Source organism: Nonomuraea sp. LP-02 (assembly GCF_036289125.1).
GTDB lineage: Bacteria > Actinomycetota > Actinomycetes > Streptosporangiales > Streptosporangiaceae > Nonomuraea > Nonomuraea bangladeshensis.
Window position 1 is genome coordinate 851,092 of sequence record NZ_JAXCLK010000002.1, and the last position, 221,397, is coordinate 1,072,488.

The window sequence follows — 221,397 nt, forward strand, 5'->3', positions numbered from 1 at the left end:
GGCCGCCGCCTGGACCCGGCCGACAACCGCTACACGCTGGCCGCACTGACCCCTGCCGGTGAGCGGGCCGCGGCGGAGCTGGAGCGGTCGCACCAGTCCTATCAGGAGCGGCTCCTCGACGGGATCACCTCCCAACAGCAGGAGATCGTGCTGGACGTGCTGCGCCGCGTCCGCGCGAACATGACCGAGCAGGAGAGCCCATGACCGACGACGACGTACGGGCCGCCGCCGAGCGCATGTACGCGGCGTTCAACGCCCAGGACTACGCCGCCACGACGGAGATCTTCACCGCCGACTTCTACAGCCACCCCCTGGGCACGACCGGCCCCGACAGCGTCGCCCAAGCTTGGCGACGGCTCCACGAGTCCTTCCCCGACGTCCACGTCGTGGTCGAGGACATGGTCGTGGAAGGGGACACGGCCGCGGTCCGTACGAGCATGCGCGGCATTCCCGGTCAGGGGTCGCCGACGATGCTGGAGATGTTCCGGGTGCGCGACGGGCGCATCGCCGAGCTGTGGGGGCTGTCCTCACTGCGGCGCGCGACTCCCTTGGCGGCGTCCACGTCGCCCGCTCACGGGTTGTAGCCCTCTTCACCCAATGTCCTCGGCATCGACGAGATCGCGCTCGACGCTGGCGGGCATCCGGTGTTCGCCGCGACGGTCGCAGATTTCGGGGGGCCGGCCCGGGCCGACGGCGCCACTGACCGCCACCCCTTCTTGACGATCACCAATGTGTCTGGGACGGACAAGGTCAGGTGACGGATCGCGCCACCAAGGCCATGGCCTGGCGCATGGCGTCGCGTACCTCGTCGGGTCCGTCGCCGCGCTGCAGCGCGGTCAGGGCGGATGCGCTGACCGCGCCCACCATCGCGCCGACCAGGGCGGAGGCGGTGATCGTGTCGAGTCTGTCGGGGAACGCCCGGTGCAGAGCCTGGGCCAGTTCGGCCTGCGCGGTGAGGTATCGCTGCAGCAGCCGGGCCTGCAGCGCCGGCACCGAGGCCGCCAGCCGTGCCCGAAGTGTCGCGAGCCCGCTGGGGAGGTCGCTGTCCCAGGTGTCGGCGATCATCTGGTCCGTCGCCCGTACCAGTACTTCGGATAGCGGTTCCTCGGCGCGGCGCTCGGCGATCGCCTGCAGCGCCAGGTCGACGCGTACGTCGGCATTGGCCAGCAGCACATCCTCCTTGGCCTGGAAGTGGAGGAAGAAGGTGCGGGGGGACACCTCCGCGGCGTCGGCGATCTCGGCCACGGTCACGTGGTCGTAGCCCTTGTCCTCGAACAGACGCACCGCCGCCTCGATCAGTGCCTGCCGGGTGCGCTGCTTCTTGCGCTCTCGCAGTCCGTGCTTCTCCGCCACACACGGCAGTTTATTGCATCTTCCGAATTGATGCATACTGTGAATCACTACATAGACTGCAGTCAGTGGAAGGAGATCATCCATGCGAGGTCTGGACGGACGCGTCGTCCTCATCACCGGCGCAGGACGCGGCATCGGGAGGGAGGAGGCGTTGTTCTTCGCCGCCGAAGGCGCGAAGGTCGTCGTCAACGACCCCGGCGTCGCCATCGACGGCACGGGTGGCGACGCCGGCATAGCCGCGAAGGTCGTCGAGGAGATCACTGCCCGCGGCGGACAGGCCGTGGCCAACACCGACAGCGTCGCCGACTGGGACGGCGCCCGCCGCATGGTGGAGACGGCACTGCAGTCCTTCGGCGACCTGCACGTAGTGGTCAACAACGCGACCATCGAACGGAACATGGGCCTGACCGACCTGTCGGAGGAGGACTTCGACGACGTCGTGGCAGTCAAGCTGAAGGGCACCTTCGCGGTGACGCGCTGGGCGGCCCGCCACTGGCGCGACCGGTATGAGGCAGGGGTCCACATCGACCGCGCCGTGGTCAACACCTCCTCTGGCTCCGGGCTGCTCAACCCGCTGCCCGCGCAGGTCTCCTACGCGGCGGGCAACGCCGGGGTAGCGGCGCTGACCAGCGTGGCCGCCCTTGAACTCGGCCGGTACGGCGTGCGGGTCAACTGCATCTCGCCCTCGATGGCCCGTACCCGCCTCACTCTCGCCGTTCCCGGCATGAGCGAGGAAGCGCCGGTGGGCCGGTTCGACCCACTGCACCCGGCCGCCTGCGCACCTGTCGCCGCGTACCTGGCTGGTGCGGACTGCCCGCTCACCGGCCAGGTGCTGTCGGTACGGGGCGGAACGGTCGCCATCAACCACGGCTGGTCCCTCGGCGGCCACATCCACAAGGACGGGCTGTGGAGCATGGAGGAACTGGCCGAGAAGATGAAGGAGTTGCCGACGGACGACCCGTTCGACAAGCTCGCGCAGGCCCTGACCGGCGCACTAGGCTCCGTGGGACGCGACCAGCTTCAGGAGATGATCAACGCCCTGCTGGACCAGGGGGGCCGGTCCGACAACCCATCCACCTGACGCGACGACCCCGTCAACACATTGCGGGCCGGCCGAGGCTCAGCGGACGCCGGCCCGCAGGACCCGGCTGCCGGCTCGCGCTCCAGGCGTACGCGCCGCCCTCCCCGAACCTCACAGGACGGGTTAACCGGGGGTTCACCGGTCACCCGTACCTTGACGGGCCATGAGCTGGAAGTACAGGGCGAACGCGACACTCGAGGGATTGACCGGTTACACACTCACCCGCGCGGGGAGGCAGCGGGCGGCCGGGCCGCCGAAGCCGCCGCCGGCGCCCAGGCCCGCCCCCGAGACGCAGCGGCTGCCCGGCGACGTGGTGCGCGGGCCGGTGGACCCGGCCCACGACCGGCTGCTGCGTGAGCCCGTCTTCCTGCTGTCGTCGGTGCGGTCCGGCTCGACCCTGCTGCGGGTGATCCTCAACTCGCACAGCAGGATCCACTCGCCCATCGAGACCCACTTCCGCCGCATGACGGTGGGGTTCACCACCGAGCCCGTACGGCAGGCGATGCAACTGCTCGGCCACACCCACAGCGACGTCGAGCACCTCGTCTGGGACCGGATGCTGCACCGGGAGCTCCAGTGCAGCGGCAAGCCGATCCTGGTGGAGAAGACGCCGAGCAACGTGTTCGTGTGGCAGCGGCTCAAGACGTGCTGGCCGGACGCCAGGTTCGTCTTCCTGCTGCGGCACCCGATGTCGATCGTGCAGTCGTGGCACGAGGCCGACCCCGCCAAGCGTCCCATGACCGAGGCCGTGCCGCGGACGCTCGCGTACATGACCTACCTGCAGGAGGCCCGTACCCGCCTGGAGGGTCACACGCTGCGCTACGAGGAGCTGGTCGCGGACCCGGAGGGCACGCTCAAGCCGCTCTGCGCGTTCCTGGGCGTGGAGTGGGAGCCAGGAATGCTCCAGTACGGAGACAAGAACCACGGAGCCTTCGAGAAAGGAGTGGGGGACTGGCGGGACAAGATCAAGAGCGGCACGGTCGTCGCCGGCCGCCCGTTGCCCTCGACCGACGAGCTGCCTCCCGAGCTCAAGGAGATCGCGAGGCTCTGGGGCTACTGCTGACGGCTGACCCGGTTCCGTTCCTGCAGAGTCCGCCTGCCGTTCTTCCGTGCTTCGCATGTCGATCATGCACGGGGTCGAAGGTGTCGTGAATGATCCCCGCTCCCTCGCGCCGGACCCTCCTGGCCGGCGCGCTCGCCGGCCTGTCCGTCCGCTCCGCCGCCGCGTCGCCGGCGCAGGCGGAGGTCGCGCCCCGGCCCAACTTCCTGATCATCCTCGCTGATGACCTGGGCTGGGGCGAGATCGGCATCCAGGGGCAGAAGAAGATCGCCACCCCTGCCATCGACCGCCTGGCCGCCGAAGGAGTGCGGTTCGAGACCGCCTACTCGGGAGCGCCGCTCTGCGCGCCCTCGCGCTGCTCCCTGCTCACCGGCCTGCACGCCGGGCACGCCACCGTGCGCGAGAACCCGGAGGGCGGCCCGCAGCGCGCGCTGATCGAGAACGACCTGACCTTCGCCGAGCTGCTCCAGCTGTCCGGTTACCGCACCGCGTGCATCGGCAAATGGGGCTTCGGGCCCGAGCTGCCCGGCCAGCCGTCCCACCCGAACGAGCGCGGCTTCGACGAGTTCTTCGGCTACATCACGCACCGCCACGCCCACCAGTACTACCCCCGCTACCTGTGGCACAACGGCGGCAAGGTGGCGCTGAGCGGCAGGGCGTACGCGCCCGGCCTGTTTCTGCGGCGGGCCGTCGACTTCATCAAGGAGCCGTCCGACCAGCCGTTCCTGCTCTACTTCCCGACCATCCTGCCGCACTCGCCGAGCGTGGTCCCTGGCGACGCCGGTCCGTACGAGAACAAGCCGTGGACCAGGCCCAACCGGCGCCACGCCGCCCAGGTCACCCTGCTGGACTCGCACGTGGAACAGCTCGTGACCACGCTGCGCGAGACCGGCAAGGCCGCGAACACGATCGTGCTGTTCATGAGCGACAACGGCCCGCACCGCGAGAAGGGCGTGACCCCCGGCCTGTTCGATTCCAACGGCCCGCTCCGCGCCGACAAGCGTGACCTGTACGAGGGCGGCATCCGGGTGCCGCTGATCGCCTGGTCGCCGAAGCTGAGCTCCCGGGTCGAGACGCGGCCGGTGGCCTACTGGGACGTGCTGCCGACGCTGGCCGACCTGGCCGGGGTGCCGGCGCCCGACGGGATCGACGGCCGCTCGTTCCGCGGCATGTTCGACGGCGGCGACGGGCCCGATCACCACCATCTGGTGTGGAACCGGCCGCGCAAGGCGCAGGCGATCCGCCGCGGCCGGTGGAAGGCGATCAGGTTCGCGCCCGGCATCGCGGGCGCCGGCCCCGACGGCCGGATCGAGCTGTACGACCTCGACACCGACCTCGGCGAGCGGAAGGACCTGTCGTCCGACCGGCCGGAGCTGGTCGGCGAGCTGATGGAGCTGCTCGACCAGTCGATCGGCCCCGATCCCCGCCGCCCGTACGGGTTGAGGATGACCGCCTCGGGCGACCGGGTCACCGTGACGCTCGTCAACGGCTCGGCCGTCACCTGGCGGAGGGTACGGCTCGCGCTGGACCTGCCGCGCGGGCGCAAGGCGACCGCCCGCCAGGAGGCGGCCGAGCTGGCGCCCGGCGAGAAGATCAGCGCGACCTTCCGGGTCCCCGGGCGCGGGGCGGTCACCGGGTCGGCGTCCTTCCGCACGGGCAGCGGGCGGCACACGTTCCGCCGTACGTACAACCACCAGCGCAGTCTCGTATGAGAGGGCGAACGCCGCCGAGATCAGCTGGACCGGGTCACGCGCGTCCAGCTTGCTCTACGTACGCCTTGGCCGCGGCGAGCAAAGTGAGGACCTCGGGTTCGCGCCGGGACGGCCGCGGCAAGGATCCTACGACGCGTTGATCATCTGGAGCGAGCTCAGAGGACGTCGCCGCCCCGGAGAACCTTGACGATCTGATCGCGGGCTTGTTGCAGGCCGATGCCCAGGGCCTCCGTTCCACCCTCATGCAGGAGGCCGAGCAGGAGGTGTTCGGTGCCGACGTACCGGTGCCCGAGCCCGGCCGCCTCACGGCGGGCTGCCTCCGTGAGGCGGACGAGGTCTGCGCTGATCGCTCGGGTGCGCGTGGCGCCGAGGTCGACGCCGAGGCTGTTGAGCGTCATGACGGCCACGCCCTCGCCCAGGCGGGCAAGAGCCGTCAACAGGTGGTCGGCGGTAACACGGTCATGTCCCTGAGCCCTTGCTTCCTGCTCGGCCAGGTCCAGCGCCCGCCGAGCACGAACCGTCAAGAGGCGCTCCAGGGGTTGATGAAGGGTCGTCTTCCTCAGCATGGCGCCTCCGTCTGCGCGAGCAACTGACAACAGCATGGTGGCGCTGAGACGCGGATCGGTGAAGGTCTTGGCCCAGCCAGCGAAGAACTCGTCCGAGGCTATCGCGACGCTGTTGGTTCCGCGAGTTCGTCGACGCGTATCCGAACGTGGCCACTGTCGCTCCCGAGGAGCGCGGGCCGGGCCTGACCTGGGTGTTCGGCTCTTGACGTGACAGCGCTGCGCTCGCCATACTCTCGGAACAAAACTCAACTCGACTCAAGTTAAGTTTCGGAGAGCGCCGTGCGCCAGACCATCGCCACCATTCCGAGCTGGTCGCCCCTCTATCCCCTGGGCGTCCACGAGTTCCGCGACACCGAGAACCTCACCCTGCTCTGCCGCACCCGCCCGGGGCTGGTCGGTGAGCTGCTGCCGTACCCGCTGACCGCCACGGGCGACTACCTGCGCGTCAAGTGGTCGCGCGTCGGCAGGGTCGTCGACCTCACCGACATGCTCAACATGGAGTTCATCCTGCCGTGCGCCTTCGAGGGCGAGGCCGGCTCGCACGTCCCGCTCGAATACATTGAGAGCGACATGGGCCTGTGCGTCGGCCGCGAGGTGTTCGCCTGGCCCAAGAAAGGCGGCGAGCTCACCTGGGAGCAGGACGGTGAGGGCCGCATCCACCTGGAGTGCCGCAGGAACGGACGCACCCTGATCACCACCGACTTCACCCCCGGCCCGCCCGCCCCGGCCTCCTGGCCCGCCGCCGGCCCCACCTTCCAGGTGCGCCACCTGACCACGCCGCGCGAGGACGTCCCGGTCACCGCCGAGACCATCCGCTTCGAGTTCCCCGCCGCCGCCCTGCGCGAGCCGGTCTTCGGCCGGGCCACCCTGGAGCTGCACGACGGCCCCGGCGACCCGCTGGAGTTCCTCGGTCCGCTGGAGGTCGTCGCGGCCCGCGTCGACTTCACCGATTTCGACTTCGGGCCCGGCGACATCGTCGGCCGCTCCGAGCTCGCCGCCTGAGGCTCCGCCGTGTCCATCCCCCTCGTGAACCCCCCGGAAGAGGACCGCGCGTGAAAGAGCCGATGACCCTGGACGACCTGCCCCTGCGCCCGTTTCACCTGCGCATCGCGGCGGTCGTCGGCGGCGGTATGTTCATCGACGGCTACATCCTCGGCATCGTGATCTTCGCCTTCCCCGCCATCCCGGCCGCCTTCGGCATGACGCCGGTCTGGAGCGGCCTGGTGTCGGCCGCCCCACTGGTCGGCTTGTTCGTCGGCGGCCTGGTGTTCGGCCGGCTGACCGACCGGTTCGGCCGCAAGGACCTGTTCCGCCTCCACCTGCTGGCCATGGTGGTGATCTCGGTGCTGCAGGTGTTCACCGCCGCACCGTGGCAGCTCGTCGCGCTGCGGCTGGTGCTGGGCCTGGCGATCGGCGGCGACTACGCCATCGGCCCCGGCCTGCTGGCCGAGTTCACCCCGCGCAAGCTGCGCACGGCCGTGATGAGCGCGCTCGGCGTGCTGTGGGCGCTGGGCTACCTCGTGGCCACCGTCGCCGGCTACTACGTCGCCGGGCTGGGCAGCCCGGACGCCTGGAAATGGGCGCTGGCCACCAGCGCGATCCCGTCCCTGATCGTGCTGATCATGCGGACCGGCGCGCCCGAGTCGCCGCGCTGGCTGATCAGCCAGGGCCGCGCCGAGGAGGCCCGCCGCATCGTGGACAGGTGGCTCGGCCCCGATGTCGCGCTGCCGCCCGCGGACGGCGCGCGCGCCGCCGGCGCCGGCTCCTGGCGGCGGCTGTTCGCGCCCGACATGTGGCGCAGGACGGCCGTTTCCGGTCTGTTCTGGATGGCGCTGGCGATCCCGAACTTCTCCCTGTTCGTCTTCCTGCCGGACGTGCTCGCAGCGCTGAAGGTGGACGACGAGTTCCTCGGCACCGTACTGCCGTGCGCGTTCGCGCTGCTCGGCGCGATCATCGGCATCTTCCTGCTGCCCCGCATGGGACGGCGGACCGCGCTGATCGGCTTCATGGCGGCGCTGACGGCCATCTGCCTGTGGATCGGCCTGGCACCGAACCCGCCCTGGCTCACCGTGACGCTGTTCGTGCTGTTCGGGCTGCTGCTGGCGCTGGTGGCCAACCTGGAGTTCATCTACCCCAGCGAGCTGTTCCCCACCGAGCTGCGGGCCTCCGGCCTCGGCCTGGCCTCGGCCATCAGCCGGATCGGGGCCGCTGCTGGAACGTTCCTGCTGCCGATAGGGCTGGAAAGCCTCGGCGTGGCCGGCGTCATGGTGGCCACCGCCGTGGTGCTGCTGCTCGGCATCGCGGTCACCGCCGCCTGGGCGCCCGAGACCAACGGCGCGGCCCTGGACGAACCGGTCGCCGCTCCCCTCGCCCCGCGACCCCAAGGACTGTGATGCGTACCGGCTACGACCCCCTCGACTTCTGGCGGCGGCTCGACTACCCGCCGGCGGCGCAGCCGTACTCCGCGCCCGGCCTGAGCACCGTCACCGTGTACTGCCGCGGCGACGCCGAGGAGCTGGAGCGGCTGCTGCGGCCCACCCCGTTCCTGCCCGCCGACGACCGGTTCGCGATCAGCTTCGCCGACTTCTCCACCGCCTCCAACGGCGGCTTCATGGACTGCGGCGTCATCGTCCCGGTCCGCTACGGCGACCTCGTCGGCGGCTTCTACCTGGCAGAGTACGAGAACCACTCCTGGAGCGTGGCCGCCGGCCGCGAGCTGTGGGGCTATCCCAAGCGCATGGCCGCCATGCGCGTCGAGCGCGACGGCGACCGGATCGCCTGCACGGTCTCCGCGGAGGGCCGCACCCTGGTGGACCTGGAATGGGAGGCCGACGACGCGGCGCCCGAGCCACCGGGGCTGCGACTCTACCCGCACCTGCTGGTACGGGCCGTCCCGCAGGTGGACGGGCCCGGCTTCGCCCGGTTCGACGTGCTGTCCCGGGACACCTCGCCGGACTTCGTCCTGCACGAGGAGCGGCGCGGGCGCGCCCGGCTGCGCCTGGGCGAGGGTCTGGTGCACGCCGGCGAGCACCTGACGGTCGCCGGCGTGCTGGGCGCGGTCCACACGGTCGGCGACTTCGCCTCCACCGCGCGGCACGGGCTCCCGACGGTGCTGGCCCGGCTCGCCTGACCGGTCAGCCGCTCCGACCGGCCCTGCCTTCCTCGCCCCTGCCCCCCTCGTCCCGTACGAACGTCGCCAGGTAGGCCCGCATGACGACCTTGGCCTGGGCGAGGAGGTCAGGCCGGTCGGGGCCCGGCCCCAGCGCCGCCTGCACGAGGTAATTGCCGACCATGGTGGTCACCGTGTAGGCGACGTCGGGGGCGTCGAGCCGCCCGCCGGAGCTGTCGTACAGCAACCGCTGGACGCAGGCCGTGAGGTGGTCCTGCAACTGGGCCTGCGCTTTGAGGACCTGCTCGCTCATGTGGGTGCGGTTCCACAGCTCGCGCACCACGGGATCGCGGTGGAACTCCTCGAAGGCGTCCACGACCGCGTCGTTGGCCTCCTCCCACGACCCGTACGTGCGGGCCGCGACCTCCTCGATCAGCTCGTACGCCCGGTCCATGTACCGGAACGTCAGCTCCTCCAGCACGGCCTGCACGCTGGGGAAGTAGGTGTACAACGAGCCGGAGTTGACCCCCGACCGCTCGATGAGCGTCACCGGCGAGGCCACGCAGCCGTCGTAGCCGAGCTCCTTGACCAGGGACTCGGCGGCGGCGAGGACGCGCTCGACCTTGTCCCGGCTGCGGGCCTGGATCGGCGTGCGCCGCAGGGCGCTGCCCGACGCTCGGGAACCCACCGGACCTCCTGTCTCGCCGCCTGTCTCGCCGCCTCCAGTCTCCCACGCGAGCCGGGCGGCGGGACAATCCGGCACCGTCGCCTGCGCGGGACGGCCATGCCCGACACGACCTGCTCGGCCTGCTCACGCAGATCCCCCAGCCTCAGAGGAGGCGACGCCTATGACCTGGACAAGGAGTGGCAGCGTCGCTTCCCTCGAATGAACGGTAGCCTCGCCCGCGGCTACGTCCTGACCATCTCCTGGCAGTGCCACGGACCTCGCCAACCCTTGGTCCGGGTTGCTGCAGGGGCAGCTGCAGTCGGTCCTGGAGGAGTGGGACCGCTCCGCCGCAGGAATGCGCACATGAGCCGATTCCCGACCAGGCCGCCGACGCCGACGAGTTGTCCCTGGGGTCACACCCGGACCGATCGTCACGAGGCCGTGGCGAGGACGGCGACTCCGGGGCCGGCAAGCTCGTCCAGCGCCACTCGCCGCCCGGAGACGGCCAGGAGCAGCGAAAGCGCGGTCCCGCGCACTTCGGGACCGTCTCCGATCGACAGGTCGACGTCCGATGCCGTCAGCTTGACACGGGCCGTGAGCTCCTTGGCTCCGCCGAAAGACGCCGGGGTGCGAGCCTGGAGGCGGAGCGACCTGACGACGGCCTGCTCCGGGTAGGAGCGGGCGAGCCCCAAGGGCCGGCGGATGTCCTCGCCATGGACGAGCTCCTCGACGAGCCGGCTCTCCAGGGGCGCCGGAGGGGTCGTCTTCCTCAAGGCCACCTGACGAAGCCGCTCCAACGTATCCTGCGGCGAGGCGCCGCGCTCGCGCTCCACACCATGCGCGTTCTGGCGGTGGAAGTCGAACCGCGCCCGGACGAGACCGACCACGAACCCGAGGCGCGTCGTCCGAGCCGTGTCGACCAGATGGGCGGCCACGTCATGCACGGTCCACCCTTCGCACAGTGACGGCTTCCGCCACTGCTCGCCATCGAGGTGCGTGAGGTCATCGATCAGCGCCATGCGCTCCGCGTGCACCATCGACCAGACATCGTCCTTCACGGCTTCTCCGTCGCTCGACCGTAATGATTCGTCGAGTGAGACCCGCGGCGCGGCGAGAACTCATCGGCACACTCGGGCACAAGCGGAGCACGAGCTTGGCCGGCAGGTCCTCGCCCGGGCCCGCCTACGCGCGGGCGACGCGCTGACTCATCGGCAAGGAGGTGTCCAGCAGTCGAACGGAACGCTCGTGGAACTCGGCGCGATCGGCATACGGCACGCCCAGCAGCTAGCAGATTGCCGACTCCTCCTACCGGCTGATCTGACGCGGAGCCGCCACCGCGAGAAGTTTGTCTGGGTTGCGAATGGCGTAGAAGTTGGTGATCTTCCCGTCGGCGATCTCGATCAGGAAGACGCCTTCCAGCCGCTCGCCGCTGAGAACCACCGCGGGCGTGTTGTTGCAGTTGACCATCTCGACCCGCAGGTCCGCCAGCCGCTTCAGGCGGAACAGGTTCATGAGGACCGCGGCCACCCTCTCCGCGCCCACCACCGGCCGGCGCGCCGCGGTGACCTTGCCGCCGCTGTCGGCGGTCCAGGTGACGTCCGGCGCGAGCAGCGACATCAGCCCTTCCAGGTCGCCGGTGGCCGCCGCGGTCATGAACCGCTCGGTGATCCGCGCGCTCGTGGCGGCGTCGACGGGCTCGAAGCGCCTGCGCCGCGCCCGTACGTGCTCGCGGGCACGGTGCGCCACCTGGCGCACCGTCACCACGGACTTGCCCACCGCCGTGGCGATGTCGTGGTACTCGAAGCCGAACACCTCGCGCAGCACGAACACCGCACGCTCATCGGGGGTGAGCGTTTCGAGCAGCACGAGCATCGCCATCGACACCGACTCGGCGAGCAGCACGTCGGCCGAGGCGTCGTTCTCCAGCAGCAGCGGCTCGGGCAGCCAGGATCCGATGTACTCCTCGCGACGGCGCGTGCTGGCCCGCAGGGCGTTGAGCGCCTGCCGGGTCACCAGCCGTGCCAGATACGACTTGGTGTCCCGCACCGTCGCGAGCTCCACTTCGGCCCACCGCAGATAGCTTTCCTGCAGTACGTCGTCGGATTCGGTCACCGAGCCGAGGATCTCGTAGACGATCGTGAACAGCAGCGGCCGCAACGGGGTGAACCGCTCGGCATGCTCATCGGTGCTCACGGGGAGGTGATCACCCGCACAGCTGAGGTCGGCTGCCCGGGACGCGGGCCGCCCTTGAGCCAGACGACGGAACCCGGCTCACGGGCCTCACGGCGAATCCTCGACACTGCGAACTTGCAGGTCGCCTCCTTGATCACCGCGCCCACGCGACCGCCGACGTAGACGTTCACCGCGGCGTCGTCCTTGCCGGCGACCTGCCGTACGGCGCTCCGCCGGCCGAGGCTGACACACGCCCCCGAGAAGGCCAGGTTGATCACGGCCGGTTCGGTCCCCGCGATGCGGCTCAGCACGGTGTTGGCGGCCTGCGCCCCGAGCGGCCCGGCGGCGTAGCAGCTCATCCGCAGCGGCCGCCCCGACGGTGCGGCGGCGTCGCCGGCCGCGACGATGCGGTCGTCGTCGAGGCTGGTCAGCGTCTCGTCGGTGAGCAGCCGGCCCAGTGCGTCGGTACGCAGCCCGCTCGCCGCCGCCAACTGCGGCACCCCGAAACCGCCCGCCCAGATGGTCAGCGCACTCGCACGCACCGCACCCTCGGCGAAGACGACCGCATCCGGCCGGACCTCACTGACCATGGCATCCTCGAGCATCGCGACGCCGTGCCGGGACAGCCACTTGGCCACGGCCCGGCGGCCTGACGGGCTGAATGACGGAGCCAGGCTCCGGCCACACACCAGCGTGACCTCGCGTCCTTGCTCGGCCAGCTCGGCGGCCGTCTCGATGCCGGTCAACCCACCGCCGACCACGGTGACCGGAGTATCGGGAGTCAGCTCGTTCAGCCTGCCGCGCAGCCGCTGCGCGGCCTCGAACTCAGCGATGTCGAACGCGAATTCGGCCGCGCCGGGCACCGATGGGGGTATCGCTCCGGTGCTGCCGATCGCGTAGAGGACGTAGTCGTAGTCCAGCGCGCGGCCCGACGCCAGCCGCACCGTGCGTGCGGCGGTGTCGATGCGCGTGGCGCTGTCGACGACCAACTGGATGCCCTCGCCCAGCAGGGTGCCGTAGTCCACCGTGGCCTCGCCGGTGCCGGCCACGAACTGGTGCAGCCGGACGCGTTCGACGAACTCCGGGCGGGGATTGACCAGCGTGATGTCGACGTCGGCGCGCATCCGCAGATGGTTGGCCGCAAGTGTGCCGGCGTAACCGCCGCCGATGACGACGACCTTGTGGGGTGTGCTGTGTTCGGTCATGCCCTCAGGACACCGCGGACCGCTGAAACGTGACAGGACGCGATGTGATACGCGTCACTCCGCTCAAGAGCGCGGGAACACGTGCTCGCGGCCCCGATCCGGAAACGCCCGAACCACCGTGACACCATAGGCGTCGTGATCCCCGCGGATGAGCTTGTCAGCCGAAAGCTGCTCCAGGTGACGGTGTCCTGGCACACTCATCCCAGCGATGATCAAGCCTCGCTGGTGCATATGTGGTTGCACCTGACCGATCTCGGCCCGGTTCGCTTTCACACCGCACCCGACGCCTCGATCGAGCTGACGCTCGATCAACCACACAACTCCTATGACATGGACGAGTACGGCCAGGTCGTCGTCGGTCCCGCCGCAGAGAACTTTCTGATGAGCCGATTCATCGGCCAGTCGATCCGAGCCGTTCACCGCATCATCGACCACCGGGTCGAGACGGAGATCGGCCTCCGGCTCGAACTCGATCACGGCGAGGTGCGCATCCTCAACCTGGGCGACGAACTGGTCATCACCGACACTGCTCTGCCGGACGCGCTCGAAGGGGCAGAGTAACCCGCGGGAATGACCAGAGCGAGGAGAAAGATCCATCTTCCCGCTTCTGTCGCTGGCTTGATCTCACCGTCAGAAGCCAGGGGATCCTGATCGTGGCCGAGACCATGCCACCACGCGCGATGGCCGCAAGCTGCACTACGTCACCGCGGGCAGCGGTGATCCTCTGGTGGTGTTCGAGGCCGGCGGCAGCGGTTCACGAACGATCTGGGGCCTGGTGCAGCAGCAGGTGGCCCGAAGCATCGGCACACTCGCCTACGACCGCGCGGGATTCAGCCGCAGCCAGCCGGATGCCGCACCTCGCACCCTGGACCGGATCGTCGACGACCCGGGCTCGACTCCGTTGACCTCGGTCGGTGCGTCCTTGTCGGGCACAGCCTCGGAGGACCGATCTGCCGGCTGCTCACCTACCGTCGCCCCGAACTGGTGGCGGGCCTGGTCCTGGTGGACCAGGACGCCGAGGACCGCGAGCAATCTTCTCACCGCCCCCTGGCCAGACTCGGGAATATGGGAGCCCCGGCCAGGCGCCGCCTGTACAGGCGTTTCCGCCCGAGGTGATCGCAGAAATACGCGGTGAGGAGTTCACCACGGCCGTCCTGCGCGCCCACCGGGCCGAGGCGCGGCACCTGGCGGAGGGCTGCCGCGCGCTGCGGCAGCTGACCGAGAACCAGCCGTTTGCCCGATGGGCCCGTCACTCTCATCTCCGCGGCCACCGGCAAGAAGCGTTCCGGCAGCATGCAGGCCCAGATCGCCGCCAGTCACCGGCGGCTGGCCCGATCGCTCCCCCCAGGGGAGGCACGTGTGGGCCGAGGGGAGCGGGCACATGGTGCCGGCCGAGGCACCCGAGGTCATCGTGAAGGAGGGCGCATAACCGGCGGGGAATCTTCTTCGCTTTCGGCCCCGCTTGCGATGGTCCGGGAGCACTCTGGAGGTATGTCCAAGACGGGCGCGGGTTCCGGACGCGGGTCGATGTCGCGGGTGCGGCGCGGGGTGGTCATCGCGGCCCCGGTGGTGATGGCCGCGTTGCTGGTGGTCGGGCTGGTGGGCTTCTTCGCCGACCCGCTGCGGCTGCCGCCGGAGGTCCTGGAGGTCCTCGATCAGCGGGCCAGCGTGGTGAGCATGTTCATCGGGGCGGCCGGGTTGGTGATCGCGGTGGCCGCGCTGCTGCTGCAGCTGCGATCTGATCGCAGGCAAGCCACGGCCGAGACGCCCGACGCCTCGGATGCCGGGCCGCGCACACCAGCGGTCGCCGCGCCGCCGGTGCAGCTTCCCCCGGCAGCGGGCGCGCAGACGCAGCTGAACATGCCGGCCGCGGGCGGCACTGTGAACGCGGTCCAGGGCGGCACTCTGAACATCCACAATCCCGCCGCCCCTGACGCCCGGCCGGGCGGTGGTGGGCAGGAGCCGTCGTCGTGACTGAGCCGCCGTCACCCGGTGCGACCGCCGCGCCTCGGGACAAGGTGCAGGTGAACGCGCCGGCTGCGGGCGGGGTGGTCAACGCGGTCCAGGACGGGGTGCTGAACGTCTACCAGTGGAAGCCCGCCTACCGGATCGAGGACTTCCCGGCCGCGCCGCGGCCGGTGCGTCCGGCCCGGGTACGGGCGCAGCCGTCACTGTTGTTGCGGGCCGGATCTCGGGTGGTGCCCTTCACCGGCCGGCAGGAGGACCTGCGGAAGCTGGCCGGCTGGCGTGATGACGAGGACGTGCCCGGGCTGGGGGTGCGGCTGTTGCACGGGCCGGGCGGGCAGGGCAAGACCCGGCTGGCCGCCCGGTTCGCCGAGCTGTCGCGCCAGGCCGGATGGCGGGTGTGGCAGGCCGGCACCAACCCGCCGGGCGTCGCACCGGCGGGCGCCATCGCGGCCGAGGTGGGTGCGCGCGGGGCCGGACTGCTGCTGGTGGTGGACTATGCCGAGCGCTGGCCGGTGCCGGCCCTGTACGAGCTGCTGCAGGAGCCGGTCCTGCACGCGGGCCGGGTGCGGGTGCTGCTGCTGGCCCGACCGGCCGGGGTGTGGTGGGACAGCGTCGCCGCCTGGGCCGAGCGGGTGCTGGACGTCGACGCCGACGCCCAGGCGTTGCCGCCGCTGGTCGTCGAGCCGGCGATGCGGCAGCGGCTGTTCGCCGAAGCGCGCGATCACTTCGCCGCCGAGCTCGCCCTGCCGGCCGAGGAAGCGGCGACGATTGCTCCGCCCGCGGGCCTGGCCGACGACGCCGAGTACGCCCAGGTGCTGACCGTGCACATCGCGGCGCTGGCCGCGGTCGACGCTCACCGTCACGGTGAGGAGGAACCCGGCGACCCGGCGCGGGCCTCGGCCTATCTGCTGCGCCGCGAGCGCGAGCACTGGGCCGAGCTGCACCGCCGCCTGCATGAGCCGCTGGTCAGTGACCCGGTCACCATGGGCCGGGCGGTCTTCACCGCGACGTTCACCCGGCCGCTGGCCCGTCCGGACGCCCGCCGGGCGTTGCGGCACGCCGATCTGGCCGAGACCGTCGAACGGGCGAACACCCTGCTCGATGATCACGGTTTCTGCTATCCGCCGGCTCAGGCGGGCACGGTGCTGGAGCCGCTGTATCCGGACCGGCTCGCGGAAGACTTCGCCGCCTTGGCGATTCCCGGCCCCGCCGCGGCCGGGCTTGCCGGTGATGACTGGGCCGGTCACGCCTTGTCCGGCTTGCTTTCCGGCCCGGCCGGGCAAGCCGGCCAGGGGCAGGTGCCGCCGTGGATCCGTCCGGCCTTGACCATGCTGATCGAGACCGCTCGCCGATGGCCGCACGTGGCCGCCACGCAGCTGTACCCGCTGCTCGCCGCCCGGCCCGAGTTGATGCTGTACGCCGGCGGCGCGGCGCTGGCCCGTCTGGCCGGCCTGCCCGGCATCGAACCCATCCTGTTGCAACACATCGAGGCTCACCTGCCGGCCGGCCGGCACATCGACCTGGACATCGGCATGGCCGCGCTGTCCACCCGGCTGACCGCGCACCGCCTGGCCACCACCACCGACCCGGCCGAGCGCGCTGCCCTCCACGCCGGCCATGCCCTGCGTCTGGCCAACGCCGGTCAGCATCGGCCCGCCTTGGAGGCCAGCCAACAGGCCGTCACCCTGTATAGGGAACTGGCCGGGCTCGACCGCGACGCCCACCTGTCCAACCTGGCCGGCTCGCTGAACAACCACGCGAACCGGTTGGTGGAGATGGGGCGGCGGGCCGAAGCCGTACCGATCTCCGAGCAGGCAGTCGAGCTGTATGGGGAGCTGGCCGGGCTCAACCGTGACGCCCATCTGCCGTACCTGGCGACCTCGTTGAACAACCACGCCGCCCTGCTGGCGGAGGTGGGGCGGCGGGCCGAAGCCGTCGAGATGTCCGAGCAGGGCGTCGCTCTGCACCGGGAGCTGGCCGAGCTCAACCCCGATGCCTATCTGCCGTACCTGGCGATCTCGCTGAACAACCACGCTCTCCGGTTGGCGGAGGTGGGGCGGCGGGCCGAAGCCGTTGAGGTGTCCGAGCAGGGCGTCGCTCTGTGCCGGGAGTTGGCCGGGCTCAACCCCGATGCCTATCTGCCGGATCTGGCGACCGCCCTGAACAACCACGCAAACCGGTTGGCGGAGATGGGGTGGCATGCCGAAGCCGTACCGATCTCCGAGCAGGCCGTCGCCCTGCGCCGGGAGCTGGCCGGGCTGAACCGCGACGCTTATCTGCCGTACCTGGCCGGCTCGCTGAGCAACCACGCCGCCCTGCTGGCGGAGGTGGGGCGGCGCGCCGAAGCCGTCGAGGTGTCCGAGCAGGGCGACGCTCTGTGGCGGGAGCTGGCCGGGCTGAACCGCGATGCCTATCTGCAGGACCTGGCGACCTCGCTGAACAACCATGCCGCCCTGCTGGCGGGGGTAGGGCGGCGGGCCGAAGCCGTACCGATCTCCGAGCAGGCCATCGCCCTGCGCCGCGAGCTGGCCGGGCTGAACCACAATGCCTATCTGCAGGACCTGGCGACCTCGCTGAACAACCATGCCGCCCTGCTGGCCGGGATGGGGCGGCGGGCCGAAGCCGTACCGATCTCCGAGCAGGCCGTCGCTCTGTGCCAGGAGTTGGCCGAGCTCAACCGCGATGCGTTTCTGCCGGACCTGGCCGGCTCGCTGAACAACCACGCAAACCTGCTGGCGGAGGTGGGGCGGCGGGCCGAAGCCGTCGAGGTGTCCGAGCAGGCCGTCGCTCTGCGCCTGGAGCTGGCCGAGCTCAACCGCGATGCCTATCTGCCTGACTACATACAGAGTCTCGTTGTCCGCGGATGGACGCTGAGCGAGGCGCAGCAGTACGGCGACGCTGTCACGCCCCTTGTCGAGGCGTTGGCTGCCGGCCCGGAGCTACCCGAGTTCGCACGAGAGATTCTCCACCGCGCCGTCGCGGTCCTGCAGGAGGCGCACCAGAGAAGCCCTGCAGAAGTCGATGCGGCCTTCGAGACCCTCACGGGCCAGACCTTCACCAAGACGATCAGCGAGTGAAGGCGCGTCCCTCAACACGATTGTCAACCGAGGGGCTCGATCAGGAGAGAAGCCTCCGATGCGGTGAAGAGGTCGAATCCGCACCACACGGAGGCTTCATGTCCCGCCGTAACGCCCGGATGGCCGCCGGAATTGCACCGCGACCGGATGAGCCTGTGGCGAATCAGATTGTTTGATATCCGACCGAGATCGGCCACGAGGTGCTGCTGCATTTGGCATTTGATTTGACGGAATTGGCAACCCATGGGCCGTACACCGTGGTGTAGCCACCACTACTGTTCTGGCAGAAGAGCACGACCCGTGTCTGGGTCACCCCGGTGCCGCTGCACAGCGCCCAGCCGGTGCCGCCGGGAGTGCCGATCTGCGCGTCAGTGCTGCAGGTCGCCGCCTGAGCGGGAGCAGCCGGTGACATGAGAATCGTCGCGGCGGCGATCCCGGCCGCCGCGGCCGCCGAAAAGGCGAACTTCTTGGTGCGGCCCATTAGCTACCTCCTTCGGTGTCGATCTTCCGCTTGATCGTAGCCACAGCTTTGGTGGATATCCATAGGGAATGGCATGCGTTTTTGAGCGGGCGATTTTACGGGCCGGCCGCAAGACAGTTGTTCTTGGTCCGGAAAAAGAAATGGTCTGTCAGTGAGCTGTTTTCTCCGTGGGCCGGCGCGATCAAGGCGGCAGGTGGGCCGGGATGCTCAGGCGGCCGACGGAGAGGTGCCGGCCGGGTGCCATGGCACCGCGCCCGTCTTCTCCAGGCTCCAGCCCAGCTTCTCGAAGGTGGCGATGTCGTCGTGCAGGCGGGGCAGCGGCGGTTCGAGGTCGACGAGCTCGAAGATGGTGACGCCGTCGAAGCCGATGGAGCGCAGTGCTTCGGCGTAGCGGGCGAAGTCGACCTCACCCCGTCCCGGTGAGGTGTGGGCCCACTGGTCGCGCCAGGTGTCGCTCATGTGGGCGATCCGGATCCGGTGGCCGGCCGTGCGGACGCCGTCCAGCGGGTCCTCCTGGTTGATGGTATTGGCGACGTCGTAGGCGATGCCGAGGTTCGGGGCGCCGATCTCGTCGACGACCTCCGAGAGTTGGCGCGCGTCGCCGAGGTAGCCGTAGGGGCTGGTCTCCAGGGCGATCGTCACCCCCAGCTGCTCCGCCCGGTCCAGCAGGACGTGCAGTGCCTGGTCGAGCCACCAGCGGCAGGCCTCGGCGGGTGCAGGGGACAGCGCGTGCCTGCGGCCGGGGATGAGGATGACGATCGGGGCTTCGAGGTCGTGGGCGAGTTCGATCTCACCGAGGACGGCGTCGAGGCTGGCCCGGCGGAAGTCGTTGCTGGGGCTGATCAGGTTGATGTCCAGGAAGCCGGGGTTGACGGAGGTGACGGTCAGCCCGAGGGTGGCGAGCTCGCGGCGCAGCTCGTGGCGTTCGTACGCGCCGAAGCCGCTCGTCTGCAGATGGGGCGCGGCCGTGGTGATCTCGATCTGCCGGAACCCGGTCGCGGCCAGGCCCCGGAGCGCGTCGTGGAACGGTGTCTGGTGGAGCCAGCTGTAGGTGGTACCACCGAGGGCGAGAGCGGGTCGAGTCACGGGTTGATTCCTTGTGTGAGGGGGTGGCCGGTTTCGAGGTCGGCCAGGGTGCGGGCGAGCCCCTCGGGCAGCGGGACGCGGGGGGTGTAGCCGAGCGCGCGGGCTCGCGTGATGTCGAGTGCGCCCTTGCGTGCCGCGGTGACGCCCGGCGCCAGCTCCAGCGGCCCGTCGCCGAGGTCGACCTGCCAGCTCGGGCGGAGTTTCGCGATTTCGGCGGCGAGTTCGCGCATGTCGACGGCGTGACCGGTGGCGAGATTGTAGGCGCGGTGGCCGAGCCGCTCGGCGTGCAGCACGAGGAGGATTCCGTTGATCACGTCGTCCACGTAGGTGAAGTCGATGCGCTGGTCGCCGCCGTGGGCGAGCCGGCTCGGGCGGCCGTCCGCCGCGTCCTGGAGCCAGGGGTGGGGCAGCCGCCGGCGAGGGAATCCCGGCCCGTACACCCAGCACAGCCGGACGGCGGCGTAGGGCAGCCCGTGCTGGTCGGCGTAGTACTCGCCGAGCCGCTCGACCGCGTACTTCGTGATGCCGTAGGGGGAGATGGGCAGTGCCGGGTCGTCCTCCCGGATCGGGTCCCGCACGAAGTGGCCGTAGGTCTCCTCGGAGGAGAGGTCGACGACACGGCGGACCCGGCCGACGCGACAGACCGCTTCGAACAGGGCGACCGCGCCGTCGACGTTGACGTTCACGGCGGTGGGCAGGCCGGCGACGCTGGCGGTGACGCCGACGACCGCGGCGGCGTGCACCACCTCCGTCACCGCGTACGTCCGCAGCACGTGTTCGAGGTGGGATCCGTCGGTGACGTCGCCGACGATCTCCGTCACGGAAGGCGGAAGCGATCCTCGCGTGTGCCGGTCGAAGCTGACCACCCGCTCGCCGAGGCCGGCGAGCCCGCGTACGAGCGGGTGTCCGAGAAAGCCCGCGCCGCCTGTCACGAGCACGGTCACAGGGTCTGCCTTCTCATCCCGGGGACGGAGGGGGCGGTGCGCCGGCTGTAGTCCTCGGCCAGGTCCCGGCCGGAGGTCTCCGCCATGGCCACGATCGCGATCATGCTGAGCACGCCGGCCGCGACGATGTACAGCGACACCATCCACGACCCGCCATCGGCGGCGATCACCAGGGAGGACGCGATGAGGGGCGCGGGGCCGCCGCCGACGATGTTGGAGACGTTGAGGCCGAGGCCGGCGCCCGTCGTCCGGTAGCGGGTCGGGAACAGCTCCGAGTTGATCGCCGCGCTCAGCCCCCAGGTGGCGGCGTGCCCGACGGCCAGGGCCAGCACCACGCCGATCCCGGTCAGGAGGATGGAGCCGCTGGAGACCAGGGCGAACAGCGGGAAGGCGAGCACGGTCAGGAACACGACCCCGAAGAGGTAGACCTTCTTGCGGCCGACGCGGTCGGACAGCCGGCCGAAGAGCGGGATGGTGAACAGCTCGACGGCCGCGGCGATCATCACACAGGCCAGGATGGCTCCGCGGGGGTAGTCCATCGTCGTCGTCGCGTAGCTGACCAGGAAGGTCGCGGCCATGTAGAAGCCGATGTCGGGCACGAAGCGGATCCCGATGGCGATCAGCACCTGCCGCCACGAGTACCTGAACACCTCGACGAGCGGGGCGCGGGTGGACATCTCGCCGGCCGCGGTGGCACGCCTGAACTCGGGGGACTCCATGATCCGGACCCGGATGTACAGGCCGATCCCGACCAGGACCGCGCTGGCCAGGAAGGGGATCCGCCAGCCCCAGCTCTGGACGAACTCGTCCGATCCGAGGCCGACGAGGGCGAACGCGCCGCTGGACATGAGCAACCCGAGCGGGGAGCCGAGCTGGACGAAGGACGCGAGGAAGCCGCGGTTGCCCCGCCCGGCGTACTCGGAGGCGAGCACGGTGGCGCCGCCCCACTCGCCGCCGAGGGCCAGCCCCTGGATCAGCCGCAGCGTCACCAGCAGGATCGGCGCGAGGACCCCCGCGGTGGAGTAGGTCGGCAGGAGGCCGATGGCGAAGGTGGCCACGCCCATCAGCACGAGCGAGAACACCAGGGCCTTCTTGCGCCCGACCCGGTCGCCGACGTGGCCGAGGACGATGGCGCCGATCGGCCGCACCACGAAGCCCACCGCGAAGGTCGCGAACGCCGCGAGCGTGCCCAGCGCGGGGGAGAAGGTCGGGAAGAACAGTTCGTTGAGTACGAGCGCCGCCGCCGTGCCGTACACGAAGAAGTCGTAGTACTCCACGGCGGTCCCGATGACGCCGGAGGAGACGGCGGTGCGGACGTCTTTCGGGTCGGGGGACGTGTCGGTCGGAGTCGGGTCGGTCGGAGTCGGGTCGGTCGGAGTCGGGTCGGTCGGAGTCGGGTCGGTCGGAGTCGGGTCGGTGGTCATGATGGTCTCCGCTTCGCAGGGGGGTCGAAGGGCCGGTGGTTCCGGTGAGCCGCCGGGAGTTGTCAGGCCACGGAGCCGGCCCGTCGGCCGAACACCATTCCGGCGGTCAGGCCCGTGCCGCCCGGGTAGTTGCCGCTGAACAGGCCACCCAGCGCCTCGCCCGCCGCGAACAGCCCGGGAACGGCGGTGCCGTCCTCGCGCAGTACGCGCCCGTGGTCGTCACCCTTCAGTCCTCCGAAGGTGAAGGTGATGCCGCAGGTTACCGGGTACGCGTAGAAGGGCGGACGGTCGATCGGCGAGGACCAGTTGCTCTTCGGGGGAGTCACGTGGGCGCGCCTGCCGTCCTTGACGGTGGGATCGAACGGGCGGTCCGTGTCGATCGACGCGTTGAACTCCTTGACCGTGGCGGAGAGCGTCGCGGCGTCGATGCCGAGGCCGTCGGCGAGTTCCGCGATGCTGTCGGCCTGGACGACGCTGATGCCCGGCATGTCGTACTCCTCGGTGCGGAGCAGTGGCCGGAGCCTGGCGTCGTAGATCTGGTAGGCGATCGAGCCGGGCTGGCGCAGGATCTCCCGGCCGTATTTGGCGTAGGTGTAGTTGCGGAAGTCGGCGCCCTCGTCGAGGAACCGCCTGCCTTCGGCGTTCACGACGATGCCGAGCGGATAGCTCTGCCGGGTGAGGCGGTTGGTCAGCTCGCGGTTGCTCTCGTTGTGCTCGGCGAGGGCGTCCCAGGCCACGCTGTGGCAGGTCGTCCAGTCGCCGCCGCGGGCGGCGCCGAGTTCGAGCGCGCGGAGCAGGAGCTCGCCGGTGTTGTACGGCGTGCCGCGGACCTTCGCCTTGGCCCATCCGGCGCCGAGGTGCTCCTCCCGCATCTCGGGGTTGGCCTCGAACCCGCCCGAGGCCACGATCACCGAGTCCGCCCGCAGTTCGCCGGCGGCGCCGTCGGCGGTCTCGTACCGGACGCCGGTCACGCTCCCGTCGTCGCCGGTGAGGAAGCCCGTCGCCTGGTGGCCGTAGCGGATGGTGACGCCCTCGGCCTCGGCGACGCGGGTGTGGTCGGCGACGAGGCCGACGCCGCCGCCGACGTTGCCGACGTGCAGGCCGCCCCAGAACAGGTAGCCGCCGTCCTCGCGCTCGTACGCCTGGCGCTCGTACATGAGCCGGTACCGGACGCCCTTGGCGGCGAGCCAGCGGATCGTGTCCGCGCTGTCGCCGATCAGCAGCTCGGTCATCCGGGCGTCGTTGCGTCCGCCGGTCACCTTGACCAGGTCGGCGGCGAACTCGTCCGCCGAGTAGGCGGGCACCACGGTACGGGAGTGCCGCTCGTCGGGTTCGACGAAGTCCAGCAGGTCCTCCAGACCGGCGTGGACGATGCGGGTCGCGCCCGCCGTGTAGTAGCTGTTTCCGCCCGCCAGCTCGCGCGGGGCGCGTTCCAGCAGGACCACGTGGCGCCCGCGTTCGGCGGCCGCGTGGGCCGCGGAGAAACCGGCGTTGCCGCCGCCTACGACGACGACGTCCGCGCGGTCGGGCGATGGGTTGCTCAACGTCTCCACCTTTCGCGTGGGGTTCAGGGATGCAGCAGCACCTTGGTCGCCTGCCGGGACTCGACCAGCTCCAGCGCGCGCTGGTGGGCCGACAGGGGCACGGTGTGCGTGACGATGGATTCCAGCCCGGGGGCGGCGCCGAGCCGGGCGGGCACGGAGGCCCAGGTGGAGACGTCGTAGGCGCGGGAGCCGACGATCGTCTGCTCGTTCCAGGAGAGCTGGGCGGAGGAGAAGCGGGCCTCCTCGGCCGGCAGCCCGACGCAGATCAGCCGCCCGCCGCGGCCGAGCAGTCCGGTCGCGGTGGTCACCGCCGAGGCGGTGCCGGCGGTCTCGAACACCACGTCGAAGCGGCCGTTCAGGGCCTCGACCTCGTCCGGGGTGGTGGCGATCTCGGCCGCGCCGAGCTCCTTCGCCCGCGCCACCTGCGCGGTGTCGTCGGCCCTGCCGACCACGGTGACCCGCCTGCCGGCGAGGGCTCCGAGGGTGAGCAGGCCGATGGTCCCCGGGCCGATGACGCAGACGTCGTCGGCGGGGTCGAGCCGGGCGACGTCCACGGCGTGCGCCGCGACGGCGAAGGGCTCGGCGAGGACGGCCAGCCGGTCGGGCAGGTCCGGGGGCAGGATCGCGAGGTTGCGCGCCGGCACGGCGAACCGCTCGGCGAACACCCCGTCCACGTCGAGCCCGAGGACCTTGCGGCTCTCGCACAGCATGGACCGGCCCCGGCGGCACCAGACGCAGGCGCCGCACGTGAGGTGCGCGCTGCCGACGACGCGGCTGCCGACGGGGACGGCGGTGCCGGGTCCGGCCTCGACCACGCGGCCGGCGTATTCGTGGCCGAGCACGAGCGGGAAGTTCGGGGCGTACCCGCTGCCGGGGCCGTAGTCGCCGTGGATCATCCCCAGGTCGGTGTGGCACAGACCGGCGGCCACCAGTTCGAGCAGCACCTCCCCCTCGGCGGGCCGGGGGTCGGGGAGGTCGGCCCATTCCAGCGCGCCCGGACCGGGTGCGGTTTTGATCAGCGCTTTCATCGCGTTCCTTCCTGGGCTTCCGGCCAGCCGAACGACGGCGTGGGGTGGGGGAGCGGCGGCAGCTCCCAGGTGGCCGCCGACGGCAGGCCGACCGCGTCGTCGACGCGTACGTCGACCACGACGGGACGGCGCATGTCGATCGCCGTCCTGAACGCCGACCCGAGGTCGGATGCCTCGGTGACGGTGAGCCCCTCGCCGCCCATCGAGCGGGCGAGCGCGGCGAAGTCCGCCGAGTACGGCGTGCGGCTCGCGACGTGCTCGAAGCTCGTGGCGAGCTGCCGGTCCGCGCCGAAGTAGAGCTTCTGCTGGTCGCGGATGGAGATGTATCCGCCGTTGTTCCAGACGACCCAGACGGCGGGGATGTCGTACTCGACGGCGGTCGCCACGGCGCTGGGGAACATCAGGAACCCTCCGTCGCCGACGACCGCGACGGAGGGGCGGTCCGGCGCGGCGAGGTGCGCGCCGAGCACGCCGCCGACGCCGAAGCCCATCGACGCGTAACCCCAGCTCTGCAGCACGGTACGGGGCGCGTCGGTGCGCCAGTTCTGCACGATCCAGTTGTGGTGCACGCCCACGTCGCTGAGCAGGATGCCGTCCGTGGGCAGCGCGCCGCGCAGCTCGGCGAGCACGCGCTCGGGACGGATGGGGGAGGCGTCGGAGTGGTCGTGCGGCTCGGTGTGCGCGGTCCACTTCGCCTTCGCCTCGCCGAGCTCGTCCAGCCAGCGGCGGCGCCCCTCGGCGACCTCGCCGGCCGGCGGGAAGTCGGGCAGGCGCTCGCGCAGCTGGGCGAGGACCTCGCGCGGCGAGGCGCAGATGCCCAGCGTGGGGGGGAAATTGCGGCCCAGCTCCTGCGCGTCCACGTGGACGTGGACGAGTTTCGTGGGCGGGAAGGAGTAGGTGTAGCCCGGCAGCCACGAGCTGGTCGACCGGTCGTCGAAACGGGTGCCGAACGCGAGCACCAGATCGGCGTTCCTGGTCGCGTGGTTGGCCTGGTAGGTGCCGTTGCGGCCGGTCGCGCCCAGCGCCAGCGGATCGCTGTACGGGAACCCCGACTTGCCCAGCGGCGACGTCGCGACCGGGAAGCCGTTCTCCCTGGCGAAGGCCAGCAGCTCCGCCTCCGCCTCGCCGCCCTCCACCCCGGACCCGGCGACGATCACGACGCGCGCGGCGTCGCGGATGAGCGCGCAGGCCGCGTCGAGCTCGGCGCGCCCGGCGCCCGGTGCGGAGGTCCGGCCGGTGCCCCAGTCCGCGGGGTCGGGGACTGGCTCGTCCGTGCGGTCGACGAACACGTCCAGCGGCACGTCCAGGTGCACGGGGCCGGGGCGGCCGCCGCGCATCTGCGCGAACGCCTGCCGCAGCATGAGCGGGAGCTGCTCGGCGCGGGTGGCCTGGTAGCTGCGCTTCACGTACGGCCGGACCACGCTGGGGAAGTCGGCCTGGAAGTGCCGCCCCGTCTCCTGGAACGGCCCGCGGTTGAACTGGCTGGTCGCGACGTTGCCGGTGATGGCGAGGAAGGCGGAGTCGTCCATCAGCGCGGAGCCGAGGGCGATGGGCAGGTTGGCCGAGCCGGGGCCGCATGAGGTGAAGGTCGCCAGTGGCTGGTGCGTGATCCGGTAGTAGGCGTCCGCGATGAACCCCGCCAGCGACTCGTGGTGGACCGAGATCGTCGTGATGTCGTCCTGCCGTTCCACGAGCGCGTCCAGCAGACCGAGGTCCCCGTGGCCGCAGAGACCGACGGCGTAGGGCACGTTCTCGCGGACCAGGTATTCGGTGATGATCTGTGCGCCGGTGAGGCTCACAGCTGACCTCCATGATTGATTCCGCTGGTAGGAGCACAGCGATCTTCATTGCATTGCATCACACGCAACGCCTTGCATGATGTGAGATCGTAGGTAGTCTCTGACTCGCACGTCAACGGGTCGTGCAGGTGAAGGAGATCTGAATGAGCACAGCGGCACGTGTGAGCGGCCTCTACATCGACGGCGAGTGGCGGGACGCGGCCGGCCGGATCGAGGTCGTGGACAAGTACTCCGGCGACGTGCTCGCCGACGTCGCCGAGGCCACGCCGGCCCACGCCAAGGACGCGATCGCCGGCGCGTACCGCGCCTCGGAGAGCCCGCTCGACGAGGGCGAGCGAGCCCGCATCCTGCTCCGGGTCGCCGACCTGATGGAGGAGAGGGCGGATCAGCTCGTCGACGACTACGTGGGGGAGACCGGCTTCCTGGAGGCCGACGCGCGGGGCGAGCTGCGGCGGGCCGTGGGGATCTACCGGCTGAGCGCCGAGGAGGCGCTGCGCGTCGCGGGTGAGCAGGTCCCGCTCGCCGCGACCCCCGGGAGCGAGAACCGCCTGGCCTTCACCACCCGCGTCCCCGTCGGCGTGGTCGTCGCGATCTCACCGTTCAACGCCCCCCTTTCCACCGTGGCGCACAAGGTCGGCCCGGCCATCGCGGCGGGCAACGCGGTCGTGCTCAAGCCGGCCGAGAAGACGCCGCTGAGCGCGATCAACGTCGTGCGGGCGTTCATCGACGCGGGGCTGCCGCCGGGCCTGCTGCAACTGGTGTGCGCGCCGGGCGGTGCGATCGGGCCCGCGCTGCTCGACGACGACCGGGTGCGCTTCTACACCTTCACCGGCTCGACCGCGGTGGGGCGGGTCATCTCGGCCGGCGCCGGCCTGGCCAGGACCCATCTCGAACTGGGCTCCAACAGCGTCTCGATCGTCGCCGCCGACGCCCGGCTCGACGATGTGGTGAGGCTGGTCGCGACGGCGGGCTTCCGCAAGGCCGGCCAGGTGTGCACCAGCGTGCAGCGGATCCTGGTCGAGCACGTCCGGTTCGACGAGCTGACCGAGGCGCTGGCCGACCGGGTCGCCGGGCTCAAGGCCGGAGATCCGCGGGCGGCGGGCACCGATGTGGGCCCGCTCATCTCCGAGGCCGCCTCCCGGCGCGCCGCGACCTGGGTCGAGACGGCGGGCAGGTCCGCGCGGCTGCGGGTCGGCGGCGAGCGCTCCGGCAGCGTGCTCACGCCGGCCCTGCTGGCCGAGCCGCCCGAGGAGAGCGAGGTGCTGACCGAGGAGATCTTCGCGCCGGTCGTGTCCGTCGTCCCGGTGCGCGATGTCGACGACGCGATCGCCAGGGTCAACGCGGGCCGGTACGGACTGCAGGCCGGCGTCTTCACCCAGGATCTCGACCGCGCGTTCCACGCCGCCCGCACCCTGCGCGTCGGCGGCGTCATGATCAACGACACCTCCAGCTACCACGCCGACGCCATGCCGTACGGCGGGGTCAAGGACAGCGGGCACGGTGTGGAGGGGCCCCGGTACGCGGTCCAGGACATGACCGACCCGCGGATCGTCGTGCTCAACCTGCGCCGGCCGGAATGAGAGGAAGATCGATGAGCGAGACGTACGACGTCGTCGTCGCCGGGAGCGGCGCCGCGGGCCTCACGGCAGCCCTGGCCGCGGCCGCCGGCGGCGCCCGCACCCTGGTGATCGAGTCGGCGAGCGAGATCGGCGGCACCAGCGCGCTCTCGGGCGGGCGGGTGTGGCTGCCCGCCAACGGCACGCCCGAGAACGCGGGCGACTCCGACGAACTGGCGAACCGGTACCTCGACCAGATCTTCGACCCCCGGTACGAGCCGATGACGCGCACGTTCGTCCGGGAGGCCCGCGCGATGGCCGCCTTCGTGGAGAAGCACTCCCCGCACCGGTTCGTCGTCTGCCCGAACTACCCCGACTACCACCAGGACTACGCCGGGGCGACCCGCGGCGGGCGCTGCTTCGACGTGGCGCCGGTCGACCTCAACGAACTGGTCCCCCAGGCGTGGTCGGTCCGCCAGCCGCCGGGCTACAGCCCGATCACCCACGCCGAGTGGGAGAAGTGGCGCTACCCGGCCAACATCGACCATGACCTGCTCGCGGCCAGAATGGCCCAGGGGATCCGCACCGGCGGCCTCGGCCTGGTCGCCGCGCTGCTCGACGGGGCCGTCAGGGCCGGCGCCACGGTCATGACCGACACCGCGCTGACCGGGGTGCTCATCGGCGACGGCGCCGTCAGCGGCGTGCGGGTACGCACCGGCGACGGCGAGCGGACCATCCAGGCGTCCTCGGTCGTGCTGGCCACCGGCGCGTTCGACGCGACGGACGAGCTGCGCCACCGGCTGCTGCCCGCCGGGCTCGGCGTGTCCGCCTCGGCGCCCAGCGACACCGGGATCGCCCTCACCATCGCCGACGACCTCGGCCTGCCCGTCGACAACCTGTCCGAGGGCTGGTGGATGCCCATGGCGCGCCCCGAGGGCGACCTCGTCGAGGGCGTGCCATATCCGCGCGGCCTGGTGCGCGAGCGCGGGGTCCCGCGGCAGATCGTGGTCAACCGGCAGGGCCGGCGCTTCGTCGACGAGGCGGTGCCATACAACGAGTTCGGCAAGGCCATGCACCGGCTCGAACCCGGCGACGAAGCGTACCTGATCTTCGACCAGGGCTTCCGCGAGCGCTACCCGCTCCCCGGGCTGACGCCGGACGGCCCGCTGCCGGGCCACATCGTCACCGGCGAGGACCTCGCCACGCTCGCCGGTCGCATCGGCGTGGACCCGGACGGGCTCGCCGCGACCGTCGAGCGCTGGAACGGCTTCTGCGCCGAGGGCGTGGACCACGACTTCCAGCGTGGCGGCGACGCCTACGACGACTACTACGGCGACCCCTGGCAGGAGGGCAACCACTGCCTGGGCCCGATCGACCGGGCGCCGTACTACGCGATGCGCGTGTACTCCGGAGTGATCGGGTCCAAGGGCGGGCCCGTCACCGACACCGCCGGGCGCGCCCTCACCCGTGAGGGGTCGCCCCTGCCCGGACTGTACGCGGTCGGCAACGCCGCGGCCTTCTGGACCCGCGACGGCTACCCGGGGCCGGGGGCGACCCTCGCCGTGGGCATGACCTTCGGCTACCTCGCGGGCCTGGACACCGTCCGCTGAACGACGCGCTCAGGTGTCGGGGTGGTCGGCCGCCCTGGGCCGTTCGATCCAGTCCGGGGCCGGCGGCTCCTCCGTGGGCGCCGCCGGCCAGCCCGCAGGCACGGCGAGCACGCCGCGCGCCATGCTCGCCCGCCACGCGTACCAGCGGACCAGCCGGGTCAGGACCGCCATGCGGTCGCGGGTCAGCCGCTGGGCGGGGCCGGAGATGCTGATGCTGGCGTCCACGCCCCCTTCGGGCGAGAAGACCGGCGCGGCGACGCAGCGCAGCCCCGCCTCCAGCTCCTCGTTGTCGAGGCTGTAGCCGGTGCGGCGGATGCGCGCCAGCTCGTTGCGCAGCCGCTCGACCGTGCCGATGGTGTGCACGGTCCGCACCGGCAGCTCCGCGTCAGGGTATCGTTCCCCGATCTCGGCGTCGGACAGGCCCGCCAGCAGCGCCTTGCCCATCGAGCTGCAGTGCGCCGGCGACAGCTTGCCGGCCCACGAGTGCATGCGTACGGTGTGCCAGCCGTCGACCACCTGCACGGTCTTGGCCACGGTGTCGTCGAGCACGGCCAGGTGCCCGGTCTCGCCCGTGCGTTCGACCAGCTCCCGCAGGAACGGCGTGACCACCGAGGCGAGATCCTGCCGGGCGGCCAGCAGCGAGCCGAGCACGGCGAGCCGCGGCCCGAGCGTGTAGTTGCCGGCCGAGGCCGCCACGAGGTATCCGGCCGAGGCCAGGGTCGCCGCCAGCCGGGACGCGCTGGACTTGTGGATGCCGAGCTCAAGGGCGATGTCGGTGATGCCGACCACCCGCCGGTCGGCGCTGAACATGTCGAGGATGTCCAGGCCGCGACGGAGCGCGACGATCACGTTCTGCCCGGATTGCCGGTCACCTCCGGCGGCTGGTGGGGTCCAATCGCCCATGGTTGGATCCTAGTCAGCCGCGATCGCGCTCGGACACGCCGTCGCCGCCGGTGCGGCGGTCCGCGGGCGTTCGCCGGCTGGTGTCATCGGCCCGCCGTCGCGGTCGCCGAGGCGGCGTCGAGCCGCGCGACGTCCTCCTCGCTCAGCCGCACCCGCGCGGCGGCGAGGACGTCGCGCAGCTGGCCGGTGTCGCGGGCGGAGGCGATGACGCCGCTGACCGTGGGCTGGACGGCCAGCCACGCCAGGGCGACGGCCGCCGGGGCGGCCTGGTGGCGGACGGCCACCTCGTCGAGTGCCCCGAGCACCGCGTGGCCGCGGTCGTTCAGGTACGCCGCCGCGGCCTTGGCCCGGGGGCTGTCCACCGTCGCGCCGTCACGGTACTTGCCGGTGAGGAAGCCGTGGGCGAGCGAGTAATAGGTCATGACGGTCAGGCCACGCTCGCGCGCGAGGGGGATGACGTCGGCCTCGATGCCGCGCTCCATGAGGCTGTACTGCTTCTGGATCACGGTCGGGCCGTGCAGCCCTTCCCGCTCCGCCACGTCCAGCCACGCGGCGATCCGGTCCACGCTGAAGTTCGACACGCCGATCTCGGCGATCAGCTTCTCGTCCCGCAGCCGGGAGAAGGCCCGCGCGATCTCCTCGATGGGACGGTCCTCCTCGTCGAAGTGGGCGTAGTAGAGGTCGATCGACGAACGGCCGAGCCGGACGAGGGAGTCGGTGACCGCGGCGACGATGTTGTCCGGGGCGAGCCCCTGGCGGTGCTTCGACTGGCTCACCTTGCTGGCGATCGACACCGGCGGGCCGTCGCCGCGCCCGGCCAGCCAGGCGCCGATGATCGTCTCCGACTCGCCGCCGGAATTGCCCGGGGCCCACTGCGAGTAGGAGTCGGCGGTGTCGATGAGCGTGCCGCCCGCCGCCGCGAAGGCGTCCAGGACCGCGAACGAGGCGTCGCGGTCGGCGGTCCAGCCGAACACGTTGCCGCCGAGAACGATCGGAGCGGGCTCGGCGCCGCTGGCCGGAGTGATCCCCTGCGTATCCATGTATTGCATAATGCCCAATCCGTTGCTTATGCTGCAACCCGTGCAAGCCTCGGACCAGGCCGACGTGCTGTTCTCCCCACTGTCCCTTCCCGGCGGCGCGGTGCTGCGCAACCGGGTCGCCAAGGCCTCGATGGAGGAGAACCTCGCGGCGCCCGGCCAGCTTCCCGACCACCGGCTACGCAAGCTCTACCGCATCTGGGGGGCCGGCGGTGCCGGCCTGCTCATCACCGGCAACGTCATGGTGGACGCCCGCGCGATGACCGGGCCGGCCGGAGTCGTCCTTGACGCGCGGGCACCGCTCCAGCCGTTCGCGGCCTGGGCCGCCGCCGCACGGTCCGGCGGCGCCGCCGCGTGGATGCAGCTCAATCACCCCGGACGTCAGGTGCGTGCCGACCTCGGCGGCGTCGCCTGGTCGCCGTCGGCCGTCCCGATCTCCGGGACCGGCGGCTTCGCCCGGCCGGTCGCCATGGACGACGACGACATCCGAGCCGTGATCGCGATGTTCGCCTCCGCCGCGGCCCGCGCGATCGAGGCCGGTTTCACCGGTGTGCAGATCCACGCCGCGCACGGTTATCTGCTCTCACAGTTCCTGTCCCCGCTCGTCAACCGGCGTACCGACCGCTGGGGCGGTCCGATCGAGCAGCGGGCCGGGCTGTTGATCCAGGTCGTGGAGGCCGTACGCGCGGCCATGCCCGCCCACGCCGCGCTCGGCGTCAAGCTCAACACGGCGGACTTCCAGCGCGGCGGCTTTCAGCAGGAGGACGCGCTACGGGTGGTCGAACTCCTGGGTGAGCACCCGGTGGACCTGGTGGAGCTGTCAGGCGGCAGCGCCGAGCGCCCGGTCATGCACGGTGTCATGCACGGTGTTCTCGACGGTCCGGGCATCGACGAGCGGACCCGGGCGCGAGAGGCGTACTTTCTCGACCTCGCCCGTGAGGTCGTCGCGGCCTCTCCGATCCCGATCATGCTGACCGGCGGCATCAGAACCGCGGAAGGGGCCCGCGAGGTCCTGCGCGCCGGCGTGGCCGTCGTCGGGGTCGCCACCGCCCTCGCGCAACGCCCCACCCTTCCGCGCGACTGGCTCTGCGGACATCCCGGCCCCGAGCCGCTGACCGCCTCGCCGGCATCGGACAAGGCCACGGCCTCTGCCGCGAAGCAGGCCGCGGTCCGCTGGATCCTCCGGCGGACCGCCGCCCGTGGAATCGCTCCCGAGACCACCGACCCCGACGCCGCGCTGCGCCTGGACACGCGACGCCGCGCCCGGCTGCTGCGGCGCTACCGCGACTGGCTGGCCGGCCGCACCCCGTCGCGGAACGGGTAGTACCGGCCAGGACGACGACATGCCGGCGGGCGCGGCGGACGCGGATGTCCGACCGTGGACGGATGCCGCATGATCCGGTGAGGCGATACCTTCCCCTCATGAAATGGGCTGGATGGCGGCGCGGCGGAAGGGGCGTCACCGACGCGGCGGTGGCGGTCGCCGTGGCTCTGCTCATCAGATACGCCATCGTCGATCCGCCGGGGCCGTCGTCACCGTGGCCCGCGTGGTCGGCCTGGCTGGTGGCGGCGGTCCTGAGCTTTCCCATTGCCGTCCGGCGGCGCTGGCCGCGGGCCATGCTCGCTGTCGCGTGCGCCGCGGGCACGGGGGTGACCGTGGTCGGCGCCGTCGCGGCGGGCGCGATCTGGCTGACTTTCGTGCCGACCGTGCTCGTGCTGTACCTGGTGGCCACCACCGCCTCGATCGCCTGGTCGGTGGCGGGCCTGGCGGTCTGCCTGTCCGCCGTGGTGACCGCGATCCTGATCTTCTATGCGCAGGTGTTCCCCGGTCTCGCGCTCGCGGCGGCGCCCAGTGAGCTGCCGATGGCCTGGCCGATCGAGATCGGTACGATCGGTGTGCTCCTGGCCGTCGCGTGGGCCCTCGGAACGGCCGTGCGCTGGAAGCGGGACACGACCGCCCGGCTCGTCCGCCACCTCGCCGACGCCGCGGTGACCGACGAGCGCAGGCGCATCGCCCGGGAACTGCACGACGTCATCGGCCACAGCATGAGCCTGATCGCCGTCAAGGCCACCGTCGCCAATCACGTCGCCGACGCCCGCCCGCAGGAGGTGCGCGCCGCGCTGGCCGTCATCGAGCAGACCAGCCGCAGCACGCTCGCCGAGATCCACAGGGTGCTCGACCTGCTGCGCTCCGACGGTGATCCCCGGCAGGACCCGGTCCCCACGCCCGGTATGGCCGACCTGCCCGAGCTGGCCGCCCACGCCCGCTCGGCCGGGGTCGAGGTGGAGCTGACCGTCCGTGAGGAGGCCGCCCTGCCTGCCGCGGTCGCGATGTCGGTGTACCGGATCGTGCAGCAGGCCCTGACCAATGTCGTCACCCACGCGGGGCCGACTCGCTGCGCGGTCACGGTGCACGTCGGCAGGCGGGAGGCGGTGATCGAGGTCGTCGACGACGGCCCCCGCCACGGCCGGCCGCCGCGCGCGAGCCACGGCGGACACGGCCTGGTCGGCATGCGGGAACGGACGAAGATGTACGGAGGCACGTTCGAAGCGGGGCCCCGACCGGCAGGAGGCTTTCACGTGTCGGCTCGACTGCCCTACGGTCAGGACGGCACCGCGGCATGAGCATCGACGACACGAGCATCGGCGCCGCACCGCACGACTCGTCCCCACCCGTCCGGGTCCTGCTCGTCGAGGACCAGGTCTTGATCCGCGACAGCCTCAAGGTCCTCATCGACGCCACACCGGGGCTGGCCGCCGTGGGCGAGGCGGGCACCGGTGCCGAGGCCGTGCTTCTGGCCCGCCGGCACCGGCCCGACGTCGTCCTGATGGACGTGCGGATGCCGGACATGGACGGCATCGAAGCGACCCGGCGCATCTACGCCGACCCCGCCTGTGCCGGCGTGCGCGTACTGATCCTCACCACATTCGACCTGGACGAATACGTGTACGCGTCGCTGCGGGCGGGTGCGAGCGGCTTCCTGCTCAAGAGTGCCACGGCGGCCGAGCTGCTGGCCGCCATCCGGGTCGTCGCCTCCGGTGAGGCGCTCCTCGCGCCCACCGTCACCCGCCGGCTCATCACCGAGTTTCTGCGGGGCCCACATCCCACCCAGGACGTACGGGGCCTCGATGACGTCACGCCGCGCGAACGCGAGGTGCTCGCCCTCATCGGCAGGGGGATGTCCAACGCCGAGATCGCCGAGCACCTGCACCTCACCGTCGGCACGGTCAAGACCCACATCGGCCGCCTCCTGGCCAAACTGCAGGCCCGGGACCGGGCCCAGCTCGTCATCGCCGCCTACGAAGGCGGGCTCATCGCCAACCCGGACGGCCACCGGTGACCGGTCCGGATCGTCATCCTCTCGGGCCGAAACCCGTCATGAGGACATGCACGCCGATGAGGACGGCGACCCAGATCATGGCGCGCCTGGTCGGCGGGGGGCCGCCGCGCAGCAGCGAGATGCCCAGGGGGATGAAGGCGATGCAAAGGCCGCCCACGGCGATGAAGGACTGTGGTTCGGTGCCTTTGAGCGTCCCGAGCGCGAGCGCCGACATCAGGCCGAGTGCGATCGAGCGGCCCAGCCCCAGGGCGCCGGAGCGGTAGGCGCCGATGGCCAGCACGACCCAGCCGAAGAAGGCCGGCCCGGACATGGACCTGAACGGGTGCCAGACCGTGTCCCGCCATGCCAGGTAGTAGCCGTCGATGCCGGTGAGCATGGTCTGCAGGCCGAGGGCGTCGGTCAGGTGAAAGGCCAGGTGATCGGTGCCGAACTGGAAGGTCCGGGTGAACAGGCCGACGATCACCAGGCAGCCGCCCCAGATTCCCCACAGCGGGTCGGTGGCGGCGATCCTCTGTGCCAGCGTCATGACCGCCGGCCACAGCAGCACGAACCCGCTGGCGAAGCAGGCGTAGGCGGCGGTGATGAGGGCGGGATGCTGGGTGTAGGCGGTGAGCTGGTAAGGGACGAAGTAGTAGAACGGGGAGCGCAGGAGGGTCCCGGCCATGATCAGGCTGGGGCCGCCGATCAGCGAGATGGCGCTCACCCATCGGCCGGGAAACGGGGGTTGGCGGTCCAGGTTGGCGGCGGCGTTGGCGGCCCGTCGGTCCGCGCCGGCCCGCCGCCATCGCATGATGCGCCCGCCAAGCTCGATCTTCATGGATTGCTGCCCGTCCTGTCCGTGTTGATGCGCCCCGACCGGTATGTCGGGGCACACCGAAATGGTGAGGGGCGAGGCGGGGGGCGCGCGTCTGGCTCGGGTCGCATCTTGGTGGGCAGGCACGAGCAGGGAGTGCGACCTCAGACGGACGTGTATGTCCGCCCGTGGGCAGATGCCGAGTGATCCGTCGAGACGATGACGTCGCGTCCTGGAGGGAGCTAAAAATCTACATTGTAAAGGAGGTCGGTTGAAGTGAATTCATATCACCCGTACGCCTTGGCCCACTGCTCCGACAGCAGGTAGCCCTCGTACAGGACGGTGGGTGGCCCCCTTCCTGTCCCTGGTCGTACGTGACTCTTCCGGTACAGCCACGCCGTCCAGGGACAAGGAGGTCGTCAGAAGCGGTGCCAGGTGTTCTTCGTGCGCTGCTGGGAGACGCCGGGCTTGGAGTAGTCGCACACTCCCTGGGGGAAGATCGTCCGCAGCCGCTCCCACTGCTGGTCCGTCCACTGCACCGCGGCGTAACCGTCACGCTTCAGCTTGGTCAGCCGGCACGTGATGATGTCGGCGGTGACGTCTTCTCCCGCCACCTCCCGGGGGAAGGACGCGGTCGGGTACAGCCGCTCGCACTCGCTCGCCGGGTCGCGCTCAAGTGTCTCGGCCACGAACCGCGGCTTCTCGTCGCGGGTGTTGCAGCCCTCGACCAGGGTGTTCGGCCGCGCGGTGGTGATCCGCTGGATCGCCTTGCCCCCGGGGCGGAGGCCGGCGAGGTTCGTCAGCCAGTGGTCCATCTGGGTGACGGCGTGCCGCACCAGCGCGCTCTCGGTGCTGAACAGCCCGTATCGGGCGTCCTCCAGCAGGCTGACGTGGTTGGCGGCCGTCCCGTTGGCCTCCTTCAGCCGTTCCCGCATGGAGAAGGTGTGGTAGCGGACGTGGATGTCGCCCCAGGACACGTCGTCCCAGTACGAGCGGTAGTCGATGATCGGCGTCGTGGCCAGCCCGCGACCGGCGCTGATCACCCGCCCGGTGCGGTAAGCGATCTTGGTGGCCGCCGGGTCGGCCTCGGTCCGCCGGGGCACGACGTTCGCGTCGGCGTCGAGGCCGCCGATGCGCTCGTTGAGGTCGAGGAACTGCTCCGGCGTGATGGCGCCGTCCTTCAGCGCGCCGAGGCCGTACTGGATGCCGACGTTGTCCAGCGGCCTGCGGGCGAAGCCGGTGGCCGGGTCGGCGCCGTAGATGTTGATCATGTGGTCGTAGACGCCGCAGCGGACGCCGCCACGGTTGGTGTCCGGGTTGTAGCGCTGCTGCTCGGGGACGATGTCGCAGTCCAGCCGCGGGTCGATCCTGTTGGCGCCCCGCGACATGGCGGACACCATGGCCGCCGTCGCGAAGCCGGAGGCCTTGCGCTTCTGCTCGTCCGTCCACGCGACGGTCGTGCCGGAGTTGAAGTAGGTGTCGAGCAGCCGCGCGTCGGTGAGGAAGTTGACCGTGCTGATGCCGACCTCGGGGAACGAGCAGCCGACGACGATGCCGTCGAAGATGCCCGGGTAGTTGTCGGCGATCTGGTGAGCCTGGTAGGACCCGCCCGAGCAGCCGTAGCCGATCGTGTGCTCGACCGGCCCGTGCCGCTCGACGAACAGCTCTTTCGTCATCATCGCCGTCTCGGCCGCCGTGACGTCGTTGCAGTTGTTGCCGAAGACGTTCAGCGAGGACGACATCAGCGCGAACCCGCGGCCGAGCATGAACGCGTCGGTGACGGTGCCGGTGCCGCTGCCGGACCGGTACCACCCGCCGGCGCAGCCGCCGCCGAGGGTGAACACGGCCCGGCCGTTCCAGCCCGCGGGACGCACCATGGGCGAGCGCGCGGGCTCGGCCAGCGGGTCGTGCAGCATGCTCATCTGGGCCACCGCGCGGTTGACCGTGGACGTCTCCATCCGGACGATGAACTTGACCGTGACGCCGAGCGAGTTCGTCGTGGTGGCCAGGTCGGAGGGGTAGGCGGTGGCGCGGGCCGGCCAGGCCTTGTACGCGTTGCCGGTGGTCCGGTAGAAGTAGTCGACCCGGGGGGCGATCGTGCAGTCCGCGTCGAGCGGCTCGCCGAGCCTGCCGCCGATCACCGGGATCGCGAACGCCGCGGTCTCGCAGGCGAACGGCCGCTCGTGCGGGCCGGAGAACACCGGGCCCTGGGCGGGGTGGTTGACCAGCGTGATCGAGGCGCGCGGCCCGCCGGGCGTCCGCGTGGTGACCTCGACGGTGTTCTCGCCCTCCCGTAGCCCGGTCACCAGCCCGAGGAGTTCGCCGGCGTCCGCCCCGGCCTGGAAGGCCGGTGTGACGTCGGTCTGGCCGTTCACCGTCACCTGGAGGTTCTCGCGCGAGACGGCGCTGGGGAGCGCGATCCTGAGCAGCGAGTCGCCGCCGGTCACCATGTCGGGCCTGCCGGAGATCGCGGAGATCCCGAGCTCGTCCGGCCTCGACTCGTCCGGCTCGGCGGTGACCGTGATGGTGACGGTCGCGGTCGAGCGCTCGGAGTCGTCGCCGACCCCGTAGGTGAACGTGTCGACGCCGACGTACCCGCGGTCGGGCTTGTAGCGGAACGACCCGTCCGCGGACGTCGTCAGGGTGCCGTGGGCCGGCTCGGACCACGCCGCCACCGCGGGCGTGACGCCGTCGGGGAAGCTGTCGTTGCCGAGCACGCCGGGCGCGTCGGCCACCAGCTCGGTTCCCTGCGTGACGGTGCGGAAGTCGTCGGCGGCGGTGGGATGCGGCGTGGGCGGTCCCTCGCCGGGCGCTCTGACGACCAGCTCGTACAGGCGGGCGGCGTTCGTGCTGTGCCGCGACTTCTTGGTGATCACCAGGCGGAGCGTGTCGGTCGTGAGGTCGGTGCTGAACGTGACCACCGGCTTGGTGTTGTCCACCGCGGTCCCGACGGTCACCCAGCCGGCATCGGTCTGGGCCTCGACGGTGAAGTCCACCAGGACCGTGTCGGCGTACGGGTTGGGCCAGCCGGAACCGCTGTAGATCCCGACCGTGCCGACCCGGGTCCGGGCCGGGAACTTGATCGTCAGTGTGGGGGTGGCGTCGGTCGCCGACGACATCCAGCGGGAGGACTCCGCGCACAGGCCGTCGACGGCGTTCTTCGCGCCGTAACTTGAGCTGAAGGTCGAGGACGCCGTGACGGTCGCCCCCATCGCCCGATGGCCGGTGCATTCGATGTCCGATGCCAGGGCGGAGTTCTGGGTGGTGGTCTCGGCCGACAGCGATGGGGCGGTCAGACTGCCCGCTGCCAGCAGGGCGGTGGTCAGCAGCGCGATGACCGAGGACCTCAGGTGCATCCTCGCGGACACGACGTCTCCTCGTCTACGTGGGTGGGGGGTGAGGAGCCCGCCGGCCGTGCGGCCGGCGGGCCTCGTGATCACTCAGGGGCCGTCGGGGTAGGTGAGGTGGACCCGGATGTTGGTCCAGTTCTGCGGGCAGTTCGCCGCCTGGCAGGTGCTGGGGTCGTGCACGCCGGTGAACTCCGGGCTCAGCTGCCAGGTCTTGCCGTAGTCGTAGGAGACCTCGAAGTAGGTGGACTCGCCGAGGTTGGCCGGGTCGAACGTGGTCCGGGCGTACATGCCGAACACCGGCGCGATCGCCTCCCAGCCCGGGGAGAACGAGGGCTTGCCGTCGATGATGTACCGCTTGTCGAACAGCCGCTTCGGGTCCGCGCCGACCGGGCCGACGATGAGCCACTGGGGCCGGCCCATGAACGAGTTCTGGCCGAGGTCGTTGCTGAGGAACTTCACGTGGTTCGCCGGGACGATCTGGAAGCCGCCGCGGACGTTCTCGTCCCAGCTGAAGCCGACGTACGGCGAGGTCGAGAAGGTCATCGCGCCGGGGTGGTTGGTGTCCATCTGGCCGATGTGGGCGAACTCCGTGCCGCCGAAGCGCCCGGTGCCCGCGACCCGCTGGACGACGTCGGCGACCTGGCGCTTCGCGCCCTTGGCGTAGCCGACGTAGATTGCGCCGTTCTTCTGGTGTGTCTTCCCCGCGACCGTGTCACCCGCGGCCCAGTTCTCGAACTCGATGTAGGTCGGCGAGGCGTTGCGCACCAGGGGCTGGTAGGCGGTGAAGCGCAGCTTGCGCGGGGGCGCCGCGTCCGGGTTGGCGCGGAAGTGCTCGGCGATGGGGCGCCAGTCCTGCTTCGCCTCGTCGAAGTAGGACAGCGGCGCGCCGGTGGGCAGCGAGCTCTTGCCGCCGAAGATGCCCGAGCCGCCCGGGATGTCGGTGTAGATGGTGTCGGCCAGCCAGTTGCCCCAGTCCGCGCCGATGTACCGGTCGGGCCGGATGTTGAGCAGGCTGGTGGTCCAGTCGCGCTGGCCGGTGGCCGGGTCGAAGTTCTCGTAGCGCAGCGGGTCGTAGCTCTCCTCGGGCCAGACCTTGGAGCGCAGCACGTAGACCGACGTGGCGAGCAGGTGGCCCGCGGTGCCGTCGATGGCGCGCGAGTACTTCGACGCCCAGAAACCGTCGTTGGCCTTGACGGTGGCGGTCGCCGGCTGCTGCACGTGCCCGAGCACGGTTCGCGTGCCGTCCAGCGCGACGTGCTCGATGGCGCCGCCCGTGGAGTTGTCGATCTCGACGTGGAACTGCGCGACGAAGCGCGGGTTGTTCTCCGGCGTGGCGTGCGGGGGGATCGGCGTTCCCACCATGTTGCTGATGCCCGCGGGGGGACCGCCGCGGTTGTCCCCGACGGGCGAGGCGTCGTCCGCGGTGGCCGCGGTGGCGGGGGCGAGCAGCGCCACGGTCGCGAGGCTCACGGCCCACAGGCGGGCGCTGCGACGTCGGCGGGTGGTCGGGGTGTGGGGGGTGGCTTGCATGGTGTCCGAGCGGGCTGCTCGGCGATCGGGAACCACGGGATGGTCCCTCCTTCTGGTGTTGCGCATTATCGCGGCTGCAAGTGTCGGCAAGTGTTCCGACCCGATCAGTGCCTGTCAAGATCTGGTATTGACTGATAATGCGCAACACCACCATGATGTTGCGCATTATCGAACCGGGGGGCAGCCCTCAGGAGGTACACATGATCACAAAATCCCGCGGCGCTTCTCGTCTGGCGGCCGGGCTCATCGCGGTGCTGGCGCTGAGCGCGTGCGGCGGCGGAGGCACCGCCGGCGGCACCGCGAGCGGCGGCGGCTCCGGCGACGGCGCGAGCACCCTGCGGGTCTGGTTCCCCGGCAATCTCGCCGAGGAGATCTCCTGGGTGAACGAGAAGCTGGTCCCCGCGTTCGAGGCCGAGCACAAGGTCGACGTCCAGGTCGAGTTCGTCGACTGGGCCAACCTGGCCACGCGGCTGTCGACCGCCTTCGCCGGCGGCACCGCGCCCGACATCTTCGGGCACGGCAACGCCGCGGCGGCCGGATACGCCGCCAACAACCGGGTGATCGCGCTGGACGACTACCTCGCCAAGATGCCCGACTCCGACGTGAAGGACCTGACCTTCCTCGACCAGGGCAAGGTCGGCGGCAAGCAGATCATCATGCCGCTGCGCGGCTTCGGCCACCTGCTCGCCTACCGCACCGACCTGTTCCAGGAGGCCGGGCTCGACCCGGCCTCCCCGCCCGCGACGTGGCAGGACCTGCGCGCCGCGGCGGACAAGCTCGTCGTCCGCGACGGCGACCGGATCACCCGCTCCGGCGTGATCTTCCCCGCCGACGACCCGACGAGCATGTCGCAGGCGTTCGGCAGCTTCCTGTTCCAGGCCGGCGGGAACTTCGCCGACGAGAGCGGCACGACCGTCACCTGGAACTCCGACGCGGGCAAGCGCGCCCTCCAGTTCCTCGCCGAGTTCTACACCGGGCCGAAGGCGGTCTCCACCGGCCTGGGCGAGGCGACGAGCGGGTCGGGGGCGCAGCACCCGCTGGTCACCGGGCGCGCGGCCATGGCCGTGATCGACGAGGCGACGCTCAAGAGCATCCACGAGCAGGCTCCCGACGTCGCCGCGAAGATCAAGCTGGCCCCGCCGCTGAAGGAGACCACCGCGGCGTCGTTCGGCGGAGCCGGCAACGGGCTGTTCATCAGCGCCGACTCCGGCCACAAGGACCAGGCGTGGCAGTTCATCGAGTTCCTGCTCAAGCCGGCGAACGCCAAGGCGTACGTCCAGGCCGTCGGCGGCATCCCGGCGCGCGCCTCCCTGGCCACCGACCCCGATCTGGCCGCCCAGCAGTACATCAAGCCCTACATGGACGCCGCCGCCCTGTTCCGCGGGAACCCCAACATCGCGACGTGGACGCAGCAGCGCGAGGCGCTGGCCAAGCAGATCGAGGCCGTGCTGCGCGGCAAGACGCCCGCCGCCGAGGCGCTCGACCGCGCGGCGTCGGAGGCCGCGGCCCTGGCGAAGCAGAACTGATCGCCGACTCGAACGGATCTCCGAACGGATGAAGCTCCATCATGGTGACTGAGACCCGGCCGCCGGGAACGTCCTCCGGGCCCGAGCCCGTGACGGCATCCCGGCCGAGCCGGAGCCCGCTCCGCTCGGCCCAGCGCAGAGCGGGCTGGATCCTGGTCCTGCCCGCCGCCCTCGCGCTGTCGCTGGTCACGATCGTGCCCATCGGGTACGGCTTCTACCTGAGCCTGACCTCGTACAATCCCGTCGAACGCGGCGGGCCCAGGTTCCACGGACTGGACGGCTACCTCGCCGTGCTCCAGTCCGGCGAGTTCTGGCACGCGATCTGGATCACCGTCCAGTACGCGTTCGGCACGCTGATCCTGGCCGTGCCGGCGGCCCTCGCCCTGGCGCTCCTGGTCAACGGCCGGTTTCCCGGCGTGGCCCTGTTCCGCGCGGTGCTCTACCTGCCGCGGGTGGTGCCGCTGGTGGCGGTGAGCATGATCTGGCTGTGGCTGTACTCCCACGACGGGCTGTTCAACTACCTGCTGGACCTGGTCGGGCTGCCACCGGTGGACTTCCTCACCGACGAGGACACCGCCCTGCTGTCGCTGATCGGCATGCGGGCCTGGAAGGCGCTCGGCGGCAGCATGATCATCTTCCTGGCGGGGCTCCAGGCGGTCCCGGCCTCGCTGCTGGAGGCCGCGGCCGTGGACGGCTGCGGACGCTGGCGGACGCTGCGGCACGTGATCCTGCCGCTGCTCGTGCCGATCACGACGTACGTGGTCGTGGTCGACCTCATCTACCTCGCCCAGTCCTTCTCCGAGATCTACGTCCTGACCTCAGGAGGTCCGCTGTCCTCCACGACCGTCCTGAACATGCTGATCTACAACGAGGCGTTCGAGCACTACAGGCTCGGCAACGCGAGCGCCATGGCGTTCCTGCTGTTCTGCCTGATCTTCGGCCTCGCCTACCTCAGCATCCGCTCGATGGCGAGAGGAGGCCGGCGATGAACGCGCGAACGGCCCGAGCGGGCACCGGCCGGCGCAGGGCGCTCCTCACCGGGGTGGTCACCCTGCTGGTGGCGATGCCGTTCGTGTGGATGGTGTCGCTGGCCTTCAAACCGAAGACCGAGGTGTTCAGCTACCCGCCGAAGCTGCTGCCCGACCAGCCGACGCTGGACAACTTCGCCTACGTCTGGAACTCCACGAACATCCCCGGCGCGATGGCCAACAGCCTCATCGTGGCGACGCTCACGGTCGCGGGGAACTGCGTCGCGGCGACGGCGGCGGGCTACGCCCTGGCGCGGATCGACTTCCGCGGCTCGCGCCTGCTGTTCACCACGGTGCTGGGCAGCGCCATGGTGCCGTCCATCGTGCAGCTGATCCCGCTGTTCCTCATCGTCAAGGGCTTCCCGCTGGCCGGCGGCAACGACCTGTTCGGCCAGGGCGGCAGCGGGCTGCTGGACTCGCACGTCGGGCTCGTGCTGCCGATGCTGGTGCAGCCGCTCAACATCTACCTCGCCCGTCAGTACTTCCTCGACATGCCGGGCGAGCTGGCGGAGGCAGGCCGGCTGGACGGCGCCGGAGAGCTGCGCATCTTCTGGCAGATCTACCTGCCGCTGGCCCGGCCGATCGTCGCCACCATCGCCATCCTCTCCTTCACCGGCGCCTGGGAGGACTTCCTGTGGCCGCTGGTGGCGGTGTCGTCGCCGGAGATGCAGACGCTGCCGCTGGCGCTCAGTTCGTTCGCGGGCAGCGGCGTGACCCAGTACGGCCCGCTGATGGCCGGGACGTTCATCGCGATCGTGCCCGTGTTGGTGATCTTCGTGGCCGGCCAGCGGCACTTCGTGCAGGGGCTGGGCGCGGGAGGGGTCAAGGGATGACGCACCGCAGACCGGTCGTGACGCTGCTGCCGCTCGACGACCGGCCCGTGAACACCGGCCACGTCGCCGGGCTGGCCGGCGCCGCCGGGACCCTGCTGCGGCTCCCGCCGGCCGGGCTCCTGCCGGCGGGCGGCGTACCCGCGGACCTGGACGGCACGTCCCGGTGGCTGGAGGACGCCGCCGCCGGCAGCGACGCCGTCGTGGTCAGCGTCAACCAGCTCGCCTACGGCGGATTCGTCGCCTCGCGGCGCACCACCGAGCCGCTGGCCCGGACGCTGGCCCGCCTGGACGTGCTGCGGCGCATCCGGGCGGCCCGGCCGGACCTTCCCGTCCACGCCTTCGTCACGCTGATGCGGACCAAGAAGACCGACGGCGCCGGAGCCGAGCCGGACTACTGGGACCGGCACGGCCGGCGGTTCTTCGCCCTGTCCGAGGAGCTCTACCGGGCCGAACACGGACGACCCGCCGCGGTGGCGCCCGCCCGGGCGGCGATCCCCGAGCCGTACGTCGCGGACTTCTTCACCCGGCGGCTGCGCCTGCACGCCATGCACCTGGCCTGCGTCGAGCTGGTGGTGGAGGGAGTCGTCGACACGCTGTCGATCCTGGTGGAGGACAGCACGGTCGAGAGCGTGTCCACGAGCGAGCGGGAGTGGCTGGAGTCCTGGATCGCCCGCCTCGGACTCGGCGACCGGATCGGCTGCTACCCGGGAGCCGACGAGGCCGGCGCCGTGCTGACCGTCCGGGCCGCGCTGGAGCACGCCGGCCTGCGCCCGAAGGTGGCGCTCGCCTGCCTCGATTCGGACGCGCTCGGCCGGATCGCGGCCTACGAGGACGTGCCCGTCCGCGACACGATCGCCGACCAGGTCGCCGCCATCGGCACGGTCCTCGTCGAGGACGCCGGCCGGGCCGACCTGGTGCTCGCGGTGCACCCTCCCGGCCTGCCCCCGCGCGACTGGTGCTCCGGGCCGGACCAGCCGGAGCGGCCGTCCGGCGACGCGGTGCGCCTCGCCGGACGGGTGCGCGCCCTGGTGGAGGCCGGGCTCCCGGTCGCGGTGGCGGACGTCGCCGACGCCAACGGCGCCGACCCCGCCCTGGTCATGGCGCTGCGTGAGGCCGGCCTGCTCCCGCGCCTCGCCGGGTACGCGGCGTGGAACACCGCGGGCAACACGATCGGCAGCGCGCTCGCCCAGGGATGCAGCCGCCTGCTGGCCGCCGGCGACCGGCAACTGGCCGAGCACGCCCGCACCCTCGTCCATCGGCTGCTCGACGACTGGGGGTACCAGACCTCCGCGCGGCGCGGGTTCCTCGCCGAAGGGACGGCCCTCCGGCCGGACCAGGTGGAGCGGGAACTCGGCGAGCTGCTCGCGGACCTCGGCCCGCCGGCCGACAAGTTGAGAATTACGCCGGGCAGCGTCAGCTTCCCGTGGGATCGTCCGTTTGAGATTTCCTTTGAGTTGGAGCACCTCGAGGAAGGGAACGATCGCCGGTGAAAGACGCGCCCCGCCGCAGGCCGCGCCAGTCCGACATCGCCAAGCTGGCCGGTGTCTCGCAGACCACGGTCTCCATCGTGATCAACGGCAGGCATTCGGACACCATCCGGATCCCCCCGGAGACCAGGAGGCACGTCTTCGAGGTGGCCCGGTCGCTGGGCTACACCATCGATCCGGTCGCGCGCAGCCTGGCCGGTGGGATGAACCATCTGATCGGCGTCTACACGTTCGAGTCGCTGTTCCCGATGGACCATCACGACTTCTACTACCCGTTCCTGGTGGGGATCGAGGCCGCGGCCGAGGCGCTCGGCTACGACCTGCTGATGTTCACCAGCGCCACCGGCTCGGACGGCGGCAGGTCGATCTACCGCGAAGGCGTCAACCGGCTGGGGCTCGCCGACGGGTGCGTGATGCTCGGCAAGGAGACCAACCGGGACGACCTCGTCCGGCTGCGGGACGAGGGGTTCAGGTTCGTCCTGATCGGCCGTCGTGACGTGCCGGGCCCCGTCACGTACGTCACCGCGGACTACGCGAACGCGACGGGCAAGGTCGTCGACCACCTGGTGGGCCTCGGGCACGAGCGCATCGCCTACCTGACGGCCGCCGATCCGGGCGAACCGTCCGCCGACCGTGACGCCGGATTCCTGGCCGCGCAGACCCGGCACGGGCTCGACACCGACGGGCTCGTCCTGTCGGTCCGCAAGGAGGAGGGGCCGTCGGCCGAGCAGGTACGACGCCTGCTGGCGGCCGGGGCCACCGCGTTCATCGCCCACGAGTCGGTGGTCGCGCTCAGGCTGCTCGACCTCCTCGCCGGGATGGGCGTCGACGTGCCGGGCGAGTGCTCGGTGGCCGCGCTCAGCGACGCGCCCGACGCCGTGCCGGGTCCGGAGCTCACCTGCTTCCGGATACCGCGGCGGGAGATGGGGATGCGCGCGGTCGAACTGCTGGTCCAGCAGCTCGAGTCGGAGGAAGAGATCGAGCCTCGGGCCGTCGAGCTGCCGTGCACCTTCGTCGCTGGGCAGACCAGCGGCTCCAACCGAAAGGAATCATGAGTGACCGAGTTCCGCGCAGACGTACTGGTGGTCGGGGGAGGTTTGGGCGGCGTCGCGGCCGCCCTGGCCGCGGCCGGGAACGGTGCGCAGGTGGTGCTCACCGAGGAGACGTCCTGGCTGGGAGGGCAGCTCACCACGCAGCTCGTCCCGCCCGACGAACATCCCTGGATCGAGTCCTTCGGAAGCACCGCGAGTTACCGGCGGCTGCGCGACGGCATCCGTGAGTACTACCGGAGGGAGTACCCGCTGCGGTCCGCGTCGAGATCGCTGGCCCACCTGAACCCCGGCGCCGGGCGGGTCGGGCCGCTGTGCCACGAGCCGCGGGTCGCCCTGGCGGTGATCGAGGCCATGCTCGCCCCGTGGCAGGCGGCCGGGAAGATCACCGTGCTGCGCCGGCACGTCCCGGCGACCGCCCAGGTCGACGGCGACCACGTGACGGCGATGGGCTTCCACGACCTGGAGACGGGCGGCGGCGTCACCGTCACGGCCAGGTTCGTCCTGGACGCCACGGAGGCCGGGGACGTGCTGCCGATCACCGGCACCGAGTTCGCGACCGGCGCCGAGTCGCAGGCCGACACGGGCGAGCCGCACGCCGCGGCGGTCGCGCGGCCGGACAACATGCAGGCGGTGTCGGTGTGCTTCGCGCTCTCGCACCACGCGGGGGAAGACCACACGATCGACAAGCCGGACGACTACGCCGCCTGGCGGGCGGTGGCTCCCGAGTGGTGGCACGGCCCCCAGCTCGGCTGGGTCGCCCCGCACCCGCACACGCTGGAACCCCGCCGCCACGTCTTCACCCCGAACCCGGACGACGACCCGACGGGCATCGTCGCCGACCAGAGCAAGGACCCGGGGTCGGACGAGCTGTGGACGTTCCGGCGGATCCTGGCCCGCAACCACTTCCGGCCTGGCGCGTTCGACAGCGACATCACCATCGTGAACTGGCCGATGATCGACTACTTGGGCGGCCCCGTCATCGGCGGCACCGCCGAGCAGAACGCGGCCCACACCGCCGCGGCGCGGGCCCAGAGCCTGAGCTTCCTCTACTGGCTGCAGTCCGAGGCGCCCCGGCCCGACGGCGGCACCGGCTGGCCCGGCCTGAAACCGCGTCCCGACGTCACCGGCACCGCCGACGGCCTCGCGATGCGCCCGTACATCAGGGAGTCGCGGCGGATCCGCGGCCAGTACCGGATCGTGGAGCAGGACCTCGCGGTGGCCGTACGCCCCGAAGGAGCGGTCTCCTACCACGACAGCGTCGGGATCGGCTCGTACCGGATCGACCTGCACCCCTCGACCGGCGGGGACAACTACATCGACGTGCCGGCGTGGCCGTTCCAGATCCCGATGCGGGCGCTGGTTCCCGAGCGCGTCAGGAACGTGATCGCCGCGGGCAAGAACATCAGCACCACGCACATCACGAACGGGTGCTACCGGGTCCACCCGGTCGAGTGGACCGTGGGCGAGGCGGCCGGTCACCTGGCGTCGTTCTGCGTGGCCAGGGACACCGAGCCGCAGCAGGTCACCGCGACGCCGGGCCTGCTGGCCGAGGTCCAGGAATCGATGGCCGCCCAGGGCATGGAGCTGGGCTGGCCGAATGTCACCTACTACTGAGGCGGGTTCTCGAAATGCGTCTGCCCGAATCGCGGCCGGCCCTCCTGGTCAGTCTGCCGCGCAACGAGAGCGCGCTCGCACAGGCCGCGTCGCGGGCCGGAGCCGACGGCCTGAAGGTCCACACGAACGTGCGGCACCGGGCCTCGGGGACGGCCTTCGGATCGCTGGACGCCGAGCGTGAGGCACTGCACGGCATCCTCGCGCTCGGCGTCCCGACGGGCCTCGTCGTGGGCGCGGCCGGGTCGGTGTCGCTCGCGGAGATGGCCGCCGCGCGGGACATGGGGTTCGACTACTTCGACGTCTACGCCGCCGACGCGCCCGCGGGCTACGTCGAGGCGTGCGGGCCGGTGACGCCCATGGTCGCCCTGGGGCCGGGCGACGGCCCGTCCCAGGCGCGGGCCCTGGTGCGGCGGGGGTGCGGGGCGCTCGAACTGTCCACGCTCGAACCCGACAGGTACGGCACGCCGCTGACGCTCGCGACCCTGGCGAGGCTGGAGGCGGTGGCGTCGGCGGTCGACGTCCCCGTCATCGTGCCGAGCCAGCACGCGCTGGTCCCGGACGATCTCGCGTCCCTGCGGGACGCCGGGGCGGCCGCGGTGCTGCTGGGGGCCGTGGTGACGGGGGCCGACCCGGCGGAGTTCGGCGCCCGGATCGCGCCGTACGCCGCCGCCCTCTGACTTCCGTCCGATGGGCCCCACCGTCCGGAGGTCGGCGGGGCCCTGACCGGTTCAACGGTGACGAGTACGCCGTCGAACTCTCGATCAGCCATGTGTGGCGCGTCCACACGGGGGTGCGGTCGCGTGCCGCTCTATCCAGAGCTTCAGCGCGTCGAGGCTCGCTTCGTTGTGCTCCTTGAGGAATCCTGCCACCGCACGTGGAGTGAACAGGGTGGTGGAGAACGCGGTGACCCGAGCCCACTTCGGCCATCCGCGCTCGTCCCTCCAGAGAATTTCGGCTCCGCCCGACCAGGTACGGCGCACCCCCGTTGCCCTGCCCACCGGGACCCTGCGGGTCGAGAAGAACCGGTGCACCCTGATGACGTCGTCATCGCACGTCACGCCCCAGATCGGCGACCGCACCACGAACGCGACACCGGACACGATCAGCGGCAGGGCCAGGACGGCGGCCAGCACAAGCTCGGCGGGCTGAGCTCGCAGGACGTGCTCCGGCCGGAGGACGTCACCCTCGACCCCGACTATCACGGCCACCAGTTGCGGGACGCAGCAGATCCACCCCAGCCCGACGAGGGCCATCATCAGCCGCATCATCGGATGCGCGCGTAACTTCACCCTTTCATGCTGCCTCACGGGCGGCTCACGCCGCGGTGCACGTGTGCGGACACGGTCGTCCAGGGACGCCGACATCGTCCGGCTGAATGTCCACGATCCTTCAGAGCACCCGTGCGGCCAGGATGCAGACGTCGTCGTCCACGTGGCCGCTGCCGAGGCGCTCCAGGATGCAGTCGATCATCGCCTCGGGGTCCTCCTGGTAGCAGTCCTGCGCGGTCGAGAGCAGCATCTGAATGCCCGCGTCGAGATCCCGTCCGCGCTTCTCGACGATCCCGTCGGTGTAGAGCAGGAGCAGGTCGCCGGCCTCCAGCTCGGTGGTGTTCAGCTCGTAGTCGGCTTCGAAGGCGCCGAGCAGCGGCCCCGACGCGCCGTCCAGCAACATGGCGCGGCCGTCCCGCACCAGCATGGGGGCGAGATGCCCGGCATTCGCCCAGACGAAGGTGCGCTTTGTGGCGTCGAAGTGGCCGACGACCATGGTGCCCGTCACGGTGTTGACGTTCTGGGCGAAATCCATGATCACGCTGTTCAGGAAGGTCACGAGCCGGTTCGCCGGTTCGCCGGTGTAGGCCAGCCCGGCCAGACCCGCGCGCAGCTGAAGCATGAGGCCGGCAGCGGCCAGGCCATGGCCCATGGCATCCCCGACCGCCAGCAGCACCTTGTCCTCACCGAGGCGCCGGGCCTTGAAGAAATCGCCGCCCAGCCGGGCGAGTTCCTCGGCCGGCAGATACCGCACTCCGACGGCCAGGCCCGGCAGGTGCATGAGGCGCGGACGGTTCGGCAGGATCGTGGCCTGGAGATGATCGGAGACCCGCTGCTGCTCCAACGCGCGTTCCTCCTGCCGCACCGCCTGGGCCTGAACCCTGGCCATCGACCGCTCCCTACGTCGGCTACGCGTCACGTCCTGGACGAGGAAACGCAGCTTGACCGGCAGGCCCTCGGAATCCAGGAGCGGTTCGGCCACGACGCACAGGTGTCGCGTGCCGTGCCGGTGCCTGATTCTGAACTCCGTCTCGGCCGACTCCCGGCACTCCAGCAGCGTGTCGATCAGATCCTCGACAGCGCCCAGGTCCTCCGGCACCGCCAGGTTGGGCAGGTCCTCCAGGGCGATCGGCTTTTCGCCGGGGTCGAGTCCCAGCATGTCGTACATCTGGGGCGTCCAGATCACCTGCCAGGTGGCAAGGTCCCACTCGCCCCAGCCGAGCTCCGCCAGCCGCTGGGCGCGGGACCAGCCGGAGATCAGCATGTCCTTCTCGTCGAGCACGCACCAGCTCAGCAGCATGCCGTCAACCACCCGGGCGGCGCGCACGGTCATCGTGACCGGCCAGAACCGCTCGCCCGAGATCTCCAGATACTCGATCGCGCGGCGGAAGTACGGCTCACCGCTCTCGTACGCCCTGATGTAGTCCTCCAGCAGCCCCGAAGTGCCGAGGCCCGGGCTGATGGACATCAGCCGTCTGCCGATCATGTTGCACTGCTCGCCAGCCGGCGTCGTGCAGTGGCTGTTGGCGGCCAGGACGCGGAAGCCGACCACCCGCCCGACGGAGTCCCTGACGGGACAGAGCCAGGCGGCGGAGTCGTGAAAGGCTTCGAGCAGGGGATGGACCCAATCGGGGACCTCGGGCAGCGGGCTGTCGTCCGGCGGCGGGGGCTGCACCCCCTGAGCAGCTTCAAGCAGCTCCACCCCGCTGTTCTTCGCCATCTGCTTGAGCCGCTCGGCCGCCTCGCTGGGGCGGATGTCCAGGGTCATCGCCAGGTTGGCGACCGCGGTGTCGAGTACGGCCCTGCGCTGGACGAGCTCGTGCACCCGGGCGAGCTGCTTACGTACCTTCGCCACGGTGGCGGCGCTCTGGAAACAGCTCAGCGGCATGGCGGTGTCCACGCGGTTCCCGTTCCTCCAGGAAAGTATCGGAAACGCCAGGTGAGAAACGGTGACAGCCCTTTGGGGCAATCCTGTGGGAGTCCGTGAGTGTTGCAGGGCTTTGGGGCGGCGCGCCGGTCGCGCAGGGCGGCGGCGCGGCCGTGGTGCACGTACGCGGGAGATCACGGGTGTGGGGGTGGTCCTCGTGAGAGCCGACGATGCGGGCAGCTGACTGTCACCCGGTTCAGGTACAAGCCCACACCCCGGCGATTGGCGCGTCGGCCAGCCGACATGCTGCCGGGGGCGGCCGCAGGAGCTTGGCCGACATCCCGGCCATCCGATGACGCACAGGTCACAGGCGCGAGCCCGCTGCGGCCACCGCGGCTCGACCTGGCGCTTGCGTCCTGTGGGTCGGAGGTCGTGGCGTCAGTGATGCTCTGTCAGAGGTTGTCGAGGAACTCCTGGAGGAGGCGGTTGACGTCGTCGGGACGTTCCTGCTGGATCCAATGGCCGCAGTCCAGGAGATGGCTACCGATCAGATTCGGAAGGGTATGGGGGTAGGCGTCGATGGCGTCGGACAGCCACATGGTGGAGGCGTCCCGCTTGCCGCCGACGAACAGGGACGGCTGCTTGATCGGGGCCCCGGCGTAGGGAGCCAGGTCTTCCCAGTCGCGGTCCATGTTGCGGTACCGGTTGAGCGCTCCGGTGAGGCCGGTCCGCTCGAACTCCGCGGCGTAGAAATCGAGATCCTCCTCCGTCAGCCAGGACGGCAGGGCCCCGGCGGGGAACCGCTCGCGCAAGGTGCCGCCCTCGCGGGTGACGAAATGCGGGTCGGGAGCGCCGGGTCCGCCCATGGTGTCGCCGGACAGAGCGCGGTAGAACCCGGCGAGCCAGCCCTTCACGTCGGGCTCGATCTCGGACTCGGCCCGGCCGGGCTCCTGGAAGTACGAGACGTAGAACTCCTCCTCCCCGCCCATCTGAGCGAACATCTCGCTCGGACGGGGACCGCCCGGCGGCGTGTAGGGCACGCTCAAGATGCCGACCGCACGGAACACTTCTGGCGCGAGCAGCGCGGAGTGCGCGGCGATCGTCGCCCCCCAGTCGTGGCCGATGATCACTGCCGAGGACTCGCCGAGCGCCCGCACGACCGCAACGTTGTCGGCGACCAGGTCGAGCATCCGGTAGGCGGCAGCGTCCCGCGGCTTGGACGAGCGCCCGTATCCCCGCACGTCGAGAGCGACGGCGCGGTAGCCCGCCCGCGCCAGCGCGGGCATCTGCCGTCGCCAGGAGTACCACGACTCGGGGAACCCGTGCACCAGCAGCACCAGCGGCCCGCTGCCCTGCTCCGCCAAGTGAATGCGCCCCGCGCCCGCTTCCAAGATCCGATGCTCGACCGTCATCGTGCCCCCTCCTCGACCTGCACTTCCTGGATCACGCCGACCATAGGTGCGCAGCTTTCCGGGGGCCAACATCCGTTGCCATCTCGGCAAATGCCCGTTGCCCGACTGTGTACGACGGACACCCCGCCGCCGGGGTGCGGCGTGCACAGCGGCTTGGCGTAGAAGCTGTGGAGCTGACGATGAAGCTGAGTCCGCCGGATTCGGCCGAGCGCACGCACAGCAGGGCGACTGCGTCGCTAGGGTCGCTGTGGTATCCGCGCCGTCCGCTGTGCTGGTAGCTGCGGGTGGTGGTGCCGGCCGGGTCGGCGCCGACATCGCGTACGTGCATCAGCGGCGCCCCGTCCGGACCTTGATACGTGCCCGGCGCGCCGGATTGCCTGCCCGGGCGCGCTTGGCACCGCCTTTGGCGGGCTTGGGCCTTCGGCTGCGGCTTGCGCTGAATGTCTCTAGGGGAAGAGGATGCCGCTAACCTCCGGCGTATGCCGCGCCTGGTGTTCTCCGACTCGGACCTCGGTCGTGTCCGATTCGCCATCCTGCCCTTTCAGGAAACGCTGAAAGCGGCGCGTGGCCTCGGGCTGCCGAAACCGCCGCCTGGCCTGGCCGCGTGGCGTCATGCCAGGCGTGCGGTGTTGCCTGCGGTGGCTCGACCGGTGGTGACACTGTGCTCGGCGCACACCCGGCATCTGCCGGACTTTCTGACGCCGCAGCCTGCTACTGACTCGATGTCATTCGAGGACGAACTCCACGCGGCGCTTGACGACCCATCCGTGCCGGTGCAACAGGACATGGCCGCGTTCGCCGGCGTACTGGAGACCGTTCCAGTGGTCGTCGACACGCTGCTGCACCGGCCCGACCGCGCTCGGCGAACGTTGAGGCACGCTTTCACGGCGTTCCATCAAGCGGTGCTGGCCGCCGATTGGCCACGGCTGCACGCCCAGTTGGCGGCGGATGTGGCCTATCGTGCACGGCTCGCGGCGCAGCATGGTCTGGACGCCATGCTCGCCACTTTGTGCCCTCCACATGTGCGTTGGGAGTATCCGCATCTGGGATTCGACGGGCCGGGCGCGCCCGATTTCGCCCTCGGCGGCCGCGGGCTGGTTCTGGTGCCGAGCATGTTCCTGACCGATGGTGTGCACCGGCAGCTCAACGACCGGCAGCAGCCGATGCTCTTCTATCCGGCGCGCACGGCCGGGGCGTTCTGGCGTGACAACGGTGGGCACAACTGGCCGGATGGGCGTTTGGCCGGGGCAATCGGTGAGCGCCGGGCGGCGGTATTACGGGCTCTTGCCGATCGCCCCGGCTGCGGCACCACGGACCTTGCCACGGCGTTGGGCGTCACGCCGGCAACCGCCTCGACACATGTGGCGAATCTGCGGCGTGCCGGGCTGGTCGTCACCACCCGGGCGGCACGAACGGCCCGGCACGAGCTGACTCCGCTGGGCCGGCACCTGCTGGACGCGCACATCGGGTAATCGGTCACTCGACGGCGATCGCCTCGATTTCCAGCAGCCATTCTTCGGAATAGATGTCGGTGATGATGACGGTGAGAGCGGGACGGTGGTCTCCGAGAATCTCTTGGCGGATGCGGCTGTTGGCTTCCCGGTACATGCGGTCGGAGAGGTACGTCGTGACCTTGGCGAGGTTTCGTACGCCCATGCCGGCCTCGGCCAGTACGGCGAAGACGTTGTGCCACGTCAAGCGGCACTGGGAGTCGAAGTCTTCGGGAACTGCGCCCTGCCTGGCCCAGGGGACCTGGCCGCTGACGAACACAGTGCGGCGGACACCAGCCACCAAGGTGCCATGCGTGTAGTTGCCCGTCGCGTCCGGGAGCGTCGTGGGATTGATCGGCTGTGTCAGGGACGTTTCCATGGCGGCGACGATAGGTACGCGGCCACACGGGTCACAAATACTTCGATGATTCATCAAATCGTTCTCAGTGCCGGCTGCCCCCGGTCAGCCGCGCAGCCGGGGGCCGACCTCCGGCGGGTGAGCGCCTCCTTCAGGAGAACCGCGTAGCGGGCGCTGCGGCGTTCCGGTCGGCGTCGATCCAGTGCCGAAGGAGTCGCGCAGATCGCGCAGGTCCGTACCGCAGCGCGGTGGCCCACGCCACCGATTGCCGCAGCCCGTGCGAGCCGAGCGACTCGCCGCCCGTCAACACCTCTCCTTCATTTCGGTGGAAGGGGCTTAACCTGCAGAAACAGGATCAGGCGTAGATCGTGACCACGCCGGAGGAGCGAGCAAGGAAAGGGCCTGACATGTCCAACCACTTCACCGGCCTCAGCCTCGGGCCACCGCTCGGGGACCAGCGTCTCGATCTGTGCGACCTGTACGCCTTCACGGCACCCGGGGATCCAAGCAGGACCGTTCTCATTCTCAACGCCAATCCCAACGCCGACGCGCTGCACCCCGACGCCATCTACCGGCTGAACATCGACAGCGACGGCGACTACCTGACCGACGTCGCCTTCAGCTGGGTCTTCAGCCCGCCGGCGTCCGACGGCTCGCAGACCTACAGCGTGTTCATGGCGACCGGCGCGGAGGCCCGCAAACCGGAGGCGGCCGGCACCAAGATCGTGTCGGACGCCGCCGTCTCCTTCGGCCCTCAGGCCGACGTGGTCAGCAGCGGCGACTACAAGGTGGCCGCCGGCAGCCGCAGTGATGCCTTCTTCTTCGACTTCGACGGCATCAAGAACCTGTTCGACACCAGCGGCAAGCGGAACTTCACCGCACCGCACCTGGGCGGGAAGTCCCCCTGGACCGGCGTCGACTCCAACCTCACGGCCAACGTCTTCTCCATGGCCATCGAACTGCCGACCGCAGAGCTGGCACCCGAGCCCGAGCTGCACATCTGGGGCCGGTGCAGCGTCCTGCGCGACGGCGAGCTCGTCCACGCCGACCGGGCCGGACACCCGTCCATGAGCAGCTTCTTCAACACCGACGACACCAAAGAGGACTACAACGCCAGCGAGCCGGTCAACGACCGCGACAAGTGGACGGATCAGTTCGTTCACCTGCTGGGCCACACCGGTGGCTACTCGCACGAGGAGGCCATCGCCGCGATCGACGAGCACGGCCTGCTGCCGGACGTGCTGCGCTTCGACCCGTCCAAACCGGCGGCCTACCCCAATGGCCGGACCTTCGCCGAAGACGTCATCAACATCCGCGTCGCGTTCCTCACCAAGAACGAGGCCCCGCCCACCGGCCTGCAGCCGCACACCGACACCCTGGACCGATTCCCCTACCTGGGCGACCCGCACCCGGCAGCCGCCTCCTGACGGATCCCAGAGGAAGACGCGGCTCGTGGGGTTCGTCGAGACCACCACGATCAACTGGCTGCGCGGGCCCACCATCGGCCGGGAGACCCTCCTCGACCTGCAAGAGCGGGCGTTCGATGCCCTCATCCAGGCCACGCGAGCGACAGCGGGCGCGCCGGTGTCCCAGGGACGTTGACAGGCTAACCAACCAAGCGCATGCTCGTTTTCGTGGGTGAGCCGACCGGCCCGCCCCTGTCCGAAGGGATCACCGATGCGACCTGCCTTACCGGCCTCCGACGACCTCACCCCTCGTGGACGCAGCCGCCGTTCCCTGCTCATCGCGGGCGGGATCATGGTCACCGGCGCGGCCCTCGGCCAGGACCCGGCCTACGCCGACGCCGACTACGACGTGGTGGTGATCGGCTCGGGAGCCGCCGGCATGACCGCGGCCCTGACCGCCGCCAAGCGCGGGCTGAGCACCGTCGTGCTGGAGAAGGCGCCGACGTTCGGCGGGTCGGCGGCCCGGTCGGGGGCGGGCATCTGGATCCCGTGCAACGAGGTGATCCTCGCCGCCGGCGTGCCGGACACCCCGGCCAAGGCCGCCGCCTACCTCGCCCGTGTGGTGGGCGACACCGTCCCGGCGGCGCGGCAGCAGGCGTTCCTCGCCGCGGGACCGGAGATGATCTCGTTCGTGATGCGCAACAGCCCGCTGCGCTTCCGGTTCATGGACGGTTACTCCGACTACTATCCGGAGTTCCCCGGCGGCATGCCGGGCGGGCGTTCGATCGAGCCCGACCAGTTCGACGGCAACCTCCTCGGGCCGGAGCTGGCCCGGCTCAACCCGCCGTACATCCCGACCCCGGCGGGCATGGTCGTCTTCAGCGCCGACTACAAGTGGCTGACGCTCGCCCTGGTCAACCCGCAAGGGGCGGCGGTGTCGGCCGCGTGCCTGCTGCGCGGCACGCAGGCCGCGCTGCGCGGCGAGAAGCCGCTCACCATGGGCCAGGCGCTGGCCGGGGGACTGCGGGCCGGGCTGCTGGCGGCAGGGGTGCCCGTGTGGCTGAACACCCCGCTGCTCGATCTGCACGTCGAGAACGGCCGCGTCGCGGGCGTGGTCACCTCGGCCGGGCTGGTCAGGGCCAGGCGCGGGGTGATCGTCGGGTCGGGCGGGTTCGAGCACAGCGCCGCCATGCGCGCCGAGTTCCAGCGCCAGCCCATCGGGACGAGCTGGACCGTCGGCGCCAAGGAGAACACCGGCGACGGCATCGAGGCCGGTGAGCGGGCCGGGGCGGCCCTGGACCTGATGGACGACGCCTGGTGGGGGCCGGTGATCCCGCTGCCCGACGAGCCGTACTTCTGCCTGGCCGAACGTACGCTGCCGGGCTGCGTCATCGTCAACGGCAGTGGCCGCCGCTTCGTCAACGAGGCCGCCCCCTACAGCGACGTCGTGCACGTCATGTACGACCGCAACAGCCCGTCCGACCCGCACATCCCCGCCTGGTTGATCGTCGACCAGCAGTACCGCAACAAGTACCTGTTCAAGGACCTCGCCCCGCTGCTGCCCTTCCCCGACTCCTGGTACGACAGCGGCGCCCTGTTCAGGGCCCCGACGATCGAGCAGCTCGCCCGGAAGATCGGCGTGCCCGAGGCGGCCCTGCGCGCCACGGTCACCCGCTTCAACGGGTTCGCCCTGGCCGGACGGGACCCCGACTTCCACCGCGGCGACAGCGCCTACGACCACTACTACGCCGACCCGTACGTGCGGCCCAACCCGTGCCTGGCGCCGCTCTGGCTGCCGCCCTTCTACGCCTTCAAGATCGTCCCCGGTGATCTGGGCACGAAGGGCGGCCTGCGCACCGACGCCCGCGCCCGCGTCCTGCGGGCGGACGGCTCGGTGATCCCCGGCCTGTACGCGGCCGGCAACGCCAGCGGCGCGGTCATGGGCCACAGCTACGCCGGCTCCGGCTCGACGATCGGCCCGGCCATGACGTTCGGCTACATCGCCGCCAACGACCTCGCCGGGACGCGGCCGTAAGCTCCCCGCCGTGACGGTATGGACCCGGATCGTGGCCATGAGTCAGGTGTCGACGGCTTGTCCTGCGGCGCGGGCGCGGTAGGTGTCCTCGATGGTGGCGCCGCTGTGCAGGCCCCAGCTGACGATCCGGGCCGGGCGCAGCAGGATCAGCGGCCGGTCGCCGTTGATCGCCTCGGCGTCGCCGCGGATCTCCACGCCGCGCGGCCGCCACGGCGGCAGCACGTCGTCGATGACCAGCGCGGCGCGGCCGTCGCGCGCGACGTCGCGGAACGTTCGCTGAAGATGCTCATGCCGTCACCGTCCGCAGGGCGCGCACGGCGTACGGTGAGACCGCGACCCCGACCACCGCCACCCCTCCCGCCAGCCAGAACAGCGCGGTGAAGGCCGAGTCGGGCACGGCCCCGGCGCGCCCGCCGCTGCCGGAGGCGATCACGGCGGCGGCGAGCTGGCTGCCGACGACGCCGCCGACGGTGCGGGCGATGTTGTTGAGCCCGTTCGCGGTGCCGGTCCTGGCCGGCGGCACGATGTCGGCGATCAGCTTCGGCAGCGCCCCCATGACGAGCCCGGACCCGGCGCCGACCATCCCGTAGAACACCAGGTGATGCCAGTACGCGCCGTGCGACACGGCGATCAGTGCCGATCCCGCGGCCATCGCCAGGAACCCGATCGCCAGCGGCCAGCGGGAGCCGATCGCCTGCGAGATCCGGCCGACCGCCATGCCCGCTGGGATGATGGCCAGCATGCCGGGCAGCATCAGCAGGCCGGCGACCGTGACCGAGGCGCCGAAGCCGGCGCCGTCAGGGCCGGGCCGTTGCTGGGCGAACAGCGGGATCGCCACGTAGAAGAAGTACGATCCCGCGCCGAACACCATCGCGGCCAGATGCGTGGCCAGCATCGGCCGGTCGGCCAGCTCCGCGACGTCGATGAGGGCGTCACTCCTGCGCCGCTCCAGGGCCGGCAGCCCGGCGGCGAGCAGCACCCCGAGCGCGAACAGGCCGAGAACCGGCGCCGAGTACCACCCCCACGAGGGGCCCTGGGTGAGGGCGAGCAGCACCGCGACGAGGCTGAGGCCGAGCAGCACGGAGCCGGGCACGTCGAGGCCGCCGGAGGCGGCGCGCTCGCCGCGGGGCACCCATCGCGCGACCGCGCCGAGGCTGATCAGCGCCAGCAGCGCACCGAGGACGAACAGGTAGCGCCACGACAGCCGGTCGGCGAGCAGCCCGCCGACCACCAGCCCGGCTCCGGCCCCCGCGCCGACGATGCCGGACACCAGGCCCATCGCGGACGCCAGCCGTTCTCGGGGCAGGGCCTCGCGCAGGATCGCCATCGACAGCGGCACCACCGCCAGCGCCGCGCCCTGCACGACCCGGGCGGCGATGAGCTGGGCGATGTCCTGGGCGAGCGCGGCTCCGGCCATGCCGGCGGCGTACGCGGCGAGCACGCCGACCATGACGCGGCGCTTGCCGTACAGGTCGCCGAGCCGTCCGAGCAGTGGCGTGAGCACCGCGCTGGACAGCAGGAACGCGCTGAGGATCCAGGCTGACCAGGCCGGTGTCGTGTGCAGCTCGCGGGTGAGCAGGCCGAGCGCGGGCACCACGACCGTCTGCATCAGGGAGTAGCCGAAGACCGTGGTGACGAGTGCCGTCACGATCTGCCGGGGGGACGCGGGCATGGTCTCACCTCCAAACTTGATTCGTAGCACGAACAGTTCGTAGTGCGAACAACATAGTTTGTGATACGAACTATGCGCAACTACACTCGGCGGCAGGAGGTGCGGATGAAGAGCGCGACAGGCGCCGAGCTGGGCTTCGCCGCAGCGCTGGTGCGGACGTCGCACCTGGTGCAGCACGTCTTCGCCGACGTCAGCCGCGAGCGCGACGTCACCCCGCAGCAGGCACAACTGCTGTGCGTGCTGACGAGCGGCGACGGGATCGGGATGACGGACCTCAGCAGGCTCCTGCACCTGGAGAAGCCGAGCTTGACCGGGCTGGTGGATCGGGCGGAGCGGCGCGGGTTGGTCCGCCGCGTGCGTGACGGCGCCGACCGGCGCGCGTGCCGGGTCGAGCTGACGCCCGAGGGGGAGGTCCTCGCCGTACGGGTGCACGGGGAGATCGTCAGCAGGCTGGAGGAACTGGCCGCGGACCTGCCGGGCGAGGACCTGCTGCGGGTCGCCGGCACCTTGACCACCCTGCTCGCGCAGACCCGCTAGACGGCGACTACGCGCGTCCCACGCTGTGTAGCGTGACCGGCCCATCGAAGCGAGTGGGCCGACCAGGCGCTGCCCCGACTGCTGCGACGGCGGGAGCTGGCCCGGCCCCGGGTTCTCCTCTCTTGCCGCCCGTACCGGCAAAAGGTGCGAAACGTGCATCGTGCACGTTCGTGCAGGTCTGTTGACCATCCGTTCACAGGCACGTCACAGTGGCGCAACACCCCAGCACTGACTGAAGGAGTGCCCTGTGACCACCCTCCGCTATACGCGCGACATCCCGATCAGTGATGCCACCGACGTGCTCGTCGTGGGCGGCGGCCCCGCCGGGATCGCCGCGGCCGTCGCCGCCGCGCGCGCCGGCGCCTCCGTACGGCTCGTCGAGCGCTTCGGCTTCCTCGGCGGCAACCTGACCGCCGGGCTCGTCGGCCCGTGCATGACGTCGTTCTCCCTGGACGGCGGCACGCAACTGGTCCGCGGGATCTTCGACGAGTTCGTCCGCAGGATGGAGGACGCCGGCGGCGCGGTCCACCCCTCGCGGACGAAGTCCGGGAGCGAGTACTCCGGGTTCATGGTGTTCGGGCACGAGGCGGTCACGCCGTTCGACCCCGAGGCGGCCAAGCAGGCCGCGATGGAGATGTGCCTGGAGGCCGGGGTCGAGCTGCTGCTGCACAGCTTCGTCGCCGACACCGCCGTGGCCGACGGCCGGGTCACCGGCGTCGTCGTCGCGAACAAGAGCGGCCTGGCGCTCCTGCCCGCCACCGTCACCGTCGACTGCTCGGGCGACGGCGACGTGGCCGCCCGCGGCGGCGCCGCCTTCGAGTACGGCCGCGCGGCCGACGGCGAGGTGCAGCCGATGACGGTGTTCTTCCGGGTCTCGAACGTTGACGACGCCAAGGTACGGGCCTACCAGGACGCCCACCCCGACGAGCTGTTCCCCTACCAGGGCATCGTCGAGCGGGCCCGGCGTGAGGGCCGGTTCCCGATCCCGCGCCGCGGCGTCCAGCTGTTCAAGACGCTGGAGCCCGGCGTCTGGCGGATCAACACGACGCGGGTGCTCGGCATGAACGGCACCGACGCCGGCGACCTGACCCGCGCCGAGGTGCTCGGCCGGCGGCAGGTGAGCCGGCTCATGACCTTCTTCCACGAGAACCTGCCGGGCCTTGAGGAGGCCAAGCTGCTCGACACCGCCGCCACCGTCGGGGTGCGCGAGAGCCGGCGTATCGTCGGCGAATACGTCCTGACCTTGGAGGATCTCATCGACGGCAGACACTTCGACGACGTGATCGCGGTGGCCGGCTACCCCGTCGACATCCACAGCCCGGTCAGCGGCGACGGGCCGTTCGAGGACGGCATCCCGCCCACCGCCAACATCTACGAGATCCCGTTCCGCAGCCTGGTCCCGGCGGAGCTCGACGGCGTGCTCGTGGCCGGCCGCTGCGTCTCGGCGACGCACGAGGCGCTGGCCGCCGTACGGGTGATGCCGCCGTCGTTCGCGATGGGCGAGGCCGCCGGGCTCGGCGCGGCGATGGCCGTCGCCGCCGGCACCGCGCCGCGGCTCGTGGACGTGCCCGAGCTCCAGCGGCGGCTGCTGGACCAGGGCGCCTACCTCGGCCCGCAGGCCGAGCGCCTCGCCGTCGCGGGCGACCGGTCAGGAGCGGCCCGATGATCCGCCGCGTGGTCTCCGCGAGCACGATCGGGACCGCGCTGGAATGGTACGACTTCATGTTGTACGGCACCGCGGCCGCGCTCGTCTTCGGCAATGTGTTCTTCCCCAAGGGCGACCCGCTCGCGGCGACGCTGGCCTCGCTCGGCACGTTCGCGGTCGGCTTCTTCGCCCGCCCGGTCGGCGGCCTGCTGTTCGGCCACCTCGGCGACCGGTACGGCCGCAGGTTCGTGCTGGTCCTGACGCTGACCGTGATGGCGATCTCCTCGACGGCGATCGGCCTGATCCCCAGCTACCAGTCGATCGGCGTCGCCGCCCCGGTGCTGCTGGTCGTGCTCCGCGTGGCCCAGGGGCTCGGGGCCGGCGCCGAGTACGCGGGCGGCGCGCTGATGGCCGCCGAGCACGCTCCTCCGGGCCGTCGCGGGCTGTTCGCCGCCATCCCGCCCACGGGCAACGCGCTCGGCGTCATCCTCGCCACCCTGGTGTTCACCCCGTTCACCTGGCTGGCGCAGGACGCGTTCCTGAGCTGGGGGTGGCGGGTGCCGTTCCTGCTCAGCATCCTGATCCTGCCGATCGGCCTCTACATCAGGTCGCGGGTCGACGAGACGCCGGCGTTCACCGAGTCGGTCGAGGCGGGTGAGCGCAGCGCGGCGCCCGTCGTCGCGGTCCTGCGGGAGGCTCCGGGGTCGCTGCTGAAGGGTTTCCTGGTCAGCATCGGGCCGAACGTCGCGACGTACATCCCGAGCGTCTACGCCCTCTCCTACGTGACCGGGAACGTCGGGCTGGCGGCGGCGGTCGCCACCGGCGGCCTGCTCGTGGCCAACACCGTCAAGCTCGTCACGCTGCCCCTGTCCGGCGCGTTGTCCGACCGTTTCGGCCGCAGACCGGTGTTCATCGCCGGGGCCACGCTGTGCGCCGCCGCGGCGTTCCCGTTCTTCTGGCTGCTCGACACCGGGAACCCGATGCTGGTGTGGCTGGCCATGGTCCTCGTGCTGACGTTCGCGAACGACCTGATGCTGGGGTCGCAGGCGTCCATGTTGCCGGAGCAGTTCCCGACCAGGATGCGCTTCACGGGCGTGGCGGCCAGCCGGGAACTGGCCGCGGCGGCGGCGGGCGGCACGCTGCCGTTCATCGCGGCCTTCCTGACCGCGCGCACTGAGGGCACCTGGGCGATCTCGTCGCTGATGGTGGTGATGTGCGCCATCGCGATCGTCGGCGCGCTGGGCGTCAAGGACGGCCGCGACGTCCCCCTCGGCGGGGACGCCGAGGGCGGCGAGGCGTCGTCCGCGCTCACGGATGGCGCTCCAGCAGAACGTGCGCGGTGATCTCGTCGATGACGAGGTCGGTGACGTAACCGCCGGTGAGGGCCGCGTGCAGGGCGTCGATCTTGTGGTCACCCGACACCGCGCAGATCCGGTGTTTCACCTGCCGGAGCTGGTCGAGGTCGGGTCCACTCGTCCGGGCGTTGAAGCTGACGCCCTCGTGCGATCCGTCCAGGCGGTAGAACGAGGTGGCGATGTCGCCCACGGCGCCGTCCTGCCTGAGTGAGGCGAAGTCGGCCTCGTCGAGGAAGTAGCCGCTCAGGTAGGGGCTGCTGGGCACGCCGTCCGTCACGGTGCCGACGCTGAACAGCACGGCGTCGGCGCTCTGCTGCAGCTCGACGACCCGCCGCACGCTCCGCTCCGCCAGCAGCAGCTCCTTGGTACGCGGCGAGTCGAAGAACAGCGGCAACGGGAACTGCTGGACGTACGCGCCGAACGCCGCCCCGAACGCGGTCAGCACGGCGCCCGCGTAGTGCATGCCCGTCGTGCGGGCGTTGCCGAGGCCGTTGAGCTGGACGATCTGGCAGTTGGCGGTCTGCTTGGGGACCAGGCAGCGGCTGATCGCGTTGACCATCGTGCCCCACGACAGGCCGATGATCATGTCGGAGTCGAACACCGACGTGAGCAGCCGTGCCGTGTAGACGGCGCAACGTTCCAGCCGCTCGACCGTCGAGGCTGTGGCGGGCACCGGCACCACGTGCGCGTGCACACCGTAGCGGCCGGCGAGATCCGCCTCGCTGCTCGTGGAGCGCGAGCGCGGCGGCATCACGCGGATCTCGACCAGGCCCACGTCCCGCGCGTACGCGAGCAGCCGGGACACCGTCGACCGTGAGACGCCGAGCTCCCGGGCGATCGTGTCCATGGTGACACCGTGCAGGTAGTACTTCCGGGCCGCCCACAGGGCGTCCTCCACCCTGTGGCCGGCGGCCGGGCGCTCGCCTTCGACGGACATACGGCCTTCCTACCGCCGAGGGCCGCGGATCAGCAAGCGTCCGACCAGGCGAGAGAGCCCCGCCGGTGACGCCGACGGCCAGGGCCGGCGAACCACCCCGGCTGCCCCGTCCATGTGGTCGATCTGCTCGCGGATCCAGGCGGTGCGCTCGTAGCGCAGGTGATGCCAGGGCCGGCCCTGCCCGGTGACGGCGAGGTCGCCGAGCCGGTCGCCGGTGAGCATGCGCATGACGTGGTCCAGACAGATCCGCAAGCCGCGACGAGAATCGGCACTGCCCAGGCGCCCCAGGTACAGCAGATGCGGGTCGCGGGCGCGTCTCCCGCAGGGGCCTTCCGGCGACATCGATGATCATCAGCTGGGCGCCTTCGCGGGCGCCGGTGACGGGGCGTGCTGAGCCGGCGATCTCGGTCATGACGGCCGCTCTTGCCGGTACAGCACGAGGTGCTCGTGGTAGAGCACGCCGTCTCGCACGTCGCCGGTGGCGGTGAAGCCCAGGTCGTCGTGGTAGTCGAGGTGGGTGCCCGTGACGGTGTAGCGGCCGGTGTAGGCGCGCTTGCGACCATCGCGTTCCTCCTCGTAGCGGCCGTTGGCGAGGAGTTCCTGGCGGATCCGTCCGTCGGCGGTGACCCACATGCCGACGTACGGGTGAGGGGCGCGCTCCGCGCGGCCACTGCCCGGAGCGGCGCAGGCGAGCAGCGTGGCGAACAGTCCGAGGAGGTGCAGGGGAGTTCTGAGCATGGAAGGTCTCCGTTGGATGGACAGGTGATGGCCAGGCCGATTTCGCTGGTCGCTGGTCGCTGGTCGCTGGTCGCGCCGGCGACGGTGCGGCCGGTCAGAGCCGGCGGCCGGCGTGCCCGGCGGCACGCAGGACGCGGTCGCGGGAAGCACTCACGTCCTCGCGCAGCGCGGCCAGATCGACGTCCAGGACGGTGCCGGCCCACTTGCGGACCTGCCCGGCGATGAAGACGGCGTCGATATCGCGGGCGTCGCAGCCCAGGACGAGGGTGCCGACGGGGTCGTTGAGCGGCATGTTGTTGAGGTCTTCTGCGTGTACGACGAGCACGTCGGCCTGCTTGCCCGGGGTCAGCGAGCCGGTGACGTCGCTCAGGCCGATGCTCCTGGCGCCCTGCAGGGTGGCGAAGTCCAGGACGTCGTGCACGCCGATCCGGGCGGGCTGCTCGCCGGTGCCGTAGGCGGCGTTGACGGCGCGCATGCGCTGGACGGTGTGCAGGGCGCGCATCTGCGTGAACATGTCGCTGGCCAGGGCGACTTCGACGTCGATGCTCAGCCCTGGCCGGACGCCGGCGGCGAGCGCCTCGTCGATGGCGGGGATCGCGCTTTCCAGGCCGATCTGGGCGTCGGAGGTGGGGGCGAGCGCGACGCCTGCGCCCGCCTCGGCCATCGCCTGCCAGGCCTGCGGGGTCAGGCCGGTGCAGTGGATGAGGGAGACGTCCGGGCCGAGCAGGCCCTGCTCGGCCCAGCCGAGGATGGCTTCGGAGGAGGTCGGGCCGAAGACGGCGTCGATGCTGACGCCGATGCCGAGATCGCGGGCGGTGCGGGCGAGGTGCTCGCCGTAGGCGAGGTCGGGGCCGGCGACCTCGCCCGTGGCCAGGGCGGCCAGGCGCAGGGTGAGCAGGGAGTTGCCGGCGAAGTGGGCTTGGTGCAGGCGGGTCAGGTCCGCGGGCCACTGGCCGTCCCAGTCGCCGAAGTGGGGGCGCATCGAGGCGTGCACGCCGCGGATGCCGGTGTCGGCCAGCGCCCGGATGGCGGCGTCGGAGTGGGCGGCGGTGCGGGAGTTGTGGGAGAAGTCGAGCATGGTGGTGATGCCGCTGTCGATGGCGGTCAGGGCGGCCAGGCGGGTGCCGATGTACATGTCCTGCGGCTGGTAGGCGGGGGCGATGCCGGCCAGGGTGGAGGTGACGTACTCGCCGAGGTCGTTGACGTCCGGCATGATGCGGCGCAGTTGCGCCTCCCAGGCGTGGCGATGGGTGTCGACGAAGCCGGGGGCCAGGACGGCGCCGGTGACGTCGATGACCAGCGCGTCGCCGGTCGGCAGGTTCACCCCGACGGCGGCGATCCGCTCGCCGTCGATGAGCAGGTCGGCGTGGGGCAGGACGCCCAGCTCCGGGTCCATGGTGACGACGGCTGCTGCTCCGGTGAGCAGGACGCGGCGGCCGGTGACGGCGCTGCGCAGCTGGTCCAGGATGGCGTTCAAGGGGCTTCCTCCGCGGGTGAGGGGTCGGTGGCGGGTGCGGTGATTCATCGAGTCTGCGCAGGTCAGAGGGCATCAACCAGGACGTGTGCTGCCTGGGTGCGGCGCACCCAGGCAGCACACGTGGCCGCCGGATAGCGTGGTCGCATGGGTAGCAACCACCTGGGCGAATTCCTGCGCGCCCGCCGCGCCGCCCTGCGGCCGGAGGACGTCGGCATGGCGAGCTACGGGGCCCGCAGAGTCGCCGGGCTGCGCCGTGAGGAGGTCGCCGTCCTGGCCGGGGTGAACGCCGACTACTACACCCGCCTGGAACAAGGGCGCGAGCGCAACCCCTCAGGTCAGGTGCTCGACGCCCTCGGCCGCGCGTTGCGCCTCGACGCCGACGCCCGGGCGCACCTGTACCGGCTGGCCGGGACCACCCCGGACGACCGGCCCTTCAGGCAGGCCCCTGAGCGGGTCAGCCCGGCGCTGCGCCAGTTGATGGACGGCTACCCGCACACTCCGGCGTTCGTGATGAACCGGACCCTGGACATCCTGGCCACCAACGCCCTGGCCGATGCCCTCTACAGCCCCTTCGAGCCGGCGGACAACCTGGCCCGCATGACCTTCCTCAACCCCGCCGGCCGGCGCTTCTACACCGACTGGGACCGGGCGGCCCAGGCCACCGTCGCCAACCTGCGCCAGGCGGCCGGCTTCGACCCGGACGACCCGCGCCTGGCCGAGCTCGTCCGCGAGCTCGCCGGGCGGAGCGCGGACTTCGCCCGCCTTTGGAACGCCCACACCGTACGGGGCAAGACCCAGGACGCCAAGCAGTTCCTGCACCCCGACGTCGGCCCGCTCACGCTCACCTACCAAGCCTTCGACGTACGCGACGCCCCCGGCCAGCAGCTCGTGATCTACCACGCCGAGCCGGGCAGCGACAGCGCCCAGGCCCTCGGCCTCCTCGGCTCCATCCACGCCACCCGGCGTCAGAGCGAACCGCGCAGGTAGAGGGCCGGCTCGCCCCGTCCGGCGTTCACCGGTAGGCGTGGAAGAACTCGGTGATGTCGCGAGCCAGCAGCTCGGGCTCCTCGTGCGCGGCGAAGTGCCCGCCGCGGGGCATGCGGGTGTAGCGGGTGAGGTTGTAGGTGCGCTCGGCCCAGCTCCTGGGCGGCCGGCTCAGGTCGGCGGGAAACAGGGCCAGGGCCGTGGGCACGTCCACCCGCCGCACCCGCCGGGTCAGGTGGTGCGCGTACTCGTAGTAGGGCCGGAACGACGTCGAGATGGTGCCCGTGAACCAGTAGAGGGACGCCTGGGTGTGGCCAGCAGACCAGCGGGCGAGTCGGCCAGGGCGGGGGCGAGGGTGAGGGGGCGGGTGTTCTGCTGGTGCAGGTAGCCGCCCTCCTCGGCCTGCCAGGCGACGGCGGAGGCGAGGTAGGTCTGCTCCTCGGAGGTGAGCCCGGCGGGGTCGTAGCCGGCCGGGGCCGCGGCGGCGAGCAGGTGGATGCCGACGACGGCTTCGGGGTGGGCCTCGGCCAGCCGTGAGGTGATGCCGGCGCCCAGGTCTCCGCCATGTGCCGCGTAGCGCCGGAAGCCGAGTTCGTCGTGCATCAGCCGGTGCCACAGGTCGTGGGTCTGCTCGGCTGCGGCTTCGGTATCGGCGTCCCCTCGCTGCCCGGCTTCGCCTTCTCGCCGCGGCGGCCCACGCTCACGAGCTGGGCCAGCCGTGGGTGAGCACGATGGGCAGCGCGCCGGGGTGTTCGCCGTCGTAGCGGAGGTAGTGCACGGGCGTGCCGTCGAGGTCGGCGAAGTGGGAGGGCAGGGCGTTGATGGCGGCCTCGTGGGCCCGCCAGTCGTAGCCGCCCGCCCAGTAGGTGACCAGGCGGCGCAGCTCCGCGGCGTCGGTGCCGGCCTGCCAGCCGCCGACCGGCCAGGGCTCGGCCCATCGGGTGGCCCGCAGCCGGGCGCGCAGATCGCGCACGTCGGCGTCACTGACAGTGATCACAGGTGTGCCGATCGGCATGGCGTTTCGGTGGACAGCGCGTGCATGACCATTCCTTCCAGAAGGGCGTCCAGGCGTGCGGCGGTCTGCGGTCCGGTGAAGCGGGCCAGTACGGCGCGGCTGGCCCACCGCCAGGTCCGGCCCTCTCCGCTCACCGGCCTCCTCGCACCCCAGCGTCGGCGAGGGTGAGGGTCGCCGTCATCTCGGACGGCCCTCCGCTCTGCGCAGAGGGATGCGGTTGTCAGCGGCCGGCTCATTCCACTGGGCGAGCAGGTGCAGCGCGGTCTCGGACGGACTGCCGGGCTCGGCGTCATAGATGAAGAGCGTCTGCTCGGGGTCGTCGGCTGGAGTGAGGGCCTGGTAGGTGATGGTGAGGTCGCCGACCAGGGGATGGTGGTAGTCCTTGTAGCCCGTGGTGCGCTGGTGGACCTTGTTGTCGGACCAGCAGCGGCGGAATTCCTCGCTGCGGATGGACAGGTCGCCGATCAGAATGCTGAGAGCGGGGTCGTCGGGGTGCCGGCCGGCGTCGCGGCGGAGCATGGCGGCCGTGTCGGCGGCGACGGCGGGCCAATTCTTGTACAGCTCGCGGGCGTGCGGGTCGAGGAAGACGAAACGCGCCTGGTTGCGTTCGGCCGCGGGCAGCGCCCGGAAGTCGGTGATCAGGCGTCCGGCCAGCCTGTTGTGAGCCAGTACGTCGAGGCGGCGGCCCAGGACGAAGGCGGGCCGGCGCGCCGCCTCCAAGGTGTCCAGCAGCCGCCAGGTGGCGGGGTGGACCCGTTGCGGGCGGGGGCGCCGTCTGCGCTGGGCGGGCTGGGGGCGGGCCAGGGTGTGCAGGTGCTCGCGTTCGGCGTCGTCCAGGTGGAGGGCGGTGGCCAGCGCGTCGAGCACCTCGGGCGAGGCGCTGCGGCTGCGGCCCTGCTCCAGGCGGGTGTAGTAGTCCACGCTCACCCCGGCCAGCCGGGCCAGTTCCTCGCGCCGAAGTCCGGACACGCGGCGCCGTCCCAGGAGCGGCTCGTCGAGCCCGGCCTCGTGCGGGCTGAGGCGGGCCCGGGCCGAGCGCAGGAACTCCGCCAGCGGGGTGCTGGTGTGGTCACGGTCCATACCACCCAGTGTCGCGTCTTCCCGCAGTGCGCCGCCCTGTGAGGGTGGCCCAGTTCGTCCCCCGATGGCTTGGGCACCTTTGCCGCCCGTTTTCGCTGCTCAAGGCTGGTTCAGTGGAGATCGGGCCGCTGATCCGGCCCTGTCACTCATCCGTACGAGGGAGCTTTCACATGTCCACGTGGTTCATCACCGGCGCTTCCCGGGGCCTCGGCCTGGAGATCGCCCGCGCCGCCGTCGCGGGCGGCCACACCGTGGTGGCGGCGGCCCGTAATCCGGACGCCCTGCCCGAAGACCTCCAGCGGTCCGGCCGGGTGCTCGGTGTCCGCCTCGACGTCACCCGCGGCGAGGAGATCACGCACGCCGTCGAGGCGGCCGCCGGGCGCTTCGGCACCATCGACATCCTGGTCAACAACGCGGGCCGGGGCCTGCTCGGCGCGCTGGAGGAGATCACCGACGCTGAGGCGCGCGCCCTGTTCGATCTCAATGTGTTCGGCCTGATCAATCTCACCCGCGCCGTGCTGCCGGGCATGCGCGCCGCGGGCCACGGCAAGATCGTCAACATCGGGTCGCGGTCCGGATTCGAGGGCGAGCCAGGGGTGAGCATGTACGCCGCCACCAAGTTCGCCGTCGCCGGCATCAGCGAGGCGCTGGCGGCGGAGCTGGAGCCGTTCGGGATCCAGTGCATGGTCGTCGAGCCCGGCGTCTTCCGCACCGACTTCCTCGACGCCAGCTCCCTGTCCACCGCCGCGCACCGCATCGACGCCTACGACGGCACCCCCGCCCACATCACCCTGGACTGGGCCGGCACCGCCAACCACACCCAGCTCGGCGACCCGGTCAAGGGCGCCGCGCTGATCTACGAGGTCACCCGCCAGGACAAGCTGCCGGGGCACCTGTACCTCGGGCCCGACACCCTCGACCGCCTGCAGGCCAAGCTGGACCGGATCGAGCAGGACGCGGCCCCCTGGCGAGACAAATCCGCCGCCACCGCATACGACGACGCGGCCTGACCCCGGGCCCCGCCCTCATCCTTGGAAGGATCTGTCATGACCGCTGCCCTGCTCACCGGAGCGCCGCTGGCCGGCCGCGTGGCCGTCGTCACGGGCGCCTCCAGCGGCATCGGCGCCGCCACCGCCCTGCGCCTGGCCGAGCTCGGCGCGAACGTCGCGGTGCTGGCCCGGCGTAAGGACCGGCTCGACGAGCTGACCGCCTCCATCGGCGCCGCCGGCGGCACCGCGATCGCCCTCCCCGTCGACGTCACCGGCCGGCAATCCGTCAACGACACGGCGGACCAGGTCGCCGAACGGCTCGGCACCGCCGACCTCGTCGTCAACAACGCCGGCGTCCAGCTCATCTCACCGATCATCGACCTGCGCCAGGACGACTGGCAACACCAGATCGACCTGAACATCACCGGCGTCATGAACGTCCTCGGCGCCTTCCTGCCTCACCTGACCACCGCCGCCGAAGCCGGCCGGCCCGCGGACCTGATCACCACTTCCTCGATCGCGGCCACCCGGATCCTGGAGAAGTTCTCCGTCTACTCCGGCACCAAGGCCTACATCAGCCACCTCACCCGGCTGCTGCGCGTCGAACTCGGCCCCAGGAACATCCGGGTGGCCACGATCGAGCCCGGCATGGTCGACACCGAGCTGCCCAGCCACGTCACCGACCCCGACGCCAGCGCCCTGATGGAGGCACTGCTCACCGAGATCACCATCCTGCCCACCGCGCAGGCTGTCTGATCGGGCATGCGCGCCCGGTGCAGGCCGCAGTGCCCGCACCGGGCGCCGGCTCCGCAAGCCCGATGAGCCGGCCTGGGAGGAAGACAGCCTGTGAACATGTGATCCTCTCGATCACCCGGCCCTGCCGAGGCATGGCGAGTGGTCCCGGCCGCGGCGGCTCACCTGCTCGGCGGCAAGGGCTTGGCGGACGGGTTCTCGCCGGCGGTGCACAGGTGGTCGGCGTAGAGACCGGGGCAGATCGCGTCACCCTGTCCCTCGTAGGGCGAGCCAGGCGGTGGGCAGACCACTCAGGACGTCGGCGGCTCAGGGATGAGGGCAAGGACGCCACTGCCCCTCCGCCGTCAGTGGGGCCGTTTCGGCGGCGGCGCAGCTTGCGTGCGCGGCCGCCGCGTAGGCCGGGAGCTGCAGCATGGTGGGTCACGGCAGGGGCGTGATCACATATCGGCGGTCAAACGGCCTCCCAACTGGGCGCGTGCCCGTTGATATTGGAGGCGACCGCATAAAGTCCGCCCGCTTCGCGCCGTGACCAGCCGTCGCTCACCAGCCGCTGCAACCGGGAGCGCATCCCCTCCACGTGTGAGCGGGTATCCGGCTTGCCGATGGCCTACGCGATCTCCCGCGCCCGCATGGGCTCTTCGGCTGTGGCCAGAAACGCCACCACCTGCCGCCGGAAGCCCGTAGGGGCGGCAGGTGGTGGCGGCTCGTCAGCGAGATCGCTACGGGCCTCTCGTTCACGGGTGACAACCCCGGAAATGACCACCCCCGACGATCACCGGGGTTGTGTTTGTCATTCAGGCCTCGGGGCGCCTCTCAACCACCCGGTCGCGGCATGCCGGCCGAGAGCGCTTCGCCCCTGAGTGCATCAGGTTCGGATATTGCCGGTCGTAAGCGTGAAGTTCACGCCTCCGGCGCCTTTGATTGTCATCTTTCCATAAAAATAGTCGGTGGTCGAATAGTCCGGATGGGTCACCGCATGGCTGAACGACTGGGGTCTAGACAGATCTGGAGTTTTCTTCTCGCTGTGCATTACCTCTACGCCGTTGAGGTACAGCGACAGAATGATCTGCCCTGGATAGAAGTATGACGTCGCATCGCAGCCCCAGCCGCCATATACCTCGACGCTTCCGGGAGTTGTCTGGTCGGAAACGGCGAGCACGGCATCGCAGTTTCGGTAGAAGTTTTCTCTGCCCGCCGTGGAGCTCGCCGCCGATGCCGGAGTGGCACTGAAGAGCATCATGGCAAGCGCGACGCCGATCATAACGCTCGGCCGGCGAATGCTTGATTTCAGCATCATGAGTAGATGGTTCCCGTCCTAACGGTGCCGCCCTGAGACATTGTCGATGAAATGATCATCTTCGCGTACCACGCTTGAGTGCCGCTGGTGTTGGCGACCGAGGTCTCGACATGTCCGGTTGTGCCCAGGGGCCAGTTCGCCACCTTGTCGGCGACCTTTTGGCTTCCCTTGAAGATTTGAATCCTTAGAACGCCACCCCATTTCTGTGGGTTGGAGCAGGAGTAGCCACCCCACGCCTCTATCCGACCGGGTGATCCGATGAGGTCGTCGGATATGGCGACTACGGCATCGCAATTGCCGACCCAGTTTTCCAGGTCGCCGGTCGAAGTCTGAGCGATCGCCGATGACTGCGTCGCGAGCATGAATGCGACTGCTGCGGCTAGCACGCCGGCGCCCGTCGAGAATCGTTTCAGCAGCAATGTAGCCCCTTTCGTAAGGCTAGTTGTAGACCCGGCCTTGGCGGGTGCCGAAAGCGTAGGTCTGCATGGGACATTTCGTAAAGCGACAAGATTGACGGGAATGGATGGTGGTGTCGGCGGTTCAGGGAAGCTGTAGCGCGTGCTCAGGCCTACGAATCTGGAAGGTGAGCGCGGCGCTGCCTCTGGGGCACCGTGCGATAGCTCTGGAGATGACGGATCTTTCCGGTCGCCGGACACGTAGACGATCAGCTCGTGGTGGCGTGACCGTTGTAGACCGGCGGGAAATTGTCCAGCAACGCTCCGCGCGATGGACAATCATCGCGGCGTTCTGGACAACTCGACGTTCCAGGTGGAGCGGTGCGTGGCCCGTCAGTCCGTCATGGCGGCGAGCTGCTTGCCCAACTGATGGAACAGGGCAGGGATCGGCGCATCCGCTCGCCGAAGCCGACCGCTGGACGCTGGAGCAGGCCATCGCCGACGCCCCGGCCGACGTGGAAGCGTTACCTCGGCCGCCGCGTCACGCCAGAGACCTGCACCACACGGGCCTGCTGCCGCACCCGCTGGGGTGGCGGCTCACCCATGACCCCCTGGTCGAGAACGATTCGGCGCCTGGTGTGGCTGCAGGCCGCCCACAGTTCAGAGGTCCGCGACCTGGTCTCGCAGCTGCGGCCGGGGCATGGCCTGACTGTCAAAGCACTGTCGGTGGAGGGGCAGTCCGTCACCTACGCCGACGACTGCGAGGAGTCGACCGGGGCGCCCGGCCAGGTGGGGGCGCTGCCGTCGTTTACGAGCATCGACCGGTGGCGACTGGCCGGCCGGCGTGTCTACCAGTCGCCGAGCAGGGTTGGCAGCGTCTGGCCCAGCGCGACATGGTCATCGACACAGGTAGGGGGAAAAGATGGCTGGTGACGTCGGCAGACCTGATCACACACGGCGCCTCGCCGGCGATCGACTACGTCCGAGTGGAGGCGCACCTGTACGTATCGGGGACCATACCCTGACCGCATCGACGAGTTCGGCCTGCTGCCCGGCGTCGCCCTCAAGAGCGCGCAGCGGATCGCGGTCCATTCCGCTGGCGGCTGACCCAGCTGACGTCAAGAGGCTGAGGACGCGCCGGACGGGTTCGTTCGTCAGGAGGATGATGGGGAGTTCGCCAACCCGAAGAAGGTCGTGGCCGCGTTGGCGATCTTCGGTATCGCGTGTGAGGACCCTGACCACTTCACATCGAAGACCGACGATCAGGTCGTTGAGCGCTGGACCGGCGTGGCCAAGGTCAACTTTGTCGTGGCCGAGCCCGGCGACAACACGTTCCGGTCTCGCGTGACCTCGGACCCGGGCTCCCAGAGGCTGACGAACCTGGTACTCCACGGGCGAAACTGGGCGCTGATCGCGCCGTGTGATGTTGAAGGGGCCGTTCCTGGAACGGCTGGACTGAGGTTGACGAGATCCCGTCTGATCGTTGAGATCGGGCGGGATCTCGTCGTTTCAGGGGCTTCCGAGCCTGGTTCTGCCGGGGTGAGGGTCCATGGATCGGGCGTTCGCCCGGACGGCTCCTCCACCGTCGAGCCGGTGGGCGCGATCAGGGCTCGGCCCTGCCGGTCGCCCATGCCCAGGCCGCGATGGCGACGCGGTTTCTGGCGCCGGTCTTACGCTGGATGGCCGCCATGTGGTTCTTCACCGTGCCCGCGGAGAGGAAGAGTTCCGCGGCGATCTCGGCGTTGGTCTTGCCGTGCGCGACCAGCGCCACGATGTCATCTTCCCGCTCGGTGAGTACGACGTCCGGCGTCTCGTGCGGCAGGCCGTGGTGGCGCAGCAGTCGGATGGTGAGCTGCGGGCTGATGAGCATGTCGCCATTCGTCGCGGCCCTGATGGCTTCGATGAGCAAGGTGGGGCCGGAGCGTTTGAGGATGAAACCGGAGGCGCCGTGCCGCAGTGCCGCGTGGACGTACTCGTCGAGCCCGAAGGTGGTGACGATCACCACGTGGATGTCGGTGTCGGCAAGGGCACGGGCTACCTCGATGCCGTCGGCTCCGGGCATCCGGATGTCGGCGAGCACGACGTCCGGTCTGATCGTCCTGGCGGTGTGGATCGCGGTGCGTCCGTCGGCGGCCTCGGCCACGACCGTCATGTCGGGCTGGGCGTCGAGGATCATGCGGAAGGCGCTTCGAATGCCTTCCTGGTCGTCGGCGATGAGGATGCGGGTGGACACTCCGGCGATTGTGCCACTGGCAGGCGCGCGGTCAGCGACCACCCATCCGGTACGGCCTGTGTGACCAGTTCACCGCCCTGCGCCTGGACCAGCGTGGTCAGGCCGGGCAGGCCGTACCCTCCGCGCCGGCCGCTTCGCGTTCGTGTCACGCCGTCGTTGGTCATCGTGATCTCCAGTAGACCTTCTCCGGCGCTGATGCCCAGGTCGACGCGGCTGGCCTGGGGAGCGTGCCGCCGGACGTTGGTGAGTCCTTCGATGACGATCCGGTAGGCCAGGACCGCGGTCTCCGCCGGGACCGCTACCTGCGGGTCCATGCGCAGGCGGACCGGCGCGGGGCCGGCGGCGGAGAAACGTTCGGCTGCCTCGCGGATGCCGCTGAGGTCACCAGTGGAGGTGAGGGGCCGGTCGTGATGCAGCGTGTCCAGGGTACGGTCCAGCATCGACATGGCGCGCTGGCCTGCGGCTTCGACGCGTTCGAGCGCCTGCAGCGGATCGCCCACGACCCGGCCCGCCTGGGCGTGCGCCACCATTTCGCTGATGTCGTGGGCGACGAAGTCGTGCAGGTCTCTGGCCAGCTGAAGCCGTAATGCGGTGCGGGTGTCGGCCACGGCGCGGGACTGCCGTACCTCGAGAGAACGCAGGTAACCCCCGACAGCTGCGGCCAGGAGCGCGCCCAACCCCCAGAACAGGCACGCGCCCACCGCTTCCAGCGGCGAGGCGGGGGCGAAGAAGCGCAGCAGCCAGGTGGCCGAGGCCAGGCCGGCCGCCGGCGCGGTCACCGCTGCCCGCCGTGCCGGCACGCGTCGGACGATCAGGCCGGTCAGCGTCATGAGGGCCAGACTCTCGATCATCCCCAATGCGGCGGTGCCCGGCTCGGGCTGCACGATGCCGATGACGTGCGCCAGCGTGACGGCCAGCGATCCGGCCGCGGCCACGCAGGTCAGCGCAGGCAGACGCGGCTCGAGCGACGACCGCGACAGCGCTGCCGCCGCCACTGCGACGGGAACCAGCAGCGATATCGACACGACAATCCACATCCAGCTCACCGGACCGACGATACGTCCACCGTGCAAACCGGCCACAGGTGCCGAACGGCACCTGTGGCGATGGCCGGAGGTGCCGAACGGCATCTGGTCCGCCGGCCTGCCGCCCGGCGACGCTGATCACATGAGAACCATCACTTCTGTCTGGCGCGGCTACGCGGCGGCACTGTGGGCGCTGGCCTATGGTGCTCTCGGCTCGGCGTGGGCGCTCGGCCTCCCCGGCTTCCCCTGGGGGGCCTCCGACCCCGACCCGGACGGCGCGCTGTCCATCCTGGCCGGGACGACGCCGCGCTTCGGTTGGTGGATTGCCGCCTTCGGCCTGCTCACCGCGGCGACGGCGCTGGCGCTCACCCGCAGGAGCGATCGTCGTGCTCCGTTGTTCCTGGCGTGGCCGCTCGCCGCGAGCCTGGTCCTGGTGGTTCCCGACTCGCGGCTGATGATGGGCGTCGCCTACACGCCGCTGCTGCTGGTGGCACCGGTCTTCGGCTGGAGCCTGGGCGGCGCCACCTTCGCCGATGCCTGGCCATGGCCCGTCCTGAACCAGCTTCTCTGCGTGCTGGGCGGACTGCTGCTGGCCGCCACGGCGCTGGCGTACGGCCGTAGCCGGGCCCGCACGCGTTGGTTCACCCCGCAGCGGGGCCGCACAGCCGTGTACGTGGCCGTCGTGGTGCCTCTGGTGTACTGCGCCACCCGGTGGGCGTGGGCGCTGGGCATCCCGCTCGGAGTGAGCCCGGAGTTCCTGGCCGAAGGCGAGGACGGCCTGTGGCTGGCGGGTGCCTACCTGGCGACCTTCGGCGCGTTCGGCGGCGTGCTCACCCTCGGGCTCACTCAGCGATGGGGGGAGATCTTCCCGCGTTGGATTCCCGGCCTGCGCGGCAGGCGGGTACCGCCCCTGCTGGCGGTCATCCCGGCCGGGTTCGTCGCGATCATCATTGCCGTGGCCGGACTGACGTACATCCGCTGGACGATCGCAGGCCGGTTCTCCCTGTCCGAATGGGGTGCCTGGCTGCCGGAGTGCTTCTGGCCGATCTGGGGTGCCGCGCTGGCCACCGCCACCGTCTCCTACCATCTGCGCCGCAAGGACGACGCAGATGCGGTGGATGTCGGTGCTGGTCGCCGACGTGAGGCCCCAGCATGGGGTGATCGCGGGCGGACCTCGGCGCGCACCGCCGGTGACCGCTCGGGTGGGGTGTGATAGGTCGACTAGGTGGGAAACGATCGATCGAGCGTTGGGAAGCGATCTGGAACCGCCCCCTTTCCCGCAGGTCACCCGTACTCGTGAACAGCTCACCCACCCAGGGCCGTTCTTGAGACGGCCGGGCTGAAGTTGACGGGATCCCGTCTGATCGTCGAGATCTGGCGGGATCTTGTCGTTTCGTGGGTCCTCGGATCGGCGTGACTGTAGATGGCTTTGCGGCTCACGTGAAGAGACACCTCTGCAATCGGCCCTTCCACCACCGAGCACAGCTCTCCCTGGGCGACTACAGACCCGCGGGACGGCTCGACAACGCGCGCACTGTGCGCCATCTCGAGGTGGTCCCTCATCTCAACGTCTTTGCTAATCTGAGTTTAGATCTAAACTGGAAGGAGCTCGGCATGACACGCACGATTGTGGTCAGCGGTGGCGGCACCGGCATCGGGAAGGCGGTGGCAACGCGCTTCGCGGCCTGCGGGGACCGAGTGGCAATTGTCGGCCGGCGGGCCGACGTGCTGGAGAAGGTGGCCAAGGAGATCGGCGGCACCGCGCTGCCTGCCGACCTGAGCGAGCCGGCTGAGGTCGAGCGAGTACGCGCCGACCTGGCCGGGCGTTTCGGCACGATCGACGTGCTGGTCAACAACGCGGGCGGCAACGTCGAAGGACGCGGTGGTTCCGATGGTGTCGCGGAGCGTTGGATGGGCAACTTCCGGGCCAACGTGTTGACGTCGGTGCTGCCGACCGAGGCGTTTCGCGATCTGCTGAACCCGTCGGGGCGGATCGTGTTCATCTCCTCGATCGCGGCCTTCCGCGGCTCGGGCGGCACTTCCTACGGCCCGATGAAGGCGGCCCTGCACCCGTACGCGTTCGACCTCGCCGCCGCCCTCGGGCCACGCGGCATCACAGTGAACGTGGTCGCCCCGGGGTTTATCGAGGACACCGAGTTCTTCGGCGAGGCCCTGGATGACAAACGCCGCGCGATGCTCGTCGGGCAGACCCAGACAGGCCGGCCAGGGACGCCGCAGGACATCGCGGAGACCGTGCACTGGCTCGCCTCGCCCGGCGGCGGGCACGTCACCGCGCAGATCATCCAGGTGAACGGCGGCGCGGAACGTGGCCGCTGACCCGCCGCGCGACCGCGCCGACGTCATCCAGGACGCTTGGCGGCGCGAGCTGCCTGGCGTGCCGGTGGAGTCGATCGGGGTGATCACCCGGATCTGGTGGGCGGCCAAGGTGTTCGGCGACGAGCGCCGTCGTCTCCTTGCGGACCTGGGTGTCGACGTCGCCGTGCTGGATCTGTTGTCCACGCTGCGGCGCTCTGGCCCGCCGTACCGGATGAGCCCGAGCGAGCTGGCCGACGCGTGCATGGTGACGCGCGGCGCGATCACGCAGCGCGTGGACCGAGCGGTCAGGGCAGGGGTGGTCGAACGGACCACCGTCGGTGAGGGTTACCACGCGCGCGCGGTCACCCTCACCGACGAGGGCAACGCCCTGCTCGACCGCGTTGTCGCCGACCTGCTCGCGGCCGAGGACCGCCTCATCGGTCACCTCGCGCCCGAACGCCGTGATCAGCTCGCCGATCTGCTGCGCGAACTGCTCGCCGGATTCGGCGGCCCGAGCCTGACCGGGCAGGTCGGGGACTGACATTCGCACGTTCGGATGGAACCTGCCTCAAGAGTCCGGCCACGGCAAGCGGCCCCGCGAGCGATCGGGCCGCTCATGGCGGCCGCCGCGCGCTCAGGCCGGTTATACCCATCAAGCGCACCTGACATGGCCCACATGCCTGGAGACCCCGAACGGCGCTGGTCGATGCGGTGGGCTTCCTCGGTGGCACGCGGCTCGACCACGCGTTCAAGGACGAATTCCGACATCCAGTAAGCGGCGTGACATACGGCGTGCTCCTCCTGGGAAACGATCAGCTGAAACGCGGGAAGCGATCTCGTAAGGGGCGCTGATCGCGCCGTGTGAGGTTGAATACGCAAACTCGGTCCAGCGGGCAATCGGAGCTTCTATTCACGTTCGGCGGCGACTTCCGGCGGTAGTGGCGGCCAGACATGGTCGGGGGCGCCACTGTCCGTCTGGTCAATGCCGTCTGTTCCGCTGATGATCGTGGCGCGGCGGACCGATGTGGCCCAGGGAGATCGCGTCGGTGGAGAAGTCCATCCAGTTGACGCCAATGAACCCGCTGTGCAGAGCGAGGGCGGTGTACATCCGGGTGCAGACCTCAGGGTCCTTCGACGCCGCCCACGTGCCGTCGTCGTGCGGGTGGGCGGTGTAGGTGAAGTAGGCAAGGCCTGGTTGTCGCGGGCGAAGCCCGGCAAGGGCCCAGAGACCGGGTGCCTGCCGTCGCCGTAGGCGATCACGCGCCCGTACTTCTTTCCCTCCCGGCCGGGTCAACCTGAAGCGGGGTCCAAGGAGTGTCAGGGGTGGCTTGTCACTGACGAGAGGAGACGGGGTGGATGCCGAGTTCGCGGAGTTCGTACGACATCGAGGCGAACACCATCTGAAAACAGCGGTCCTGTTAACCGGGGACTGGCACTTGGCCGAGGACCTGGTCCAGACGAGCCTCGGCAAGCTGTACAAGGTCTGGCACCGCCTGGACACCAGCAGTGGGCCGGACGCCTACCTGCGCCGCATCCTGGTGAACACCCATCGATCCTGGTGGCGGGCCCGCTGGCGGCGCGAGATCCCGCGCGCCGACCTGCCCGACGGGGCGGGCCCCGCCGACATGGGCGAGGCGGGAGCGCTGGCCGAGGACGTACGTCAGGCGCTGGCGAAGCTCCCGGTCAAGCAGCGTACGGCGCTGGTGATGAGATTCTTCGTGGACCTCTCGGAGGCGGAGGTCGCCGAGCTGATGGGCTGCTCGGTCGGCACGGTCAAGACCCACACGCACCGGGGACTGCGCGCCATGCGGCAGTTGATCTCGCCTGACGTGCTGGTCAACCAAATCGAGCAGAAGGGGAGTGGCATCCAGTGACGAACCGACACGAGGAGCCTTTCATGAAGGAACAAGAACTCCGCGTACTGCTCTCCAGGGCCACCGAGGACGTGCCGGCGAGCGTACGGCTCATGCCGGCGGTGCGGGCGCCCCGACGGAGGCGGGCGCGCGTGCTGGTCCCGGCCATCGCCGGCCTGGGCGTGGCCGCGGTGGTCGGCACGGCCGTGCTGAGCCTGCCGGCGAGTCAGCCACTCGCGCAGGCCGCGGTGATCGCCGCGGTCGACACCACCTCCCAGGCCAGCTTCCGCTTCCACGAAACCATCGGGAACAGGAAGTGGGAGGGTGCCATCGATCCCGTACGCCAAGTGGGCGTCATCACCAACGCGGCGGAGGGGATCGAAACCCGCTTCGTCGGCGACAAGATGTACAGCCGTAACCCCGAGACCGGGACCTGGGCCGCCTATCCGCGCCCCGAGGTGGAACTGGCCGACGCGTCGCCGGCTGTCGCCCTGATCAAGCTGGGCGCGCTGAACCCCGACCAGGCTCTGAAGCGACTGCGCTCGGCCACGGACGTCAAGGAGAGCGGCCCCGCCTCCGGCACGGGGTGGACCGGAAAGCGGTTCACCTTCTCGCTCAGGGATTCGGGCCCGGCGGCTCCTGAGAGCAAGAACGCCGATCTGGAAGGCGTGGTGGACGTGGACGATCAGAACCAGGTCCGCAGGCTGGAGATCAGCTTCGAAGACGGACACCGTATCGTCACGGAATTCAGCGACTATGGCACCCCGGTCCACGTCGACGCCCCGCCGGCTGACCAGACCCGGCAGGAGCCGTCCGTCGAGGTGGACAAGGGTCTCGCGGGCAAGCCCAAGGACGGAGACTCTCCGGCCGAGGTGAAGCGAGTGTTCCCGGACCAGCTCAAGAACGACCCGACCCCGGACAAGGTCACCAAGTAACCGGCCGAGGCATCCTGACGACCGGCACCCTCCCGAAGACCCTACGAGTACTCCAGTGACACATCGCGATCATGGTTGGAATCTGCGCTGGTAGTGGCAGTGTCGGGCGGTTGCCTGATGGCGGCGGCGCCAGTCTGACCAGCGCAGAATGTCCGTGATCGTGTGGGTCGTGGTCAAGGTGAGCGCGGCCGGCAACCGGCGGATCTCGGGGAGTGTCAGCCGGGCGCGGGCGCGGGCGCGGTCGTGGGTGTCGGACGGCTGGGCGGCGGCGATGGCCGCCAGCAGGGCCAGGGCGAGCATGGCCGGCTCGCCGGTGGTCAGGTTGCGGCGGATCAGCAGCCATCGGAACCCGTCCGGCTGGTCCTCGTCGATGCGGGCCCAGGCCCAGGCATACCAGCGCGGGCCCTTGGCTCCCTGTCCGGCGCGGTAGCGGTGCCAGTGCCGGTCGGCCACCCGCGCGGTGACCTCGGCCGTGCTGACCTGGACACCGTCCAGGCGGATGCGCCGGTTGCCCGCGATCGCCGGCACGTACCCCATCCGGCGCTCTTCCAGAGTGGAGCGCAGGCGCGGGTCCTGGCCGTGGACCTCATCACCGGTCACCCAGCGGGCGGGCACCCCTGCCTCCAGCGCGGCCGGCACCATGGCGGTGGCCGGCGCGGGCGTGGTTGCAGAACCTGCCTCGTCCGGGATGCCGGCCGCCCGGCAGCGGCCGGGGCCGGCCAGCCAGGTGCGGGCGGGCAGGTGCGGGCGGGCAGGTAGAGCCGCCGGTCCAGCAGCGCCCGCCCGGCCGGGGTGGCATAGGCGGGCGGTGCGCAGCAGTCGCTGCAGCTTCTGGGGACTGGCCATTCCGGCGTGTTCGGCCAGGTTCCAGCAGTTCTTGCGATCGAGGCCGGCCAGCAGTCCGCGCACGTACGCACTCGCCGCGCGACGTGGTTCGACACGGCCGAACCGGCCGGCGATCCGGGTCATCAGCTCGTTGAAGATGACCACCCAGCGTCAGGGTCCACGCTGTGGCTCGCGGCCACCGCACGATCTTTGGTTGTCTTCACAGACTCCGAATGATCACGCGGTGGCCGTCGCCATGTGACCCGAACGCTGCAAGATCGCCAAGTGTCACTGGAGTATTAGATGACGCGGACCTGGAACTGGTCCCCCTCAATGACGCGGGACTTGTAGTAGAAGGCGCTCAGGTCGGATCCGCCGAGGAGGTTCTCCGCCAGGGGGATCATGCAGATGCTGTAACCGCCTGAGTCGTTGGGAGCGCGGACGGGCAGCCAGGTGGCACCGCAGGAGAACGAGTTCCCGTTGATGTTGAGTATGAAGATGGTGCGGCCGTAGGGCTGGGAGTAGGCGCCCTCGCGGGTGGACTTGAACGGGTACTCGTCACACGAGCCCGGAGGCATGGGGTTGGGAACGTTCTCCCGGCAGGATCGTGCGTAGTTCCTGTCCATGAGGTTTTCGTCCTGGGTCCTCGTCAGGATGCTCTTCATCTTGTAGTGGTTGATGGCGAGGCTCAGGTGGCGTGCGTACATCGGATAGCGGTAGCTCAGCACATCGTGCACCGGGCGGACCGAGTCGTAGACGCAGCCCGCGGGGGAACCGGTCAGCACGTTGTCGCAGCGGTGCACGGCCGGCGTGGTGATCGAGGCGTTCGACGACGTGTTCACCCAGGCCGCGTTGTAGAACCAGTACCTGATGCCGCCGTGCGCCTGCCACGAGGAGCCGCTCAGCGGGGTCTGGAAGTACGTGGTGGCCGAGTGGGTGCGGCCGGGCAGCGCCGATCCGCCGACGAGTCCGCTGCTGGACACGGTGCAGTTGGCCAGGCACTGCGGCTCGGCGTAGACCAACGTGTCGAGCACCGGCGGGATCGCCGGTCCTGCGACGGTGTTGGCCTGGTAGTGCCACGACTGGGTCCACCTCAGCGAGGCGTAGTCGAGGGTCGTCAGGCTGGAGACGGTGTACTGGATCGAGCCGATGACGACCCCGTTGGGCACCGTGAAGATGAGCAGGATGCCGTCCTCGATGACGCAGTTGGCCGACCGGCTGATGGTGGCCTGGCCGCCGCAGATGTCGGCGGCGAGCTGGGCATCGGCCCCCTTAGAGGACTTCGAGGTCCTGGCGTCGCCGGGCTTTCTCGTCTGCTTGCGGATGCAGGTGGCGTTGCCGGTCTTGCCGTCCCCGGCGAGCGCCGCCGCCTCCTGCGTGAGGTCGGTGCCGCACTCCTTCGTGAGGGTGGGCTTCGGGGTGGGCGGCTGGTCCGGCTCCGCCGCCGCCGTCGCCGTCGCCGAGGCGGTGGGGGCGAACGAGGTGGGGACGAACACGGATAACAGGATCAGCGCGCCACTTGCGATCCCCGCTTTCCATCTGACCACGAGATTCTCCCTGCGTAAAAAGGATCTGTTGGGCGAAGGAGAACTCCGGCCTCTGGACAGGCTCTGGACGTTCGCTGAACACTGTGGCTGGTGTCCTCGTCGGGGCGCCGGGGCCCTGGCTGACCCCGTCGAGCGTGACGAACTCGGTGAGCGCGATCTCCCTCAGGACGCCGTGCCCTCGGCCACGGCCGCGAGCTGCGCGGTCACCAGGCCCCAGCCGCCGGCGAAGCCGAGCTTGGCGTGCTGCTCGCGCGCCTGCGGGTCGCCGTGCCGGCCGGTTCGGCCGTGTCGAACCACGTCGCGCGGCGAGTGCGTACGTGCGTGAACTGCTGGCCGGCCTCGATCGCAAGAACTGCTGGAACCTGCCCGAACACGCCTGGCCGCTTTCTTACCGTTGGTCCGGGCGCCTGTTCATCATCATGGAGAGGCACCCGGACCAGCCGGGACAGGTTCATCACTGCCCGGCTTGCGAGGCATGGTGACGACCGGCGTAACCAGCCGTCGGCGGCCTCCCTGCCGCCAGGGGCGAGCGTCGGCAGGCGCAGAAGAGGTCGGGTCCTCCGGCACGGTGCGCCACCGGAGAACCCGTCAGCCGACGGAGGATCAACTGCTCTGGTACGCCCTGCTGCTGCCCTTGTCATGGCCGACGATGTAGTCCGTGCGCCAGACCTCCTGAATGATGGGCGGAGGAGGCGGCGGGGTGGGCTCGCCCGGGGCGGGGCTCGGTGGCGGGACCGGGACCTCCCGGAAGATCCGCACGTCGTGGACTTCGCAGCGTGGGGGCTGGTAGGTCCAGACCTGGCCCGGGCTGATGTCGCCGATCCGCTGCAGCTTGTTGCCGTACCTGTCGTAGAGGACGGCGAACTGGTTGAAGCCGCCGAGGTTGGTGTAGACGACCTTGTTGACCAGGCCGAAGTTCGAGCCGAGTCTGATGTAGAAGGAGGCGGTGGACGTCTGGTTCGCGGGGCTGTAGGCGACGAGAGCGTAGGTGTCGTCGCCTTCGCTGCTGCCGACCTGGAGGGTGCCCTCCCACCATTCGTCCGCGCCTTCCGGCGTGACGGTGTTGATCTTGACGTTGTCTTTCAGGATGTCCAGCTTCACGGCTCCGCGGACCTTCCAGGTGAGCGTGATGTCCTTGGAGTCACAGATGCCGATCTGCTCCCAGTTAGCCTTGAACGCGGCGATCTCGGGCTTTCCGGTGGTCATGCCGTGGGTGTCGGCCACCACGGTGTAGTAGTTCTTCGGATCGAACGGCGCCACGGTGACGTAGTAGTCAGTGACGGGTGTCAGCCCTTGGATGGTGTAGGTCATCGTGCCGGTGCCGGGCCTGGCGGGAAGCATGACCTGCGTCGCCTTTGTGGCCGGCGGCGCGTAGGTGAGCCGGTAGAGCTCTTCGCTGTCGGCGTTGTCGGTCCACTGCAGGGTCAGCGAGGTGTCCGAGGTGCCGATCACCTTCAGGTCGGTCGCCATCGGCAGCGACGGCCGGTAGGTCTTTTCGCACAGCTCGGACGGCGCCTCACTCGGCCGGTCGTTCTCGGCGACCAGCCGCAAGCAGTACGTCGTGCCAGGCTCCAGCGAGCCGAGCGTCTCGTACTGACCGAGGGGCGAGGCCTTCGACCACCCGCCGTACTTCCACTCGCTGTCGTCCTCCTTCTTCCAGTACCTCTTCCAGCCGTCGGCGTTGGCGTCACCCGCCCAGTGGAAGGTGATGGTGGTGTCCGTGCGCTCGGTGTCAGTGAAGCTCGGAGCCGTGACCGGCGGCTTGACGGTGTAGTTCTTGCAACCGATCTCCTTGTCGGCGCCCACGCCCGCGGCCAGGTTACGGCCCTTGACGCAGACGGTGTGCTGCCCGGTCTCGATGGTGGCGGCGTTCGGGATGGTGAGCTCGAAGCCGTGGGCGTCGCCGTACTCGGGCTGGGTGGGCCGGTGCTGGTTGGCAACCGCGGTGTGCACGAGGATGCCGTCGTTGTAGACGTCGACCGTGACCGGTGAGGTCTTGGCGTCGTCGTCGACCGCCCAGCCGGTGACCTTCAGGTCCTTGCCGGTGCGCTCGACCTTGTCCACCGCGCCCCAGGGCAGGTGCTTGACCGGGTAGGCGTAGCAGCCCCAGTCGCCGGACGTGCCCGGTCCCTTGTTGATCACGACCAGGCAGACGTGGTTCTCCCCGTCGACCTGGCTTTCCGGCAGCGTGGCGTCGAAGCCGTGCTGGTCGCCGTACCCGGGGTTGGCTGCGCCGACGTCGGGGCGCGGCTTGTCGGCCATGAACGAGCCGAGGAAGCCCTTGCGGTCGTAGACGTCGACCTGCACGGCGGCGGTGCTGTCCGGATCGAGGACCCAGCCCTTCACCCGGACCTTGCCGTCCTCGCGAGTGGAGGACTCCCAGGCGCCGAACGGGTCGATCTTGATCGCCTTGGCGAGGCAGCCGATGCTCTTGCTGACGCCGGCCCCGATGTTGCGCACCTTCGCGCAGACTGTGCTGCCCGCCAGCGCCGGCACCGCGCCCTCGAAGCGCTGGGACTGGTTCTGGTTGGCGAGGACGCTGCCGGCGGCGGCGCCGTCGACGGTGATGTCGACCGTGACCTGCTGGCTGGGGTCACTCGGGTCGTGCGCGGTACCCGTGACGTGGATGCCGGAGGGCTTGCGGACGACCGTCGCCAGCGCTCCTTCGGGATCATGCGAGCCGGGAGGATCGGGGTAGGGGTCACAGATGGGGCGCGGGTCGCCCTCGCGACAGCCGGGATCGGCGGCGGCAGGGCCTCCGCCGATCACCGTCAGGGACGCGAGCAACAGGGCGAGGAACATGATCGTCCTCGATAACCGTCGCATAGGTGTTTTCTCCAGGGAGTTCGTGTTCGCGGCGGAACGGTGTGGGTTCCGAGTGGGTTCCGACGCGACGGGCTGATGGAAGGCGGCAGGCTGGTCACGCCGCCGCGTTCCGCGTGGAAGTCCTTCTCGACGGAGACGCCCGGCTGACCCCGCGCGAGCGGAGGCCGAGGTGCGGTTCGGCGAGCGCGGTCTGGCTAGGGACGGGCTCCCAAGGAGTCCACCCAGCCCGAGGACAGGATCGCGACCTGACGCCCGCTCACCGAGGCCGCCCGCACCGAGGTGCCGCTCCACTTCTCGGGGCTGCTCGGTCCCGTATAGGTGAAGGACAGGAGCCTTGCCCCCGTGGGGTCGATGACGAGGCGGAAGTCGCCGTCACGCAGGCCGATCTCGACGCCGGTCCGGCCGGTCGGGTCGGTGACGTCCTGCTTCATGGTCAGCCCTGGCTGCGCCGCGAGGATCCGCAGGACGGCGGCGCGGGTGGCCGGGGTCGCGGGGGAGTCGAGCAGGTAACGCGCGGCGCCGAGGACGAACGACGGGTACGACTCCGCCCGCGCCTCCGCGGCCGCCTCGGCGGGCAGCCCCTTACCCGCGCCCCGATAGGCCTCGCGCAGCCACGCGTCGAGCGCCTCCTGACCGCCGGGCAGATCGGCCAGGCTCTCGTCGGTGACGCGCGCGCCCCCGATCGCGGTCTCGAGAACCATCGGCCCGTGGTCGACGGTCTTCTCCTTCGGCAGCTTCGCGCCGGGGCGGGCCGGGATGTAGGCGGCGTCCTTCCCGGTCACGAGCCGGCCGCCGCTCGGAGCGCTCCAGACCTCGTCGGTGACCGCCAGCACGCCGCCGCCCTTCACCGGGTCGAACGTACGGGTGCTGGAGAACCAGTAGCGGGCTGTGGCCGCAGACGTGCGCGCGACGGTCTCGGCGCCGGCCAGCAGGAACGAGCGGGCGTCCACCGTCGCGACCGGGCCGGCCGTCGAGCGGGACTCGGCGGGTGCGGAGCTCTTCGCCACCGGGGGCGCCGCGGCGGGTGCGCTGCTGATCGCGTACGGCACGCCCACCGCGGCCGCCGCCGCGAGCCCGAGCGCGGTCTTGAGCAGCCGCGCCGTCAGCGGCGAGCGGGGCCGCCTGTACGCGCCGAACGCGGCCGACAGGTCACGCTCGCGGCGCAGCCGGTGGCTCTCCTCGGTCACGGCGTCGGGCCGCAGGCTGAGCATGAGGTCGTCGGGGGTCATCGTTGTTCCTCCAGGGTGAATGCGTCACGGTCGAGCGCTTCCGAAAGGCGGCGGCGGGCACGATGCAGGCGGACGTTGAACGTCTTGACGGTGCAGCCCGCGACGCGGGCGGCCTCGGCCGGGGTCAGCCCGTACCAGCTCACCAGGACCAGGGCCTCGACGTCGTTGTCGCCGAGTTCGGCGAGGGCCGCGAGCGCGGTCGCCCGCCCGGTGACGTGGTCGGCGACGTCGCCCTCCGGCGCGGGGGCGAGATCGGCGAGCCGAGCGGCGAGCGCGCGCCCGCGCAGCCCGGAGTCCTGCTGCTTGCGCAGGAGGTTCCGGGCCACGCCGAGCAGCCACGGCAACACGGGGTCGGGGACCTCGCGCAGCCGTCGCCACGTGATCAGGAAGGTCTCGCTCACCACGTCTTCGGCGGCCTGCCGCTCGGCGCGCAGGAGCGCGTAGCCGAGGACGTTCCGGTAGTGCCGGTCGTAGAGCTCGGTGAAGCGTTGCTGGGGATGGTCCACGAACAGAAGTCCCTAGAGGAGGGCGTGGATTACACGCCGAAACGAGGAGTATCGACGAGGGCGGAGGCGGCGGCTGGTTCCAGACGATCTCGTCGGCTCAGAGCGTGGGGCGGATGGCGAGGCGGAGGCCCAGGTGGGCGTGCGCGCCGAGCAGCAGCGCGGCGCTGGCGTACACCGAGACGGCCGAGCCGCCGAGGGTCTGCGCCAGGACGGTCACCGGGAACCACAGGCCGGCGAGCAGGGGCAGCCAGCGGACCGCTCCCCGCAGGCGGCCCCGGATCGCGACGGCGATCCCGAGGGCGAGCATGCCGAGCTGGCGGAGCGCGTGACGTGCACGGTCCACACGAACGCGAGCAGTCCGGCGACGAACACCATGCCGGTGACGGTGTCGAGCGGGAGCGAGCCACGACGGGCTCGTGCGGATCGACGTTGTTGGGCGCGACGTGGCTGGACATGATGCTCCTCGGGTGCGCGGGTCGGTGGCAGCACTTTCCCGCCGGAGCGCCCTGGGCGCCCAGGGAGCACGGCCACGCACGCGGTCCCGGATGTACCCGGCCCGATCAGGAACCGCTGTCCCGGGCGGACAGGAACATCCCCGGGAGCGGGGTCACTGGCCGAGGCCGGCCTCGCGGGCCTCGATGATGGTCTGGGCGCGGTCGGCGACCTGGAGCTTGGCGAAGATGCTGGAGACGTTGTCGCGCACGGTCTTGGGGGACAGCGACAGCCGCTCGGCGATCTGCCGGTTGGTCAGGCCGGCCGCGATGAGGTCGAGGGTCTCCCGTTCGCGGGCGGTGAGCTGCTGGAAGGGCTCCTCGCGGGGCGGCCGGACGGTGGCGAGCCGGGCGAAGTAGCGGGTCACGCGTTGGGCCAGCGCGGGGCCGAAGATGACCTCGCCGCTGGCCACCGCGGTGATGGCCCGCAGGATCTCGGTCTGGTCGACCCCCTTGAGCGGCGTGGGCGCACGCCCCGCGCGGCGTAGAACGCCGACTCCTCCTATGCCTGGTACACCACCTCGCCAGCACTCTGCGGTGGCCGCCACTGGGGCGACAGGTCGAGTATTGTCCGCCTGTTCTTGTGCCGCGACTGCGAGATCTCGTGCTCTTACGACCTGGGATTGACGGATAGCCATACTGAAACTAGCTTGGTTGCAGTATGGCGGATCTGACCCAAGGATGAGAGCAGTGAGCCTGAGCAGCAGGAGTGCGGTCGCGATTCATGCGCTCACGATGCTGGGTCGCTGGGATCGCTCGCTGACCTCGACCGAGATCGCCGAAAGCCTGGCAAGCAATCCAGTGCTCGTGCGACGCATCCTCGGCAGCCTGCGGGATGCGGGCCTGGTGTGGTCGACGGAAGGTCGCGGGGGTGGATGGTCGCTCGCTCGCCCCGCTCGTGAGATTACGCTCTACGACGCGCATGTCGCCGTAGAGGCAGGGCCGATCCTGTCGCGGCACGCCCATCCACCCAGTGACGCGTGCGAGGTCGGCCGCCACATGCAGGCCCTCCTTGAGGATGAGTTCCGGGAGGCTGAGCAGGCCATGCAGGAGCGGCTGGGCCGGACGACCATCGCTCACCTGGTCGACCAGGTGCTGACCAAAGAGCGCGAACCCGCGACACGGCACCGGTAGCTGGACAACGGCGGAGAGGACGTCTCCGCCGTTTCTTTTCACCCTAACTGTAACCAATCTGGTGGCAGTCATGGCCACGCGGAGGAACGCTGAATGACAACCACATCGATCAGAACAGGACGAACCGGTTCTGTGCCGGCACTGCTGGCTGTGTTGATGCCGGCGATGCTCGCCACGGTCATCGCCAGTGACATGGTCAATCTGATGCTCCCGTCGATCGGTGAGGAGTTCGGGGCTTCAGAGGCCGAGCTCGCCTGGGTTGTCACCGGTTTCCTGCTGATGTTCTCGGTCGGCATCCCGTTCTACGGCCGCATCTCTGACCGGGTCAGTCTGCGGCGCCTGTTCTGCTTCGCTTTGGTGACGTACGCCGCGGGGAGCCTCATCTCCGCGCTTGCGCCAGGGCTCCTGGTGCTCGTGCTTGGACGGATCGTGATGGGGGTGGGCGCGGCCGGGTTGCCCGTGCTGTCCATCATCGCCGTCACCAGGCTGATGCCTGAGGACAAGCGAGGGATGGGGATCGGCGTCGTGTCCGCGGCCACAGGGATCGGTACCGCCGCAGGACCGGCCATCGGTGGCGGGATCGGCCAGTTCCTCGGCTGGCCCGCCCTGTTCTGGATGATGCTCGTGGTCGCGCTGGCCCTGGTTCCCGCGGCGTGGCACGTGCTACCAGGCGAGCGCCCGGCCGGCGCGGGCCGCTTCGATCTTCCGGGTGGCATCCTGCTCGGGCTCGGCGCCGGACTGATCCTGTTCGGGATCACCCAGGCACAGGTCGCCGGCGTCGCGACCCCATCGTCCTGGCTCAGCCTCGTGGTGGCTGTGATGGCGTTCATGCTGTTCGGGTGGCGCACGGTCCGGCTTGCGGATCCGTTCGTCCCGCCCGCGCTGTTCGCCGACCCGATCTACCGGGCCGCGGTCGTCGTCGCGTTCCTGGCAATGGTCGTCAATCTGGGTGGCATGGTGTTCGTTCCGCTGCTCGTGGTCGATGTCAACGGTCTCGAGCCGGGCGCGGGTGCCCTGGTGATGGTCCCGGCCGGGGTTGCGGTCGCCGTGCTCTCGCCGTTGATCGGTCGCCTCGCCGACCGCGTCGCCACCCGGATGCTCGTGCTGCCCGGACTGGTGGCCGTGGGGCTGTTCTCCCTGTTCCTCTCGACCTTCGCGGGAGGCAGTTCGGTGATCCCCGCAGGACTCGGGATCCTCGGGCTCAGTGTCGGTTTCTTCTTCGTGTTGACCCCGATCATCAGCGCGGCTGCGAGTGCGCTTCCGCCCGACCAGGCCGGCGTCGGGCTCGGAATCCTCCAAGGAGCCCAGTTCCTCGGCGCCGGCACCGGTCCCGCTCTCCTCGGCGTGCTGGTGACCGCGCGGCAGCAAACCGGTGCCGATGCCTTCAACCCCCTCCATGCAGGGCGAGACGGTGCCGCCTATTCCGATGCCTTCCTGGCCATGGCCGTGGTCGTCGTCCTCGCAGTGATTGCCGCCTTCAGGATGCGTCCGGCAGCCACGTCGTCCCACTCCGATTCCGAGACAGTTTGAGGAGAATTGCGGTTGCAACGATGGTCGTGTCAGGAGGCACCTCAGGTATGGAGGCGTGGCTGCAGACCATCACCGCCGCCGCTCCGCACGCGCCCGTCATCGTGGTCTGCACGCCGATTCGGGAACGCAAGGCGTCGCCGTTGGCGCGGTCGAGCCTCTGGCCGAACAGGGTCACGGATCCGTGGGTCGGGGTGAGCATGCCGGTCAGGAGCCGCACGACGGTGGTCTTGCCGGTGCCGTCGGGGCCGAGCAGTCCGAAGGCCCGCCCGGCGCCCACCTCGAAGGAGACGTCGGAGACTGCCTTGCGAGGCCCGAAGTGCTTGGTCAAACCTATCGCGGTCAGGGTTCGATCAGGGCTGTGCATGGTGGTTCACCGTTTCGTATTCGTATGGCTGACCATGTAGCTTGTTATGCAAGGATGTATGCCATGCCAGTTAGCGACCGCGCTGTACAGCTCCGCAAAGGCGTGCTCGAGCTCGGGATCCTCGCGGTCCTCGACCGTGAGGAGTGCTACGCCATCGAAATCATCGAGCGGCTCGCCGCTTACCCCGCCCTGGCCCCGACGCCCGGCACGGTGTACCCGCTGCTCGCGCGATTGGACAAGGCGGGGCTCGTCGCCACGCGATGGGCGGAGTCCTCCGGGGGGCCGCCGCGCAAGTACTACCGATTGACCAAGGAGGGCCGCGCCTCGCTGTCCGAGGGTGCTGTGGCCTGGATCGCGCTGAGCAGCGCGATGACGAAGATCCTCGCAGGAGAATGACCATGACGGAGAACTACGTGCGCGCCGTGGGCGCGCGCTTGGCCGGTCTGCCCGGTGCCGACCGCAGGCGTGCGCTGTCCGCGCTGTCCGCCCAGCTCGACGAGCTCGCCGACGCCGGACTCGACCCGGAGACGGCGCTCGGCGACCCGGCGGAGTACGCGGCCCACCTGCAGGACGCCCTCGCCGGGGACTCCGCCTCGCAGGAGGCCCGCTGGCGCATCCTGGGCCTGCCCGTGGAGACCCGCGGGCCGGTGAGCGCGGAGGTCCGCTCCCGGACCTGGGACCCGGCCAATCCCCGCCTGGTCGTCCCACGTCTTTTCGGGCTCGGCTGGACCCTCAACCTCGGCGCCCTCGCGGTGCGGCTGGGCCTCATCCGCCCCGACGACGCCGACGAAGACGTCCTGGCCCGCATCCCGGAACGGGAGATCCGCCTCGCGCAGGCGGTTCCGGCAGCTGTCGCGGGAGCGACGGCGACGGCCCTCGCCCTGGCATGGCGCACCCTCCCGCCCACCGTGGCCTCCGGCTTCGGCTTCAGCGGAAGGCCGCGAGGCGAGGCGCCCCGCTGGACGCTCACCGCAGCCGTCGCGCTCGGCGTGGTTCCCGCGCTCTGGGCCCAGCGCGGCAACGCTCAGCCTGAGGAGCGGCTCGTGCGCGCCGCGAGCGCCACCTCGCTCGCCGTGATCTCCGCGAGCGTGGTCGCCGCGACCGTCGCGCAGGCCCGCGCACCGCGCGGACGCTGGGGACTTCTCACCGCCGCCGCGCTGCCCGCCGGGGCCGCGGCCTCGCTTGCGGTGCTGGTGGTCCCGCTGCGCTCAGGCCTGCGCCGCGCCTGGCGCTCAGCCTCAGCCTCCGCTCCCGCTCCGACGCAGGAGACCTCATGAACCTCGACCTGTCCGCGGCCCCGACGCCCGTCCTGATCGCGCTCGGCGCCCTCGCCGCCGTGCAGCTCGCCCTCCAGGTCACCTCCCTGATCGTGCTGGCCCGCCTACCGCGCGAGCGGGTCGCGTCCGGGCAGAAGTGGCCGTGGGCGATCGCCATCGTGCTGCTGAGCCTGGTCGGAGCGATCGTGTTCCTCGCCGCGGGCCGCCGCCCGGCACCCGCCGGCGACGCTCCCGCACCCGAGCCGGCCGGCGACGGCGTCAAGCGCACCGTCCAGAGCCTCTACGGAGACCGGCCATGACCGCGGCGATCGACGTCAGCGGCCTCGTCAAGACCTACGGGGAACGCCGCGTGCTCGACCGCCTCGACCTGCGCGTCGATCAGGGCTCGGTGTTCGGCTTCCTCGGCGCGAACGGCGCGGGCAAGACCACGACGCTGCGGATCCTCCTCGCCCTGGCGCGCCACAGCGCGGGCACCGTCCGCGTCCTCGGCCACGAGCCCGCCGATCCGCGGGTCCGCGCACTGCTCGGGTACTGCCCCGACGTGCCCGGCTTCCCCGCCTGGATGACGGCCCGCGAGGTGATGGAAACCAGCGCGAGCCTGTTCCGCCTGCCCGCCCGGTCCACCCCCCGCCGCATCGACGAGCTTCTGGAGCTCACCGGGCTCGCCGGCGTCGACTCCCGCGTCGGCGGCTACTCCCGCGGGATGCGCCAGCGGCTGGGGATCGCCCAGGCACTCATCAACGCCCCGCGCATACTCTTCCTGGACGAACCCACCTCCGCCCTCGACCCCATAGGCCGGCGCGTCGTGCTGGAGCTGCTCAGCGAACTGCGCGGGCACACCACGGTCTTCTTCTCCACACACCTGCTGCCCGACGTGGAGCGGGTCTGCGACAGCGTCGCGATCGTCGACGGCGGCCGCGTCGTCGCGGCCGGGCCGCTCGCACAGGTTCGCGCGGCCTACGGCGGCGTCCAGGGCCGCCTGCTGGTCGAGGTCGACGACGCCCAGAGGCTCCGCGCAGCGCTCACCGGCCTGCCCTGGGTCGCCGGAGTGACCGACGACCTCACCCCCAGCACGCTCGTGCTCACGGTCACCGACCTCGACGAGGCCACGGTGCGGCTGCCCGCCGAAGTCGCGGCCCTCGGACTGCGCCTGCGCCGACTGGAGCCGCGCGACGCCAGCCTTGAGGACATCTTCGTCGGACTGATCGGAGCCGACCGATGAACGCGACCGCAGCCCTCCTCCGCCTCCGGACACGGGAGATCTTCCGCACCTGGCGGATCTGGGTGCTCCCCGCCGTCGTGGTCTTCCTCGCCGCCTCCGGCCCGGTACTCACCCAGTTCACCAACGACCTCCTAGCCGCTGCCCTCGGCTCCGGCCAGGCGGCGATCGCGCTGCCCGACCCCACCGCGCTCGACGCGAACGCCCAATGGACCAAGAACCTCACCCAGCTCGTCGTCTTCGTCGTCGTCGTCATGGCCGCCGGCGCGATCAACTCCGAGATCCGCTCCGGCATCGCCGCCCTCACCCTCGTGAAACCCCCGTCGCGGACCGCCTACGTCCTCACCCACGCCGTCGTCCTCCTGGCGTTCACGTCCGTGGCCGTGCTCCTGGGCGCTGTCGTGTCGTGGCTCGTCACCTGGGCGGTCTTCGGATCCGCCCCCCTCGGCCCCGTCCTCGCAGCGACCGCGGTGTGGCTCGTGCTCGCCGCCGTCCTCATCACCGCATCGCTCCTGGCCTCGGCGGCGATCGACGCGGTCGCGGGCGCGACCGGCGTCGGCATCGGAGCCTTCTTCCTGCTCGTCCTCCTCGGCGTGGCACCGCAGGCCGCCGAGTACACACCGGCCGGCCTCATCCCGGTGACGAACGCGCTGGCCGCGGGAACACAGACAGCCGACCACACCCTGTGGTGGCCCGTCGCCACAGGACTCCTGCTCGCCTCCGCGCTGCTCGCCGCAGCCGCCATCGTGTTCCGACGCCGCGAGCTCTGACGGCACCCAGCCCTCCGTTCCACCACGTGATCGCATTCAACCCCAGACCGAGCGCGCCCACCTGGACGGCCGAGGTTGCCGCGGGACTCGCCGATGGTGAGCTGGGCCCCGATCATCCTGCGGTACTTCTCGACATGAAGGATCTGCAGTAGACGGAGCGACGTGAAGATCCGGCCGTAATGGGCGAAGGCGCTGCCCAGACCGGTCAGGCGGCCGTCGGCCGTCATCATGCGGATCAGATCGCGGACCTGGTTGGTGGCCGGCGACCGGCCACCCGCACCATGCCGTCCCAGTGCTGCACGATCGCCGGCAGCCACCACAGCTGGGTGTCGGTGACATCGGCGCGCCGCGGCGCGAACTGATAGCCGCAGATCGCGAACAGGCCGTACACGACGTCGCTGTAGCTGCCCTGATGCCGCGCGGAGCACGGCGGGATCTCGGCCGTTGATGGAGGCGCGGAACAACGGGCCCGCCGTGAAGCCGGCGCGGGCCAGGTAGAGCTTGAGCAGGGCGACGTACCCCCGGACTGCCTGGCCGCCCTGTCGCCCCACATCACCGGGTGTTCTCGCTGGTCCGGGCGAAATTCATGGAAGGTTGTGTGACATCCGCATCTGTTTGCGGCGGGCATGGGAAGGCAGGGTTGGGGCTCATCACCCCCGCTTGTCAGGGAGAGCACATCATGACACTGGCCCAAGAGAGCGTGCGGATCACGCGTACCTACCCGACCACCCCCGAGCGCGTCTGGCAGTTGTGGACCACCGGCGAGGGGATCGCCCGGTGGTGGTCGCCGGACGGGTTCACCGTCGAGGTCGACAAGCTTGAGCTGCGGCCCGGCGGCGAGCTCATCTACACCATGACCGCCACCGCGCCGGAGCAGATCGCGTTCATGGAGAGTCACGGGATGCCGCTGAGTACCCGGTCCCGCAAGAAGTTCGTCGAGGTGGCGGAGCCGGGCAGGCTCTCCTACACCTCGCTCGCCGACTTCATCCCCGGCGTGGACCCCTACGACTTCCTCACCGTGGTGGAGCTCGAAGCCGTCGAGGAAGGCGTCCGCGTCACGATGACCGCGGACGCGATGCACGACGAGGAGTGGACCCAGCGGCTGGCCGCGGGCCGCGCCAACGAGCTCGACAACCTCGGGCGCGTGATCGACGCCGACTCGTAGAAGTGGCCGCGCCATCATGCCTCCCGACGGTCGCGCTGACCGGCCGTGAGCATCTCTCTCCGGTACGGCCCCCGCTGGTGGTCGCCACGCGGCCGGGTCACCTACCCTGGTCGGCCAGGGAACGTGGACGGGGGATCCGGCTGGTGGCACTGTGGCGATCCGACCGCGCCGTCCGGCTCGCGCCGGTCGGCGCGGTCGCGTGCGCGGGCCTGCTGCCCCTGCTGCAGGTGGCGCTGGCCTTCAGCTACCCGGACAACGACGTCCGCACGGGACTGTGGAGCCTCGCGGTGACCGTGGTGTACCTGCCCCTGCACCTGCGTCACGTCTGGTACGCGGCCCGCGGCGTACGCCTGCCGGCAGGCGGGTGGACGTTCGCGGCGATGGCCGTCGTCATCCTCGCCGCCACCCCGCTCGCGGGGAACATGTGGCCGCGCGCCTACGCGGGCCTGGCCGCGTCGGCGGTCCTGGTCCTTCCCGGCCCGTGGTCATTCGTGGTCTTTCTGTCGCTGGTGATCGCGGCCGCGCCCGCGTCCCTGCTGCTCGGTCTGCCGTGGAACGCCGCGCCGTGGCTCACCGTGTCGGTGCTGTCCGGCAGCGGCGCCGTACTGCTGCTCGTCTGGCTGTCGGCCGCGCTCGTCCGCCTGCAGTCGGCCAGGCAGGTGCTCGCCCAGCGGGCGGTCGCGCAGGAACGGCGCCGCATCGACGACGACCTGCGCAGGACGCTCGGCACCGCTCTGGAGTCCCTCGCGGCGCGCGGCGCCCGCGCCGCCGACCTGCTGCAGACCCCGCCCGGCAGGCGGGCCGAGCTGGTGGCGGAGCTGTCCGGGCTGGCCGACGATTCGCGGCGCACGCTAGCCGAGGCAAGGCAGCGGGTGCGCGGGTACCGCAGGCCGTCCCTGCGGGCCGAGCTCGACACGGCCGCCACGCTGCTGTCCGCGGCCGGGATCGAGACCCGGCTGCGGCTGCCCCGCACGGGCATCCCCGACACGATCGCACCGGAGCCCCGGGCGGCGCTGCGCGCGACGGTCACCCGCCTGCTCGGCTCCGAAGGAGTGAGCGCCTGCACGATCACGGCCGCGGTCTCGACGGACGGCGTACGCCTTGAGGTGCGCGCCGACGGCGTCGCGGAAACCATCGACGTGCAGACCGGGGGACGCCCATGATCCCGCCGATCGCACCGCGGTGGGTGGTGCGGCATCCCCTCTGGCCCCTGATCGCGCTGCAGGTGCTGCTCGCCGTACAGGTGCCCATCTACACGACCCTCGGCATGGACGGCCCGGCAGGGAACCCCGTCGCGGCCACCGTCGCCGTGGCCCTGGTGCTCTTCCTGAGCCTGCGACACAGCCTGGCCGCCGCCAGGGGCGAACGCCCCGCGGGCTGGCCCTGGACCCTCGCCGCGCTCGTCGTGCTGGCCGACGTCCCGCTGTGGTGGGTCGGTTCGAACTGGCAGGCCGTCACCGCCTTCTCCCTCGCCTCCATCGTGATGCTGCTGCGCGGCCGGCTGATGCTGGTCGCAGCCACGTTGCAGCTCCTGCTCAACCCGGTGAAGGAGGTGACCGCCATGCTGAGCGACAGCGCCTACACCACCCCTCGGGCCCTCTTCCTGGGCGCGTACGCCCTGTTCGCCCTCATCCTGTACGCCAGCACGCTGGTCGGCGGCGCCCGCCTGGTCCGGTTGCTGACCGAGCTGGAGGCCACCCGCACCGAGCTGGCCGCCACCGCCGTCGGCGAGGAACGCATCCGCGTCTCCCGCGACCTGCACGACCTGCTCGGCCAGAGCCTGTCGGCCATCTCGCTCAAGGGCGACCTGGCCCTGCGCCTGCTCGCGAAGGACACCGCCGCCACCCGCGCCGAGATCGAGGGCCTGACCGAGGTCGCCAGGGACGCGCTCAGGGACATACGCGCGATCACCCGCGACGAGCACTCGGTGTCGCTGCGCACCGAGATCGACGGCGCCGCAGCCTTGCTCGGCGCGGCCGGCGTCGACATCCGCCTGGACGTGGCTGACCTGCCGCCGCTGTCCGGTCCCGCCCAGAACGCGCTGGCCTGGGCGATCCGCGAGGGCACCACCAACCTGCTACGGCACAGCGACGCCCGTACCTGCACCATCACCCTGACCCGCGACCGGGGCGCGGTCCGGCTGGACATCGTCAACGACGGCGCCCAGCCACTCTCGACGCCCTCGCCCGGCACCGGGCTCTCCGGGCTGGCCGAGCGGGCCCGCGCCGCTTCCGGCACCTGGCTCACCACCGCGCACGACGGCCGGTTCCTGCTGTCGGTCGAAGTCCCCGAGGAGGTCGCATGATCCGCGTACTGATCGCCGAGGACATGCACATGATCCGCTCAGCGCTGGTCGCCCTGCTGTCGCTGGAGGACGACATGGAGGTCGTCGCCGAGATCGAACGCGGCGACGAGGTCCTGGCCGCCGCCCTGCGCGTGCGGCCGGACGTCGCGGTGCTGGACATCGACATGCCGGGGCTGGACGGGCTGTCGGCGGCGGAGCAACTGTCCGCGCGGCTTCCCGGCTGCCGCACGCTCGTCCTCACCGGGCTCAGCCAGCCGGGCAACCTGCTGCGCGCGCTGAAGGTGCACGTGAAGGGCTTCATCGTGAAGGACGCCCCGGCGCAGACTCTCACCGACGGGATCAGGCGCATAGCGGCAGGGGAGCGGGTGATCGACCCCGAGCTGGTCGCCGCCGCGCTCGAGACGGGCAGCAGTCCGCTGACCGCTCGTGAGACGGAGGTACTGCGCGCGGCGGCGAGCGGCATCCGCGTCGCCCAGATCGCCACCCAGCTCTCGCTGTCGCAGGCCACCGTGCGCAACTACCTGTCCAACGCCATCGGCAAGGTCGGCGGGCGCAACCGCATCGACGCGATCCGTATCTCCCGCGACGCGGGCTGGCTGTAACGGGCAAAACAGCAGCGGCGGCTCCGACGTCCCGGTTGCTCAACGGCGGTGACCCCGAGCGGGTCTTCCATGTCTCGGCGGCCAGTGCTGCCTACCTGGAGGAGACCTGGTCCCGGATCGGCGGCGCTACTTGCCTCGCAGGGGGTGTTCACGAGTGGGGTTCACCTGGCGTGCAGGAGGGGTTGAGAAGATCGCTTCCCAGGCGGTAGCAGTCCCGTGGCCTTCTCGTTGATGGTGTGCGGGCGGGCTGAACTCCGACGGTAGCGAGGCAGACCCGCTTTGATCAGAATGTGACTCATGAACGATGTGCGCACGCTTGATGGTTCAGGTCCTGTTGAGGTTGCTATCGGAGATAATGAGGATCTTGCCGGAATTGTCGCTCTCCTCAACAACGTGTCGGCGACCTCGATCGCGTCTTTCGACTCCCGGCCGATCACGGTGGATGAGCGGCGCGCCTGGTTCGAACGGTTCTCCTCCACCGGCCCTTACCGGCTGCTCGTGGCTCGACGAGACGGCCAGGTGGTGGGCTATGCCTGCAGTCAGCGTTACCGGGATCACGATGCCTTCCGGGAGACGGTCGAGCTCAGCGTCGCGATCGATGCCGGTTGCCGGGGCTTGGGGGTGGGAACGTCGTTGTATCGGGCGCTGTTTGAGAGCATTGCCGATGAGCCGATCCATGTGGCCGTCGTAGGCATCGCCATGCCCAACGACGCATCGGTCGCGTTGCATCGGAAGTTCGGCTTCACAGAGGTCGGGACGTTCCACGAGTACGCCGCCAAGAACGGTCAGTACATCAGTTCGCTGTGGATGGAGCGTCTTCTTTAACCGCGATCGAGTCCGCCCAGGTCGGCGGTGCCCTACTGGTCGGTGGGGAGGTGGCTGCGGCGTCTTCCAGGTCGGCTTGGATGGGCAGGGCGTGGCCGCAGATGCGGGTGGACAGGGCGAGGGCGCCCGCTTCGTCGATGATGTCGGCGTGGGTGGCGAGCTCGTCCATGAGCTGGTCGACGGCACGGGTGGACAGACGGCCGTGGTCGTCGCCTGGGGCGTAGCGTCGCCGCGCCTTCACTTATGCCGATCCATGCCGATCCGGCCACCGGCTATGGGCCCTTCCGCGACCCGACCAGCCAAGAACTTCACCGAGCACCCGTCCGGGGACCGGCTACGGCGATGGTCTTGCCGCCCAGGGCACCGACCGCCACCGCGCACGCCGCCGGTGTGGCCGGTGAGGGACTCGCCGAGCTGGGTGGCGCTGTCACGCGCGAGGGAGTGCGAGTTCCAGCTCGATGAAGTAGATGCCGGTCATGATGGGGGCGAAGTCGGCGACGACGTCCCTCGCGTAGTCACCGCCCTTGCGGAGCTTCACGGCGAGTCGGCGGCCCTCGTAGTCGGCCGTGATTCGATAACGGCCGATGGGGACGTCCTCCAGGCCGGAGCCGTCTCCGTTTCGCGTCGCCATCCCGACGATCGGGGAGCCTTCGGAACCGTCGATCAAGGGGCCCTCCGGAGTGAGAGTGAGTTGTACCTTCTCGTCCTCCAGGAACGTGTCGAGGGAATCGGTGATGCCGAAGTTGAAGAGCACCTTGCCGCCGTAGAAACCGAGATCGTCGGGCTTTTTGCCCGAGAGTTTCCAGGTGAAGTTCCTGATCGCGCCCGTCGGGCCGGCGAAGGTGGCGTCGTCGTCGGGTGCCAGGCTCAGGGTGTAGTCCTGGCCGTTGTACTGCTTGGTCACGCTTGCCGTCGCGTGGAAGGTCGCCCTGACGTCCGTGTCGAGCCGGTAGAAGCCGTCGCTGTCCGTTCTTATGACCGCGTTGCTGTTGTAGAGCAACTGGTTGTCGGCGACGACCTCGGCACCCTCGATGGGGCTGCCCGCCGCGTCGACCACCCGCCCCTTCAGCACGCCGGGTTCAATGTCGCCCATGTTCACCTGACCTTCGTCAGTGGTCCCGCACCCGGTGAGGGTCATCAGCAGGACGCAGATCATCAGCCGTCTTCCCATGTCGCAGAACGTTAAGATCACCGGCTTGCAGGTCACTTGGAAATGAAATCGGGACTTGTCGGTCTTGATCGACAACGTTCCGCCATGGCTGATGCGGTGCTGGCGTACTCCTACGTCCGATCCTCTGGACTCGATCTCCCCTCGGGGCACGGCCACCCCGACCTCTCCTACGGGGCACCAACTCCTGCCCGCCGACTCCGTACCGGCCAAGTTGTTCCAGCGCACGCCCCTGCCACATCGCCGTGCTGGGTGCTCGTCCAGGCCCTGCGAATCTCTCCACTAGCAGGTGTTCTGATTGTCTCGACGCGTGTTCGGCTCGCGTGTGGTTGTTCCTCGTTGGTTGCCGCCCTGCTCCGCCAAGCCTTCGACGACCTGCACGCCCTCTCCGCGACCACCTCACCGGCACAGTTCCTCACACCACCCCACCTATCGGTGGAAGCGGTATCGCCGCTCGTGCTCCAGCCTGCGGCGCTCCTGCTTTCGCGCCCGCCTCTGGGCGGCCACCACGAGCGGGTCGGGCACTCTCAGCCAGCCGAGGCCACGCTCGACGAGCCGATCCAGCCTGCCCCTGCTCGCCGCGTAATCGTCGATCGCCTCCCGGATCTCGTTGAGCCACCGCTCCACGATGGAGACGGCGTCGGCGTCGGAGAGCGCCTGATACAGCGCCAGCGCCCGTTCGAAGGAGTCGCGGGCACGTACGAAATCCAGTTTTCTGTGATAGGACCTGCCGAGGCCCTCCAGCGCCTTCGCCTCGCCCGACAGGTTGCCGAGTTCCCGGAACAACGCCGCCGCCTGCTCGAACGGGCCGAACGCCGCAGCGGGATCCGAGTACACGAGGTCGCGGCCCATGTCGTTGAGCACGATCGCCTCACCCAGGCGGCTGCCCAGATCGCGGTAGATCGCCAGAGCCTCGTCACGTACGGCATCGCGGTCGCGCCCGTCCCTGGTCCGATCGTGGCCGCTCATGTGCCAGCTCAGCCCATAACTGGCATTCGCCACGCCCAGCCGGTGCCCGACTTCCCTGAACAGCTCCAGCGACTGCTCGTGCAGCTTGCGCGGAGCAGGTGACCAGCCGGGCATCCCGGACAACGACCACGCCAACTCGGTACGGGCGTGCGCCTCCCCCGCGCGGTCGGCCAGCGCGCGGAAGAGCTTAAGCGCCCGGTTGTGCATGCGCGCCGCGTCACGGTAGTCCCCTGCCGCCTGCTTCAACCGGCCCATCTGATTCAGCGCGCCGGCCTCCCCCGCTCCATCGCCGACGGCGCGGAACAGGTCCAGCGCCCCCTGATGCGCCCGCTCCGCGCCCGCGAGATCACCCGTCAGTTGCGCGACCCACCCCAGATCGTTCAGCGCCCGAGCCTCCCCACGCTGGTCGCCGAGGCCGCGGAACAACGACAGGGCCCGCTCGTACGTGCGCCTCGCTTTCCCGTACTCACCTACGGCCTGCTCAATCCAGCCCAGCTCCAGCAACGCGTCCGCCTCGGCGTGGCCGTCACCGAGGAGGGCCGCCGCGTCCGCTGCCCTGCCGTGCAGCACCGCCGCCTGCCGCCACAGTCCCTCCCCGCGCATGAATCCGGCCAGCATCCTCACCAGCCGCACCAGCACCGGCCACCGCTCCTGCGAGGCCGCCCACTCGGCGCAGGCGACGACATTGGCGTAGTGCGCCCGCATCAGATCCGGCGTCCGCGCGTCCCGGCCCAGTTCCTCGAAGTGGGCCAGGATCCGGGCCATGGCCGCTTCCCGATCGGTGCCGGTGTCCTCGCGCTCCGATAGCTCGCGGGCGTACACACCGAGCAGGGCGTGCAGCCGGAACCGGCCAGGCGCGGTCTCCTCAAGCAGGTGATCGACGTACAGGCTGTCCAACTCGCGAGCGGCCTCCGGCGAGGGGACACCGGCCGCCGCGGCCGCCACGCCCACGTCGATGTCCGGTCCCGGATGCAGCCCAAGCCTCCGGAACATGAACTGCTCGGCAGCCGGCAGACTCCGGTACGAGACCTCGAACGCCAGCCGCACCGTACGCGGGCCACCGGCCAACTGGCCCAGCCGGTCGTCCGCCGCACGGAGCGCCGCGGCGAACTCCTCCACGCTCCACGAGGGCCGATGCGCGAGACGTCCGGCCGCCAGCACGATGGCCAGAGGCAGTCGCCCGCACAGGTCCACGATCTCCGCCACGGCATCGGAACCGGACGCGGGACGCCGGGACACCCGTACGAACAGTTCCGCCGCCTCCTCGGACGGCAGTTCGCCGAGCGACAGCGGCACCGCACCGTCCAGCGCCTCCAGGCGCCGCCGGCTCGTCACCAAGGTGAGACAGCCGGAACCCGCCGGCAGCAGCGGCTCGATCTGCTCGTGCCCCACCGCGTCATCCAGCACCAGCAGAACGCGGCGCGCGGCCGTCCTGTCCCGCCACAACCGCGCGCGGCCCTCCAGCGACGGCGGGACATGCTCCGGCCGCACCCCCATGTCCCGCAGCAAGCTCTCCAGTACGTCCGCCGGATCCGCCGCGGCCCCCTCTCCCGCCCGCAACGACACGAAGAACCGCCCGTCAGGGAAGTCTCCCGACAGCAGGTGAGCGGCGTGCGTGGCCAGCGCGGTCTTCCCTACGCCCGGCATGCCGTCGATCGTGATCAACGACGGCCGCTGCCGGGTCCCCCGTAACAGGCGCTGCAGTTCGCCGCCGCGCCCGGTGAAGTCCGTCAGGTCCCTGGCCAGGCCGTGCCGGACCAGCGGCGGCACCGGCGCGGGACCGGAGAAGGAGGCGGTGTACTGGTAGAGGTCACGCCCCGCCAGGGCGACCGGGGCCAGGATCGTCCGCTGGTCGATATGCGCCTGTACGCCGGACACGTTGACATTCGCCTGGACGAGATCCCCGTGCACCGTCGAGCCGTCCACCGCCTGTGCCACGTCGGCCCGGCGACGCCATCTCAGGGCCATCACTCGGAGTTCTCTTGGCGCTGCGACACGTCCCCGCCGACCTCGGAACGCTCCACGCCCTGGTCTCCTGCCCCCGCCAGGGTCTGCCGCACCGAGCCTGTCACCCTCGTACCTGTGACTCGCTGGCTCGCCCGCGCCCGCTCGCCGACCGTCAGCCACGCCTGCAGTCCGCCACCGAGCAGCACCAGCACCCCGGTGGCGATCCACCAGGCCACCGCCCAGTGCTGGGTCAGCATGCCAGTGGTGACACTCACTGCGGCGGCCATCACCACCGTTCCCGCGGCCGCCACGCCACGCTTGATACCCGTGCTCAAACAGCACCGCCATGACAGAGGAAAACCCGCTCCGTGCAGGGTCACCTTATTCCGAGGGGGCGCAGCTGTGAATTGCCTGCGGTCGTACGTGACCGCGCCGAGGACTAGGAGGTGAGTGACGACCAGGGCAAAGACGGCGATGGAGGCCCCATGCCTCGCACCGCCGTCCACAGCCGAAACCCTCACCTGCGGACGACACGAATCGATGCAGAAAATGCGACATCAGGCGGGCTCTGGAGCACTTGAGGGGGAGCGATCAGAGAAATAATTTCGGGTGATTGGGGTGGCCCAGTTCAGCAGGGCCATATTCCTGAGGAGGTCGTGATTGGCTCGGCCGAACATGAGCTTCTTCAGATATTTGATCTTGCAGACTTTGCCTTCGACAACGTCAGATGAGTAGGGGAGGGTGAGTCCGTTCAGGACTGCGGCGCGGCCGCGTTCGCGACCGTTGGCGCCGCGCCGGGGGACCGGCCTGCTCGGCCGGCGTTGGCAGGACCTCGCAGATGAGCCGCATGTCCTCATCGCAGTCGGGGTCGCCGTGCACCACGGTGATGAGGACCTTGCATCGCGAGCGTGCGCGTCGGCGAGGACGCCACGTACGGCCAGTCGCCGTGCACCGGCTGGCTGCCGTGGCCTTTCCGGTGGGCTGCCGACGTCGGATGGGTCGGGTCGGTTGTCGGTGCTCACCGGGGATGCCCTTCCGTTTCACGAGGATGGCGCGGCGGCCAGACGATCGGGAGGAGCGGGGTTGGGCCAGGGCGATCAGGGGCGTTCGGAGGAGACGGCCAGCCGGGCGGCGGCCACGGCCGCCTCGATCGCCGCGGCGGCGGCCCGGCCGCCTTCTTCGCGAAGCTGCTCCCTTAGCCGGTCAGCCTCCTCGCGCACCGCGGTGGTCGGCAAGGCCCCTGTCGGGACCACGTCTGCCGGCTCGACGCCAGCAAGCACCGCCCGGAGCAAGGACCGGCAGATCAACCCAAAGGCAGCAAGGCCAGTTAGACCACGGGCCAGGGCCTCGTCCGGGCGACACGAGAAAATCCTCATAGTTGGACCAGATCTGGGTCCAGATCTCACGGGCAGGAAGCACGACGACGATGAGGGGAGGCCGACACCGGGGAACCGCTCACGCGATCCTCGGTTGACATGAGCGACAACCGACGATCGTGCGGTGCCCGTTCGAGGCCCCGCACCACGATGCTGTCACTGGGGCAGGCCCCGGTAGTCGGCCTGGCCGGCGATCTGTCCGCCGTCGCCGGCCACCTCGCTTCCGGTGACGAACCGGGAGTCGTCGCCGGCGAAGAAGAGCACGATCCCGGCAATGTCATCCGGCTCGCCGACCCGGCCCAGCGCGACGTTGCCGGTGTCGAAAGTGACGCCGGCGGTCATCGGGGTCTTGATCTGCCCGGGGTGGACGGCATTCACTCGGATCCCATGCGCGCCCAACTCCAGCGCGGCGGTCTTGGTCAGGCCACGGACCGCCCACTTGGAGACGACGTAGCCGGACATCCCCGGAACCCCCTGCAACGCTCCGACGGAACCGATGTTGACGATCGATCCACCACCGGCCCGTTTCATCGCCGGGACCACGGCCTGGATACCGTTGAAGACACCGATCAGGTTCACATCCAACGTGCGTTGCAGCCGCGCGGTGTCCCACTGCTCCAGGGGAGCCGGATCCGCGATGCCCGCATTGTTGACCAGGATGTCGACGGAGCCGAACCGCTTCTCGGTCCGGTCGACGACCCGGGCCCATTCCTCCGGAGACCGGACGTCGAGCTTCTCGATGATGGCATTGGGTCCGAGTTCGTCGGCGAGGTCCTGCGCCGCGGTGACGTTCACGTCGGCGATGACCACGTTCGCGCCCTCGGCGACGAGCCGCCGGACGGTGGCGCCGCCCATCCCCATTGCGCCGCCGGTGACCAGCGCTGTCTTTCCCATTACTCGCCCCATGGCGAGCTCCTTTCCCGCCTTCGCACCGACCCGGTGCGAAAGCTGTCATTCGTCGAATTCGGTGCCCGGATGACGGGCTCCCAGGCGGCCCGTTCGTCCTGCGTCTGGCTGCCGGCGGCGTTGAGCAGATCCAGGGTCTGGTTGCCCAGGGACAGCCGCAGCGGTGGGTTCTCGTCGGCCGGGGCGGTCAGGATGGCGGCGATGATCTTCAAGGGATCTCACGGTTCCTTGAACCAGCCTCGTCCACGTGTTTGCGCAGCTTGCGGACCGCACCGTCGTAGACGGGAGGGATCTGCACGATCGCGCCGCTGCCCTGCCGGCGCATGTGCGGTAATGCCGCCTTGGTCAGCGCGGCCGAGCCGAAGAAGATCGGCTCCGTGAAGGTGCGGGGGTCAGTCTCCGTGGTTTCTTGACCGCGCCGATGTGTCCACGGTCCGCGGCGTGGACGAGCATGTCGACAACCTCTTCTGACTGCCGCTGTACGGCTACCGGTCAGCACGACTCTGTGGTCCTCTGCGGCGAGTGCCGCTCAGGAGATCTCCCGGTCAAGGCCGGAACCGGTTCCGGTGACCAGCCATATTCGTTCCATGGTGACTTTCTTGAGTGCGGTTGGTGATGGGTGACGGGGGTGCCGAAGGGGTCAGGCGACGTACCCCTGCTTGAGTGCGCGCGCGACCTTCACGGTCCGTTCGGCCTGGTGACGCGCGGCGTTGCGGGTGTCGTCGTCGATCGAACCGAGGTCAGGGCCCCACACCGCATGGTGAGACGTGCCGTACGGGTTGCCATCGACGAACTTGACCGGGTCGGTGTATCCCGGCGGCACGATGATGCCGCCGAAGTGATGGATGCTGTTGTACATGGCGAGCAGCGTCGATTCATGCCCGCCGTGACGGGTGCCGGTCGAGGTGAAGCCGCTGTAGGCCTTGTCGGCCAGTTCACCCTGCTGCCACAGCGGAGACAAGGTGTCGAAGTACTGCTTCAGCTGGGAGCTGATGTTCCCGAACCGGGTCGGTGACCCAAAGATGACAGCGTCCGCCCATACGAGGTCCTCAGGGCTCGGGACCGGAACGTCCGCGGTGGCCGCGTGGTGGGCGGCCCAGGCCGGGTTCGAGTCGATCACGGATTGCGGCGCGAGCTCTGCGACCTTGCGGACGCGGACCTGCGCGCCCATGGCTTCGGCGGCCCGGGCGATCTCCGTGGCGATCTGGGTGCCGGTGCCCGTCGCCGAGTAGTAGATGACGGCGAGATTGACGAGGTTGGTCATCTGTCGAAGTCCTTGAATCTGTCTGGTTGCGGGTGGCGTGGCCCCGGGATGGCCTGGAGGCCTGTCGCCGGCGATACCCCTGCCTCGCTGCGCTGGAGGTGAAGGGGCGTCATGGGTACGCGAGTTCCTGCTCGGCCCCGGTGAGGCTGACGTGGAGTCCCTCCTGCGGGCCCACGCGCCGGGCTCGCAGAAGGGTTGTCGCAGTGAAGGCGACCTGCCTGGCGCGGCTCAGTCCCAGTCGTGGTCTCCCGGAAGTAGCACCATGTTGTGGGCGCCCAGGATGTCCACCATCTCGTTGAACTTCTCGTCCGGCCAGGGCTCTGGAGCTCGGTCCGTCTCGCCGTACGCCAGGAAGAAGGACTCCGGTCCGGCGGGCGTGTAGAAGACGAGGAGCCTGGCCGGCTCCGTGCCGATGTTCTTGAAGCCGTGCCGCGTGCCCTTGGGGATGTACACGAAATCGCCGACACCGGCCGTGATCTTCTCGTTCCCGTTGATGAACTCGAATGCCCCGGAGACGACGTAGAACGCTTCGTCCTCCTTGGTGTGGATGTGCGGCTGGTTGCCATGGTCCGGCGTGATGAGACCGTCCATGAAAGCGAATGCCCCGTCGGTCTCTTCTCCTGTGACCTTCACCGCGAACGTCTCATGCCCGGTGAGCCGGATGACACCTCCGTCCTTACGGACGACGAAGCCGTTGGCGGCCGTCCACACAGGGTCATCCTTGTCCGGGAGCGGCAGGTTGAGAGACATGCTGCGATCCTTCCTCGCGGTGCGCCGGTCATTGAATATAAGTCATTGAACGACAGTCAATCAAGTTGGAGCATGGAGATCGCCCGTGACAGGGCCAGATACGCTGATGACAGGCAAGCAGGCATCGTCGGGAAGGATCAGGCGTGACCCAGTCCGTCACGGGCAAGCCGCCGACGCGGCGGCAGCTGGCCGCCCAGGAGACGCGCCAGAAGCTGCTGCACGCCGCGCTGGAGTGCTTCTCGCAGCGCCCCTACGCGGATGTCACCGTCGGGGACATCGCCCGCTCGGCCGGAGTCGCCCACGGACTTCTGTCCCACCACTTCAACGGCAAGGAGAGCCTCTACGCGGAGGCCGTACGCGAGATCGACCGGCAGCTCCGCGCCGCCACGAAGCTCACCTCCGATGGGCCCGTCCTCGAACGTCTCCGCCGCCATCTCACCGCCCACCTGGAATTCCTGGCGGAGCACGAGGACGCCGCCCTCAACCTGATCCTGCGCCGCGCGGAGGGCACCGACGCGGCAGGGGAGGCCTTCGAGGCGACCCGCCGGGAGGGGATCCACGCGATCTGCCGGCTACTCGGCCTCGACGCGGACGACCCGGCGCTCCAGTTGCCCATGCGCGGCTACTCCGCCGCCTGCGACGAAACCGCCCGCCACTGGCTCAGAAGCGGCCGCCCACACGAGATCGCGGCGCTGGTCGACATCTGGATCACCCTTCTATCGGGCGCGATCCGAGCTGCCTGCGATCTCGCGCCGACCCCTGCCCTGCACGAGGCATTCGAGGTGCTCCAGGCCGGACGCTCCCGCAGCTGAGGCGCGATCCGGGCGCGGCTGACCCCGCGCTCCCCGGACTCGACCACGCCGCTTCCGGGGGTGACCTTGTGCCTGCCGAAATTCCATCCAACGCAGTTCAGGCAGCATGTGAGTATTCGTAGATGACTCCGCCGAGTCGGTCTCGGTCTCATAGGTGCATGTTCAGGTCGGTGATTGCGGCTGGATCAGTGATCGGGGCTGGGGCGGCGCGTAGTGGAGCCCTGGTTCAGAACTTGATGGGCTCGGTGTTCGTTGTAGAACTCCTCGTACTCACGCAATGCGTGCCGGAGGTGGCGTTCGTTCCAGAGCAGGCATCGATCCAGAAGCTCGCGGCGGCAGGACTGCACCCACCGCTCCACGATCGCGTTCATCCGGACCTCGGTGGGAAGCGCGCCAGGCAGCCGGCGTCCTGTAGATCCATGACGAGATTCCTGAACGCCTGGGTGGCCGAGGTGGCGGCCGGGTGGGCGGCGGTGACCAGCATGCGACCCGCCGCTACTGGATGATCCAGCCGCTCACCAGGGATCAGCCCGTGGAAGGCACCATGCAGCCGGTCATCAACACCGAGTTCGCTGAGCGGGCCGACACCCTGCAGGCCGCGATCGACGCACTGCGGCATCAGATCACCCGCTGGTCGCGCCCGGGCCTGTTCGCCGTCGCGGACACTTCCGTCTTGATCGAGCACCCCGACAAGATCGGCGACATGGATCTTCGGCCGCTACGACATTCGCGCCGGGGTTGAGGACACCATCTCCCAGACCGTTCGAGCCGGCCAGATCCGCACTACCCGCTATCGCGGGCTGTCCAAGACTCGCGCGGCGCACGTTCTCACCGCCTCCGCTCTCAAGCTCATCCGCCTGGACGCCTGGTGGACCGGCACCCCCAGCCGCGGCGGCCCGCAGAACTGAACGGCGTCGCACCGCCGCCGGTCGCCGCGATGATCAACTCTATTTGATCATGCTCGCCCCCCGACTGCCAGCAGCCCCCAGCTGGTGTCGCCGCGATCCCGCGTCAGGTGAGCACGAACGGCAGCCGCGCGGCCGGCTCGCCCAGCGCCGCCCGTTCCCCGGCCGTCGGGGCACGGCGTCCGGTGCCGACGAGCAGCGCGTCCTCGTCGGAGAACGACGCGGGGAACGCGACTCCGGTGATCTTCTCCAGCAGCTCGCGCGCGGGCCCGGCGGCGGGCGGGCCGGGCACGTCCCGGAGGTGCGCGACCAGGTCGAGATGGTGCAGCGTCCATTCCAGCACGTACGCCGACAGGTAGTCGCCTGCCGTCAGGACCTCGCCCTTGGTGCTCACGCGCAGCGCCGGGTCGGCGAGCCTGGCGGCGCGGCCGGCGGCGGAGCCCACGTCGTCGAGGTGGAACTTCAGCAGCCGCGGCTCCTGGTAGGCGGCGGCCAGCCGGACGGTCAGCGCGTCGAGCGCGTCGTCCCCAGCCGGCGGCGTCGAGCCGACCTCCCAGTAGGTGATCGCGTCGCGGGTCGGCTCCGTGTCCGCCGGAGTGGCGAGGGTGATCAGCACGTCCTGGGCGTCGATGACCAGATGGCACACCAGGTCGCGGACGAGCCAGCCGGCGCAGCCCGACGGCCGGGCGAAGTCCGCGTCGGCGAGGCTGGCGACGGCCGCCAGCAACGCGCTCCACGAGCGGTCGAAGAGATCCACCCGGGCACGGTAGTGCGGTTCCGCGCCGCCGGACAAGCCGCCGGTCACAGGCGTTCGAAGACGAGCTGCGTGCGCCGCACCGCGCGCACCCCGTACGCCTGGGCGATCAGCTTGGGGGTGAGGACCTGCCTGGGCGGCCCGCCCGCCACGACGCGACCGGCGTCCATCACGTAGAGCCGGTCGCAGAACGCGGCGGCCTGGTTGAGGTCGTGCAGCACCGCCGGCGTGGCCACGCCGAGCCTGCGCACCAGGTGCAGCAGGTCGAGCTGGTGGCGGATGTCGAGGTGGGAGGTGGGCTCGTCGAGCAGGAGCAGCCGGGTCTCCTGGACGAGCGCGCGGGCGAGCAGCACCCGCTACTTCTCTCCGCCGGACAGGGTGGCGCAGACGCGCCCGGCGGCGCCGTCCGTGCCGGTGCGGCCAGCTGGCGGTTGAGCTCACGATCGGCTGGACCATCTCGAGGGTCGGGCCCGCTCGTCGGTAATCGAATTCGGCGATCGCTTGGACGGCGTCAGGGCTCAGCGTATCGAGGTCGACGGAATGTCGCCGGCCGCCATCCGCGGGGAGTCCGGTACCCCTTCGAGATCGCGGAGCACCAGGATCGCGCGGCGCTCGGGGGAGTGGCGCTCCGGCGCATCCGCGCGCTCCACGTCCTGGCGCGACGGCAGTTCGTGCTGATCATCACTGCCGCCACGGCCGTTCTCGCACCTGCTCTGTTTCGCCGTGGTCGCGAGCATCGTGATCGGCGGGCTCAGCTCCAGGTCGCCCGCTTGAGAATCGCACCGAGCCGGCTGTCGCTCCACTGGTCGACGATGAGGATCTTCGACTTGGGCAGGTGCCAGATCCGCTCCTGATAGGAGACGCCGGTCCGCTTGCCCGACTGCGTCGAGCAGCCGACGCGCCAGACGCGGTAGGTGGCCTTGTGTCCCGCGCCGACCGGGCGGAGACCACGGTCGACGAGCTTGCCGGGGAAGTCCTCCACGTAGCGCTTGTCGGGTGCGCAGGCCGCGAGCCCGTTGCCCGGGTGGTACGGCTCCTCGGGGTCGTAGGGGTTGCCGTGGCGGGCCAGGGAGATGCCCGCCGGCCCGACGAGGTAGAACCCACAGCACTCGACGGCGAGCCGGTCGCAGCCGCCGGTCTTGACGTGGATGCCCCACATGTCTTCTTTCCCGACTTTCCAGGTCTTGGGGATCTGGAGCGTCATGCCGCGGAAAGCCAGCGGCTTGGTCGCCACGCTCTGCGCGGGTGCGCCGGTGAACAGGAGGGAGGCGGTCACAACCAGGGTCGTCAACATGATCCCGAGGCTAGGGAAGCCCGCTTGTGGTTCGGCTGCAACGCTCTTGTAGCGCGCTCGAACGGCCACGCTGGGCTCCCAGCACCGTTCCTTCCGGGCCCTCCGGTCATTCGCCGGAAGGTGAGCGCGTTTCGAGGAGCCTTGAAGAGCCTGCGCATCGGGCTGACCGGCCCCGACCTGTTCGCCGTCCTGGGCTCGCTGTCCGACTGGCTGGTGCCGCCCGGGCTGTTGATGGATTTCGAGCCGCTCTCGCCCCTGCTACACACCACGCCCGAGGCAAAGGACGCCGCCGAGTCGGGGGACGGCTTCGTCGCCAGACTGGCCTACCAGCAGACGAAGATCGAAACATCGCAGCCCGCGACCATCCCCGTCGATGCCGAGATCGTGGCCATCTTCCGCGCGCAGCAAGAAGTCGCACGTCAGATGCTCAACGAGCAGAAGAGCGGCGTCGAAATCCTGCCGCGCTATCTGTTCCTGCGCACGCGCGGCAACCGGCTCGGCCGGCATCCCTACCCGGCCGAGACGTACCAGTCACGGCTCCGAGAGCTCACCCAGCGGCTGAACGTCACCGACAGCATGGGGCAGCCGGTTCACATCTCCCAGACGCACCGCTTCCGGCATACCCGGGCAACCGACTTGATCAACGCGGGCGTCCCCATTCACGTGGTGATGAGGTACTTCGGCCACCTCACCCCCGCCATGACGATGCACTACGCCATGACTCGATCTGAGGCCGCCGAGCGCGAGTTCCTCCGCTACAAGAAGATCACCGCCGATGGGCGAGTCGCCCACGACGATCCCAGCGACATGTTCGATCTTCTCCATCTCGACCAGCGAGCCGATCGCATCCTGCCCAACGGCTGGTGCCTGCTTCCGCCCAGACAGGTATGCGCCATGGGGAACGCCTGTCTGACCTGCGACGAGTTCGTCACCGACGCCAGCCACCGCGACGACTCCGCCGTCAGCTCGACGACACAGAGAGGCTGATCAGTAGGCGGCAGGCGCAGTTCACCGCCCGCCATGGTGAGCCCATGAGTGGTGACAACGTGTGGCTGGCGGGGAGAACGGCTGAAACCGCGGCGCTACGCAAAGTCCTGATCGCTCTGGACCAGGTGGCCATGCGCCCAGAAGGGCGGGTACACGCCGTTCGCGGGGCTGGCACACCGGACAGGCCCGATCCGACCATCGAGGAGAAATGACCCCGTGAGCGCCTTGCCCGAGCACCTGAGGCAAGCGGCCGCTGCTCGAACAGCAGCAGCCGAGGACAAAGCTCGACGAGCCCTGCGACGCCTGGCCGCAGCGCGCGAGCCCGTCGGCTTCACCGCCGTCGCCAAAGCCGCGGGCGTGAGTACCGACTTCCTCTATCGTCACCCGGAACTACGTGTGCAGATCGAACGGCAACGAGCGAAACTCCGCAGTTCGCCCCACCCTTCGGCCGCAGATGATGAGCCCGTCGCCTCATCCTCGGCCGATGTGAGACTGCTCGCCCGCAAGCTGGAGGAAGAACGAGGCGCTCGGCGCCGCGAGGTCGCGGAACTCCACAAGGCACTGGAAGTGGCCCAAGGGGAGAACCTGGAGCTGCGCCGCCGCCTCGAGCGATACGAGCCAACATGATGAAGCTCTGTCGCGGGGGCTTGAGCCCTTGAGCCCAGCCTGGGTCAGGATTGGCTCGCGCTCAGTCGCCGGGTGAGGAACTGCTCGAACGTCAGCAGTTCCGGATGCCGCCGGCGCAAGGCCACAATATCGGCCCGGTAACCCTCTTCGGCGAACCACTCGAACATGAGCTCATCGATCGGCAGCGCCTCAAACCTGGTCGGAGTGCCGGTGACGCGCTCATAGATCTCCGCGACCTCGGGGAAAGTGAGCTCGTCGCCGGCGAGTTCGATCTGCCGGCCGATGAACTGTCCGGGGTTGTCGAAGGCGTCAGCGGCGAAGACCCCGATGTCGTCGGTGGCGATGAGCTGCATCGGCTTGTCCGGCTTGACGGGCAGCGCCAGGAGTCGCTCGCCGTCGGCGTTGGCGTAGTGCAGAAGGTTGTTCATGAAGAACACCGGCCGCAGGATGGTGGCGGGCACGCCGAGGGTCAGGATGTGCCGCTCGATTTCGGCCTTGCTTTCGAAGTGGTCGATGCCGGTCTCGCGTTCGGCGCCTCCCACGGAGCTGTAGACCAGGTGAGTGACGCCGCTGTCGTGGGCGATGTCGGCCACGGTCTTGCCCTGGCGTACCTCGGCGGCCACGGTCTCGGGCTCATAGGCCAGCGCCTGGACGCTGAACACCCCGTACACGTCGCGCATCGCCTCCCGCAAGGAGCCGGGGTCGTCGAGATCGCCGTGGACCAGTTCGGCGCCCTGGTCGCGCAGTGCCTGGGCTGCGGGCTTGCCTGGATCGCGTACCAGCGCGCGAACAGCCCAGCCGCGGGCCAGCAGTTGGCGGGCGGTGGCCCCGCCCTGATTGCCGGTCGCGCCGGTGACGAGAACAACACGGGAAGCAGACATGGTCAGAGAACCGCCTCTTACTCGGAGCGTTTTGCTCCGGGTAATGTAACTCGGAGCGGAACACTCCGCAATCGGTATCCTTGATCCATGTCCGACCCCGTGACGCCGCGCAAGCGAGGCCCGCAGGCCTTGGCCGCCCGCAACGACCAGGCGCTGATCGAAGCTGCCCGATACGTGTTCACCACTCAGGGGTTCGATGCGCCCGTCTCAGCCGTCGCTGAGCACGCGGGTGTGGGTATGGGCAGCCTGTACCGCCGCTACCGCACCAAGGACGAACTCCTCCAACGTTTGTGCGTCGACTCGATGGAACGTGTCGCAACTGCTGCGCAGGACGGCCTGGCTCACGAGGACCCCTGGCAGGGATTGGCCTCCTACATCCAGCAATGCGTGGCCTTCGGCTTCGGCATCCTGGCCCCGCTGGCCGGTGCCATCGACGTCACGCCCGAAATGCAGCAGGCCAACCAGCGCGCCCAGCATCTGGCCGACGAACTCACCGCCCGCGCTCACCGCGCAGGACTGCTCCGCGCGGACGTGTCCACCATGGACATCTCCCTGCTCATCGGCCAGTTCGGGCGCACAATCCCAGCCCCGCCAGGGCAAAGCGAGGAAGAGATCCGCTCCCGGCTGCTGGCCATCGCTCTGGACGGCTTGAAAGCTCACAACGCCGGCCCCCTGCCCGGCAAACCACCCAGCGTGCAGCACTATCAGGCCCTATGGGACACCTGATGAGCACAACCCATGACGACGGAAGGCGCTCTTGATATCGGCCTTCGTCGGCGCTATGTTGCTCACGCCTCGACCAGGAGTTTCCGCTCACATCAGCGTGGCGGGCACAGATACGACATGGTCGACGTCCAGCCCAGACGCCTGCTCGACCACGGTGTCGTCGTAGTAGGAGCGCCAGCTGCCCCCTGTCAGCGCGCAGCCGGGGCCGACCTCGGGCGGGCTGAGTGCCTCCTCCAGGAGAACCTCCTGCCGGGTGCTGCAGCCGTTCCGGTCGGCGTCGATCCAGTGCCGGAAGGAGTCGCGCTGGTAGCCGGCGCGGTTCTCGGCGCCGGTCGGCAGGGCGGCGACCGCGTCGCGCAGCAGCACCGTCTCAGCCCGCCCCGCCGGTGCGGCCGCTGCCGCGGGAGGTGCGGCGGCGAGCGCGGACCCGCCCCCAGGGGGAGAGCCAGCGCCAGCGTGATCGAACAGGCGGCGCGGCGCGCAGGGCGCGAGGGGAAGGGCATGGCTCCTCCACGTGAACAAGCAACGGCGCGGGGATCACTACCGGCGCGGTGACAACCGGCTTCCCGCACACCGTTGCCTGCCTGGTGGCCTTGCCCAAGGGTGGACGGCGGCCTCGCCCAGGCGAGCACCGCACGGTCGGCGCACCGTGATCTGTGCGGGGATGCCGCTCTGCGGCTCTGCTACAGATAGGGCGTCGGCTCGATGCCGGTGGCACAGGTAGACGATCTGGCCGCTTTCTGGCACCTGCCGCTCGCGCAGGCCTTCTCCGCTCGCTCCCCTCCCGTCAGTCCTGTCGGCCGTGATCGAGAGGTCAGGCCGCGCCTTGCCTGGGAACCCGAGTCTCGACATGGTGCTGGACGGAGAACAGGCCGTCGCTGTCGGCCACGCTCATCGCGGCCTGGCCAAGGTCGGCCGCCGGTGGAGACGCGGCCGACCTGGTTCGTCTGGCCGGTCCACCACCACCAGGCGCTGCTGTCGCACCAGATGGTCAGGTCGCCTGCCTGGAGCAGGGCGATCCGCTCGCTGCTGTGAGCCGTTGCCTCGATGCGGTGCGTGGCAGCCGGCCCGTGTCGAAGCCACCCGGTGTTCGGAAGGGTTCAGCAAGGCGTAGTACGGCATGGCGCGCTCCCGAGCCAGTGCCGTGATCATGCTCGCATCTCTGGGGCAGCGCCCCCACACGCATCGCCTCCTGGGCGTCGTCCGGGTCCAGGACCGTGAGCGCACGTGCTGCCGGTCCCTGACCAGGCGGACCAAGACGTCGCGCAGTGCGCCGGCAACGTCCAGGAGAGGAGAGGAGCCGACTGGACGCGTTTGAACATGTCATCGCGGGCAGGGGGATCTTGTGACTGTCACGCTCGCGCTGGCGGGTGACACGATGCTCGGCCGCGGCGTCGCGGACCTGCTGGCCAAGTCCAGCGACCCGGACATATACATCTCGGACGGCGTCCGAGGGTACCTGTCCGAGGCCGATGCCATACTGCTCAACCTCGAGTGCTGCATCTCCGATCGCGGCAGCCCGTGGTGCGCGCCTGGCAAGATCTTTCATTTCCGCGCCCCGCCGCAGGGCGTCGATCTCCTCGCTGAGCTCGGCGTCACCTGCGTCACGATGGCCAACAACCACGCGCTGGACTACGGCTACGACGCGCTGCTCGACACCTGTGCGCATCTCGAGCGCATGGAGATCGAAACGGCGGGTGCTGGCGCCACCCTGGACCAGGCGCGTGAGCCGACCATCCTCGCTGTACGGGGGATGCGCATCGCCGTCATCTCCGTGACCGACCACCAGGAGGACTATGCGGCCACCTCCGACCAGCCCGGGGTCGCCTACGCCGACCTTCAATCCGGCGTCCCTGACTGGCTGACGGACACAGTGGCGAGGATGCGTGAGGAAACGGATGCCGTGCTGGTCAGCCCTCACTGGGGTCCCAACATGACGGCCGCGCCGCAGCCGTACATCCGCGCCGCGGCCACGATTCTGGCCGACGCCGGGGCGACGCTGATCGCCGGCCACTCCGCGCACATCGCGCACGGGGTCGCACCACCGGTCCTGTACGACATGGGGGACTTCCTCGACGATTACATGGTGGACCCGGACCTGCGCAACGACCTGTCGCTGCTGTTCCTGGTGACCATCGACGAGCTCGGTCCCGTACGGCTGCGCGCCGTGCCGCTCAAACTCGACTACTGCCGCACCGTCCTGGCGGAAGGCCGGGAACGCGCCTGGCTCAGCCAGCGTTTCATCGACGCCTGCCAGGCGTTCGGCACGGCTGCCACCACGGAGGACGGCCTGCTCATCGTGGATCTGCGGTCCAGGAAGGGAGGATGACCGCCTGAAGGAGGTTCAGTCGGGCATCGTGGTGTGTTCGCCGACCAGCGGGACGAACTGGGCCGGTGTGAGGGTGCGCAGCCGGGTCAACCGGCCCTGCCGCTTGGTGTAGAGCGTGACGATATCGGCCACCTCGCTCGTCATCGGCATGACGAGCCGGCCGCCCTCGGCCAGTTGTGAGGCCAGCGGCGCGGGCACCGATGGAGCGGCGGCCGACACGATGACGGCGTCGTAGGGCGCGTGGGCGGGCAGGCCGGCGGTGCCGTCGCCGACCAGCACCTCGACGTTGGTGACGCCGACCCCCGCGAGGTTGGCCTGGGCGTGTTCGGCCAGGTCGGGATGACGTTCCAGGGAGTAGACCCGGCGGGCCAGCCGCGCCAGCAGGGCGGTCTGGTAGCCGTACCCAGTGCCGATCTCCAGGACGGTCTCCGTGCCAGAGAGCCGCAGAACGTCGATCATCTGGGCGATCAGGGACGGCTGCGAGGTCGGCTGCCCGTGGCCGATCGGGATCGGCTCGTCGAACTGGGCGCGCACAGCAGAACGCGGCGGGACGAACCGTTCGCGCGGCGTGGCCGCGAAGGCGGCCAGCAGCCGGGGATCGGTCATCCCCATCCCCCGGATGACCTCCACCAGCGTGCGCATCGCCGGTCAGCTCTCGCCCTCGAACAGGCTCGTCACCGAGCCCTCCAGGAACACCTGGCTGATGGCCCGGACCAGCGGCGGAGCGTTGGACAGCACGACCAGCCCGCCCGAGGGGATGCTCGCCGGGTCGGGCGGCGTGTCGGTGATGACGAGCTGGGCCAGGCCGGCCTGCTCCAGCCGCTCGACCGCGTCATCGGAGAACACTCCTTGCGTGGCGGCCGCGATGACCTGGGTGGCGCCGCGGTCGGTGAGGGCCTGGGCCGCCCGTACCAGGGTGCCGCCGGTGTCGATCATGTCGATGATCACGCAGGTCCGCCCGGCCACATCCCCCGCCACCTCGTGCACGCTCACCTCGTTGGGCCGCTCGGCGTCCCGGCGCTTGTGGATGATCGCCAGTGGGCAGTGGAGCCGATCTGTCCATCTCTCGGCCACGCGGATCCGTCCGGTGTCCGGCGCCACACGGTCAGCCGGTCCGTGTCCACGTGCCGGGTGACGTGCTCGGCGAGCAGGGGAAGGGCGTGCGGGTGGTCGACGGGGCCGTCGAAGAAGCCCTGGACCTGCGCCGTGTGCAGGTCGACGGTCATGAACCGGCCGGCCCCCGGCGGCGAACAGGTCGGCCGTCAGCCGGGCCGAGATCGGCTCGCGGCCGCGGTACTTCAGCCTCTTCTCTCCGGCCTGCTTGATCCCCGTCACGGCCTCCCCTTCGCCGGTGTCACGCCATACAGCGAGCGCGATGTCCGTGCCTACCAGCGCGGCTACCCCAGCCCATCAGCCGCTAACAGCCCACCAAGCATGGTCATGGGCGTGGCCCGCCCGGGTAGCCGCGGGTTGTTCGGAGGGGGTAGGTCTCCGTTGCAGCTGAATGTGGACGATACAGGGCCATGGGCCGCCGCGCTGATCCGGAAGGTGCTCGAGGAACGTCCCTCCGAGATGCGCGCTCTGTACGAGGCTGTTGAGCGGGAGGTGCCGGTAACCTCTCCAGAATTTCTCGCCGCCGCGAAAAAGGCCGCCGCGCTATCTGACAAGATCCTTAAGGCCCTCGACGACACCGCCCTCACCAGGCTCAAGAAGCAGGATGCCTTCGCCTGCACGACGGCGACCAGGACCCGGGCGAGGGTTTCCGCTTCCCGGATGGCGGCCGCCTTGATCGGGTCCCGTACGGGGTGCACGTGGGCCGCCGCGTCGTCGCGGGACCCGACACCTCCGGAGGACCCGGCCGGTACCTGGTGACGATGTGCGCGGCACCTGGGGAACGGCACATTGAGCTGGGTGAACACCTCTCATCCAGAAAACCGCCGTACCGTCGTGCCGGTCCTGATCATCGCCGTATGGTCGGTGAGCTACCTGGTCCTCGGCCTTGTCTGGGCCCTCGGCGGGCCCGGTTATCCGTTCGACGCCGGCCGCGCGGGCGCCGGTAACACCCTGCTCGACCCGCTTCCGGCGGCGGTCGGCGGGAGCGTGCTGGCGGTGTCGGCGCTGGTGGCAGGCGTCGTCGCCGTGCTCGCCGCCAAGGACCGTCTCAACCGGGTCACCGCCGTCGTGGCCGTCGTCGCCGGCGTCGGCCTGGCGGTGCTCCTGCCCGATGTCCGCATCATGATGACCGCCGGGTACCTGCCGGTGATGCTCGCCGCCGCGCTCGCGGGTCAAGCCGAGTTCTCGATGATCGCGTCCATGCTGACCTGGCCGAGCGTCAACCTGCTGATCCTGACGGCGGCCGGTGTCAGCCTGATGGCCCTGGGCACGCGCGCATTGCTCGGTGGGCGCGGGCGGTCCGGCAGTGTCGACGGCGCGCTCCGGCCGCCGGGCAGTGTCGACGGCGCGCTCCGGATCGGGTGGTACGCGACCGCCGTCGCGGTCGCCGTCCCCGTCTTCTACGCCGTCACCCGCTTCGGCTGGCTGCTGGGCGTTCCCGTCGGCATCAGCGACGAGTTCCTGGCCTACATCGCCGAGATCACCCCGATCGGCGCCGGTCTCGGCGGCGTCGCTCTCCTCGGCGCGGTTCTGACCGTCGGCCTGGTCCGGCCGTGGGGGGAGATCTGGCCGCGCTGGCTGCCGTTCCTGGGTGGCCGGCCGATTCCGGCACGCCTCCCGGCCTACTCGGCGCTGGCCGTCTCCTTCCCCATCACGTCCGCCGGGCTGATGTACGTCCGCCGCAAGCTCAGCGGCGAGCGCCTCGGCCCGGACGGGGCGGAGGACGAGCTGGGCGCCTGGCTGCCGGAGATGTTGTGGCCCCTGTGGGGTGCCGCCCTGGCGGTGGCCGCTCTGGCGTACCTCGTCCGCCGCCGGCACCTCGCTCGCGGCCGCTGACCATAATGATGGGCATGGAAGAGTCCCCGTCTCCGGCCGGGGCCGCGATGGATTCGTTTCTCAGCCGGCATCAAGTGAGCGGCGACGCCGCGCTCGCCGTCCTGCTCGCGCTGCCTCTCGGCCTGATGTCGTTCGCCCTGCTCCGGACCTCGGACAGTCCGCTCGCCCTTCGCCTGCTCGCGGGTCTGGGGGCGCTGGTGCTGCATGGTTGCGTGGTCCCGCGCCGGCTGCGCCCGCGGTTCGCATTCGGCCTGGCCGCCGCGGCGATGCTGCTGCTGGTGTTGCTGCCGCCCCTGCACGACCCGTCCGGCGCCTACTATACGGCGGTGCTGCTGCCGAGCTCGCTGGTCTTCGGGCTGCTGCTCTATACGGTGTCCGGCCGGCTCGATCTCCTGTCCGGCCTGGCCTGCCTGGCCGTCGCCCTGGCCGGGGTGGGCCTGGTCCTGGCGCGCCTGTGGGATCCGCCTTCGTGGGGAGGCTCGTCGGGCGGCTACGACCTGGTCTCCTGGCGGATCGGGCTGTCGGCCGGCCTGGTCGCCGTGACGGCGTGCCTGTGGTCGCTGGGCCGCCTCAGCCGGGTGCGGGCGTTGTTCCTGGCCGAGCTCAGGGCGAAGGCGGAGCGTGCCGAGGCCGACCGCGCGCGGGAGCGGGCGGAGGCGGCGCGGGCGGAGCGCGACCGGATCAGCCGCGAGATGCACGACGTGGTGTCGCACTCGCTCGCCGTGATGGTCAGCCAGGCGGAGGGCGGCAGGCTGTCGGATCCGGACTCGCCCGGGGCGGGCGTGTTCGCCACCATCGCCGGTGTCGGACGCGACGCCCTGCGCGACATGCGCGGGCTGCTGGGCGTGCTCCGCGCCGACGGCGGCACCGCTCCGCAACCTGGCCTCGGCGACCTGCCCGACCTGCTCGGCCAGGTGCGCGCTACGGGTGTCCGCGTCGCCGTACGGGAGGTCGGGGAGGCCCGGCGTCTGCGTCCCGCCGTCGATCTGACCGCCTACCGCGTCATCCAGGAGGGGCTGACCAACGTCATCAAGCACGCGGGGGCGACGGCCGCGGCCGACCTGACGCTCGCGTGGCGTCCGGACGGACTGCACATCACCATTGAGGACGACGGCGCCGCGCCGGCCACGGGAGAGGCCGGCGTCGGGCTGACCGGGATGCGCGAACGTCTCCGCATGGTGGGCGGCACCCTGGCGATCGGCGGGCGGCCCGGCACGGGCTTCGAGCTGTCGGCCACCCTGCCCTACGAGTAGAGGAGTCTCCCATCATCAGGATCATGATCGTCGATGATCAGGAGCTGCTGCGCAACGGCTTGACCATGGTCGTCAGGTCCCAGCCCGACATGGAGGTGGTCGCCGAGGCCGGTGACGGGCTGGAGGCCCTGAAGGCGCTGGAGTCGCGGCGCGTCGACGTGGTGGTGATGGACATCCGCATGCCCCGGATGGACGGCGTCACCGCCACCCGTGAGATCCAGCGCCTGGACGACCCCCCGAAGGTGCTGGCGCTGACCACGTTCGACCTCGATGAGCACGCCCTGGCCGCGCTGCGCGCCGGAGCGAGCGGGTTCATGCTCAAGGACGCGTCCGGGGAGGAGATCATCGCGGCGATCCGGCACGTGCACGGGGGCGACTCGATCATCGCGCCGTCCACGACGCGGCGTCTCATCGGGCAGCTCGTCGCCAGGGCCGACAGCGACCCGGAGGCCGTACTCGGGGTGCTCACGCAACGTGAGCGCGAGGTCTTCCTCGGCCTGGCCCGTGGCGCCTCCAACGCCGAGATCGGGGCCGATCTGTTCCTGTCGGAGACCACGGTCAAGACGCATGTCGGGCGCATCCTGAGCAAGCTCGGGCTGCGCGACCGGGTCCAGGCGGTGGTCCTGGCGTACGAATCCGGCGTCGTCACTCCTGGGGAGCAGGCGGCCGGCTGAGCGGTCAGCCGCTCTGCCGGCCTGGCCGCGGCAACCGCCTCCTGACGGATCCCAGAGGACCACGCTCACAGGCTCTGACGGCCGCCGGCGCGATGGTGCGCGGCTCCGGAGCAGGAGGCCGTCAAACGATCGGAGCATTGGGCCGATCTGAATCCAGCGCACTGCCTCGCTGATCGTGTCGTGCTGGGTGGTCATGCCGTGCCCTTAGGAGTCTTCAGGTTCCGCCTTGTACGCAGGTGGTCAGTAGCCGGTGTCGCGTTGAGGCTGACGCATGGGCCCTCTTGCGACCACATCTCGCAGCGCGCGTCCTGATGGCAAAGACGAGTCCAGCACAGCTCCTCGCCGGCCGGGGCCGCGGGTTGCCCTGCAGGATTGACGGAAGCTCGCGATACCACCAGTGAAAGGCGTGCGGGCTGCAGTACTCCGCGCGGGGCCGAACATGCGCAGCAGGGCGGTGGCCTTGTAGTCGACGCGGTCGGCGTTCAGCAGCGGGTTGGGCTTCTTGCGCGGGGTACGTCGGGGCTTCACGCGATCTCCTTGAGGTCGAGGATGGGGGCGAAGGGGTGGTCCGCAGCGCCGGTGCGTCAGGTGGGGCGCGAGCAGGAACCGTCCCGCTACCAGCAGGGCCACCAGGGCGATGAACGCCCAGGGCAGCCGGAACCCGGCCAAGGCCCGCCGCGACCCGGACTCCGCCGGTCGGACACTCTCCGGGACCGGCCGGTCGGCCGTTCTCGGCTGCGACATCACCCTCCCCACCCGCACACAGGTAACGCGGCAGCAGATCAACGCGGCTGTCTCCAGCGCCTATGCCCCAATCGTGCATAGGTCATCGGTGGTGATACGGTCTGCCGGAAATGATTCTCATTTTCGGGAGTATCTTTGAGCTCGATGCACGAGTCAGGTCCATCGGACTCCGGCGTTGCATCGTCGCCGGCGGTCCCGGGAGCTGAAGATCCACCCACCGGTAGAGCGGCGGGGCCCGCCATGCCGCTGATCGTCGTCCTGCTGGTCGGCGTCCTCGCGGTGTCTGCGCTGCTGGCCATCGGCCTGGGCGCCGCCGCCGTGCCGCCGGGGGAGACGCTGCGTTTCCTGTGGGCGGCCCTGACCGGCGGTTCGATCACCGCCGACGATGTCACGGCGTACCAGATCATCTGGCAGGTACGCACGCCTCGCGTGCTGCTGGCGGTCCTGGTCGGGGCCGGGCTCAGCGTGGTCGGGGTGGCGATCCAGGCCATGGTGCGCAACGCGCTGGCCGACCCGTTCGTGCTCGGCGTGTCGTCGGGAGCGTCTGCCGGGGCGGTGCTGGTCAGCGCCACCGGTGCGCTCACCGTGCTGGGCATCTACGCGGTGTCGGGCGGTGCCTTCCTCGGCGCGCTGCTCGTCTCCGCACTGGTCTACCTGGCCTCGCGCGGCGCCGGTGGCCTGACGCCGCTGCGACTGGTGCTCACCGGCGTGGCGATGGCGTTCGGCTTCCAGGCCGTGATGAGCCTGATCGTGTACTTCGTCCCGGACGGCGAGTCGACGAGCACGGTGCTGTTCTGGTCGATGGGCGGCTTCGGCGCGGCCACGTGGGGTGCGCTGCCGGTCGTGGCGGTCGTCACCGTGGTCACCGTCGTGGCGCTGCGCCGCTTCGCGCGCAGCCTGGACGTGCTCGCCCTGGGCGACGAGACGTCGGTCAGCCTGGGCGTGGACACCGTCAGACTCCGCAAGGGCCTGTTCGTGCTGACCTCGCTGGCCACCGGCGCGATGGTCGCCGTCAGCGGCGCGATCGGCTTCGTCGGGCTGGTCATGCCGCACCTGGTGCGGCTGTGGGTCGGGGCGGCACACGTCCGCGTGCTCACCATCGCCCCGCTGACCGGGGCCATCTTCATGGTGTGGGCCGACCTGGTGGCCAGAACCCTGGTGGCACCGCGCGAGCTGCCCCTGGGCGTGATCACCGCGCTGGTCGGCGTGCCGGTCTTCGTCGTCCTGTTGCGCCGCAGCTACTTGTTCGGAGGCCGCTGATGACCCGCCTGCTGCTGGACGATCTCACGGTCTCCATCGACGGCGCCGCCATCGTCAGGGACCTGACGCTCGCCGTCGGCGACGGAGAAATGGTGGGGCTGGTCGGGCCCAACGGATCGGGCAAGACCACGGCCCTGCGCTGCGTGTACCGGGCTTTACGGCCGGCGGGCGGCGCGGTCCTGATCGACGGCAAGGAGCTGTCACGGATGCCGCTGCGCGACAGCGCCCGCCTCATCGCCGCCCTCACCCAGGAGGGACGGGCGGACCTCGACTTCACCGTCGAGGAGGTCGTCGCCCTCGGCCGCGCCCCGCACCTGCGCGGCAACCAGGCGCTCAGCGCCCGCGAGCGGGAGCTGTGCCGCCGGGCCATGGCGCAGATGGAGGTGCTGCACCTGGCCGGCCGCGGCGTGCTGTCACTGTCGGGTGGGGAGCGCCAGCGCGTCCTGGTCGCCCGGGCGCTCGTCCAGGAACCGCGGGTGCTGGTGCTCGACGAGCCGACCAACCACCTCGACCTGCACCACCAGATCCGGCTGCTGTCGATGCTCAGGGGTGCCGGGCTGACCGTGCTGGTCACCCTGCACGACCTCAACCTGGCCGCCTCCGCCTGCGACCGGCTGGCGGTGCTGTCGCACGGCGCCCTCGTCGCGTACGGGCCGCCCGCCGACGTCCTCACCGAGGAACTCCTCCGCGAGGCGTTCGGGGTCGAGGCGAACGTCGTGCCGCATCCCCTGACCGGGGTCCCCCAGGTGCTTTACGACCTGGGCACGGCCACCACCACGAAAGGAAACCCGAAGTGAAGAGACGCACCCCCGCCGCGCTCCTGGCGGGCGCGCTCCTGCTCGCCGGATGCGGCGCGCAGGTGGAGGGCGGCAGCGCCGCCGCTCGCACGGTGACGGTCAAGAGGTGCGGCGAGGACGTCGAGTACACCACGCCCCGCCGGGCCGTCGTCTACGAGGGCGGCAGCGCCGACAAGATGTTCGCGCTCGGCCTGACCCAGCATGTGCACGGCTACGTGATGCCGCCCGCCAACCCGCCGGTCACCGAGTCGCCCTGGGCGGCCGAGTACGCCAAGGTGAAGTTCCTCAGCGACGACCTCCTCAACCGCGAGCTGGTCGTGGACGCCAAGGCCGACTTCGTCGTCGCCGGCTGGCGCTCCGGCTTCAGCGACCAGCGCGGCATCACCCCCGAGATCCTCGATGGGTTGAAGATCCAGAGCTTCATGCACACCGAGTCGTGCTTCAACTACCCCGGCTACCCCGAGCGGGTGACGCCGTTCGAGGCCCTTTACACCGACCTCGAACGCCTCGGCAAGATCTTCGGCGTCGAGGCCAAGGCTCAGGAACTGATCGCCGGCTACCGCAAGCGCGTCGAAGCGGTCCGGGCCCAGGCACCCAAGGGCGAGCCGGTCCCCGTCTTCCTGTACGACTCGGGCACCGACAAGCCGTTCACGGCGGGCAGCCAGGTGCCGCCTACGGACATCATCCGCTTCGCCGGCGGCCGTAACGTCTTCGGTGACCTGGACGCGCGCTGGGGTGAGGTCACCTGGGAGGCCGTGGTCGAGGCCAAGCCGGAAGTCATCGTCATCCTGGACTACGGGGACAAGCCCGCCGCGGAGAAGATCCGGTTCCTGAAGGAGTTCCCCACCACCAGCAAGCTGCCCGCCGTGGTGCACAACCGCTTCCACGTTCTCGACTACAACGAGGGCATCAGCGGGCCGCGCAACATCGACGGCCTGGAGGGGTTCGCGAAATACCTGCGCGAGCTCCAGACGTGACCGGATGAGCAGCGCCCCGGGGGCGGCTCCCAGGGCGCGTATGTCAGGCCCGGCGGGACAGGGAGTTCCCTGCCCCGTCGGCGCGGGCGTAGGCGACCGTCAGGTTGCCCAGCGGATCTGTGACGATATGGGCCTCGACCCCGAAGACGGTTCGCAGCCGTTCGGGGTGAGAACCCCGCCTCGACCCGGAAGATCCGGCCCAGGTTCTCGCAGCCCGCAGCAGCAGATCGAACGGGATCAGCCCCGGTGAGGATCTTCGGATTCAGCACCGGGACGCTGTCGTAGGCGGCCTTGCACCTGCGGCGCCACCGCGGTCTTCAGGTTCGAGGTCCCGGCCATGCGGTCCTGCAGGCCGAGTGCGAGCAGCGTCTCGGTCGAGGACTGGTCCAGCGCGACGACGCGCTCCGGGGCCGGAGAACGACAGCTCCTGGCCGCAGTTGCTCACCCGCACCGCACCGATGGCACGAGCGGCCGAAGGGGAGACGGATCCGGTGCCGCCCGCAGGCGGCCGAGGGCAAGAGCAGGACGACCCCGGCGAAGACGCTGATCTTACGAGGCGGGCGGGAAGGCCCTCATAGAAGGGAAATGATAGTGGTTTTCACTAACATGTTGTAGATCACGAATCTCGTTCGTCCTGGTTCCCTGGAGGAGTCCACCTGTGGTCGCACCGATGCCCACCGACTCGGAAACGTCGCCGTCCGCGGCGCGGTCCATCCTGCGCGAGAGGCGGTTTCTCCGGCTGTGGTGCGGTACCACCGCCTCAGGGCTGGCGACATGGGCGCTGCCGTTCGTGCTGGGGCTCGCCGTGCTGGACCGTGGGCTGACCGCCGCCGGCCTCGGGATCGTGCTGGCCACTCGCACGGCGGGTTTCCTCCTCGCGGTGCCGATCAGCGGAGTCCTGGCCGACCGCTACTCGCGCCGGATTGTGGTGTCATGGGCCGGGCTGGCCGCCGCGCTCGCCACCCCGTTCATCGCGCTCGGGCTCGGCCGTTCCGTCCTGCTCATGGCGGTGGCGGCAGCGGTGGTCGGCGCCGGGCAGGGGGCGTGCCGGCCCGCGTTCCAGGCGCTCACGGCCGAAGTCGTTGACGCCGGCCAGCGGCGGCAGGCCAACGCCTCCATGACCCTGGCCGTGCGCGTCACCACCCTCGTCGCACCGGCGGGCACGGCGTTGCTGGCCTCCGTTTTGAACACCTGGTGGCTACTGGTCGGCACCGGGCTGCTGTGGCTGGTCGCCGCCGTGCTACCGCCTCGGGGCCTGCCCGCCCCGCCACGCGTGGCGGACGGCGCACGGTTTTTCGCGGAGTTCGGCGAGGGCGTGCGCGAGGCGCGCCGGCATCCATGGTTCCTGGCCGGTCTGGGCGCGCTGGCCGCGGTCATCTTCACCGGCTACTCGGCCACGGGCGTGGCACTGCCGCTGGTCAGCCGCGACCGCTACGGCACCGAGGCGGTGCTCGCGGCTGCGCTGACCGCCTACACCCTCGGCGCGCTGGCCGGGGCGTTGTTCGTGGCCCGGTGGCAGCCGCGGGCGCAAGGCTGGGCCGCGCTGGCCGGCCTGGCGCTGTACGGCTTCGCGCCGCTCAGCCTGCTGCTCCCGGTGCACCCTGCGGTGGTGTTCGCCGCGTACGCGCTGGCCGGGCTAGGCATCGAGCTGTTCAACGTGCCCTGGTTCACCGCCACCCAGCGCGAGGTGGAGCCGCGCCTGCTCGCCCGCGTCTCCTCGCTCGACTTCCTCGTCTCCTACGGCCTGGCCCCCGTCGGCCTGGCCTTCCTCGCCCCGGCCATCGACGCCTTCGGCTGGCAGCCGGTCCTGGCCAGTTGCGCGCTGGTGTGCTTCCTCGCCCCCGGCGCCGCGGCCCTGGTACCCAGCAGCCGCGGCTTCTCCCGACCTGAGAGGCCCTGAAGACGTCCTTCGGCATCCTTGCTGACCGCGTCGACGGCCGGGACACCGATCGCGTCCGTTACCTCCTCACCGAGACCGGTGCGGCCATCCTCACAGTCGATGCCCTTGTATGCGTCCATCGCGCACTACTACTCGCCTGAGCATGGTGGCGCGCCGGAACTTGCCCGACATCACCCCACGAGCCCGATCGCGTCCGGGTCTGCCAACGCCGCTACGGAGCGGGTAGAGGAGGGCAGCGTAGCCACTGGGGAAGGTTGAGGCGCCGGGGCATGGCGTGGCCGTATGCGGATCAGTCGTCGAATTCGAAACCCGCGGCCTCGGCCGCGGCGATAAGCCCGCGCACCCGGTCGCCATCCGTGACGACCGCGCTCATCAGCTCGGCCAGATCCCGCAGCGTCTTTTAATCGCCGCCGTAGGCGCAGAACATGCCGCCCTCCGAGTCGTACTGGAATCGTGCCTCGAGCGTCGGTGCCTCCGTGCTCACGAGAAAACGCGCGACGCCTTCCCAGAGGTATCCGTTCGGCTCGTGACCGGACTCCTCAATAGGGTCGTCTACCTGGGTCGTTCCTGCGTCCAGCAGTAGCGAGAACTTCCCGGGCGCGGTTTCGAGCAGTCTCATCGGGCTCATTCGGGGGATCGTCGCACTCTCGGCGCGTGCTGGCAACGTCGGAAACCATCTCTTCCGAGACCGTGGTGTCCCGGCGCTGTCTCGGCTCTGCCCCGGTGGGGGGGCGCCGCGGAGAGGGACCGTGGTCCCGCCGAGGAAGGTTGACGGGCTCGAGCCTGCACGTCAGCCACGAGCCAATCCTGGGAAACGATCATCTCTGGTCTGGGAAGCGATCTTCTTCGATGCTCTTCCGTCCCAGGCCAGACTCACTCGTGAACACCCCACCCAGGCTGAGGGCCGCTATCAAGAGGTTGGTAGCGGCCATTTGCGTTCCTGAGTGACTAACTGAGTGACTACGTGTCTCCGAAGATCTGGTCCATGGCCTCTGCGCCGTCGAGGATCACCGGGCGGAGTTGCTTGCGATAGACGGTCTCGGTGACGGTGGTGTTGCGGTGGCCGACCAGGCGTGCGATGGCCTCGATCGGCATGCCGGAGTCGGAGAGCAGCGAGACGAAGCTGTGCCGCATCTCGCGAGGTGTCCAGTCCTTCGGGTCGAGGCCGGCCTTTTTGAGGACACCCTGAAACGAGCGGCGGACGTTGTGCGCGTCGAGCTCCATGCCCACCATGGACGCGAACACGAGGTCGTTGTCCTGCCAGCGGTCGCCCGCCGCCTTCTTGGCCACGTCCTGACGTTCACGGTGGAGCTTGAGGGCATCCACACAACGCCTCGGCATCGCCAGGGTGCGGCGGGACTTCTTGGTCTTGGTGTCGCCTCCTTCACGGAAGGACCGCCAGACCATGATGGACGGCGGTGTGCTGTCCAGGTTGACGTGTGACCAGGTCAGTGCGCGCAGTTCCTCCGTGCGAGCACCGAGGAGCAGTGACAGGACGACGTACGCGTGCAGGGCGGAGCACCGGAACTTGCCTGACATCCACCCGCTTCGCACTTCTCGCTCTGGAGGTGCAGAACTGCCTCGGCAGAGTTCGGGAACGATCACGTGGCGCACGGGAAGCGATCAAGGCGCCTGTCGTGCCGTCTCGCCGATGGGCGTCACAGAGGTGTCGCCATGGAACAGCTGCCAGCGGGTGAGCCTGGCTGTTCCGAAGATGGCGTGATCATCTTGTCATCGGGGAGGGAGACGTAGGCGGGGTGGGTAGCGTGCCGTCCCACAGGGTGCGCGCGGAGATCGGCGGCCGTGCAGTAGGCCACGCGATGTGGGCCGGCGAATGGAAGCAGGCTGGCGGTGAAGTCTACCCGGGGCCGGACGGCTGGGTGGCGTACGGGCGCGCGACCGTCCGGTCGGCCGTCACTCGTATCTCACCTAGCCGGAACTGCCCCCGCTCTCGTAGGCTGAGCCGATCGTTTCGAAAGGAACGCCCCCAGATCTTGGAGCCGCTTCGCTGCTGACGTGCGTGAAAGGCCCTTTCGGTTATCCGGCGTCGCAGAGCCGTGCCGCGTATGTGCCACGACTGCCCACAGGTTCTCAATTCTCCAGCCGCACTTGGCGATCATGATCTGATCACGCTCGCCTTGTGCGGCTGGAGTGATCACTTCGCGGGGCAGAACAGCGATTGGAGGGCGTTGGTGATGCGCGACGGTACGGTGCTGCGCTCGTCGTTGTCCATGGCCAGGGTCAGGGATACGGCGAACTGCAGACGGCCGTCGGAGGAGGTGATGGTCGCGGCGGTGAAGCCGGGGGCGCTGCCTCCGCCCCCGGCGGCGAACTCGGGGTTGCCGGCGCAGGGGCCGCCCGCAGGCGGCGGCGTCTGGCCGGGCGGCGGGTCGGTGATCAGCTTGCTCAGGGACGCCGGCAGGAGCTTGTTCTGGCGGAAGGCGCGCTGGAAGACGCTCATCTCGCGCGTGGTGGAGATCACGCCGCCGGCACCGAGCATGCTGGTGGCGTTCATCATCTTGTCGACATCGCGCATCGTGCCCGTCTCGTCCGGGGCGTAGCCGTGCCCGTGCGGGCCCTTGATACCCTGGCCCGCCTTCGTGGGCAGGTAAGTATGGCGCATGCCGAGCGGGGCGAAGAGCCTGCGGTTGAGTTCGGCCGCCAGTGACCTTCTGGACAGTTTCTCGATGATCATGCCGAGCAGGATGTAGTTGCTGTTGGAGTAGTTGAAGGTCCCGACTTCCACAGGCCGGGCGTTCTTGCGTGAGGCCGCCAGCAGGTCGGTCGGGCGATAGTTACGCGTGGGGTCGGAGGTGTCCGGGCCGATGTAGTCGGGGATGCCCGAGGTCAGCTGGATCAGGTTGCGTACCGTGATCTCGTCGGCCCGCTCCACCAGGTCCTTCTCCGCCACCTCGGGCAGGACCTCGCTAAGTTTGTCGTCCACGCTCAGCTTGCCTTCCCTGACCAGTTGCAGGACCGCGGTGGCGGTCATGGCCTTGGTCTGCGAGCCGATCCAGTAGCGGGCGCTCGCCGGGATCGCGCCGCCCTTGCCGTCGAGCAGGCGGGAGCCGGCTGAGCCCTTCCCGACCCGCTTGCCGTCCACGTACACCTCGCCGATGGCTCCCACCACGTGGCCCGTCTTCACCAAGTCTTCCATCGCCTTCTGCACATCCCCGACCTTGACGGGGGCGGCAGCTGTCGAGGCGGTGGCGGGCGGGGCCGCGCTCAAGACCAGCGCCGCGCACGCCAGTGAGGCTGCGCCAGTGAACGTCGCTCGACGCAGAATCATGAAGTCTCCCGCTCCCAGGTTCGAATACTCGGCTGTCGAGCCACAAGTTCTAACGAGGGCGGTGTTTCCTCGGCGTTTCCGTGCAGGGCCAGGTGGCTCTGCACGGAGCCCAGAGCACAGGCGCGGACCTTGGCCTCCGCTCCCGCACTCTGGGAAACGATCAGCGCTACGCCGGGAAGCGATCTTCTCGACCGTTCTTCCGGCCCAGGTCGGGGCTATTCGTGAACACCCCACCCAGGGCCGTTCTTGAGACGGCTGGACTGAGGTTGACGGGATCCCGTCCGATCATCGCGATCAGGCGGGATCTTGTCGTTCAGGGGTTTCCGAATCTGGTTCGTCCTGGTTTAGGGACCGCGGAGCAGGTGTCCGGGAAGGTCCGGGTGGTGTCAGGCCGTTGGTGGGGAAGTGCCATCCGGCCGTTGGGCATAGCGAAGCCGATGGTGAGCATGGCCGAGCGCAGCGGGCTGAGCAAGTCGACCATCGGACTGCGGCCCGCCCGGACTGCGGCCCGCCCGGACTGCGGCCCGCCCGGACTGCGGCCCGCCCGGACGGCGGGCCGATCTACGCGATCTTGGACAACCTGTCGGCGCACAAGAACTGGCGGATCCGCGCCTGAGCGAAGAGACACAAGGTCGAGTTGTTGTTCACGCCGACCTATGCCTCTTGGGCCAACCGATCGAGGCGCACTTCGGGCCGCTGCGGCAGTTCACGATCGCCAATTCCGATCATGCCAACCACACGGTCCAGACCTGGGCTCTGCAGGCCTGTCTGCGATGGCGCAACGCCAACGCCCGCCACCTCGACATGCTGGCCGCCCAACGCCGCGAACGCGCCCGGATCCGCAGCGAGAAGCGCATTCGCTTCGGCGGCCGGCCGATCTCAACCAACGCAGCCTGACGCCCCCAAGCTGATGATCATCCCGGTCACAGCACAAAGGTTGTGACGCCCTCGTATGCCGCCACCGGGGCGGTGCCGACAGTCTCGTACTGGAGCAGCAGCAGGCCTTTGGCCGTCACCTCGTGGCGGACGAGTTCAAGGCCGACCGATCCGCTCGGGTGGTCGAGCAGCCGCCGCCCGGAACCGGTCACGGTGGGGGCGACGACCAGTCGGAGCGTGTCGACGAGGCCCGCCGCCAACAGGGCGTTGCCGAGTCGCGCACTCCCGTGGATCTGGAGTTCCCGTCCTGGCTGCGCCTTGAGTTCCCCAACTGTCTGGATCGGGTCGCCGCGGAGCACGGTCGTCGGGTGCCAACTCCCTTCGGCGAGGGTGTTGGTCACCACGTACTTCGGTAGTGAGTTCATCCGCTCGGTGTACGGGTCGTCCGGGTCGGTAATCTGCGGCCAGTCCCGGGCGAACGCTTCGTAGGTTCGCCGCCCGAGCAGCAGGCCGTCGGCGAGATCCAGCCATTCAGAGGTATGCCGGACGAACAGTTCGTCGAGGTGCGGCACAAGCCAGCCACCCTGCGTGAAGCCGTCGCTCGTATCCTCGGTCGGTGAGCCAGGGCCCTGGCTCACCCCATCAAGGGTGACGAACTCCGTAAGAGCGATCTTCATCGGGCAGCCTGGCTCTCCGCGACCACGGCGAGTTGCTTGGTGACCGAGCCAAAGCCCTCAAAAAAGCCGAGTTCCTCATGGCGAGCGCGGTCGGCCGGATCGCCGTGCCGGACGATGATCCGGTAGTCCGTGCCGTCCGGGTGATCGCTCAACGTGATCTCAGCCGTCATGGGCGGCGCCGGCGGGTTGGCGGGGCGCCAGGAGCTGTCGATCGCGTTGGTGAACACGATCCGCTTGAGCTGATCGACGACGAGGAAGGTCGCATCGAGGTGCGGAACGAACTCCACCCCGTCGTCGCTCATTCGCGTCACGAGCGCGCCGCCGGGCCGGACATCCAGGCGATCGACGCGGCACAGGGTCGGGGCCGGGACCCACCACTGCTGGAAGCGAGATGGAACGGTCCACGCACTCCATACGGCGGCGCGGGGGGCGCGGATGACTCGCTCGAGAGTCAGGTCGAGATCGGAATTCATGTTTGTGTCTCCTGAGGATCGGTGACGAGGCGTTCGAGCCGGTCGGTGCGCTCTTCCCACAATCGGCGCTGCTCCGCGAGCCAGTCGTCGATGAGAGCGAGACGGTCGCGATTGAGCACGCAGGTGCGTACCCGGCCGAGCTTTACGGTGTGGATTAGGCCGTTCGTCTCGAGCGTCCGCACGTGCTTCATGAACGAGGGAAGGGTCATCGGGAACTCGCGGGCGAGATCGCCCACGCTCGTCGGGCCGCGGCCGAGGCGTCGGATGACGTCGCGCCGCGTCTGGTCGGCGAGGGCGACGAACACACCGTCGAGCTCTGCCGAATACTGTGCCATGCGGCTAAGTTTGGCGCACTGAAACACTTAGCGCAAGGGCAAAGTATTGGGGTCGTCCAAGGGGTGTCCGACCATGGCGGTGGCAGGCCGAAGCGCGAGGCAGCCAAAACTTTGATCGGCTGGACGTACGAGAGCGGATCGGGGCCCTTCCGGGCGCTGATCCCCGCAGCGTCCCGGATCTTGATGCGGCCCGGCTGGCACAATCTGCGGCTTTGGCAGCGGCAGATCGGCCGTTCATCTGAATTCTCCACGCGAAGCGACCCTTGCCGGAGTCACCGCGCGCCTGATCTATGAGCGGATGCCGGAGTCCTCTCCCACACCGGCGAGGACTCACAGCACGCGGGAAACACGGTGAACGTTGATGGACACCGCACCAGCTGCCGGAAGCCGTGTTGCTGGGAAACGATCACAGCGATCCTGGGAAGCGATCTTCTCACCCCCACTTGCGCCCCAGGCCAGCCCTATTCGTGAACACCCCGCGTCGCGCCGCCACGGGCACGGCCCGCATGGGAAGCCTCGATGCGGCAGCGTAGCGGCCGCGGTGCGGTCGGTGCCGGACATCTCGGTGCGCGGTGTGGTTGCGTCCACGGGAGTGGTGTACGAGTTTGGCCTGGTCATAGGCGTGGTGCCGTGAAATGAGAACGGCCATCGAGTGATCCTTCGATTAGCTAGATCAAGGAGAACCAGACGATGGCCGCAGACCCCAGTGTGACGCCCGCGCAATGGCTGGCGCAGCAGATCGAGACCGGCGACCCCGACATGTTGCGATCCATGGTGAAGACCATGGCCGAGACGTTGATGTCGGCCGAGGCCGACAGCCTGTGCGGAGCCGCCTACGGCCGGCGCAGCGACGAGCGCACCAACTCCCGTAACGGCTACCGGCCGCGCGAGTGGGACACCCGGGCCGGCACCATAGAGCTGGCCATCCCGAAGCTGCGCTCCGGCTCCTACTACCCGGACTGGCTGCTGGAACGACGCCGCCGGGCCGAGCAGGCGCTGATCAGCGTGGTCGCCACCAGCTACCTGCTCGGTGTGTCCACCCGCAGAGTCGACAAGCTGGTCGAGCAGCTCGGCATCAAGCACATCTCCAAAAGCCAGGTCTCGCAGATGGCCAAGGTGCTGGATGAGCAGGTCGAGGCGTTCCGCACCCGCGCCCTGGATGCCGGCCCGTACACCTTCGTCTGGCTGGACGCTTTGACGCAGAAGGTGCGCGAGGCAGGGCGCACGATCAACGTGCACGCGCTGGTGGCCACCGGCGTCAACGCCAACGGCCAGCGCGAGGTCCTCGGTCTGGAGGTCACCTCGGCCGAGGACGGCGCCGGCTGGCTGGCCTTCCTGCGCAGCCTGGTCGCCCGCGGCCTGTCCTGCGTCCAGCTGGTCGTCTCCGACGCCCACCGCGGCCTGGTCGAGGCGATCGGCGCCGCCCTGCCCGGCGCGGCCTGGCAGCGCTGCCGCACCCACTGGAGTCGTAAAGAAATAAGGCGTTGCTTTTCGATCTTGACCTCGTTGACTTGGTATGGGCATAGCGGGCGAGGTTCGCGATCAGCTTTCCTTTCGGTTCAGGGTGCTGTTTCCGCATTTGAACGAGCGGCAGCGGCGTCTGGTGATGGGGCAGGAGGCTCGGCTGCTCGGACATGGTGGGGTGCGGATGGTGGCGGCGGTGGCCGGGGTGTCCGAAACTACGGTCCGCGCCGGGGTGTTCGAGTTGGAGGCCGGCGAGGATCCACTGTCGAAAGGCCGTGTCCGTCGTCGTGGTGGAGGTCGCAAGACGGCTGAAGCTCAGGACCCGGATCTGGTGCCAACGCTGCTGGCGCTGGTGGAGCCGGATGAGCGCGGGGATCCGATGTCGCCGCTGCGCTGGACCACCAAGTCGCTGCGCGATCTGGCCCAGGAGTTGACAGGGCAGGGCCATCCGATCTCGGCGCCGACGGTGGGCCGGCTGTTGAAGCAACAAGGCTTCAGTCTGCAGGCCAATGCCAAGACGCTGGAAGGCAAGCAGCACCCGGACCGGGATGCGCAATTCCATTACATCAACCAGCAGGTCAAGGCCCATCAGGCGGACGGCGAGCCGGTGATCAGCGTGGACACGAAGAAGAAGGAACATCTCGGCGATTTGCCGAACGCGGGCCGGCAGTGGCGACCCAAGGGCGATCCGGTCCGGGTCGAGGACCACAGCTTCTTCTTCACCGGCCCAGACGTGCCGCATGCGATCCCGTACGGGATCTACGACGTGGCCCGCGACGCGGGCTGGGTGAACGTCGGGATCGATCACGACACCTCGGCGTTCGCGGTGGAGTCGATCCGGCGCTGGTGGCGTGGCCGCGGCAACCTGGACTACCCGAACGCCAGCCGGCTGCTTTTCACGGCGGACTGCGGGGGCTCCAACAGCTATCGCTACCGGTTATGGAAGGCCGAGCTGGCCGACTTCGCCGCCGAGACCGGGCTGGCGGTGACCGTCTGCCACTTTCCGCCCGGCACCAGCAAGTGGAACAAGATAGAGCACCGGCTGTTCTCGCACATCACCATGAACTGGCGCGGTAGGCCCCTGACCAGCCATGAGGTCGTGGTCAACAGCATCGCCGCGACCCGCACCCGCACCGGGCTGACCGTCGTGGCCGAACTGGACACCAACGCCTACCCGCTGGGTGTGTCGGTGTCCGCCGAGCGGATGAGCATGCTGCCGGTCGTCCCGCATACCGAGCGGGCTGCCTGGAACTACACGATCGGCCCGGCAGACAGCGACCCTGACCTGCCCCTACGTGACGACCGGGCGCGTATCCGATCCGAATGCCTGCACGCTCTGGCCGATCCCCGGCTGACCGGGATGAGCCGGGACGAGCTGAAGGAGCTGGTTGCGTCTCTCGCCTCGGATCAGGCGGCCCTGGCCGAGCAGCGCAACTTCCAGATCCGCGGTGGCCCACGCCGGCAGGCCAAGGCGAACCACGGGCGTCCGCTGCTCACCGCCGCCGACAAGGTCCTGATCACCATCGTGTATCTCCGCCAGATCTGCTCCCAGCGCGTCTTGTCGGAGATGCTCGAGATCAGCCAGCCGCCGATCGGTCAGGCGGTCACCGAGACCGGCAAGCTCCTGGCCGCCCGCAAACTCAAGACCGAGCCCACCGTGCTGCGCTTCACCAGCGCCGGTGCGCTTCGGGACTTCCTGGACAGCAGCGTCGTCCCGACACGACCGAACCGGCTGGCGCTGCTCGGAGATCCGGCATTGACCGGGATGAGCCGCGCGGAACTGGCCGCGCTGATCGAGCGGTTGTCGCTGCGGCAGGCCGCCGAGGCCGAGCAGCGCAAGCATCGCCAGCGCGGTGGTGACCGGCAGGCCGGCGCCCGCGGAGGCATCTTCCAGGAGAAGATCACCGACGCCGAGCGCGTTCTGGCGGTCCTCCTCGGCCTGCGCAAAGTCTGCACCTGGGAGGTCGTGGCCGAGCTGTTTCAGGTGAGCCGACGAACTATCGGAAACGCGCAGATCTGGGTCCGCCCGCTGCTGGAGGAGGCCGGCTACGCCGCCACCCGAGCCGCAACCCGCTACTCCAGCGCCGACGCGCTCCTGAACGCCATCACACCGCACGATGACATTCCACGTGTCACAGAATCGACACCTTGATTCTTTACGGCTCCACTACCTGCGCAATCTGCTCACCACCGTGCCGAAGTCGGCGCAGCCGTGGGTGGCCACGCTGGTGCGCACCATCTTCGACCAGCCCACCTCCGAGCAGGTGCGCACCCAGCACGCCTGGGTCATCAACGCCCTGGAAGCCAAGTACCCGGCGGCGTGCGAGCATCTGGACGCCGCCCGCGAGGACCTGCTGGCCTTCGCCGCCTTCCCCCGCGAGGCCTGGCGCCAAATCTGGTCCAACAACCCCCAGGAGCGACTGAACAAGGAAATCCGCCGCCCGATGGCCTGGCGAGAAGCTGTATGTGATCGCCGACAACTACTCCCCGCACAAGCATCCTCAGGTCCGCTCCTGGGCCGCGGCCAACGATGTCGAGCTGGTGTTCTTGCCGACCTATGGCTCGTGGCTGAACTGGATCGAGTCCGAGTTCGCCGCCCTGCGCTACTACGCGCTCAACGGCACCGATCACCGCAGCCACGACGAGCAGAACGCGGCGATCGGCACGGGCCGTGCTGTAGCGGATGGGATCTCAGGGGCCACTCCTCCGCTGGCATGAGTGGATCTTGGCGGACATCGCCCGGGTGAGCTTGGCCCAGGGGAACGAACACCGCTCCGCCGCGCCGACCATGAGCGACTTGTGGAACATCCATGGGATGTTCCACCAGCACGTCGATCGGCATCCGGAGGAGACTCCTCTGAAGGTTCACCTGCTACAGCTGTTCAACCAGCAGCTCGAGGGGCAGGCCGACGGTTACCAGGCGCAGGCACGCTCGGCGGCCATTCTTCTGGACGCCAGCACCGACAAGCCGCTGAAGGTCATCGGGAAACCCGGTTGGGAACAGGACCTGTTCGGGTGTTCACTCGTGCAGTACGTGGCCGCGGCGCGTCTCATCCGGGCCTGCGCCCTGTCGTCCGCCGGCCGGGTGAATCCCGAGGTCCTGAACGGGCCGGAAGCCGGCGAACTGCTTGAGCACATCGATCAGGCCACCTTCGACGCTATTCTCGCACGACACTTCGTCACCGACACTGCCTCCTTCAAGGAGGCCGAGCGCCCCTGGCGCCAGAAAGCCACCGCCGACCTGCGCCGATACACCTACAATCCGCTGCGTGAGTCGCCGTTGATCAATGGATACGGCCCCGGATACCTCTGCCCCAGCCCGCACCTGGTCTGGTCGAAATCGACGCCTCTCGGCCTGTACTTCACCGGCCGCAAACACTACGGTGACATGTCGTTCGCTGGCGACATGGGGCATCTGTTCGAGGCCTACATCGGCCGCCACCTGCGGCTCCTGCCAATGCCCAGGTACACGCCGAGATCCTTCACAGGAAAGGCGGCCAGCAGCTCAAGAGCGTCGACTGGATCGTGGAGTCCCCCTACCTGCTGCTTCTGGTCGAGGTCAAGGCGACCATGCCGACCGAGGCCGTCCGGCTCGGCGATCTCGAAGCAGCTCAGGCCGCATGGGACAAGCTCATCACTGCCTCCGACCAGATCGACGCCGTGGCGGGTTACCTGCGTGACGGGCACGACGCTTACGCGCACATCAAGCCCGCAGGGCGGCCGATCCTCGGGCTGGTGATCACACTCGAGCCGTTCTACTTGATCAACGGCTACGACCTGCTGCCAGCAAGAACCACGCCGGTCTATGTGGCCTCGGCGGAGGAACTCGAACGGGCTGGTCACGGTTACCAGCACCACTGCCAGCCAGCTCATCCTGCGGCACCATACGGAGCACGCCGAGGGATGGCACGTCCGCGGATCGTTCGCCGGCCATACCTTCGAACCCAATCCCATCGTGGAGAGCGCGTGGCACCGCTACCCCTGGAGCGGCTCCAGCACGGACCCCGATCACTAGCGTGCCGTTGATGGCGTCATCTCGGCCTGACCTTCGAAACTGTGCGTCTGCAGCGTGGCGACGTCGCGGTGAAGGCTCGAACGGAAGTCCGAGCCATGGGCAGGAGGGACGGTCCGCGTCGCCCGGCGGTCGAAGGCGACCACCCGCGAGCGCGGCCTTCAACATGGCGCGCCGGATGTCTCCGGATGGCTCCGGGGGCCTGCGGCAGAGGCGGGGGCGGGTGTCAGTGTTCGTACCAGGGGTCGGTGACACCGCCGGGGCAGGCCAGCTTCTGCGCGTCGAGGTGAGTGAGCCTCGCTCCCGCTTCGTACGCACTGCGCAGGAAGTCGAGCACTGTGCCGACAGGATCGGCAGCGGCCCGGGCGTCGTCGTAGCGCAGGATCGCCAGGTGGCTCCCGCGCGCCGGGAGCCACTCCGCCCGCTCGGGGCGCAACGGCTCTTGTTCCAGGCCGGGTGGTTCGGGGGCGGTGTAGGAGTAGAAGGCGGGCCAGGGGCGTTCGGCGTCGCCGAACCAGAACCCGGCGCTGATCACCTCCCAGCTGTACGCCTCTCTGCTCACCGGATCGACCTGCGGCGAAGCGCCCACGACACGGCCGGTGAATCGGGTGACCGCGATGTCGAAGGTGTGCCAGAAATGGTGCACCGGGCTGATCTTGCCGGCGAAGCCGGCGGCGTGGCGATCGAGCAGCCGGGCCACCTGCGACAGTATCCGCCAGTAGCGGTTGATCAACGCGGGATCGTATGCGGCGTGTGCGGTGTCCTCGGCGAACGGAATTTGATCGCCCAGGTCGAACGGCACCGCCCGGATCTCCGGCCTTATGCCGAAACCCTCCAGTACGGCGAACAGATTCGCGTGAAAGCTCGCCACCGACTGCTCCGCCAGCCCGAACTCGGCGCTGCGCCCGTCCAGGACATCGACGACCAGTCGGTGGCGCACCAGGTCGAAGTCGATGCAGAACAGCGGCATCTCGCCCAGTCCGCCCATCGGCCGGGTGGTCAGCCCGCGGCCGGTCAGATGGAACGGAACGTTCCACCAGTGGTTGCGCCTGTCGCTTGCCGTCAGCCGTACTTTGCCGACGATCTGCGCGAACCGGTGCATGGTCTCTTTCGTGTCAGACCACTCTTCCAGCGGCAGCGGTGGAAATATGTCCATGACGACCCCCTTTCCGTGATCACAGTATCGCGTACCGTAGTCACGAGCTCGAGGTGGGCGGGCGAAGACCGGGGTGGCGGTGGTGTCGATGCCGACATTGCCGCGGAAATGGCGGAGGTAGCCCCGGCCTTTGGCCCAGCGCACTGGGGTGAGCACCAGCGCGGTGACGAGGTCTTGCAGCAGTTCCCGCTTTCGCGCGTGTGCTGGGTCGTCATCTTCCCAGGCGGTGGCCAGCGTGTCGGCCTGGTGCTGGGGCGGGCGCGCCGGTCGTGGCGGGCTGGATCCAGCACGGTGGTCAGCCGGTCGAAGGCCCGGTAGAAGCGGCGGGAGGAGGCGAGCACCTGGTGGACATCTGCGGGGTCGACTTCGGGCAGGCCGAGCCGGTGGCGTGCGGCGGCGGTCGGGCAGAACGTGGCGATCCGCCAGGCCTCGACGAGAGTGGCCTTGCCGGTGTGGTTGATGGACAGCAGCAGGCAGGTCAGCACCGCGGCGATGGGCAATCCGGGAGGGCCGGGCCTCGGGCCGAGTTCGGCGTCGATCAGCGGCATGATGCCGGAGTCGTCCAGCAGTCGGGCGTAGTGGCTGACGACGGCGTCAGGGATCTGTGCCGTCTGCTTGGCAGGTGGCCGGGTCGGGTGGCTCGGGCTCGGGTGGTGCGGGGCGGCCAGGCGCATGGCTTTGCCGTACTCACATGGTGCGGCCGCCGTACCGCCAGCACTCCTCCGGCGATCGCCAGGGGGGCGCCCGGGACCGTCGAGGCCCAGACCTCCCGATCGAGCAGCTCCGGCCGGGTCACTGGCCCGGTCGCCACGTCGATCCAGGTGGCGGTCACAGCGGCGAAGACGGATGCGGCGGCCAGCGTCACCGCTCCTCCGGCCGGCCACCGGTCTCTTACCGAGGCAGCGGGACCGCCCTGTCCAGCCGCCGCCCCCTCGGAGCCGGCCTCGTCGAGCCCACCGGCACAGACCTCGGCTGCACCCCACGGGGCGAGTTCGCATCACCTCAGCGGCCATCACGCCACCGCCAACCGGGGAGTGCAGAGAAGCATCTCCGGCGGCGGCTGGTGCGATAAATTCATGTTTGCCCAAGTCGCATGAGGGGGAGCAGTGGCGCTTGGCCTGCCGGAGGCGATCACTCAACTCGCCGACGCTCGATCGCCGCGGCGCCGCGCCGCCGCAAAGAGGCTGCGTGCCCTGGCCGACCCCGTAGCTGGCCCTGCGCTGCTCGACGCGCTGCGGCGAGAGATCCGCGATCCGCAGTCCTGGGAAACGCAATACCAGATGATCATGGCGCTGGCGACGTGCGGCCACCAGCCCGCTCTTCCGCTGCTCAGAGAACTCGCGCTCAAGCCGCTGGACGCCACGATGGTCTATGTCGCCCTTGGCGACGGAATCGTCCGACTCGGGCGAGACCACCACAACGATCCGGCGCCGCTTGACTGGTGTCTGAGCACGGGTAACGACATGCTCGCCGACGGTGCCCTGCGGGCGGTCGCAATGCTCCGCCTCATTCTTGACGAGCCCGCCATCGACCGCATCCTGAACTTCCTGGCCGAGCGCACCCCCTACAACGGACTTCGCTTCTGGCCTGCGGCCGCAGCAGCGGGCTGGAACGGCCCACGCGTCAAGGTCTTCCTCACCGCATGCGCATCCTCCCCGCGAGAGGACGTAGCCGATGCGGCCAAGGCCTCGCTTGAGGGGCGGTACAAGACCTACCGGCCGCTCTGACCTCACATTGGCGCAGAGAAGATCGGATCCGTGAGCGCAGGTCGACAACACCTGACCGCCGTGAATGACCGTAGATCGTGGGCCGGGCGAGCGCTGGCGGGAAGGTAGCAGGCCCCGATTCCCCTCTCCCTGCGCCGAGCCCGCGATGTCCTCGCCCGACCGGGGCAGCGGTCCCTGATCAGGCCGGGCCGATCCAGGACCGTAGGCGTGGCCGTGCTCCCTGGGCGCCCGGGACACTCCGGCAGGAGAGTGCTGCCACCCGTTTTCCACGATCGAAAGGAGATGTGACGTGTCTGCTCGCATCGAAGACCTCGATATGTCCGCGCTGCCGGACGACGCGCTCGACGGCGTCATCGGAGGCCTGCCGCGCGAGAGCCACGGCGAGATCTGCCTGTGGATCCTCTCCGCGCTCGGCGGCGGCAAGTCCGACCCGATCGACTACAAGGTCCCGCGCTGAGGGTTCCTCACGGCGTGGCCGGGGTTCTCCCAGCCACGCCCGGTCCATGCCTAGGGGATTGACGTTGATTCTGATTCTGAGCGCCCGCGACGACAGGTCAGTGGACCTGGTCGCTCCGAAGCTCACTGCCCGTGGCGCCGAGTTCCTGTGGTGGGATTCGGGTGACTTCCCAGCGGAAAGTCGTTTCGTCTCCCGGCTGAGCGATGGCGGCGGCTGGCGGCACCTGCTGCGGGCCGGCGGGCGCGAATACGACACCACGGCCTTCACTGCCGTGTGGAACCGGCGGCCGTCCAATTCGTGCGCACCCGCCGCGGTCTCCAACCCGAGCCACCGGAAATACGTGGAGAAGCTCGCAGGGATCTTCCTTTACGGCTGGGAGGACACCCTCGAGGCGCGCTGGTTCCCCGGCCGGAGCTGGGACCTGCTGCGCCTCCAGAACAAGCTGCTCAACCTCGCCGCGGCGGCCAAGCTCGGGTTCACCACCCCCGAGACGCTCATCACGAACGACGCCCAAGAGCTCATCCCGTTCTGGGAGAAGGCCGGCGGCCAATTGATCGCCAAAGAGGTGGAGTTCGTCGAATTCCAGGTAGAAGGCGCGGACCACGTGTTCTACTCGACCCCGGTCACCCGGCGGCATCTCACCGACCGGAGCCGCCTGGACCTCTCGCCGGCCATCCTGCAGCCGTACGTGGAGAAGTCGATCGAACTGCGGATCACCGTCGTCGGCGAGCAGGTGTTCGCGGCCGAGATCCACTCGCAGGGCTCACGGGCCACGAAGTACGACTACCGCCACTACGAGCGGACGTTCTCGAAATACGGGATCCATCAGCTTCCGGCCGACGTCGAGAAACGCTGCCTGGCATTGACCACCGCGCTCGGCCTGCCTTACGGCTGCATCGACCTGATCCTGACCCCCGAGGGCGAGTACGTCTACCTGGAGATCAACCCCTCGGGCCAGTGGGGCTGGATCGAGGCCTCCACCGGCCTGCCCATTTCCGATGCGATCGCCGACTGGTTGGTCGCCGCCAACCCCGTGGAATCACTGTGAACACTTTCGCCGACACCCTGGCCGAAGCCGTCGAGCTGCTGCGCGGCCTGCCGCGGACCCGTGACGGGGTCCCTGCCGCCCGTCGCGCGGTCGCCGCCTGGTGCGCCGACCGCCCGCAGACCAAGGTCCAGCTCGTCACCGACGTCCGCCCTGGCAGCCCGATCGTCGACTACGACTTGGTGCTGGCCCATCCCGACGGCGGGGATGTGGCGCTGACCGCGCCGACCGGTGACGGCGTGCCGTGGACGGTCGACCACTCCACCCACTTCGCCTCCGGGCGGGTGCTCACCATCGGCGACCATGAGGTGCTGGTCCAGAACGCCCTGCTGACGCTGCGCGCCCGGGCCGAGGGCGATCCCTCGATCCAGGAGGAGCTGATCGACCACTGCCTGCTGGAGGAGCTGATCGGCCAGGAGACCGAGAAGCCGACCCAGGAGGAGATCCAGGACGCCTCCGACGGCTACCGGATCCGACGTGGCCTGCTCAGCCGCGATGAGATGATGCGCTGGCTGGAGAACGTGGGGCTCACGCTGGAGGCCTACGACAACCACATCACGGGCCTGGCGCTCCGGCAGCGGGTGCGCGCACGCGTGGAACGGGAGACCGCACGCGACTATCTGGACCGGCATCCCGGCGAGTTCGACCAGGTCTGGGCGGTGTGGGCGACCGGCCCGGAACACGAACTGAGCGCCGGCCTGCCTCATGCCCAGCCCGCCGGCGGCGTCGAGGTGACCTCAGCGGTCCGGGCGGCGCGCGAACTTCCCGAACCGCTCCGGCGGGCCGCCGCAGGCAAGACCGTTGGCCCGGTGCCCTACGGCCGCCACCACCTGGTCGGCGAGATCCGGGAACGCCGCCCGGCCGATCCCGACGACCCGGCGACGCTGGCCGCCGCCGGGCGGGCCGGCTTCGCCGCGTTCATGGCCGAACGGCGGGCCGCGGCAGACATCAGGTGGCACTGGCTCTGAGACCCTTCCGCATCCCACCGGGTCACGAGGACAACCTCGGCGCACCCGCGTCGTACGACGATCACGGCTGGGCTTGAACACGCATCACCTTCGAGATCGAAAAGGTTGACGGCATGATCATTCGCTTCGGCGACCTCGCCTCGGCCACCGCGTGCCGAGGGCATGGCCGGGCGGCGCGCCAAGGCTGCTGCCATCCGGTACGGCCGTGAAGCCGCATGCGTTTGTGCTGCTATGGCTCGTGGTGGCGTTCCTCGCCTCCGCGGGCCTCACGGTCGTCGCACTGATCGCCGGTGCCCGGTGAGACGCATGAGAGTCGTGCTGCAGAACACGCAGACCGAATGCGGGTCGGCGTGCCTGGCGATGGTGCTGCACCACCACGGCCACCGCACGACCCTCACCGAACTGTCGCAGCAGCTCGGTGTCGGCCGCGACGGCCTCAGCGCCCGCGCGCTCGTGACGGGCGCGCGGGAGTACGGGTTGACGGCACAGGCCTTCCAGCTCGCCCCGGAAGACCTGGCCCGGGTGCCGCTTCCGGCGATCGTCCACTGGGACAACCACCACTTCGTGGTGGTCGAACGCTGGGCCGTCGACCGGGTCGACATCATCGACCCGGGTTCTGGCCGCCGCCGGCTCACCCCACAGGAGTTCGCAGCCGGGTTCTCCGGGGTGCTGCTCGCCTTCGAGCCGGGCGCCGGGTTCCGGCGTGGCTCCTCATCGATGGCAAGCGCGTGGCGGCGGGAATTCCTGCGCACCCTGCTGCAGCGGCGGCGCGGCCTGCTCGCGCAGGTCATCGCGGCGTCGCTGCTGCTGCAACTCCTCGGCCTGGCGCTGCCGCTCTTCTCCGAGATCCTGCTCGACACCCTCCTGCCGCATCGCGCCATCGATCTGCTGCCGCTGCTGGGGATCGCGGTGCTGATCGCGGGCGCGGCCCAGTTCGTGCTGGGATACCTGCGGGCCGCTCTGATGGTGACCGTACGGACCAGCGCCGACCAGGAGCTCAGCGAGGGTGTCGTCGGGCACCTGGTGGCACTCCCCTTCACCTACTTCACCCAGCGCGGCACCGGCGACCTGGTCACCCGTGCCTCCAGCGTGACGATGCTGCGGGAACTGCTGACCGGGCAGATCGTCACCGCCATCCTCGACGGCCCGCTCGCCATCGGCTACCTGGTGATCGTGTACATCCGCGACCCGGTCTTCGGGGCGGCCCTGACCGGCGTGGTAGTGGTCCAGTCGCTGCTCCTGCTGGTCACCTCCCGCCGGGTCAACCAGCTCAACCAGCAGGAACTGGCCGCGATGTCGAAGTCGCAGGGCACCCTCATCCAGACGCTCAGCGGCATCGAGACGCTGAAGGCGTCCGGAGCCGAGCCCCGCGCCATGAAACAGTGGTCGGAGCACTTCGCCGAACAGCTCGAAGCCGACCGGAAGGTCGGCCTCACCCACGGTTTCATCGACTCCTTCCTCGCGGCGATCCACGTGATCACCCCGCTCGGCCTGCTCTGGATCGGCGCCTGGCGAGTGCTCGACGGCGAGATCTCCGTCGGCGCTCTGGTCGCGCTCAACGCCATCGCCTTGGCCACGCTCACCCCTCTCGGCTCGCTGATGACGAGCCTGCAGAGCCTCCAGCTCGCCGGCGCCCACTTCGACCGGCTCTCCGACATCCTCATCAACACACCGGAACCCAGCCAGGGCATCGAAGTGCTGCGTCTGCGCGGCGCCATCGAACTGCGTGACGTCGGCTTCCGCCACGACCCGCGCGGACAGTGGACGGTCCGGAACGTCACGGTGTCGATCCGCCCCGGCCAGAAGGTGGCCCTGGTGGGCGCCTCGGGATCGGGCAAGAGCACCCTGGCCCGGCTTCTGCTGGCCCTGCACACGCCCGTTGAGGGCGAGATCCGCTACGACGGCGTTCCCGCCGGCGAGCTGAACCTGCGTTCGCTGCGCCGCCAGTTCGGCGTCGTCACCCAGGACCCGTCGCTGTTCAACGGAACGATCCGGGACAACATCGCACTCAACGCCCCCGACGCGGCGATCGAACGCGTCGTCGCGGCGGCCGAGCTAGCCGCGCTGCACGAGGAGATCATGGCGATGCCGATGAACTACGAGACCATGCTGACCGAGGGCGGCGGCCTGTCCGGCGGCCAGCGCCACCGCCTCGCCCTGGCCCGCGCCCTGCTGTCCCGGCCGAAAGTGCTGCTGCTCGACGAAGCCACCAGCAACCTCGACAGCAAGACCGAAAGCCTCATCGAGGCCAACCTGGCCTGGCTGCCGCAGACCAGAATCGTCATCGCCCACCGATTGAGCACGGTCCGCGACGCCGACCTGATCCTGGTGCTCGACAAGGGCCAGATCGTGCAGCGGGGGACGCATGACGAACTCATCTCCGTAACGGGCAAATATGCCGAGCTCGTCGTCGCCCCGCCGGCCGGCCCGTAGAGCGGCCGCGGGTTCCCGGTGAGCGGATCCGAGCCGCGAAGCCGGTTCCATCTCACTGGCCTCCTGTGACCAGTACTGCGCGGCAACCGGCCCACCCCGTCGAAGGGAGATTGGGGCGTCGACCAGCTGCTCGACCGATGGAGCGTGCTACACCCTTCCAGCCCGGACGAAGCGATCGCTCATGCGCAGGATCCCTGCCTCACCCCGCAGCTGCAGGTGGAAGGCACACGCTTTCCACAGTGGCCACAAGCTCGGCCAGCGCGCTGTGGACCTGATGCTCATCGGCGTGTTGCTTGCGCAAATCAACCATCAGATCGCCGCGCTCCACGCCCAGAACATCAGCCAGGGCATAGACCTGCCGCCCATGCGTCAGCGGGTGCCCCTCCATGGCGATGGCCAGGTGGTACGGCGTGAGGTTGGCAGGGTCTTCCAGCCGGTCGCGCAAACGTTCGTTCCAGTCCATGCCGCTCCAGTTCGGGAAGGTAAAACCAATGGGGATGCTGGCGCGATGGTGCACGTTGGGCTTCCCTCCTGCGGCTTCGGGGATCGGAGGCAGGCACACCGAGAGAAGCCGCCGGAGTCATGCGAGTGTTGGGAACACGGGAGCATGAAGTCGCCGCGCACGGCGACGACGAGTAGCTCGACCGGATCCTGCCGGCGGAAGAGACTCAGCAGCCCCCGCCACAGCCTGTTGGTAAGGCCGACCCCCGTGACGTTCGCGCGGGTATGCGCCATGCCGTCACCGTGCCGTATCGTGATCGATCGCGCAGCAGGATGCGGGCGGTCATCGAGGCGCTGAGCGAGATCCGTCTCGGGTCTGGAGTTGCGGTTGATCCAGAGCAGGATCGTCGCAGAGCAGGACGCAGGTAGGTCACCCGGGAGATGCCCGGTTTGCGGTTGCTCGATCGGCAGTTCGAGCGGGCTTGCGCTGAGCATGCCCGTCAGGCACGCGGCAGCAAAGCGACCCGCACCTGATCGCCTCCTGGGACCCGTTCGAGCCCGACCCGGCACATACCGACGCGACCCTCGACGACCTGGCCGCGCACCTCAACCGCCCCGCCGAGGGCTACGCCCGGCCGCTCATCCGGTGCGTCTGGCACTGCACCGCCCTGACCGCTCGCCACGACCGGCCTCTCACCGACACCACCTGGGCGCAGATCGCCACTCAGCTCATCGACGCCGCCGGCATCGCCCCGTACGGAGACCTCGACGCCTGCCGATGGATCGCTCTCCGGCACGCCCGCGACCACGTGCACCTGGTGACCACCCTCGTTCGGCAGGACGGACGAATCCCCGAGATGCACGGCTACTGGTACCGGATGCGAGACACCTGCGACCGGATCGAAGCCGAACTCGGCCTACTCCTCACGTGCTCATCCCGAACCTGAACCAGTCAGCGCTCAAGGTCCCGCGTCGGACCCGCAGCCACGAAGAGTCAGAGATCTTGCTGACATCGGTGTCGCGCCGGCTGTCATCCGTTGTCGTTCTCCACTGACATTCCGTGTCGCTCAATGTCCGTTCCCGGTGAAGTCTTCGGGCGGCGGTGCCTCGACCTGCGGGTGCAGCGTAGGTCCGAACGCCTCGTACGTCGGCCGTTCGACTTCACCCTGCTTTTTCGAAGGGCGGCAGTATGCACACGAAGGACGGTCCGGCGGCCCGCAGTACTCCCGGGGCCGAGAACGCGTACGTCGCGACTCGGAAATGCCAGTAGGCCGGTCCCGCCGGGGATTTCCCACCCTGCCGCGGTCGTGCGTGAGCAGGTTGTCTTCGAGTGCACACCCCGGCCCACCTCCCGGTCCCGGGCTCACCCATTGTCGACGCCGATGTCCCGTGAGACCATCCGGCGATGCGTGTAAATCTGTGCTATCGCAATTTATCCCGCATCCTCCTGGCCCTGGTCGCAGCTGCCTTCTCCATCGCATCCCTGGGCCTGGCCACCCCGGCATCCGCAGCCGTTCCCGACGGCAACAACTGCTGGTACGTCGCGCCGGGCAGCCCACCGAGTAAGACCGACAACAAGACCGTCAACGACAGTGCGGCGGTCCAGTGCGACGGTCCAGCGCGCCGCATCGACGCCACCCCGGCATCCGCCGACCTTCCCGACGGCCACCTCTGCTGGTGGGTCTCGCCGGGCAGCCCACCGAGCAAGACCGACGCCAAGACCGTCAACTACAGCGCGACGGTCCAGTGCGACGGTCCAGTGCGACGCATTGACCTCACCGTGGAGTTGCTCTACCACGGACTGGTCGCCGGCCCCGGCGTAACCGTGAGCGGCCGCACCGATGTTTGGCAGTACACCACCCTGGTCCCCCTGTTCGGCCTCGGCGCCCCCACCCCGGGCGAGTTGTGCGAGTCCGGCTATTACTCGGGCCGGGCGACCGCCACGGTCCAATACCTGTCGGGGTCTCCGGAGTTCATCACCGCATCGACGGGGTCTGATCCGGTATGGCTCGACTGCCCGCCGCCGGATATCCCCACGCCCCCGCCGGCGATGACGGTCGTCAACCCGGGCACCCAGAGCACGCGCCTCCCGGACAGCGTGATGCTGCAGATGCAGGCCACCGGCGGGAGCGGGTCCTACACCTGGTCGGCGACCGATCTGCCGCCCGGGCTGACCATCGACACGACGACTGGCTTGATCACCGGCACGCCCTCGATAGGAAGCTACAACGTCACGGTCACGGCCGTCGGCGGTGGCCAGGCAAGCACCACCTTCACCTGGCGCGTCCGGCGCGAGGCCGTCTGCCCCAGATGCTGATCTTCTGCCCCCAACGGAATCCCTGTCGGAAAGGCGACGGCGCGTATTGTCTGCGGTCCCGGGTCGATCCTCCTCTCCGATCCCGCCCGGTGCGGGTAGGAGAGGAGCAACCCCGTCACACACGCTTTGAACACATCTGCCGTCCCGAGCGGCGCCCTCGCCGCGGGTCTGGCGCGGCTCGGGCAGGACGACGGCCGGGCGGTCAACCTGGTGCACGGGGTAGCACGACGATGTGCCGTTGATGGAGCGGCTGGACTCGTCCGGGTCCCATCCGGTCACCGTACTGCCGGTCAGCTCCTCGACGGCGACGGCGGCCGCGGCGGCCTGGTCGCCGCGCACACTCCGCGCGGCGATCGTGCCGAAGACGCCACCCGGCTTCGCCTCCAGAGCGCAGTGACTGACTCAGGGTGAGATCGGCGAGAGTCGCCTGCTCGTATTGACGCTCTCGGTTCCAAGGACATTCAGCAGAGCCAGAGCCTCGGCGCCATGGGATCCGGTCATCGCCGAGCAGCTCGGCCGCGCCCACCCGCTCGCCCGGCATCTCGACGACTTCCTCACCGACCTGGGCAACGCCGGGAAGTCGGCGCACACCCGGCGCGCCTACCGCGGTGACCTGGTCGCGTTCGCTGCCCACCACGGCGAAGAACTAAGTGAGCTGACTGCCGCGCCGGTCCGGGCGTTCCTGGCCGAGCTCGCCGACCTGTCCCCGGCCAGCCGCAAGCGCAAGCGCGCCGCCGTCGCCTCCTTCACCAAGTAGGCCGTCCGGCACGACCTCCTGGCCGTCAACCTGATGGACCGCATCGACACCGTCATGGTGCCCAAGAGCCTGCCGCGCCCGGCCGTGGCCGCCGACGTCGCCAAGGTGCTGGCGGTGATCTGCTCGCGGCGGCCGCGCAAGGACTTGTCGCTGGACCGGCTGCGGGATCGGGTGCTGTTCGAGACGGCGTACGTGTGCGGCGCCCGCGCCTCCGAGGTCTGCGGCCTGTACGTTGAGGACCTCGACCTGCGCCTGGACGACGAACACGTCCGCATCCACGGCAAGAGCGGCAGCGTCCGCACCGTCCCGCTCGACGACCGCGGCTACGTCGCCCTGCTCAAGCTCTACCTGGCCCGCGCCGGCTACTCCGCCGGGCCGCTGTTCCGCGCCTCGATCAACGGCTGCGGCGGGCCACTGTCGTACGACGCCGCCCACCACCGCTGGCAGAGCTGCTGCGCCGCCGCACGCGTCGAGATCGACATCCACCAGCTACGCCACGCCCACGCCACCGAGCTCGTCAACGCCGGGGTGTCCATCGAGGCCGTGCGCCGCCGCCTCGGCCACGCCTCAACCGAAACGACGCAGCTGTACGCGCTGCTCGACGACAAGGTCGCCGACGCCGAAATCCGCGCCGCGCGCCGCCGCCGCGACCGCGCCACCTGACCGGAGGCGGGTCCTCGACGAGGTCTTCACGATGGACGGTGCGGTAGCAGCTCCTGTTCGGCCCGATCGGCTACCAGATCGGTGACCGTGCCGGAGGCGTCGGTGAGGCGGACGGTCAGACGGGCGCCGTCGTCGGCCTCGGTGAAGATCAGCAGGGCCTGGTTCCCGCCCACCTGTCCTGAGCCGTAGCCGCAGGAAGACATCGGCCGGGCTTGACCAGACGACCTGCTGCTCAGTGCGCACCTGCTCGTACATCGCCGCGATCGCGGCTCGCGGATCGAGACGGTCGCGTGTGCTTACGATCAAATCGGCGATGTGCCCGATCTCGGTGCCGTCGGCGGTGAAGAGCACATGGTCGAGAGTCGGCTCGCTTTCGTGCAGCTGCCCGTCGTCGAGCTCGACCTGTCCGTGAATGGCGACCAGGTCCCGGCGCACGATGTTGTGCAGGTCCGCCAGCGGATGCTTCAGCCGGGCCAGGGCCAGGGGCCCGTCCTGGGCGATAGGTCGCTCCGGGGTGACGGTCTCGATGTTGTAGTGCTGGGCTTTGATGAGCGCGGTCCTAGTGAATCCCGAGGCGGAGACCAGCACCAGCCGGTCGGTGGGCAGATCGGCGTGCTTGGCGCGCATCTCCTCCACCCACGGCACGTCGGCCTTCCTGCCGCGGTCGCGGCACTCCACGCCGATCTGGACCCGGTGACCGGCCACGTGAGCGGTGAGCAGGACATCGACCTCGCGCATCTTCCCGCTCGTGCGATCAGGCAGGCTGGCGGATTCGGTGACGGTGACGTTCGGATCCAGGTGCGCCTTGACGAAGTAGACGACGGCCTGAAAGTCGTTGGAGCGTGCGGGCACCCGATTACGGTAGCCGCCTCGACCGACAAGCCGGGGCTCGAAGCGAACCAGGCGTGATCCGACGTCGAGGTAGTGGCGTGAGCGAGTTGTTGCCGTTTCGGCACACATGGTTGGCACGGAGCGCCTGGTGCGGCCACGATGCACACATGAGGCTGACGACGATGACGCAGATCACCGTGGACGGTGTGATGCAGGGCAACGGTCACGCGACTCCCGAGGAACTGGCCAGCGGGTTCACGCGGGACGGCTGGGCGCTCGGGGCATTCGCCGATGACACCGGCGAGATGATCACCAAGACCTATCAGCGGGCGGATGCGTTCCTGTTCGGGCGGCGCACGTACGAGATGTTCGCCGAGACCTGGGGCACCCGGCCGGAGATGCAGGCGCACCCCATCGGGGTCGCGCTCAACGGGGCGCAGAAGTACGTCGCATCCAACAGCATCGAGAAGCCGTCGTGGGGACCCGTCACGCTGCTGTCCGGGGATGCGACCGCGGCGATCAGGGAACTGAAGGAATCGTCATCGGGCGAGATCCAGGTACACGGGAGCGCAACCCTGATCCGCTCGCTGCTCGCCGCCGGCCTCGTCGACGAACTGATGCTGCTGGTCGTTCCCGTGCTGCTCGGACAGGGCATGCGGCTGTTCCCGGACGATGGGCCCGTCGCCGCGCTCGAGGTCATCAGCTCCTACACCGACGCAAGGGGCGTCGGCGTGCACGTGTACCGGCCGGCCGGACAACCGGAGTTCCACCCGGCGCGGCCGAAGTAGACCGACCGGCGTCCCCGTGGGTCGGCCCGGCCGAGCCGGCCACGCTTGCGCCGCCTGCCCGCCGACGTCGGGAGCCGCCATCCGGCCGCTGGCCAACGCGACGACCTCGTTCAACACTCCGAGGGCTAGAAAAGAGTAGGCCAGAAACACCAGACGTCCCGCCTCGGCGCTCCCGGCGACACCCTCGACGAATTGCGCGGCGATCAGGGGGATGCACGTCCAGAATGCCGTGTCGGCCACGATGAGGACCGACAGGACGACCACAGCGCGCCGATGCGGCCGCAGATAATGTCTGGACAGACTCCACGTGGACGCGCGTCGGCGGGCCGGCGGGGAATGGTTTCCCGGCATTCACGTCAAGCACAACGGTTGCGCGATTGGCGGCCTGGCCGGGCGGCCGGGTGCATGTCCTCTCCTCCGGAGGTTGCTGGTGCATCTACATCCAGGCGAGACCAAGGCCGTCGGCTGGCGGACGGTGACCCTGCTCGACGCGGTCCGGCGGCTCCGCGGCGCGTCCCCCGGGGTCTCCGGACGTCCGCGGGTGATCGCGATCGACGGCCGGGGCGGCGCGGGCAAGACGACCCTGGCCGAGCGACTGCGCAAGGTGACCGACTCGGCCATCGTGCACACCGACGACATCGCCTGGAACCACGCCTACTTCGACTGGGGCGCCGTGCTCGCCGAGAACGTCCTGCGGCCCCTGCACCAGGGTCAGGCGGTGGACTTCCGCCCGGACGCCTGGGTCGAGCACGGCCGGCCCGGATCGATCACCGTCCCCGCCGATGTCGAGTTCGTCTGGGTCGAGGGTACCGGCATCATCCGCGAGGAGCTCGCCCCGTGGCTGGACGCCTCGGTGTGGATGCAGGGCGATCTTGACGAGCAGAAGCGCTTGTTGCTCCTCCGCGACGGCGACTCCCCCGAGCACATGGAGCACGTGGCGAACTGGATGCTGGAGGAGCTGCCGTTCCTGTTGCGAGAGCAGCCGTGGACCCGAGCCACCATGATCGTCGCCGGCCCTCCGCACATTGACCACGACCCGGACACCGAGCTCGTCGTCGCCCCGCCGACCGGCCCGTAGAGCGGCCGCGGGTTCCCGGTGAGCGGATCCGAGCCGCGAAGCCGGTTCCATCTCACTGGCCTCCTGTGACGTCGGCGAGTGCGACCCAGTCGCCGCGGTCCACCGACCGGGCCAGGGCGACCATGCCTGCCGGGCGGAGAAGGCATGGACCTCGGCGGCGCGCAGGTACCACGGGTGGAAGACCTTTCCGAGCACGCTGCCCTCGCTCCCATAGACCTGGAAGCCCTCCCACCAGTCCATCCGCACCGCGACCGTGAGGTCGAGATGGCCGAGGCACCCGTCGGCGAAGGCGGCCTCGATGAACCAGCAGTGAGTTCCGGCCTTCGTGGAGAGCCTGGCGCGCACGGCCTCGATCGGGCCGCCCAGGTACCGCGCCGTATCGAACAGGTGCGAGCCGTGCGCCAGGACGTAGTAGCGCTGCCGGTCGCCCTTCGGATCTCCCGGCGGGCGCAGGGCGGCAGTGCTCGACTCGATGATCGGCTGCAGGGTGTCGGTCACGCTGTAGCGGTAGGTGGAGTCGGCGTACCAATGCTTCAACGCGATCAGCTGGCCGATCTCGTCGCGGATGAAATCCCGGGCGAACGCGACGCCGGGGTCGTAGCGCTTCTCGTGGCCGACCAGGATGACCCGGTCATTGCGGCGAGCCGCCTCGGCCGTGGCTTGCGCGTCTTCCACGGTCGTCGCCATCGGCTTCTCCACGAGCACGTGTTTCCCGGCCTCCAATGCCTTGACCGAGAGCGGTGCGTGGAACTCGTCCGCCACGGCGACGATGACCGCGTCCACGTTCTCGTCGTCCAGCATCGCGTCGTAGTCGGCGAAGGTTCTGGCCGGTCGGTGGATGTTCGCGACTCGTCGGAGCAGGTCGCCGGCCACGTCACAGATCGCGTACAGCTCAGCGGCCCTGGATTTGCGCACCGCTGTCAGGTGCGCGGTCTGAGCGACGAGACCGGCGCCGACCACGCCGATGTTGAAGACCCGGTCAGGCATTCGCACGCCCCTTCGCCGGCCGCCGGCGTGACCCTGTAGGGCGTCAAAATTCGTGTGCGGGGGTTGAGCTGGGCAGGTCCCGCACGGTCTTTCGCCGGCGGACCCGCTGGCCGTCCATCGGCGCCGGCGGGAGCTTTCGCAGTTGACGCTGCTGGGTCGCTCATGGACCTTCTCCCAAGGGGGTGTCGGATCTGCTTCATTGTGACCGCTTGTCGGTTGCTGCTGCTGGATTGGCCGCTGGCCACGAGGCCATCGCGCGTACAGCGACGGCACGATCCGCCACCACGGCCGCGCGAGGGCCCGGACCTCGGCCTCGAACGCGGCCGCCGCCTTGGCGGAAAGCCGGGGGACCGGCCTGCTCGGCCGGCGTTGGCAGGATCTCGCAGATGAGCCGCGTGTCCTCATCGCAGTCGGGTTCGCCGTGCACCACGGTGATGAGGACCTTGTATTGCGAGCGTGCGCGTCGGCGAGGACGCCACGTTCGGCCAGTCGCCGTGCACCGGCTGGCTGCAGTGGCCTTTCCGGTGGGCTGCCGACGTCGGATGGGTCGGGTCGGTTGTCGGTGCTCACCGGGGGATGCCCTTCCGTTTCACGAGGATGGGGCGGCGGCCAGGCGATCGGGGGGAGCGGCGGTTGGGCCAGGGTGATCAGGGGCGATCAGGGGCGTTCGGGGGAGACGGCCAGCAGCGCGGCGGCCAGCGCCTGTCCGTGGGCGCCGAGCTGAATCCGGGTGTTCTGGTGGTGCAGCACCACGGTGCCGTCCGGGTGCTGGGCGACGGCCTCGATGCCGGCCTCGGGCAGCGTCACGCCCCACACCCCGTCGCCGAGGTCGCCGCTGAGGTCGACCGGCTCGGGCAGTACCAGCCCGGCGGCGGCCTGGGCGGCCTCCAGCCGGGCGGCGGCCACGGCCGCCTCGATCGCCGCGGCGGCGGCCCGGCCGCCTTCTTCGCGAAGCTGCTCCCGTAGCCGGTCGGCCTCCTCGCGCACCGCGGTGGTCTCGGCCCGGGCGTCAGTGGCGGCCTGGCGTTCCTGCTCGGCGCGCTGCTCGGCCGCTTCGACACGAGCGCGTTCGCGGTCCAGGTCCTGGCGCAGCCGGTCGGCGTCGCGGGTGGCGCGGGTCAGGGCGGTGCGCAGCTCGTCGAGCTCGCGTTCGCGCTCGGCCAGCTTGGCCTGGTGTTCGGCGAGGGTATGGCGGGCCTGCTCAGCCCGTTCCTCCGCGTCCGCGCGGGCGATCTCGGCGACCTGCTGGGCGGTCTCGGCGAGCTGGCGCGCCTGCGCGGCCTGCTCCAGCCGGCCGCGCAGCAGAGCTCGTTCCTCCTTGAGGTTGCCGGCCTCGGTCACCGCCAGCAGCTCGGAGGCGCGCGCCCTGTCGGCGTCCTGCTCGGCCCGCTTCTTGTCCCGGTCGGCCTGGCGGGCGGCCTGTTCTGCCTGCTCGCGGGCTTTGCGTGCCTCGGCCGCGGCTTGCCTGGCGGCCGTGGCGTCGGCGAGCGCGCGGCGGGCGATCTCCTGGTCATCGCGGCTGGCGGCGGCGGCCTCGTCGGCGGCGCGTTCGGCTTCCCCGATGCGCTCAGCGGAGACGTCGGCAAGGCGCCGCTGCTGCCGGGTGCGCTCCTCCAGCGCCTCGGCCAGGCGGATCGTCGCCGCGGCGTGCTGCTCGAGCTGGGGGGCGATCCGCTCGTCCAGCGCGGCGGTGCGGCGGACGGCCTCGCTCATCGCGCCCTCGTGCCGGGCCCGGCGCTCGCGGTAGGCGCGGGCGCGGCAGGCGTCGGAGCAGTAGGCGCGCTGCCGGCCGGCGCTGGTCACGGCCGGCGGCAGCGTGTTGCCGCAGGACGGCCCGGCGCACCGCGCCGGCTCCTGGGCCGCAGCGGTAGCGGCCGGGTGGTCCTGTCCGTCCGTTTCGCGTGCGTCATCATCCGCAGGCGTGGGGACCCACGGGTCGTTGGGAGGACCGGCCGTAGCGGAAGGATCTTGATGTCCGGTTGCCATGCGGATGACCGTATCAGAAAGTGATGATCGCAAACGAAATTGAAACGTTCGTGATCATCACGAATCAAAATGATCGCGAATCTTACCCACGGGAATGCGGACTCCCACAGGTAAAGCCGCTACGATCAAGGCGTGGACCGGGATGCGAGGCCGCAGGAGATGATCTTGTCAGTCAGGGCGGTGAGCAGCGCGCTGACATCTCTGCGACAACCTGCCAGTGACAGTTTCGTGGCAATGCGCAGCGGGCCCTCTCACGGCGCGGACCCGAACCGTACGACGCGTGGTCGTCTTGCCCGACGGTCGAGGCTCCGAGAACATTCCGGGGAAGCCAGGACAATTCGAACCATCCCCGCCACGGTGCAGTCCGCTGACCTGTCCGAGACCGAGCGCGCCCAATTCGCTGGGGTGTTGCAGGCCATCCGAGCTTCCGGAGCCGGCGGCCTGGAGGGATCTCGCGTGGCCGGCCAGGACCTCGCCGACAAGCTACGCATCGTGCTCCCCGGCGTGGAGGAGGTGACGATCGGCCGCGTGTTGCACAAGGCGGGCATTGAGATCGCCATGCGCGTGCGTGCGGGAGCCTCTCCAGAGGACATCGCCGCAGTCTTCACCATGGCCGCTCTCGATTTGGTCGCACCTGTGCTGGGCGATGGTGCGCCCCGGGGAGGGAGCACGTCCCGGTGAATGCATCGAACCTCTCCGGGGCCCGGTGCTGGATCAGGCATGGTGCCACGATCGCCTCGGCCCCCCGGTCGCTCGTGCCAAGGCATCCTTCACCACTGCGCGGAGCGGTTGCGCCAGCTCACGCCTCTGGCTTCGCGAGGTATGCGGATTCGCTGAAGTGCATCCAGGGAAACGCGTCCGGGTCGCCGTCGATGTCCTTCCGGAGGGCCCGGTGACGGCGCCCACCGGTGAACTGACCGGACTCGGGGGTGCACCGCGGACAGCATCGAACCTGGAGGCAGGACTTCTGGCGCTCGCGGCGTTGTCATTGCCGACTGCGGCAGCCCCGGGAGATCAGGACCGCATCGCTACCGCCGCGGCGATGAAGGACCCGTACGACACTTACCTGGCCAGCCTGGACAGCGACGAGTCGCGACGCACCATGGGCGGATGTCTTGACCGCATCGCCCGGCTCATCCTCGGCCGCCCGCTCGACGATGCGAGCGTCAGCGGGCGCGGCCAGCCATGGTGGCTGCTGCGCTACGAGCACACCGTGCACCTGCGGGCCCAAATCCTCCGGCAGGGCTGGTCGGATGCCTACGTCAACAAACATCTCAGCGCCCTGCGCCGCGTGCTCGAGGAAGCCTGGCTGCTGGGCGGCATCACCGGGGAGGAATACCAGCGAGCCCGCAGCGTCAAGGACGTCAAGGGCGAGCGCCACCCCGCCGGCCGCTACATCCCCGACCAAGTGATCGGCGCGCTCCTGGCCGCCTGCCTGGCCGACGAAACCCCGGCCGGCGCGCGTGACGCCGCACTCATCGCCGTGCTGGACAGCTGTGGCCTGCGCCGCGCCGAAGCCGCGAACCTGGCGATGGACGACTACGGCGCCTTGACCACCGGCATGCTGCGCGTTGTCGGCAAGGGCAACAAGGAACGGCATCTGCCGCTCTCCTCGTTCACCACCGGTCTGCTGGAACGCTGGCTCGCCATCCGGGGCGACGGCCCAGGAGCGCTGTTTCCCCGCCTGGAACGCAACGGCGCCCCGCGGATGAAGAACGGCAGGCCCCGGCACATGCAGCCCCAGGGCATCGCCGACATCCTGACCAAGAGAAGCACCCAGGCGGGCACCCGCCGCGTACGGCCACACGACATGCGCCGCACCTTCATCAGCAACGTGCTACCGGTCGTGGACGCGATCAAGGCCGCCAAACTGGCCGGCCACGCACGACCGGAGACGACCATGGCCTACGACCTACGCCCTGCCGAAGAACTGCGCGACGACATCGAGCGGTTGCGCACCCCTGCCATCCGTCCCCTGAACCACCTGCCGGACGATCAGCGCTTCGCACCGTAGGCCGCGCGCGGGACCCGGACGGGGACCGCTCAGTCAGCTTCAGCAGAGGCGGACGCAAGCGGACGCCAGGGCGTAGCCTCAGCGCTGTCGATGATCGGAGCCGGTCCGGGGGAGGACACGTGATCCAGTGGAAGTCGGTCGCGGAAGATCCGGCGCGGTTCGAACGCGCCATGAAGATTCTCATCCGGCGGCTGCACCCCACCGCGCAGGGCATGGACGGCAGCGGCGGCGACGGCGGCGTCGACGCCTGGCTACAGACCGATCTTGGACCGGTCATCTTCGAGGTCAAGTCGTTCAGCACCCGCCTCACCTCCCCTCGCAGACGGCAGATCGAGAAGTCGCTGGCCACCGCCGCGAAGCACCAGCCGATCGCCTGGCACCTCATCCTGCCGCTGGAGCACACCCCGCCCGAGAAGGCATGGTTCGACGGGCTCCAGACGCAGTACCCGACCATCCTGCTGACCTGGCGGGGCATCGACTGGCTCGACGAGCAGTTCGCCCAGCACGACGATCTGCGCCGCTACGTGGAGGGCAGCGATTACGGCCTGCTGGCCCGCAGCCAGGAGATGCATCTGGAGCAGGCCGCCCTCGCGCGGGTTGCCGACCTGGACGCCCGGCTCGTCACGCTCCACAGCCGCGCTCAGGAGATCTCCCCCTTCTACCGCATCGGCTTTGCCGCCCACGGCGACCGCCGGCGGATCACGATGACCCCGAATCCCGGTACGGGGCAGGTCTCGATCATCCCGCGGCTGCAGGTCGATCCCGGTGACCCCGATGGGCTCCGGGCCCGGCGCGATCTGGAGCAGGTGCTGGCCTACGGCGGCAAGACGGTCATCGAGGGCAGGTTCGTCGAGGCACTGCACGTCTTCGACGCCGATCGCTTGGTCGAGAAGCTCGAACCGTTCGGCGACGGCGACCACGTCCACGTCATGACGCCGCACCAGGACACCGCGCCCGTGCCCTGCCGCCTGCTGGTGCTCACCCCCGACGGCCAAGCCGCCGCGGCGTTGGAGCTGTCGTTGACCACCCGTACCGCCGGGCGCGCGGGTACGTCGGTCCAGGGGACCGACTTGCACGGCGTGGTTCAGGTGCGTCTCCACCTCGACCATCCGCGAGAGGGCGTCTCGATGAGCGGCGGCATGGAGGTGAACCTGTCCGGCCTGGCGGGGCACTGGCCATCAGCGCCGGTGGCCGAAGTGCTCGTGGCCGCCGAGGCGAACGAGGTGATCGAGGTGCAGATGGGGGACAAGCCTGTCGCCCGGGGCCACGCGCGTGAGCCGCTTTCGGCCTCGGTCCTGGAGGCCGCCCGGCTGGTCATCGTCCTGGACGACCTGCGCGAGCTGACCGGTGTTCACTTCCCCACCCCCGCCGCGGTGGCGCCCGCCGAGATGGCGATGCTGAGCGCGCTGCGCGACCTGCACGCCGGAGGCAAGGCCGTCCTGACCCGAGCGACGATCTCCGCGCAGGTCACCGAGCAGGGGCGGGCCCATCTTCTGCAGATGATCGACGACAACAGCGAGTGCGCGCTGACCATCGACATGAGATGGGAGCAGAGCTGCGCCGGGCACAGCTTCCCGCCCGTCGACGTGATCGTCTACGGGCAGCGTGTTCGCCTGACCAACCGTGCTGAGCTCGAAGCAGCTGATGCGCCCGGCGATGGCCGGCGCAGCGCTTACTTCACCTGCCTTGACGATCAGGTCCTGCAGGTCCAGCCGAAGTCGTCGCCGAGCAGCGCGGAAGACTGACCACCATGAAGGAGGAGGCGTCCATGCCACCCTGGGACGTGCCCGCCGGCGCATCAGCGCCACGCGGATAACCATGCGACTGCGTCCGCGGGGCCGCCCGACGGGCGCACACCGTGGCCCGGCCGGAGGCAGAGCCCGGTGCTGGCCCTGGACGTCGACGGCATGCTCAACCCCGATGCCGGGCACGCCCGCGCGCTCGGTCTCGACCTGGCCGCCCTGGGGTACGGCAGGCACCGCTACACCGGCCCGGACGCCGACGGCGACCCGGTCGACCTTGAAGTGTGGCTCCATCCCGCGCACGGCCGTTGGCTGCGCCGCCTGCACGCCGACGGTGTGCACCCGGCCTGGGCCACCAGCTGGGGCGCGCGGGCCGCGACCTGGATCGCTTCCCGGCTGCACCTGCCCGGGCCTGCCGGTCATCGACGTCACCGCGGGCCCGTTCCGGGGCGTTCGCGGCGGCGTCTCCACCAGACGTGCCGCCATCGCGGCCTACGCCGCCGGCAGGCCGCTGTTGTGGATCGACGACGAGTTCGGCCGCCTGGACAGCGTCTGGGCCGAGCAGCGCCTGGTCGACGAGCGGGCGGGGTTGGCCACGCTGCTGCCGGCCACCCATCCCGGCCGCGGCCTGACCGTGGAGCAGATGGAGCAGGCCGACGCCTGGCCGGCGACGACCGTGCCCGGCGGCGGCCACGGTGTTGAACATGGTGCTGAGCACCGCCTCGGCACCACAAGTAAAGGGAACAGCTGAGCCCATGGTCATCTCGCGTCGCACGGCCACCCCGCGGCAGAGCGCCGACGTCCGGGACGCCTTCTTGGCCGTGCTGGAAGCCGCCGCCCCGCAGCGGGCGCAACGACAGGAGCGGACGGCGGGCCTCTGCGGCATGGTGCCCGGCTGGTCATCGACGAGGCCGGGCAGATGCTCGCCCTGGTCAAGCGGTTGCGCGCCGCATCCGGACGGCAGCCCGCCATGCTGGAACAGGTGCTGCGCATCGAGGAGTCCGCGCACGGCAGCGACTACGCCGCCAACTACGCGCTGCGTTGCGCGTTCCTCGCTCAGGGAGAGGACCGGACCTCGTGACGATCCGGCCCGTACCGCCGCCGCCTAACGCCCCGCAAGGCAACCAGCCGACGCATCTCGCGGCGAACGGCTCAGCCTCGCCCCGCCCCGGCCCGGCCCCCGCACGCGACGACACCGTGCCCGCTGTCGAGGGCGGGGCACGCTGGAGTTCCGCTCGAGGCCGTGCGCGGGGGAGCGGGTGTGCCCGTGGCGGCGCGACGCCGATCTGACCGCCTACACCGACCAGGACATGCGGCGGCTGATCGAGGCCGGCCGGGGCGACACCCGGGACGGCGCCTGGAGCCAGGCCGAGGCCGAGCAGATCACCGGCGGCCGCCGGATGGGCTGCCATCTGGACCAGCCGGACACCGCGCACCCGCTGCGGCTGTGCGCGGGCTGGCTGGCTGGCTGTCATCGGCCCGCACCACTTCCGCGCCCGGCTCAGCGTGCTGAGCGGCCAGCTCCCGCTCCAGGCCATTCACCCCGACACCACCACCTGGCCGCCGCTGGTCGCAGACCTGGACGAGCTCTTGGAGCGGCGCGCCAGCCAGCTGGCCGCGCTGGGAATCGATACGGCCATACGAGCCGAGACCGACGTGCCGACCGCAGGCGGCATGGCCGAGCGACCCGCTGGGTCTGGAGCATGATCGGCGAGCAGCCGGGCGAGCGGATCGACGTGCTCGTGCCCACCGCGCTGCGCCTGTCCGGCCGGCGGCCCCGGCACCGCTGACGCCACGGCGCGAGCGTTGGGAGGTGTCACGGGTGCCCTCGTCACGCGGTCGGGCTCCGGAGTCCGGGGGCGGGGGAGCGGACGGCGGGGCCGGGCCGTAGCGTCTCGGTGCTGGCCCGGCAGGTGTCGGAGGTGCGGAAGGTCACGGAAAGGCGCTGCACGCCACGGTCGCGGGCGCCGCCTGCCGCGCGGACCCGGCGCTGCCCGGGGACCTGGTGGCGACGCTGAAGACGCCGGAGGGCTCGCGGTTCTCGGAGCTGGAGCGGCTGCACGGCCCCTCTCTGTCAGACTGCGGTACGACATGCCACGGTCTGATTTCCCCCCTCGCAAGATCAGACCCAGCTCCGATGTGGCCGAGCCCTGCTCTGCGAGATCGTCGTGGCCATGTTCAAGCCACTCGTTCTCGCCCTGACGCTCCTCGGCTCCGGCTTCCAGACCCAGCAGACCCCCGCCTTTGACTGGGCCGCCTGCCCCGGCGACAAGGTCGGCATGGCCTGCGCCGATCTCCAGGTCCCTGTCGACTGGCAGAAACCCGACGGCCGCAAGATCACCCTCAAGCTGGGCCGGCTGAAGGCCACCGGCGTCTCTGAGGGCTCGGTCCTGATCGCGTACGGGGGTCCCGGCGGCCCCGGCATCGCCATAACGCAGGCATACGCACACTGGTGGGCCAACCTGCGCAAACGGATGGACATCGTCACCTGGGACACCCGCGGTTACGGCGAACAGTTCGGCGGCCTCAGCACCGGTCTGCCCTGCGTCTGGACCCGCGTCCCCTTGCCCGAGTTCCCCGCGGACGACGCCGACTTCGGCCGCCTGTCCGACACCAACCGCGGGCACGCCGAAACCTGCCGCAACAAGGACCCCGAGCTGTTCGCGAACATGAGCTCGGCCGACCACGCCAGGGACATGGAGGCCATCAGAAAGGCGCTCGGCGAGTCCCAGCTCAACTTCTACGGCGCCTCATACGCGGGCATCTACGCCCAGGACTACGCTCGGCTGTTTCCCAGCAAGGTGCGCACGATGGTGATCGACGGCACGATCAGCCACGTCGGCGACGACTGGACCGCCGAGATGATCGAAATGGCCAAGCTCAACGAGAAGGTCTTCGCCCGCTTCTTCGACTGGTGTGTCGGAGAGGGCAAGTGCCCGGGAATGCCCGCCCAGTGGCGTGGCCTGATCGCCAAGGCCGAGCGCTCCCCGATCCCCGTCAAGTCCGTCGGCATCGCCTACACCAGCGGCGACCTGCAGGCACTGGCTCTCGGGCTCGCCATGCACGGAAAGGACCACTACACCAAACTGGCCGCGGCCATCGGGAAGGCCGTACGCGGCGACGCCTCCGGCTTCGTGCCGGACCGCGGCGCCCGCTACCCCGACCAGACGACGGGCGTCACCGAGTGCACCGACTGGCCACGCGCTGCCAACCGGGCCGAGCTCGACAAGGCACTCGCCCACGTCCGCAAGGTCGCCCCGAACGCGGGCGCGGCCAACACGCTGTTGACCGGCACCCTGGCATGCATCGGCTGGCCGGTGACCGTCACCAACCCGCCCGCCCCGCTGCCCAAGGGCCTTCCCCCGATGCTCGGCGCGGGCGCCTGGCGCGAGTCCGACGCGGTGGCCCGCGTCCTGAAGCAGGTGCCCGGCAGCGCCACAATTCACAACGACGAGCCGGGGCACACGCTGTACGGGGTCAACGCGTGCGCCCGTGACCACATCGACCGCTACTTCACCGACCGCACCCTGCCCGCCGAGAGCACCTCGTGCTGATCGGCGGTTTGCGACGCGGCGCGTCGGGGTGCGCGCTACCAGTGCGGTACATCGCGGTTGAGGAACCGGGAACTGCACGCCACCATTCTGTTGTCCCATCCGGATTGCCGCCGTCCCTCTCCAGGCCGGCCGGCGGACGAGGGGTGCCGGTAGCGCTTAAGGCAGGCTGAGGCGCCCGGCCAGGTCTCCGCTTGTCCGCTCGTGTCGAACGCCTCCGACCTCGACTTGCGTTTCTTGCCGGCGGGATCGATCCAGCGCACGCGGGCACGGTAGGCGGACGAGCGATCCGGCCTGTGCTCGATGTCGGTCGAAAACGACACTCCCTGGGGGACTGTACTTATCTAGACAGACCCGGTTCTGGATCCCGGGGCCGAAAGAGGCGTTCACCAGCAGCGGAGGTCCGCCGATCACCTCACATGAGCGGATTTCCGAGTCGTGCCACCCTGAGTAAGGACATCGCCGCTCAATGGAATGGGATCCGGTTGCTCAATCGATGGAGTATTGGTAGCGGAAATACCAGCCCGGCAGGAGCTTGTAGCCGGGCACGCCGCTTTCGGAGTAGAAACAGGGAGAACTGTAGACGTCCGGCGGATCGTTCAGTGCGGCGCTGTATGCGTTGCAGGTGGTCTCGGCGCTGAAGGGTCCCTGGTACGCGACCCGGTACGTACGGCCGGCGGACGCGTCCGCGATCCCGCCGGATACCGCTAACATGCTGACGACGCCCATCGTCAACGCCGCCAGGCGCACTCGATGTCCAGCCATTTTAAAGCTCCTTTTCTACATCCTGGACATGGCTGAGAACACAGGTCATTCTGACACGAATTACTCGGAGCGCATAGGCGCTAAAGCGCCGCCGGACCTGCGGTGCATAAACCACAAACTCCGCCGGATGACCGGATCGAACGGTGCTTGCTTATTCACCAGGTCCTGTGATCTGGTGTCAGGCGAGTGAGGGGAGGGGCGGTAGCCGGGTCCTGCCGCCGACCGCCGACCGATGATGGTTGCCCCCGAGGCCGGCGATCACCGGGTGGAACGCAGGTCCTCACGGGCGGCCGGGCGGCCGGTGGCGAGCAGGAGGAGGTCGGCCGCCGGGCCGCGCACCTCGCGCGGTCCCTCGCCCGCCGTAGAACTTGCCCGCCACCACGTGGTCGAGCGCCGCGACTGCCGCCTCGGCGGGCATGTCACGCGTACGGCCCAGCGGGCGGGCCATGTCCTGACCGTGGACGAGCGCGTCGACCAGCGGGTCGAGCGGGCTCGCGCCCGGAGCGCGGGACCCCCTGACCGGCCACACCGGCTCGGTTTACGCGGCGGCGTGCACCATGCTGGACGGCCGCCCCGTCGCCGTCACCGCCTCCGACGATGCGACGGTGCGGGTCTGGGACCTGCCCGCGCGGCGTTTTACGGATGTAATCACTCTGCCGAATGCGAGCGGAGGTGTCGCTGTCGCAAATGACGGCTCACTCGTGTGCAGCTTCGGTAGTGACCTGACAATTTTTCGCCGCTGAGTCCAGCCTGAGGGGCACCTACAAGATCGGCGGCCCTCGCAGACAGACGGCTCGTATGGCCATCAGACCCCGCACAGCACCTCCAGCAGGGCGTCATCGAGCGGCGCGCCGAGGCACTGGAGCTGTACACCGAGATGTACGAGCTGACCAGCGACGAGAACTCGGGGATGACGCCGAGCGTGGCGGCGCTCACCCGGACGCACGCTCGCGGCGCCATCGCGCTCTGCCTGAGCGAGCTGGGACGGCACGCCGAGGCGATCCCCGCCTACATCGAGGCGCTCACCCTCTTCGAGCAGTTCCCGGTGGCCCCCCTCCAAGGGCCGCTGCATGGTGCGCCTCGCCGAATCGCCGGCCGCGGCGGGCCGGATCGGCGAGAGCCGACAGACCTACCTTCGAGCGGCGGAGGTGTTCGAGGCGGTCGGCGACCCGGAGGCGGCCGCCCGCCTCCGGGGCCTGGCCTCCGGCTGAGCCGGCCGGGATCGGAGAAGCGGCAGGGGCCGCGGAGCAGGCGGCGCAATGGCTAGTGAGCCGGTCTTGAAATTCTGTCGCGGCAACGGCAGATGCGGTCGAGGATCTGGTCGGCGGGAGAAGGCCAAGCGGCAGCTGGGCTGGCGGCCGGGGTATCCGAGTTGCCGGGACGGCCTACGGCACGTGCGCCCGGCGGGCAACGGCTGCCCGCCAGTCACCTCTGTCACACGTACAACTGCAGCAGGTCCTCCTCGGTCTCCCTGCGGACGATCACCCGGTCCGTCCCCTCGAACACGGCGATCACGGGCGGCCTCGGCACGTGGTTGTAGTTGCTGGCCATCGAGCGCTGGTAGGCCCCCGACACGGGCACGGCGAGCAGGTCTCCCGGGCGCAGGTCGGCGGGCAGCGGGATGTCGCGTACGAGGTAGTCGCCGCTCTCGCAGTGCTTGCCGACCACGTCCACTCGTTCGAGCGGCGCGTCCGAGGCGCGGGAGGCGAGCGCGGCGGTGTACGGGGAGCCGTACATGGCGGGCCGCGGGTTGTCGCTCATGCCGCCGTCGACGCTGACGTAGGTCCCCTTGACGGTGCCGACCCGGTAAAGGGCGACTGTGGTGGGCCCGGCGATGGAGCGGCCGGGTTCGACGGCCAGGTCGAGCCCGCCGACCTCCTTGCGCAGGACCGCGACCACGTCGGACGGGGTGGGCGGCTCCGGGTCGCCCGGCCGGTAGGCGACGCCCAGCCCGCCGCCGAGGTCGAGGCGGGTGACGCCGACGCTGCCGGCGAAGTCGGCCATGCGGCGGGCCGCCAGGGCGAAGCCCTGGGTGTCGAAGAGCTGGGATCCGATGTGGGAGTGCAGGCCGTACAGCTCGAGTCCCGGCGTGTCCCTGACGGCGCGTACGGCGCGCAGCGCGTCGCCGTTGGACAGGGAGAAGCCGAACTTGGAGTCCTCACCGCCGGTGGCGATGGCCTTGTGGGTGGCGGCGTCCACGCCGGGGGTGACGCGGATCATGACCCGCTGGCGGGCGCCGAGCGAGGTGAGCCGTTCGAGCTCGGTGAAGGAGTCGACGACGATGCAGCCGACGCCCCACTCCACGGCGCGGCGCAGCTCGTCGAGGGACTTGTTGTTCCCGTGGAAGACCACCCGCTCGGGCGGCATGCCGCCGGCCATGGCGACCGCGAGCTCGCCGCCGGTGCACACGTCCAGGGACAGCCCCAGGTCGGCGAGCCAGCGAACCACCTCGGGGCACAGGAACGCCTTGCCGCCGTAGTGGACGTCGCCGTCGGGCAGCGCGTCGAGCCAGGCGCGGCAGCGGGCCTCGAAGTCGGCCCGGTCCAGCAGGTAGGCGGGGGTTCCGTGGCGTTGTGCGAGCTCCGTGGCGGACAGGCCGCCCAGGTGCAGCTCGCCGCTGGTCCAGGTGGCGGTGCGGGGCCAGATGGTCATGGCCGCACACCCTAGGGACTGAGTCGTCCAGATCTTCATGAGCATCGAAGAATTTGAGGCTCAGGGCCAGAACCCTTCACGTTCGTTGGGCTCCCCCCGCATCGGCCGTCACCATGTCCGCCATGCGAAAACACCTGGTCATCGCGATGATCGCAGTCTGCGCCCTGTCCGCGGGCTGCGGCAGGTCCACCTCCGGTACGGCGGCGCGCACGGATCCCTCGGCCGCGGGCAAGAGCGCCAAGGAGCTCGTGCCCGACCAGGTCCGGAAGTCGGGCGAGCTGCGGATGGCGACCTCCGAGGGCTATCCGCCGATGGAGATGTACAAGCCGGGCACGCAGGAGCTGACCGGCGTGGACATCGACCTGGCGGCGGCGATCGCCGGACGGCTCGGCCTCAAGGTGACGACGACGAACGCCGCCTTCGACGGGCTCATCCCTGGCCTGCAGGCGGGCCGCTGGGACATCGCCATGTCCTCGCTGAGCGACACCGAGCAGCGCCGCAAGGCGGTCGACTTCGTCGACTACTTCAACGCCGGCGGCTCGATCATGGTCAAGAAGGGGAACCCCGAGGGCATCAAGACGCTCGAGGACCTGTGCGGCAAGAAGGTCGTGCTGGCCAAGGGCAGCTCGAACCTGGACATCGGCCTGCGGCAGAACGACAAGTGCGCGCAGAAGATGCAGATCATGCAGAGCGAGGACGCCCCCACCGGGCTGCTGACGATCGACTCCGGCCGCAGCGTGGCCACGATCGTCGACTCACCCGTCGGCCACATGTACGCCAAGGAGACCGGCAAGTACGACGTGCTGCCCGAGCAGTACGACGCCGGCCCGTGGGGCATCGCGATCGACAAGCGCAACCCCGCGCTGCGCGACGCGGTGGCCAAGGCGCTGCAGGAACTGGTCGACAGCGGCGAGTACAAGCAGATCCTGGACAAGTACGGCACGGCCGCCAACGCGCTGCCGAAGATCACTATCAACACCGGCGCGTCATGACCGAACTCCCCGTCAATGCCGTCGCGCCGCGGCGGCCCGGCCGGATGGTGGCCGGGGCCGCCGCGGGCCTGGTGCTGATCTGGCTCGCCTACACGATCACCGTGAACGAGAACCTGCACTGGGACGTGGTGGTCGAGTACCTGTTCGACGGCCGGGTGCTGGGCGGGCTCGGCGTGACGATCGCGCTGACGCTCCTGTCGATGGTCCTCGGCGTGGCGCTGGGCGTGCTCGCGGCGGTGATGCAGCTGTCGGACAGCCCGGTGCTGCGCGGCGCGGCGGGGCTGTACACGTGGTTCTTCCGCGGCACACCCCTGCTGGTGCAGCTGATCTTCTGGTTCAACATCGGGCTGGTGTTCCCGGTGATCGGGGTCGGGATCCCCTTCGGCGGTCCGATGTTCGTGGAATGGCAGGCCAACACGCTGGTGACGCCGTTCGTGGCGGCGGCGTTGGGTCTGACGATCAACGAGGGCGCCTACATGGCCGAGATCGTCCGGGCGGGCATCCGCTCGGTGGATCCCGGGCAGCGGGAGGCGGCCGAGGCGCTCGGTATGTCGCACAGGCAGATCCTGCGCCGGGTGGTGCTGCCGCAGGCGATGCGGGTGATCATCCCGCCGACGGGCAACCAGTTCGTCTCGATGCTGAAGACGACCTCGATGGTGTCGGTGATCGCGGGCGCGGAGCTGCTGACCGTGGCCCAGCGCATCTACCTGGGCAACTTCGAGGTGATCGCGCTGCTGATCGTGGCGTCGATGTGGTACCTGGTGCTGACCAGCGTGGCCAGCGTCGGCCAGCACTTCCTGGAGAAGCGGTTCGCGCGGGGTGAGCGGTCATGAGCATGGTGCGCATCCAGTCCGTCCGCAAGCGGTACGGCTCGCTGGAAGTACTCAAGGGCGTCAGCCTGGACGTGCGGGAGGGCGGCGTCGTCTGCGTCGTCGGCCCCTCGGGATCCGGCAAGTCCACCCTGCTGCGCTGCGTGAACCGGCTGGAGACGATCGACTCCGGCCGCATCTGGGTGGACGGCCGGCTGATCGGCTTCCGCGAGCACGGCGACCGGCTGCACCTTCTGCGGCCCGACGAGCTCTGCGAGCAGCGGCAGAAGATCGGCATGGTGTTCCAGCGCTTCCACCTCTTCCCGCACATGACGGCGCTGCAGAACGTCATGGAGGGCCCCCGCACGGTCCTGCGCGCCTCGCGCGCCGCCGCTGCCAGGCAGGCGGGCGAGCTGCTGGAGCGGGTGGGGCTGGCCGACCGCGCCCACCACTACCCCGCCCAGCTGTCCGGCGGGCAGCAGCAGCGGGTCGCGATCGCCAGGAGCCTGGCGATGAACCCGAAGGTGATGCTCTTCGACGAGCCGACCAGCGCGCTGGACCCCGAACTGGTGCAGGAGGTGCTGGCCGTGATGCGGGACCTGGCCGCCAGCGGCATGACAATGATCGTGGTGACCCACGAGATGGGGTTCGCCCGGGAGGCAGGTGATCACTTGGTGTTCATCGACGACGGCGTGATCGTGGAGGAAGGACCTCCGCGCGAGGTGCTGTCCCGCCCGCGCCACGAGCGCACCCGCGCGTTCCTGGGGCAGGTGCTTTGAACCTCGACCTGTTGATCCGCGGCGGCCAGGTCGCCGACGGCACCGGCACTCCCTTGCGCCCGGCCGACGTGGGCGTGCGCGAGGGCCGCGTCGTCCTGCTGCCCCCCACGGGGGAGGCCGCGGCGCGGGAGGTCCTCGACGCCGCCGGCCTGGTGGTCGCCCCCGGCTTCATCGACGTGCACACACACTCCGACGCCGCCACCCTGCTGGGTCCCGAGGCATGGGAACTGGCCGCCGCGCCTGTCCGGATGGGGGTGACGGTCGAGATCAGCGGCAACTGCGGGTCGGGGCTCTTCCCCGCGCTGCCCGAGCGGATCCCGGAGATGCGGGCCTCAAGCCGCGTCGGTTTCGGCGGCAACGTACCTATATTTGAGGACTTCGAGGGCTTCGCGGCGGCCCATGCGGACGCTCCCCGGTCGAACCACCTGGCCTCACTGGTGGGGCACGGCACCCTCCGGGCCGGGGTCGTGGGCTACGCGGACCGGGCGGCCACGCCGTACGAGCTTGACGTCATGTGCGACCTGCTGGACCGGGCGCTCGCCCAGGGCGCGGCCGGCCTGTCGACCGGCCTGATCTACACGCCGGGCACGTACGGCGGCACCGACGAGGTGGTGGCGCTGGCCAGGGTCGCGGCACGGTACGGCAGGCCGTACGTGACGCACCTGCGCGACGAGATGGCGCGCGTCGAGGAGGCGCTGGAGGAGGCGGTGAGGATCGCCCGCAGGAGCGGCGCGGCGCTGCACGTCTCCCACCACAAGACGGCGGGCAAGTACGCCTGGGGCCGCACCGAGCGCACGCTGGCCTACCTGTCCGAGCTGCGCGCCGGCGGGATGGACGTCACCTGCGACGTCTACCCCTACACCGAGGCGTCGACGTCGCTGTCAGCGATGCTGCCGCCGTGGGCCAACGACGGCGGAACCGGTGCCCTGCTGGAGCGACTGCGGAACCCCGCGCAGCGGGAGCGGATGCGGCGGGCGATCGCCGAGGGCGTGCCCGGCTGGGAGAACACGGTCGGCAACGGCGGCTGGGACCGCATCTCGGTGGCGTGCGCCGTGCGCAACCCGGAGGTCGAGGGGCGCACGATCGCCTCGCTCGGCGGCGATCCGGTGGACGCGGCGGCCGAGCTGCTGCTGGCCGAGGAGGGCGAGGTGACGATCATCAGCCACTCGATGCGGGAGGACGACGTGCGGCGGGTGCTCGCGTGCGACTTCTCGATGATCGGCTCGGACGGAGTGCCCAAGCCGGGACATCCGCACCCGCGGCTGGCGGGCACGTTCCCGCGGGTGCTCGGACGGTACGTCAGGGAGCAGGGGCTGCTGTCGCTGGAGACGGCCGTGGCGAAGATGACCGGCATGGCGGCGGCGCGTTTCGGGCTGCGGGACCGGGGCGCGGTCCGTGACGGAGCGCACGCCGATCTCGTGCTGTTCGACCCGGCCACGGTGGCCGACGGGGCGACCTACCAGGATCCGCTGCAGCCGCCGGACGGGTTGCGCGCCGTGGTGGTGGCCGGGCAGGTCGCGGTCCGCGACGGCGACCTGACGGCGGCCCGCCCCGGAGGGGTGGTCACGCCGTGAGCGCCCCCAAGACCCTGGAGGAGATCGCCGAGGCCTGCCCGGGGACGCTGGCGGTGGCCGTCCGCGGCTCCGGCGCGCCGGAGCCGGCCGTCAACGCCGACGTGGAGCTGCCGCTGGCCAGCGTGGGGAAGCTGCTGCTGCTGGCGGAGGTGGCGATGTCCCTCGAAGGCGGCATCCTCGACGCCGAGGAGCCGGTGGAGCTGGTCGACGACGACTACTGCGGCGGGTCCGGCCTGCTGCTCGGACTGTCGCAGCGGCGGTGGACGGTCGGCGACCTGGCGCTGCTGACCGCGGCGGTCAGCGACAACACCGCGACGAACGCGCTGCTGCGCCGCGTTGGCCTGGACCGGGTCAACGCGGCCGCCGCGGCGCTAGGGCTGACCAGGACGCGGCTGCTCGACCGCATCCGCGAGCCGCGCACGCCCGCCGACCCGCCGACGTTCGCGCTGGGGACGGCCGGGGAACTGGCTGGGCTGGCATCGCTGGTCGGGGGCGGCGCGGGGTGGCAGGTGCAGCTGCGCGAGTGGATGCTGGCCAACACCGACCACGGCCTGGTCCCCGCGCTGCTGCGGCACGACCTGGAGGCGGCGTGGCTGGCCAACAAGACCGGCACCGATGAGGGGATCCGCACGGACGTGGGGCTGATGGGCGGGGTCGCGTACGCGGTCCTCGCACACGGTCCCGCAGGCTCCGAACAGGCCCTGGTCCACGCGGTACGGCAGGCGGGCCTCTTCATCGCCCGTCTTCGACCCTGACGCCCTGGCCAGGCGGCGCCCACCGGGCCCCTGAAGCTTAGGCGGGCGTCGCGGTCGGGCGGGGTGACGGGTCAGCGCAGGGTCGGTTCCAGGGAGTTGCGGAGCTGGGCGGCTGCCGTGCGGAGGTAGGCGAGAAAGGAACGCGCCGCCGGGTTGGGGTTGGTCGGTCGCCGCGCCACCCCGATCCGGCGGAACAGCTGCGGCGTGGCCAGGCGGCACACCTGCACCCCCGTCACCCCCATCAACCCCAGGCTGGGCACCAGCGCCACCCCGAGCCCGGCCCGTACCAGCCCGATCGTCACCTCGTAATGATCGCTGCGGCAGCGGATCCGCGGCGTGAACCCCTCCAGCATGCTGGCACGCTCCAGGATCGACACCGGGTGCTCGGCGCCGAAAGTCGTGATCCACGGCTCCTCGGCCAGATCGGCCAGCCGTACCCGCGAACGCTGCCCCGCCTGGTGACCGGTTGGGACCACGAGCAGCTGCGGCTCGTCGAACAGGTGCAGCACCTCCACCCCTTCCGGGCGCTGCCACGGGTCGAGCGCGTGATCGAACACCACCAGCACGTCCAGCGCGCCGCGCTCAAGGTCCGGCAGCAGCTCGTACGGCTGGCCCTCCGCCAGGTCGAGCGCCACGTTCGGGTAGCGGGCGGCGAAGCGCGACAGCGCCAGCGGCAGCAGCCGGTACCCGGCCGACGCGAAGAAGCCGATCCGCAGTTCCCCCGCGTCCATCCGCTGCTGGGCGAGCAGGTCCTTCTCGGCGGCCTCCAGGATGTCGGCCACCTCCTGGGCGCGCAGCGCGAGCCGCCTGCCCGCCTCCGTCAGGCGCAGGCTCTGGGCGTTGCGTTCGACCAGGCCGACGCCCGACTCCTCCTCCAGCTTCGCCAGCTGGTGGGAGACGGCCGAGGGCGAGAGCTTCATGGTTCTGGCCGCGCCGGCGATGCTGCCGGTGCGGAAGATCTCCAGGAGGACGCGGAGCCTGTTACTGCTGAGCACCCGCCCAGCCTAGGAGCGGACTGACGGTCCCGCCCACGAGGTGAACGAGCGCCCGCCCAGGACGGCGCACAGACGCGGCCCAGTCCTGCGGGGGAGTCGCCCAGCTCGCAGATCGATCGGGACGTTCTCCACGGACAGCAGCCTGCCCTCGCAACCGCGGAAAGTGAGGGGGAAGTCGGCGATGCTCGCGCCGGTGCGCAGGTCCACGTCGCGCACCCGGATGGGCGCGTGTGCGGTGGCCGTGTCACCCGTGTTCGGCTTTTCTCACCACCTCAAGGGTCAGTGACAACTCGGGTTCCGGTACGAAGTGGCCGAAGGTGTCGTTGGCGAAGAAGGAGACGCCGGCCACCGCAGCGGCGTGCGCGGTGAGCACATCCCGCTGGTAGAGGTACGTGCGCCGGTCGTCGAGGTAGGTGCGGTACCAGTACCAGGGGTCGACGAAGTCCAGCCCGAGCAGCGGCCGCGGTCCCCCGAGCGCGGCCTTGCTGAGCAGGTTGGGCACGATCTCGGTACGTTCCACCAGCACGGCGAACGTGCTGACCAGAATCGCGTCGAGCGACTGGTAGGCGGCGTCGGTCATGCCCCAGGCAGACCGCTCCACCTCCGCCCGCCAGTAGGTGTCCATCCAGTAGACGAGGCTGTCTCCCATGGCCTCGCGCAGGCGCAGGAAGAACCGTTCGATCCCGGCGGACCGCTGCGGCGTGAGCGGCGGCGCGTTGTCCGGATGCCAGAAGCCGACGAGACCGAACTGGTTGCCGAGCATGACCCCGTCCAGGCCGAAGTCGGCGACGAAGGCGGCCGTCTGGGCGGCGACGAAGTCCCCGGCCGGCAACCCGCCCGGGATGCCGCCGGGGAAGGCTGCGTACGGCCGGGTGTCGGCCGAGAGCGCGGCCGTCACGTCGATCACGCCGGGGACCAGGTGCCCGCCGGCGTCGGCGGTGCCGGCGGCCACCTCCGGGTGCCGTGCCGTCTTCCACTCGCTGCGGCAGAACTCCGGCCCGGGCTCCAGATACTCCAGCAGATTCACCTGGAGCCCGCGGCGCGAGGCCTCCGCGCGTATGGCCGCGTAGATCCCGGCCAGCGTGCGGTAGTCCATCGGCTGCTCGGACAGGATGAACATCGGCCCGGCGGAGTACGGGTTGGCCGAACGCTCCCCGCCGTCGCGCACCCGGGCCAGCCAGTCCGAATTGTGCGCCCGGGCACTGGCGGAAGGCCCGCCGGGGGCGATCGCGAAGCAGTTGTAGCGGGCCCAGTCGAAGCGGTCCTCCCACGACTGGAGGCCCGCGTAGTTCAGCACATGGTCGCCGTTGCCCGCGCAGACGACCACCGTGACCGGCCGGTCGGCCAGCCAGTCGGCGTGATGGTCGAAGAACGCCGCCACGCCGGGCGCGGGGTCACGCAGGTCGTCGAAGATCTTGGGTGTGATCCACAGGCATGCCTCCAATGCGGTCATCGCCGGGCTCCCGAATCTCGCGTGTCGGTCACTTGGCCTCGCCGAACGCCTTGTCCATGCGGCCGAGCAGCGTCGGCACGTCGACCGTTCCGTTGAACAGTTCCTGGATGGAGGTCAGGTGCTCCTGCTGGACCTTCGCGCTGGGCCAGGCCTGGTCCGGGTAGAGCGTGGACTTCCCGGCCTTGACCGCGTCGAGCACCGGCTGCTGCAGCGCGTCGGCCTTGAAGGAGGGGCTGGGGAGCGCGGGACTGCTGCCGGACTCCGTCGCGTACAGCGCCTGTCCTTCCGGCGAGGCGAGGAACTCCATGAACTTCTTGGCCAGAGCTGGGTTCTTGGCCTTGGCGTTGACCCCGTACGCGATGCCCACCGAAACCGGTATGTAGGTGTCGTCGGCGCTGTCGGTGGCGGGGAACGGGCTCATCGAGAACGTGGTGCCCTGGGGCGCGGACTTCAGCGCCGACTGCACGGCGGACAGCACGTGCACGGCGCCCAGCGCCTTGCCCTGGCCGAGCAGCTGCATCTGCTCTTCGTAGCCGACACCGTTGGGGCTGTCGTTGAAGCAGCCCGAGTCCCGCATCTGCAGGTATTTCTCCATGGCCTGCTTCCACCCCGAGGCCGCGAAGGTGGCCTTGCCGTCCTTCTGCTGCTGGGTGAAGGCGGGGTCGGGGCCGTAGACGAGGGAGGCGGTCAGCGCGTACGGCACCAGCTGGGTCACCCACGCGGACTTGAGGCCGAGCGCGAACGGCACGACGTCCTTGGCCTTGGCGGCCTTGCAGAACGCCAGCACCTCCGGCCACGTGGTGGGCTTGGTGAGGCCGCTCTTGGCCAGCGCCTGGTCGTTCCAGATCGCGCCGACGGCGCCGATCGTCACGGGCACGGCCGTGACCTTGCCCGCCGGGTCGCTGGTGACGGCCTTGAGGTCGGCGCTCAGCCCGCCGGCCCAGCTCTCGCCGGAGAGGTCCATCAGCATGCCGTCGGCGCCGAGGTCCCGTACGGCCATGGTGTTGCCGCCGCCCGGCCACATGCGGAACACGTCGGGCGCCGTTCCCGAGGACAGCTGGGTACGCAGTTGCTGCTGGTAGGAGGCATCGTCCTCGGTGAACGTCGTCTTCACCGTAACCCCGGGATTGGCCTTCTCGAACGCCTTCACCGCGGCCTCGGCCGGACCTTGGCCGGCGGCGGCCAGGGTGAGCACTTGCCCGGACGGCGCGGCGGCTTCACCGCCACCCGAGGTCGAGCAGGCGGCGGCCGCCATGGCAAGGCAGCACACGGGTGCGAACGTTTTAATCGATTTCATGAGAGTCTCCGAAATTCAGGGAGCGGGGGAGCGGAGGGCGGCTAGCCTTTGAGGCCGCCCGCGAAGCCCTTGATGATGTGCTTCTGCAGCGCGAGATAGACGACCAGGATGGGAATCACACTGATCACCAGGCCGGCGAAGATCAGCGGCCACTGGGACACGTACTGGCTGACGAAGCCGTAGATCGCCACCGGGGCTGTGGTGTTGTCGCTGCCGCCCAGGTACAGCAGCGGGGTGAAGAACTCGTTCCAGATGCCGACCGCGTTGAGGATCACCACCGTGCCGGTGACCGGGCGCAGCAGCGGGAACACCACGGTCACGAAGGACCGCAGCGGCCCGCATCCGTCCAGCAGCGCGGCCTCCTCGTAGTCGAGCGGCAGTTCGCGCAGGAACATCGTGTACAGGAACACGGAGAAAGGGATCTGCTGCCCGACGTTGATCAGGATCACCGACCAGAGGGAGCCGAGCAGGTCGAGGTCGCGCATGGTGGCGTACAACGGGAGCAGCGCGAGCTGACCGGGGACGAGCAGGCCGCCGATGACGAAGGAGAACGTGTACCGCGACCAGCCGCGGGTCACGCGGGCCAGCGGGTAGGCGGCCATCGCCGCGAAGGCGATGATCAAGGCGACGCTGACGATCGTGATGAGGAAGCTGTTGGCCAGTGCCGCGCCGAGGCTGGCCTGCTCCCAGGCCGCGGCATAGTTGTCGAAGGTGGGCGGGAACGCGAAGGCCAGCGTGCCGGTCTGGCTGTCCTGCGGCTTCAGCGACACGTTGAGCAGGCCGACGAGCGGCACGAGGAACACCAGCGCGAGCAGGATCAGGCTCACTTCGCGAAGCAGCGTCCGCCAGGTGTATCGCGCGTGCATCAGGAGACCTTCCTCTGCGTCAGGCGGAACTGGAGTGCTGCCAGGACCGCGATGACCACGGTCATGACGACGGCAAGCGCGATCGAGAACGGGAAGTCGCCGAGCGAGAAGGCGCTCTTGTAGATCGCCGTCGAGATCGTCTCGGTCGCGGTGCCGGGCCCGCCGCCGGTCATGGCCATGACCTGATCGAACTGTTTGAGCCCGCCGATCAGGCAGAGCATCACGTTGATCACGACGGCGCCGTTGAGCAGCGGCAGCACCACGCGGCGGAACTTGCTCCAGGCGCCTGCCCCGTCGATCGTCGCCGCCTCCAGCACCTCGGCGGGGATCGCCTGCAGCCCCGCCAGGTAGATCACCATGGAGTAGCCGGAGAACTGCCAGACGATCTCCAGGACGATCGCGTACAGCGCGGTGTCCGGATCGCCGAGCCAGTCGTGCGCCAGCCCGCCCAGTCCCACGGCACGCAGCGCCTCGTTGATCGCGCCGTTGGGCGAGAGCAGGAAGCTCCACACGTACCCGGCCACCAGCGGTGTCAGCACCACCGGCGCGAAGAAGATCACTCGGAGCGCGTAGCGGCTCTTGACCATGCTGTTCACGCCCAGGGCCAGCAGCAGGCCGACGACGTTCTGCACCACCATGGCCAGCACGGCCAGGACCAGGGTGTTGACCAGCGCGTCCCGCGCCGTGCGGTCGGAGAAGACGGAGGCGTAGTTGTCCAGGCCGACCAAGGACCAGTCGGGGCGCAGGCCGTTCCAGTCGGTGAAGGAGAACATCGCGCCCCGGACGCTGGGGACGACGACGATGAAGAGGTAGATCGAGATCGCCGGTACGACGAACCACCACGGCGCGCGGACCCCGACCTTGCGGCGGGAACCGCCCGCGTCGCCACGAATCGGCCGGGTGGCGGGTTCACTCACGTCAGACGGTGTCGTCGTGGCATGAGGCACAGCCACGTGTGACTCCTCTCGCAGGCGCCGTGATCGCGTCCGTAAGCGCGCAAGCGTGTGCTGCCGGACGTGAGGGGGGCGGGGGTGATCGCGGCCGTCATCGGGCCATTGCTTCAAGATCGTGAATCGATTCACGGGATTTCGGGCAGATTACGCGCCCCCTCGAAGGCGTGTCAATGGTGCCCCTGTCCGGAGAGTGGTTTCGTGAATCCATTCACGCCTGCGCTAGGCTGACACGCGCCGACGTATCGCAGTGAGGAGCCCGATGACCTCTGGACCCGCGCCGAAGAAGGCCGACGCCTCCGCTGCCACGGTCGGCGATGTCGCAGCGCGCGCCGGGGTCTCTCGTGCGACCGTGTCCTACACCTTCACCCAGCCGAACCGGGTCTCCCCGGACCTGCGCCGGCGCGTCCTCGCCGCGGCCGACGAGCTCGGCTACGTCGGCAACGACGCGGCGCGGCGGCTGCGGGTCGGCCACAGCCTCGCGCTCGGATTACTGGTCTCCAACATGAGCAACCCCGTCTACGCGGAGCTCGCGGCGGGCGCGGAGGCGGAGGCCGCCGCGCACGGTCGCTTCATCCTCGTCGCCAACAGCGACGAGAGCCCCGCACGCGAGCGCGCCTATCTCAACTTCTTCGAGTCCCAGCAGGTGAGCGGCATCCTCGCCGCCCCTGTCGGCGACGTGCCCGCGGAGCTGCTCGGGCTGCGGGAGCGTGGCACGCCGTTCGTTCTCGTCGGCGTCGCGCCCGGCCCGCACAGCTATCCGGCGATCTCGGGCGACAACGAGCGGGGCGGCCATCTCGCTGCCTCGCACCTGCTCGCCCAGGGGCGGCGGCGACTGATCTTCATCGGCGGCGCGCACCCTCACGTCGACCTGCGGCTGGCCGGGGTCAAGCGGGCTGTCGAGGAGTCTCCGGAGCCGCCGGCGCTGGAAATCATCCGCACTCAGGTGCAGACCGCGAAGGTCGGCGAGGCGGTCGCGCGTACGCTGCTCCGGCGCCGGGCGGCCGGCTTCCCCGACGGCATAGTCGCGGGCAACGACCTGCTCGCCCTTGGCCTCCTGCACGGGCTGATCGTGGGCGGGGTCCGGGTGCCCGAGGATCTCTCGCTGGTCGGCTATGACGACATAGAGTTCGCCGACTTCGCGATCGTGCCGCTCACGACCATCCGCCACCCGTCCGCGACCCTCGGGGCAAGCGCCGTCCGGATCTTGCTCGGTCTCGAGAGCGAGCAGGACGTGGAGGGGCGTTTCGAGCCGGAGCTCGTAGTCCGCGCGACATCTCTTCCCGTCGCGGGAGACCGCGCGTAACAGGCTGTTGACATGGCCGCAACGTCGTCACTACGCTCCGCCCATGTCGTGAATCGATTCACGATCATGGAAACCGTGGTGCTCCACACCGCGTCCTGGAGGCACGATCATGAGATCGAAACGTCCCCACACTCATGGCAGCCGCCGGATCGCCTCGGTGGCCGCCACCGTGGCCCTGGCGCTGACCCCGGCCACCCCCGCCGCCGCGATCGTCTCCGGGACGTTACCCGAAGTCGCCGCTCTCGACCCGACCACGATCGACCTCGCCGACTTCACCGGCCTGGAACAGCAGATCGCCCCCTACCTCGCCAACCTGGCGCCGCTCGCCAACAGCGTCAACGACGACAGCACCACGAACCACGGGTACATCACCTGCAACTGCTGGCGTACGGGGCAGGGGCCCAGCGACGCGCGGGTCATGGAGAACGTCCTCACGCTCGCCTACTTCTACACCGCCGACCGCCCGTGGAACCCGTACCACCGGGACACGGCCCTGCGCCAGCGCCTCGAAGCGGCCCTGCGGTTCCTGCTCAGCATCCAGAACGCCGACGGATCGTTCCCGCAAGGCGGCGGCGACGTGCATTCGCGAGCCGCGACCGGGTTCGCGCTCGAACTGTACGCGGTCATGCTGGAGCTCCTCGACGCCGACGGCACGCTGGATCCGGCGCTGGTGTCCGGCCTGACCAACGCCATGCGGAAGGCGAGCACGTGGTTCCTGGAGGACGAGGAGGTCTGGGGGCCACGCGGCGCGCAGTTCGCCAACCAGGTCGCCGGCGGGCTGGTGGGCATCTCCCGCCTCCTCCGCCGCTTCGACGACGCGGCGCTGCGTGCGAGGTTCGAGCAACGCCTCACCGACCACGAGCGGATCTCGCAGGGCGCGGCCGGTTTCTTCCGCGACGGTACGGTCGCCCACCGCTACAGCCTCGAAGTCGAGGCGGAAGACCTCGCCGGCTGGGCCGATCCCGCGACCCGGGCGACGATCGACCGGATGCAGACGCGTTACATGGACTGGGCCCAGTACAACCTGCTCTACGACAAGCGGCTCGACGGCTATTTCATCAACACGGCCATCGACTCCCGGCACCGCGGCTGGAACTACGCGAGCGAACTGCCGATCGGCTCCAACAACCTCTGGGGTGCGGTGATCCCGCAGGCACGTGCCTACTCGGCCACCCGGGAGGAGATGGAGGAGCGCCGTGCCGCGTTCGCCGCAGCGGGGTGGCAGACTTCCGTCGCGCCGCTCATCGCCCCGACGTGGGCGTACCTCGATCCGTCGATCATCCGCGACATCGTGTTGCGGGAGGAGTACTACCCGGCCGCGGCCGAGCGCCGGGCGGCCATCGGCACGCTGCGCCCCTACGCCGGTGCCCCGTACACCGAGCATCGCTCGGACGCAGCCACCGGCCAGCAGTTCGTCTTCGCGAAACGCCCCGGCTACGTCGTCGGCATGGGCTTCGGCAAGCACTTCAACACCCAGTACGGGTTCTGGGACAACCAGCGGTTCGGGCTCAACTACCTCTACGACCCGAAGCTGGGGGTCATCGTCCAGGGGCAGAACGCCCCGCAGATCGGCGCGCCGCGTACCCGCCCGGTGGACGCGGAGCTGTCGTGGGGCACCGGCTGGACCGCGGCGGACGGTGTGCATTTCGACGCCTACGACCAGCCCGTTCCCACGTTCTTCCGTGACGGATCCCCCGTCGATCCCGCGACCGTGGGCGATCTCGATCCGCTGGAGATCCGCTACGCCGCGGCGGGCGGGCCCGTGTCCAAGTCCGTGACCCTCGGGGACCGGCTCCAGGTGCGGGTCGAGGCCGGTTCCGCGCAGTTCTTCGAACGTGTCCCGCTCGTCCTGGAGGAGGGCGACACGCTGCAGTGGATCAGCAGCGGCCCGGCCGTCGCGCTGAAGGTCGGTTCCCGGGCGACGGCCGAGAACGTCACCGGGCTCGTCGTGAACCGGGACGGCCGGAGTGTGGAGATCCGCTGGACCGGCGCGGGCGCGGCGACGCTGTGGCCGTCGGCTTTCCCGGTCGCGGACGGGAACCGTAGGCTGCAGGTCCTCGACATCAAGGCCACGGGGCGGCTCGCCTACGACATCCGGATCCTGGGCGACGCCTGCTCCGGGTCGGACGAGCGGGCGACGGTCTTCATCGGCAACCGGGACACCGGTGTCGCCAACCCCGACGACGGCACCGGCTGCACGGTCGCCGACCTTCTGCGGGCCGGCGAGCAATGGGAGAGCCACGCCGCGTTCGTCGTCCACGCCACGAAGACCGCCGACGCGGTCGCCCGCAAGCGTGTGCTGAGCCGGCGCGACGCCGCACGCCTGGTGGTCGCCGCGGCCCGCTCCGACGTGGGGCGCGACCTCGTCACCGCCGCACCGGGCCAGGCGAACGTCGTGGCCGGGCAAGAGCTTGCGGTAGGGATCTCAGGGCGGAGCATCGCCGAGGTGACGGTCTCGGGACCGTGCCTCACCGGCGACGGCACCACCTCCGGCCCCGGCGAGGTGAAGGTCGCCATCCGGGAGACGATGCTCCCCGGACCGTGCCGGCTCACGGCCGAGACGGTGCGTGACACGGGGACGACCGAGGTCGACACCTTCCAGGTGGAGATCGTGCCGGACGCCCAGGGCGTGGTTTTCCGCGACAGCTTCTCGTCGGCGGCGACGTACGAGGCGTGGAGCGCCGTCGACGGCGTCTGGACCGTGACGGACGGCGTGTATCGCCAGCAGGACACGACACGCACGGGCTGGAAGTCCGTCGTCGACGACCTGAAGATCGGCGACGGCTCCGTCGAGGCCGGCATTCACTTCCGGACACTCGCGACCTCGACCGCCTTCGGCGGCATCCAGGTGCGGACGGTGAAGCCCGGCGACGCCTACACGCAGTCCGGATACATGATCTATCTCCGCCCCAACGGCTCGGTGGACGTCTTCCGCGCCGGCACGGGCGTCATCGCGACGGGCACCGGGGCGGCGGTCACCGGACCGACAACGCTCCGGGTGGTGCTTCGTGGGGCCGAGATCCGCGCCTTCGTCGGCGTGGACCCGGAACCCCGCGTCACCGTCACCGACCCGGACCCGATCAACGGGCCGGGATATGTGCAGCTCGTCACGGGCCGCGCGGCCGTCGACTTCGACGACGTCCGCGTGGCCACCCCGCTGCCGAGCCGTTGACGCCCCCTTTCGCACGTCGCCGTGCAGGCTCGCTGCGACACGCCATTCCCGGTCGTCCCCGTACGCGTCACTAGGAATGAGTCTCACATGAACCTTGGACCCCACCGCCGTCCCTGGCCGTCTCTCGTCTTCCGCGTGCTCGCGGCCGCGTCCGTCCTCGTCGGCATGGTGGCTGTCGTCGTCGCACCACAGACTGCCGTAGCCGCGGTCGCCGACACGTCCATCTACCCGGTGCAGTCGATCTACCCCTTGTCGACCGACTACCGGCTGACCGTCAACGGCCGCAACGTGCCGGTGCAGAAGCACGCCGGCTACAACGGTTACCAAGGCTACGACGTCGCACAGTTCGCCATGGGCGACGGCGACGCCACCCTGGCGGTCACGAAGATCAACAACACGAACATCGGCGCGTACAGCATCAGCCCGCAGAAGCTCGGTATCGTCGGCTCCGTCAGCGGTCCCACCCTCACCTTCACCGTGCACGACAACGCCTACTTGATCGTCAAGGTCGATGGCCGGCCCGACCTCGTCATAGCGATCGACCCGGGGGAGAATGATCGACCCCCATCCAGCGGAACGGGGATCTTCAACGTCCGCAACGCCCCGTACTCCGTGCAGCCGGGCAGCGGCTACGTCACCACCGCGTTCCAGCAGGCGCTGAACGACGCCGCCGCGTGGGGTTCGGCCAACGGCCGGCAGGGCATCGTCTACGTGCCGCCCGGCGTCTACACGGTCGGCAACCTGTACCTGCGCAGCGACCTTGCGCTCTACCTGGAGCAAGGCGCGGTGCTGCGCTACACCGGCGAGCGGGCCAACTACACCGCGCACTGGCACAAGGATTCCCAGAACCGCGACGTCACCTGGTTCATATCGACCCGCTACTCGTCAAACAACATCTCGATCTACGGGCGTGGAGTCATCGACGGCAACGGGGCGGCGTCGCTGCAGCCCGGCAATCTTGGCGTCAACCTGCTCACGCCCATCTACACCAACGGGTTCACCGTGGACGGGGTCACCTTCCGCGAGTCGAGCAGCTGGGCCATCATGCCGACTCGCTCGTCGAACATGACCTTCCGCAACCTGAAGATCTTCAACCGCTTCGGCATGGGCGAGAATGACGGTATCGACGTCATGGAGTCGTCGGACGTGATCGTCAGCAACGCGGTCGGCATCGGCCATGACGATCCGTTCAGCACCAAGACCTGGGACAACACCGTGGATCTGTTCCGCAATGTGCCCGGCGACCCCAGGCCGCTCTCCAGGGTGACCTTCGAAGACCTCCTGTCGTGGACGTTCTGCTACGGGCTCAAGGTCGGCCAGGGCGTCTTCCAGAACCAGGAGAGCGTGACGTTCCGCCGTGCGGTCGTCTACGACGCCGCCGTCGGCATGGGCGTCCACCACAAGTACGGCTCGGGCGCGGCCTCCCAGATACGTTTCGAGGACGTCGACGTGGAACGGCTGAGCTACAGCAACGACGGCAACCGCACCTGGCTCGCCCTGTGGACCGGCAACACCCACGGCGTCGGCCCAGTCAGCGGGGTCACCGTGACCAACGCGCGGATCCGGAACGCCGGCACGACCCCGGGCCGGATCAACGGCCAGCCCGGTGCTCCCATCACCGGTGTCACGCTGGACCGGGTGTACATGCCCGGCAGTTCGACCTCGGCCACGTCACTCAGCCAGATGAACATCACCAACCTCTCCGACTACGGCCCCGTGACTATCACAGGCTGACGCGCAGTCACCCTCGAGTTACGCGGGTGTCCACGGTTGTGAGCGAGGCAGCCGGCCGGGCACGTCGCGCCTCGGCTGTCGGTTCCTGAAGAGAACGTCACGCTGATTGTGCTGCTGACGTTGGCGTAGCCGTTCCGGTAGGCGGAGTTGTTGATGAAGGTCGCGTCGGGCCGGTGGACGAGCACCTGGCCCGCCGCGCTCTTCTCGACCGAGGGCGTCACCTTGCCGACGCGCCCTTCCTGCGGCTCACCGGCCGCTGCCGTACGATCACCTCTTGCCGGAACCCGGTCGGCGTCGCGATGACGGCGGTGTCCGGATAGGTCGTCAGGCCGCCCGCCCGTGGCGCCGTACCGGGAGCGAGGCCAGTCCTCGCAGGAACAGGTTCTCCCTGTACGGCGGTACGGGGTCGGCCTGGCTGGAGGGCCCGCCGGGGTCGGCGTAGCGGGCGGCGCCGGCTCGCAGGACCATAGCGCCGACGTGGTGGGCGACGATGTCGTGCATCTCGCGAGCGATGCTCTCGCGCTCGGCCAGCTGGTCGGCGCGCACCTGAGCCAGCGCGCGCAGACGCAGCCGTTCCGCCTGGCTCGCGGCCTGCCGGGCCCGCAGGTAGCGGCCGCTCGCCACGGGGGCCACGACGAGCGTCATCAGCGCCAGGACACGCGTCGGCTGCCTCTCGGCGGCCGGCCCGGCGTCGCCCATCGCGGCGGTGAAGGCGACGACGGCGAGCACGGCGACGAGGTAGACGACGGACGTCCAGAGCCAGGAAGCCACACGCATGGCGAACACGCCCGCGGCGACGAGGACGAGCATGACACAGGTGGCCGTCGCCTCCTCGAAGTACCGGTCGGCCAGCAGCATGAGGAGGACCTGAAGGACGAACACCAGCCCCGGCAGCCGCCGCGCGACGCCCAGGGACAGGCCCGCTAGCACCACCACCGATGCGGTGACCCAAAGCGGCCCGCCGGCGGTGTCCCAGCCCGTCCAGGTGTTCAGGACGGTCAGGGTGAGCCCGCCGCCGGCCAGCAGCACGTCCGGAGTGACGTCGCGCTCGGGAAGACGTCCGGCCGGACCGCGCAGGTAGACGCCGATCAGGACGGGCACCACAACGGCTCCGGCGCAGTACCACCAGGTGTCGGCCGTGATGGGGTGGCCCGGATCAGCCAGGTTGACCGCGGTGGCCGCGCCCACGACCAGGGCCGAGCAGGACACGGTGAGCGGCCCCGTCCTGTGGGCGACGACACCGAGGGCCACCAAGAGCAGGATCTGCACGGTGTTGACGGTGAACGCGCCGAGCTGGTCGGTGAGGATGAGCAGCCCCGCCAGGTAGCCGGTCACCGCCACCGGCCACCGCCGCAGGAACCCCATGGGAGCTCCGGCCAGCACCGAGAAGGCGCCGCAGATCACCACGGGCGCCGACGGGGTCCCCCAGGTATGCCACGTGGTCAGGACGTCGAAGCCGATGGCGGCCGTCACCAGCAGGATATTGAGCGCCTTGCCACGCCATCGCATGCGTCAACGGTATCCAGACACGCCCCGGAGATTGATACTCCCGTAGGAGAAGCAGGCGCCGGCCGAACGCAGATCCTGCTGACCACGCTCAACGGCTACCGTGCCGACCGGCAGGCGATCATCGGGGAGATCGCCCAGTGCGCCGGGTCAACATGACCGGATCTCTCTCGCATATGGCCACCCCGACCGGCACGACGTCCTTCTCACCCGCCACCTGCCGCCGGAGATCCCCGGCCATTCATCGCTGGAACGTACAGCCTGGCCGGCCTGGCATCGTCCTGTTCACGGTCCTGGTCGAACAGGTCATGAGCCGCACGCCCGGCTGACCCGACGCTGGGCAAACGCCCGCGCGCTGCTGGCAGGCGCCGCCGGCGACGACACCATGACTCGCGCGGACCGGGTCCTGGTGCACGACCACCGCCAGGAGGTCATCAGGGCCGTGCAGAACGAGGTGACCCGCGCCAAGCGCGCCGAGGATTGCCCCGAGCCTGAGCCACTCGGCCGGTGCCCTGCTGGCCGGCTACCCCTCGAGGACCGGCTGGCACGGCTTCGAAGCGCGCCCGTGGTACTGCCAGTCGGCGGTATCCGCCTGCTGCCGGAGGAGATGTAGGGGCGCGATTGATCGCAGGCCGGATATGGTGCTGCGGTGAATGGGGACGATTCGGTCGGGCCGCGCCGCCCTGGTATGCGTCAGGTCGCGCGAGAGGCCGGTGTTTCACCGACAACCGTGAGCAACGTCCTCAACAATCCCGAACTGGTCGCCGAGGGGACGCGCCGGCGCGTGCACGCGGCGATGGAGCGCATGGGGTATCTGCCCGACAGCGCCGCCAGACGGTTACGGGGGATACCCAGTCCGCTGGTCGGCGCGGTGACGCTGGACATCGCCGGGCCGTTCTTCACCGAGGTGTGCCGGGGGGTGGAGGACCGGCTGCTCCAGGACGGCTGCATGCTCATGACCTGCAGCACCGACTTGCAGCCGGGGCGAGAGCAGCACTACCTGCGGGAGTTGGAGAAGCAGCGCGTGCGCGGCGTGCTCATCACCCCGGTCGAGGCCGATCTGGACTCGCTGGTCGCCCTGGCCGCGCGTGGTGTCCCGGTGGTGCTGCTGGACCACAGGTCCGACGGCCGGCTGTGCTCGGTGTCTGTCGACAACCAGTGGGGTGGTGAGCAGGTCGCGGGACACCTGATCGCCTTGGGGCACCGGCGGATCGCGTTGCTCAGTGCCGCGATCGAGGTGCAGCAGACCGCCGAGCGTCACGCCGGCGTGCGCAAGGCGTTCCTCAAGGCCGGCCTGGACCCCGGCCGGGGGGTGCTGGACGTCCGGGTGCCGTCGCCCGATATCACCGAGACCGCCGCGGCGGCGTTGGAGGATGTGCTGGGCGCGGCTGATCCGCCCACCGCGATTCTCTGCCTCAACGACTCGGCGGCGCTGGGCGTGATCGGGGGCTTGAAGGAGCGAGGGGTCGCGGTGCCGGGCGAGATGTCGGTCGTGGGGTATGACGACGTGGCGTTCGCCGCCCAGCTCGCCCCGCCCCTGACCACCGTGTGGCAGCCGAAGCGCGAGCTGGGCCGGGTCGCGGCGGAACTGCTGCTGGACGAGGCCCGGGCGGGGCACCGGCATCAGAAGCTGGTCTACCGGCCGCAGCTGGTCGTCCGCGAGTCGACCGCGGCCCCCTGCCGTTGACGCGTCCGGGCTCCGAAAGTTTCAGAACAGGTGCGGCCTTCTCGCCGCCGCTGACCTGAAAGGAAACAATTCCGGCAGAGGATGAAGGCCGGCGTCTCGTTGACACTCTGATCAGGGTCTTCTTACGGTGTGCTCGCTCGACACCTCCCCAGACGTCCGCCCATCGATTGGACGCTCAATGAAACGTTTATCCCTGCTCTCCACGGTGCTCGGCAGCACCGTATGCCTGGTGGCCGCGGGCGCGGTCGCCCTGCAGTCTCCTGCCGCCGCGGCGGTGGCCTGCGAGGTGGACTACGCCGTCACCACCCAGTGGGCCGGTGGATTCACCGGCAACGTGACCATTCAGAACGTGGGCGAGGCGATCAACGGCTGGCACCTGGACTGGTCGTTCACCGCCGGACAGCGGATCATCCAGGCGTGGAACGCCACGGCCACCCAGAACGGCCCGGCCGTCAGGGCGCAGGACGCGGGTTACAACGCCGCGATCCCCCAGGGCGGCAGCACGACGTTCGGCTTCAACGCCTCCTGGAACGGCGCCAACCCGGCGCCCGACTCGTTCGCGCTCAACGGCGTCACCTGCACCGGCGAAGGCGGCGAGCCCACCCCCACCGTCACCCCCACGGTCACTCCTACGGTCACCCCGACCTCCGTTCCCGAGGATGCCAAGCAGGCCGAAGACCTCGACCGAGGCCTGATCAGTGTCCGCTCCGGCAACGGCAACCTGGTCTCCTGGCGGCTGCTGGGTACCGAGCCCCGTACGACGTCCTTCAACCTCTACCGGGGCGGCACGCGCCTGGCGACCGTCACGAACTCCACTAATTACCTGGACTCCGGGGCCGCCTCGGACGCCTCCTACACAGTTCGCCCGCTCAGCGGCGACACCGAGGGCCCCGCCTCGGAGAGCTCGCTGCGCTTCGGCAGCGGCTACCTCGACGTGCCGATCACACCACCGTCCTCCGGCCACCACGCCAACGACGCCAGTACCGGCGACCTCGACGGCGACGGCCGCCTGGACCTGGTGCTGAAGTGGGAGGCCAACAACTCCAAGGACAACTCCCAGTCCGGCGTGACCGACCCGGTCTACCTCGACGGCATCAGGCTGGACGGCACCCGCCTGTGGCGCATCAACCTGGGCCGCAACATCCGCGCCGGCGCCCACTACACCCAGTTCCAGGTCTACGACTACGACGGCGACGGCAAGGCCGAGGTCGCCATGAAGACCGCCGACGGCACCGTCGACGGCCGCGGCACCGTCATCGGCAACGCGAGCGCCGACCACCGCAACTCCGGCGGCTACATCCTGTCCGGCCCCGAGTACCTGACCATGTTCAACGGCCAGACCGGCGCGGCGATGTCGACGGTGAACTACGACCCGCCCCGCGGCAACGTCTCCTCCTGGGGCGACAACTACGGTAACCGCGTGGACCGGTTCCTGGCCGGCACCGCCTACCTGGACGGGCAGCGGCCCAGCCTCATCATGGCCCGCGGCTACTACACCCGCGCCGTGATCGCCGCCTGGGACTTCCGCGACGGCCGCCTCGTCAAGCGCTGGACGTTCGACACCAACGCCTCCGGCAACGGCTCCTACGCCGGCCAGGGCAATCACAGCCTCACCGTCGGCGACGTGGACGGCGACGGCCGCGACGAGATCCTGTACGGGGCCGCGGCCATCGACGACAACGGCGCCCGCCTGTGGAACGTCGGCTGGGGCCACGGCGACGCCGCCCACCTCGGCGATCTCGACCCGGGCCGGGCGGGCCAGGAGTACGTGAAGATCTCCGAGTCGGCCAACCGGCCGGGCCTGTACATGGTCGACGCCCGTACCGGCCAGGTGCTGTGGCAGACCGGCACCGGCGCGGGCTCCGACGGCGAGGGCCCGGCCCGCGGCGTGTCCGCCGACGTCTACGCCGGCAGTTCCGGCGCCGAGTCCTGGGCCGCCGGCGCGGGACAGAACGGGCTGCGCAACACCTCCGGAACGGTCATCGGCCGCCAGCCGTCCTCGGCCAACTTCCTGTCCTGGTGGGACGGCGACCCCGTGCGTGAACTGCTGGACCAGACCAGGATCGACAAGTACGGCACCAGCGGCGAGACCCGCCTGCTGACCGCCTCCGGCGTGCACAGCAACAACGGCACCAAGGCCACCCCGTCACTGGCGGGCGACATCCTCGGCGACTGGCGCGAAGAGGTCATCTGGCCCACCACCGACAACCGCGCCCTGCGCATCTACGCCACACCCCACCTGACCACCGTCAAGATCCACACGCTGCTGCACGATCCGCAGTACCGGGTGGCTCTGGCCTGGCAGAACACCGCCTACAACCAGCCGCCGCATCCGAGCTTCTTCATCGGCAACGGCATGAGCACCCCGCCCCAGCCCAACGTGTACCTGCGCTGACGCCTGCCGAGCAATCCGCGGATGAGGACGGTGGAGCACCCGGCTACGTGCGCTTCTGGCCTGGCCGCGACGATGACCATGCTGTCCCGCCAGCGGTGGGGCACGCCTGGAAACCACCGAGACGCGGCCAGCTCGGTGAAGCGGCAGCCGAAGGTCGGCAAGCGGCGTCCTGCGGTTTGAGGAAGTCGTCCGCGGCCGGCGGGGACTGAACGGGCCAGAACTTGTTGCATCGGATCATGGCCAAGGGCAGCGCGCGGCTCGGGTACCGGTCCGGGGACTACGGCTGTTGCCAGCATCGCCGGCTCCTGCACCCAGCTCGGCGATGCTGGCGTCGTGGTCGCGGAGCGTGCGCACGACGGTGGCCGCCAAGAGGGCACCAGCCCCTGTTGGCGGCGCCTTGGGTGATGACCGAGCGGGAAGCGATCTCGCGGAGGCTGAGGTCCTGACCGCGCAGATACAGCACCACGGACATCAGGCTCCCATCCGCGGCGCCGCCGATCTCCTTGCTGTCCCTGCCGTCCTTGCGGGCGTTTCGTGGCCCTTCAAGGTGCGGTCGCGGATGTCTTCGCGTCCCCCGAGGGGGCTGCGAGCACGGTGAACACCACGCCGGACGGATCGTGGCTGCCTTGCAACTCGGCGGTGAGGGACTTCAGGCGGAGCCCCAGGCGCGCAGCCGTTCGGCGAACTCGGCCAGGGACAGGATCGCGGCGGGCACGCACCGGGAGGGCCGGACGCCGGACGGCTGTTTCATAGGCGTTCATGGTGAAACATCGCTCGGGCGTGTCAGGTGCGCTCGGTGTCTTGCCGCTGATCGGTGTGTTCGTGGATGGCGGCCCAGGAGGCGAGCAGGCGGAGCGCGTCGTCGGACGGGGAGCCGGCGCCGATGATCGTTATCGAGCCTGACCGATCCCGCCATGTCTGAGCCGAAACCAGCCTGCACGTCCATCGCCCTCGGGTTCGCTCTCGCTGAAGAACCTTCGCCGTGAGGATCCCTGGGTTCAGCATCGGATGCGTGCAACTCGCGTCCGATGCGAACCCGGGATGGATCGCCAACCCTTGTGACCTGTACAAAGGGCGAGTCACCGCCGGTCAGGGCTATATCCGTTGGATTCCGCCATTGCGATCGGGACCCCGATGACCGTCGTCACTCCCGCCGTCATGGCAGGCGCATCCCTCGTCACCAACCGCGACCCGCGGCATTCTGCACGAGATGCTGCTCGCCCCGGTCCGCCGGGAAAGCCTGCTGATCGGCAAATGCCTGGGCGCCACAGCCGTGGCGAGCTGCCAAGGCGCTCTGCTGCTCCTGCCCGCCGGACTCCTCGGCATCCCCTACGGTCCGATCACGCTCACCCTCGTAGTGCTCGAACACCGCCGAGACCTTCCACGCCGTCACCGGATTTCTCTCCCTGCCCCTGCTGTTCCTGTCCGGCGTCATGTTCCCGCTTACCGTATGACAGATAATGCAAGTTCTGTGTCATATCGCGATGAGGCAAGCGCTCATCGTCGATGTTCGTCTCATGGGACACGGGTGACGATCCCGTGTTCATATGCGTAGATCGCTGCGTGCACGCGGGTCCGGAGGCCGAGTTTGGTGAGAATTCGGTTGACGTGGGTTTTGACTGTGCCCTCCTCGACGGTGCACGCGGCGGCGATCTCGCCGTTGCTCAGTCCTCGGGCTAGGAGGCGTAGCACGTGGTGTTCGCGCGGGGTCAGCAGGTCGAGTTCGGGGGTGGCAGGGCGCGGGGACAGCGCGGCGAAGCGGCTGATCAGGCGGCCGGTGACCTGTGGGTCGATCAATCCCCTGCCCTGGTGGAGCTCGCGGACCGCCGCGACGAGCACGTCGGGATCACTGTCCTTCAGCAGGAAACCGGCCGCTCCTGCGCGCAGCGCGCCGAACAAGTACTCATCGAGGTCGAACGTGGTCAGGGCGAGCACGCGGGGGGCGGATTCGGCGGCGGCGAGGCGGCCGATGGCGGCGATGCCGTCCATGCCCGGCATCCGCAGATCCATCACCACCACGTCCGGCCGGCGCGACAGGGCCTGGTGCACCGCCTCGGCGCCGTCGGCGGCCGTCACGATCACGTCAATGTCGGGCTCGCCGTCGAGGATGAGTCGCAGCGCCTCCCGCGCCGCCTCCTGATCGTCGGCGACCAGCACCCGGATCGTCACCACACGCTCCCTTCCCTGGGCAGGTCGGCACGGACCCGCCAGCCGCCCGTTTCGACCGGGCCCACCGACAGGGTGCCGTCGAGCAGGCGCACCCGTTCCCTCATGCCGCGCAGGCCCCGTCCCTCGGCCTGAGGCGCAGGGACCGGGGCGCCGTTGTCACAGATCTCGATGCGCAGGCCGCGGTCGTCCTGCCGCAGGTGGACGGTGACCTCGGTCGCGTCCGCATGCCGTACGGCATTCGTCAGCGCCTCCTGGACCACCCGGTAGGCGGTGTGATCGACAGCCGGCGGTAGCGCGTCCCCGGTGCCGGAGCGGCGCACGGTGACCGTCCGGCCCGCGCTAGTGAGCCGTCCGGCCAGGCACTCCAGGTCGGCGGTGCCGGGCTGGAGGGTGGCCGGGTGCTCATCGAGCGTCCGCAGCAGGCCGCGTACCTCGGTGAGCGCCGACAGCGACAGGTCCGAGATCGTCTGCAGGGCTTGCTTGGCGGGCGCGTCGCCGGGGGCCCGCCGGGCCGCCGCGGCCTGCAGTCGGATCGCGGTCAGGTGGTGGCCGACGCTGTCGTGCACGTTTCTGGACAGCCAGGTACGCTCCTCGGCCAGCCCGCGCTCCGCCTCGGCCCGCTGCAGTCGCAGCGACTGGTCGGCCCGATCCCGGTGCAGCCGCAGCGCGTAGCCGGTGGCCACGGGCGCGACGCTCATGATCACTATGCTGCTCAGCTCCGGGACGCCCTCGCCTCCCATCACCATCCCCGTGCCGAGAATCCAGCACGTGGAGACCGCCAGCACCAGGCCTGGACGCCGCGGGCGGTGGTAGACCGCCGTGCAGAACAGGACCATCGTGACCAGCATCCCCTCCCAGCGGTGCAGTTGCGCCATTCCGGCCAGTGCGATCACCGCCGACGTCGCGGCGGCGGTCAGCGGCAGCACCCGGCGGATCAGCAGAGGGAGGCTCACTCCGGTGCTGAAGACAGCCAGGAGCGGCAGGTCGGCCGGGACCCGCCGATGCAGTGCCGTCAGCAGCGCCGCGGCGCTCGCGGCGCCGGCGACGAGCAGAACCTCCCTGCGCCAGTGCATGTCACGATGATGCCGGACCGCAGGTGGCGCCCGCGGGCGGGAGTTGCCCAGTGGTCAGGTAGCGGTGCACGTGGCCGCGGACGCAGGGGTTGCCGCTCCAGTAGAGCGCGTGCCCGCCCTTGGCCGCCAGGTAGCGGGCGCCGTCGAGTTGCGCGGCGACCCGGCGTCCGTAGGCGGGAGCAGCCGTGTCGTCGTACTCGCCGTTGGCGATCAGGATCGGCGGCAGGCCGCGCGGGCGGATTGGATGGGGCGGGTAGGACGTCTTCTTGGGGAGCCCAGTGCAGAGGCCGGCCATCGGCCAGGCCGCGGTCCAGCCGATGCGCGGCGCGGTCTTTCTCAGCCTTGCCTCCATGGCCTTGATTTCACGGTATGCGGTCGGGAACGGGAAGTCGGCGCACATTGTGATCCTGCTGAGGTCCGGGTCGGGCGCCCCGGCCAACGGCTTGGCGAACCGGGTGGCGTCACCCGCGTCCGCCTCGGCCAAGGACGTGGCCAGGTCGGGCCACGTCGCATCGAACGAGACGGTCGCGCGGGAGGCGATCAGGGCCGCGCTGGCCGCGGCACCCGCTCCGGCACCGGGCGCGGGAATGGGCTGTTCGGCGGCGCGGGCCATGACATCGTCCCACACCTTGAGCACGTCGCGGCCGTGCAGCGCGCACCTTCGGTCGGTGTCGCACCAGTCGGCGAAGCGGTGCAGGTTGTCTTCCTTGACCTTGCCTCTGGCCAGGACCCATTCATCCCACGACCGGTTGGTGTGGTCGATCAGGCTGTCCAGGTACATGCGGCCGATATGGGACGGGAAGTACTCGGCGTAGGCCACGCCGAGGACGCCGCCGTAGGAGTTGCCGTAGTAGTTCAGCTTTCGCTCGCCCAGCGCCACCCGGACGGCTTCCAGGTCGCGGGCTCCCTGCCAGGTGTTCAGGTTGCCCTTGAGCGGGCCGGCGGCTTCGGCGCATCCCAGGCCGAAGCGGTGGTTCTGCTTTGTGTACTGGGCGAAGGCTGCACGGTTAGTGAACACCCACTGCCCGTTGGCGGGATACGGCGCCGGTCGGGGGCAGCGTACCTCGGTGCTCGCCTCGAACCCGCGCGGGTCGAAGAGCACCACGTCGAACCAGGTCGTCAGGTCGGCGAGGGTGTCCTTCACCTGGCGCAGGATCGAGATCTGCTGGGCGGGGCCGCCCAGGTTGAGGACGAGCGTGCCCTTCCTGGTGACCGGGTCACGCGCGGGGAGCTTGGCGAGCCCCAGCGTGATCTGCTTCCCTTCTGGAGCGGCCCAGTCGGCGGGCACGGTGATCTGGTCACATTGCAGGCCGTCTCCGCAGTCCTGCCAGGACAGCCCGGTGTCCGCCGCCGCGGGCGTCCCCGCTGCTACGGGGAGCAGCATTGTGCCGAGCACGGCAATGATCGTCTTCTTCATGGCCCTCAGCCTGGCCGAGTGGCATGCCGCCAGTCGTCCACCTTTCGATAGATCCTCACGCGTGCGCACCGGCGATCACCTTCAAAGGGATGGTTCACCGCCTGCGCCGCACGTCGGTCAGGCGATCCGGCTTCATGCCGACGCTCCGCCACTGGAGGTTTCGTGCCGGCTCCAGGTCGAGGTCGACTGGCATCATGCCGCGCTCGGCGGACCTGGCCGCTTCATGCCCGGCGTCACCAGGAATGAGCGCACCGTCATGTTCGACGCCGAGACCATGACGGTTATCTTGGGTGACTCTTAGGAGCGGACCGGTGAACCGGGTTTGGTGTCACATGCGTCGACCCTGTGCGGGATGATGGTCGACGGTCGCCCTGTCGTGATCTCTGACGGGAGTCACTGACCAGCCAACCCCTTGGGGGAGAGGTGCCTGATGGCCCTGCCGGTGGTGACTGATGCGGGGGAGTGGCGCGCGAAGGCGTTGGCGAGAGCAGCTGAGGCGCGGAAGGCGCACGGCGCGGCGTGCGGCCTCAAGTAAGTCATGCGAACTGAGAGGCTTTCGTGGATTTTACGATCTGCCAGTTTCTGGGGCACACATGCGAAGATGGCCGGGACTCGCCTATCTGGCACGCGCAGATGCAGGTGGCGGCATGTGCGCATCTGCTGAATGAGTGGCTGCAGGAGGACACCCCTGACAAGGAAGCGGTCGGCATTCGCCTCCTCGTCGATGTTCGTGAAGTGACGCAGGCCCCCGCCGGGCCGGAGACCGCCTCCCTCGTGAACGCCGGGGTGTTTCCGGCCTTATCGCCCTATGGGCCGGTGCGCGAGCCGCTCTCCTGCGAGCCGATCCCTCTCCCCGGGGTGGCCACGGCCGTGGAGCGCGCCCTGCTCGGCACGCCGGCGTCACGGCGCGTCGAACTGATGTCCGCCGCTCTTCGGGCGTCGATCGAAGACTGGGCCGAGGAGGCGGCGCTGGTGAGGGTCGCCGACCCGGCCGGTGGCGACGTCCAGGGGGAAACGCATGTCGTGCTTCTGTCCTCCTCCAGCCTGATGCGTCTCAGTGTCGTGCGGGTGGACGATCGCGGGCTCGACCGTGACCCGGCCTGTTCCTTCGCGGGGCATTGGTGCGACAGCGGAGCCCGGCCGGGGGAGGGGAGTCACGCGCTCACCGAGGCGAGGCTGCGGCCCATCTGCGCGGGAACTGCTCTTCACGCCCCGCTGGACCTCTTCGGCTACGGCCCGTTCAAGATCGAATGGGTGCGGCATGGGCTGCCGTCCTCAGCTGGAGTGGACGCCATCCGGACGTGGTGGAGAAGTAGCGCGTGGAGCCGACGGTATCTCGAGGATTACCTGCTCGACGAGCTGCCCGTCCCTGACGATCCGCAGGCGTATTTCGACGATCCGGACAATCTGACGGAGCAGCCTGATCCGCTCGAACTGGGCGACCCGGACACCGGCCGGGCATGGTGGGGAGGGGAGGTCGGCGCCGGGCTCCAGCCTCTGGACACGACGGAGTTCTTCCGGGAACTGCAGTCCTTCCGTGCCGCCTGCCTGCAGGAAGCAGTTGGCACGGAGGCGGCAGAGCTGGTGCCGTATCTCCTGAACGAGCTTCTCGACCGCCCCATCCGCCGCGTGGGCGGTCCGGAACGCCGTTTACGGGTGTGGGCCGATGCCGACGAGGACGGCCGCTTCTGGCGGGATGCGACAGACGAGGTCTACCGGTACGGCCATGGGCGCAGGCTCTTGATCCTTGGTCCGGAGGAGGCGATGTACATCGTGTTCAAGGATGAGCAGAATCCCTGAGCCTCCGTCGTACCTGCTCATGTGAGAGATCCCGGCGCTCATACCGAGCTTGCGTGGGCCGCACCTCGGAGGGGCACGACCGGAATACGCCCGAAAGGTGCCACCCTCTGTGGCGGCCCTGGTCCCGAGCTTGACGTTCCGGCTCGAACACCGATGGATAAGTCGGGCGCCACTCTGCGACTGTCCGTGTTTGCGTAGCTCGCGGTGCTTGATATCCACTACGGTGTCGGACGGCGACGTTCGAGGTCTGCTACGTCGCCGAGGACCGCAGGTCGTGCGGTGCCTCGTTGGACGAGGCGGGTTGCAGTACGCGGGTTGGATTCACAGGTTGGCGGGAGGCCGTCCACACGTGGAGCAGTGATCGCCGAGCGGGTCTGGAGGCGTGATCGAGAAACGATCGCATGCGTTAACCGCGACCATGGCGGCGAGCTGGCTCGTGGTCGTGACTGGACGGTATCTGCTGTGGCTGGAGTACAACGATCGGATCATCGAGCAGCTGATCCTTGGGATCGCGTTCGTCGTCGCCGTGCTTTCCACGTCGTGGTGGGCGCGGAGACTCATACGCCGCCGTGGTGACGTCCGCAGTTACGTCGCGGCCGGTGCGGCGGTCGTCCTGTGCGCCGCCGTTGTGGTGCTGCCCTGGAACGGGATCTTCGGACGTACGTGGTTCGCGGTCCATCACGGCAAGTTCACCGCGCTGGCCCAGCTGGCCAAGGACAGGAAGCTGTCGGCGGACATGCCTTCGGGTGGCTGGGTGCATCTGCCTGATGAGTTCGATGTCCTGCACTTTGATCATCCCAGGGCGCAGGATGTGCCGATCGAGCTTTACCCCGGACGTGTTCTCACGATGGGCCTGTCGAACGAGGAAGTGTCGGAGAACATGTTCCTCTACATCTATGACCGGCCTGACGCCGCGCGGATAAGCCCCTGTGATCTCACCGCGACCACGTTCGACGATTACTGGTGGTGCAGCCGGCTGGGTGATGGCTGGTGGTGGCTGGCGCGCAAGTCGAACTATCCGAATGTGGATGAATAGGCGCGCGAGGCTGAGCGGGGCCGGTATCGCAACCACAGGGACACTTGAGTTCCAGGAGAGACGGTGAGGGAACCGGCAGGTGCGCACGGCGGCCACTCTGCTGGCCTGCATCGAACGGATGCAGAATCCGATCGCCGACCTGTTGCAGATCGCCAGGATGGACGCCGGTGTCGGCAGCCGGCACGAACCCGTCGACCTCAGCGGTCTGGTGGCCGACGAACTGGACCGGCGCCCACGCAGGGTCGAGGTGATCCAGCACCTGATGCCTGGCGTGACGGTCAACGGTGAGCCGATCGCCCTGGCCCGGATCCTGACCCACGGCGGCACCCTCACCATCGAAGACAGCTCCTGCGGGCCCGATTCGTCCTGCGCCTACCCGGCCAAAACGCGCCTGCCTCACCGTACGTTCACCCGCCGACACAGGCGTAATGCCAGGCGACGCGGCGAAAATTCGCTTACCCGGACCAGAATCAACCGCATCTGGCGGCAGGCTTAGGCGTTGATGGACGCCGAACATGCCAGGTGCGCCGTCGGTGAGATCGTCGTCCCGTTCGGTGTCTGCGGCGAGCCGTCCAACGTCAAGGCCGGCGTGCACTCCTGCCCGTTCCGGTTCCGCTGCGTGGGCTGCGACCACTTCCGGACCAACGTCTCCTATCTGCCCAGATCCGCAGGCCTCTCTCGACGACCTGCTACGCAATCGGGAACGGCTACGGGCCGCCGACGTCGACGACCACCTCGACTTCCTCCTGACGGATCGCGCGGTCCTCCCCTGCCTGAGCCATGTCGGCGCCGTACAAGCCGGTCATCGAGTGCAGGAGGTCAGAGTGCTCCGACCGTCAGGGCGATGCCGCCCAGCAGTGACGCGCCCAGGACGGTGCTCCGCAGCGCCGCGACCGGCAGCCGGGACGCCAGCAGCATCCCGGAGGCCGTGCCGGCGGCCAGTGCCGCGAGCTCCGGCGCTCCGGGCAGCACGAGGCCGAGCGCCAGGACCGTCGCGGTGTTGTGCAGGATGAAGAAGGCGTGCAGATTGCCGCGCGTGGTCGCCGGTTCCCAGCCCGCGTTGGCCGCGTACAGGCCGATCGGCGGGCCGCCGACCCCGCCGACCACGTTGAGCAGCGCGCTGGCGGCGCCCATGGCCACGGCTCCCTCGGGACGGCGCAGCCATCTCCAGCGCACCCCGCCGGCCAGGACACACACAGCGATGATCACGCCGGAGCCCGCGGCCAGCGCCAGCCAGCGCGTGCCCACCCCGCGCAGCGCCAGGGCGGCCAGTGGAGTGCACACCAGCGCGGGCACCAGCAGCCGGGCCACCTCGCCCGGCCAGGCGTGACGGCCGTCGCGCAGCAGCGGCACGACAGAGGAGAGCACGGCGAGCACCACGGTCGCGGCCACCCCGTCGCGCGGGCCAAGGTAGAGAACCATCACCGGCGCCGCCAGCAGCGAGAAGCCCATGCCGGTAGCAGCCTGCACGAGCGCACCGAGCAGCACACCGGCGAGCGCCAGCAGGTGCTCGGCGGTGAGGAGATCCGGGGTCATGGGCCTGCCGGCCGGTCGAGGGCGTAACGGCGCTGGAACCACACAGCCGTCGCCATCAGCACGGCGGGCACCACGGTGAAGCCCGCGAGCAGCGCGGTGAGGGCGGAGTCCGGCTGCGCCACCCCGTGCCCCTCGGCCGTGGACACGAACCCGCCGGCGGCCAGGACGGCGGAGTACAGGTAGGGGCCGATGGCGGTGCCCGTCGCCTCGGTCGCGGTCCACACTCCGGTGTAGGCGCCCGCGCGGGCGGTGCCGCGCGCCTCGGCGGCGGCGACAGCGTCCGGGACCATCGAGAAGGCGAACAGCTGCAGCCCGGCGAAGGCGATGCCGAGCGCCACGACCACGGCGACGGTCGCCGCGACTCCGAGCAGCTCACCCAGCAGCAGCACCAGGGATCCGACGATGAACACGCCCTGCGACAGCAGCAGCCCGCGCTGCTTGCCGATACGCCGTGACACCCGCAGCCACACGGGCCCGGAGACCACGGCCGGGCCAAGGAAGGCGCCCATGAACACAGCGGTGAGCCCGCCGTCCGCGAAGACGTACTCGGTGTAGAAGGGCAGCGCGGCGAGGAAGAGGTGCGTGGTGGTGCCGGTGAACAGGTAGGACAGCACCAGCGCTCGGAAGTCGTGGTCGCGCCACGCGACCCGGATGTCGCCGAGGGCGGTACGGGTACGCCCGTCGGGCAGGCGGAAGCCGCAGTTGCCGACGAGCCGCCGGACGCCCGCCAGCGCGACGAGGCACGACACGACCATGGCGCCGGCGAGCAGCAGGGCCATCCGGGAGTAGTCGCCGCGGCCGCCGGACGCCACCAGCGCAGGTGCCGCGACGCCGGCGCCGAGCAGCCCCAACGTCAGGAAGAGCATCCGGAACATGAAGATGCGGGTGCGCTCGTGGTAGCCGACCCGCAGGTCTGACGGCGTCGTCAGGTACGGCACCTGGAAACAGGCGAAGAGCAGGTTGCCGGCGATGAACCAGCCACCGACCCACAGCGCGGCGGCCAGCCCGGACAGCCCGGCCGGGACCGAGAACATCGCGGCCATGGCCACACCCAGCAGCAGGCCCCAGCCGAGCAGGCCGCCCCGGTGCCCGCTGCGGCGCGCCTGCCGGTCGGACAGCGTGCCGAGCAGCGGATGCACGACCACGTCGACGATCTTCGGCAGGAGCAGGGTGAGGCCGGCCAGGAACGGCGAGACGCCGAGCGTGTGGGTGAGGAAGTAGAGCAGGAGCAGCCCAGGGACGGTGACCCACACGCCCATCCCGATCGAGCCGGTCGAGTAGGTCACCAGGTCGGCGGCCCGCGCGCGAGGCGTCAGCGCCGGTTCCGCGGTGGGTCGGGGAGCCGGCGTGCCCGGCATCGTGCTCACGGCTTTCGCGCGTGGCGCGCGACGACGCCGGCGGCCAGCTCAGCCCCGGCGAACGCGCCGGAACGGACGCGGCCGGACAGGGTACGGGCGATGATCCGGTCGGTGACCGAGGGCAGGTGCCGCGCCAGGAACAGCTCGACGGCGCCACGGCGGGTGGTCGCCAGGTCGCGCCGCGCGCGGCGGCCCAGCGCGGCGCGCAGCACCGCGTCGACCACGCCCTCCAGCGGCTCGTAACGGCTCACGCCCTCCAGGGACAAGCCCGCGTCGGCGGTCGAGTCGTGAATGGGGCTGCGTACCGCCGACGGGTAGACGCAGGTGACGGTCACGTGGGTGCCGATCTCCAGCCGCAGCGCGTCGGCGTACGCGACGAGCGCTCGTTTGGAGGCGCCGTACGCGGCCGCGAGAGGGAGCTGCATGACGGCCATCCGCGAGGAGAGCATGACGACCCTGCCGCGGGACTGGACGAGGGCGTCCACGCAGGCGGCCGTGACGCGCCAGGCGCCGAGCAGGTTGATGTCGAGCTGGCGGCGCACCTCGGCGCCGGGCGGCAGCTCGGCCGGGGCCGGCCCGCCGATGCCGGCGTTGTTGATCAGCAGGTCGAGGCCGCCGAGTTTCGCGATGGCGGCGGCCACCGCGTCGGGCACACCGGCGTCGTCGGTGATGTCACAGGTCAGCACCTCGACCGGGTCGTCGGAGCGCGGGGCCAGGTCCAGGCCGATGACGTGGGCGCCGAGCCCGGCCAGGCGGGCACTGATCGCCCGGCCGAACGTACCGGACGCGCCGGTGATCAGGACACGCAGGCCGCGCGCCTCACGCAGGTGGCCGGGGGAGGTTCGGGACGTGCTCACGCGGGGGTCTCCTCACGGCGGGCAGGGGTGAACGGCCGGGCTCCCCGCAGCAGCCGGACGCGGCCGGCCTTCATCTCGCGGGGCAGGCCGGTGACATAGCGGTCGAAGTCGATGCGCATGATGGGACGCCGGTCGCCGCCCCACCGCTCGGTGGCGGCGCGCAGGGCGCGGGCGACGGCGCGCCGCTGCTCCAGGGGGGTGGGCAGGGCGTAGCGGCCGGACAGATGGGCGGCGACCAGCTTGGCCTGGGCCTCGACGACGGGCAGGGCGGCGCCGGTGGACTGCATGAGCCCCACGAAGGCCAGGCTCGGGTCCTGCAGATGGAAGACCCGCTGGTACAGCGGCAGCCGCTCCGCGTCGTCACCGACCCAGCGGGAGGTCAGGAAGGGGATGGTCACGCGGTAGCCGGTGGCCCAGACGATCACGTCGACGGGGTCGGACGTGCCGTCGGTGAAGACGACGCGGTCGCCGTGGAGGCGGTCGATGCCGGGCCGTGCGGTCACCTCGCCGTGGGTGAGGCGGTGCAGGATGGTATCGCTGATCGTGGGATGGTTCTGGAAGAGGCCGCCGGAGGGGGCCGGCAGGCCGTAGCTCTGCGGGGTGCCGACGGCCAGCCGGAGGAGCGTCTCGGCGATGCGCTGGCGCACCCGCCACGGCAGCGCCGACATGGCGGCGCCGGTGGCGTCCGCGGGCCGGCCGAACAGGTACTTCGGCACGATGTGCACGCCATGGCGGGCCGAGAGCAGGACCGGGCCACGGGCGACGTTCGAGGCGTCGACGGCGATGTCCATGGCGGAGTTGCCCATGCCCACCACCAGCACCCGGCGGTCACGGAAGATCTCGGGGGTGCGGTAGTCGTGGGCATGCAGCTGGCTGCCGTCGAACGTGCCGGGGTAGCCGGGCTCGGGCATCCGGGGATCCCAGTTGTGGCCGTTGGCGACCACGACCGCGTCGTAACGGCCGGCCTCTCCGGACTCGGTCGTCACGACCCAAGGGAGGAGTCCTGTGCCCTCCCGCTCCACGCGCGTCACCGTATGGCCGAATCGCAGGTGCGGGGTCAGGCCGAAGGTCTTCGCGAAGTCGGCGAGGTAGCCGGCCACGTGGTCGGCCGACGGGTAGTCCGGCCACTCGGCGGGCATCGGGAAGTCGGCGAACTCGGTGCGGCCCTTGCTGGTGTTGAGGTGCAGGGAGGCATAGGCGGGTGACAGGCCGCTGCTGTTGTCGCGGGCCCACAGCCCGCCGGGCCGATCGCCCTTCTCGAACGTGACGACGTCGAGGCCGACGTCGAGCAGGGCCTTGGTGGTGGCGAGTCCGGCCGCTCCGGCGCCGATCACGGCGACCCGGCACGAGGGGGTCATGGGTGGGGTTCTCCTGGAAAACTCGGCTACGTCAGAGGGCGTAGGGGCGGGGGCCACGACTCGCCGTGACGGTGGAACCGCCGCGTCATCACGTGTCCGGGGCCGCCGGCGGCACGTCAGTCATGCAAGCGCCTGGTCGAGGACACGTGGTGCTGCCTTCTCGCGGAGGATTGTTGTGGCGGTCTCCAAGGCTAGGGCTTGATCGGAGGCCGGACCATGGTGCTCCGCACGGTTTTGCCGCCCCGGGTTGTGGCAGAGCACAATCCCAGGGCAGGATCGCGGAGTGGACTCCCGCGACGACTGGACCCCCGTGGTCGACCTCATCGAACGGGTCGTCGGCGACGCCGACCTGATGTCGTCGGTCGTGGCCGGCGTGCGCACGATGGTGCGAGAGGTCGCCGCCCTGCCGTCAGCCGACATCGCCGGGCACACCCGGGCGCTGCTCGTCGCGGCGACCCGGGCGCTGGCGGCCAGGCGCGGCCCGACGGAGGCGGAGCTGTCGTTCGTGGAGGAGCTCGCCGTGACGCGGGCCCGGCAGGGCGTGCCCGTCGAGGCGGTGCTGGGGGCCATCCACGTGGCCGAGCGGGCCATCTGGTCGCGGGCCCGGGAGGTGGCGGGCCCGGCCGGGGTCGGCGCCGAACGCCTGCTGGACGCGCGGGAGCTGTACGACGACTGGGCGGAGGCCGTACGGGCCAGGCTGATCGCCGCTCACCATGCCACGACGGCCGGGCAGGGCCCGCGAACGCGGGACCGGGAGGCAGCCATCCTGCGGCGGCTGCTCGACGGAGGTTCGGCGGGCGCGCTGGCCGCCGCCGAGGCGGGACTGCCCGTTGCGGGCGGGCTGTGGGTGCTGGCCGCCCGGCCGGGCGAGGCCGCCGCAGGGCTGGAGCGTTCGCTGCGTGATCAACCCCCTGTCCTGTGCGCGGTCGTGGACGGGCTGCTGGTCGCGGTGCTCGGCCGGGCGCCGTCGAGTCGTGTCGCCAGGGCCGGGGTGGTGGCCGGGCTCGCCGGCCCCGCCGAGCCCGAGGAACTGGCCGCCGTACGCCATCTCGCGGTCGCCGCGCTGAGCGCCGCCGAGTCGGCGGGCCGGGCTGGGATCATCCATGTCGCCCGTGTGCCGGCGCTCGCCGCGGTGGTCGACCGGGCCGACCTGGCCGCGGTGCTGCTCGACCACCACCGGCCGGCGTGGACGGCGCTCGGCGCACGGGCCGAGCCTGTGGCCCGTGCGGTGTGCGTCTGGCTGGAGGCCGATCGGGACGTGGACTTGGCCGCCGAGAGGCTGTTCGTGCACCCCAACACCGTGCGCAACCGGCTGCAGCGCTTCGCCGAGGTCACCGGGATCGACCCGTCCGCCACGTTCGGCGGGGTGGACGCCTGGTGGCTGTGCCGCTCCTGGCTGGCACAGGCCTGACTCTCGTGTGGAGCATCGCGGTGACGGTCGCGATGGCACAGGCGGGCTCACGCCGGCCGGACACGCCCTGGCTCGGCAAGGCCGGCCTCACCGTGTCAGCTGTCGCCAGTTGTCGTTCCGCAGAGCCCGGTGGTGACGTTCCGTACTTCCTGAAGGGGCGGCGGTTCAGTCTCGGAATCCACGGACGACGCCGTCCGCATCGGCGCTCTCGGCGTGTGGAAGGAGCGACACCGGGTTCAGCAGTTGGCCATCGCGCGGGAGCAGGGTGAGCCGGTCCGCGATCACGTGCCGATGGCGCTGGTCGTCTGTGTCGACGGCAGGCTTCAGCGGTAGCGTGAGAAGCGATGACCACGACTTCACGATCTTCGACGTCGCCGAGTACGGTATGTTCCCCACGACCGCGAACGGCCGTCCCGGCACCGGCGCGGTGGTGAAGTCGCCGTGCACCACCTCGACGCGGGGATCATCGCGTGTGCGTGCGGCCAGCCGCCGGGCCAGGCGCGGATCGATCTCGTAGCCGATCACTTGCGCGCCCGCACCGGCCAGTGCCAGGGTCAGCGCTCCAGCGCCCGCCCCCGGCTCCAGCACCAGCCCCGCCGGGTCTGCTGCCCTGATCACGAGACCGATGGCCTGGCGGTCGGCCAGGAAGTTCTGTGAAAGCGTGCGTCGCGCCCGGTCCGCGGTGATGGGGGCGCCGCCGGCCCTGCTCGTGGTCCGGGAGGATGGCCGGTCACCGAAGGCGTGATCGCGCGTCACCGTGCCGCCCTGCCGGGGTGTTCCGTCGGGAGCGCCCCGGCAGGCGCGCTCTGTTCGTCCTGCGGGCGGGTCATCCCGGCGCTCTGCGGCTGAGGTCCTCCCAGGCGCGGTACTTCGCCACCCGGTCCTGAAGGTCCTGCTGGACCATGTCGTAGGACGCGGCGCCGACGATGAGACGCAACGGCGGCTCCGGCAGGTCCACCAGCTCCATGATCACCGGAGCGGCGGTCTCCGGGGCGGGCCCGGCATCGTCGCCCCACATCTCGATCAGCTTGTCGCGCAGTTCCTGATAGTGCGGGGCGGGGGAGGTCATCGTGGTGCCCGTGGTGAACAGGCCGGTGTCGTAGCCGCCCATCTGCACGATGGTCAGCTTGACGCCGAACTGCGCGGCCTCTCCCGCCACGGCCTCGGAGACCGAGTCGAGCGCCGACTTGCCGGCCGCGTACAGGCCGACCATGGGGAAGCCGCCGCCGGTGCCCATCGTGGTGATCTGGAGGATCCGTCCGCCGCCCTGGGCGCGCAGGTGCGGCAGTACGGCCTGGGTGACCCAGACCGCGCCGAACAGGTTGACGTCGAAGTGGGCCCGGATCTGCTCTTCCGTCGCCTCCTCCAGCATGCCGAGGAGCATGACGCCGGCGTTGTTGACCACGATGTCGAGCCTGCCGAAGGCCGCTGCCGCCCGCTCCACGCCGGCGAACACGGCCGCGCGGTCGGTGACGTCGAGCGGTAGCGGTACTAGGTTGTCGGGAAAGCTCCGGACCAGGTCGGCGAGCGGCTCGACATTGCGGGCGGCCCCGATGACCCGGTCGCCCGCTTGCAGCGCCGCCTCCGTGAACGCCCGGCCCAGTCCTCGTGACGCGCCCGTGATGAACCATACGCGGCTCATGGGCTTCACCTCCTCGTACTCGGCTTCAGTGCAACGAGACAAGACGGTACGTCTCGCCTCGCATCATTGTCAAGACGGATCGTCTCGTCTCACTCGGTGGTACGATCCCGGCATGGCCAAGCAGCCCGACCCCGCCCGCCGCAGCCAGCGCTCCCGGCAGGCCATCCTCACCGCCGCCCGCGAGCTGATCACCGAGATGGGCTACGCCAAGCTGAGCATCGAGGCCATCGCCGCCCGCGCCGGCGTCGGCAAGCAGACCATCTACCGCTGGTGGCCCTCCAAGGGCGCGGTTGTCCTGGACGCCTTCCTGGCGCTCAGCGAGGGCGGGCCGGAACAGGACATGGCGCTGCCCGACACCGGCGACCTGGAGGCCGACCTCAAAACGGTGATGCGGGCCACGGTGGCCGAGTTCGCCGACCCGGCCTTCGAGGCGCCGATCCGCGCCCTCAACACCGAGATCATCAACGACCCGGCCCTGGCCGCCCAATACCACGAGAAACTGGCCGGCCCGGTGGACGAGGCCAAGAAGGCCCGGCTGCGCAGCGCACAGCGGGCCGGGCAGCTCGCCGCAGGCGCCGACCTCGACCTGGCGCTCGAACTGCTGTACGCCCCCCTCTACCAGCGCTGGCTGCTGCGCTCAGGCCCGCTCACCCCCCAGTACGCCGACGCCCTCGTCGACGCCTTCCTCAAAGCCATGCGACCGGACATCGGCGGTTCTGCCCGCTGATCAATGGGGGGCTGCCGCCGCCCGGCGCCGATGCCGACGGTGAGACGCGGGCGCTGCGCCACAGTTGCTACTGGCCGGACCTCCGTGTGGAGACACCCGAACGTGGTGTTCGCGGCTGCTCGCAGCTCGCACATGGCGTCGGCGCTGGCCTCCTGGATCGCCAGCAGCGCGCCGGGCACCTCCTCGCCACGGTTGCGTGCGAGGTGATGGTCACCCCTGCCTGCACCTTGATGACCGAGATGCTGTGGGTGAGCGAGTCGTGCAGTTCGCGGGCTATGCGCAGCCGCTCTTCCCCGGCGCGGCGCAGCGCGGTCTCCTCCCGGGCCCGCTCGGCCTGCTCCAGATAGGCCTGCCGGTGCCGGCTCACCGTCCCGCCCACCCCCGGCGGCCACGAACCAGCCCAGCAGCAGGATCACCCGGTCCACGAGCTCCTGAGCGAAGGGGCGGCCTTCACCCCCTCTCCCGCGGCTCCCGAGTCCGCGCGATCCGCTGCGATGATTCGCCGTGGCCGTACGAGAACAGGGCCGAGGCCGGGCCGGCGAACCCCGCCCCGGCCGGGGCTCCGGAGGTCAGCCGGCGTCGACGACGGCCGCGCCGATGTCTACCGCCATGGCTCGGCTCCCGGCCAGGAGGCCGCCGTCCACGGGCAGGTCGATCCCGTTGATCCAGGAGGCGCGGTCGCCCGCCAGGAACGCGACGGCCTCGGCGACGTCGTCCACGGTGCCGACCCGTCCCATCGGGTACCACCGGGCCGCCTCTTCCAGGGCGTGCGGGTCGGTCGCGAGCCGGTCCTCCCAGGCCGGGGTGGCGATCGTACCGGGCGACACCGAGTTGACCCGCACGCCGTACGGCCCGTACTGGGCGGCCAGGCCGCGGGTGAGGTTGAGCAGCCCGGCCTTGGCGGCGCTGTAGGTGTCGTTGCCGAAGTAGCGGTGGCCGTTGACCGAGGCCACGTTGACCACGGATCCCCGCCTGACCTCGCGCATGCCCGGCAGGACCGCCTGGCACAGGCGGATCGCCCCGCCGAGGACGACGTCCACGTCGATCGACCAGACCGACTCGGGCACCGATTCGAACTCGATGTTGCTGCAGACGGCGGCGTTGTTGACCAGGACGTCCAGGGGACCGTGGCGCGAGGTGATCGAGCCGACCGCCGACCGGACGGACTTCTCCGAGCGCACGTCGAGGTGGACGGCCTCGGCGTCCTCGATCCCGTCCGCGACCGCGCGCGCCGCGTCCAGGTCGACGTCGGTGACGATCACCGCGGCGCCTTCGGCGTGGAGGACGCGGGCGATCGCCGCTCCGATGCCTCCGCCGGCGCCGGTGATCAGCGCGCGGCGCGGTGCGGCCGCGTCCCGAGAACCGGATGACATGGATCTTCCTCTCTCGCCTCTCGGCTCAGCCCTTGAGCGCGCCGGCCGTCAGACCCTTGGTGATCTGCTTCTGAAGTACGGCGAATCCGAAGAGTACAGGGGTGACCGTGATCATCATCCCTGCGAACAGCGTGGCCCAGTTGGTGCCGTAGTCGGCGGCCTGACCCAGTTGGAACAGCCCGAGCGGCAGGGGCATCTTCTCCGGCGAGTGGATCAGCAGCAGCGCGTAGAAGAACTCGTTCCAGTTCTGCAGGAAGCTGATGATGGCGACCGACGCCAGCCCGGGTCCCATGAGGGGGAGGATCACCGAGACGAACGTGCGGGCCGGCCCCGCTCCGTCCATCGCCGCCGCCTCCTCCAGTTCGTACGGCAGGGTCTTCATGAAGCCGACCAGGACGAAGACGTTGAACGGCAGGTTGTAGGTGGCGTAGACGAGGATCAGGCCGAATTGGCTGTCGAGGAGGCCGAGGTCCTGCATGATCAGGTAGAGCGGCGCGAAGGTGACCATCCACGGGATCATCAGCCCGAGCAGGAAGACGCTCAGGATCAGGCCGCTGAACCTGAAGGTGATCCGGGCCAGAGGATAGGCGGCGAACACGGCCAGTACGACGCCGACCACGGTCGAGGCGACGCTGATGACCACGCTGTTGCCGAAGAACAGGCCGATGTTCGCGCGGTCCCAGGCGTTGGCGTAGTTCTCCCAGCGCCACCCGCTGGCGATCTGCCAGGGAGGCGTGGAGATGAACTCGCTGTTCGTCTTCATCGACACGTTGAAGACCCAGGCGTAGGCGCTGATCGAGGACAGCGCGACCCCGCCGAGCAGCAGGTAGAAGAAGAGGTGGTGCGGGCGGAAAGGCGCACGGGGGCGGGATGAGACGCCCTTCCACTGCGGGGCGGGGGCGGGCGGTGGGGGCGTGTCCGCGGGACCGGCGGGCACGGGGCGCTCGGTCAGGTCAGTACTGGAGGTCATCGCGCTTCATCACCTTGTTGAGGAGCTTGGCCACCGTCAGCATGACCACCACGAGCACGACGCCGATGGCAGCGGCGTAACCGAATTCGGCCCGGTCGAAGGCCACGCGGTACATCAGCGTGCCGACGGTCTCGGTCGAGCCGAAGGGGCCGCCGCCGGTCATGATGTAGACGAAGGCGAACGTCTGCAGGCTCTGGACCACCCACAGGATGGCGAGCATGCGCAGGAGGTCGCGCATCATCGGCAGCATGATGCTGCGGAACACCCGCCACTCGCCCGCCCCGTCGATGCGCGCGGCCTGCAGGACGTCGGTGGGCAGGCGCTCGAAGCCGGCGCACAGCAGGACGATCCAGATGCCGATGCCGTGCCACACGGACACGAACGTCACGGCGGCCAGGGCGGTCGCGGGGTCGCCGAGCCAGGTCTTGGCCAGGGCGCCCAGCCCCATGGACTCCAGCGCGGGATTGATCAGGCCGAGGGTGGGGTGGTAGAGGAACTTCCACATCAGCGAGACGACGGCGACCGACAGGACCACCGGGGCGAACACCACGAACCTGAAGAAGCGCTCGCCGTGGATGCGCTGCGACAGGGCCCAGGCGATCGCCATGGCGGGCGGGAACAGCATGCCGCTGCCGATGAGGGTGAGCAGGAAGGTGTTCTTGAGTGAGTTGAAGAAGGCGGGGTCGCCCACCAGCAGGCGGTACTGGTCGATCCCGATGAACCGCATCGTTCCCGTGCGGGAGAACTCGTGCAGCGACAGGTCCACCGTCTTGACCAGCGGATAGAGGAAGAAGACCCCCAGCAGCGCGAGCGCGGGGAGCAGGAATGGGACGATGATGCGTCGCTGGGCCGCCTTGAGCATGTGGCCTCCCGGGGTTCACACCCGCCGCGGGCTCCGGCGCGGGAACGGAGCCCAGGAGGCGGGTTCGGTTGAGGGGGTTCAGTTGCCGTAGACCCGGCGTAGTTCCTTGTCGAGGTTGTCGAGGGTCTGCTGGGCGTCCTGCTTACCGAAGAGCAGCTTGGCGATCTGGGGATAGACGACGTCCTTGGCCTTGGACTGCAGCAGGCCGTAGTAGCTCGCCTGGAGCCGGTCGGCCTTGGCCACGACATCGGAGATGCCCGGCAGGCCGGGGGGGCTCGGCACTCCCTTGACCCCGGAGACCTCGCCGATCTCGTTGGACCTGCGGGTCTGGGTCTCCACGCTGGTGACCCGGCGGATCCACTCCAGCGACAGCGGGATGTTCTCACTCTTGGCCGACACCGACATCAGCTGGGCGGCGGCGAACATGCTCGCCTGGTCGCCGGTCCCGCCGGTCACGGTCGGGAACTGCAGGACGCCCAGCTCGAAGCCCTCGGGGATCACGTCGGCCATCTCGCTGACGAGCCAGCTGCCCATAAGGATCATGCCGGCCTTGCCCTGAAAGAACTGGGCCTGGGCGGCGGTGAAGTCGGTGCCCTCGAACCCCTTGAGGAAGCCCTTCCTGTCACGCAGGTCCTGGAGCATCTGCAGCCCCTTGAGGAATCCCGGGTCGTCGGTGATGTTCCCCTCGCCCTCGATGAGGACGCCGTGGACCTTGTCGTATCCGACGGTGCGCAGCCAGATGTTGTCGCTCCACATGCCCATGTAGGGCTCGAACAGGCCGGTGACCGCGATCGGGTCCACCCCGGCCGCCTTCAACTGGTCGGCGGCCTTGATCAGGTCGTCCCAGGTGGCCGGCGGGGTGATGCCGTGCTCCTTGAAGAGCTTCGCGTTGTAGAACAGCACCTGCAGGGACAGCTCGGAGGGGACGCCGTAGATCTTCTTGGTCGTCGGGTGCTGCATGAACTGCATGACCGCCGGGCTGAACTGGTCCAGCCAGGGCTTGCCGGTGGCCGGGTCGACCTGGTCCAGGTAGGGCTTGAGGTCGAGCAGGGCGCCGCTGTCGGCCCACTCCAGCAGCGCCGGGTTGGTGCCGTCGAACATCGTGTAGTCGACGTCGAGCCCGTCGCCGGCGCGCCACCTCTGCTCCAGGGCCGGGCGCGCCTTGGTGTTGGCGAAGGTCGTCTTCAGGTCGGCACCGGGGTGGTCCTTCTCGATCCCGGCGGCGACGTCCTCCAGGAACTTCAGGGAGGGGGTGCCGACGGCGGGGAGCACGCCGACCTCGATAGGCCCGCCCTTGATGTCCTGCTGCCAGCTCTTGGCGTCGGGTGCCTTCGCGGCGGCCTGGTTCGCGTCGTTTCCGCCACCTCCGCCGCACGCGGTCAGAGCCAGGCAGGGAACGACGATTAAACCGGCAAGCAGCTTATGTGTAACTTTCATCATGGAAACCTCCATTCTTAGTGATATTGGGTGTGATGTCTAGATTTCTAGGCTTATGTCGCATTACTTGGTTCCAGACGGAACTCAGTTCCGTCTGGACAGATCCGGCAGCAGATCCGCGAACTCGTTGAGGAACACCTCGATCCGGCGGAGCTCCTCGGCGTCGAGCACGTGGGCGGGCTTGCGACAGTGGGCGCTGTCGATGAGACCCCGGCGGAACGAGATCTGCTTCTCGGCGGCGATGATGAGCTCGGTGTCGAGCATCCAGTACGAGATGTAGGGCAACAGGCGCCGGTGCAGGTCCTCGCCGCCCGCCTCGTCGCCCGAGGTGAGCCGGCGCCAGATCTCGACATAGATCTCGGTGAACGAGCATCCGGGCTGGCTGCCGACCGCGCCGCGCCGCCAGGCGTCGGGCAGTTGCACACCGGCGTAGCCCTCCAGTGAGGTCACCGGCGGGTCGAGCGCGGCCAGTTCGCCGATGAGCCGTCCGGGCGGGCTGGACTCCACCTTGACCAGCCGAAGGTTCGGGTGGGCGCGCACCAGGTCGGCGATGGTGGCCGCGTCGAGGCTGCCCCCCGTCTCGTTCGGGGCGTACTGCAGTACCACCGGGGTCGGCGCGACCGCCGCCAGGACCGCCGCCACATGCTCGACCTGGGAGCGGCGCGAGGGGTTGAGGAAGTGCGGCGCCAGCAGGTTGATCAGGTCCGCCCCGGCGGCCACGACCTCGCGGGCCCGCGCGACGGCCATCCGGGTGGTGTGGTCCTGCACCGCGACGATCGCGGCGAAGTCCTTCCGGTGGGCGGTCCGCCGCAGCAGGATCCCGGTCAGCTCGCGGCGCTCATCCTCGGTGAGCTTGTAGTACTCCGAGGCGAACCCCGGGAACATCGCGCTCGTCACGCCCGTGCCGAGGACGTGGTCGACGACCCGGCCGAACCCCTCGAAGTCGACGTCTCCGGCGTCGGTGAACGGAACCGCGAGAACGGGCGAGATCCCCCGAACCATGTCTGAGGCGTCGCCGCGGCCGTCGCCGTTGAGGGAGGCCGGCGTGGGAGAGGCACTCGTCTGGGTGTTCATTCGCCCTCCTGGCTTGATGAGGCTTTATATTCGAAATATCGAAACTATTTTCCTAAATAGGAACAATAGACGCCCAGGTCCCCCCGCGACAAGAGGGCGGGGGGGGGGAAGAGGGGAGCGTCAGCTGAGAGAGGGGCCCAGAAGGCGCATGATGGTGCCACCGAGCACCTGGCGCCGCGCGTCGTCGTCGAGCGGCCAGTCCAGCACCCGGCGCAGCTCGGAGCGGGGCACCGTGTAGGGGGCGTCGGTGGAGAAGACCAGCCGCGACGGACCGATCTCCGGATCCCGGCCCAGCTCGGTCAGGACGGTGTCCCACGGCGCGTAGCTGGTGTCGCCGTAGAGGTTCGGCGCGTAGCGCAGCGCCGGTGCCGCGTCGATCCAGAAGTCGGTGGCGCCGCTGCGGCCCATCACGAACGGCGTCTCCGGCCGGCGTCTGGCCAGGCTGGCCAGGGGGAGCGGCAGCGCGCTCGGGGGAGTGCCGGTGCGGACGTAGACGAGCCACCCCGCCTCGGCCGCGAAGTCCAGCAGCGGGTCCAGGAGCCCGTCGAGGAGGTCGAACCCCTGGAGCACGCTGTCCACGTTGAGAGCGCGGGCACCGGCGTCCCTGGCACGTTCCAGTTCGTCCACGGCCGCTCGGCCGCGCCACGGATTGGCTACCGCGTACGGGATCAGCCGCCCCCCTGATGCGGCCGCCGCCGCGGTCACATGCTCGTTGCCGGTCCGGTTGTCGTAGGCGATGCAGCGTTCGTCCGGTGCCACCAGCGCCACGTCGACGCCCAGTGCGTCCATCGCCGAGATCAGCCGATCGGCCTCCAGTTCGACCTCGCGTCCCCGCCCCAGTCGTACGTGCGCGTCAACGATCAATGGGTTCTCCCACGGTCAGGCCGAGTGCGGAGAGCGCGTCGGCATGGATGATCTGCTCGATGAGTTCGGACGGCACGCGCGGCAGCGCCGTACCCTCCAAGATCTTGTTGACGCCGCGCAGCCCCGCCATCGCCTCGCCGGTATTGGCGATCGGGAAGTCCGAGCCGAGCAGGAGCTTGTGCGTGCACCCCCATTCGACCGCGGCGAGCAGCGACTCGTAGCAGACCCACGGCCGCAGATAGATGGAGGAGACGTCGGCGTAGACGTGGGGGTGCTTGCGGATCGTCGCCACGGTCTCCTTCCCCCAGGGGTGGCCCATGTGGGCCATGACGATGCGCAGCTCGGGGAAGCGCAGCGCGACCTCGTCGGTCACCAGCGGGTAGGTGTAGCGCAGCGGCGCCGCGCGGATCGGTGAGGCCCCCTGGTGGAAGAGGATGGGGAGCGCGTTCTTCTCGCAGTAGGCGTAGAACGCCAGCGCGGGCTCCCCGAGCGGGTCGAAGTTCTGGTAGTTGGGACCGAGCTTGACGCCGACGAGCCCCATCTCGCGACATCGCTCGGCCTCCTGGATGCAGTCGGTGGACGTGGGGTCGACGGACATGAACCCGATACGGCGGGCGGGGTCGTTCGCCACGAACTCCGCGGTCGCGTCGTTGGTCCGTTCCGGAGCGTGCGGTATGCCGGTCGCGGCGGCCGGGTCGGCCACCGCGATGTTGAACACGATCGCGACGTCCGCCGCGGACATGGCCCTGTCGAAGTCGGCCCAGGTGTTCGTGGTGACGACGGGACGGTCGGTGCGCCAGGAGGTGAAGACGCACGTCTCCTCGGGCGGCACCGTGTCGCGGTGGGTGGGAGTGTGGGCGTGGACATCGACGATCATCGGAATTCCCTCATCAGATCTGCTCGCGGCCGGACCCCCAGTCCGGGTGAATCCCCGAGCCTGACGCGACGGCCGTCGCTGTCCAGCGGCTCGGCGAGGATGTCCTCGGCGTAGTAGTGCGCGCCGATGATGTCGGAGGGGAACTCCCTCGACAACGTCGGCAGTGCGCAGGCGACATGGAGCTGTGCGGCGGCGCCGATCCCCAGCTCGCCGTTGGAGCCGATGAGCGTGTCGACCCCGAAGGCCGAGGCGAGCCGTCCCATGGCCACGGCGCGGCCGGGGCCGCCGCTCTTGCCCACGTAGAGGCTGACGCAGTCGGCCGCCTCCGCCCGTACGAGCGCCGTCAGGTCGGCCATGCCGAAGACCGACTCGTCGGCGACCACCGGCAGGCCGAGGCTCCGCAACTGCCGCATGCCGTCCAGATCGGCCGGTGCGACCGGTTGCTCGACGAACGAGACGCCCCGCTCGGCCAGCGCCGGGATCGCCCGGGCCGCCTGGCTGCGCGTCCATCCTCCGTTGGCGTCGGCGCCCAGGAAGGCCGCGGGGCCCGCGAGCCCGCGGGCCCGGGACACCCGGGCGGCGTCGCCTTCGACGCCGAGGCCGACCTTGACCTTGAACGCCTGGAATCCGGCCGTCGTCGCCGCCCGGAAGACCGAGTCCAGCGCCGCCCCGTCGCCGGACAGCGAGAGCTTGATCGGGACCTCGTCGCGGTAGGGACCGCCGAGCGCCACGGCGAGCGGGACGTCGAGGGTCCTGGCGAACGCGTCCCACAGCGCGATGGACACGCCCGCCTTGGTGAACGGGTTGCCCGCGAGCAGCCGGTCCATCAGGAGTTCCAGGCCGCCGACCGGCGCGAGCGGCCGGCCCACCAGGGCGGGCTCCAGGACCTCGCGGATGAAGTGAGCGGCACTGACGCCGTCCTCGCCGCTCCACAGCGGCGTCGCGCTGACCTCGCCGTACCCTTCGACGCCGGTGCTGGTCACCACGCGGACCAGCAGGAAGTCCGAACGGGCGTGGGTCCCCCTGGCGCCGGTGACGACCAGGTCCGGATGCACCTCCAGGCTGATCGCCGCGGTGTGGATCGCGGCGACGGTCGGCCTCACTGCCCCGCCGCCAGCAGAGCGCGGGGGTTGTCGACCAGCATCGCCCGGCGCTGCTCGTCGGTGATCCCCCACCCGTCGATCTCGGCCACCCGGGCCACCGCGTAGTCCTGGCTCTTGCGGTCCGACAGACCGGCGTCGGTGCCGAACAGGACCTTGTGCGAGGGCGCCCGGGAGAGGATCTCGCGCGCCGCGTAGGGCGGCGTTCCGCAGATGCAGATGTAGAGGTTGGGGGTCTCGATTGTGAGGGCGAGCGACTCCCGCCAGGTGTCGTGCAGGCCTGCGTGCCCCAGGACCACCGGGAGCGAGGGGTGCCGCCGCGCCAGGGCCGCGATCTGCCCGCCGGTGGAGTAGGGCGGTGTCCCGTCGTGGCTGAGCAGGATGCCGCCGCTCTGGGCGAGAACGTCGCAGATCGGGTCGAGCGCCAGTTCGTGCATGCTGAAGCCCTGCAGCCACGGATGCAGCTTCAGGCCGCGCAGCCCGAGCCGGTTGAGCATGCGGTCGACCTCCTCGGGGGCGTCCGCGCGGCGCGGGTGCACGGTCCCAAAGCCGGCCAGCCGTCGCGGATGCTGTCCGACGAACGCGGCGAGGTCGTCGTTGGCCTCGGGAGTGGCGTCGAAGAGGCCGTCGTGGCTGAGGACCACCGCCTGTTCGATACCGGCCGAGTCCATGAAGGCGACGAACTCGTCCGCGCCGAACGTGACGCCGCCCAGCCAACTGGTGGTGCGCCACGTGGGGGTATGGGTGTGGAAGTCGATCAAAGGACGCTCGCAATCTCGACCAGGCGGTCCGCCGCCCGGTTGACGATGTCTTCCAACCGGCGTTCGCCGTCGCCGACCCGGGCCAGTTCCGGACGGTCGGTGAAGCCGTCGATCCGGCGCCACACCGTCCCGGAGTGCAGGTCCACGTCCTGGACGGTCAGGACCTCCGGCACCCGGGTCCGGGGTTCGCGCGGACCGACCAGGTCGGGCCGGACGGCCAGCACCATCGAGGTCTCGAACTCTCCCGCGTGTCCTGGCACCGGCGGCTCGCCTTCGGTGCCGGCGAGCCGCCAGTAGTCCAGGTGTGCGACGGACAGGTCGAAGCGGGTCGAACCCGCGGCGGCCGCGGCGTGGCAGACGCCGATGTTGCCGCCGTGCCCGTTGAGCAGGACCACCCGCCGCCCGCCCTGCGCCGCGATCGAGCGGAACAGGTCGCAGATCACGGCGAGCAGCGTCTCCGGTGACAGGGAGAGCGTCCCGCCGTACGGCAGGTGGTGGTCCGACGCGCCCCAGGCGATCGTGGGGGCGACGATCAGCGGCCTGCTGCTGCGGTCGGACGCCGCCGCCGCCGCGCCGTCGGCGACGGCGGCGGCGATGAGGGTGTCCGTCGAGGTCGGCAGGTGCGGCCCATGCTGCTCGGTCGCACCGACGGGGATGACGACGACGGCCTCTGGCAGGTGCCGTCTCAGCCGGTCGCGATCCGTTTCGGACCATCGCAGAGCTACCGGCACCATCACGCTTCCTTCGTTATATCGTAATTATTTCCGGTAGGCCGAATACTAGGAGCCGACGAGCTCGGATGGCAATGACCCGGTTCGACATCCGAGCCGCCGGGATATCACGATGCCGAGACGGACGACGCCCGCCGCGGCGAGGCCGCGCCTGCCCTCGGCGAAATCGCGGGCGAACCCGGTCACTCCGACCGACCCAGCGACCCGGCCCTCCGCGTCGAAGAACGGCGCGGCCACGCAGGAGATCTCGGCCTGCTCCTCTTCATCCTCGAAGGCGTAGCCGTCGGCGCGCACCCGCTCCAGCAGCTCCTTGAACGCCTCCGGGCTGGAATCCCCGGCCCGCGGCCCCTGTCCGGCCTTCAGGTGCGGCAGCAGGACGGCGAGCTCGTCGGCGGGCAGGTGGGCCGCGATGGCCCGGCCCAGTGCGGTCAGGTCGAAGGGCGCGACCTTGCCCGGGTAGGTGTCGAACTGAATGAAGCCCGGGGTCGCGGCCTTGGCCACGTAGACCACCGACGCGCCGTCCAGGACCCCGATGTGGACGGGCATCCCCAGCTCCTCGCCGAGCGCCCGCATCTCGGCGGTCGCGATCTGCGACAGGTCGACCTTGCGGACCAGTTGGCTGGCCAGGCTGTAGAGCCGTAGTGTGGGGCGCCAGAAGTGGCTGCGCCCGACCACCCTGCGGGTGGCGTATCCCCGGTGCTCCAGGGTGTAGACGATGCTCGCGCAGGTCGCCAGCGGGATGCGGGTCACCTTGGCCAGCGCCGTCAGCGTGAGGTCCTCCTCGGTCATCACCAGCTGTTCGAGAACGGTCAGCGTGCGGTCCACACCCGGAGACGCCGCGCGCTCCACCCCACTGCCACCATCAGACATCGACCGGTCCTGCCTTTCTGCTCGTTGTTCCCGTGCTTCTCGTTCCCGTGCCTCGCGCGGCACCGGCGTCGGTGGCCGCTCATCGGAACGTGACCCCAGCCCCCGAGGTCCGATATTCTGAGATTCCGATAATGATTTCAGTATATCGAAACGATGAGGCCCGTGAGCGCTGAACAAGGAAACCCGGGAGCGACCGTTTCCGGCGTTGTAGCCATCATCCGCCTGCGTGAGAGTGAACCCGACGACGCCATCGCGACCGCCCTGCTGGGCGGCGGTGTGAACGTCATGGAGGTGACCCTGCCCACCCCCGGAGCCCTCGGCGTGATCCGCCGCTGGGGCGCGCACCCGGGCATCCTCGTCGGGGCCGGAACCGTGCGCACCGCCTCCGACGCCGACGCGGCGATCGCCGCGGGGGCCCGCTTCCTGGTGACCCCCACGACCATGCCGGACGTCCTCGGCGTCGCCCGCGCCGCGGGTGTGCCCGTGGCATGCGGCGCGCTCACCCCGACCGAGATCGACCTGGCCTGGGGCCACGGCGCCGCCGCGGTCAAGGTCTTCCCCGTCTCCGCCCTCGGCGGCGCCGGCTATCTGCGGGCCGTCCGCGAACCGCTCGACGACGTGCCCCTGCTGCCCACGGGCGGGGTGGGCCTGGAAGACGTCGCCTCCTACGCGCGGATGGGGTGCGTCGGCGTCGGCATCGGCGGCGCGCTCGTCTCCGCGGACCTGGTCGCGGCCCGACGCTGGGGGGCGATCACCGAGCGCGCGGGCGCCTTCGGCGCGGCGTGGAACGAAGGGCTGGCGGGGCGAGATGCCTGACGTTCTGACACTCGGCGAGGCCATGGTCTGCCTGCGGGCCGACGGCCAGGTCAGGCTCGGGGGGACCGCCCGGATGAGCGTCGCGGGCGCCGAGGCCAACGTCGCCATCGGCCTGACCCGGCTCGGGCACGACGTCGCGTTCGTCGGTGCCGTCGGGCCCGACCAGTTCGGCGAGCTCGTACGGCGCACGCTGCGCGCGGAGGGGGTCGGCGTCGACGCGCTACGGACCGACCCGGCACCGACCGGCATCGTGGTCTTCGAAGAGCGTCTCACCGGGGTGACGCGGGTGGACTACCACCGGCACGGCTCGGCCGGTAGCGGGCTCTCCGTCCCCGACGTGGAGGACGCGTTCGCGGCGCTCCCAGATCCACCGCGGATCCTGCACGTCACCGGGGTGACCCCGGCCCTCGGCGAGGGCATGGCGCTGGCCGTGCGCGCCGCGGTCCGCCTGGCCAGAGCCGCCGGCGCGCGCGTCTGCTTGGACGTGAACCATCGCGGCCGGCTCTGGTCCGAGGCGCGGGCCCGCCGGGTGCTGACCGAGCTGGCCGCCGAGGCCGACATCGTCATCGCCTCCGAGGACGAGCTCGCGCTCGCCTCGCCCGGCGACGACGAGGCGGGCCGGGTGCGGTCGCTGCTGGACGGGGGAGCGGCCGAGGTCGTCGTCAAGCGCGGGGCGGCCGGCGCCACGGTGTTCACCGCCGGCGAGGCGCTCAGCCTCCCGGCCAGGCCCGTCACCGCCGTCGATGTGATCGGCGCCGGCGACGCCTTCGTCGCCGGATACCTCTCCGGGCTGCTGGACGGCCTGCCTCCGGACGGGCGGCTGGCGCGGGCGATCACCACGGGAGCCTTCGCGGTCGCCGTGCGCGGCGACTGGGAGGGGGCGCCGACCCGCGCGGAGCTGACCCTGCTCGGCCTGCCGGACGGCACGACGGTCCGGTGAGGGTGCCGCCCGCCGCCACCGGATCCTGACACCGCCGAGTGTGAGTTTCATGCTGTCCGTCTAACAACTCCCATCACGGGCGAATTGTCACTTCCCGTGACGCAACCCCCTTGCCTTTCCTGGATGCCGGTGCCACAGTTTTCCATTATCGATACTCCGAACATATCTTCGGAATAGCGAAATCACCTCCCCCCCTGTCGTCACGTCCGGCACCGACGCTGTGCGAGTGCCGTTCGAGGAGGCTGTCCAAGTGACTGAACCATCCAGGCGCCGAATGCTCCAGATGGCCGGCGGAGCCGTCGCCGCCGGAGGCGCGTTGGCCGCCACGGCCCCCCTGACCGGACTGTCGGCTGCGCACGCCGACACGTTCGTACCGACCCCCCTGGCCGCGACCGGCCCCGAGCCGAACGTCGAGCGCTCCAAGCACTGGTGGCCGGCGCAGCGCAACGTCTGGACGCCCATCGGCTGGAAGGGCCACCTCTTCCGGTTCAACGTCGTCTACAACGGCGCGCTCATCTGCGACCCCAGCTGGGTCATGGCGGCCAAGCCCAACACCCAGCCCTGGCATGGGAAGAACTTCCAGACGACCGTCGTCATGCCCATGCGCGGCGGCGGCTTCCGGCCCTTCCCCGCCTTCCAGTACGAGGTCTGGGACGACGACCTCGGCCAGGGCAAGCAGGGCTGGGAGGAGGACAGCGACGCCCCGGTCCTGTGGACCGAGCACCGCCGCCAAGAGGGCCTGGTCATCAAGCAATCGGTCTTCGCGCACGTCCCGGGCGAGCAGACCGTCCAGACGGCGACCGAGCCGCTGTACTCCTGGACCCGCTTCGAGGTCACCCACGTCGACCCGGTCAGCGCGGTGAAGGACTTCGTGTTCCAGCTCTGGCTCAGCGGGTCGTACATGAAGCCCGCGGGGCCGTACCAGGACGAGGACGGAGTGCCCCTCACCGTCTTCCCCCAGACGGCGCCGATCCTCACGGGCCTGACGATGGGCCGGGTGTGGAACCCGACCGGAAAGCCCATCACGGTGCCCATCACCGATGCCGAGGGCAACGTCAAGGTCATGGTGACCACCGCCGACAAGGGCTCCATCGCCATGACCGAGAACAAGGTCAAGGGCGTGTACGACCTGCGGCTCGGCCTGCCCGCGACGGTCGGGGCCCACATCGACGTGCTGATCCCGATGATCCCCGCGCCGCTCGCCGACGCCAAGGCCGAGGCCGAGCTCGGCCGCGACGCGGCGCTCGCCAAGTGCCAGGCGTTCTGGAAGGCGAACGCGCCGACGATCGCGGTCGTCGACACCCCGGAGAACTACGTCAACCAGGTCATGCGCCGCGGTCCGCAACTCGCCCAGGTGGTCGCGGAGAAGAGTCCCGACACCGGGCTGTTCACCTTCCTGTCCGGCTCGTACGCCTACGACGTGCTGTGGAGCACGCCGACCTCCATGGTCAGCCACATGTTCCTGGACCGGCTCGGCTACCACGACGTCGTCGAGAACCACATCGAGATCTACAAGGCCACCCAGGGGACGCGGACCCCGCCGGGCGCCGTCTTCGCCGGTGGCTCCTACCCGGGGTACCTGTCGACCCCCAAGACGTTGCAGGCCATCGACTGGATCAGCGACCATGGCGCGATCCTGGAGATCCTGTCGGTGCACGCACTGCTGACCAACCGTCCGGCGTTCATCGCCAAGTGGACCGACGTCATCGTCAAGGCGTGCGAGTACATCGTCCAGGCCTGCGCGCTCACCAACCACAGCGGCGTCAAGGGCCTGATGCCCCCCGGTCACTCCACCGACGAAGGCGTCGAGACCCAGGGCTTCATCAGCCAGTGCTTCACCTACAAGGGGCTCGCCTCCGCCGTCGAGTTCCTGCAGCGGATCAAGCACCCCCGTGCCGACGAGTTCGCCACGTTTGCGAACACCTTCCGTACGACGTTCGTCCAGGCCGTCCGCGACCTCGCCGAGCGGTCGGCGAAGTGGACCGACGCCGAGGGCAAGCAGTGGCCGGTCTTCCGGCCGCAGTTCGCGGGCGAGGGCGTCTGGGACGCCTTCACCATGCTCGACACCGGCGCGCTGATGTCGGTGTGGGCCGGGCTGATGCCGGCCTCCGACCCGATGATGAAGTCGTTCGTCGAGTTCTTCCGGGTGGGCCCCAACACCAAGCTGTTCGACCCGGTACACCACAACGCGCTGGACCGCGCCATCCTCGATCACGAGCAGTCCTCGGCCGAGCCCTGCTACAGCTGGAACATGTTCCACACCTGGCAGCTGGGGGAGCGGGCGCCCTTCATCGAGGGGTTGTACGGCCTGCTCACCGGCGGACTCTCCCAGGACACCTACATCTCCAGCGAGCACCGCAACGCGATCTACGGCAACCTCTTCTCCTACCCCATCATCACCTGGTGCCTCCTCCACTCGGTGATCGACGACAGCCTCGTCCCCGACCAGTTGCAGTTGCTGCGGCTCTGCCCGCTGGAGTGGCTTTCCGCCGAGAAGCAGACCCGTTTCGAGAAGGTCCCCACCAAGTTCGGCCCGGTCACGCTGCGCTTCAAGTTGGAAGGCAAGAACAAGGACACCCTCAAGGTGGAGTACAGCGGCGACTGGCACCACAAGCCCAAGAACGTGGTGGTCGAGACACCGCCGCTGCCCGACCTGAAGTGGATCATCGTCAACGGGAAGAAGTACCGCACCGGCCGAAGGATCGTGCTCTG

At 70.0% G+C, this 221,397-nt stretch carries 215 protein-coding genes and 6 pseudogenes (1 of these 221 only partly in view); 113 read left to right on the plus strand and 108 right to left on the minus strand.

What is annotated here, in order from left to right:
* A protein-coding gene (locus SMD20_RS47230) for a MarR family winged helix-turn-helix transcriptional regulator (protein WP_329594355.1) crosses the window boundary here: on the plus strand, window positions 1–204 show its end. 228 nt of this gene lie to the left of the window's left edge; only the last 204 of its 432 coding nucleotides appear in the window; its start codon lies beyond the left edge, outside the window; it ends in the stop codon at window positions 202–204.
* A complete protein-coding gene (locus SMD20_RS47235; protein WP_329594356.1) occupies window positions 201–584 on the plus strand; it encodes a nuclear transport factor 2 family protein in 384 nt (127 codons plus the stop codon). Before SMD20_RS47230 ends, SMD20_RS47235 begins: the two co-directional genes overlap by 4 nt.
* Before the next feature lie 166 nt (window positions 585–750).
* Here the strand turns inward: SMD20_RS47235 and SMD20_RS47240 are convergent, their stop codons facing one another.
* Complete coding sequence (locus SMD20_RS47240; protein ID WP_329594358.1) at window positions 751–1,353, minus strand: TetR/AcrR family transcriptional regulator; 603 nt, start codon at window positions 1,351–1,353, stop codon at window positions 751–753.
* Window positions 1,354–1,435: 82 nt separating this feature from the next.
* Between SMD20_RS47240 and SMD20_RS47245 the strand changes: the two genes are divergently transcribed.
* The 3 genes from SMD20_RS47245 (at window position 1,436) to SMD20_RS47255 (ending at window position 5,206) form a co-directional block, all read left to right on the plus strand.
* The gene (locus tag SMD20_RS47245; RefSeq protein WP_329594360.1) at window positions 1,436–2,434 is read left to right on the plus strand and encodes an SDR family NAD(P)-dependent oxidoreductase; all 999 of its coding nucleotides are present in this window, start codon (window positions 1,436–1,438) and stop codon (window positions 2,432–2,434) included.
* 202 nt (window positions 2,435–2,636) lie between these two features.
* On the plus strand, window positions 2,637–3,497 hold the full coding sequence (locus SMD20_RS47250) for a sulfotransferase family protein (RefSeq protein WP_329594361.1): 861 nt from the start codon (window positions 2,637–2,639) through the stop codon (window positions 3,495–3,497).
* A gap of 89 nt (window positions 3,498–3,586) precedes the next feature.
* Window positions 3,587–5,206 carry a sulfatase-like hydrolase/transferase gene (locus SMD20_RS47255; protein WP_329594363.1) on the plus strand — a complete coding sequence of 540 codons (1,620 nt, stop codon included), beginning with the start codon at window positions 3,587–3,589 and terminating at the stop codon, window positions 5,204–5,206.
* A 155-nt stretch (window positions 5,207–5,361) separates the two neighbouring features.
* Here SMD20_RS47255 and SMD20_RS47260 read toward each other — a convergent pair whose 3' ends face one another.
* Window positions 5,362–5,772: a Clp protease N-terminal domain-containing protein gene (locus tag SMD20_RS47260; protein WP_329594365.1), complete on the minus strand. Its 411-nt coding sequence runs from the start codon at window positions 5,770–5,772 to the stop codon at window positions 5,362–5,364.
* Between the two features lie 279 nt (window positions 5,773–6,051).
* Here SMD20_RS47260 and SMD20_RS47265 point away from each other — a divergent pair, with 279 nt between their 5' ends.
* From SMD20_RS47265 to SMD20_RS47275, 3 genes are read left to right on the plus strand one after another with little or no spacing between them, the layout of a single operon-like run.
* A complete protein-coding gene (locus tag SMD20_RS47265; RefSeq protein ID WP_329594367.1) occupies window positions 6,052–6,774 on the plus strand; it encodes an acetoacetate decarboxylase family protein in 723 nt (240 codons plus the stop codon).
* A 50-nt stretch (window positions 6,775–6,824) separates the two neighbouring features.
* Entirely contained in the window at window positions 6,825–8,165 is a 1,341-nt protein-coding gene (locus SMD20_RS47270) for an MFS transporter (protein ID WP_329594369.1), read from the plus strand.
* On the plus strand, window positions 8,165–8,902 hold the full coding sequence (locus tag SMD20_RS47275; protein ID WP_329594370.1) for an acetoacetate decarboxylase family protein: 738 nt from the start codon (window positions 8,165–8,167) through the stop codon (window positions 8,900–8,902). Before SMD20_RS47270 ends, SMD20_RS47275 begins: the two co-directional genes overlap by 1 nt.
* 4 nt (window positions 8,903–8,906) lie before the next feature.
* Here the strand turns inward: SMD20_RS47275 and SMD20_RS47280 are convergent, their stop codons facing one another.
* From SMD20_RS47280 to SMD20_RS47295, 4 genes are all read right to left on the minus strand, one after another.
* A complete protein-coding gene (locus SMD20_RS47280; protein WP_329594372.1) occupies window positions 8,907–9,569 on the minus strand; it encodes a TetR/AcrR family transcriptional regulator in 663 nt (220 codons plus the stop codon).
* Between the two features lie 410 nt (window positions 9,570–9,979).
* Entirely contained in the window at window positions 9,980–10,606 is a 627-nt protein-coding gene (locus SMD20_RS47285) for a maleylpyruvate isomerase family mycothiol-dependent enzyme (RefSeq protein WP_329594374.1), read from the minus strand.
* Window positions 10,607–10,853: 247 nt separating this feature from the next.
* Entirely contained in the window at window positions 10,854–11,741 is an 888-nt protein-coding gene (gene sigJ / locus SMD20_RS47290; RefSeq protein ID WP_329594375.1) for an RNA polymerase sigma factor SigJ, read from the minus strand.
* Entirely contained in the window at window positions 11,738–12,925 is a 1,188-nt protein-coding gene (locus tag SMD20_RS47295) for an NAD(P)/FAD-dependent oxidoreductase (protein ID WP_329594377.1), read from the minus strand. Before SMD20_RS47295 ends, sigJ begins: the two co-directional genes overlap by 4 nt.
* 135 nt (window positions 12,926–13,060) lie before the next feature.
* Here SMD20_RS47295 and SMD20_RS47300 point away from each other — a divergent pair, with 135 nt between their 5' ends.
* From SMD20_RS47300 to SMD20_RS47310, 4 genes are all read left to right on the plus strand, one after another.
* Window positions 13,061–13,486, plus strand: a complete 426-nt coding sequence (locus SMD20_RS47300) for a hypothetical protein (protein WP_329594378.1) — start codon at window positions 13,061–13,063, stop codon at window positions 13,484–13,486.
* A gap of 267 nt (window positions 13,487–13,753) precedes the next feature.
* Entirely contained in the window at window positions 13,754–14,041 is a 288-nt protein-coding gene (locus SMD20_RS48580) for an alpha/beta fold hydrolase (protein ID WP_442942661.1), read from the plus strand.
* Between the two features lie 375 nt (window positions 14,042–14,416).
* Entirely contained in the window at window positions 14,417–14,899 is a 483-nt protein-coding gene (locus SMD20_RS47305) for a hypothetical protein (protein ID WP_329594380.1), read from the plus strand.
* A gap of 98 nt (window positions 14,900–14,997) precedes the next feature.
* Entirely contained in the window at window positions 14,998–17,970 is a 2,973-nt protein-coding gene (locus SMD20_RS47310; RefSeq protein ID WP_329594382.1) for a tetratricopeptide repeat protein, read from the plus strand.
* Window positions 17,971–18,133: 163 nt separating this feature from the next.
* Here SMD20_RS47310 and SMD20_RS47315 read toward each other — a convergent pair whose 3' ends face one another.
* The 7 genes from SMD20_RS47315 to SMD20_RS47345 all read right to left on the minus strand — a co-directional run bounded on the left by SMD20_RS47315 (window position 18,134) and on the right by SMD20_RS47345 (window position 26,276).
* Window positions 18,134–18,451 carry a hypothetical protein gene (locus SMD20_RS47315; RefSeq protein WP_329594383.1) on the minus strand — a complete coding sequence of 106 codons (318 nt, stop codon included), beginning with the start codon at window positions 18,449–18,451 and terminating at the stop codon, window positions 18,134–18,136.
* 207 nt (window positions 18,452–18,658) lie between these two features.
* Window positions 18,659–19,537 (minus strand): sugar phosphate isomerase/epimerase family protein, encoded by an 879-nt coding sequence (locus tag SMD20_RS47320; RefSeq protein WP_329594385.1) that lies wholly within the window; start codon window positions 19,535–19,537, stop codon window positions 18,659–18,661.
* Window positions 19,534–20,475 (minus strand): NAD-dependent epimerase/dehydratase family protein, encoded by a 942-nt coding sequence (locus SMD20_RS47325; RefSeq protein ID WP_329594387.1) that lies wholly within the window; start codon window positions 20,473–20,475, stop codon window positions 19,534–19,536. Before SMD20_RS47325 ends, SMD20_RS47320 begins: the two co-directional genes overlap by 4 nt.
* A 2-nt stretch (window positions 20,476–20,477) precedes the next feature.
* Complete coding sequence (locus SMD20_RS47330; RefSeq protein ID WP_329594389.1) at window positions 20,478–21,905, minus strand: MFS transporter; 1,428 nt, start codon at window positions 21,903–21,905, stop codon at window positions 20,478–20,480.
* A 62-nt stretch (window positions 21,906–21,967) separates the two neighbouring features.
* On the minus strand, window positions 21,968–23,449 hold the full coding sequence (gene tcuA, locus SMD20_RS47335; RefSeq protein WP_329594391.1) for an FAD-dependent tricarballylate dehydrogenase TcuA: 1,482 nt from the start codon (window positions 23,447–23,449) through the stop codon (window positions 21,968–21,970).
* A 23-nt stretch (window positions 23,450–23,472) separates the two neighbouring features.
* Window positions 23,473–24,477 carry a zinc-dependent alcohol dehydrogenase gene (locus SMD20_RS47340; RefSeq protein WP_329594392.1) on the minus strand — a complete coding sequence of 335 codons (1,005 nt, stop codon included), beginning with the start codon at window positions 24,475–24,477 and terminating at the stop codon, window positions 23,473–23,475.
* Window positions 24,474–26,276, minus strand: a complete 1,803-nt coding sequence (locus SMD20_RS47345; RefSeq protein WP_329594394.1) for a thiamine pyrophosphate-binding protein — start codon at window positions 26,274–26,276, stop codon at window positions 24,474–24,476. The genes SMD20_RS47340 and SMD20_RS47345 overlap by 4 nt, the downstream gene beginning before the upstream one ends.
* A 143-nt stretch (window positions 26,277–26,419) precedes the next feature.
* Here SMD20_RS47345 and SMD20_RS47350 point away from each other — a divergent pair, with 143 nt between their 5' ends.
* Together SMD20_RS47350 and SMD20_RS47355 are read left to right on the plus strand one after the other, a co-directional pair.
* A complete protein-coding gene (locus SMD20_RS47350) occupies window positions 26,420–27,856 on the plus strand; it encodes an aldehyde dehydrogenase family protein (RefSeq protein ID WP_329594396.1) in 1,437 nt (478 codons plus the stop codon).
* A gap of 11 nt (window positions 27,857–27,867) precedes the next feature.
* Window positions 27,868–29,442 carry an FAD-dependent oxidoreductase gene (locus tag SMD20_RS47355; RefSeq protein WP_329594397.1) on the plus strand — a complete coding sequence of 525 codons (1,575 nt, stop codon included), beginning with the start codon at window positions 27,868–27,870 and terminating at the stop codon, window positions 29,440–29,442.
* 9 nt (window positions 29,443–29,451) lie between these two features.
* Here the strand turns inward: SMD20_RS47355 and SMD20_RS47360 are convergent, their stop codons facing one another.
* Window positions 29,452–30,345 (minus strand): IclR family transcriptional regulator, encoded by an 894-nt coding sequence (locus SMD20_RS47360; protein ID WP_329594399.1) that lies wholly within the window; start codon window positions 30,343–30,345, stop codon window positions 29,452–29,454.
* An 83-nt stretch (window positions 30,346–30,428) separates the two neighbouring features.
* Window positions 30,429–31,385 carry an aldo/keto reductase gene (locus SMD20_RS47365; RefSeq protein ID WP_329594401.1) on the minus strand — a complete coding sequence of 319 codons (957 nt, stop codon included), beginning with the start codon at window positions 31,383–31,385 and terminating at the stop codon, window positions 30,429–30,431.
* A gap of 40 nt (window positions 31,386–31,425) precedes the next feature.
* Here SMD20_RS47365 and SMD20_RS47370 point away from each other — a divergent pair, with 40 nt between their 5' ends.
* From SMD20_RS47370 to SMD20_RS47380, 3 genes are all read left to right on the plus strand, one after another.
* The gene (locus SMD20_RS47370; RefSeq protein ID WP_329594403.1) at window positions 31,426–32,706 is read left to right on the plus strand and encodes an oxidoreductase; all 1,281 of its coding nucleotides are present in this window, start codon (window positions 31,426–31,428) and stop codon (window positions 32,704–32,706) included.
* A gap of 98 nt (window positions 32,707–32,804) precedes the next feature.
* A complete protein-coding gene (locus SMD20_RS47375) occupies window positions 32,805–34,007 on the plus strand; it encodes a sensor histidine kinase (RefSeq protein ID WP_329594404.1) in 1,203 nt (400 codons plus the stop codon).
* Window positions 34,004–34,723 carry a response regulator transcription factor gene (locus tag SMD20_RS47380; RefSeq protein ID WP_329594406.1) on the plus strand — a complete coding sequence of 240 codons (720 nt, stop codon included), beginning with the start codon at window positions 34,004–34,006 and terminating at the stop codon, window positions 34,721–34,723. The genes SMD20_RS47375 and SMD20_RS47380 overlap by 4 nt, the downstream gene beginning before the upstream one ends.
* Before the next feature lie 13 nt (window positions 34,724–34,736).
* Here SMD20_RS47380 and SMD20_RS47385 read toward each other — a convergent pair whose 3' ends face one another.
* From SMD20_RS47385 to SMD20_RS47395, 3 genes are all read right to left on the minus strand, one after another.
* On the minus strand, window positions 34,737–35,540 hold the full coding sequence (locus SMD20_RS47385; protein ID WP_329594408.1) for a hypothetical protein: 804 nt from the start codon (window positions 35,538–35,540) through the stop codon (window positions 34,737–34,739).
* Between the two features lie 395 nt (window positions 35,541–35,935).
* A complete protein-coding gene (locus SMD20_RS47390) occupies window positions 35,936–38,884 on the minus strand; it encodes a DUF6351 family protein (RefSeq protein WP_329594410.1) in 2,949 nt (982 codons plus the stop codon).
* A gap of 72 nt (window positions 38,885–38,956) precedes the next feature.
* Entirely contained in the window at window positions 38,957–40,396 is a 1,440-nt protein-coding gene (locus SMD20_RS47395) for a hypothetical protein (protein ID WP_329594412.1), read from the minus strand.
* Between the two features lie 200 nt (window positions 40,397–40,596).
* Between SMD20_RS47395 and SMD20_RS47400 the strand changes: the two genes are divergently transcribed.
* From SMD20_RS47400 to SMD20_RS47430, 7 genes are read left to right on the plus strand one after another with little or no spacing between them, the layout of a single operon-like run.
* Entirely contained in the window at window positions 40,597–41,922 is a 1,326-nt protein-coding gene (locus tag SMD20_RS47400) for an ABC transporter substrate-binding protein (RefSeq protein WP_329594414.1), read from the plus strand.
* Between the two features lie 41 nt (window positions 41,923–41,963).
* On the plus strand, window positions 41,964–42,911 hold the full coding sequence (locus tag SMD20_RS47405) for a carbohydrate ABC transporter permease (protein WP_329594416.1): 948 nt from the start codon (window positions 41,964–41,966) through the stop codon (window positions 42,909–42,911).
* On the plus strand, window positions 42,908–43,783 hold the full coding sequence (locus SMD20_RS47410; RefSeq protein WP_329594418.1) for a carbohydrate ABC transporter permease: 876 nt from the start codon (window positions 42,908–42,910) through the stop codon (window positions 43,781–43,783). The genes SMD20_RS47405 and SMD20_RS47410 overlap by 4 nt, the downstream gene beginning before the upstream one ends.
* Window positions 43,780–45,273 carry a DUF4127 family protein gene (locus SMD20_RS47415; RefSeq protein ID WP_329594420.1) on the plus strand — a complete coding sequence of 498 codons (1,494 nt, stop codon included), beginning with the start codon at window positions 43,780–43,782 and terminating at the stop codon, window positions 45,271–45,273. The genes SMD20_RS47410 and SMD20_RS47415 overlap by 4 nt, the downstream gene beginning before the upstream one ends.
* Window positions 45,270–46,325 (plus strand): LacI family DNA-binding transcriptional regulator, encoded by a 1,056-nt coding sequence (locus tag SMD20_RS47420; RefSeq protein ID WP_329594422.1) that lies wholly within the window; start codon window positions 45,270–45,272, stop codon window positions 46,323–46,325. The genes SMD20_RS47415 and SMD20_RS47420 overlap by 4 nt, the downstream gene beginning before the upstream one ends.
* The gene (locus SMD20_RS47425) at window positions 46,326–47,936 is read left to right on the plus strand and encodes an FAD-dependent oxidoreductase (protein WP_329594424.1); all 1,611 of its coding nucleotides are present in this window, start codon (window positions 46,326–46,328) and stop codon (window positions 47,934–47,936) included.
* Window positions 47,937–47,950: 14 nt separating this feature from the next.
* A complete protein-coding gene (locus SMD20_RS47430; RefSeq protein ID WP_329594426.1) occupies window positions 47,951–48,613 on the plus strand; it encodes a hypothetical protein in 663 nt (220 codons plus the stop codon).
* An 84-nt stretch (window positions 48,614–48,697) separates the two neighbouring features.
* Here the strand turns inward: SMD20_RS47430 and SMD20_RS47435 are convergent, their stop codons facing one another.
* The 3 genes from SMD20_RS47435 to SMD20_RS47445 all read right to left on the minus strand — a co-directional run bounded on the left by SMD20_RS47435 (window position 48,698) and on the right by SMD20_RS47445 (window position 52,483).
* Window positions 48,698–49,225, minus strand: a complete 528-nt coding sequence (locus tag SMD20_RS47435) for a hypothetical protein (RefSeq protein WP_329594428.1) — start codon at window positions 49,223–49,225, stop codon at window positions 48,698–48,700.
* A gap of 100 nt (window positions 49,226–49,325) precedes the next feature.
* A complete protein-coding gene (locus SMD20_RS47440) occupies window positions 49,326–51,104 on the minus strand; it encodes a PP2C family protein-serine/threonine phosphatase (protein ID WP_329594430.1) in 1,779 nt (592 codons plus the stop codon).
* A 419-nt stretch (window positions 51,105–51,523) separates the two neighbouring features.
* Window positions 51,524–52,483: an alpha/beta hydrolase gene (locus SMD20_RS47445; RefSeq protein WP_329594433.1), complete on the minus strand. Its 960-nt coding sequence runs from the start codon at window positions 52,481–52,483 to the stop codon at window positions 51,524–51,526.
* A gap of 479 nt (window positions 52,484–52,962) precedes the next feature.
* Here SMD20_RS47445 and SMD20_RS47450 point away from each other — a divergent pair, with 479 nt between their 5' ends.
* Complete coding sequence (locus SMD20_RS47450) at window positions 52,963–53,955, plus strand: DUF5937 family protein (RefSeq protein WP_329594435.1); 993 nt, start codon at window positions 52,963–52,965, stop codon at window positions 53,953–53,955.
* Window positions 53,956–53,959: 4 nt separating this feature from the next.
* On the opposite strand, the gene SMD20_RS47455 is transcribed toward SMD20_RS47450, so the two are convergent.
* Window positions 53,960–54,352, minus strand: coding sequence for a RidA family protein (locus tag SMD20_RS47455; protein WP_329594437.1), 393 nt, complete (start codon window positions 54,350–54,352; stop codon window positions 53,960–53,962).
* 386 nt (window positions 54,353–54,738) lie between these two features.
* On the opposite strand from SMD20_RS47455, the gene SMD20_RS47460 reads away from it, so the two are divergent.
* From SMD20_RS47460 to kstD, 3 genes are all read left to right on the plus strand, one after another.
* Complete coding sequence (locus SMD20_RS47460; protein ID WP_329594440.1) at window positions 54,739–55,758, plus strand: DUF4331 family protein; 1,020 nt, start codon at window positions 54,739–54,741, stop codon at window positions 55,756–55,758.
* Between the two features lie 25 nt (window positions 55,759–55,783).
* On the plus strand, window positions 55,784–55,933 hold the full coding sequence (locus tag SMD20_RS47465; RefSeq protein WP_329594442.1) for a hypothetical protein: 150 nt from the start codon (window positions 55,784–55,786) through the stop codon (window positions 55,931–55,933).
* A 75-nt stretch (window positions 55,934–56,008) separates the two neighbouring features.
* On the plus strand, window positions 56,009–57,772 hold the full coding sequence (kstD, locus tag SMD20_RS47470) for a 3-oxosteroid 1-dehydrogenase (protein WP_329594444.1): 1,764 nt from the start codon (window positions 56,009–56,011) through the stop codon (window positions 57,770–57,772).
* A gap of 42 nt (window positions 57,773–57,814) precedes the next feature.
* Here kstD and SMD20_RS47475 read toward each other — a convergent pair whose 3' ends face one another.
* Window positions 57,815–57,994, minus strand: coding sequence for a hypothetical protein (locus SMD20_RS47475; RefSeq protein ID WP_329594446.1), 180 nt, complete (start codon window positions 57,992–57,994; stop codon window positions 57,815–57,817).
* Between the two features lie 64 nt (window positions 57,995–58,058).
* Window positions 58,059–59,444 (minus strand): MFS transporter, encoded by a 1,386-nt coding sequence (locus tag SMD20_RS47480; RefSeq protein WP_329594448.1) that lies wholly within the window; start codon window positions 59,442–59,444, stop codon window positions 58,059–58,061.
* Window positions 59,445–59,549: 105 nt separating this feature from the next.
* Between SMD20_RS47480 and SMD20_RS47485 the strand changes: the two genes are divergently transcribed.
* From SMD20_RS47485 to SMD20_RS47495, 3 genes are all read left to right on the plus strand, one after another.
* A complete protein-coding gene (locus tag SMD20_RS47485; protein WP_329594450.1) occupies window positions 59,550–59,981 on the plus strand; it encodes a MarR family winged helix-turn-helix transcriptional regulator in 432 nt (143 codons plus the stop codon).
* Window positions 59,982–60,228: 247 nt separating this feature from the next.
* A complete protein-coding gene (locus SMD20_RS47490; RefSeq protein WP_329594451.1) occupies window positions 60,229–61,647 on the plus strand; it encodes an FAD-dependent oxidoreductase in 1,419 nt (472 codons plus the stop codon).
* Window positions 61,644–62,969 carry an MFS transporter gene (locus tag SMD20_RS47495; RefSeq protein WP_329594452.1) on the plus strand — a complete coding sequence of 442 codons (1,326 nt, stop codon included), beginning with the start codon at window positions 61,644–61,646 and terminating at the stop codon, window positions 62,967–62,969. The genes SMD20_RS47490 and SMD20_RS47495 overlap by 4 nt, the downstream gene beginning before the upstream one ends.
* On the opposite strand, the gene SMD20_RS47500 is transcribed toward SMD20_RS47495, so the two are convergent.
* The 4 genes from SMD20_RS47500 to SMD20_RS47515 form a co-directional block, all read right to left on the minus strand.
* Complete coding sequence (locus SMD20_RS47500; protein ID WP_329594453.1) at window positions 62,935–63,918, minus strand: sugar-binding transcriptional regulator; 984 nt, start codon at window positions 63,916–63,918, stop codon at window positions 62,935–62,937. The two genes, SMD20_RS47495 and SMD20_RS47500, sit on opposite strands and share 35 nt — an antisense overlap.
* A 9-nt stretch (window positions 63,919–63,927) precedes the next feature.
* Window positions 63,928–64,170, minus strand: coding sequence for a hypothetical protein (locus tag SMD20_RS47505; protein ID WP_329594454.1), 243 nt, complete (start codon window positions 64,168–64,170; stop codon window positions 63,928–63,930).
* A 156-nt stretch (window positions 64,171–64,326) separates the two neighbouring features.
* Complete coding sequence (locus SMD20_RS47510; RefSeq protein ID WP_329594456.1) at window positions 64,327–64,656, minus strand: Atu4866 domain-containing protein; 330 nt, start codon at window positions 64,654–64,656, stop codon at window positions 64,327–64,329.
* Between the two features lie 94 nt (window positions 64,657–64,750).
* Window positions 64,751–66,133 (minus strand): amidohydrolase family protein, encoded by a 1,383-nt coding sequence (locus tag SMD20_RS47515; RefSeq protein WP_329594458.1) that lies wholly within the window; start codon window positions 66,131–66,133, stop codon window positions 64,751–64,753.
* 144 nt (window positions 66,134–66,277) lie between these two features.
* Here SMD20_RS47515 and SMD20_RS47520 point away from each other — a divergent pair, with 144 nt between their 5' ends.
* On the plus strand, window positions 66,278–67,120 hold the full coding sequence (locus SMD20_RS47520; protein ID WP_329594460.1) for a helix-turn-helix transcriptional regulator: 843 nt from the start codon (window positions 66,278–66,280) through the stop codon (window positions 67,118–67,120).
* Window positions 67,121–67,145: 25 nt separating this feature from the next.
* Here the strand turns inward: SMD20_RS47520 and SMD20_RS47525 are convergent, their stop codons facing one another.
* The 4 genes from SMD20_RS47525 to SMD20_RS47540 all read right to left on the minus strand — a co-directional run bounded on the left by SMD20_RS47525 (window position 67,146) and on the right by SMD20_RS47540 (window position 69,212).
* Window positions 67,146–67,331: an alpha/beta fold hydrolase gene (locus SMD20_RS47525; RefSeq protein ID WP_329594462.1), complete on the minus strand. Its 186-nt coding sequence runs from the start codon at window positions 67,329–67,331 to the stop codon at window positions 67,146–67,148.
* Between the two features lie 17 nt (window positions 67,332–67,348).
* A complete protein-coding gene (locus SMD20_RS47530; RefSeq protein ID WP_329594464.1) occupies window positions 67,349–67,720 on the minus strand; it encodes an alpha/beta fold hydrolase in 372 nt (123 codons plus the stop codon).
* Between the two features lie 97 nt (window positions 67,721–67,817).
* Window positions 67,818–68,114, minus strand: a complete 297-nt coding sequence (locus SMD20_RS47535) for an epoxide hydrolase N-terminal domain-containing protein (protein WP_329594466.1) — start codon at window positions 68,112–68,114, stop codon at window positions 67,818–67,820.
* A gap of 195 nt (window positions 68,115–68,309) precedes the next feature.
* Window positions 68,310–69,212: a helix-turn-helix transcriptional regulator gene (locus SMD20_RS47540; RefSeq protein WP_329594469.1), complete on the minus strand. Its 903-nt coding sequence runs from the start codon at window positions 69,210–69,212 to the stop codon at window positions 68,310–68,312.
* A gap of 170 nt (window positions 69,213–69,382) precedes the next feature.
* Between SMD20_RS47540 and SMD20_RS47545 the strand changes: the two genes are divergently transcribed.
* Window positions 69,383–70,222 carry an SDR family NAD(P)-dependent oxidoreductase gene (locus tag SMD20_RS47545; protein ID WP_329594471.1) on the plus strand — a complete coding sequence of 280 codons (840 nt, stop codon included), beginning with the start codon at window positions 69,383–69,385 and terminating at the stop codon, window positions 70,220–70,222.
* A 36-nt stretch (window positions 70,223–70,258) separates the two neighbouring features.
* A complete protein-coding gene (locus SMD20_RS47550; protein ID WP_329594473.1) occupies window positions 70,259–70,957 on the plus strand; it encodes an SDR family oxidoreductase in 699 nt (232 codons plus the stop codon).
* An 862-nt stretch (window positions 70,958–71,819) separates the two neighbouring features.
* Here the strand turns inward: SMD20_RS47550 and SMD20_RS47555 are convergent.
* Both SMD20_RS47555 and SMD20_RS47560 read right to left on the minus strand, forming a co-directional pair.
* Entirely contained in the window at window positions 71,820–72,251 is a 432-nt protein-coding gene (locus SMD20_RS47555; protein ID WP_329594475.1) for a hypothetical protein, read from the minus strand.
* On the minus strand, window positions 72,248–72,670 hold the full coding sequence (locus SMD20_RS47560) for a hypothetical protein (protein WP_329594477.1): 423 nt from the start codon (window positions 72,668–72,670) through the stop codon (window positions 72,248–72,250). The genes SMD20_RS47555 and SMD20_RS47560 overlap by 4 nt, the downstream gene beginning before the upstream one ends.
* A gap of 1,005 nt (window positions 72,671–73,675) precedes the next feature.
* On the opposite strand from SMD20_RS47560, the pseudogene SMD20_RS47565 reads away from it, so the two are divergent.
* Window positions 73,676–73,775 (plus strand): annotated as a pseudogene (locus tag SMD20_RS47565) (recombination mediator RecR); the annotation flags it as partial.
* A 474-nt stretch (window positions 73,776–74,249) separates the two neighbouring features.
* Here the strand turns inward: SMD20_RS47565 and SMD20_RS47570 are convergent.
* Together SMD20_RS47570 and SMD20_RS47575 are read right to left on the minus strand one after the other, a co-directional pair.
* Window positions 74,250–74,879: a response regulator transcription factor gene (locus tag SMD20_RS47570; RefSeq protein ID WP_329594479.1), complete on the minus strand. Its 630-nt coding sequence runs from the start codon at window positions 74,877–74,879 to the stop codon at window positions 74,250–74,252.
* Complete coding sequence (locus SMD20_RS47575) at window positions 74,819–75,916, minus strand: sensor histidine kinase (protein WP_329594774.1); 1,098 nt, start codon at window positions 75,914–75,916, stop codon at window positions 74,819–74,821. The genes SMD20_RS47570 and SMD20_RS47575 overlap by 61 nt, the downstream gene beginning before the upstream one ends.
* Before the next feature lie 130 nt (window positions 75,917–76,046).
* Here SMD20_RS47575 and SMD20_RS47580 point away from each other — a divergent pair, with 130 nt between their 5' ends.
* From SMD20_RS47580 to SMD20_RS47600, 5 genes are all read left to right on the plus strand, one after another.
* Window positions 76,047–77,117 (plus strand): hypothetical protein, encoded by a 1,071-nt coding sequence (locus tag SMD20_RS47580; protein WP_329594481.1) that lies wholly within the window; start codon window positions 76,047–76,049, stop codon window positions 77,115–77,117.
* A 323-nt stretch (window positions 77,118–77,440) separates the two neighbouring features.
* Window positions 77,441–78,241: an SDR family NAD(P)-dependent oxidoreductase gene (locus SMD20_RS47585; RefSeq protein WP_329594483.1), complete on the plus strand. Its 801-nt coding sequence runs from the start codon at window positions 77,441–77,443 to the stop codon at window positions 78,239–78,241.
* The gene (locus tag SMD20_RS47590; RefSeq protein ID WP_329594485.1) at window positions 78,231–78,761 is read left to right on the plus strand and encodes a MarR family winged helix-turn-helix transcriptional regulator; all 531 of its coding nucleotides are present in this window, start codon (window positions 78,231–78,233) and stop codon (window positions 78,759–78,761) included. The genes SMD20_RS47585 and SMD20_RS47590 overlap by 11 nt, the downstream gene beginning before the upstream one ends.
* An 811-nt stretch (window positions 78,762–79,572) precedes the next feature.
* Window positions 79,573–80,094 (plus strand): SigE family RNA polymerase sigma factor, encoded by a 522-nt coding sequence (locus SMD20_RS47595; protein WP_329594487.1) that lies wholly within the window; start codon window positions 79,573–79,575, stop codon window positions 80,092–80,094.
* A 131-nt stretch (window positions 80,095–80,225) separates the two neighbouring features.
* Window positions 80,226–81,008: a hypothetical protein gene (locus SMD20_RS47600; RefSeq protein ID WP_329594489.1), complete on the plus strand. Its 783-nt coding sequence runs from the start codon at window positions 80,226–80,228 to the stop codon at window positions 81,006–81,008.
* Between the two features lie 69 nt (window positions 81,009–81,077).
* Here SMD20_RS47600 and SMD20_RS47605 read toward each other — a convergent pair whose 3' ends face one another.
* From SMD20_RS47605 to SMD20_RS47615, 3 genes are all read right to left on the minus strand, one after another.
* Window positions 81,078–81,998, minus strand: a complete 921-nt coding sequence (locus tag SMD20_RS47605; RefSeq protein WP_329594491.1) for a transposase — start codon at window positions 81,996–81,998, stop codon at window positions 81,078–81,080.
* 134 nt (window positions 81,999–82,132) lie between these two features.
* Entirely contained in the window at window positions 82,133–83,329 is a 1,197-nt protein-coding gene (locus SMD20_RS47610) for a NucA/NucB deoxyribonuclease domain-containing protein (RefSeq protein WP_329594493.1), read from the minus strand.
* 213 nt (window positions 83,330–83,542) lie between these two features.
* Window positions 83,543–83,677 carry a hypothetical protein gene (locus SMD20_RS47615; protein WP_329594787.1) on the minus strand — a complete coding sequence of 45 codons (135 nt, stop codon included), beginning with the start codon at window positions 83,675–83,677 and terminating at the stop codon, window positions 83,543–83,545.
* Here SMD20_RS47615 and SMD20_RS47620 point away from each other — a divergent pair.
* A pseudogene (locus SMD20_RS47620) lies at window positions 83,644–83,757 on the plus strand (IS701 family transposase); the annotation flags it as partial. The gene SMD20_RS47615 and the pseudogene SMD20_RS47620 sit on opposite strands and share 34 nt — an antisense overlap.
* Window positions 83,758–83,983: 226 nt before the next feature.
* On the opposite strand, the gene SMD20_RS47625 reads toward SMD20_RS47620, so the two are convergent.
* The 5 genes from SMD20_RS47625 to SMD20_RS47645 form a co-directional block, all read right to left on the minus strand.
* Window positions 83,984–86,206: a fibronectin type III domain-containing protein gene (locus tag SMD20_RS47625; RefSeq protein ID WP_329594495.1), complete on the minus strand. Its 2,223-nt coding sequence runs from the start codon at window positions 86,204–86,206 to the stop codon at window positions 83,984–83,986.
* Window positions 86,207–86,400: 194 nt separating this feature from the next.
* Window positions 86,401–87,435, minus strand: coding sequence for a hypothetical protein (locus tag SMD20_RS47630; protein WP_329594497.1), 1,035 nt, complete (start codon window positions 87,433–87,435; stop codon window positions 86,401–86,403).
* Entirely contained in the window at window positions 87,432–87,941 is a 510-nt protein-coding gene (locus SMD20_RS47635) for an RNA polymerase sigma factor (protein ID WP_329594500.1), read from the minus strand. The genes SMD20_RS47630 and SMD20_RS47635 overlap by 4 nt, the downstream gene beginning before the upstream one ends.
* A gap of 97 nt (window positions 87,942–88,038) precedes the next feature.
* Window positions 88,039–88,284, minus strand: coding sequence for a hypothetical protein (locus SMD20_RS47640; protein ID WP_329594502.1), 246 nt, complete (start codon window positions 88,282–88,284; stop codon window positions 88,039–88,041).
* A 264-nt stretch (window positions 88,285–88,548) separates the two neighbouring features.
* A complete protein-coding gene (locus SMD20_RS47645) occupies window positions 88,549–88,845 on the minus strand; it encodes a response regulator transcription factor (protein ID WP_329594504.1) in 297 nt (98 codons plus the stop codon).
* 277 nt (window positions 88,846–89,122) lie between these two features.
* On the opposite strand from SMD20_RS47645, the gene SMD20_RS47650 reads away from it, so the two are divergent.
* Together SMD20_RS47650 and SMD20_RS47655 are read left to right on the plus strand one after the other, a co-directional pair.
* Window positions 89,123–89,566 carry an Rrf2 family transcriptional regulator gene (locus tag SMD20_RS47650; RefSeq protein ID WP_329594506.1) on the plus strand — a complete coding sequence of 148 codons (444 nt, stop codon included), beginning with the start codon at window positions 89,123–89,125 and terminating at the stop codon, window positions 89,564–89,566.
* A gap of 93 nt (window positions 89,567–89,659) precedes the next feature.
* Window positions 89,660–91,096 (plus strand): MFS transporter, encoded by a 1,437-nt coding sequence (locus SMD20_RS47655; protein ID WP_329594508.1) that lies wholly within the window; start codon window positions 89,660–89,662, stop codon window positions 91,094–91,096.
* Here SMD20_RS47655 and SMD20_RS47660 read toward each other — a convergent pair.
* Window positions 91,044–91,460: an ATP-binding cassette domain-containing protein gene (locus SMD20_RS47660; RefSeq protein ID WP_329594510.1), complete on the minus strand. Its 417-nt coding sequence runs from the start codon at window positions 91,458–91,460 to the stop codon at window positions 91,044–91,046. The two genes, SMD20_RS47655 and SMD20_RS47660, sit on opposite strands and share 53 nt — an antisense overlap.
* A gap of 63 nt (window positions 91,461–91,523) precedes the next feature.
* On the opposite strand from SMD20_RS47660, the gene SMD20_RS47665 reads away from it, so the two are divergent.
* From SMD20_RS47665 to SMD20_RS47685, 5 genes are read left to right on the plus strand one after another with little or no spacing between them, the layout of a single operon-like run.
* Window positions 91,524–91,856, plus strand: a complete 333-nt coding sequence (locus SMD20_RS47665) for a PadR family transcriptional regulator (RefSeq protein WP_329594512.1) — start codon at window positions 91,524–91,526, stop codon at window positions 91,854–91,856.
* A gap of 2 nt (window positions 91,857–91,858) precedes the next feature.
* Complete coding sequence (locus SMD20_RS47670) at window positions 91,859–92,737, plus strand: DUF5808 domain-containing protein (RefSeq protein WP_329594514.1); 879 nt, start codon at window positions 91,859–91,861, stop codon at window positions 92,735–92,737.
* Entirely contained in the window at window positions 92,734–93,036 is a 303-nt protein-coding gene (locus SMD20_RS47675; protein WP_329594518.1) for a PLDc N-terminal domain-containing protein, read from the plus strand. Before SMD20_RS47670 ends, SMD20_RS47675 begins: the two co-directional genes overlap by 4 nt.
* Entirely contained in the window at window positions 93,033–93,959 is a 927-nt protein-coding gene (locus tag SMD20_RS47680; RefSeq protein WP_329594520.1) for an ABC transporter ATP-binding protein, read from the plus strand. The genes SMD20_RS47675 and SMD20_RS47680 overlap by 4 nt, the downstream gene beginning before the upstream one ends.
* The gene (locus tag SMD20_RS47685; protein WP_329594522.1) at window positions 93,956–94,726 is read left to right on the plus strand and encodes an ABC transporter permease; all 771 of its coding nucleotides are present in this window, start codon (window positions 93,956–93,958) and stop codon (window positions 94,724–94,726) included. Before SMD20_RS47680 ends, SMD20_RS47685 begins: the two co-directional genes overlap by 4 nt.
* 125 nt (window positions 94,727–94,851) lie before the next feature.
* On the opposite strand, the pseudogene SMD20_RS48585 reads toward SMD20_RS47685, so the two are convergent.
* Window positions 94,852–94,956 (minus strand): annotated as a pseudogene (locus SMD20_RS48585) (hypothetical protein); the annotation flags it as partial.
* Window positions 94,957–94,961: 5 nt separating this feature from the next.
* Complete coding sequence (locus SMD20_RS47690; protein WP_329594524.1) at window positions 94,962–95,117, minus strand: hypothetical protein; 156 nt, start codon at window positions 95,115–95,117, stop codon at window positions 94,962–94,964.
* A 288-nt stretch (window positions 95,118–95,405) separates the two neighbouring features.
* On the opposite strand from SMD20_RS47690, the gene SMD20_RS47695 reads away from it, so the two are divergent.
* The 5 genes from SMD20_RS47695 (at window position 95,406) to SMD20_RS47715 (ending at window position 99,623) form a co-directional block, all read left to right on the plus strand.
* Window positions 95,406–95,891 carry an SRPBCC family protein gene (locus SMD20_RS47695; RefSeq protein WP_329594525.1) on the plus strand — a complete coding sequence of 162 codons (486 nt, stop codon included), beginning with the start codon at window positions 95,406–95,408 and terminating at the stop codon, window positions 95,889–95,891.
* Between the two features lie 143 nt (window positions 95,892–96,034).
* Window positions 96,035–97,054 carry a hypothetical protein gene (locus tag SMD20_RS47700; RefSeq protein ID WP_329594527.1) on the plus strand — a complete coding sequence of 340 codons (1,020 nt, stop codon included), beginning with the start codon at window positions 96,035–96,037 and terminating at the stop codon, window positions 97,052–97,054.
* Window positions 97,051–98,196, plus strand: a complete 1,146-nt coding sequence (locus SMD20_RS47705; protein WP_329594529.1) for a sensor histidine kinase — start codon at window positions 97,051–97,053, stop codon at window positions 98,194–98,196. Before SMD20_RS47700 ends, SMD20_RS47705 begins: the two co-directional genes overlap by 4 nt.
* Window positions 98,193–98,798 carry a response regulator transcription factor gene (locus SMD20_RS47710; RefSeq protein ID WP_329594530.1) on the plus strand — a complete coding sequence of 202 codons (606 nt, stop codon included), beginning with the start codon at window positions 98,193–98,195 and terminating at the stop codon, window positions 98,796–98,798. The genes SMD20_RS47705 and SMD20_RS47710 overlap by 4 nt, the downstream gene beginning before the upstream one ends.
* Window positions 98,799–99,095: 297 nt before the next feature.
* Window positions 99,096–99,623: a GNAT family N-acetyltransferase gene (locus tag SMD20_RS47715; protein ID WP_329594532.1), complete on the plus strand. Its 528-nt coding sequence runs from the start codon at window positions 99,096–99,098 to the stop codon at window positions 99,621–99,623.
* Here the strand turns inward: SMD20_RS47715 and SMD20_RS47720 are convergent.
* The 9 genes from SMD20_RS47720 to SMD20_RS47760 form a co-directional block, all read right to left on the minus strand.
* Window positions 99,592–99,864 (minus strand): hypothetical protein, encoded by a 273-nt coding sequence (locus tag SMD20_RS47720; RefSeq protein WP_329594535.1) that lies wholly within the window; start codon window positions 99,862–99,864, stop codon window positions 99,592–99,594. The two genes, SMD20_RS47715 and SMD20_RS47720, sit on opposite strands and share 32 nt — an antisense overlap.
* A 186-nt stretch (window positions 99,865–100,050) precedes the next feature.
* Entirely contained in the window at window positions 100,051–100,869 is an 819-nt protein-coding gene (locus tag SMD20_RS47725) for a carboxypeptidase-like regulatory domain-containing protein (RefSeq protein ID WP_329594536.1), read from the minus strand.
* A gap of 351 nt (window positions 100,870–101,220) precedes the next feature.
* Window positions 101,221–103,728, minus strand: a complete 2,508-nt coding sequence (locus tag SMD20_RS47730; RefSeq protein ID WP_329594538.1) for an ATP-binding protein — start codon at window positions 103,726–103,728, stop codon at window positions 101,221–101,223.
* Complete coding sequence (locus SMD20_RS47735; protein WP_329594540.1) at window positions 103,728–103,982, minus strand: hypothetical protein; 255 nt, start codon at window positions 103,980–103,982, stop codon at window positions 103,728–103,730. Before SMD20_RS47735 ends, SMD20_RS47730 begins: the two co-directional genes overlap by 1 nt.
* A gap of 822 nt (window positions 103,983–104,804) precedes the next feature.
* Complete coding sequence (locus SMD20_RS47740; protein WP_329594542.1) at window positions 104,805–104,942, minus strand: hypothetical protein; 138 nt, start codon at window positions 104,940–104,942, stop codon at window positions 104,805–104,807.
* 297 nt (window positions 104,943–105,239) lie between these two features.
* Entirely contained in the window at window positions 105,240–105,989 is a 750-nt protein-coding gene (locus tag SMD20_RS47745) for a glucose 1-dehydrogenase (protein WP_329594543.1), read from the minus strand.
* Entirely contained in the window at window positions 105,977–106,201 is a 225-nt protein-coding gene (locus tag SMD20_RS47750) for a hypothetical protein (RefSeq protein WP_329594544.1), read from the minus strand. The genes SMD20_RS47745 and SMD20_RS47750 overlap by 13 nt, the downstream gene beginning before the upstream one ends.
* A gap of 428 nt (window positions 106,202–106,629) precedes the next feature.
* A complete protein-coding gene (gene wrbA / locus SMD20_RS47755; RefSeq protein WP_329594546.1) occupies window positions 106,630–107,253 on the minus strand; it encodes an NAD(P)H:quinone oxidoreductase type IV in 624 nt (207 codons plus the stop codon).
* 228 nt (window positions 107,254–107,481) lie between these two features.
* Window positions 107,482–108,003, minus strand: coding sequence for a cupin domain-containing protein (locus SMD20_RS47760; protein WP_329594548.1), 522 nt, complete (start codon window positions 108,001–108,003; stop codon window positions 107,482–107,484).
* A gap of 143 nt (window positions 108,004–108,146) precedes the next feature.
* On the opposite strand from SMD20_RS47760, the gene SMD20_RS47765 reads away from it, so the two are divergent.
* Window positions 108,147–108,815: a TetR/AcrR family transcriptional regulator gene (locus SMD20_RS47765; RefSeq protein ID WP_329594550.1), complete on the plus strand. Its 669-nt coding sequence runs from the start codon at window positions 108,147–108,149 to the stop codon at window positions 108,813–108,815.
* A 185-nt stretch (window positions 108,816–109,000) separates the two neighbouring features.
* Here the strand turns inward: SMD20_RS47765 and SMD20_RS48590 are convergent, their stop codons facing one another.
* Window positions 109,001–109,186: an integrase core domain-containing protein gene (locus SMD20_RS48590; protein ID WP_442942651.1), complete on the minus strand. Its 186-nt coding sequence runs from the start codon at window positions 109,184–109,186 to the stop codon at window positions 109,001–109,003.
* A 92-nt stretch (window positions 109,187–109,278) separates the two neighbouring features.
* Here SMD20_RS48590 and SMD20_RS47770 point away from each other — a divergent pair, with 92 nt between their 5' ends.
* On the plus strand, window positions 109,279–109,557 hold the full coding sequence (locus tag SMD20_RS47770; protein WP_329594552.1) for a hypothetical protein: 279 nt from the start codon (window positions 109,279–109,281) through the stop codon (window positions 109,555–109,557).
* 7 nt (window positions 109,558–109,564) lie between these two features.
* Entirely contained in the window at window positions 109,565–109,723 is a 159-nt protein-coding gene (locus SMD20_RS48595) for a hypothetical protein (RefSeq protein WP_442942662.1), read from the plus strand.
* A gap of 103 nt (window positions 109,724–109,826) precedes the next feature.
* Here SMD20_RS48595 and SMD20_RS47775 read toward each other — a convergent pair whose 3' ends face one another.
* The 4 genes from SMD20_RS47775 to SMD20_RS47790 form a co-directional block, all read right to left on the minus strand.
* Window positions 109,827–110,477: a maleylpyruvate isomerase N-terminal domain-containing protein gene (locus SMD20_RS47775; RefSeq protein WP_329594554.1), complete on the minus strand. Its 651-nt coding sequence runs from the start codon at window positions 110,475–110,477 to the stop codon at window positions 109,827–109,829.
* 44 nt (window positions 110,478–110,521) lie between these two features.
* Window positions 110,522–110,827, minus strand: a complete 306-nt coding sequence (locus SMD20_RS47780) for a hypothetical protein (protein ID WP_442942652.1) — start codon at window positions 110,825–110,827, stop codon at window positions 110,522–110,524.
* 165 nt (window positions 110,828–110,992) lie between these two features.
* Complete coding sequence (locus SMD20_RS47785; protein WP_329594556.1) at window positions 110,993–111,211, minus strand: hypothetical protein; 219 nt, start codon at window positions 111,209–111,211, stop codon at window positions 110,993–110,995.
* Window positions 111,212–111,225: 14 nt separating this feature from the next.
* Entirely contained in the window at window positions 111,226–111,768 is a 543-nt protein-coding gene (locus tag SMD20_RS47790) for a hypothetical protein (protein WP_329594558.1), read from the minus strand.
* A gap of 141 nt (window positions 111,769–111,909) precedes the next feature.
* On the opposite strand from SMD20_RS47790, the gene SMD20_RS47795 reads away from it, so the two are divergent.
* Both SMD20_RS47795 and SMD20_RS47800 read left to right on the plus strand, forming a co-directional pair.
* Window positions 111,910–112,755, plus strand: coding sequence for a site-specific integrase (locus tag SMD20_RS47795; RefSeq protein ID WP_329594560.1), 846 nt, complete (start codon window positions 111,910–111,912; stop codon window positions 112,753–112,755).
* A 216-nt stretch (window positions 112,756–112,971) separates the two neighbouring features.
* Window positions 112,972–113,382 (plus strand): DUF6262 family protein, encoded by a 411-nt coding sequence (locus SMD20_RS47800; RefSeq protein WP_329594562.1) that lies wholly within the window; start codon window positions 112,972–112,974, stop codon window positions 113,380–113,382.
* Window positions 113,383–113,426: 44 nt separating this feature from the next.
* Here the strand turns inward: SMD20_RS47800 and SMD20_RS47805 are convergent, their stop codons facing one another.
* Window positions 113,427–114,263 (minus strand): NmrA/HSCARG family protein, encoded by an 837-nt coding sequence (locus tag SMD20_RS47805; protein WP_329594563.1) that lies wholly within the window; start codon window positions 114,261–114,263, stop codon window positions 113,427–113,429.
* Window positions 114,264–114,350: 87 nt separating this feature from the next.
* Between SMD20_RS47805 and SMD20_RS47810 the strand changes: the two genes are divergently transcribed.
* Window positions 114,351–114,989 carry a TetR/AcrR family transcriptional regulator gene (locus tag SMD20_RS47810; protein ID WP_329594565.1) on the plus strand — a complete coding sequence of 213 codons (639 nt, stop codon included), beginning with the start codon at window positions 114,351–114,353 and terminating at the stop codon, window positions 114,987–114,989.
* Window positions 114,990–115,076: 87 nt separating this feature from the next.
* On the opposite strand, the gene SMD20_RS47815 is transcribed toward SMD20_RS47810, so the two are convergent.
* On the minus strand, window positions 115,077–115,355 hold the full coding sequence (locus SMD20_RS47815) for a hypothetical protein (protein WP_329594567.1): 279 nt from the start codon (window positions 115,353–115,355) through the stop codon (window positions 115,077–115,079).
* Between the two features lie 979 nt (window positions 115,356–116,334).
* Here SMD20_RS47815 and SMD20_RS47820 point away from each other — a divergent pair.
* Complete coding sequence (locus tag SMD20_RS47820) at window positions 116,335–117,318, plus strand: CapA family protein (RefSeq protein ID WP_329594569.1); 984 nt, start codon at window positions 116,335–116,337, stop codon at window positions 117,316–117,318.
* Between the two features lie 15 nt (window positions 117,319–117,333).
* Here SMD20_RS47820 and SMD20_RS47825 read toward each other — a convergent pair whose 3' ends face one another.
* Both SMD20_RS47825 and prs read right to left on the minus strand, forming a co-directional pair.
* Window positions 117,334–117,960 (minus strand): protein-L-isoaspartate(D-aspartate) O-methyltransferase, encoded by a 627-nt coding sequence (locus SMD20_RS47825; RefSeq protein WP_329594571.1) that lies wholly within the window; start codon window positions 117,958–117,960, stop codon window positions 117,334–117,336.
* Between the two features lie 6 nt (window positions 117,961–117,966).
* Window positions 117,967–118,653: a ribose-phosphate diphosphokinase gene (prs, locus tag SMD20_RS47830; RefSeq protein WP_329594575.1), complete on the minus strand. Its 687-nt coding sequence runs from the start codon at window positions 118,651–118,653 to the stop codon at window positions 117,967–117,969.
* On the opposite strand from prs, the gene SMD20_RS47835 reads away from it, so the two are divergent.
* The 8 genes from SMD20_RS47835 to SMD20_RS47870 all read left to right on the plus strand — a co-directional run bounded on the left by SMD20_RS47835 (window position 118,543) and on the right by SMD20_RS47870 (window position 127,872).
* On the plus strand, window positions 118,543–119,190 hold the full coding sequence (locus tag SMD20_RS47835) for a hypothetical protein (protein WP_329594789.1): 648 nt from the start codon (window positions 118,543–118,545) through the stop codon (window positions 119,188–119,190). The two genes, prs and SMD20_RS47835, sit on opposite strands and share 111 nt — an antisense overlap.
* Window positions 119,191–119,229: 39 nt before the next feature.
* On the plus strand, window positions 119,230–120,267 hold the full coding sequence (locus SMD20_RS47840) for a hypothetical protein (RefSeq protein ID WP_329594577.1): 1,038 nt from the start codon (window positions 119,230–119,232) through the stop codon (window positions 120,265–120,267).
* 14 nt (window positions 120,268–120,281) lie between these two features.
* Window positions 120,282–121,520 carry a sensor histidine kinase gene (locus SMD20_RS47845; protein WP_329594579.1) on the plus strand — a complete coding sequence of 413 codons (1,239 nt, stop codon included), beginning with the start codon at window positions 120,282–120,284 and terminating at the stop codon, window positions 121,518–121,520.
* 23 nt (window positions 121,521–121,543) lie between these two features.
* Window positions 121,544–122,194 (plus strand): response regulator transcription factor, encoded by a 651-nt coding sequence (locus SMD20_RS47850; RefSeq protein WP_329594581.1) that lies wholly within the window; start codon window positions 121,544–121,546, stop codon window positions 122,192–122,194.
* An 888-nt stretch (window positions 122,195–123,082) separates the two neighbouring features.
* Window positions 123,083–124,198: a FecCD family ABC transporter permease gene (locus SMD20_RS47855; RefSeq protein WP_442942654.1), complete on the plus strand. Its 1,116-nt coding sequence runs from the start codon at window positions 123,083–123,085 to the stop codon at window positions 124,196–124,198.
* Entirely contained in the window at window positions 124,198–124,995 is a 798-nt protein-coding gene (locus SMD20_RS47860) for an ABC transporter ATP-binding protein (protein WP_329594585.1), read from the plus strand. Before SMD20_RS47855 ends, SMD20_RS47860 begins: the two co-directional genes overlap by 1 nt.
* On the plus strand, window positions 124,992–125,972 hold the full coding sequence (locus tag SMD20_RS47865) for an ABC transporter substrate-binding protein (protein WP_329594587.1): 981 nt from the start codon (window positions 124,992–124,994) through the stop codon (window positions 125,970–125,972). The genes SMD20_RS47860 and SMD20_RS47865 overlap by 4 nt, the downstream gene beginning before the upstream one ends.
* Window positions 125,973–126,642: 670 nt before the next feature.
* A complete protein-coding gene (locus SMD20_RS47870) occupies window positions 126,643–127,872 on the plus strand; it encodes an MFS transporter (protein WP_329594776.1) in 1,230 nt (409 codons plus the stop codon).
* Between the two features lie 400 nt (window positions 127,873–128,272).
* Here the strand turns inward: SMD20_RS47870 and SMD20_RS47875 are convergent, their stop codons facing one another.
* From SMD20_RS47875 to SMD20_RS47885, 3 genes are all read right to left on the minus strand, one after another.
* Complete coding sequence (locus tag SMD20_RS47875; protein WP_329594589.1) at window positions 128,273–128,491, minus strand: Imm51 family immunity protein; 219 nt, start codon at window positions 128,489–128,491, stop codon at window positions 128,273–128,275.
* A gap of 341 nt (window positions 128,492–128,832) precedes the next feature.
* Window positions 128,833–129,477, minus strand: coding sequence for a site-specific integrase (locus tag SMD20_RS47880; RefSeq protein WP_329594591.1), 645 nt, complete (start codon window positions 129,475–129,477; stop codon window positions 128,833–128,835).
* A 550-nt stretch (window positions 129,478–130,027) separates the two neighbouring features.
* Window positions 130,028–131,029 (minus strand): serine hydrolase domain-containing protein, encoded by a 1,002-nt coding sequence (locus SMD20_RS47885; protein WP_329594593.1) that lies wholly within the window; start codon window positions 131,027–131,029, stop codon window positions 130,028–130,030.
* 667 nt (window positions 131,030–131,696) lie between these two features.
* Between SMD20_RS47885 and SMD20_RS47890 the strand changes: the two are divergent.
* Window positions 131,697–132,058 (plus strand): annotated as a pseudogene (locus SMD20_RS47890) (transposase); the annotation flags it as partial.
* A gap of 26 nt (window positions 132,059–132,084) precedes the next feature.
* Here SMD20_RS47890 and SMD20_RS47895 read toward each other — a convergent pair.
* From SMD20_RS47895 to SMD20_RS47905, 3 genes are read right to left on the minus strand one after another with little or no spacing between them, the layout of a single operon-like run.
* On the minus strand, window positions 132,085–132,714 hold the full coding sequence (locus SMD20_RS47895; RefSeq protein WP_329594595.1) for a dihydrofolate reductase family protein: 630 nt from the start codon (window positions 132,712–132,714) through the stop codon (window positions 132,085–132,087).
* Window positions 132,711–133,187, minus strand: a complete 477-nt coding sequence (locus SMD20_RS47900; RefSeq protein WP_329594597.1) for an SRPBCC domain-containing protein — start codon at window positions 133,185–133,187, stop codon at window positions 132,711–132,713. Before SMD20_RS47900 ends, SMD20_RS47895 begins: the two co-directional genes overlap by 4 nt.
* The gene (locus SMD20_RS47905) at window positions 133,184–133,522 is read right to left on the minus strand and encodes an ArsR/SmtB family transcription factor (protein WP_329594599.1); all 339 of its coding nucleotides are present in this window, start codon (window positions 133,520–133,522) and stop codon (window positions 133,184–133,186) included. Before SMD20_RS47905 ends, SMD20_RS47900 begins: the two co-directional genes overlap by 4 nt.
* Window positions 133,523–134,212: 690 nt before the next feature.
* On the opposite strand from SMD20_RS47905, the pseudogene SMD20_RS47910 reads away from it, so the two are divergent.
* From SMD20_RS47910 to SMD20_RS47930, 5 genes and pseudogenes are all read left to right on the plus strand, one after another.
* A pseudogene (locus SMD20_RS47910) lies at window positions 134,213–134,989 on the plus strand (IS256 family transposase); the annotation flags it as partial.
* A 49-nt stretch (window positions 134,990–135,038) separates the two neighbouring features.
* Entirely contained in the window at window positions 135,039–137,138 is a 2,100-nt protein-coding gene (locus tag SMD20_RS47915; protein WP_329594601.1) for an ISAzo13 family transposase, read from the plus strand.
* Window positions 137,139–137,145: 7 nt separating this feature from the next.
* Window positions 137,146–137,427, plus strand: a pseudogene (locus SMD20_RS47920) (transposase); the annotation flags it as partial.
* A 25-nt stretch (window positions 137,428–137,452) separates the two neighbouring features.
* Window positions 137,453–137,704 (plus strand): transposase, encoded by a 252-nt coding sequence (locus SMD20_RS47925; RefSeq protein WP_329594603.1) that lies wholly within the window; start codon window positions 137,453–137,455, stop codon window positions 137,702–137,704.
* Between the two features lie 7 nt (window positions 137,705–137,711).
* The gene (locus SMD20_RS47930; protein WP_329594606.1) at window positions 137,712–138,725 is read left to right on the plus strand and encodes a hypothetical protein; all 1,014 of its coding nucleotides are present in this window, start codon (window positions 137,712–137,714) and stop codon (window positions 138,723–138,725) included.
* A 499-nt stretch (window positions 138,726–139,224) separates the two neighbouring features.
* Here the strand turns inward: SMD20_RS47930 and SMD20_RS47935 are convergent, their stop codons facing one another.
* Together SMD20_RS47935 and SMD20_RS47940 are read right to left on the minus strand one after the other, a co-directional pair.
* Window positions 139,225–140,154: a DUF5996 family protein gene (locus SMD20_RS47935; protein ID WP_329594778.1), complete on the minus strand. Its 930-nt coding sequence runs from the start codon at window positions 140,152–140,154 to the stop codon at window positions 139,225–139,227.
* A complete protein-coding gene (locus tag SMD20_RS47940) occupies window positions 140,061–140,828 on the minus strand; it encodes a hypothetical protein (protein WP_329594791.1) in 768 nt (255 codons plus the stop codon). Before SMD20_RS47940 ends, SMD20_RS47935 begins: the two co-directional genes overlap by 94 nt.
* 432 nt (window positions 140,829–141,260) lie before the next feature.
* Between SMD20_RS47940 and SMD20_RS47945 the strand changes: the two genes are divergently transcribed.
* The 5 genes from SMD20_RS47945 to SMD20_RS47965 all read left to right on the plus strand — a co-directional run bounded on the left by SMD20_RS47945 (window position 141,261) and on the right by SMD20_RS47965 (window position 146,784).
* A complete protein-coding gene (locus SMD20_RS47945; protein ID WP_329594608.1) occupies window positions 141,261–141,881 on the plus strand; it encodes a hypothetical protein in 621 nt (206 codons plus the stop codon).
* A gap of 289 nt (window positions 141,882–142,170) precedes the next feature.
* Window positions 142,171–142,338, plus strand: coding sequence for a hypothetical protein (locus SMD20_RS47950; protein ID WP_329594610.1), 168 nt, complete (start codon window positions 142,171–142,173; stop codon window positions 142,336–142,338).
* Between the two features lie 64 nt (window positions 142,339–142,402).
* Window positions 142,403–143,386 carry an MvdC/MvdD family ATP grasp protein gene (locus SMD20_RS47955; protein ID WP_329594612.1) on the plus strand — a complete coding sequence of 328 codons (984 nt, stop codon included), beginning with the start codon at window positions 142,403–142,405 and terminating at the stop codon, window positions 143,384–143,386.
* On the plus strand, window positions 143,383–144,351 hold the full coding sequence (locus tag SMD20_RS47960) for a hypothetical protein (protein WP_329594614.1): 969 nt from the start codon (window positions 143,383–143,385) through the stop codon (window positions 144,349–144,351). The genes SMD20_RS47955 and SMD20_RS47960 overlap by 4 nt, the downstream gene beginning before the upstream one ends.
* Before the next feature lie 306 nt (window positions 144,352–144,657).
* Window positions 144,658–146,784: a peptidase domain-containing ABC transporter gene (locus SMD20_RS47965; RefSeq protein ID WP_329594616.1), complete on the plus strand. Its 2,127-nt coding sequence runs from the start codon at window positions 144,658–144,660 to the stop codon at window positions 146,782–146,784.
* A gap of 199 nt (window positions 146,785–146,983) precedes the next feature.
* On the opposite strand, the gene SMD20_RS47970 is transcribed toward SMD20_RS47965, so the two are convergent.
* Window positions 146,984–147,301 carry a hypothetical protein gene (locus tag SMD20_RS47970; protein WP_329594618.1) on the minus strand — a complete coding sequence of 106 codons (318 nt, stop codon included), beginning with the start codon at window positions 147,299–147,301 and terminating at the stop codon, window positions 146,984–146,986.
* A gap of 592 nt (window positions 147,302–147,893) precedes the next feature.
* Between SMD20_RS47970 and SMD20_RS48600 the strand changes: the two genes are divergently transcribed.
* The 5 genes from SMD20_RS48600 (at window position 147,894) to SMD20_RS47995 (ending at window position 150,962) form a co-directional block, all read left to right on the plus strand.
* Window positions 147,894–148,172, plus strand: a complete 279-nt coding sequence (locus tag SMD20_RS48600) for a relaxase/mobilization nuclease domain-containing protein (RefSeq protein ID WP_442942663.1) — start codon at window positions 147,894–147,896, stop codon at window positions 148,170–148,172.
* A 458-nt stretch (window positions 148,173–148,630) separates the two neighbouring features.
* Window positions 148,631–149,542 (plus strand): Ig domain-containing protein, encoded by a 912-nt coding sequence (locus SMD20_RS47980; RefSeq protein ID WP_329594623.1) that lies wholly within the window; start codon window positions 148,631–148,633, stop codon window positions 149,540–149,542.
* A gap of 241 nt (window positions 149,543–149,783) precedes the next feature.
* Window positions 149,784–149,939, plus strand: coding sequence for a hypothetical protein (locus SMD20_RS47985; protein WP_329594625.1), 156 nt, complete (start codon window positions 149,784–149,786; stop codon window positions 149,937–149,939).
* A gap of 39 nt (window positions 149,940–149,978) precedes the next feature.
* Window positions 149,979–150,299: a site-specific integrase gene (locus SMD20_RS47990; protein WP_329594627.1), complete on the plus strand. Its 321-nt coding sequence runs from the start codon at window positions 149,979–149,981 to the stop codon at window positions 150,297–150,299.
* A gap of 33 nt (window positions 150,300–150,332) precedes the next feature.
* Window positions 150,333–150,962, plus strand: a complete 630-nt coding sequence (locus SMD20_RS47995; RefSeq protein WP_329594629.1) for a tyrosine-type recombinase/integrase — start codon at window positions 150,333–150,335, stop codon at window positions 150,960–150,962.
* Here the strand turns inward: SMD20_RS47995 and SMD20_RS48000 are convergent.
* Window positions 150,867–151,814: a restriction endonuclease gene (locus SMD20_RS48000; RefSeq protein WP_329594631.1), complete on the minus strand. Its 948-nt coding sequence runs from the start codon at window positions 151,812–151,814 to the stop codon at window positions 150,867–150,869. The two genes, SMD20_RS47995 and SMD20_RS48000, sit on opposite strands and share 96 nt — an antisense overlap.
* A gap of 146 nt (window positions 151,815–151,960) precedes the next feature.
* On the opposite strand from SMD20_RS48000, the gene SMD20_RS48005 reads away from it, so the two are divergent.
* Window positions 151,961–152,581, plus strand: a complete 621-nt coding sequence (locus SMD20_RS48005; protein WP_329594633.1) for a dihydrofolate reductase family protein — start codon at window positions 151,961–151,963, stop codon at window positions 152,579–152,581.
* A gap of 436 nt (window positions 152,582–153,017) precedes the next feature.
* Here the strand turns inward: SMD20_RS48005 and SMD20_RS48010 are convergent, their stop codons facing one another.
* Together SMD20_RS48010 and SMD20_RS48015 are read right to left on the minus strand one after the other, a co-directional pair.
* Window positions 153,018–154,646, minus strand: a complete 1,629-nt coding sequence (locus SMD20_RS48010; protein WP_329594634.1) for a Gfo/Idh/MocA family protein — start codon at window positions 154,644–154,646, stop codon at window positions 153,018–153,020.
* A 657-nt stretch (window positions 154,647–155,303) separates the two neighbouring features.
* Window positions 155,304–156,449: a hypothetical protein gene (locus tag SMD20_RS48015; protein ID WP_329594636.1), complete on the minus strand. Its 1,146-nt coding sequence runs from the start codon at window positions 156,447–156,449 to the stop codon at window positions 155,304–155,306.
* Window positions 156,450–157,088: 639 nt separating this feature from the next.
* Between SMD20_RS48015 and SMD20_RS48020 the strand changes: the two genes are divergently transcribed.
* From SMD20_RS48020 to SMD20_RS48050, 7 genes are all read left to right on the plus strand, one after another.
* Complete coding sequence (locus tag SMD20_RS48020) at window positions 157,089–157,313, plus strand: hypothetical protein (RefSeq protein ID WP_329594638.1); 225 nt, start codon at window positions 157,089–157,091, stop codon at window positions 157,311–157,313.
* A 211-nt stretch (window positions 157,314–157,524) separates the two neighbouring features.
* Window positions 157,525–158,646 (plus strand): tyrosine-type recombinase/integrase, encoded by a 1,122-nt coding sequence (locus tag SMD20_RS48025; protein WP_329594640.1) that lies wholly within the window; start codon window positions 157,525–157,527, stop codon window positions 158,644–158,646.
* Between the two features lie 119 nt (window positions 158,647–158,765).
* Window positions 158,766–160,391, plus strand: coding sequence for a hypothetical protein (locus SMD20_RS48030; protein ID WP_329594642.1), 1,626 nt, complete (start codon window positions 158,766–158,768; stop codon window positions 160,389–160,391).
* A gap of 331 nt (window positions 160,392–160,722) precedes the next feature.
* On the plus strand, window positions 160,723–161,139 hold the full coding sequence (locus SMD20_RS48035) for a hypothetical protein (protein ID WP_329594644.1): 417 nt from the start codon (window positions 160,723–160,725) through the stop codon (window positions 161,137–161,139).
* A 168-nt stretch (window positions 161,140–161,307) separates the two neighbouring features.
* Window positions 161,308–161,469, plus strand: a complete 162-nt coding sequence (locus SMD20_RS48040; protein ID WP_329594646.1) for a hypothetical protein — start codon at window positions 161,308–161,310, stop codon at window positions 161,467–161,469.
* 178 nt (window positions 161,470–161,647) lie between these two features.
* Window positions 161,648–162,178, plus strand: coding sequence for a hypothetical protein (locus tag SMD20_RS48045; protein ID WP_329594648.1), 531 nt, complete (start codon window positions 161,648–161,650; stop codon window positions 162,176–162,178).
* Window positions 162,179–162,562: 384 nt separating this feature from the next.
* The gene (locus SMD20_RS48050; protein WP_329594650.1) at window positions 162,563–163,942 is read left to right on the plus strand and encodes an alpha/beta fold hydrolase; all 1,380 of its coding nucleotides are present in this window, start codon (window positions 162,563–162,565) and stop codon (window positions 163,940–163,942) included.
* A gap of 486 nt (window positions 163,943–164,428) precedes the next feature.
* On the opposite strand, the gene SMD20_RS48055 is transcribed toward SMD20_RS48050, so the two are convergent.
* Window positions 164,429–164,704: a hypothetical protein gene (locus tag SMD20_RS48055; RefSeq protein WP_329594652.1), complete on the minus strand. Its 276-nt coding sequence runs from the start codon at window positions 164,702–164,704 to the stop codon at window positions 164,429–164,431.
* 280 nt (window positions 164,705–164,984) lie between these two features.
* Window positions 164,985–165,233, minus strand: coding sequence for a hypothetical protein (locus SMD20_RS48060; RefSeq protein ID WP_329594654.1), 249 nt, complete (start codon window positions 165,231–165,233; stop codon window positions 164,985–164,987).
* Window positions 165,234–165,261: 28 nt separating this feature from the next.
* Here SMD20_RS48060 and SMD20_RS48605 point away from each other — a divergent pair, with 28 nt between their 5' ends.
* Together SMD20_RS48605 and SMD20_RS48065 are read left to right on the plus strand one after the other, a co-directional pair.
* Complete coding sequence (locus tag SMD20_RS48605; protein ID WP_442942655.1) at window positions 165,262–165,447, plus strand: hypothetical protein; 186 nt, start codon at window positions 165,262–165,264, stop codon at window positions 165,445–165,447.
* Window positions 165,448–165,774: 327 nt separating this feature from the next.
* On the plus strand, window positions 165,775–165,915 hold the full coding sequence (locus SMD20_RS48065) for a hypothetical protein (RefSeq protein WP_329594656.1): 141 nt from the start codon (window positions 165,775–165,777) through the stop codon (window positions 165,913–165,915).
* Window positions 165,916–166,138: 223 nt separating this feature from the next.
* Here the strand turns inward: SMD20_RS48065 and lysA are convergent, their stop codons facing one another.
* The gene (lysA, locus tag SMD20_RS48070; protein ID WP_329594658.1) at window positions 166,139–167,356 is read right to left on the minus strand and encodes a diaminopimelate decarboxylase; all 1,218 of its coding nucleotides are present in this window, start codon (window positions 167,354–167,356) and stop codon (window positions 166,139–166,141) included.
* Window positions 167,357–167,478: 122 nt separating this feature from the next.
* On the opposite strand from lysA, the gene SMD20_RS48075 reads away from it, so the two are divergent.
* From SMD20_RS48075 to SMD20_RS48095, 5 genes are read left to right on the plus strand one after another with little or no spacing between them, the layout of a single operon-like run.
* On the plus strand, window positions 167,479–168,348 hold the full coding sequence (locus tag SMD20_RS48075; RefSeq protein WP_329594659.1) for an ABC transporter substrate-binding protein: 870 nt from the start codon (window positions 167,479–167,481) through the stop codon (window positions 168,346–168,348).
* On the plus strand, window positions 168,345–169,181 hold the full coding sequence (locus tag SMD20_RS48080; protein WP_091077804.1) for an amino acid ABC transporter permease: 837 nt from the start codon (window positions 168,345–168,347) through the stop codon (window positions 169,179–169,181). Before SMD20_RS48075 ends, SMD20_RS48080 begins: the two co-directional genes overlap by 4 nt.
* The gene (locus tag SMD20_RS48085; protein WP_329594662.1) at window positions 169,178–169,936 is read left to right on the plus strand and encodes an amino acid ABC transporter ATP-binding protein; all 759 of its coding nucleotides are present in this window, start codon (window positions 169,178–169,180) and stop codon (window positions 169,934–169,936) included. The genes SMD20_RS48080 and SMD20_RS48085 overlap by 4 nt, the downstream gene beginning before the upstream one ends.
* Window positions 169,933–171,510, plus strand: coding sequence for an N-acyl-D-amino-acid deacylase family protein (locus tag SMD20_RS48090; RefSeq protein ID WP_329594664.1), 1,578 nt, complete (start codon window positions 169,933–169,935; stop codon window positions 171,508–171,510). The genes SMD20_RS48085 and SMD20_RS48090 overlap by 4 nt, the downstream gene beginning before the upstream one ends.
* Window positions 171,507–172,265 carry a serine hydrolase gene (locus SMD20_RS48095; RefSeq protein ID WP_329594665.1) on the plus strand — a complete coding sequence of 253 codons (759 nt, stop codon included), beginning with the start codon at window positions 171,507–171,509 and terminating at the stop codon, window positions 172,263–172,265. The genes SMD20_RS48090 and SMD20_RS48095 overlap by 4 nt, the downstream gene beginning before the upstream one ends.
* A gap of 71 nt (window positions 172,266–172,336) precedes the next feature.
* Here the strand turns inward: SMD20_RS48095 and SMD20_RS48100 are convergent, their stop codons facing one another.
* The 5 genes from SMD20_RS48100 to SMD20_RS48120 form a co-directional block, all read right to left on the minus strand.
* Window positions 172,337–173,260, minus strand: coding sequence for a LysR family transcriptional regulator (locus tag SMD20_RS48100; protein ID WP_329594667.1), 924 nt, complete (start codon window positions 173,258–173,260; stop codon window positions 172,337–172,339).
* 244 nt (window positions 173,261–173,504) lie between these two features.
* On the minus strand, window positions 173,505–174,713 hold the full coding sequence (locus tag SMD20_RS48105; protein WP_329594668.1) for a hypothetical protein: 1,209 nt from the start codon (window positions 174,711–174,713) through the stop codon (window positions 173,505–173,507).
* Between the two features lie 28 nt (window positions 174,714–174,741).
* Entirely contained in the window at window positions 174,742–176,010 is a 1,269-nt protein-coding gene (locus SMD20_RS48110; protein ID WP_329594669.1) for an ABC transporter substrate-binding protein, read from the minus strand.
* Window positions 176,011–176,051: 41 nt separating this feature from the next.
* Entirely contained in the window at window positions 176,052–176,876 is an 825-nt protein-coding gene (locus SMD20_RS48115; RefSeq protein ID WP_329594671.1) for a carbohydrate ABC transporter permease, read from the minus strand.
* On the minus strand, window positions 176,876–177,793 hold the full coding sequence (locus SMD20_RS48120; RefSeq protein WP_329594673.1) for a carbohydrate ABC transporter permease: 918 nt from the start codon (window positions 177,791–177,793) through the stop codon (window positions 176,876–176,878). Before SMD20_RS48120 ends, SMD20_RS48115 begins: the two co-directional genes overlap by 1 nt.
* A 295-nt stretch (window positions 177,794–178,088) precedes the next feature.
* On the opposite strand from SMD20_RS48120, the gene SMD20_RS48125 reads away from it, so the two are divergent.
* From SMD20_RS48125 to SMD20_RS48135, 3 genes are all read left to right on the plus strand, one after another.
* Window positions 178,089–179,132: a LacI family DNA-binding transcriptional regulator gene (locus SMD20_RS48125; protein ID WP_329594675.1), complete on the plus strand. Its 1,044-nt coding sequence runs from the start codon at window positions 178,089–178,091 to the stop codon at window positions 179,130–179,132.
* Between the two features lie 109 nt (window positions 179,133–179,241).
* Window positions 179,242–182,304 carry a hypothetical protein gene (locus SMD20_RS48130; protein ID WP_329594677.1) on the plus strand — a complete coding sequence of 1,021 codons (3,063 nt, stop codon included), beginning with the start codon at window positions 179,242–179,244 and terminating at the stop codon, window positions 182,302–182,304.
* Between the two features lie 135 nt (window positions 182,305–182,439).
* The gene (locus tag SMD20_RS48135) at window positions 182,440–184,038 is read left to right on the plus strand and encodes a glycosyl hydrolase family 28 protein (protein ID WP_329594678.1); all 1,599 of its coding nucleotides are present in this window, start codon (window positions 182,440–182,442) and stop codon (window positions 184,036–184,038) included.
* A 324-nt stretch (window positions 184,039–184,362) separates the two neighbouring features.
* On the opposite strand, the gene SMD20_RS48140 is transcribed toward SMD20_RS48135, so the two are convergent.
* The gene (locus SMD20_RS48140; RefSeq protein ID WP_329594680.1) at window positions 184,363–185,547 is read right to left on the minus strand and encodes a histidine kinase dimerization/phosphoacceptor domain-containing protein; all 1,185 of its coding nucleotides are present in this window, start codon (window positions 185,545–185,547) and stop codon (window positions 184,363–184,365) included.
* Window positions 185,548–186,232: 685 nt separating this feature from the next.
* On the opposite strand from SMD20_RS48140, the gene SMD20_RS48145 reads away from it, so the two are divergent.
* Together SMD20_RS48145 and SMD20_RS48150 are read left to right on the plus strand one after the other, a co-directional pair.
* A complete protein-coding gene (locus SMD20_RS48145) occupies window positions 186,233–187,231 on the plus strand; it encodes a LacI family DNA-binding transcriptional regulator (RefSeq protein ID WP_329594780.1) in 999 nt (332 codons plus the stop codon).
* 178 nt (window positions 187,232–187,409) lie between these two features.
* Complete coding sequence (locus SMD20_RS48150; protein ID WP_329594682.1) at window positions 187,410–189,626, plus strand: rhamnogalacturonan lyase family protein; 2,217 nt, start codon at window positions 187,410–187,412, stop codon at window positions 189,624–189,626.
* A gap of 1,177 nt (window positions 189,627–190,803) precedes the next feature.
* On the opposite strand, the gene SMD20_RS48155 is transcribed toward SMD20_RS48150, so the two are convergent.
* The 4 genes from SMD20_RS48155 to SMD20_RS48170 all read right to left on the minus strand — a co-directional run bounded on the left by SMD20_RS48155 (window position 190,804) and on the right by SMD20_RS48170 (window position 194,285).
* Entirely contained in the window at window positions 190,804–191,019 is a 216-nt protein-coding gene (locus SMD20_RS48155) for a hypothetical protein (protein ID WP_329594684.1), read from the minus strand.
* A 122-nt stretch (window positions 191,020–191,141) separates the two neighbouring features.
* A complete protein-coding gene (locus tag SMD20_RS48160) occupies window positions 191,142–191,783 on the minus strand; it encodes a response regulator transcription factor (protein WP_329594686.1) in 642 nt (213 codons plus the stop codon).
* An 8-nt stretch (window positions 191,784–191,791) separates the two neighbouring features.
* On the minus strand, window positions 191,792–192,868 hold the full coding sequence (locus SMD20_RS48165; protein WP_329594688.1) for a sensor histidine kinase: 1,077 nt from the start codon (window positions 192,866–192,868) through the stop codon (window positions 191,792–191,794).
* A gap of 1 nt (window position 192,869) precedes the next feature.
* A complete protein-coding gene (locus tag SMD20_RS48170) occupies window positions 192,870–194,285 on the minus strand; it encodes an alpha/beta fold hydrolase (protein ID WP_329594690.1) in 1,416 nt (471 codons plus the stop codon).
* On the opposite strand from SMD20_RS48170, the gene SMD20_RS48175 reads away from it, so the two are divergent.
* The 4 genes from SMD20_RS48175 to SMD20_RS48190 all read left to right on the plus strand — a co-directional run bounded on the left by SMD20_RS48175 (window position 194,269) and on the right by SMD20_RS48190 (window position 197,617).
* On the plus strand, window positions 194,269–194,586 hold the full coding sequence (locus tag SMD20_RS48175; RefSeq protein ID WP_329594692.1) for a hypothetical protein: 318 nt from the start codon (window positions 194,269–194,271) through the stop codon (window positions 194,584–194,586). The two genes, SMD20_RS48170 and SMD20_RS48175, sit on opposite strands and share 17 nt — an antisense overlap.
* 257 nt (window positions 194,587–194,843) lie before the next feature.
* A complete protein-coding gene (locus SMD20_RS48180) occupies window positions 194,844–196,085 on the plus strand; it encodes a hypothetical protein (RefSeq protein WP_329594694.1) in 1,242 nt (413 codons plus the stop codon).
* A 382-nt stretch (window positions 196,086–196,467) separates the two neighbouring features.
* The gene (locus SMD20_RS48185; RefSeq protein ID WP_329594696.1) at window positions 196,468–197,121 is read left to right on the plus strand and encodes a hypothetical protein; all 654 of its coding nucleotides are present in this window, start codon (window positions 196,468–196,470) and stop codon (window positions 197,119–197,121) included.
* 79 nt (window positions 197,122–197,200) lie between these two features.
* The gene (locus SMD20_RS48190) at window positions 197,201–197,617 is read left to right on the plus strand and encodes a hypothetical protein (protein ID WP_329594698.1); all 417 of its coding nucleotides are present in this window, start codon (window positions 197,201–197,203) and stop codon (window positions 197,615–197,617) included.
* Between the two features lie 323 nt (window positions 197,618–197,940).
* On the opposite strand, the gene SMD20_RS48195 is transcribed toward SMD20_RS48190, so the two are convergent.
* From SMD20_RS48195 to SMD20_RS48210, 4 genes are read right to left on the minus strand one after another with little or no spacing between them, the layout of a single operon-like run.
* Window positions 197,941–198,657, minus strand: a complete 717-nt coding sequence (locus SMD20_RS48195) for a TSUP family transporter (RefSeq protein ID WP_329594700.1) — start codon at window positions 198,655–198,657, stop codon at window positions 197,941–197,943.
* Window positions 198,654–200,015: an MFS transporter gene (locus tag SMD20_RS48200; RefSeq protein ID WP_329594782.1), complete on the minus strand. Its 1,362-nt coding sequence runs from the start codon at window positions 200,013–200,015 to the stop codon at window positions 198,654–198,656. The genes SMD20_RS48195 and SMD20_RS48200 overlap by 4 nt, the downstream gene beginning before the upstream one ends.
* 5 nt (window positions 200,016–200,020) lie before the next feature.
* Window positions 200,021–200,872, minus strand: coding sequence for an SDR family NAD(P)-dependent oxidoreductase (locus tag SMD20_RS48205; RefSeq protein ID WP_329594701.1), 852 nt, complete (start codon window positions 200,870–200,872; stop codon window positions 200,021–200,023).
* Window positions 200,869–202,230: a flavin-containing monooxygenase gene (locus SMD20_RS48210; protein ID WP_329594703.1), complete on the minus strand. Its 1,362-nt coding sequence runs from the start codon at window positions 202,228–202,230 to the stop codon at window positions 200,869–200,871. The genes SMD20_RS48205 and SMD20_RS48210 overlap by 4 nt, the downstream gene beginning before the upstream one ends.
* Window positions 202,231–202,513: 283 nt before the next feature.
* Here SMD20_RS48210 and SMD20_RS48215 point away from each other — a divergent pair, with 283 nt between their 5' ends.
* Window positions 202,514–203,641, plus strand: a complete 1,128-nt coding sequence (locus tag SMD20_RS48215; RefSeq protein WP_329594705.1) for a helix-turn-helix domain-containing protein — start codon at window positions 202,514–202,516, stop codon at window positions 203,639–203,641.
* A gap of 165 nt (window positions 203,642–203,806) precedes the next feature.
* Here the strand turns inward: SMD20_RS48215 and SMD20_RS48220 are convergent, their stop codons facing one another.
* Together SMD20_RS48220 and SMD20_RS48225 are read right to left on the minus strand one after the other, a co-directional pair.
* Window positions 203,807–204,397, minus strand: coding sequence for an rRNA adenine N-6-methyltransferase family protein (locus tag SMD20_RS48220; RefSeq protein WP_329594708.1), 591 nt, complete (start codon window positions 204,395–204,397; stop codon window positions 203,807–203,809).
* Window positions 204,398–204,467: 70 nt separating this feature from the next.
* The gene (locus SMD20_RS48225) at window positions 204,468–205,283 is read right to left on the minus strand and encodes an SDR family NAD(P)-dependent oxidoreductase (RefSeq protein WP_329594710.1); all 816 of its coding nucleotides are present in this window, start codon (window positions 205,281–205,283) and stop codon (window positions 204,468–204,470) included.
* A gap of 112 nt (window positions 205,284–205,395) precedes the next feature.
* On the opposite strand from SMD20_RS48225, the gene SMD20_RS48230 reads away from it, so the two are divergent.
* Window positions 205,396–206,010, plus strand: coding sequence for a TetR/AcrR family transcriptional regulator (locus SMD20_RS48230; RefSeq protein ID WP_329594712.1), 615 nt, complete (start codon window positions 205,396–205,398; stop codon window positions 206,008–206,010).
* Between the two features lie 67 nt (window positions 206,011–206,077).
* On the opposite strand, the gene SMD20_RS48610 is transcribed toward SMD20_RS48230, so the two are convergent.
* The 12 genes from SMD20_RS48610 to SMD20_RS48285 form a co-directional block, all read right to left on the minus strand.
* Window positions 206,078–206,389 (minus strand): histidine kinase, encoded by a 312-nt coding sequence (locus SMD20_RS48610; protein ID WP_442942657.1) that lies wholly within the window; start codon window positions 206,387–206,389, stop codon window positions 206,078–206,080.
* 190 nt (window positions 206,390–206,579) lie between these two features.
* On the minus strand, window positions 206,580–207,383 hold the full coding sequence (locus SMD20_RS48235) for an SDR family NAD(P)-dependent oxidoreductase (protein ID WP_329594714.1): 804 nt from the start codon (window positions 207,381–207,383) through the stop codon (window positions 206,580–206,582).
* A 25-nt stretch (window positions 207,384–207,408) separates the two neighbouring features.
* Window positions 207,409–208,353, minus strand: a complete 945-nt coding sequence (locus tag SMD20_RS48240; RefSeq protein ID WP_329594716.1) for a carbohydrate ABC transporter permease — start codon at window positions 208,351–208,353, stop codon at window positions 207,409–207,411.
* The gene (locus SMD20_RS48245; RefSeq protein WP_329594718.1) at window positions 208,337–209,215 is read right to left on the minus strand and encodes a carbohydrate ABC transporter permease; all 879 of its coding nucleotides are present in this window, start codon (window positions 209,213–209,215) and stop codon (window positions 208,337–208,339) included. Before SMD20_RS48245 ends, SMD20_RS48240 begins: the two co-directional genes overlap by 17 nt.
* A 78-nt stretch (window positions 209,216–209,293) precedes the next feature.
* Entirely contained in the window at window positions 209,294–210,655 is a 1,362-nt protein-coding gene (locus SMD20_RS48250; RefSeq protein WP_329594720.1) for an ABC transporter substrate-binding protein, read from the minus strand.
* An 81-nt stretch (window positions 210,656–210,736) separates the two neighbouring features.
* Window positions 210,737–211,726 carry a dihydrodipicolinate synthase family protein gene (locus SMD20_RS48255; protein WP_329594722.1) on the minus strand — a complete coding sequence of 330 codons (990 nt, stop codon included), beginning with the start codon at window positions 211,724–211,726 and terminating at the stop codon, window positions 210,737–210,739.
* 120 nt (window positions 211,727–211,846) lie between these two features.
* The gene (locus tag SMD20_RS48260; RefSeq protein WP_329594724.1) at window positions 211,847–212,590 is read right to left on the minus strand and encodes an amidohydrolase family protein; all 744 of its coding nucleotides are present in this window, start codon (window positions 212,588–212,590) and stop codon (window positions 211,847–211,849) included.
* Window positions 212,580–213,467, minus strand: a complete 888-nt coding sequence (locus SMD20_RS48265) for an amidohydrolase family protein (RefSeq protein ID WP_329594726.1) — start codon at window positions 213,465–213,467, stop codon at window positions 212,580–212,582. The genes SMD20_RS48260 and SMD20_RS48265 overlap by 11 nt, the downstream gene beginning before the upstream one ends.
* Window positions 213,464–214,570 (minus strand): mandelate racemase/muconate lactonizing enzyme family protein, encoded by a 1,107-nt coding sequence (locus SMD20_RS48270; RefSeq protein ID WP_329594727.1) that lies wholly within the window; start codon window positions 214,568–214,570, stop codon window positions 213,464–213,466. Before SMD20_RS48270 ends, SMD20_RS48265 begins: the two co-directional genes overlap by 4 nt.
* Complete coding sequence (locus SMD20_RS48275; RefSeq protein ID WP_329594728.1) at window positions 214,567–215,328, minus strand: amidohydrolase family protein; 762 nt, start codon at window positions 215,326–215,328, stop codon at window positions 214,567–214,569. The genes SMD20_RS48270 and SMD20_RS48275 overlap by 4 nt, the downstream gene beginning before the upstream one ends.
* Window positions 215,325–216,062, minus strand: a complete 738-nt coding sequence (locus SMD20_RS48280; RefSeq protein ID WP_329594730.1) for a creatininase family protein — start codon at window positions 216,060–216,062, stop codon at window positions 215,325–215,327. The genes SMD20_RS48275 and SMD20_RS48280 overlap by 4 nt, the downstream gene beginning before the upstream one ends.
* 45 nt (window positions 216,063–216,107) lie before the next feature.
* Window positions 216,108–216,929, minus strand: coding sequence for an IclR family transcriptional regulator (locus SMD20_RS48285; RefSeq protein ID WP_329594732.1), 822 nt, complete (start codon window positions 216,927–216,929; stop codon window positions 216,108–216,110).
* A gap of 162 nt (window positions 216,930–217,091) precedes the next feature.
* On the opposite strand from SMD20_RS48285, the gene SMD20_RS48290 reads away from it, so the two are divergent.
* From SMD20_RS48290 to SMD20_RS48300, 3 genes are all read left to right on the plus strand, one after another.
* Window positions 217,092–217,745, plus strand: a complete 654-nt coding sequence (locus tag SMD20_RS48290; protein ID WP_329594734.1) for a bifunctional 4-hydroxy-2-oxoglutarate aldolase/2-dehydro-3-deoxy-phosphogluconate aldolase — start codon at window positions 217,092–217,094, stop codon at window positions 217,743–217,745.
* On the plus strand, window positions 217,738–218,685 hold the full coding sequence (locus SMD20_RS48295; RefSeq protein WP_329594735.1) for a sugar kinase: 948 nt from the start codon (window positions 217,738–217,740) through the stop codon (window positions 218,683–218,685). The genes SMD20_RS48290 and SMD20_RS48295 overlap by 8 nt, the downstream gene beginning before the upstream one ends.
* Before the next feature lie 283 nt (window positions 218,686–218,968).
* A partial coding sequence (locus SMD20_RS48300; protein ID WP_329594737.1) for a hypothetical protein occupies window positions 218,969–221,397 on the plus strand: 2,429 nt, incomplete at its 3' end.

What these genes read in the sequence shown, in the direction of transcription:
- SMD20_RS47900 (WP_329594597.1), bottom strand. Translation starts at nt 133,187, where the DNA reads ATGAATTCCGATCTCGACCTGACTCTCGAGCGAGTCATCCGCGCCCCC.
- SMD20_RS48265 (WP_329594726.1), bottom strand. Translation starts at nt 213,467, where the DNA reads ATGATCGTCGATGTCCACGCCCACACTCCCACCCACCGCGACACGGTG.
- SMD20_RS48250 (WP_329594720.1), bottom strand. Translation starts at nt 210,655, where the DNA reads ATGATGAAAGTTACACATAAGCTGCTTGCCGGTTTAATCGTCGTTCCC.
- SMD20_RS47715 (WP_329594532.1), top strand. Translation starts at nt 99,096, where the DNA reads ATGAACGATGTGCGCACGCTTGATGGTTCAGGTCCTGTTGAGGTTGCT.
- SMD20_RS48040 (WP_329594646.1), top strand. Translation starts at nt 161,308, where the DNA reads ATGCTCGCCCTGGTCAAGCGGTTGCGCGCCGCATCCGGACGGCAGCCC.
- SMD20_RS47305 (WP_329594380.1), top strand. Translation starts at nt 14,417, where the DNA reads ATGTCCAAGACGGGCGCGGGTTCCGGACGCGGGTCGATGTCGCGGGTG.
- SMD20_RS47500 (WP_329594453.1), bottom strand. Translation starts at nt 63,918, where the DNA reads ATGTCCGTCGAAGGCGAGCGCCCGGCCGCCGGCCACAGGGTGGAGGAC.
- SMD20_RS47550 (WP_329594473.1), top strand. Translation starts at nt 70,259, where the DNA reads ATGACCGCTGCCCTGCTCACCGGAGCGCCGCTGGCCGGCCGCGTGGCC.
- SMD20_RS47850 (WP_329594581.1), top strand. Translation starts at nt 121,544, where the DNA reads ATGATCGTCGATGATCAGGAGCTGCTGCGCAACGGCTTGACCATGGTC.
- SMD20_RS48165 (WP_329594688.1), bottom strand. Translation starts at nt 192,868, where the DNA reads ATGCACTGGCGCAGGGAGGTTCTGCTCGTCGCCGGCGCCGCGAGCGCC.
- SMD20_RS47905 (WP_329594599.1), bottom strand. Translation starts at nt 133,522, where the DNA reads ATGGCACAGTATTCGGCAGAGCTCGACGGTGTGTTCGTCGCCCTCGCC.
- SMD20_RS47495 (WP_329594452.1), top strand. Translation starts at nt 61,644, where the DNA reads ATGATCCGCCGCGTGGTCTCCGCGAGCACGATCGGGACCGCGCTGGAA.
- SMD20_RS47825 (WP_329594571.1), bottom strand. Translation starts at nt 117,960, where the DNA reads ATGCGCACGCTGGTGGAGGTCATCCGGGGGATGGGGATGACCGATCCC.
- SMD20_RS47625 (WP_329594495.1), bottom strand. Translation starts at nt 86,206, where the DNA reads ATGCGACGGTTATCGAGGACGATCATGTTCCTCGCCCTGTTGCTCGCG.
- SMD20_RS47395 (WP_329594412.1), bottom strand. Translation starts at nt 40,396, where the DNA reads ATGCAAGCCACCCCCCACACCCCGACCACCCGCCGACGTCGCAGCGCC.
- SMD20_RS47855 (WP_442942654.1), top strand. Translation starts at nt 123,083, where the DNA reads ATGCACGAGTCAGGTCCATCGGACTCCGGCGTTGCATCGTCGCCGGCG.
- SMD20_RS47670 (WP_329594514.1), top strand. Translation starts at nt 91,859, where the DNA reads ATGACGGAGAACTACGTGCGCGCCGTGGGCGCGCGCTTGGCCGGTCTG.
- SMD20_RS48150 (WP_329594682.1), top strand. Translation starts at nt 187,410, where the DNA reads ATGAAACGTTTATCCCTGCTCTCCACGGTGCTCGGCAGCACCGTATGC.
- SMD20_RS47450 (WP_329594435.1), top strand. Translation starts at nt 52,963, where the DNA reads ATGCCGCGCCTGGTGTTCTCCGACTCGGACCTCGGTCGTGTCCGATTC.
- SMD20_RS48590 (WP_442942651.1), bottom strand. Translation starts at nt 109,186, where the DNA reads ATGAACGCGATCGTGGAGCGGTGGGTGCAGTCCTGCCGCCGCGAGCTT.
- SMD20_RS47555 (WP_329594475.1), bottom strand. Translation starts at nt 72,251, where the DNA reads ATGATGCTGAAATCAAGCATTCGCCGGCCGAGCGTTATGATCGGCGTC.
- SMD20_RS47915 (WP_329594601.1), top strand. Translation starts at nt 135,039, where the DNA reads ATGGGCATAGCGGGCGAGGTTCGCGATCAGCTTTCCTTTCGGTTCAGG.
- SMD20_RS47695 (WP_329594525.1), top strand. Translation starts at nt 95,406, where the DNA reads ATGACACTGGCCCAAGAGAGCGTGCGGATCACGCGTACCTACCCGACC.
- SMD20_RS47355 (WP_329594397.1), top strand. Translation starts at nt 27,868, where the DNA reads ATGAGCGAGACGTACGACGTCGTCGTCGCCGGGAGCGGCGCCGCGGGC.
- SMD20_RS47680 (WP_329594520.1), top strand. Translation starts at nt 93,033, where the DNA reads ATGACCGCGGCGATCGACGTCAGCGGCCTCGTCAAGACCTACGGGGAA.
- SMD20_RS47705 (WP_329594529.1), top strand. Translation starts at nt 97,051, where the DNA reads ATGATCCCGCCGATCGCACCGCGGTGGGTGGTGCGGCATCCCCTCTGG.
- SMD20_RS47520 (WP_329594460.1), top strand. Translation starts at nt 66,278, where the DNA reads ATGGGTAGCAACCACCTGGGCGAATTCCTGCGCGCCCGCCGCGCCGCC.
- SMD20_RS47940 (WP_329594791.1), bottom strand. Translation starts at nt 140,828, where the DNA reads ATGCGCCTGGCCGCCCCGCACCACCCGAGCCCGAGCCACCCGACCCGG.
- SMD20_RS47375 (WP_329594404.1), top strand. Translation starts at nt 32,805, where the DNA reads ATGAAATGGGCTGGATGGCGGCGCGGCGGAAGGGGCGTCACCGACGCG.
- SMD20_RS47430 (WP_329594426.1), top strand. Translation starts at nt 47,951, where the DNA reads ATGCGTCTGCCCGAATCGCGGCCGGCCCTCCTGGTCAGTCTGCCGCGC.
- SMD20_RS48145 (WP_329594780.1), top strand. Translation starts at nt 186,233, where the DNA reads ATGCGTCAGGTCGCGCGAGAGGCCGGTGTTTCACCGACAACCGTGAGC.
- SMD20_RS48245 (WP_329594718.1), bottom strand. Translation starts at nt 209,215, where the DNA reads ATGCTCAAGGCGGCCCAGCGACGCATCATCGTCCCATTCCTGCTCCCC.
- SMD20_RS47480 (WP_329594448.1), bottom strand. Translation starts at nt 59,444, where the DNA reads ATGCCCGCGTCCCCCCGGCAGATCGTGACGGCACTCGTCACCACGGTC.
- SMD20_RS47730 (WP_329594538.1), bottom strand. Translation starts at nt 103,728, where the DNA reads ATGGCCCTGAGATGGCGTCGCCGGGCCGACGTGGCACAGGCGGTGGAC.
- SMD20_RS47530 (WP_329594464.1), bottom strand. Translation starts at nt 67,720, where the DNA reads ATGCACGACGAACTCGGCTTCCGGCGCTACGCGGCACATGGCGGAGAC.
- SMD20_RS48010 (WP_329594634.1), bottom strand. Translation starts at nt 154,646, where the DNA reads ATGCCTGACCGGGTCTTCAACATCGGCGTGGTCGGCGCCGGTCTCGTC.
- SMD20_RS48210 (WP_329594703.1), bottom strand. Translation starts at nt 202,230, where the DNA reads ATGACCCCCTCGTGCCGGGTCGCCGTGATCGGCGCCGGAGCGGCCGGA.
- SMD20_RS47255 (WP_329594363.1), top strand. Translation starts at nt 3,587, where the DNA reads ATGATCCCCGCTCCCTCGCGCCGGACCCTCCTGGCCGGCGCGCTCGCC.
- SMD20_RS48110 (WP_329594669.1), bottom strand. Translation starts at nt 176,010, where the DNA reads ATGAAATCGATTAAAACGTTCGCACCCGTGTGCTGCCTTGCCATGGCG.
- SMD20_RS48295 (WP_329594735.1), top strand. Translation starts at nt 217,738, where the DNA reads ATGCCTGACGTTCTGACACTCGGCGAGGCCATGGTCTGCCTGCGGGCC.
- lysA (WP_329594658.1), bottom strand. Translation starts at nt 167,356, where the DNA reads ATGACCATCTGGCCCCGCACCGCCACCTGGACCAGCGGCGAGCTGCAC.
- SMD20_RS48280 (WP_329594730.1), bottom strand. Translation starts at nt 216,062, where the DNA reads ATGGTGCCGGTAGCTCTGCGATGGTCCGAAACGGATCGCGACCGGCTG.
- SMD20_RS48080 (WP_091077804.1), top strand. Translation starts at nt 168,345, where the DNA reads ATGACCGAACTCCCCGTCAATGCCGTCGCGCCGCGGCGGCCCGGCCGG.
- SMD20_RS47385 (WP_329594408.1), bottom strand. Translation starts at nt 35,540, where the DNA reads ATGAAGATCGAGCTTGGCGGGCGCATCATGCGATGGCGGCGGGCCGGC.
- SMD20_RS47510 (WP_329594456.1), bottom strand. Translation starts at nt 64,656, where the DNA reads ATGCTCAGAACTCCCCTGCACCTCCTCGGACTGTTCGCCACGCTGCTC.
- SMD20_RS48235 (WP_329594714.1), bottom strand. Translation starts at nt 207,383, where the DNA reads ATGTCATCCGGTTCTCGGGACGCGGCCGCACCGCGCCGCGCGCTGATC.
- SMD20_RS47315 (WP_329594383.1), bottom strand. Translation starts at nt 18,451, where the DNA reads ATGGGCCGCACCAAGAAGTTCGCCTTTTCGGCGGCCGCGGCGGCCGGG.
- SMD20_RS47460 (WP_329594440.1), top strand. Translation starts at nt 54,739, where the DNA reads ATGTCCAACCACTTCACCGGCCTCAGCCTCGGGCCACCGCTCGGGGAC.
- SMD20_RS48125 (WP_329594675.1), top strand. Translation starts at nt 178,089, where the DNA reads ATGACCTCTGGACCCGCGCCGAAGAAGGCCGACGCCTCCGCTGCCACG.
- SMD20_RS47665 (WP_329594512.1), top strand. Translation starts at nt 91,524, where the DNA reads ATGCCAGTTAGCGACCGCGCTGTACAGCTCCGCAAAGGCGTGCTCGAG.
- SMD20_RS47380 (WP_329594406.1), top strand. Translation starts at nt 34,004, where the DNA reads ATGAGCATCGACGACACGAGCATCGGCGCCGCACCGCACGACTCGTCC.
- SMD20_RS47545 (WP_329594471.1), top strand. Translation starts at nt 69,383, where the DNA reads ATGTCCACGTGGTTCATCACCGGCGCTTCCCGGGGCCTCGGCCTGGAG.
- SMD20_RS47860 (WP_329594585.1), top strand. Translation starts at nt 124,198, where the DNA reads ATGACCCGCCTGCTGCTGGACGATCTCACGGTCTCCATCGACGGCGCC.
- SMD20_RS48170 (WP_329594690.1), bottom strand. Translation starts at nt 194,285, where the DNA reads ATGAAGAAGACGATCATTGCCGTGCTCGGCACAATGCTGCTCCCCGTA.
- SMD20_RS47540 (WP_329594469.1), bottom strand. Translation starts at nt 69,212, where the DNA reads ATGGACCGTGACCACACCAGCACCCCGCTGGCGGAGTTCCTGCGCTCG.
- SMD20_RS47760 (WP_329594548.1), bottom strand. Translation starts at nt 108,003, where the DNA reads ATGTCTCTCAACCTGCCGCTCCCGGACAAGGATGACCCTGTGTGGACG.
- SMD20_RS47845 (WP_329594579.1), top strand. Translation starts at nt 120,282, where the DNA reads ATGGAAGAGTCCCCGTCTCCGGCCGGGGCCGCGATGGATTCGTTTCTC.
- SMD20_RS47415 (WP_329594420.1), top strand. Translation starts at nt 43,780, where the DNA reads ATGACGCACCGCAGACCGGTCGTGACGCTGCTGCCGCTCGACGACCGG.
- SMD20_RS48240 (WP_329594716.1), bottom strand. Translation starts at nt 208,353, where the DNA reads ATGACCTCCAGTACTGACCTGACCGAGCGCCCCGTGCCCGCCGGTCCC.
- SMD20_RS47810 (WP_329594565.1), top strand. Translation starts at nt 114,351, where the DNA reads ATGTCCGACCCCGTGACGCCGCGCAAGCGAGGCCCGCAGGCCTTGGCC.
- SMD20_RS47655 (WP_329594508.1), top strand. Translation starts at nt 89,660, where the DNA reads ATGACAACCACATCGATCAGAACAGGACGAACCGGTTCTGTGCCGGCA.
- SMD20_RS47980 (WP_329594623.1), top strand. Translation starts at nt 148,631, where the DNA reads ATGCGTGTAAATCTGTGCTATCGCAATTTATCCCGCATCCTCCTGGCC.
- SMD20_RS47995 (WP_329594629.1), top strand. Translation starts at nt 150,333, where the DNA reads ATGGACCGCATCGACACCGTCATGGTGCCCAAGAGCCTGCCGCGCCCG.
- SMD20_RS47350 (WP_329594396.1), top strand. Translation starts at nt 26,420, where the DNA reads ATGAGCACAGCGGCACGTGTGAGCGGCCTCTACATCGACGGCGAGTGG.
- SMD20_RS47985 (WP_329594625.1), top strand. Translation starts at nt 149,784, where the DNA reads ATGGAGCGGCTGGACTCGTCCGGGTCCCATCCGGTCACCGTACTGCCG.
- kstD (WP_329594444.1), top strand. Translation starts at nt 56,009, where the DNA reads ATGCGACCTGCCTTACCGGCCTCCGACGACCTCACCCCTCGTGGACGC.
- SMD20_RS48175 (WP_329594692.1), top strand. Translation starts at nt 194,269, where the DNA reads ATGATCGTCTTCTTCATGGCCCTCAGCCTGGCCGAGTGGCATGCCGCC.
- SMD20_RS47805 (WP_329594563.1), bottom strand. Translation starts at nt 114,263, where the DNA reads ATGTCTGCTTCCCGTGTTGTTCTCGTCACCGGCGCGACCGGCAATCAG.
- SMD20_RS48285 (WP_329594732.1), bottom strand. Translation starts at nt 216,929, where the DNA reads ATGTCTGATGGTGGCAGTGGGGTGGAGCGCGCGGCGTCTCCGGGTGTG.
- SMD20_RS47895 (WP_329594595.1), bottom strand. Translation starts at nt 132,714, where the DNA reads ATGAAGATCGCTCTTACGGAGTTCGTCACCCTTGATGGGGTGAGCCAG.
- SMD20_RS47405 (WP_329594416.1), top strand. Translation starts at nt 41,964, where the DNA reads ATGGTGACTGAGACCCGGCCGCCGGGAACGTCCTCCGGGCCCGAGCCC.
- SMD20_RS47835 (WP_329594789.1), top strand. Translation starts at nt 118,543, where the DNA reads ATGAACCGGCCGGCCCCCGGCGGCGAACAGGTCGGCCGTCAGCCGGGC.
- SMD20_RS48225 (WP_329594710.1), bottom strand. Translation starts at nt 205,283, where the DNA reads ATGAGCCGCGTATGGTTCATCACGGGCGCGTCACGAGGACTGGGCCGG.
- SMD20_RS47260 (WP_329594365.1), bottom strand. Translation starts at nt 5,772, where the DNA reads ATGCTGAGGAAGACGACCCTTCATCAACCCCTGGAGCGCCTCTTGACG.
- SMD20_RS48255 (WP_329594722.1), bottom strand. Translation starts at nt 211,726, where the DNA reads ATGAACACCCAGACGAGTGCCTCTCCCACGCCGGCCTCCCTCAACGGC.
- SMD20_RS47885 (WP_329594593.1), bottom strand. Translation starts at nt 131,029, where the DNA reads ATGGAAGACTTGGTGAAGACGGGCCACGTGGTGGGAGCCATCGGCGAG.
- SMD20_RS47445 (WP_329594433.1), bottom strand. Translation starts at nt 52,483, where the DNA reads ATGACGGTCGAGCATCGGATCTTGGAAGCGGGCGCGGGGCGCATTCAC.
- SMD20_RS48065 (WP_329594656.1), top strand. Translation starts at nt 165,775, where the DNA reads ATGGTGCGCCTCGCCGAATCGCCGGCCGCGGCGGGCCGGATCGGCGAG.
- SMD20_RS47275 (WP_329594370.1), top strand. Translation starts at nt 8,165, where the DNA reads ATGCGTACCGGCTACGACCCCCTCGACTTCTGGCGGCGGCTCGACTAC.
- SMD20_RS47245 (WP_329594360.1), top strand. Translation starts at nt 1,436, where the DNA reads ATGCGAGGTCTGGACGGACGCGTCGTCCTCATCACCGGCGCAGGACGC.
- SMD20_RS47575 (WP_329594774.1), bottom strand. Translation starts at nt 75,916, where the DNA reads ATGTGGATTGTCGTGTCGATATCGCTGCTGGTTCCCGTCGCAGTGGCG.
- SMD20_RS47330 (WP_329594389.1), bottom strand. Translation starts at nt 21,905, where the DNA reads ATGACCACCGACCCGACTCCGACCGACCCGACTCCGACCGACCCGACT.
- SMD20_RS47400 (WP_329594414.1), top strand. Translation starts at nt 40,597, where the DNA reads ATGATCACAAAATCCCGCGGCGCTTCTCGTCTGGCGGCCGGGCTCATC.
- SMD20_RS48115 (WP_329594671.1), bottom strand. Translation starts at nt 176,876, where the DNA reads ATGCACGCGCGATACACCTGGCGGACGCTGCTTCGCGAAGTGAGCCTG.
- SMD20_RS47790 (WP_329594558.1), bottom strand. Translation starts at nt 111,768, where the DNA reads ATGTTGACGACCCTGGTTGTGACCGCCTCCCTCCTGTTCACCGGCGCA.
- SMD20_RS47660 (WP_329594510.1), bottom strand. Translation starts at nt 91,460, where the DNA reads ATGCACAGCCCTGATCGAACCCTGACCGCGATAGGTTTGACCAAGCAC.
- SMD20_RS47875 (WP_329594589.1), bottom strand. Translation starts at nt 128,491, where the DNA reads ATGAGACTGCTCGAAACCGCGCCCGGGAAGTTCTCGCTACTGCTGGAC.
- SMD20_RS47365 (WP_329594401.1), bottom strand. Translation starts at nt 31,385, where the DNA reads ATGGATACGCAGGGGATCACTCCGGCCAGCGGCGCCGAGCCCGCTCCG.
- SMD20_RS48230 (WP_329594712.1), top strand. Translation starts at nt 205,396, where the DNA reads ATGGCCAAGCAGCCCGACCCCGCCCGCCGCAGCCAGCGCTCCCGGCAG.
- SMD20_RS47340 (WP_329594392.1), bottom strand. Translation starts at nt 24,477, where the DNA reads ATGAAAGCGCTGATCAAAACCGCACCCGGTCCGGGCGCGCTGGAATGG.
- SMD20_RS48005 (WP_329594633.1), top strand. Translation starts at nt 151,961, where the DNA reads ATGAGGCTGACGACGATGACGCAGATCACCGTGGACGGTGTGATGCAG.
- SMD20_RS48075 (WP_329594659.1), top strand. Translation starts at nt 167,479, where the DNA reads ATGCGAAAACACCTGGTCATCGCGATGATCGCAGTCTGCGCCCTGTCC.
- SMD20_RS47965 (WP_329594616.1), top strand. Translation starts at nt 144,658, where the DNA reads ATGAGAGTCGTGCTGCAGAACACGCAGACCGAATGCGGGTCGGCGTGC.
- SMD20_RS48050 (WP_329594650.1), top strand. Translation starts at nt 162,563, where the DNA reads ATGTTCAAGCCACTCGTTCTCGCCCTGACGCTCCTCGGCTCCGGCTTC.
- SMD20_RS47785 (WP_329594556.1), bottom strand. Translation starts at nt 111,211, where the DNA reads ATGCTCGCGACCACGGCGAAACAGAGCAGGTGCGAGAACGGCCGTGGC.
- SMD20_RS48085 (WP_329594662.1), top strand. Translation starts at nt 169,178, where the DNA reads ATGAGCATGGTGCGCATCCAGTCCGTCCGCAAGCGGTACGGCTCGCTG.
- SMD20_RS47485 (WP_329594450.1), top strand. Translation starts at nt 59,550, where the DNA reads ATGAAGAGCGCGACAGGCGCCGAGCTGGGCTTCGCCGCAGCGCTGGTG.
- SMD20_RS47745 (WP_329594543.1), bottom strand. Translation starts at nt 105,989, where the DNA reads ATGGGGCGAGTAATGGGAAAGACAGCGCTGGTCACCGGCGGCGCAATG.
- SMD20_RS48130 (WP_329594677.1), top strand. Translation starts at nt 179,242, where the DNA reads ATGAGATCGAAACGTCCCCACACTCATGGCAGCCGCCGGATCGCCTCG.
- SMD20_RS47630 (WP_329594497.1), bottom strand. Translation starts at nt 87,435, where the DNA reads ATGACCCCCGACGACCTCATGCTCAGCCTGCGGCCCGACGCCGTGACC.
- SMD20_RS47685 (WP_329594522.1), top strand. Translation starts at nt 93,956, where the DNA reads ATGAACGCGACCGCAGCCCTCCTCCGCCTCCGGACACGGGAGATCTTC.
- SMD20_RS48200 (WP_329594782.1), bottom strand. Translation starts at nt 200,015, where the DNA reads ATGCCGGGCACGCCGGCTCCCCGACCCACCGCGGAACCGGCGCTGACG.
- SMD20_RS47935 (WP_329594778.1), bottom strand. Translation starts at nt 140,154, where the DNA reads ATGGACATATTTCCACCGCTGCCGCTGGAAGAGTGGTCTGACACGAAA.
- SMD20_RS47580 (WP_329594481.1), top strand. Translation starts at nt 76,047, where the DNA reads ATGAGAACCATCACTTCTGTCTGGCGCGGCTACGCGGCGGCACTGTGG.
- SMD20_RS47675 (WP_329594518.1), top strand. Translation starts at nt 92,734, where the DNA reads ATGAACCTCGACCTGTCCGCGGCCCCGACGCCCGTCCTGATCGCGCTC.
- SMD20_RS47235 (WP_329594356.1), top strand. Translation starts at nt 201, where the DNA reads ATGACCGACGACGACGTACGGGCCGCCGCCGAGCGCATGTACGCGGCG.
- SMD20_RS48140 (WP_329594680.1), bottom strand. Translation starts at nt 185,547, where the DNA reads ATGCGATGGCGTGGCAAGGCGCTCAATATCCTGCTGGTGACGGCCGCC.
- SMD20_RS47410 (WP_329594418.1), top strand. Translation starts at nt 42,908, where the DNA reads ATGAACGCGCGAACGGCCCGAGCGGGCACCGGCCGGCGCAGGGCGCTC.
- SMD20_RS47710 (WP_329594530.1), top strand. Translation starts at nt 98,193, where the DNA reads ATGATCCGCGTACTGATCGCCGAGGACATGCACATGATCCGCTCAGCG.
- wrbA (WP_329594546.1), bottom strand. Translation starts at nt 107,253, where the DNA reads ATGACCAACCTCGTCAATCTCGCCGTCATCTACTACTCGGCGACGGGC.
- SMD20_RS48195 (WP_329594700.1), bottom strand. Translation starts at nt 198,657, where the DNA reads ATGACCCCGGATCTCCTCACCGCCGAGCACCTGCTGGCGCTCGCCGGT.
- SMD20_RS48105 (WP_329594668.1), bottom strand. Translation starts at nt 174,713, where the DNA reads ATGACCGCATTGGAGGCATGCCTGTGGATCACACCCAAGATCTTCGAC.
- SMD20_RS47360 (WP_329594399.1), bottom strand. Translation starts at nt 30,345, where the DNA reads ATGGGCGATTGGACCCCACCAGCCGCCGGAGGTGACCGGCAATCCGGG.
- SMD20_RS47870 (WP_329594776.1), top strand. Translation starts at nt 126,643, where the DNA reads ATGCCCACCGACTCGGAAACGTCGCCGTCCGCGGCGCGGTCCATCCTG.
- SMD20_RS48055 (WP_329594652.1), bottom strand. Translation starts at nt 164,704, where the DNA reads ATGGCTGGACATCGAGTGCGCCTGGCGGCGTTGACGATGGGCGTCGTC.
- SMD20_RS48605 (WP_442942655.1), top strand. Translation starts at nt 165,262, where the DNA reads ATGCTGGACGGCCGCCCCGTCGCCGTCACCGCCTCCGACGATGCGACG.
- SMD20_RS47455 (WP_329594437.1), bottom strand. Translation starts at nt 54,352, where the DNA reads ATGGAAACGTCCCTGACACAGCCGATCAATCCCACGACGCTCCCGGAC.
- SMD20_RS47295 (WP_329594377.1), bottom strand. Translation starts at nt 12,925, where the DNA reads ATGACCGAACACAGCACACCCCACAAGGTCGTCGTCATCGGCGGCGGT.